The organism is Streptomyces sp. NPDC102441 (genome assembly GCF_044765585.1).
In the GTDB taxonomy this organism is placed as follows: Bacteria; Actinomycetota; Actinomycetes; order Streptomycetales; family Streptomycetaceae; genus Streptomyces.
Window position 1 is genome coordinate 114,370 of sequence record NZ_JBIWKH010000004.1, and the last position, 222,326, is coordinate 336,695.

General features: G+C 71.1%; 216 protein-coding genes, 4 tRNA genes and 4 pseudogenes (2 of these 224 only partly in view). 135 read left to right on the plus strand and 89 right to left on the minus strand.

What is annotated here, in order from left to right:
• On the plus strand, nucleotides 1-440 hold the 3' portion of the coding sequence (locus ACIREO_RS09195; protein ID WP_404106860.1) for a uracil-DNA glycosylase. The gene continues 364 nt to the left of window position 1, outside the view; 440 of the gene's 804 nt are visible here — the last part of the coding sequence; its start codon lies off the left edge, out of view; the stop codon is at nucleotides 438-440.
• A gap of 99 nt (nucleotides 441-539) precedes the next feature.
• Here the strand turns inward: ACIREO_RS09195 and ACIREO_RS09200 are convergent, their stop codons facing one another.
• Entirely contained in the window at nucleotides 540-3,005 is a 2,466-nt protein-coding gene (locus tag ACIREO_RS09200; RefSeq protein ID WP_404106862.1) for a helicase C-terminal domain-containing protein, read from the minus strand.
• 63 nt (nucleotides 3,006-3,068) lie between these two features.
• On the opposite strand from ACIREO_RS09200, the gene ACIREO_RS09205 reads away from it, so the two are divergent.
• The 3 genes from ACIREO_RS09205 to ACIREO_RS09215 all read left to right on the plus strand — a co-directional run bounded on the left by ACIREO_RS09205 (nucleotide 3,069) and on the right by ACIREO_RS09215 (nucleotide 5,425).
• Nucleotides 3,069-4,220 carry a hypothetical protein gene (locus ACIREO_RS09205; protein ID WP_404106864.1) on the plus strand — a complete coding sequence of 384 codons (1,152 nt, stop codon included), beginning with the start codon at nucleotides 3,069-3,071 and terminating at the stop codon, nucleotides 4,218-4,220.
• A gap of 65 nt (nucleotides 4,221-4,285) precedes the next feature.
• Nucleotides 4,286-4,867 (plus strand): sugar O-acetyltransferase, encoded by a 582-nt coding sequence (locus ACIREO_RS09210; RefSeq protein WP_404106865.1) that lies wholly within the window; start codon nucleotides 4,286-4,288, stop codon nucleotides 4,865-4,867.
• Nucleotides 4,868-4,879: 12 nt separating this feature from the next.
• Nucleotides 4,880-5,425 carry a TetR/AcrR family transcriptional regulator gene (locus ACIREO_RS09215; protein ID WP_404106867.1) on the plus strand — a complete coding sequence of 182 codons (546 nt, stop codon included), beginning with the start codon at nucleotides 4,880-4,882 and terminating at the stop codon, nucleotides 5,423-5,425.
• Nucleotides 5,426-5,535: 110 nt separating this feature from the next.
• Here ACIREO_RS09215 and ACIREO_RS09220 read toward each other — a convergent pair whose 3' ends face one another.
• The 4 genes from ACIREO_RS09220 to ACIREO_RS09235 are packed head-to-tail and all read right to left on the minus strand — an operon-like array spanning nucleotide 5,536 to nucleotide 9,485.
• On the minus strand, nucleotides 5,536-6,519 hold the full coding sequence (locus ACIREO_RS09220; RefSeq protein ID WP_404106869.1) for an ABC transporter substrate-binding protein: 984 nt from the start codon (nucleotides 6,517-6,519) through the stop codon (nucleotides 5,536-5,538).
• A 1-nt stretch (nucleotide 6,520) separates the two neighbouring features.
• Nucleotides 6,521-7,396 (minus strand): ABC transporter ATP-binding protein, encoded by an 876-nt coding sequence (locus tag ACIREO_RS09225; protein WP_404106870.1) that lies wholly within the window; start codon nucleotides 7,394-7,396, stop codon nucleotides 6,521-6,523.
• The gene (locus tag ACIREO_RS09230) at nucleotides 7,393-8,478 is read right to left on the minus strand and encodes a FecCD family ABC transporter permease (protein WP_404106871.1); all 1,086 of its coding nucleotides are present in this window, start codon (nucleotides 8,476-8,478) and stop codon (nucleotides 7,393-7,395) included. The genes ACIREO_RS09225 and ACIREO_RS09230 overlap by 4 nt, the downstream gene beginning before the upstream one ends.
• Nucleotides 8,475-9,485, minus strand: coding sequence for a FecCD family ABC transporter permease (locus tag ACIREO_RS09235; RefSeq protein WP_404106873.1), 1,011 nt, complete (start codon nucleotides 9,483-9,485; stop codon nucleotides 8,475-8,477). The genes ACIREO_RS09230 and ACIREO_RS09235 overlap by 4 nt, the downstream gene beginning before the upstream one ends.
• A gap of 231 nt (nucleotides 9,486-9,716) precedes the next feature.
• Here ACIREO_RS09235 and ACIREO_RS09240 point away from each other — a divergent pair, with 231 nt between their 5' ends.
• Nucleotides 9,717-10,334: an HAD family hydrolase gene (locus ACIREO_RS09240; RefSeq protein WP_404106875.1), complete on the plus strand. Its 618-nt coding sequence runs from the start codon at nucleotides 9,717-9,719 to the stop codon at nucleotides 10,332-10,334.
• 23 nt (nucleotides 10,335-10,357) lie between these two features.
• On the opposite strand, the gene ACIREO_RS09245 is transcribed toward ACIREO_RS09240, so the two are convergent.
• Entirely contained in the window at nucleotides 10,358-10,594 is a 237-nt protein-coding gene (locus ACIREO_RS09245) for a hypothetical protein (RefSeq protein ID WP_404106876.1), read from the minus strand.
• 167 nt (nucleotides 10,595-10,761) lie between these two features.
• Between ACIREO_RS09245 and ACIREO_RS09250 the strand changes: the two genes are divergently transcribed.
• Entirely contained in the window at nucleotides 10,762-11,145 is a 384-nt protein-coding gene (locus ACIREO_RS09250; RefSeq protein WP_404106878.1) for a cold-shock protein, read from the plus strand.
• A 40-nt stretch (nucleotides 11,146-11,185) separates the two neighbouring features.
• On the opposite strand, the gene ACIREO_RS09255 is transcribed toward ACIREO_RS09250, so the two are convergent.
• From ACIREO_RS09255 to ACIREO_RS09270, 4 genes are read right to left on the minus strand one after another with little or no spacing between them, the layout of a single operon-like run.
• Nucleotides 11,186-12,091 carry a 1,4-dihydroxy-6-naphthoate synthase gene (locus tag ACIREO_RS09255; protein ID WP_404106879.1) on the minus strand — a complete coding sequence of 302 codons (906 nt, stop codon included), beginning with the start codon at nucleotides 12,089-12,091 and terminating at the stop codon, nucleotides 11,186-11,188.
• Nucleotides 12,063-12,782, minus strand: coding sequence for a futalosine hydrolase (locus ACIREO_RS09260; protein ID WP_404106880.1), 720 nt, complete (start codon nucleotides 12,780-12,782; stop codon nucleotides 12,063-12,065). The genes ACIREO_RS09255 and ACIREO_RS09260 overlap by 29 nt, the downstream gene beginning before the upstream one ends.
• A 37-nt stretch (nucleotides 12,783-12,819) precedes the next feature.
• Nucleotides 12,820-13,302, minus strand: a complete 483-nt coding sequence (locus tag ACIREO_RS09265; protein ID WP_404106881.1) for a DUF2771 domain-containing protein — start codon at nucleotides 13,300-13,302, stop codon at nucleotides 12,820-12,822.
• Nucleotides 13,303-13,329: 27 nt separating this feature from the next.
• The gene (locus ACIREO_RS09270) at nucleotides 13,330-14,763 is read right to left on the minus strand and encodes an MFS transporter (RefSeq protein WP_404106883.1); all 1,434 of its coding nucleotides are present in this window, start codon (nucleotides 14,761-14,763) and stop codon (nucleotides 13,330-13,332) included.
• A gap of 440 nt (nucleotides 14,764-15,203) precedes the next feature.
• On the opposite strand from ACIREO_RS09270, the gene ACIREO_RS09275 reads away from it, so the two are divergent.
• From ACIREO_RS09275 to ACIREO_RS09285, 3 genes are all read left to right on the plus strand, one after another.
• Complete coding sequence (locus ACIREO_RS09275; RefSeq protein ID WP_404106884.1) at nucleotides 15,204-16,136, plus strand: DUF3027 domain-containing protein; 933 nt, start codon at nucleotides 15,204-15,206, stop codon at nucleotides 16,134-16,136.
• 245 nt (nucleotides 16,137-16,381) lie between these two features.
• Complete coding sequence (locus tag ACIREO_RS09280; protein ID WP_404106886.1) at nucleotides 16,382-19,558, plus strand: sacsin N-terminal ATP-binding-like domain-containing protein; 3,177 nt, start codon at nucleotides 16,382-16,384, stop codon at nucleotides 19,556-19,558.
• Nucleotides 19,559-19,709: 151 nt separating this feature from the next.
• A complete protein-coding gene (locus ACIREO_RS09285; protein WP_404106887.1) occupies nucleotides 19,710-20,561 on the plus strand; it encodes a DUF5707 domain-containing protein in 852 nt (283 codons plus the stop codon).
• Here the strand turns inward: ACIREO_RS09285 and ACIREO_RS09290 are convergent, their stop codons facing one another.
• Both ACIREO_RS09290 and ACIREO_RS09295 read right to left on the minus strand, forming a co-directional pair.
• The gene (locus ACIREO_RS09290) at nucleotides 20,562-22,970 is read right to left on the minus strand and encodes an HAD-IC family P-type ATPase (protein ID WP_404106889.1); all 2,409 of its coding nucleotides are present in this window, start codon (nucleotides 22,968-22,970) and stop codon (nucleotides 20,562-20,564) included.
• A gap of 92 nt (nucleotides 22,971-23,062) precedes the next feature.
• Complete coding sequence (locus ACIREO_RS09295; protein ID WP_404106890.1) at nucleotides 23,063-23,362, minus strand: DUF2530 domain-containing protein; 300 nt, start codon at nucleotides 23,360-23,362, stop codon at nucleotides 23,063-23,065.
• Between the two features lie 186 nt (nucleotides 23,363-23,548).
• On the opposite strand from ACIREO_RS09295, the gene ACIREO_RS09300 reads away from it, so the two are divergent.
• A complete protein-coding gene (locus tag ACIREO_RS09300; protein WP_404106891.1) occupies nucleotides 23,549-25,000 on the plus strand; it encodes an NCS2 family permease in 1,452 nt (483 codons plus the stop codon).
• 37 nt (nucleotides 25,001-25,037) lie between these two features.
• Here the strand turns inward: ACIREO_RS09300 and ACIREO_RS09305 are convergent, their stop codons facing one another.
• The gene (locus ACIREO_RS09305) at nucleotides 25,038-25,253 is read right to left on the minus strand and encodes a hypothetical protein (RefSeq protein WP_404106893.1); all 216 of its coding nucleotides are present in this window, start codon (nucleotides 25,251-25,253) and stop codon (nucleotides 25,038-25,040) included.
• A 134-nt stretch (nucleotides 25,254-25,387) separates the two neighbouring features.
• On the opposite strand from ACIREO_RS09305, the gene ACIREO_RS09310 reads away from it, so the two are divergent.
• Both ACIREO_RS09310 and ACIREO_RS09315 read left to right on the plus strand, forming a co-directional pair.
• Complete coding sequence (locus tag ACIREO_RS09310) at nucleotides 25,388-25,828, plus strand: MarR family winged helix-turn-helix transcriptional regulator (RefSeq protein WP_404106895.1); 441 nt, start codon at nucleotides 25,388-25,390, stop codon at nucleotides 25,826-25,828.
• A 95-nt stretch (nucleotides 25,829-25,923) separates the two neighbouring features.
• Entirely contained in the window at nucleotides 25,924-27,258 is a 1,335-nt protein-coding gene (locus tag ACIREO_RS09315) for an MFS transporter (RefSeq protein WP_404106896.1), read from the plus strand.
• Nucleotides 27,259-27,316: 58 nt separating this feature from the next.
• Here ACIREO_RS09315 and ACIREO_RS09320 read toward each other — a convergent pair whose 3' ends face one another.
• Complete coding sequence (locus ACIREO_RS09320; RefSeq protein ID WP_404106898.1) at nucleotides 27,317-27,898, minus strand: Uma2 family endonuclease; 582 nt, start codon at nucleotides 27,896-27,898, stop codon at nucleotides 27,317-27,319.
• Between the two features lie 99 nt (nucleotides 27,899-27,997).
• Between ACIREO_RS09320 and thpR the strand changes: the two genes are divergently transcribed.
• The gene (thpR, locus tag ACIREO_RS09325; protein WP_404106899.1) at nucleotides 27,998-28,570 is read left to right on the plus strand and encodes an RNA 2',3'-cyclic phosphodiesterase; all 573 of its coding nucleotides are present in this window, start codon (nucleotides 27,998-28,000) and stop codon (nucleotides 28,568-28,570) included.
• Between the two features lie 139 nt (nucleotides 28,571-28,709).
• On the opposite strand, the gene ACIREO_RS09330 is transcribed toward thpR, so the two are convergent.
• From ACIREO_RS09330 to ACIREO_RS09345, 4 genes and pseudogenes are all read right to left on the minus strand, one after another.
• Nucleotides 28,710-29,702, minus strand: coding sequence for an aldo/keto reductase (locus ACIREO_RS09330; RefSeq protein WP_404106901.1), 993 nt, complete (start codon nucleotides 29,700-29,702; stop codon nucleotides 28,710-28,712).
• A gap of 48 nt (nucleotides 29,703-29,750) precedes the next feature.
• Nucleotides 29,751-30,092 (minus strand): annotated as a pseudogene (locus ACIREO_RS09335) (prolyl aminopeptidase); the annotation flags it as partial.
• Between the two features lie 223 nt (nucleotides 30,093-30,315).
• A complete protein-coding gene (gene nadE / locus ACIREO_RS09340; RefSeq protein ID WP_404106903.1) occupies nucleotides 30,316-31,146 on the minus strand; it encodes an ammonia-dependent NAD(+) synthetase in 831 nt (276 codons plus the stop codon).
• A 100-nt stretch (nucleotides 31,147-31,246) separates the two neighbouring features.
• A complete protein-coding gene (locus ACIREO_RS09345) occupies nucleotides 31,247-31,828 on the minus strand; it encodes a hypothetical protein (RefSeq protein ID WP_404106905.1) in 582 nt (193 codons plus the stop codon).
• A 284-nt stretch (nucleotides 31,829-32,112) separates the two neighbouring features.
• Here ACIREO_RS09345 and ACIREO_RS09350 point away from each other — a divergent pair, with 284 nt between their 5' ends.
• On the plus strand, nucleotides 32,113-32,607 hold the full coding sequence (locus tag ACIREO_RS09350) for a hypothetical protein (RefSeq protein WP_404106906.1): 495 nt from the start codon (nucleotides 32,113-32,115) through the stop codon (nucleotides 32,605-32,607).
• A 9-nt stretch (nucleotides 32,608-32,616) separates the two neighbouring features.
• Here ACIREO_RS09350 and ACIREO_RS09355 read toward each other — a convergent pair whose 3' ends face one another.
• A complete protein-coding gene (locus ACIREO_RS09355) occupies nucleotides 32,617-32,895 on the minus strand; it encodes a metal-sensitive transcriptional regulator (RefSeq protein WP_404106907.1) in 279 nt (92 codons plus the stop codon).
• Nucleotides 32,896-33,089: 194 nt separating this feature from the next.
• Here ACIREO_RS09355 and ACIREO_RS09360 point away from each other — a divergent pair, with 194 nt between their 5' ends.
• The gene (locus ACIREO_RS09360; RefSeq protein ID WP_404106909.1) at nucleotides 33,090-33,893 is read left to right on the plus strand and encodes an ABC transporter ATP-binding protein; all 804 of its coding nucleotides are present in this window, start codon (nucleotides 33,090-33,092) and stop codon (nucleotides 33,891-33,893) included.
• Between the two features lie 3 nt (nucleotides 33,894-33,896).
• On the plus strand, nucleotides 33,897-35,237 hold the full coding sequence (locus ACIREO_RS09365; protein WP_404106910.1) for an FtsX-like permease family protein: 1,341 nt from the start codon (nucleotides 33,897-33,899) through the stop codon (nucleotides 35,235-35,237).
• 14 nt (nucleotides 35,238-35,251) lie between these two features.
• On the opposite strand, the pseudogene ACIREO_RS09370 reads toward ACIREO_RS09365, so the two are convergent.
• Both ACIREO_RS09370 and ACIREO_RS09375 read right to left on the minus strand, forming a co-directional pair.
• Nucleotides 35,252-35,425 (minus strand): annotated as a pseudogene (locus ACIREO_RS09370) (zinc-binding dehydrogenase); the annotation flags it as partial.
• Between the two features lie 12 nt (nucleotides 35,426-35,437).
• Entirely contained in the window at nucleotides 35,438-36,967 is a 1,530-nt protein-coding gene (locus ACIREO_RS09375; protein WP_404106912.1) for a carboxylesterase/lipase family protein, read from the minus strand.
• Nucleotides 36,968-37,071: 104 nt separating this feature from the next.
• Between ACIREO_RS09375 and ACIREO_RS09380 the strand changes: the two genes are divergently transcribed.
• Nucleotides 37,072-37,665: a TetR/AcrR family transcriptional regulator gene (locus ACIREO_RS09380; protein WP_404106914.1), complete on the plus strand. Its 594-nt coding sequence runs from the start codon at nucleotides 37,072-37,074 to the stop codon at nucleotides 37,663-37,665.
• A 93-nt stretch (nucleotides 37,666-37,758) separates the two neighbouring features.
• Here the strand turns inward: ACIREO_RS09380 and ACIREO_RS09385 are convergent, their stop codons facing one another.
• A complete protein-coding gene (locus tag ACIREO_RS09385) occupies nucleotides 37,759-38,370 on the minus strand; it encodes a TetR/AcrR family transcriptional regulator (protein ID WP_404106916.1) in 612 nt (203 codons plus the stop codon).
• A 113-nt stretch (nucleotides 38,371-38,483) separates the two neighbouring features.
• On the opposite strand from ACIREO_RS09385, the gene ACIREO_RS09390 reads away from it, so the two are divergent.
• Complete coding sequence (locus ACIREO_RS09390) at nucleotides 38,484-39,512, plus strand: aldo/keto reductase (RefSeq protein WP_404106918.1); 1,029 nt, start codon at nucleotides 38,484-38,486, stop codon at nucleotides 39,510-39,512.
• 6 nt (nucleotides 39,513-39,518) lie between these two features.
• Here the strand turns inward: ACIREO_RS09390 and ACIREO_RS09395 are convergent, their stop codons facing one another.
• Nucleotides 39,519-40,583 carry a hypothetical protein gene (locus tag ACIREO_RS09395; RefSeq protein ID WP_404106920.1) on the minus strand — a complete coding sequence of 355 codons (1,065 nt, stop codon included), beginning with the start codon at nucleotides 40,581-40,583 and terminating at the stop codon, nucleotides 39,519-39,521.
• A gap of 138 nt (nucleotides 40,584-40,721) precedes the next feature.
• Here ACIREO_RS09395 and ACIREO_RS09400 point away from each other — a divergent pair, with 138 nt between their 5' ends.
• Complete coding sequence (locus ACIREO_RS09400; RefSeq protein ID WP_404106922.1) at nucleotides 40,722-41,357, plus strand: TetR/AcrR family transcriptional regulator; 636 nt, start codon at nucleotides 40,722-40,724, stop codon at nucleotides 41,355-41,357.
• Nucleotides 41,358-41,361: 4 nt separating this feature from the next.
• Nucleotides 41,362-41,670: pseudogene (locus tag ACIREO_RS09405) on the plus strand (Tat pathway signal sequence domain protein); the annotation flags it as partial.
• Between the two features lie 37 nt (nucleotides 41,671-41,707).
• Here the strand turns inward: ACIREO_RS09405 and ACIREO_RS09410 are convergent.
• Genes ACIREO_RS09410 through sigJ form a run of 3 tightly spaced genes read right to left on the minus strand, consistent with a single transcriptional unit; the run spans nucleotide 41,708 to nucleotide 43,967 of the window.
• Complete coding sequence (locus tag ACIREO_RS09410) at nucleotides 41,708-42,511, minus strand: MerR family transcriptional regulator (protein ID WP_404106924.1); 804 nt, start codon at nucleotides 42,509-42,511, stop codon at nucleotides 41,708-41,710.
• Nucleotides 42,504-43,040: a VOC family protein gene (locus ACIREO_RS09415; protein ID WP_404106926.1), complete on the minus strand. Its 537-nt coding sequence runs from the start codon at nucleotides 43,038-43,040 to the stop codon at nucleotides 42,504-42,506. The genes ACIREO_RS09410 and ACIREO_RS09415 overlap by 8 nt, the downstream gene beginning before the upstream one ends.
• Nucleotides 43,041-43,058: 18 nt before the next feature.
• A complete protein-coding gene (gene sigJ / locus ACIREO_RS09420; protein ID WP_404106927.1) occupies nucleotides 43,059-43,967 on the minus strand; it encodes an RNA polymerase sigma factor SigJ in 909 nt (302 codons plus the stop codon).
• A 102-nt stretch (nucleotides 43,968-44,069) separates the two neighbouring features.
• Here sigJ and ACIREO_RS09425 point away from each other — a divergent pair, with 102 nt between their 5' ends.
• Both ACIREO_RS09425 and ACIREO_RS09430 read left to right on the plus strand, forming a co-directional pair.
• Nucleotides 44,070-44,441, plus strand: a complete 372-nt coding sequence (locus ACIREO_RS09425; protein WP_404106929.1) for a hypothetical protein — start codon at nucleotides 44,070-44,072, stop codon at nucleotides 44,439-44,441.
• A 247-nt stretch (nucleotides 44,442-44,688) separates the two neighbouring features.
• Complete coding sequence (locus ACIREO_RS09430; RefSeq protein ID WP_404106930.1) at nucleotides 44,689-45,330, plus strand: TetR/AcrR family transcriptional regulator; 642 nt, start codon at nucleotides 44,689-44,691, stop codon at nucleotides 45,328-45,330.
• Nucleotides 45,331-45,357: 27 nt separating this feature from the next.
• Here the strand turns inward: ACIREO_RS09430 and ACIREO_RS09435 are convergent, their stop codons facing one another.
• Nucleotides 45,358-46,260, minus strand: a complete 903-nt coding sequence (locus ACIREO_RS09435; RefSeq protein WP_404107522.1) for an endonuclease/exonuclease/phosphatase family protein — start codon at nucleotides 46,258-46,260, stop codon at nucleotides 45,358-45,360.
• 214 nt (nucleotides 46,261-46,474) lie between these two features.
• Between ACIREO_RS09435 and ACIREO_RS09440 the strand changes: the two genes are divergently transcribed.
• Complete coding sequence (locus ACIREO_RS09440; RefSeq protein ID WP_404106931.1) at nucleotides 46,475-47,689, plus strand: SUKH-4 family immunity protein; 1,215 nt, start codon at nucleotides 46,475-46,477, stop codon at nucleotides 47,687-47,689.
• A gap of 29 nt (nucleotides 47,690-47,718) precedes the next feature.
• Here the strand turns inward: ACIREO_RS09440 and ACIREO_RS09445 are convergent, their stop codons facing one another.
• On the minus strand, nucleotides 47,719-48,477 hold the full coding sequence (locus tag ACIREO_RS09445) for a GDSL-type esterase/lipase family protein (protein ID WP_404106932.1): 759 nt from the start codon (nucleotides 48,475-48,477) through the stop codon (nucleotides 47,719-47,721).
• Between ACIREO_RS09445 and ACIREO_RS09450 the strand changes: the two genes are divergently transcribed.
• Nucleotides 48,476-49,456, plus strand: a complete 981-nt coding sequence (locus tag ACIREO_RS09450; protein ID WP_404106933.1) for a WD40 repeat domain-containing protein — start codon at nucleotides 48,476-48,478, stop codon at nucleotides 49,454-49,456. The two genes, ACIREO_RS09445 and ACIREO_RS09450, sit on opposite strands and share 2 nt — an antisense overlap.
• A 120-nt stretch (nucleotides 49,457-49,576) precedes the next feature.
• Nucleotides 49,577-50,245 carry a histidine phosphatase family protein gene (locus ACIREO_RS09455; RefSeq protein ID WP_404106934.1) on the plus strand — a complete coding sequence of 223 codons (669 nt, stop codon included), beginning with the start codon at nucleotides 49,577-49,579 and terminating at the stop codon, nucleotides 50,243-50,245.
• An 84-nt stretch (nucleotides 50,246-50,329) separates the two neighbouring features.
• Here the strand turns inward: ACIREO_RS09455 and ACIREO_RS09460 are convergent, their stop codons facing one another.
• On the minus strand, nucleotides 50,330-51,259 hold the full coding sequence (locus ACIREO_RS09460) for a LysR family transcriptional regulator (RefSeq protein ID WP_404106936.1): 930 nt from the start codon (nucleotides 51,257-51,259) through the stop codon (nucleotides 50,330-50,332).
• Between the two features lie 107 nt (nucleotides 51,260-51,366).
• On the opposite strand from ACIREO_RS09460, the gene ACIREO_RS09465 reads away from it, so the two are divergent.
• Nucleotides 51,367-52,215: an oxidoreductase gene (locus ACIREO_RS09465; RefSeq protein WP_404106937.1), complete on the plus strand. Its 849-nt coding sequence runs from the start codon at nucleotides 51,367-51,369 to the stop codon at nucleotides 52,213-52,215.
• Between the two features lie 75 nt (nucleotides 52,216-52,290).
• On the opposite strand, the gene ACIREO_RS09470 is transcribed toward ACIREO_RS09465, so the two are convergent.
• Both ACIREO_RS09470 and ACIREO_RS09475 read right to left on the minus strand, forming a co-directional pair.
• Nucleotides 52,291-52,692 carry a PPOX class F420-dependent oxidoreductase gene (locus ACIREO_RS09470; RefSeq protein ID WP_404106939.1) on the minus strand — a complete coding sequence of 134 codons (402 nt, stop codon included), beginning with the start codon at nucleotides 52,690-52,692 and terminating at the stop codon, nucleotides 52,291-52,293.
• Nucleotides 52,693-52,735: 43 nt separating this feature from the next.
• Nucleotides 52,736-53,509, minus strand: a complete 774-nt coding sequence (locus tag ACIREO_RS09475) for a TetR/AcrR family transcriptional regulator (RefSeq protein WP_404106941.1) — start codon at nucleotides 53,507-53,509, stop codon at nucleotides 52,736-52,738.
• A gap of 102 nt (nucleotides 53,510-53,611) precedes the next feature.
• Here ACIREO_RS09475 and ACIREO_RS09480 point away from each other — a divergent pair, with 102 nt between their 5' ends.
• From ACIREO_RS09480 to ACIREO_RS09495, 4 genes are all read left to right on the plus strand, one after another.
• A complete protein-coding gene (locus ACIREO_RS09480; protein ID WP_404106943.1) occupies nucleotides 53,612-54,595 on the plus strand; it encodes an ATP-binding cassette domain-containing protein in 984 nt (327 codons plus the stop codon).
• Complete coding sequence (locus ACIREO_RS09485; protein ID WP_404106945.1) at nucleotides 54,592-55,422, plus strand: ABC transporter permease; 831 nt, start codon at nucleotides 54,592-54,594, stop codon at nucleotides 55,420-55,422. The genes ACIREO_RS09480 and ACIREO_RS09485 overlap by 4 nt, the downstream gene beginning before the upstream one ends.
• A gap of 29 nt (nucleotides 55,423-55,451) precedes the next feature.
• On the plus strand, nucleotides 55,452-56,006 hold the full coding sequence (locus ACIREO_RS09490; RefSeq protein ID WP_404106946.1) for a GNAT family N-acetyltransferase: 555 nt from the start codon (nucleotides 55,452-55,454) through the stop codon (nucleotides 56,004-56,006).
• A 90-nt stretch (nucleotides 56,007-56,096) separates the two neighbouring features.
• Nucleotides 56,097-57,833 (plus strand): GAF domain-containing SpoIIE family protein phosphatase, encoded by a 1,737-nt coding sequence (locus tag ACIREO_RS09495; protein ID WP_404106948.1) that lies wholly within the window; start codon nucleotides 56,097-56,099, stop codon nucleotides 57,831-57,833.
• 4 nt (nucleotides 57,834-57,837) lie between these two features.
• On the opposite strand, the gene ACIREO_RS09500 is transcribed toward ACIREO_RS09495, so the two are convergent.
• From ACIREO_RS09500 to ACIREO_RS09535, 8 genes are all read right to left on the minus strand, one after another.
• A complete protein-coding gene (locus ACIREO_RS09500) occupies nucleotides 57,838-58,452 on the minus strand; it encodes a Uma2 family endonuclease (RefSeq protein WP_404106950.1) in 615 nt (204 codons plus the stop codon).
• Nucleotides 58,453-58,601: 149 nt separating this feature from the next.
• Complete coding sequence (gene serC / locus ACIREO_RS09505) at nucleotides 58,602-59,720, minus strand: phosphoserine transaminase (protein ID WP_404106952.1); 1,119 nt, start codon at nucleotides 59,718-59,720, stop codon at nucleotides 58,602-58,604.
• Between the two features lie 84 nt (nucleotides 59,721-59,804).
• Nucleotides 59,805-61,013, minus strand: a complete 1,209-nt coding sequence (locus tag ACIREO_RS09510; RefSeq protein ID WP_404106954.1) for a cytochrome P450 — start codon at nucleotides 61,011-61,013, stop codon at nucleotides 59,805-59,807.
• Nucleotides 61,010-62,242, minus strand: coding sequence for a cytochrome P450 (locus ACIREO_RS09515; protein WP_404106955.1), 1,233 nt, complete (start codon nucleotides 62,240-62,242; stop codon nucleotides 61,010-61,012). Before ACIREO_RS09515 ends, ACIREO_RS09510 begins: the two co-directional genes overlap by 4 nt.
• Complete coding sequence (locus ACIREO_RS09520; protein WP_404106957.1) at nucleotides 62,239-62,895, minus strand: GTP-binding protein; 657 nt, start codon at nucleotides 62,893-62,895, stop codon at nucleotides 62,239-62,241. The genes ACIREO_RS09515 and ACIREO_RS09520 overlap by 4 nt, the downstream gene beginning before the upstream one ends.
• Nucleotides 62,876-63,247 carry a DUF742 domain-containing protein gene (locus ACIREO_RS09525; protein ID WP_404106959.1) on the minus strand — a complete coding sequence of 124 codons (372 nt, stop codon included), beginning with the start codon at nucleotides 63,245-63,247 and terminating at the stop codon, nucleotides 62,876-62,878. The genes ACIREO_RS09520 and ACIREO_RS09525 overlap by 20 nt, the downstream gene beginning before the upstream one ends.
• Nucleotides 63,244-63,693: a roadblock/LC7 domain-containing protein gene (locus ACIREO_RS09530; RefSeq protein WP_404106961.1), complete on the minus strand. Its 450-nt coding sequence runs from the start codon at nucleotides 63,691-63,693 to the stop codon at nucleotides 63,244-63,246. The genes ACIREO_RS09525 and ACIREO_RS09530 overlap by 4 nt, the downstream gene beginning before the upstream one ends.
• A complete protein-coding gene (locus ACIREO_RS09535; RefSeq protein WP_404106962.1) occupies nucleotides 63,690-65,192 on the minus strand; it encodes an ATP-binding protein in 1,503 nt (500 codons plus the stop codon). Before ACIREO_RS09535 ends, ACIREO_RS09530 begins: the two co-directional genes overlap by 4 nt.
• A gap of 448 nt (nucleotides 65,193-65,640) precedes the next feature.
• Here ACIREO_RS09535 and ACIREO_RS09540 point away from each other — a divergent pair, with 448 nt between their 5' ends.
• A complete protein-coding gene (locus ACIREO_RS09540; protein WP_404106964.1) occupies nucleotides 65,641-67,398 on the plus strand; it encodes an LCP family protein in 1,758 nt (585 codons plus the stop codon).
• 45 nt (nucleotides 67,399-67,443) lie between these two features.
• Here ACIREO_RS09540 and ACIREO_RS09545 read toward each other — a convergent pair whose 3' ends face one another.
• A complete protein-coding gene (locus ACIREO_RS09545) occupies nucleotides 67,444-68,385 on the minus strand; it encodes a LysR family transcriptional regulator (RefSeq protein ID WP_404106966.1) in 942 nt (313 codons plus the stop codon).
• A gap of 141 nt (nucleotides 68,386-68,526) precedes the next feature.
• Here ACIREO_RS09545 and ACIREO_RS09550 point away from each other — a divergent pair, with 141 nt between their 5' ends.
• From ACIREO_RS09550 to ACIREO_RS09560, 3 genes are all read left to right on the plus strand, one after another.
• Nucleotides 68,527-69,486: an EamA family transporter gene (locus tag ACIREO_RS09550; RefSeq protein ID WP_404106967.1), complete on the plus strand. Its 960-nt coding sequence runs from the start codon at nucleotides 68,527-68,529 to the stop codon at nucleotides 69,484-69,486.
• Between the two features lie 56 nt (nucleotides 69,487-69,542).
• Complete coding sequence (locus ACIREO_RS09555) at nucleotides 69,543-70,082, plus strand: DUF664 domain-containing protein (protein WP_404106969.1); 540 nt, start codon at nucleotides 69,543-69,545, stop codon at nucleotides 70,080-70,082.
• Nucleotides 70,083-70,169: 87 nt separating this feature from the next.
• Complete coding sequence (locus ACIREO_RS09560; RefSeq protein WP_404106971.1) at nucleotides 70,170-70,337, plus strand: hypothetical protein; 168 nt, start codon at nucleotides 70,170-70,172, stop codon at nucleotides 70,335-70,337.
• Between the two features lie 14 nt (nucleotides 70,338-70,351).
• On the opposite strand, the gene ACIREO_RS09565 is transcribed toward ACIREO_RS09560, so the two are convergent.
• Together ACIREO_RS09565 and ACIREO_RS09570 are read right to left on the minus strand one after the other, a co-directional pair.
• Nucleotides 70,352-70,786, minus strand: coding sequence for a PIN domain-containing protein (locus ACIREO_RS09565; RefSeq protein ID WP_404106973.1), 435 nt, complete (start codon nucleotides 70,784-70,786; stop codon nucleotides 70,352-70,354).
• A complete protein-coding gene (locus ACIREO_RS09570) occupies nucleotides 70,783-71,025 on the minus strand; it encodes a ribbon-helix-helix domain-containing protein (protein ID WP_404106974.1) in 243 nt (80 codons plus the stop codon). The genes ACIREO_RS09565 and ACIREO_RS09570 overlap by 4 nt, the downstream gene beginning before the upstream one ends.
• A gap of 101 nt (nucleotides 71,026-71,126) precedes the next feature.
• On the opposite strand from ACIREO_RS09570, the gene ACIREO_RS09575 reads away from it, so the two are divergent.
• The 9 genes from ACIREO_RS09575 to ACIREO_RS09615 all read left to right on the plus strand — a co-directional run bounded on the left by ACIREO_RS09575 (nucleotide 71,127) and on the right by ACIREO_RS09615 (nucleotide 81,843).
• Nucleotides 71,127-71,492, plus strand: a complete 366-nt coding sequence (locus ACIREO_RS09575; protein ID WP_404106976.1) for a signal peptidase I — start codon at nucleotides 71,127-71,129, stop codon at nucleotides 71,490-71,492.
• Between the two features lie 120 nt (nucleotides 71,493-71,612).
• Nucleotides 71,613-72,419: a TIGR03084 family metal-binding protein gene (locus ACIREO_RS09580; RefSeq protein WP_404106978.1), complete on the plus strand. Its 807-nt coding sequence runs from the start codon at nucleotides 71,613-71,615 to the stop codon at nucleotides 72,417-72,419.
• Nucleotides 72,416-74,119 (plus strand): acyclic terpene utilization AtuA family protein, encoded by a 1,704-nt coding sequence (locus ACIREO_RS09585; RefSeq protein WP_404106980.1) that lies wholly within the window; start codon nucleotides 72,416-72,418, stop codon nucleotides 74,117-74,119. Before ACIREO_RS09580 ends, ACIREO_RS09585 begins: the two co-directional genes overlap by 4 nt.
• Complete coding sequence (locus ACIREO_RS09590) at nucleotides 74,116-75,720, plus strand: acyl-CoA carboxylase subunit beta (RefSeq protein ID WP_404106982.1); 1,605 nt, start codon at nucleotides 74,116-74,118, stop codon at nucleotides 75,718-75,720. The genes ACIREO_RS09585 and ACIREO_RS09590 overlap by 4 nt, the downstream gene beginning before the upstream one ends.
• An 8-nt stretch (nucleotides 75,721-75,728) precedes the next feature.
• Nucleotides 75,729-77,702, plus strand: a complete 1,974-nt coding sequence (locus ACIREO_RS09595) for an acetyl/propionyl/methylcrotonyl-CoA carboxylase subunit alpha (protein WP_404106984.1) — start codon at nucleotides 75,729-75,731, stop codon at nucleotides 77,700-77,702.
• Nucleotides 77,699-78,862 carry an acyl-CoA dehydrogenase family protein gene (locus tag ACIREO_RS09600; protein WP_404106985.1) on the plus strand — a complete coding sequence of 388 codons (1,164 nt, stop codon included), beginning with the start codon at nucleotides 77,699-77,701 and terminating at the stop codon, nucleotides 78,860-78,862. The genes ACIREO_RS09595 and ACIREO_RS09600 overlap by 4 nt, the downstream gene beginning before the upstream one ends.
• Before the next feature lie 82 nt (nucleotides 78,863-78,944).
• On the plus strand, nucleotides 78,945-80,522 hold the full coding sequence (locus ACIREO_RS09605; protein WP_404106987.1) for a 4-coumarate--CoA ligase family protein: 1,578 nt from the start codon (nucleotides 78,945-78,947) through the stop codon (nucleotides 80,520-80,522).
• A complete protein-coding gene (locus ACIREO_RS09610; protein ID WP_404106989.1) occupies nucleotides 80,519-81,253 on the plus strand; it encodes an enoyl-CoA hydratase family protein in 735 nt (244 codons plus the stop codon). The genes ACIREO_RS09605 and ACIREO_RS09610 overlap by 4 nt, the downstream gene beginning before the upstream one ends.
• Nucleotides 81,241-81,843: a TetR/AcrR family transcriptional regulator gene (locus ACIREO_RS09615; protein ID WP_404106990.1), complete on the plus strand. Its 603-nt coding sequence runs from the start codon at nucleotides 81,241-81,243 to the stop codon at nucleotides 81,841-81,843. Before ACIREO_RS09610 ends, ACIREO_RS09615 begins: the two co-directional genes overlap by 13 nt.
• A 101-nt stretch (nucleotides 81,844-81,944) precedes the next feature.
• Here the strand turns inward: ACIREO_RS09615 and ACIREO_RS09620 are convergent, their stop codons facing one another.
• From ACIREO_RS09620 to ACIREO_RS09630, 3 genes are all read right to left on the minus strand, one after another.
• On the minus strand, nucleotides 81,945-82,379 hold the full coding sequence (locus ACIREO_RS09620) for a VOC family protein (protein WP_404106992.1): 435 nt from the start codon (nucleotides 82,377-82,379) through the stop codon (nucleotides 81,945-81,947).
• A 181-nt stretch (nucleotides 82,380-82,560) separates the two neighbouring features.
• Nucleotides 82,561-82,830: an isocitrate lyase/phosphoenolpyruvate mutase family protein gene (locus tag ACIREO_RS09625; RefSeq protein ID WP_404107523.1), complete on the minus strand. Its 270-nt coding sequence runs from the start codon at nucleotides 82,828-82,830 to the stop codon at nucleotides 82,561-82,563.
• Entirely contained in the window at nucleotides 82,781-83,890 is a 1,110-nt protein-coding gene (locus ACIREO_RS09630) for a citrate synthase 2 (protein ID WP_404106994.1), read from the minus strand. The genes ACIREO_RS09625 and ACIREO_RS09630 overlap by 50 nt, the downstream gene beginning before the upstream one ends.
• 258 nt (nucleotides 83,891-84,148) lie before the next feature.
• On the opposite strand from ACIREO_RS09630, the gene pdxH reads away from it, so the two are divergent.
• The gene (gene pdxH, locus ACIREO_RS09635; RefSeq protein WP_404106996.1) at nucleotides 84,149-84,781 is read left to right on the plus strand and encodes a pyridoxamine 5'-phosphate oxidase; all 633 of its coding nucleotides are present in this window, start codon (nucleotides 84,149-84,151) and stop codon (nucleotides 84,779-84,781) included.
• A 398-nt stretch (nucleotides 84,782-85,179) separates the two neighbouring features.
• Complete coding sequence (locus ACIREO_RS09640; RefSeq protein WP_404106997.1) at nucleotides 85,180-86,568, plus strand: PAS domain-containing protein; 1,389 nt, start codon at nucleotides 85,180-85,182, stop codon at nucleotides 86,566-86,568.
• A gap of 34 nt (nucleotides 86,569-86,602) precedes the next feature.
• Here ACIREO_RS09640 and ACIREO_RS09645 read toward each other — a convergent pair whose 3' ends face one another.
• A complete protein-coding gene (locus ACIREO_RS09645) occupies nucleotides 86,603-87,358 on the minus strand; it encodes an SIS domain-containing protein (protein WP_404106999.1) in 756 nt (251 codons plus the stop codon).
• A 209-nt stretch (nucleotides 87,359-87,567) separates the two neighbouring features.
• Here ACIREO_RS09645 and ACIREO_RS09650 point away from each other — a divergent pair, with 209 nt between their 5' ends.
• Nucleotides 87,568-88,260, plus strand: a complete 693-nt coding sequence (locus ACIREO_RS09650) for a metal-dependent transcriptional regulator (protein WP_404107000.1) — start codon at nucleotides 87,568-87,570, stop codon at nucleotides 88,258-88,260.
• Nucleotides 88,261-89,008: 748 nt separating this feature from the next.
• On the plus strand, nucleotides 89,009-89,902 hold the full coding sequence (locus ACIREO_RS09655; protein ID WP_404107002.1) for an alpha/beta fold hydrolase: 894 nt from the start codon (nucleotides 89,009-89,011) through the stop codon (nucleotides 89,900-89,902).
• Between the two features lie 32 nt (nucleotides 89,903-89,934).
• Here the strand turns inward: ACIREO_RS09655 and ACIREO_RS09660 are convergent, their stop codons facing one another.
• Genes ACIREO_RS09660 through ACIREO_RS09670 form a run of 3 tightly spaced genes read right to left on the minus strand, consistent with a single transcriptional unit; the run spans nucleotide 89,935 to nucleotide 93,115 of the window.
• Nucleotides 89,935-91,578, minus strand: coding sequence for a transporter (locus tag ACIREO_RS09660; RefSeq protein WP_404107003.1), 1,644 nt, complete (start codon nucleotides 91,576-91,578; stop codon nucleotides 89,935-89,937).
• A complete protein-coding gene (locus tag ACIREO_RS09665) occupies nucleotides 91,575-92,399 on the minus strand; it encodes an ABC transporter ATP-binding protein (protein WP_404107005.1) in 825 nt (274 codons plus the stop codon). The genes ACIREO_RS09660 and ACIREO_RS09665 overlap by 4 nt, the downstream gene beginning before the upstream one ends.
• Nucleotides 92,400-92,437: 38 nt before the next feature.
• Nucleotides 92,438-93,115, minus strand: a complete 678-nt coding sequence (locus tag ACIREO_RS09670; RefSeq protein WP_404107007.1) for a bifunctional DNA primase/polymerase — start codon at nucleotides 93,113-93,115, stop codon at nucleotides 92,438-92,440.
• A gap of 255 nt (nucleotides 93,116-93,370) precedes the next feature.
• Between ACIREO_RS09670 and ACIREO_RS09675 the strand changes: the two genes are divergently transcribed.
• Together ACIREO_RS09675 and ACIREO_RS09680 are read left to right on the plus strand one after the other, a co-directional pair.
• Nucleotides 93,371-94,753 carry a transcriptional regulator gene (locus ACIREO_RS09675; RefSeq protein ID WP_404107008.1) on the plus strand — a complete coding sequence of 461 codons (1,383 nt, stop codon included), beginning with the start codon at nucleotides 93,371-93,373 and terminating at the stop codon, nucleotides 94,751-94,753.
• A gap of 167 nt (nucleotides 94,754-94,920) precedes the next feature.
• On the plus strand, nucleotides 94,921-96,408 hold the full coding sequence (locus tag ACIREO_RS09680; RefSeq protein ID WP_404107010.1) for a hypothetical protein: 1,488 nt from the start codon (nucleotides 94,921-94,923) through the stop codon (nucleotides 96,406-96,408).
• A 76-nt stretch (nucleotides 96,409-96,484) separates the two neighbouring features.
• On the opposite strand, the gene ACIREO_RS09685 is transcribed toward ACIREO_RS09680, so the two are convergent.
• Nucleotides 96,485-97,753, minus strand: a complete 1,269-nt coding sequence (locus tag ACIREO_RS09685; RefSeq protein ID WP_404107525.1) for an ABC transporter substrate-binding protein — start codon at nucleotides 97,751-97,753, stop codon at nucleotides 96,485-96,487.
• A gap of 174 nt (nucleotides 97,754-97,927) precedes the next feature.
• Here ACIREO_RS09685 and ACIREO_RS09690 point away from each other — a divergent pair, with 174 nt between their 5' ends.
• Together ACIREO_RS09690 and purU are read left to right on the plus strand one after the other, a co-directional pair.
• Entirely contained in the window at nucleotides 97,928-98,374 is a 447-nt protein-coding gene (locus ACIREO_RS09690; protein WP_404107526.1) for a hypothetical protein, read from the plus strand.
• Between the two features lie 28 nt (nucleotides 98,375-98,402).
• Nucleotides 98,403-99,302, plus strand: a complete 900-nt coding sequence (purU, locus tag ACIREO_RS09695) for a formyltetrahydrofolate deformylase (RefSeq protein WP_404107012.1) — start codon at nucleotides 98,403-98,405, stop codon at nucleotides 99,300-99,302.
• Nucleotides 99,303-99,311: 9 nt separating this feature from the next.
• Here purU and ACIREO_RS09700 read toward each other — a convergent pair whose 3' ends face one another.
• Together ACIREO_RS09700 and ACIREO_RS09705 are read right to left on the minus strand one after the other, a co-directional pair.
• A complete protein-coding gene (locus ACIREO_RS09700; protein WP_404107014.1) occupies nucleotides 99,312-100,628 on the minus strand; it encodes a zf-HC2 domain-containing protein in 1,317 nt (438 codons plus the stop codon).
• Complete coding sequence (locus ACIREO_RS09705; protein ID WP_404107015.1) at nucleotides 100,625-101,203, minus strand: RNA polymerase sigma factor; 579 nt, start codon at nucleotides 101,201-101,203, stop codon at nucleotides 100,625-100,627. Before ACIREO_RS09705 ends, ACIREO_RS09700 begins: the two co-directional genes overlap by 4 nt.
• A 289-nt stretch (nucleotides 101,204-101,492) precedes the next feature.
• Between ACIREO_RS09705 and ACIREO_RS09710 the strand changes: the two genes are divergently transcribed.
• From ACIREO_RS09710 to ACIREO_RS09720, 3 genes are all read left to right on the plus strand, one after another.
• The gene (locus tag ACIREO_RS09710) at nucleotides 101,493-101,867 is read left to right on the plus strand and encodes an STAS domain-containing protein (protein ID WP_404107017.1); all 375 of its coding nucleotides are present in this window, start codon (nucleotides 101,493-101,495) and stop codon (nucleotides 101,865-101,867) included.
• An 85-nt stretch (nucleotides 101,868-101,952) separates the two neighbouring features.
• The gene (locus ACIREO_RS09715) at nucleotides 101,953-102,489 is read left to right on the plus strand and encodes an EF-hand domain-containing protein (protein WP_404107019.1); all 537 of its coding nucleotides are present in this window, start codon (nucleotides 101,953-101,955) and stop codon (nucleotides 102,487-102,489) included.
• Nucleotides 102,490-103,048: 559 nt separating this feature from the next.
• Nucleotides 103,049-103,510, plus strand: a complete 462-nt coding sequence (locus ACIREO_RS09720) for an ATP-binding protein (protein WP_404107021.1) — start codon at nucleotides 103,049-103,051, stop codon at nucleotides 103,508-103,510.
• A 13-nt stretch (nucleotides 103,511-103,523) separates the two neighbouring features.
• Here the strand turns inward: ACIREO_RS09720 and ACIREO_RS09725 are convergent, their stop codons facing one another.
• A complete protein-coding gene (locus tag ACIREO_RS09725; RefSeq protein ID WP_404107023.1) occupies nucleotides 103,524-104,513 on the minus strand; it encodes a GlxA family transcriptional regulator in 990 nt (329 codons plus the stop codon).
• 61 nt (nucleotides 104,514-104,574) lie between these two features.
• Between ACIREO_RS09725 and ACIREO_RS09730 the strand changes: the two genes are divergently transcribed.
• Nucleotides 104,575-105,000, plus strand: a complete 426-nt coding sequence (locus ACIREO_RS09730; protein WP_404107025.1) for a DUF2809 domain-containing protein — start codon at nucleotides 104,575-104,577, stop codon at nucleotides 104,998-105,000.
• Nucleotides 105,001-105,114: 114 nt separating this feature from the next.
• Here ACIREO_RS09730 and ACIREO_RS09735 read toward each other — a convergent pair whose 3' ends face one another.
• The 5 genes from ACIREO_RS09735 to ACIREO_RS09755 form a co-directional block, all read right to left on the minus strand.
• A complete protein-coding gene (locus ACIREO_RS09735; protein ID WP_404107027.1) occupies nucleotides 105,115-106,302 on the minus strand; it encodes a flavin-containing monooxygenase in 1,188 nt (395 codons plus the stop codon).
• 104 nt (nucleotides 106,303-106,406) lie between these two features.
• Entirely contained in the window at nucleotides 106,407-106,997 is a 591-nt protein-coding gene (locus ACIREO_RS09740; RefSeq protein ID WP_404107029.1) for a hypothetical protein, read from the minus strand.
• 9 nt (nucleotides 106,998-107,006) lie between these two features.
• Nucleotides 107,007-107,918, minus strand: a complete 912-nt coding sequence (gene htpX / locus ACIREO_RS09745; protein WP_404107031.1) for a zinc metalloprotease HtpX — start codon at nucleotides 107,916-107,918, stop codon at nucleotides 107,007-107,009.
• Nucleotides 107,919-108,008: 90 nt separating this feature from the next.
• Nucleotides 108,009-108,674, minus strand: coding sequence for a pyridoxal 5'-phosphate synthase (locus tag ACIREO_RS09750; RefSeq protein WP_404107033.1), 666 nt, complete (start codon nucleotides 108,672-108,674; stop codon nucleotides 108,009-108,011).
• A 141-nt stretch (nucleotides 108,675-108,815) separates the two neighbouring features.
• A complete protein-coding gene (locus tag ACIREO_RS09755) occupies nucleotides 108,816-109,463 on the minus strand; it encodes a TetR family transcriptional regulator (protein ID WP_404107034.1) in 648 nt (215 codons plus the stop codon).
• 355 nt (nucleotides 109,464-109,818) lie between these two features.
• Here ACIREO_RS09755 and ACIREO_RS09760 point away from each other — a divergent pair, with 355 nt between their 5' ends.
• A complete protein-coding gene (locus ACIREO_RS09760; protein WP_404107036.1) occupies nucleotides 109,819-110,613 on the plus strand; it encodes a VOC family protein in 795 nt (264 codons plus the stop codon).
• A 205-nt stretch (nucleotides 110,614-110,818) separates the two neighbouring features.
• The gene (locus ACIREO_RS09765; RefSeq protein WP_404107038.1) at nucleotides 110,819-113,185 is read left to right on the plus strand and encodes a PQQ-binding-like beta-propeller repeat protein; all 2,367 of its coding nucleotides are present in this window, start codon (nucleotides 110,819-110,821) and stop codon (nucleotides 113,183-113,185) included.
• Nucleotides 113,186-113,191: 6 nt separating this feature from the next.
• On the opposite strand, the gene ACIREO_RS09770 is transcribed toward ACIREO_RS09765, so the two are convergent.
• Entirely contained in the window at nucleotides 113,192-113,878 is a 687-nt protein-coding gene (locus ACIREO_RS09770; protein ID WP_404107040.1) for a hypothetical protein, read from the minus strand.
• A 215-nt stretch (nucleotides 113,879-114,093) separates the two neighbouring features.
• Between ACIREO_RS09770 and ACIREO_RS09775 the strand changes: the two genes are divergently transcribed.
• From ACIREO_RS09775 to ACIREO_RS09785, 3 genes are read left to right on the plus strand one after another with little or no spacing between them, the layout of a single operon-like run.
• A complete protein-coding gene (locus ACIREO_RS09775) occupies nucleotides 114,094-114,633 on the plus strand; it encodes a hypothetical protein (RefSeq protein WP_404107042.1) in 540 nt (179 codons plus the stop codon).
• A gap of 23 nt (nucleotides 114,634-114,656) precedes the next feature.
• On the plus strand, nucleotides 114,657-114,923 hold the full coding sequence (locus ACIREO_RS09780; RefSeq protein WP_404107043.1) for a hypothetical protein: 267 nt from the start codon (nucleotides 114,657-114,659) through the stop codon (nucleotides 114,921-114,923).
• Nucleotides 114,920-115,318 carry a PIN domain-containing protein gene (locus tag ACIREO_RS09785; RefSeq protein ID WP_404107045.1) on the plus strand — a complete coding sequence of 133 codons (399 nt, stop codon included), beginning with the start codon at nucleotides 114,920-114,922 and terminating at the stop codon, nucleotides 115,316-115,318. The genes ACIREO_RS09780 and ACIREO_RS09785 overlap by 4 nt, the downstream gene beginning before the upstream one ends.
• Before the next feature lie 123 nt (nucleotides 115,319-115,441).
• Here ACIREO_RS09785 and ACIREO_RS09790 read toward each other — a convergent pair whose 3' ends face one another.
• The 3 genes from ACIREO_RS09790 to ACIREO_RS09800 form a co-directional block, all read right to left on the minus strand.
• The gene (locus tag ACIREO_RS09790) at nucleotides 115,442-115,579 is read right to left on the minus strand and encodes a hypothetical protein (protein WP_404107047.1); all 138 of its coding nucleotides are present in this window, start codon (nucleotides 115,577-115,579) and stop codon (nucleotides 115,442-115,444) included.
• A gap of 192 nt (nucleotides 115,580-115,771) precedes the next feature.
• Nucleotides 115,772-118,744 carry an AfsR/SARP family transcriptional regulator gene (locus ACIREO_RS09795; protein WP_404107049.1) on the minus strand — a complete coding sequence of 991 codons (2,973 nt, stop codon included), beginning with the start codon at nucleotides 118,742-118,744 and terminating at the stop codon, nucleotides 115,772-115,774.
• Between the two features lie 162 nt (nucleotides 118,745-118,906).
• On the minus strand, nucleotides 118,907-119,806 hold the full coding sequence (locus ACIREO_RS09800) for a MurR/RpiR family transcriptional regulator (RefSeq protein ID WP_404107051.1): 900 nt from the start codon (nucleotides 119,804-119,806) through the stop codon (nucleotides 118,907-118,909).
• A gap of 132 nt (nucleotides 119,807-119,938) precedes the next feature.
• Between ACIREO_RS09800 and ACIREO_RS09805 the strand changes: the two genes are divergently transcribed.
• The 6 genes from ACIREO_RS09805 to ACIREO_RS09830 are packed head-to-tail and all read left to right on the plus strand — an operon-like array spanning nucleotide 119,939 to nucleotide 126,401.
• The gene (locus ACIREO_RS09805; RefSeq protein WP_404107052.1) at nucleotides 119,939-121,123 is read left to right on the plus strand and encodes a C45 family autoproteolytic acyltransferase/hydolase; all 1,185 of its coding nucleotides are present in this window, start codon (nucleotides 119,939-119,941) and stop codon (nucleotides 121,121-121,123) included.
• 13 nt (nucleotides 121,124-121,136) lie between these two features.
• Complete coding sequence (locus ACIREO_RS09810; RefSeq protein ID WP_404107054.1) at nucleotides 121,137-122,789, plus strand: ABC transporter substrate-binding protein; 1,653 nt, start codon at nucleotides 121,137-121,139, stop codon at nucleotides 122,787-122,789.
• Between the two features lie 4 nt (nucleotides 122,790-122,793).
• Complete coding sequence (locus ACIREO_RS09815; RefSeq protein WP_404107056.1) at nucleotides 122,794-123,741, plus strand: ABC transporter permease; 948 nt, start codon at nucleotides 122,794-122,796, stop codon at nucleotides 123,739-123,741.
• Nucleotides 123,738-124,586 carry an ABC transporter permease gene (locus ACIREO_RS09820; protein WP_404107058.1) on the plus strand — a complete coding sequence of 283 codons (849 nt, stop codon included), beginning with the start codon at nucleotides 123,738-123,740 and terminating at the stop codon, nucleotides 124,584-124,586. Before ACIREO_RS09815 ends, ACIREO_RS09820 begins: the two co-directional genes overlap by 4 nt.
• A gap of 4 nt (nucleotides 124,587-124,590) precedes the next feature.
• Nucleotides 124,591-125,574 (plus strand): ABC transporter ATP-binding protein, encoded by a 984-nt coding sequence (locus tag ACIREO_RS09825; protein ID WP_404107060.1) that lies wholly within the window; start codon nucleotides 124,591-124,593, stop codon nucleotides 125,572-125,574.
• Nucleotides 125,571-126,401: an ABC transporter ATP-binding protein gene (locus ACIREO_RS09830; RefSeq protein WP_404107062.1), complete on the plus strand. Its 831-nt coding sequence runs from the start codon at nucleotides 125,571-125,573 to the stop codon at nucleotides 126,399-126,401. The genes ACIREO_RS09825 and ACIREO_RS09830 overlap by 4 nt, the downstream gene beginning before the upstream one ends.
• 101 nt (nucleotides 126,402-126,502) lie before the next feature.
• On the opposite strand, the gene ACIREO_RS09835 is transcribed toward ACIREO_RS09830, so the two are convergent.
• Nucleotides 126,503-126,706: a cold-shock protein gene (locus ACIREO_RS09835; RefSeq protein WP_003967102.1), complete on the minus strand. Its 204-nt coding sequence runs from the start codon at nucleotides 126,704-126,706 to the stop codon at nucleotides 126,503-126,505.
• A 321-nt stretch (nucleotides 126,707-127,027) separates the two neighbouring features.
• On the opposite strand from ACIREO_RS09835, the gene ACIREO_RS09840 reads away from it, so the two are divergent.
• Complete coding sequence (locus ACIREO_RS09840; RefSeq protein ID WP_404107064.1) at nucleotides 127,028-127,906, plus strand: menaquinone biosynthetic enzyme MqnA/MqnD family protein; 879 nt, start codon at nucleotides 127,028-127,030, stop codon at nucleotides 127,904-127,906.
• 314 nt (nucleotides 127,907-128,220) lie between these two features.
• On the opposite strand, the gene ACIREO_RS09845 is transcribed toward ACIREO_RS09840, so the two are convergent.
• Nucleotides 128,221-128,940, minus strand: a complete 720-nt coding sequence (locus tag ACIREO_RS09845) for an IclR family transcriptional regulator (RefSeq protein WP_404107065.1) — start codon at nucleotides 128,938-128,940, stop codon at nucleotides 128,221-128,223.
• Nucleotides 128,941-129,134: 194 nt separating this feature from the next.
• Here ACIREO_RS09845 and ACIREO_RS09850 point away from each other — a divergent pair, with 194 nt between their 5' ends.
• From ACIREO_RS09850 to ACIREO_RS09905, 12 genes are all read left to right on the plus strand, one after another.
• Nucleotides 129,135-130,322 carry an amidohydrolase/deacetylase family metallohydrolase gene (locus ACIREO_RS09850; protein ID WP_404107067.1) on the plus strand — a complete coding sequence of 396 codons (1,188 nt, stop codon included), beginning with the start codon at nucleotides 129,135-129,137 and terminating at the stop codon, nucleotides 130,320-130,322.
• Nucleotides 130,319-130,729, plus strand: coding sequence for a hypothetical protein (locus ACIREO_RS09855; protein WP_404107069.1), 411 nt, complete (start codon nucleotides 130,319-130,321; stop codon nucleotides 130,727-130,729). The genes ACIREO_RS09850 and ACIREO_RS09855 overlap by 4 nt, the downstream gene beginning before the upstream one ends.
• 47 nt (nucleotides 130,730-130,776) lie before the next feature.
• Nucleotides 130,777-131,157 (plus strand): SFCGS family glycine-rich protein, encoded by a 381-nt coding sequence (locus ACIREO_RS09860; RefSeq protein ID WP_404107071.1) that lies wholly within the window; start codon nucleotides 130,777-130,779, stop codon nucleotides 131,155-131,157.
• Nucleotides 131,157-131,492, plus strand: coding sequence for a DUF4312 family protein (locus ACIREO_RS09865; RefSeq protein ID WP_404107073.1), 336 nt, complete (start codon nucleotides 131,157-131,159; stop codon nucleotides 131,490-131,492). Before ACIREO_RS09860 ends, ACIREO_RS09865 begins: the two co-directional genes overlap by 1 nt.
• A 134-nt stretch (nucleotides 131,493-131,626) precedes the next feature.
• Entirely contained in the window at nucleotides 131,627-132,415 is a 789-nt protein-coding gene (locus ACIREO_RS09870) for a DUF4311 domain-containing protein (RefSeq protein WP_404107075.1), read from the plus strand.
• 13 nt (nucleotides 132,416-132,428) lie between these two features.
• The gene (locus ACIREO_RS09875; RefSeq protein WP_404107076.1) at nucleotides 132,429-133,142 is read left to right on the plus strand and encodes a DUF4310 family protein; all 714 of its coding nucleotides are present in this window, start codon (nucleotides 132,429-132,431) and stop codon (nucleotides 133,140-133,142) included.
• A gap of 89 nt (nucleotides 133,143-133,231) precedes the next feature.
• Nucleotides 133,232-134,332 carry a DgaE family pyridoxal phosphate-dependent ammonia lyase gene (locus ACIREO_RS09880; RefSeq protein ID WP_404107078.1) on the plus strand — a complete coding sequence of 367 codons (1,101 nt, stop codon included), beginning with the start codon at nucleotides 133,232-133,234 and terminating at the stop codon, nucleotides 134,330-134,332.
• A 26-nt stretch (nucleotides 134,333-134,358) separates the two neighbouring features.
• Nucleotides 134,359-134,676 (plus strand): HPr family phosphocarrier protein, encoded by a 318-nt coding sequence (locus ACIREO_RS09885; protein WP_404107079.1) that lies wholly within the window; start codon nucleotides 134,359-134,361, stop codon nucleotides 134,674-134,676.
• 11 nt (nucleotides 134,677-134,687) lie between these two features.
• Nucleotides 134,688-135,308, plus strand: a complete 621-nt coding sequence (locus tag ACIREO_RS09890; RefSeq protein WP_404107081.1) for a bifunctional 4-hydroxy-2-oxoglutarate aldolase/2-dehydro-3-deoxy-phosphogluconate aldolase — start codon at nucleotides 134,688-134,690, stop codon at nucleotides 135,306-135,308.
• 85 nt (nucleotides 135,309-135,393) lie between these two features.
• Complete coding sequence (locus tag ACIREO_RS09895) at nucleotides 135,394-137,067, plus strand: serine/threonine-protein kinase (protein WP_404107083.1); 1,674 nt, start codon at nucleotides 135,394-135,396, stop codon at nucleotides 137,065-137,067.
• A 72-nt stretch (nucleotides 137,068-137,139) separates the two neighbouring features.
• Nucleotides 137,140-138,339 carry a cyclic dehypoxanthinyl futalosine synthase gene (mqnC, locus tag ACIREO_RS09900; protein ID WP_404107085.1) on the plus strand — a complete coding sequence of 400 codons (1,200 nt, stop codon included), beginning with the start codon at nucleotides 137,140-137,142 and terminating at the stop codon, nucleotides 138,337-138,339.
• A 2-nt stretch (nucleotides 138,340-138,341) separates the two neighbouring features.
• Nucleotides 138,342-138,989: an imidazolonepropionase-like domain-containing protein gene (locus ACIREO_RS09905; RefSeq protein WP_404107086.1), complete on the plus strand. Its 648-nt coding sequence runs from the start codon at nucleotides 138,342-138,344 to the stop codon at nucleotides 138,987-138,989.
• A 27-nt stretch (nucleotides 138,990-139,016) separates the two neighbouring features.
• On the opposite strand, the gene ACIREO_RS09910 is transcribed toward ACIREO_RS09905, so the two are convergent.
• Nucleotides 139,017-139,946, minus strand: coding sequence for a DUF3152 domain-containing protein (locus ACIREO_RS09910; protein WP_404107088.1), 930 nt, complete (start codon nucleotides 139,944-139,946; stop codon nucleotides 139,017-139,019).
• 334 nt (nucleotides 139,947-140,280) lie between these two features.
• Between ACIREO_RS09910 and ACIREO_RS09915 the strand changes: the two genes are divergently transcribed.
• Nucleotides 140,281-140,973, plus strand: coding sequence for a demethylmenaquinone methyltransferase (locus tag ACIREO_RS09915; protein ID WP_404107090.1), 693 nt, complete (start codon nucleotides 140,281-140,283; stop codon nucleotides 140,971-140,973).
• 12 nt (nucleotides 140,974-140,985) lie between these two features.
• On the opposite strand, the gene ACIREO_RS09920 is transcribed toward ACIREO_RS09915, so the two are convergent.
• Nucleotides 140,986-141,504: a GNAT family N-acetyltransferase gene (locus ACIREO_RS09920; RefSeq protein WP_404107092.1), complete on the minus strand. Its 519-nt coding sequence runs from the start codon at nucleotides 141,502-141,504 to the stop codon at nucleotides 140,986-140,988.
• A gap of 97 nt (nucleotides 141,505-141,601) precedes the next feature.
• Between ACIREO_RS09920 and ACIREO_RS09925 the strand changes: the two genes are divergently transcribed.
• A complete protein-coding gene (locus tag ACIREO_RS09925; RefSeq protein ID WP_404107094.1) occupies nucleotides 141,602-142,885 on the plus strand; it encodes a geranylgeranyl reductase family protein in 1,284 nt (427 codons plus the stop codon).
• A 70-nt stretch (nucleotides 142,886-142,955) separates the two neighbouring features.
• A complete protein-coding gene (mptB, locus tag ACIREO_RS09930) occupies nucleotides 142,956-144,467 on the plus strand; it encodes a polyprenol phosphomannose-dependent alpha 1,6 mannosyltransferase MptB (RefSeq protein WP_404107095.1) in 1,512 nt (503 codons plus the stop codon).
• Nucleotides 144,468-144,533: 66 nt separating this feature from the next.
• Here mptB and ACIREO_RS09935 read toward each other — a convergent pair whose 3' ends face one another.
• Entirely contained in the window at nucleotides 144,534-145,355 is an 822-nt protein-coding gene (locus ACIREO_RS09935) for a C40 family peptidase (protein WP_404107097.1), read from the minus strand.
• 903 nt (nucleotides 145,356-146,258) lie between these two features.
• Here ACIREO_RS09935 and ACIREO_RS09940 point away from each other — a divergent pair.
• The 15 genes from ACIREO_RS09940 to recQ all read left to right on the plus strand — a co-directional run bounded on the left by ACIREO_RS09940 (nucleotide 146,259) and on the right by recQ (nucleotide 164,406).
• Nucleotides 146,259-146,618 (plus strand): NADH-quinone oxidoreductase subunit A, encoded by a 360-nt coding sequence (locus tag ACIREO_RS09940; protein ID WP_003992243.1) that lies wholly within the window; start codon nucleotides 146,259-146,261, stop codon nucleotides 146,616-146,618.
• A gap of 18 nt (nucleotides 146,619-146,636) precedes the next feature.
• Nucleotides 146,637-147,191 carry an NADH-quinone oxidoreductase subunit B family protein gene (locus tag ACIREO_RS09945; protein ID WP_069171248.1) on the plus strand — a complete coding sequence of 185 codons (555 nt, stop codon included), beginning with the start codon at nucleotides 146,637-146,639 and terminating at the stop codon, nucleotides 147,189-147,191.
• Nucleotides 147,188-147,904, plus strand: coding sequence for an NADH-quinone oxidoreductase subunit C (locus ACIREO_RS09950; RefSeq protein WP_404107099.1), 717 nt, complete (start codon nucleotides 147,188-147,190; stop codon nucleotides 147,902-147,904). Before ACIREO_RS09945 ends, ACIREO_RS09950 begins: the two co-directional genes overlap by 4 nt.
• Complete coding sequence (locus tag ACIREO_RS09955; protein WP_404107100.1) at nucleotides 147,904-149,226, plus strand: NADH-quinone oxidoreductase subunit D; 1,323 nt, start codon at nucleotides 147,904-147,906, stop codon at nucleotides 149,224-149,226. Before ACIREO_RS09950 ends, ACIREO_RS09955 begins: the two co-directional genes overlap by 1 nt.
• A 29-nt stretch (nucleotides 149,227-149,255) precedes the next feature.
• On the plus strand, nucleotides 149,256-150,068 hold the full coding sequence (nuoE, locus tag ACIREO_RS09960) for an NADH-quinone oxidoreductase subunit NuoE (RefSeq protein ID WP_404107528.1): 813 nt from the start codon (nucleotides 149,256-149,258) through the stop codon (nucleotides 150,066-150,068).
• On the plus strand, nucleotides 150,068-151,441 hold the full coding sequence (gene nuoF / locus ACIREO_RS09965) for an NADH-quinone oxidoreductase subunit NuoF (protein ID WP_404107102.1): 1,374 nt from the start codon (nucleotides 150,068-150,070) through the stop codon (nucleotides 151,439-151,441). Before nuoE ends, nuoF begins: the two co-directional genes overlap by 1 nt.
• Nucleotides 151,438-153,945 (plus strand): NADH-quinone oxidoreductase subunit G, encoded by a 2,508-nt coding sequence (locus ACIREO_RS09970; RefSeq protein ID WP_404107103.1) that lies wholly within the window; start codon nucleotides 151,438-151,440, stop codon nucleotides 153,943-153,945. The genes nuoF and ACIREO_RS09970 overlap by 4 nt, the downstream gene beginning before the upstream one ends.
• A complete protein-coding gene (gene nuoH / locus ACIREO_RS09975) occupies nucleotides 153,942-155,360 on the plus strand; it encodes an NADH-quinone oxidoreductase subunit NuoH (RefSeq protein WP_404107105.1) in 1,419 nt (472 codons plus the stop codon). The genes ACIREO_RS09970 and nuoH overlap by 4 nt, the downstream gene beginning before the upstream one ends.
• Entirely contained in the window at nucleotides 155,353-155,949 is a 597-nt protein-coding gene (gene nuoI, locus ACIREO_RS09980) for an NADH-quinone oxidoreductase subunit NuoI (protein WP_404107107.1), read from the plus strand. Before nuoH ends, nuoI begins: the two co-directional genes overlap by 8 nt.
• Nucleotides 155,946-156,800: an NADH-quinone oxidoreductase subunit J gene (locus ACIREO_RS09985; RefSeq protein ID WP_404107108.1), complete on the plus strand. Its 855-nt coding sequence runs from the start codon at nucleotides 155,946-155,948 to the stop codon at nucleotides 156,798-156,800. Before nuoI ends, ACIREO_RS09985 begins: the two co-directional genes overlap by 4 nt.
• Nucleotides 156,797-157,096: an NADH-quinone oxidoreductase subunit NuoK gene (nuoK, locus tag ACIREO_RS09990; RefSeq protein WP_099173920.1), complete on the plus strand. Its 300-nt coding sequence runs from the start codon at nucleotides 156,797-156,799 to the stop codon at nucleotides 157,094-157,096. Before ACIREO_RS09985 ends, nuoK (ACIREO_RS09990) begins: the two co-directional genes overlap by 4 nt.
• Nucleotides 157,097-157,108: 12 nt before the next feature.
• Nucleotides 157,109-159,037 carry an NADH-quinone oxidoreductase subunit L gene (gene nuoL, locus ACIREO_RS09995; protein ID WP_404107110.1) on the plus strand — a complete coding sequence of 643 codons (1,929 nt, stop codon included), beginning with the start codon at nucleotides 157,109-157,111 and terminating at the stop codon, nucleotides 159,035-159,037.
• Between the two features lie 4 nt (nucleotides 159,038-159,041).
• A complete protein-coding gene (locus ACIREO_RS10000; RefSeq protein WP_404107112.1) occupies nucleotides 159,042-160,613 on the plus strand; it encodes an NADH-quinone oxidoreductase subunit M in 1,572 nt (523 codons plus the stop codon).
• Nucleotides 160,610-162,274, plus strand: a complete 1,665-nt coding sequence (gene nuoN / locus ACIREO_RS10005) for an NADH-quinone oxidoreductase subunit NuoN (protein ID WP_404107114.1) — start codon at nucleotides 160,610-160,612, stop codon at nucleotides 162,272-162,274. Before ACIREO_RS10000 ends, nuoN begins: the two co-directional genes overlap by 4 nt.
• A 116-nt stretch (nucleotides 162,275-162,390) precedes the next feature.
• Nucleotides 162,391-164,406, plus strand: a complete 2,016-nt coding sequence (gene recQ / locus ACIREO_RS10010; protein WP_404107115.1) for a DNA helicase RecQ — start codon at nucleotides 162,391-162,393, stop codon at nucleotides 164,404-164,406.
• Between the two features lie 19 nt (nucleotides 164,407-164,425).
• Here recQ and ACIREO_RS10015 read toward each other — a convergent pair whose 3' ends face one another.
• The 4 genes from ACIREO_RS10015 to ACIREO_RS10030 all read right to left on the minus strand — a co-directional run bounded on the left by ACIREO_RS10015 (nucleotide 164,426) and on the right by ACIREO_RS10030 (nucleotide 169,990).
• The gene (locus ACIREO_RS10015; RefSeq protein WP_404107117.1) at nucleotides 164,426-165,034 is read right to left on the minus strand and encodes a Uma2 family endonuclease; all 609 of its coding nucleotides are present in this window, start codon (nucleotides 165,032-165,034) and stop codon (nucleotides 164,426-164,428) included.
• Between the two features lie 113 nt (nucleotides 165,035-165,147).
• Nucleotides 165,148-166,377: a fumarylacetoacetase gene (gene fahA, locus ACIREO_RS10020; RefSeq protein ID WP_404107118.1), complete on the minus strand. Its 1,230-nt coding sequence runs from the start codon at nucleotides 166,375-166,377 to the stop codon at nucleotides 165,148-165,150.
• Nucleotides 166,378-166,486: 109 nt separating this feature from the next.
• A complete protein-coding gene (locus ACIREO_RS10025) occupies nucleotides 166,487-168,481 on the minus strand; it encodes a CocE/NonD family hydrolase (protein ID WP_404107120.1) in 1,995 nt (664 codons plus the stop codon).
• 9 nt (nucleotides 168,482-168,490) lie between these two features.
• Nucleotides 168,491-169,990 (minus strand): peptide MFS transporter, encoded by a 1,500-nt coding sequence (locus ACIREO_RS10030; RefSeq protein ID WP_404107122.1) that lies wholly within the window; start codon nucleotides 169,988-169,990, stop codon nucleotides 168,491-168,493.
• Nucleotides 169,991-170,146: 156 nt separating this feature from the next.
• On the opposite strand from ACIREO_RS10030, the gene ACIREO_RS10035 reads away from it, so the two are divergent.
• The 5 genes from ACIREO_RS10035 (at nucleotide 170,147) to ACIREO_RS10055 (ending at nucleotide 175,517) form a co-directional block, all read left to right on the plus strand.
• A complete protein-coding gene (locus tag ACIREO_RS10035) occupies nucleotides 170,147-171,157 on the plus strand; it encodes a polyprenyl synthetase family protein (protein ID WP_404107123.1) in 1,011 nt (336 codons plus the stop codon).
• Nucleotides 171,158-171,398: 241 nt separating this feature from the next.
• Nucleotides 171,399-172,646: an outer membrane lipoprotein carrier protein LolA gene (locus ACIREO_RS10040; RefSeq protein ID WP_404107125.1), complete on the plus strand. Its 1,248-nt coding sequence runs from the start codon at nucleotides 171,399-171,401 to the stop codon at nucleotides 172,644-172,646.
• A gap of 125 nt (nucleotides 172,647-172,771) precedes the next feature.
• Nucleotides 172,772-173,758: an ABC transporter ATP-binding protein gene (locus tag ACIREO_RS10045; RefSeq protein WP_404107127.1), complete on the plus strand. Its 987-nt coding sequence runs from the start codon at nucleotides 172,772-172,774 to the stop codon at nucleotides 173,756-173,758.
• A complete protein-coding gene (locus tag ACIREO_RS10050) occupies nucleotides 173,745-174,629 on the plus strand; it encodes an ABC transporter permease (RefSeq protein ID WP_404107128.1) in 885 nt (294 codons plus the stop codon). Before ACIREO_RS10045 ends, ACIREO_RS10050 begins: the two co-directional genes overlap by 14 nt.
• Nucleotides 174,630-174,827: 198 nt before the next feature.
• The gene (locus tag ACIREO_RS10055) at nucleotides 174,828-175,517 is read left to right on the plus strand and encodes a TetR/AcrR family transcriptional regulator (RefSeq protein ID WP_404107130.1); all 690 of its coding nucleotides are present in this window, start codon (nucleotides 174,828-174,830) and stop codon (nucleotides 175,515-175,517) included.
• Here ACIREO_RS10055 and ACIREO_RS10060 read toward each other — a convergent pair.
• The 5 genes from ACIREO_RS10060 to ACIREO_RS10080 form a co-directional block, all read right to left on the minus strand.
• Nucleotides 175,510-176,055 carry a flavodoxin family protein gene (locus ACIREO_RS10060; protein WP_404107132.1) on the minus strand — a complete coding sequence of 182 codons (546 nt, stop codon included), beginning with the start codon at nucleotides 176,053-176,055 and terminating at the stop codon, nucleotides 175,510-175,512. The genes ACIREO_RS10055 and ACIREO_RS10060 overlap by 8 nt on opposite strands.
• A gap of 66 nt (nucleotides 176,056-176,121) precedes the next feature.
• Entirely contained in the window at nucleotides 176,122-176,991 is an 870-nt protein-coding gene (locus ACIREO_RS10065; RefSeq protein WP_404107133.1) for an HAD family hydrolase, read from the minus strand.
• A gap of 137 nt (nucleotides 176,992-177,128) precedes the next feature.
• Nucleotides 177,129-177,578, minus strand: coding sequence for a hypothetical protein (locus tag ACIREO_RS10070; RefSeq protein ID WP_404107135.1), 450 nt, complete (start codon nucleotides 177,576-177,578; stop codon nucleotides 177,129-177,131).
• A 12-nt stretch (nucleotides 177,579-177,590) separates the two neighbouring features.
• A complete protein-coding gene (rarD, locus tag ACIREO_RS10075) occupies nucleotides 177,591-178,574 on the minus strand; it encodes an EamA family transporter RarD (protein ID WP_404107136.1) in 984 nt (327 codons plus the stop codon).
• Between the two features lie 117 nt (nucleotides 178,575-178,691).
• Nucleotides 178,692-179,552: an SDR family oxidoreductase gene (locus tag ACIREO_RS10080; protein WP_404107138.1), complete on the minus strand. Its 861-nt coding sequence runs from the start codon at nucleotides 179,550-179,552 to the stop codon at nucleotides 178,692-178,694.
• A 107-nt stretch (nucleotides 179,553-179,659) separates the two neighbouring features.
• On the opposite strand from ACIREO_RS10080, the gene ACIREO_RS10085 reads away from it, so the two are divergent.
• Nucleotides 179,660-180,082, plus strand: coding sequence for a winged helix-turn-helix transcriptional regulator (locus ACIREO_RS10085; protein WP_404107139.1), 423 nt, complete (start codon nucleotides 179,660-179,662; stop codon nucleotides 180,080-180,082).
• 7 nt (nucleotides 180,083-180,089) lie between these two features.
• Here ACIREO_RS10085 and ACIREO_RS10090 read toward each other — a convergent pair whose 3' ends face one another.
• The 5 genes from ACIREO_RS10090 to ACIREO_RS10110 form a co-directional block, all read right to left on the minus strand.
• Entirely contained in the window at nucleotides 180,090-181,148 is a 1,059-nt protein-coding gene (locus ACIREO_RS10090) for a 2-oxoacid:ferredoxin oxidoreductase subunit beta (RefSeq protein WP_404107141.1), read from the minus strand.
• Nucleotides 181,141-183,096, minus strand: coding sequence for a 2-oxoacid:acceptor oxidoreductase subunit alpha (locus ACIREO_RS10095; protein ID WP_404107143.1), 1,956 nt, complete (start codon nucleotides 183,094-183,096; stop codon nucleotides 181,141-181,143). Before ACIREO_RS10095 ends, ACIREO_RS10090 begins: the two co-directional genes overlap by 8 nt.
• Nucleotides 183,097-183,365: 269 nt before the next feature.
• On the minus strand, nucleotides 183,366-184,025 hold the full coding sequence (locus ACIREO_RS10100; protein ID WP_404107530.1) for a LuxR C-terminal-related transcriptional regulator: 660 nt from the start codon (nucleotides 184,023-184,025) through the stop codon (nucleotides 183,366-183,368).
• Between the two features lie 218 nt (nucleotides 184,026-184,243).
• Nucleotides 184,244-185,596, minus strand: coding sequence for a sensor histidine kinase (locus ACIREO_RS10105; protein ID WP_404107145.1), 1,353 nt, complete (start codon nucleotides 185,594-185,596; stop codon nucleotides 184,244-184,246).
• A 151-nt stretch (nucleotides 185,597-185,747) separates the two neighbouring features.
• Nucleotides 185,748-186,947 carry a sensor histidine kinase gene (locus ACIREO_RS10110; protein ID WP_404107147.1) on the minus strand — a complete coding sequence of 400 codons (1,200 nt, stop codon included), beginning with the start codon at nucleotides 186,945-186,947 and terminating at the stop codon, nucleotides 185,748-185,750.
• A 192-nt stretch (nucleotides 186,948-187,139) separates the two neighbouring features.
• On the opposite strand from ACIREO_RS10110, the gene ACIREO_RS10115 reads away from it, so the two are divergent.
• From ACIREO_RS10115 to ACIREO_RS10180, 14 genes are all read left to right on the plus strand, one after another.
• Nucleotides 187,140-187,541 (plus strand): NADH-quinone oxidoreductase subunit A, encoded by a 402-nt coding sequence (locus tag ACIREO_RS10115; protein WP_053930253.1) that lies wholly within the window; start codon nucleotides 187,140-187,142, stop codon nucleotides 187,539-187,541.
• Nucleotides 187,532-188,164 (plus strand): NADH-quinone oxidoreductase subunit B, encoded by a 633-nt coding sequence (locus ACIREO_RS10120; RefSeq protein WP_404107149.1) that lies wholly within the window; start codon nucleotides 187,532-187,534, stop codon nucleotides 188,162-188,164. The genes ACIREO_RS10115 and ACIREO_RS10120 overlap by 10 nt, the downstream gene beginning before the upstream one ends.
• Nucleotides 188,161-189,231: an NADH-quinone oxidoreductase subunit C gene (locus ACIREO_RS10125; RefSeq protein WP_404107150.1), complete on the plus strand. Its 1,071-nt coding sequence runs from the start codon at nucleotides 188,161-188,163 to the stop codon at nucleotides 189,229-189,231. The genes ACIREO_RS10120 and ACIREO_RS10125 overlap by 4 nt, the downstream gene beginning before the upstream one ends.
• Entirely contained in the window at nucleotides 189,228-190,196 is a 969-nt protein-coding gene (locus ACIREO_RS10130) for an NADH-quinone oxidoreductase subunit H (RefSeq protein WP_404107152.1), read from the plus strand. Before ACIREO_RS10125 ends, ACIREO_RS10130 begins: the two co-directional genes overlap by 4 nt.
• Nucleotides 190,196-190,798 carry a NuoI/complex I 23 kDa subunit family protein gene (locus ACIREO_RS10135; protein WP_404107154.1) on the plus strand — a complete coding sequence of 201 codons (603 nt, stop codon included), beginning with the start codon at nucleotides 190,196-190,198 and terminating at the stop codon, nucleotides 190,796-190,798. Before ACIREO_RS10130 ends, ACIREO_RS10135 begins: the two co-directional genes overlap by 1 nt.
• A complete protein-coding gene (locus tag ACIREO_RS10140) occupies nucleotides 190,795-191,424 on the plus strand; it encodes an NADH-quinone oxidoreductase subunit J (protein ID WP_404107156.1) in 630 nt (209 codons plus the stop codon). Before ACIREO_RS10135 ends, ACIREO_RS10140 begins: the two co-directional genes overlap by 4 nt.
• Nucleotides 191,424-191,849 (plus strand): NADH-quinone oxidoreductase subunit NuoK, encoded by a 426-nt coding sequence (gene nuoK / locus ACIREO_RS10145; protein ID WP_404107157.1) that lies wholly within the window; start codon nucleotides 191,424-191,426, stop codon nucleotides 191,847-191,849. The genes ACIREO_RS10140 and nuoK (ACIREO_RS10145) overlap by 1 nt, the downstream gene beginning before the upstream one ends.
• The gene (locus tag ACIREO_RS10150) at nucleotides 191,846-193,846 is read left to right on the plus strand and encodes an NADH-quinone oxidoreductase subunit L (protein ID WP_404107159.1); all 2,001 of its coding nucleotides are present in this window, start codon (nucleotides 191,846-191,848) and stop codon (nucleotides 193,844-193,846) included. Before nuoK (ACIREO_RS10145) ends, ACIREO_RS10150 begins: the two co-directional genes overlap by 4 nt.
• 27 nt (nucleotides 193,847-193,873) lie before the next feature.
• Nucleotides 193,874-195,424: a NuoM family protein gene (locus ACIREO_RS10155; protein WP_404107532.1), complete on the plus strand. Its 1,551-nt coding sequence runs from the start codon at nucleotides 193,874-193,876 to the stop codon at nucleotides 195,422-195,424.
• Entirely contained in the window at nucleotides 195,421-196,956 is a 1,536-nt protein-coding gene (locus ACIREO_RS10160; protein WP_404107161.1) for an NADH-quinone oxidoreductase subunit N, read from the plus strand. Before ACIREO_RS10155 ends, ACIREO_RS10160 begins: the two co-directional genes overlap by 4 nt.
• 116 nt (nucleotides 196,957-197,072) lie before the next feature.
• A complete protein-coding gene (mscL, locus tag ACIREO_RS10165) occupies nucleotides 197,073-197,537 on the plus strand; it encodes a large conductance mechanosensitive channel protein MscL (protein ID WP_404107162.1) in 465 nt (154 codons plus the stop codon).
• Between the two features lie 218 nt (nucleotides 197,538-197,755).
• On the plus strand, nucleotides 197,756-198,619 hold the full coding sequence (gene htpX, locus ACIREO_RS10170; protein ID WP_404107163.1) for a zinc metalloprotease HtpX: 864 nt from the start codon (nucleotides 197,756-197,758) through the stop codon (nucleotides 198,617-198,619).
• Complete coding sequence (locus tag ACIREO_RS10175; protein ID WP_404107165.1) at nucleotides 198,616-199,008, plus strand: YccF domain-containing protein; 393 nt, start codon at nucleotides 198,616-198,618, stop codon at nucleotides 199,006-199,008. The genes htpX (ACIREO_RS10170) and ACIREO_RS10175 overlap by 4 nt, the downstream gene beginning before the upstream one ends.
• 81 nt (nucleotides 199,009-199,089) lie before the next feature.
• Nucleotides 199,090-199,362 (plus strand): GlsB/YeaQ/YmgE family stress response membrane protein, encoded by a 273-nt coding sequence (locus ACIREO_RS10180; RefSeq protein ID WP_404107166.1) that lies wholly within the window; start codon nucleotides 199,090-199,092, stop codon nucleotides 199,360-199,362.
• Nucleotides 199,363-199,467: 105 nt separating this feature from the next.
• Here ACIREO_RS10180 and ACIREO_RS10185 read toward each other — a convergent pair whose 3' ends face one another.
• Nucleotides 199,468-199,956, minus strand: a complete 489-nt coding sequence (locus ACIREO_RS10185; RefSeq protein ID WP_404107168.1) for a YajQ family cyclic di-GMP-binding protein — start codon at nucleotides 199,954-199,956, stop codon at nucleotides 199,468-199,470.
• A 162-nt stretch (nucleotides 199,957-200,118) separates the two neighbouring features.
• On the opposite strand from ACIREO_RS10185, the gene ACIREO_RS10190 reads away from it, so the two are divergent.
• Both ACIREO_RS10190 and ACIREO_RS10195 read left to right on the plus strand, forming a co-directional pair.
• Nucleotides 200,119-200,200: transfer RNA gene (locus ACIREO_RS10190), tRNA-Tyr, on the plus strand.
• Nucleotides 200,201-200,502: 302 nt separating this feature from the next.
• Nucleotides 200,503-201,930, plus strand: a complete 1,428-nt coding sequence (locus ACIREO_RS10195) for an alpha/beta hydrolase (protein ID WP_404107170.1) — start codon at nucleotides 200,503-200,505, stop codon at nucleotides 201,928-201,930.
• Here ACIREO_RS10195 and ACIREO_RS10200 read toward each other — a convergent pair.
• From ACIREO_RS10200 to ACIREO_RS10215, 4 genes and pseudogenes are all read right to left on the minus strand, one after another.
• On the minus strand, nucleotides 201,917-203,110 hold the full coding sequence (locus ACIREO_RS10200) for an MFS transporter (protein ID WP_404107172.1): 1,194 nt from the start codon (nucleotides 203,108-203,110) through the stop codon (nucleotides 201,917-201,919). The two genes, ACIREO_RS10195 and ACIREO_RS10200, sit on opposite strands and share 14 nt — an antisense overlap.
• Nucleotides 203,111-203,208: 98 nt before the next feature.
• A pseudogene (locus ACIREO_RS10205) lies at nucleotides 203,209-203,307 on the minus strand (DNA-binding response regulator); the annotation flags it as partial.
• Between the two features lie 154 nt (nucleotides 203,308-203,461).
• A complete protein-coding gene (locus ACIREO_RS10210; RefSeq protein WP_404107174.1) occupies nucleotides 203,462-204,118 on the minus strand; it encodes an SDR family oxidoreductase in 657 nt (218 codons plus the stop codon).
• Between the two features lie 34 nt (nucleotides 204,119-204,152).
• Nucleotides 204,153-205,388 carry an amidohydrolase family protein gene (locus tag ACIREO_RS10215; protein WP_404107176.1) on the minus strand — a complete coding sequence of 412 codons (1,236 nt, stop codon included), beginning with the start codon at nucleotides 205,386-205,388 and terminating at the stop codon, nucleotides 204,153-204,155.
• Between the two features lie 282 nt (nucleotides 205,389-205,670).
• On the opposite strand from ACIREO_RS10215, the gene ACIREO_RS10220 reads away from it, so the two are divergent.
• The 6 genes from ACIREO_RS10220 (at nucleotide 205,671) to ACIREO_RS10245 (ending at nucleotide 208,324) form a co-directional block, all read left to right on the plus strand.
• A tRNA-Thr gene (locus ACIREO_RS10220) sits at nucleotides 205,671-205,743 on the plus strand.
• 45 nt (nucleotides 205,744-205,788) lie between these two features.
• Nucleotides 205,789-205,861 (plus strand) — tRNA-Met (locus ACIREO_RS10225).
• 85 nt (nucleotides 205,862-205,946) lie between these two features.
• A complete protein-coding gene (gene rpmG, locus ACIREO_RS10230; protein WP_003956487.1) occupies nucleotides 205,947-206,111 on the plus strand; it encodes a 50S ribosomal protein L33 in 165 nt (54 codons plus the stop codon).
• A 113-nt stretch (nucleotides 206,112-206,224) separates the two neighbouring features.
• Nucleotides 206,225-206,677, plus strand: coding sequence for a MaoC family dehydratase N-terminal domain-containing protein (locus ACIREO_RS10235; RefSeq protein WP_404107178.1), 453 nt, complete (start codon nucleotides 206,225-206,227; stop codon nucleotides 206,675-206,677).
• A complete protein-coding gene (locus ACIREO_RS10240) occupies nucleotides 206,677-207,105 on the plus strand; it encodes a MaoC family dehydratase (RefSeq protein WP_404107179.1) in 429 nt (142 codons plus the stop codon). Before ACIREO_RS10235 ends, ACIREO_RS10240 begins: the two co-directional genes overlap by 1 nt.
• A 163-nt stretch (nucleotides 207,106-207,268) precedes the next feature.
• Complete coding sequence (locus ACIREO_RS10245; RefSeq protein WP_404107181.1) at nucleotides 207,269-208,324, plus strand: UDP-N-acetylmuramate dehydrogenase; 1,056 nt, start codon at nucleotides 207,269-207,271, stop codon at nucleotides 208,322-208,324.
• Between the two features lie 20 nt (nucleotides 208,325-208,344).
• Here ACIREO_RS10245 and ACIREO_RS10250 read toward each other — a convergent pair whose 3' ends face one another.
• A complete protein-coding gene (locus ACIREO_RS10250; RefSeq protein WP_404107183.1) occupies nucleotides 208,345-208,980 on the minus strand; it encodes an NAD(P)-dependent oxidoreductase in 636 nt (211 codons plus the stop codon).
• An 88-nt stretch (nucleotides 208,981-209,068) separates the two neighbouring features.
• On the opposite strand from ACIREO_RS10250, the gene ACIREO_RS10255 reads away from it, so the two are divergent.
• Nucleotides 209,069-209,650 carry a TetR/AcrR family transcriptional regulator gene (locus ACIREO_RS10255; RefSeq protein WP_404107184.1) on the plus strand — a complete coding sequence of 194 codons (582 nt, stop codon included), beginning with the start codon at nucleotides 209,069-209,071 and terminating at the stop codon, nucleotides 209,648-209,650.
• Here ACIREO_RS10255 and ACIREO_RS10260 read toward each other — a convergent pair.
• Nucleotides 209,643-210,662 (minus strand): adenosine deaminase, encoded by a 1,020-nt coding sequence (locus ACIREO_RS10260; protein ID WP_404107186.1) that lies wholly within the window; start codon nucleotides 210,660-210,662, stop codon nucleotides 209,643-209,645. The genes ACIREO_RS10255 and ACIREO_RS10260 overlap by 8 nt on opposite strands.
• Before the next feature lie 123 nt (nucleotides 210,663-210,785).
• On the minus strand, nucleotides 210,786-212,012 hold the full coding sequence (locus ACIREO_RS10265; protein ID WP_404107188.1) for a pyridoxal phosphate-dependent aminotransferase: 1,227 nt from the start codon (nucleotides 212,010-212,012) through the stop codon (nucleotides 210,786-210,788).
• A 214-nt stretch (nucleotides 212,013-212,226) separates the two neighbouring features.
• Here ACIREO_RS10265 and ACIREO_RS10270 point away from each other — a divergent pair.
• The 9 genes from ACIREO_RS10270 to ACIREO_RS10310 form a co-directional block, all read left to right on the plus strand.
• A tRNA-Trp gene (locus ACIREO_RS10270) sits at nucleotides 212,227-212,299 on the plus strand.
• A gap of 106 nt (nucleotides 212,300-212,405) precedes the next feature.
• Nucleotides 212,406-212,693, plus strand: a complete 288-nt coding sequence (gene secE / locus ACIREO_RS10275; RefSeq protein ID WP_015578365.1) for a preprotein translocase subunit SecE — start codon at nucleotides 212,406-212,408, stop codon at nucleotides 212,691-212,693.
• A 74-nt stretch (nucleotides 212,694-212,767) separates the two neighbouring features.
• Entirely contained in the window at nucleotides 212,768-213,688 is a 921-nt protein-coding gene (gene nusG / locus ACIREO_RS10280) for a transcription termination/antitermination protein NusG (protein ID WP_404107190.1), read from the plus strand.
• 178 nt (nucleotides 213,689-213,866) lie between these two features.
• Nucleotides 213,867-214,301, plus strand: a complete 435-nt coding sequence (gene rplK / locus ACIREO_RS10285; protein WP_404107192.1) for a 50S ribosomal protein L11 — start codon at nucleotides 213,867-213,869, stop codon at nucleotides 214,299-214,301.
• An 81-nt stretch (nucleotides 214,302-214,382) separates the two neighbouring features.
• Nucleotides 214,383-215,105 (plus strand): 50S ribosomal protein L1, encoded by a 723-nt coding sequence (rplA, locus tag ACIREO_RS10290; RefSeq protein WP_404107193.1) that lies wholly within the window; start codon nucleotides 214,383-214,385, stop codon nucleotides 215,103-215,105.
• 393 nt (nucleotides 215,106-215,498) lie between these two features.
• Nucleotides 215,499-216,062, plus strand: a complete 564-nt coding sequence (gene rplJ, locus ACIREO_RS10295; RefSeq protein ID WP_404107195.1) for a 50S ribosomal protein L10 — start codon at nucleotides 215,499-215,501, stop codon at nucleotides 216,060-216,062.
• 86 nt (nucleotides 216,063-216,148) lie between these two features.
• Nucleotides 216,149-216,532, plus strand: a complete 384-nt coding sequence (rplL, locus tag ACIREO_RS10300) for a 50S ribosomal protein L7/L12 (RefSeq protein WP_404107197.1) — start codon at nucleotides 216,149-216,151, stop codon at nucleotides 216,530-216,532.
• Nucleotides 216,533-217,142: 610 nt separating this feature from the next.
• A complete protein-coding gene (gene rpoB, locus ACIREO_RS10305) occupies nucleotides 217,143-220,628 on the plus strand; it encodes a DNA-directed RNA polymerase subunit beta (protein ID WP_404107199.1) in 3,486 nt (1,161 codons plus the stop codon).
• A gap of 129 nt (nucleotides 220,629-220,757) precedes the next feature.
• Nucleotides 220,758-222,326, plus strand: the beginning of a protein-coding gene (locus ACIREO_RS10310) for a DNA-directed RNA polymerase subunit beta' (RefSeq protein WP_404107201.1). 2,331 nt of this gene lie beyond the right edge of the window; 1,569 of the gene's 3,900 nt are visible here — the first part of the coding sequence; its start codon is at nucleotides 220,758-220,760; its stop codon lies off the right edge, out of view.

The window sequence follows — 222,326 nt, forward strand, 5'->3', positions numbered from 1 at the left end:
CCGCCGTCCACGCGGACGACGGGCTCACCCTGCACGGTGTCCGTCTCACCTCTCCCGTGCACTGCGCGCCCCCGGCCAACAAGCCCACCCCGGCGGAGCGCGACACCTGCCGGCCCTGGCTGGCCGCCGAGCTGGACCTGCTGAGCCCGGGGCTCCGGGTGGTCGTGGTCCTCGGCGGGTTCGGCTGGCAGGCGGTGCTGCCGGTGCTCGTCGAGGCGGGCTGGCACGTGCCGCGCCCGCGTCCCGCCTTCGGCCACGGCGCGCATGTCGTGCTGCCCGCCACGGAACGCAGGCAGGAGCTGCACCTGCTGGGCAGTTACCACCCGAGCCAGCGCAACACGTTCACGGGCCGGCTCACGATGCCGATGCTGGTCGACGTGGTCCGCGAGGCCGCCGCCATCGGCGGGCTCCCGGCTCCCCCGGAGGCCGGGCGACCGTAGGGCGGCCCAGGCAGTGGGAAGTTACGGACGGCGGTATCGGGCAAATGGGGCCGATGTGTGTCCGTAACTTCCCAACGCCTCCGTAGCGGACCGGGGCGGTCAGGTCGGCTGGTCGTCGGGGAGTTCCGCGACGCCCGTGATCCGGTGCAGCGGATACGTCCGGACCTCGTCCGCCGTGTGGTCGTACGCGGTCACGAAGCCGCCCTCCACCTTGACCGGGGCGATCACCCGCTGGCTGGCCGCGCCGTCCGCGTTGACGTAGCCGATCCAGACGGCCGAGCCTGTCATCGCGGCCGCCTGCACCGTGGCCAGGGTCTCGGCGCTGGTCGTGCGCGGGAGGGAGCCCGCCGTGGCTGTGTCCGGGCCGTCCCTGTGGACGGCTCTGGCCGCCGTGTCGCCGGCCCGTACTGCCCGGACCGCGGCGTTCAGCAGGGTGCTGTCCGGGACCGGCGGGCCCTCGGGGACGGGGGCGGGCGGCGTGCGCGGCGGGGTGCGGCGGGCGCCGGCGCGGGTGATCAGGACGTCGCCCTCGGCGGATTCGGCGGCCGGGGCGTACCCCATCTCGCGCAGTCCTTCGAGAAGCGAGCCCGGGTCCGCCTGCGCGGCCATGACGGTCGGTGCGAGCCGCCGCAGCCGCAGGGTGGCCGAGCGCTTGTCGGCGAGGATCTCGTTGAGCACGGCCTCGTCGTCGCAGCGTACGTAGGCGGAGGCGGCGCCGATCCGCAGATGGCCGTGGCGGCGCGCCACGTCGTCGATGAGGTAGCTCAGCGGCTGCGGCACCGGCGTACGGCTGTGGGTGGCCAGGAAGGCGTGCAGGTCCGTCGCTGCCCGTCCGGCGTCGAGCGCGCGGCGTACGGAGCCGGGGGTGAAGCGGTAGACCGTCGCGCCGCCCTTGGACTCGATGTCGGCGAGCACCGAGAGCGTGTCGGCGAGCGGGCGTTCCAGCGGGCCGGGGGCGACCGCCGTCAGGTCGGCCTGTAGCAGGACGTGGTCCAGGGGTTCGGGGATCAGCGGGGCGAGGCGGGCGGCGGCGGCGTCGGGGCCCTCGTCGAGCAGGGCGCGGGCCTGGGAGGAGAGGGCGCCGCGGCCGGTGATCCCGAGCGTCTCCGCGTCGTTGACCGTCCACAGGGCGATCCGGGAGCGGAGGTCGGAGGCTTCGCCCGGTGTCGTCGGCCCGCCCGGGGCCGAGGTGCGCAGCGGCCGTTCCCAGCGGAGCCGGGCCAGCAGGGTCTGCGGGTCGGGTGCGGTGCCCGGCGGGAGTGAGGCGAACAGGGCCAGGACCCGGTGGCGTACCTCGGGTGCGGCCGAGCGGTCCAGGTCGGGGCCGAGCGTGGACAGCGCCCGGCCCTTGGAGTCCTGGCCACCGATCAGGCCCGCGGTGCGGGTGGCGGCGAGCCAGGCGGTGGCGAGGTGGGTCCAGCGGTCCTGGGCGGAGAGGTCGAGCCACTCGTCGGAGGCGGGCGTCGGTGCGTACCGTTCGTCGGTCTCGCCGTCGGAGGCCAGCAGGCCCGCCGCGTAGGCGAGTTCGATCCAGAACGCGGCGACGGGCTCCGACACGTCGAGCGCGGCGGCGGCACGCTTCAGTTCGCGCACGCTCAGGCCGCCCGCGCGGAGTATGGCCGGGCCGCCGTTGTTCCAGAGCTTGAGCAGCTCCTCGACGGTGGACAGGGCCATGAAGCCCTGGCCGGCCGCCGCTCTGTCCACAGCCTGGGGATCCCGCTCGGCCGCCGCGACGAGGGCCGGCGGCATGGGCTCGGGGACGCGGTGGGCGCGGCCGGCCCGCAGATGCAGGGCCGCCTCGCGCGGCAGGACGACGGTGCGCGTCGACACGGGCAGCAACAGCCCGCGGTCGCGCAGCCATTGCACGGGCGGGGCGGGGTTCGGGGTGAGCTCCCCGTACGGCGGGCCCCAGACCAGCCGGTCGAGCACGGCCAGCGCCTCGACCGGGGCGGTGTCGAGCAGCTCCGCCATCCTGGTCCGGTCCGTGAAGAGCCCGGCCAGCGCGGCGACCGCGGACACCGGGTCGTGGGTGGCGGGCAGCCCGGCGGCGGTCAGGATCTCTTGCAGCCTGCCGGGCGACATCCCGGCCGTGGCCTCCGAGACGGTCGGGCCGAGGCCCGTGGGGGAGGGGTGCTGCGGGGACGGGGCGAGCAGTTCGCGCGCGGTGCGCACAAGGTGCAGCCGGGTGTCCTCGCCCCAGACCAGGGCCTGTTCACGCAGGGTCGCGAGGGCGCCGGGCAGCGCGGCGGTGATCGCCGCGCCCGCCTCGTCGCGCCCGTCGCCGTCGTCCTGGCCGTCACCGGTGAGGAGGGCGAGCAGCGTGTCGTACGGTGCCGGGTCGGGCGCCACGGCCAGCGCCTCCGCGGTCTGCAGGGCGAAGCGGTCGAGGTGCTCCAGCGCCCGGACGACGGAGGCGCGCGTGCCGGCCCGCGTCGCCAGCTGGGTGATGTCGTTCGGCACGGGGCTGAGCAGGTCGGGGCGGGCACGCAGCAGCCCCGCCAGCGATTCGTCGCTCCGGGCGCGCAGAGCTTCGGCGAGCGTGCGCGGTGGTGTGGTCGTCCCCATCCGTCCCACGGTAGCCCCTGGAACGCTACCGTCGGGGCAGGGCGGTGGAGGGAGGACGATCGCGTGGGGATCGAGAGCGACCAGCTCGTCTACGACTATCTCAGCCGGGTCGGTGACCTGGCGCAGCAGCAACAGCTGTCCTCGGGCGCCCGGATGAGACTCGTCGCGACGCTCCGTGGCGAGATCGACCGGCAGCGCTCCACGGACGGCTCGGACTCTCCGGCCGAGGTCCGGCGGATCATCGGCCGGCTCGGCGCCCCGGGTGAACTCGTGTCCGCGGCAGCCGAGTCGGGCGACGGGGCGGCGGCCGTTCCGTCGCCGAGGACGGACGCGGGCGCGGGAGCGGCCGAACCGCGCGGGGTGCCGCGGGCGCGGCGGAGTGTGCTCAGGAAAGCCGCTTCGCGCAAGGGCGCGTCGCCGGGCCGCGAGGGGAAGGGCACCGCCGGGAGCCCGGATCCCGGCCTCGGGGAGCCGGACACCGAGGGGCGGGCATCCGGAGAGCCCGATCCGAACTGGCCGTCGGCGTCCGCGCCGCACATGGCGGGCCTGGACCAGGCCCCGGCAGGCGCGGAGCCCGAGTGGTGGCGGATCGAGCCGGGGCCCTTCGGTGAAGGCGGCCAGGGCGGGCAGGGCGCGCCGGGGGCCATGGGTCCCGGCACCGCCGTGCCCGGGTTCGTCGGCGGGCTGGAGAGCCCCGAGCTGTTCGGGTTGCCGGGCGCCCCGAAGGCCCCGGGGCCGCGCGCACCGGTCGAGGCGGAGGAGCCCGGGCCGACGGAGGGCGCGGAGGGGGCCGAGCCGCCCGCGCCCCGGCGGCGGAAGCTGCGGCTGCGCCGCCGTCGGCGGGCCGTCGTCGACGGTGAGGTGGCCGTGCGGCCCCGGCTGTCGAACCCGTTGCTGCTGCTGGCCGCTGCGCTGCTGGTCGCCGGTGCCGTGCTCGGGTCGTGGCTGGCGCTCGCGGGTGGCTGGCTGCTGGCGTACAGCTCGCGCAAGTTCTCGCGCGCGGAGGCGAAGTGGGTCGCGCTGGGTCTGCCGGGCGTGGTCGTGGCCGGGGCCGTCGCCTGGCTGTGGGGGCGCATGGACGGCCGCTGGGGCGAACCCCTCGCGGCGGACGCGATGGGCGACGCGATGACGGAGGTCTGGCCCGTGGTGATCCGGGTGGCGGCGGTGGCGTCGGCGTTGTATCTGGTGTGGCGGGCGCGCAGGCTGTCGGGGTGAGGACCGGCGGGCGCGCGGGGCCTCGGAGTGTACGTTCGTACACCTCAGGGGGTACGATCGCCCGCATGCCGACGGACTACTTCGCCAACGATCCGCGTACCAACCTCGAGCGCATGCTCGCCGGTGACCTCTACGTCGCCGACGACCCGGAGATCGCCGAGCGGCAGCAGCGTGCGATGCGCCTCGCGGCCCGCTTCCAGGCCGCCTGCACCGAGGACGCCGACGCCGCCAGGACGATCCTCGCCGAGCTGCTGGACTCCGTGGGCGAAGGCGTCGACCTGCGCCCGCCGTTGTACGTCGACTACGGCAGCAACATCACGATCGGCGCCCGCACCTTCGTCAACTACCACCTCACCGCGCTGGACGTCGCGCGCATCACCATCGGCGAGGACTGCCAGATCGGCCCCAACGTCCAGCTCCTGACCCCCACCCACCCCGTGGAGCCGGAGCCCCGCCGGGACAAGCTGGAAGCCGCGCTCCCCATCACCATCGGTGACAACGTCTGGCTCGGCGGCGGAGTCATCGTCTGCCCCGGGGTGACCATCGGCGACAACTCCGTGATCGGGGCGGGAGCCGTGGTCACGAAGGACGTTCCCGCCGACGTCGTCGCCGTGGGCAACCCCGCCCGCGTCGTCCGCAGCGTCTGACCGGGCTGCCCCATGGCCACCGGACGCACGGACCCGCAGCGGCGCGAGCGCATCCTCGCCGCCACGCTCGACCACATCGCCGAGGAGGGCGTCGCCGGCGTCTCCCACCGCAAGATCGCAGGCCGCGCCGATGTGCCGCTGGGCTCGATGACGTATCACTTCGACGGCATGGACGACCTGCTGCGCGAGGCCTTCACCCGCTTCGCCGACCACATCGTGGCCGTCTTCGAGCTGTACCTGGGCCGGGCCGGCACCCCCGAGCAGGCCCGTGAGGCCGTCACCGACCTGATCCACGTGCTCTCCGAGGGCCCCCGGCGGGATCTCGTCCTCACCCAGGAGCTCTACACCCTGGCCGCCCGGCGCGACGAGTACCGCGAGCTCACCCACGCGTGGATGAACCGCAGCCGCCGTCTGCTGGAGCAGCACTTCGACCCGGACACGGCCCGTCAGCTGGACGCGCTGATCGAGGGGCTGGCCCTGCACCGGTCCCTCGACACCGAGCCGCAGGGCCGCGAGCTGACGCGGCTGGCGGTGCTGCGGATGACGTCCGGCGCCTAGTGCCGGGCGTCGCGACGGGGCGAACGTCGCCTGCTGCGGCACCAGCAGGCCAGGCCCCCCGAACCGCCTGTGGGGCGCGGACCTGACACCGCGCCCCACAGGCTTCAGCCCTACTTCGTCAGGTCCGCCCTGAGCTCGTCCAGGATCTTGTCCGCCGCCGTGTAGCCGATGCCCTGGATCCACAGCTCGTCCTCGACGGGGAACGCCCTGCCGGCCTTCACCGCGCCCATGTTCTTCCACAGCCCGCTGCCCACGGTCTGCTTCTGCTTGGACTTCTCCGCGTCCCCGTACGTCGAGTGGAAGACGACGTCCGCGTCGGCCTGGTCGATCTTCTCCGGGCTGACGTCGTACGAGAAGCCGTCCTTGGCCTTGTCCACGATCGCGGGCCTCCCGAGGCCGACGTCGGCGAGGATCGTCGCGATGTAGCTCTGGCGGCCGTAGATGCGGATGTCGGCGCCCTCCACGAACCGCACCATGTTGACCTCGGTGGCCGCAGCCTTCTCCTTGCCGCCGAGCGCCTCGGTGACCTCGCCGACATGCGCGTCGTAGCCGGCGATGACCTTCTCGGCCGCCGGGACCTTGCCGAGCGCGTTGGCGTGGACCTGGAAGTTCTCCTTCCAGGGATAGCCCGTGTTCTCCGTCATCACGGTCGGCGCGATCTCCGAGAGCTCGTCGTACTTGTCGCCGTGGCGGATCTTGCTGGTGAGGATCAGGTCCGGCTTCAGCCCCGCGATGGCCTCCAGGTTCGGCGTCGTCATCTCGCCGACGTCCTTGATGCCCGCGACCTTCTCCTTCGGCAGGTAGCTCAGGTAGCCCGACTCCGTGCCGGTGTGCGTGGCGCCGACCGGCTTCACCCCGAGGGTGAGCGCGGAGTCCAGCTCGGCGGTGTCCAGGACGACGACCCGCTTCGGGGCGACGGGGACCTTGATGTTGCCCATGGCCGTGGCGACCGTGTGGGTCTTGCCGCCGGAGGACGAGGCAGAGCCGCCGGAACCGGATCCGGAGTCCGACGAGCCGCAGGAGGTGAGGGCCAGCGCGGTGGCGAGGGCCAGCGAACCGGTGGTGAGCAGACGAGCCGCAGGAGGTGTGCGCATGTCAGAGAGCCTTTCCGGAGGAGGACGGGGCGGAGGAGGACGGGGCGGGAGACCAGGGCGCGCCGGGGACGACGAGCGGCGAACCCGTCACCGGGTCCGGGACGACGACGGCTTCCAGGCCGAAGACATCACGTACGAGTTCCGCGGTCACGACATCCCCGGGCCGCCCCTCGGCGACGATGCGTCCCGCCTTCATCGCGACGAGGTGGTCGGCGTACCTGGCGGCCTGGTTGAGGTCGTGCAGGACGGTGACGACGGTCCGTCCCCGGGAGCCGTCCGCCGCCGGAGCGGCGAGCCGGCGCACCAGGTCCAGGACCTCGACCTGGTGCGCGATGTCCAGATACGTCGTCGGCTCGTCGAGCAGCAGCAGATCGGTGTCCTGTGCGAGCGCCATCGCGATCCACACCCGCTGACGCTGGCCCCCGGACAGCTCGTCCACCGGCCGGTCGCCGAGGGCGGTGATGTCCGTACGCTCCATGGCCTCCGTCACCGCCCGCTCGTCCGCGTCCGACCACTGCTGCCACCAGCGCTGGTGGGGCTGGCGGCCACGGGCGACCAGGTCGGAGACGGTGATCGCCTCGGGGGCCACGGGAGTCTGCGGGAGCAGCCCGACCGACCGGGCGATCGTGCGCGTGGGGATGCGTGACAGCTCCGTACCGTCCAGGAGCACCGACCCGCCGGCCGGCTTCAGCAGCCGGCCCAGCGCGCGCAGGGTCGTCGACTTGCCGCAGGCGTTGGGGCCGACGATGACCGTCACGCATCCGTCGGGCACGGCCAGGTCCAGCTCGTGCACGACGGTGCGGTCGTCGTAGGCGAGGGTCAGGGCGCGCGCCGAGAGCCTGGACGTGGCGGTGTCCGTGGACCGGGTCGTCGTCATGCGTTGCCTCCAGTGCGGCCACCGTGGCCACGGATGATCAGCCAGATCAGATACGGGGCGCCGACCGCCGCCGTCAGCACACCCACCGGAAGCTCGGTGGGCGAGAAGAGCCTGCGGGCCAGCAGGTCCGCGAAGACGACGATGACGGCGCCGAGCAGCGCCGAGCACAGCAGCGGGATCTGTGCCGTACGGGTCATCCGGCGGGCGATCTGCGGGGCGAGCAGCGCCACGAAGTCGACCGGCCCCGCCGTCCCCGTCGCCACGGACGCCAGGACCACCCCGAGGGCGATGAGCCCCAGCCGGACGCGCCCCAGGCGCACGCCCAGGGCCGTCGCGGTGTCGTCGTCCATCGAGACGGTGCGCTGCGCGCGCGCCGCCCACGCCACGGCGGGCAGCAGGACCAGGAGCGCCCAGCCGATCGGGGCGGCCTCGTCCCAGCCGCGGCCGTTGAGGGAACCCGTCATCCAGATCTGCGCCTGCTGGGCGACCAGGTAGTCGCCCTTCGTCAGGAACAGGGTCGTCACCGACCGCAGGGCGATCGCGAAGCCGATCCCGATGAGGACGAAGCGGGTCGCGTGGAGCCCGCCGCGCCACGCGAAGACGTACACGAGCACGGCGGCGGCGATGCCGCCGATGACGGAGAGGTAGGGCAGGACGGTGTACGAGGTGAGGCCGAAGGTCATCGCGCCGACGGTGAGCGCGCTCGCGCCCTGGCTGATGCCGATGATGTCGGGGCTGGCGAGCGGATTGCGGGCGACGGTCTGGATCAGCGCCCCGGCGATCCCGAAGGCCGCGCCGACGAGCAGCCCGACCACCATGCGGGGCAGCCGCAGGGTGCCCACGACCAGTTCGTCCGGCGACGGCTGCCCGAGGACGACCTTCACGGCCTCCGCGGGCGCCACGAAGCTCTCGCCGACGCAGAGGTAGGCGACACACACCGCCGCCAGCAGGACGACGAGGGCCACCGCGACGAGCCCGGCCCGCCGGTGGAGCAGGAAGCGGCCACGCTTCCCGACCCGCACGACCCGGTAGCCGGCGGGGCGGACCGGAGGCCGTACGGGCACTGCCGTGTCCGCGCTCATGCGGGCACCGCCTTCCGGCGTACGAGGGTGACCAGGAACGGGACGCCGATCAGCGCCGTCATCACGCCTGCCGGGACCTCGCCGGGCGGGAACAGGACCCGGCCGACGACGTCGGAGACGAGGAGCATCACGGGCCCGACGAGGGCCGCCATCGGCAGCACCCAGCGGTGGTCGCCGCCCACGATCGCGCGGGCGATGTGCGGCACCGCGAGGCCGACGAAGGCGATCGGTCCGGCCGCCGCGACGCCCGCGCCGGTGAGCACGGTGGCCCCGATGCCGCCGACGATGCGGACGGCCGCGACGTTCTGCCCCAGGCCCTTCGCGACGTCCTCGCCCAGCGCCAGCGCGTCGAGCCCGCGCGCCACGGACACCACGAGGGCGGCGCCGATCAGCAGGAACGGCCAGATCTGCTGGGCGACCTGGGCCTCACGGCCGGCGATCGAGCCCACCTGCCAGAAGCGGAACTCGTCGAGCGCCGACGCCTTGGTGGTCAGCACCGCCATGGTCACCGACACCAGCAGCGCGTTGATCGCGGCTCCGCCCAGCGCGAGCTTCACCGGTGTCGCACCGCCACGCCCCCGGGAGGCGATGGCGTACACGGCGACGGACGCCACGGCGGCCCCGGCGAAGGCGAACCACACATAGCCGGTGAGGGTGTGGATCCCGGCGTAGGCGATGGCCAGGACCACGGCCACCGACGCGCCCTGGCTGATCCCGAGGATCCCCGGGTCGGCGATGGGGTTACGGGTGATGCCCTGGAGCACCGTGCCCGCGAGGGCGAGCGCCGCGCCGACCATCAGCCCGATCACGGTGCGCGGCACCCGCATCTGCCGGATCACCTCGGCGGCGTCGGAGTGCCCGCCGTGCAGCAGGGCGTCCAGGACCGCGGACGGCGCGATGGTCCGCGCCCCCACGGCGAGGCTGAGCAGGACGGCGAACACCAGGGCGACGGCGGCGGCAGCGATCGCGAGCGCGCGTCTGGACAGGCGTGGAGCGGCGGCTGCCATCGGAACCAATCGGGGTGAGCGAGGGGCCAGGGAATGCGGGAACCAGGGCATTACGAGGTAAGGCTTGGCTAAGTCTATGGGTGGCCGATGAGCCCGCTCCTGGCGCCCATGGGCTCGGTCGCCCCTCGGCAGGGGGAATGGGCGCGGTGGGTCCGTATGCCCGTGGCCGCTGCCGCACCGCCTGGTGGACGGCCGGGCGGCGGGGCCGGGGCGGTCGGCACAATGGACCACATGCCTTCACCCACCCTGACGGTCGGATTCGACCTCGACATGACCCTCATCGACTCCCGGCCCGGCATCAAGGCCGCCTACGAGACACTGGCCGCCGAGACGGGGGTGTACATCGACACCGACCTGGTCGTCAGCCGGCTCGGCCCGCCGCTCCAGGACGAGATGGAGAACTGGTTCCCGGCCGACGCGATCGCCGGGGCCTGCGACCGCTACCGCGCGATCTACCCGGACACGGCGATCACAGGGACGACCGCGCTCCCCGGCGCCCGGGAGGCCGTCGAGGCGGTCCAGGCACTCGGCGGGCGGGCCATGGTCGTCACCGCCAAGTACGAACCGAACGCCAAGCTCCACCTCGCGCACCTCGGCATAGCGGCGGACGTGCTGATCGGCGGGCTCTGGGCCGAGGGCAAGGCGGAAGCGCTCCTGGAGCACGGCGCGCGGATCTACGTCGGCGACCACACCGGGGACGTACGGGGAGCGCGCGCGGCGAACGCGCTGTCGGTCGGCGTCACCACCGGCCCGTGCGACGAGGAGGAACTGCGGGCGGCCGGAGCCGACGTGATCCTGCCGGACCTCACGGTGTTCCCCGCCTGGCTGCGGACCTTCGCGGCGGCCTGACGCACCACAGGAAGGCCCGGCCGCTACCTCGCGGCGGCGCGCTTCGGGGAGTTCTTCCACACGGACCGCACCACCCCCGCCGCCGCGATCAGGAAGCCGAGGCCCATCAGCATGCACACCACGTAGGCGACGGACGGGAACGGGTCGGTGCCCAGGAACAGCGGGGCCACGGTGACCAGGGTGGCCAGTGCGCCGATGAAGAAGACGATCGCGCCGACCTGTACGAGCCAGTCGCCTGCGCCTGAAGGAGTAGTACTCACCCGGTCAGGGTAGTTCCCAGCTCGGCGGAACCAATCGGCGACGTCTTGTGTCCGGCTCCGGGCCCATTAGCCTGGGGCATGGCGGGTCTCTGACCCGCTGTACTGCTATCCGGAGCCGTTTTTCACGGCTCTTCCGTGCACCGACGAGTACGAGGACGAGGACAGACGTGCCCACGGGTAAGGTCAAATGGTTCAATTCGGAAAAGGGCTTCGGCTTTCTTTCGCGCGACGACGGCGCCGACGTCTTCGTCCACTCCTCCGTCCTCCCGGCCGGCGTCGACGCGCTCAAGCCCGGTCAGCGCGTCGAGTTCGGCGTGGTCGCGGGCCAGCGCGGTGACCAGGCCCTTTCCGTGGTGATCCTCGACCCCACGCCGTCCGTCGCCGCCGCACAGCGGCGCAGGCCGGACGAGCTGGCCTCGATCGTGCAGGACCTGACGACGGTGCTGGAGAACATCACGCCGCTGCTGGAGCGGGGCCGCTACCCCGACAAGGCGGCCGGCGCGAAGATCGCCGGCCTGCTGAGGGCGGTCGCCGACCAGCTCGACGTCTGACGGACACGGGGACGCCCGGGCAGGGCCCGGGCGTCCCTGATCAGCGCCCGGTGACGGAGAACGCGTCCGGCGCCAGCGCCGGCACGAGGCCCTCGGCCGCGGCCCGGGTCAGCAGGCCGCGGATCGCCGCGTAGCCGTCCTCGCCGAGGTCGGCGGTGAACTCGTTCACGTACAGCCCGATGTGCTGGTCGGCCACGGCCGGGTCCATCTCCTGGGCGTGCTCCAGGACGTACGGACGCGACTTCTCCGGGTCGTCCCAGGCCATCCGCACCGACGTACGGATCGAGTCCGACAGCCGGTTCAGCGTCTCCTCGCCCAGCGAGCGCTTCGCGATGATCGCGCCGAGGGGGATCGGCAGGCCGGTGGTCGACTCCCAGTGCTCGCCCATGTCGGCGAGGCTGTGCAGACCGTAGTTCCGGTAGGTGAAACGGGCCTCGTGGATCACGAGCCCGGCGTCCACCCGGCCGTCGCGCACCGCCGGCATGATCTCGTCGAACGGCATGACGACGATCTCGCCCACGCCGCCCGGCACGACCTCGGCCGCCCACAGCCGGAACAGCAGATAGGCGGTGGAGCGCTCGCTCGGCACGGCGACGGTCTTCCCCGTCAGGTCCGTGCCCGGCTCCCTCGTGAGGACGAGCGGCCCGCAGCCACGCCCCAGGGCCCCGCCGCACGGCAGCAGCGCGTACTCGTCGAGTACCCACGGGAGGACGGCGTACGACACCTTCAGGACGTCGAGCTCGCCGCGCTCGGCCATGCCGTTGGTGATGTCGATGTCGGCGAAGGTGACATCGAGGGCGGGCGCGCCGGGGACCCTTCCGTGCGCCCAGGCGTCGAAGACGAAGGTGTCGTTCGGGCACGGCGAGAACGCGATCCGCAGCGCGGGGTGCGAGGCGCCGGCGGAGTTCGTCGCGGTGTCAGTCACTGTGTCGGTCGAGTCGGTCATGCCAGGTCCAACTTTCCACTACGGGTGCGGTCTTCCCGAACGCCTCGGTGAGAGCCGCCAGGGCGTCGCCGATACGCCAGGCCCCGCGGTCGCGCGGCCCCACGGTGTTCGAGACGGCCCGGAGCTCCAGCGCCGGCACGCCGAACCTGTCGGCGGCTTCCGCGACGCCGAAGCCCTCCATGGCCTCGGCGACGGCTCCGGGATGCGCGGCCAGCAGCTCGGCGGTGCGGGCCGCGCTGCCGGTCACGGTGGAGACGGTGAGGACGGGGCCCGGCACGGCGCCGGTGGCCTCCGCCACGTCCCGTACGAGCGCCTCGGGCGGCAGGAAGGAGTCCCTGCCGAAGCCGAGACCGGTGACGGGCACGAAACCGTCCGGGGTCTCGGCGCCCAGGTCCGCGGCGACGATGCCGGTCGCCACGACGAGGGAGCCGACGGGCGCGGCGGGTGCGAAGCCGCCGCCGATGCCGGCCGAGACGACGGCCGCGTACGGCGTCGATGCGGACGCGGCGGCGAGGGCGCAGGCGGTGGCGGCCGCAGCGGCGGCCGGACCCGCGCCGCCCGCGAGGACGTCGAACGGGCCGGCCAGGTGCAGCTCGGCGCCCGGCACCTCACGTATCCGCGGCCCGTCCGCGAAAGCACGCGTGACCGCGTCCCGTTCGGCCGGGACAGCGGTCACGACAAGCACCCGCACAGCGGTGGTCCTCGGGGTCGGAGGGGCGGTCAGGACGTCAGGAGGTCTTCTTGAGCTGGAAGTGCCAGACGCCCGTGAGCTTCTGACCCTTCGTCTCGACGATGCTGACCTGGGTCTTGTCCGCCGTGGTCTCGCCCGTCTGGCTGGCGAAGAAGGCGCTGCCGGGGATCGACCGGTAGGTCTTCTTGTACGGCTCCTGCTCGGCCTGCTGGCCGTTGATGAAGAGGGACCAGCCGTGGTCGGCGATCTCGGGGTCGACGCCGAAGCGGACCTTGTCGTCCATCGCGACCTTGACGGTGTCCTCCGCCTTCTTGTTCAGGCAGCCCTGGATCTCGGACTCCTTGAGGGCCTTGCCGTCGTTGTAGCAGGACGCCTCGGCGCTCACCGAGTTGTCGCCGACCGTCACGGTGGCGAGTGGCGTCGGCTTGTCGCAGGCGGACAGGACAAGGAGTCCCGCGGACACGGCACCAAGAGCGACGCCGATTCGACGGCCCTTACCGGAGAAGAACGCAACGGTCATGCGCCGAAGGTTATCGGTCGGTGCCGCTCATGCCACGCGGGGGTGCGGTGAGCCGCGCCGTGCGGCCCCCAGGAGGCCCCGTACGGAGGCTGCGGCGCCGAGTCCGAGGAGCCCCGCGGCGACGGACATGCCGAGTACTCCGTTGAGGGGGAGCGCGATGCCGATCGCGCCGCCGGCCACCCAGGCCATCTGGAGCAGCGTCTCCGACCTGGCGAAGGCCGACGTACGCACCTCCTCCGGCACGTCGCGCTGGATCATCGCGTCCAGCGACAGCTTCGACAGGGCCTGCGTGAAGCCCGCGACCGCGGCGAGAGCGGCGACCATCACCGTGCTGAAGAACGCGGCGGCGAGCACGGCGACCCCCAGGGCGAGCCCCAGCACCGTCGCGACGATCACCTCGGGGCCGCGTGCCCTCAGCCACGAGCCGACCGCCGTGCCGAAGGCGTTGCCGGCCCCGGCCGCGACCCCGACGATTCCGAGGGAGACGGCCGCGCTCTGCCCCGACAGGGGGTGCTCGCGCAGCAGGAACGCCAGGAAGAAGATGAGGAAGCCGGAGAGCGCGCGGTGCGCGGCGTTCGCCTGGAGACCGTGCAGGACGGACGGCCCGACGGACCGCAGCCCGGGCGGCTTCTCCCGCCCGCGCCTTCCGACGGTTCTCGTGCTGCCGCTCCTGCCCCACTTGGTCCTCCGGCCGGTGACGACCGGGCGGGCCGCCTCCTCGTGCGGGACCACGAGGCGGGCCTTGCGCTCGCCCTTCGCGGAGTCGACCTTGGGCGGCAGAGTGAAGGCGAGGACGGTCCCGCCGAGGAAGATCGCGCAGGCGCCGTAGAGCGGCCAGGGGGAACCGATGCTCTGCAGCCCCGCCCCGATCGGCGCCGCGACACCCGTGGCCAGCAGACCGGCCAGGGTGACCCGTGAATTGGCCTTCACCAGGGAGAAGCGGGGCGGCAGGAGACGGGGCACGACGGCGCTGCGCACGACCCCGTACGCCTTCGAGGAGACCAGGACGCCCAGCGCCGCCGGATACAGCTCCAGGCCGCCCGTGGCCACCGCGCCCGACATCGTGATCGCGAGCACCGCCCTGGCGAACATCGCACCGGCCATCGCTGCGCGGCGGCCGTGCGGCAGACGGTCCAGGAGGGGGCCGATCACCGGGGCGAGCAGGGTGAAGGGGGCCATGGTGACGGCGAGGTACAGGGCGACGCGCCCGCGTGCCTCGTCCGTCGGTACGGAGAAGAACACCGTGGAGGCGAGCGCCACGGTGATCATGACGTCCCCGGCGCCGTTGACCGCGTGCAGCTCGATCAGCTTGCCGAGGCCGGACTCGCCCGCCCCATGGGCGTGGGTCGCCTTGCGGATCCCCCGTGCGGTGCCCGTGAACGGGGCGCGCAGGGCACGCCCCATCGCCCGGCCCGCCCTGCGGAGCGGACCGGATCCGTCGGACGACCTGGCGGCAGTCACGTGGTCATAGTGCCCCACCCCCCGCCGTCACGAACCCATGATCGGGCCGGGGCGTGGCGGCGGACGCTCCGTCGGGCGAGTCGTTCCGGGCCGGAAATGGCTGGGACGCACCATCGGTCCAGGGCGGATCCGCCCTTCGCCCGGCGGTGGATCCGGACCGTTACGTAAGGGTTCCGGTCCTGTTTGGGACGGGCAGGTGGGCGCGGGGCGGCGGAGAGGGTAGCGTGCACTCACGCGCCACCGGCGGTTGTTCTTGGCCGCGCGCCTCTCCGCGATCCCGCAGAATGGGTGGCAGAAGGCGCGCCCGAGGCAGGCACAACGGGTGTGGACGTCGACGCGGCCCCCAGGTCCGCTCCGCCCACAACTGTCATGGCCGAAATCGGACATCGATGGAGCTGCTGGCGCGCTCGTGAGACGGCGTATGGAGAGAAGCGAGACCTGTGAGTGCTGCGACGACGCGAAGCCGTACGGCCCGTACCCCCGCCCCTGACCGTCTGTGCGCCGAGGCGGTAGACCTCGCACGCGCGGCGGCGGAGGAGGCGGCCGCGCCAGGAGTGGTGGGTGAGCATGTGGCCCTGGTCTCCGAAGGTGACCGGGTGGTCACGCACTACTTCGAGTCCAAGGAGCCCGGTTACCGGGGCTGGCGCTGGGCGGTGACGGTAGCCAGGGCCTCCCGCGCCAAGAACATCACCCTTGACGAAACGGTGCTGCTGCCCGGCTCCGACGCGCTCCTGGCCCCCGAGTGGGTGCCCTGGAGCGAGCGGCTGAGGCCCGGCGACATGGGCCCGGGCGACCTGCTGCCCACCGAGGCGGAGGACCCGCGCCTGGAGCCCGGCTGGACGGGCGAGGACGAGCCCCTGCCGAATTCCGCGGTCTCCGAGGTGTCCCAGGAGCTGGCCGCTCTCGCCGACGTCGAGGACGCGGAGCTGACGCCCCTGCCGGGGACGCGCCGCGGCTCGATCGCGGCGGTCGCGGACGAGCTCGGCACGCGGCGTGCGCGGGTGCTGTCCCGCTACGGGCTGCGGCTGGCGGCGGACCGCTGGGACGAGGAGTTCGGCGCGAAGACGCCCATGGCGCAGGCGGCGCCCGCGTCCTGTGTCACCTGTGCGTTCCTGGTGCCGATGGCGGGCTCGCTGAAGCAGGCCTTCGGGGTCTGCGCGAACGAGTTCGCCCCGGCGGACGGCCGGGTGGTCTCCCTGTCGTACGGCTGCGGGGGGCACTCAGAGGCGGCGGTCATGCCGAAGCCGCCGAAGCCGGCGCCGCACGCGCTGGACACGATGCAGGTGGACGACTACTCCCTGCGTCCGGCTGACGCCTCGGGCTCGGTCCCGGACCGGCCGGACGGCGCGACGGAGGACCTGGGCCACTCCTGACGCTCCTGCCCGCTGCGGGGTCCGGGCTTGCGGTGCCCGGACGTCGCGGGGTCCAGGCTGCGCCGGTCAAGGCTTTGTCCCCAGGCCCTGTCCCCAGGCCCTGTCCCCAGGCCCTGATTGCCGGGCGGGCTCGATTTTGCCCCGGTGCGGCCGAACTCCGCTCATGGGGGCGGCTCCGGTCGCGGTACCTTCGGGCGCACACTGGGCGTCACGGGTCACCGGAAGAGCGGAGTACGAGCGTGAGCATGAATGCGACCGAGGGGGCCGATCCGTTCGGGACGGCGCGGCTGCGGCGCGGCGTGCTCGACGCCTGGGGCGCCGGCCCGGCCCGCTTCCGGGAGGACGCCAACGCCGAGGAGGACCTCGCGCTGGGCGGCTACCGCGACCGCCTGGTCGTCGAGCTCGCCCAGAACGCGGCCGACGCCGCCGCCCGCGCCGGTGTCCCCGGCCGGCTCCGCCTCACTCTGCACGAGGCGGGCGGCGGCAGCCCCGCCGTCCTGGCCGCCGCCAACAACGGCGCCCCGCTCGACGCGACCGGCGTCGAGTCGCTGAGCACGCTGCGGGCATCCGCCAAGCGTGAGGGCCACGAGTCGTCCGTCGGCCGCTTCGGCGTCGGCTTCGCCGCCGTGCTCGCCGTCAGCGACGAGCCCGCCGTGATCGGGCGCCACGGAGGCGTCCGCTGGTCCCTCGCGGAGGCCCGCGACCTCGCGCGGCAGGCGGCCGTCGGCAGCCCCGGGCTCGGCGACGAGCTGCGCCGCCGTGACGGACACGTACCGCTGCTCCGGCTCCCGCTGCCCGCCGAGGGCACCGCGCCCGACGGTTACGACACCGTCGTCGTCCTGCCGCTCCGCGACGGCGTCGCCGAGGACCTCGTGAGCAGGCTGCTCGACGGCGTCGACGACGCGCTGCTCCTGACCCTGGCCGGCCTCGACGAGGTCGTCATCGAAACCCCCGACGGTGTACGGACGTTGAGGCGCTCCCAGCACGGCCCGTACACGCATGTCGACGACTCCGCGCGCGGCCTCCACCGCTGGCGCACCGCCGTCGGACACGGCCCCCTGGAGCCCGCGCTGCTGGCCGACCGGCCCGTCGAGGAGCGGCTGCGTCCGCACTGGTCCGTGACGTGGGCCGTGCCCGTCGACGAGGACGGGGCGCCCCAGCACCCCCGTACGGCACCCGTCGTGCACGCGCCGACCCCCACCGACGAACCCCTCGGGATCCCCGCGCTGCTGATCGCCTCGCTGCCGCTGGACACCACCCGCAGGCACCCCGCGCCGGGCCCGCTGACCGACTTCCTGGTGGAGCGCGCGGCCGACGCCTACGCCGAGCTGCTCGCCGGGTGGGAGCCCGTGTCCGTCGCCACGATCTCGCTGGTGCCGGGCGTGCTCGGCAAGGGGCGGCTCGACGGCGCGCTGCGGGCCGCCATCCTGGGGCGGCTGCCCCGGGTCGCGTTCCTGGAGCCCGCCGCACCCCGGGACCCGGCCGAGGCCGCGGCCCAGTGGGACGACTGGGACGCCACCGGGGCCCCGGGTGCGGGGACGACCGCGCTGCGGCCCGTCGAGGCCGAGGTCGTCGAAGGCGTGGGCGAGGCGACCGTACGGGTCCTCGCCGAGGTCCTGCCCTGTCTGCTGCCCGCCGGTCTTGAGCGCCGCGCCGAGCTGCGCACGCTCGGGGTCGCCCGGGTCCCGCTGACCGAGGCCATCGACCGGCTGGCCGGTCTGGAGCGTGCCCCGGACTGGTGGCGGCGGCTGTACGACAGCCTGGCCGGTGTCGACCCCGACCGGCTCTCCGGGCTGCCCGTGCCCCTCGCCGGCTCCGCTGACACGCCCCGCACCACCATCGGCCCCCGCCAGGTCCTCCTGCCGCTGCCGGACGCGCTGACCTCGCCCGTCCTCGGCCGGCTGGCCAGGCTCGGGCTGAAGGTGGCTCACCCGGACGCCGCCCACCCGCTGCTGGAGAAGCTGGGCGCCCTGCCCGCCACCCCCCGCGCCGTCCTGCGGACCCCGCAGGTCAGGGCCGCTGTCGCGGGTTCACTGGACGCGGGCGAGATCTGGGACGAGGACGCCCTGGACGGGGACGAGCTCGCCGACACCGTCCTCACGCTCGTACGTGACGCGGACCTCGCCCCCGGCGACGAGCCCTGGCTGGGCGCGCTCGCCCTGCCCGACGAGGACGGCGAGCCCGCGCCCGCCGGTGAACTCGTGCTGCCGGACAGCCCGTTCGCCCAGGTGATGCGCGAGGGCGAACTCGCCCTGTGTGACGCGGAGCTGGCCGCACGCTGGGGCGAACAGCCCCTGACCGCCTGCGGGGTGCTGGCCACCTTCGCCCTCGTACGCGCCACCGACGTCGTCCTGGACCCGGACGAACTGGAGCCCCGCGACAGCGACTTCGCCGAGCCCGACGACGCCGGTCTGCTCGACGCCGTCGACGTGTGGTGCGAGGACGTCCTGGACCAGCTCCCGGACACCCCCGTGCCGCCGGTCGCCACCGAGATCGTCGCCGTGCGCGACCTGGACCTCGTCGACGACGACGCCTGGCCGCAGGCGCTGGCGATGCTCGCCCGGCCGCCGCTGCGCGACGCGCTGACCCAGCCGGTACGGGTGCTGCTCCCGGACGGTACGACGCAGTCGGTGCGGCCCTACACCGCGTGGTGGCTGCGCGACCACCCGGTGCTCGACGGCCGGCGCCCGGCAGGCCTGCGGGCGGCGGGCGGCGACCCGCGCCTGGCGGGCCTGTACGACTCCGCCGACGCCACGGGCTTCGACGACGCCGAGGTGCTGCGCGCCCTCGGCGTACGGACCTCGGTGGCCGCACTCCTGGACGAGCCGGGCGGGGCGGCCGAGCTGCTGGGCCGGCTCGCCGACGAGGAGCGTCCCGTCGGACCCGTACAACTGCATTCGCTGTACACGGCGCTCGCCGAGCTGGACCCCGAACAGGTCACGCTCCCCGACGAGCTGCGGGCCGTCGTGGACGACGAGGTGCGGGTCGCCGACGCGGCGGACGTGGTGATCGCCGACGCCCCCGACCTGCTGCCGCTGACCGCCGGCCTCCCGCTGCTCCCGGTCGCGCCGGCACGTGCGGCGGAGCTGGCGGACCTGCTCCAGGTGCGGCGGCTGGGCGAGAGCGTCGAGGCCGTGGTGACGACGGAGGGCGAGGAGCACCACGTGCCGGAGTCCGTACGGATCCTGCTCGGCGCCGGGACCCCCGGCACCTATGTCGAGCACAGCGAACTGCGTGCGGGCGGCGTCGAGCTGGACTGGCGCCGCACCCCCGACGGTGTGGTCCACGCGTCGACGGTGGAGGGCGTGGCGGCCGGTCTCGCCTGGGCGGCCGGCCAGTGGCCGCGCCGCTTCGAGGTGGCAGCGCTGCTGGAGGACCCGTCCCGCACGGAGGAGCTGGCACGGGACCGCTGGTTCGACTGAATCATGTGATCTTCACAGAAAATACGCTCCCCCTGCACAACCGTTCACAGGTGAGCGTTGTCTGGTCTGTCGAGTCATCAGGCTCACCGACCAGTTGGGGTCCGCCGGGTGCACAGCGCCTCGGCGGACCCCCTGCTCCACAGGGGACCACATGCGTATTCGTGCCACCGTCGCCGCTGTTTCCGGCGCCCTGGCTCTGTCCGCCCTCGCCGTACCGGCCGCCCAGGCCGACGACGGCCGCACCTGGACGCCTGACTTCGAGCTGTCCGCCCCGGAGCACTCCGACGGGCGGATGGCCGCCCGTGCGGTCACCGCCTACGGCGACCTCAAGATCACCAAGGCTGTCGTGAACGGCGGCAAGCCCATCGTGGTGGGCACCACCGCACCGAAGAAGGTCACCGTCGCTATCACGGCCACGGACGACTCGGGCATCGCCGACGCCTCCACGGTCCTGTGGATCGGCAGCGGCCTGGAGTCCGAGGACAGCTTCGGCTTCTCGCAGAACGAGGAGGCCGCCAAGTGCAAGGCGGCCAACGCCACGACCTCCACCTGCACGCTCACGGTCACCGTCGACCCCGCCTGGCTGATCAACTCCGACTCGACCAGCTGGAAGGTCGGCGCCGCGGTGCTCAGCAAGGACGGCCAGGTCGTCCAGAACGACGTCTTCGCCAGGGCGAGGCTCCAGCGCCTCTCCAGGCTGACCGTCAACGCCGCGCCGGAGCCCGTCAAGAAGGGCAGGACCATCACGGTCACCGGCAAGCTGTCGCGCGCCAACTGGGAAACCGACACCTACAAGGGCTACACCGGGCAGTCCGTCAAGCTGCAGTTCCGCAAGAAGACCAGCAGCACCTACACCACCGTCAAGACCATCAAGACGAACAGCACCGGTGCGCTGAAGACCACGGTCAAGGCCTCGGTGGACGGCTACTGGCGCTACAGCTTCGCCGGCACCTCGACCACCCCGGCCGTCACGACCGCGGGTGACTTCGTCGACGTCAAGTAGTCACGAGCGGAAGCGGCGGCCGACCAGACGCCAGGCCAGTTCCAGGACGGCCGCCGCGACCACCGCGATGCCCACCGCGGTCCACGGCATCGTCACCCCCACCAGCTTCAGCGCGAAGAAGTCCTGGAGCCAGGGCACGGCGAGGACGACGAGGAAGCACAGGCCCATCGTCACCACCAGGGCGATCCGCCACCACGTGTAGGGGCGGGCGATGATCGCCAGGACCCACATGGAGACCAGGAACAGGGTGAGGGTCGCCGCGCTCGTCTCCGCGTCGAGCGCGCCCGGACCGGAGTAGGCGTGCCGGGCGACCAGATACGTGGCGAAGGTGGCCGCCGCCGCGATGATCCCGGACGGGACGGCGTACCGCATGACGCGGCGTACGAAGTGCGGCTGGGCCCGCTCCTTGTTGGGGGCGAGCGCCAGGAAGAACGCCGGGACGCCGATCGTCAGCGTGGACAGCAGCGTGAGATGGCGCGGCAGGAACGGGTACTCCACCTGGAAGCAGACCACCAGGATCGCCAGCAGCACCGAGTAGACGGTCTTCGTGAGGAACAGCGTGGCGACCCGGGTGATGTTGCCGATGACCCGGCGGCCCTCCGCCACGACCGAGGGCAGTGTCGCGAAGCTGTTGTCGAGCAGCACGATCTGCGCCACCGCGCGGGTCGCCTCGGAGCCCGAGCCCATCGAGACCCCGATGTCGGCGTCCTTGAGCGCGAGCACGTCGTTGACGCCGTCCCCGGTCATCGCGACCGTGTGCCCGCGTGACTGGAGGGCCGCGACCATGTCCCGCTTCTGCTGCGGGGTGACCCGGCCGAAGACCGCGTTCCGTTCGATCTCCGACGCCATGTCGTCGCTGTCATCGGGCAGCCGGCGGGCGTCCAGGGGGTGCTCCGCACCCGGCATTCCCAGCTTCTGGGCGACCGCGCCGACCGAGACGGCGTTGTCACCGGAGATGACCTTCGCGGCGACGTTCTGGTCGTCGAAGTAGGCCAGGGTCTCCCCGGCGTCGGGCCGCAGCCGCTGTTCGAGGACGACCAGCGCGGTGGGCGCGGCCCCGGAGGCGGCGTCCGGGGCGTCCAGCTCGCCGGGCACCCTGGCGAGGAGCAGCACCCTCAGCCCCTGTTCGTTGAGGTGGCCGGTCTCTGCGAGGGCCGGGTCGTCGGCGGCCAGCAGCACATCGGGCGCGCCGAGCAGCCACGCGGACTCGGCGCCCTCGCCCTCGGTGAAGGCGGCCCCGCTGTACTTGCGGGCCGAGGAGAAGGGCATGGCCTGCCGGACGTCCCAGCCCCCGCCGTCCGGGTAGGCGTCGATGATGGCCTGGAGGCTGGCGTTGGGCCGTGGGTCGGAGGCGCCGAGAGCGCCGAGGACACGGCGTACGTACTCCTCGTCGGAGCCGTTCAGCGGGCGGACCTCGGTGACGTCCATGCCGCCCTCGGTGAGCGTGCCCGTCTTGTCCAGGCAGACGACGTCGACCCGGGCCAGGCCCTCGATGGCGGGCAGCTCCTGCACGAGGCACTGCTTGCGGCCGAGCCGGATGACCCCGATCGCGAAGGCGACCGAGGTGAGCAGGACCAGGCCCTCGGGGATCATCGGGACGATGCCGCCGACCGTGCGGGCCACCGACTCCTTGAAGTCGTTCTCCTTGACGACCAGCTGGCTGATGATGAGCCCGATCGCCGTCGGCACCATCATCCAGGTCACGTACTTGAGGATCGTGCTGATGCCGCTGCGGAGCTCGGACTGGACGAGGGTGAAGCGGGACGCCTCCTCGGCGAGCTGGGCGGCGTAGGCCTCGCGGCCGACCTTGGTGGCGGTGAACGCCCCTCCGCCTGCGACGACGAAGCTGCCGGACATCACGGGATCGCCGGGCCGCTTGACCACGGGGTCGGCCTCGCCGGTCAGGAGCGACTCGTCGATCTCCAGGCTGTCGGCCTCGGCGACCGTGCCGTCGACGACGGCCTTGTCCCCGGGGCCCAGCTCGATCAGATCGCCGAGCACGATCTCGGACACGGAGACCTCGGCTGCGGTCCCGTCGCGCCGCACGGTCGGTTTCGCCTCGCCGATCACCGCGAGACCGTCCAGGGTCTTCTTGGCGCGCCACTCCTGGACGATGCCGATCCCGGTGTTGGCGACGATCACGAAGCCGAAGAGGCTGTCCTGGATCGGCGCGACCGACAGCATGATGACCCAGAGCACACCGATGAGCAGGTTGAACCGGGTGAGGACGTTCGCGCGGACGATCTCGGTGAGTGAGCGGGACGAACGGACGGGTACGTCGTTGACCTCGCCCCGTGAGACCCGTTCGGCGACCTCGGCGGTGGTCAGCCCGCCCGGTGGTGCGGGCGGAGCGGAGGTCGGTACGGGGTCCGGCTGCTCACCGTGGGGGTCGAGTGCCCGCTGCGTCATGATTCCGACCGTACGGGCGGAAGGGACGGTTCACCCGCCGGGCGCCGGAAGATCGGACCCGGGGAGGACCAGGATGGTACCGGGCTCGTACGTCAGGAGCTCGCGGTGCTGCCGGACGCCGTCGACCCGGCGTCCTCCGCCTCGGACTGCGCGGCGGCCCGCTGGATCGCGGCCTCCCGCCCCCGGACGTACCAGATGCCGATCAGGCCCAGTCCGGCGCCGGCCAGGCAGGCCCAGATCCACCAGGCGTGACCCCGGTCGTCGAACCAGCCGTAGAAGGGGACCTGCACGACGAAGAGGACGAACCAGAGGATCGTGCCGCCGGTGACGGTGGCGACGACGGGGCCCTCCAGGGGCTCGGGTGCCTCGTGCTTCGGTGTCCACTTCTCCATGCGGTCAGTCTAGTGCGGTGCGGGCAGGGACTCTGCGGGCCAGTCGGCCCAAGGGTCTACGCGCGGAGATAGCGATCTTTCGTTTATGTATTCATACTGAATCCGCTTGTGGATGACTCGATTCATTCGTGTGAACATCCAAAATTGACCGGTTTCCTCCCCCCGATGCACGACTGAAGGTCATACATGTCCTCCTCGGCCACCGCTCCGGTCGATCAGCCCCCGATGCCGCAGCAGCCTCACGGTGTCCTCGATCGTTACTTCAGGATCTCCGAGCGGGGGTCGACGGTCGCGCGCGAGGTCCGTGGTGGTTTCGCCACGTTCTTCGCGATGGCGTACATCATCGTGCTCAACCCGATCATCCTCGGCAGCGCGAAGGACATGTACGGGCACCAGCTCGACGGCGGCCAGCTCGTCACGGCCACCGTGCTCGCCGCCGCGTTCTCGACGCTCCTGATGGGTGTCATCGGCAACGTGCCGATCGCGCTCGCCGCCGGTCTCGGCGTCAACACCGTCGTGGCGCTCCAGCTCGCCCCCCGGATGAGCTGGGCCGACGCGATGGGCATGGTCGTCCTCGCGGGCATCGTCGTGATGCTGCTGGTCGCGACCGGGCTGCGTGAGCGCGTGATGAACGCCGTGCCGCGGTCGCTCCGCAAGGGCATCGCGATGGGCATCGGCCTGTTCGTGCTGCTGGTCGGCCTGGTCGACTCGGGCTTCGTCTCCCGCATCCCGGACGCCGCGCACACCACGGTGCCGCTGCAGCTCGGCAGCGACGGCCACCTCAACGGCTGGCCGGTCCTGGTCTTCGTCCTGGGCGTGCTGCTGACGCTGGGGCTGATCGTCCGCAAGGTGCCGGGCGCCATCCTGCTCTCCATCGTCGTCATGACGGTCGTCGCGCTGGTCATCCAGGCGGCTGTCGGCCTCCCGGAGGGCGCCTGGGGGCTGACGGTCCCGGAGTGGCCGGGTAATCCCGTCTCGTCCCCGGACTTCGGCCTGATCGGTGAGGTCAGCCTGTTCGGCGGCTTCGGGAAGGTCGGTCTCCTGACCGGCGTCCTCTTCGTGTTCACCGTGCTGCTGTCCTGCTTCTTCGACGCGATGGGCACCATCCTCGGCGTCGGCGACGAGGCGAAGCTGATGGACAAGGACGGTCATTTCCCGGGCATCAACAGGGTGCTGCTCGTCGACGGTGTCGCCGTCGCCGCGGGCGGTGCGAGCTCCTCCTCCGCGTCGACCTGCTTCGTGGAGTCCACGGCGGGCGTCGGCGAGGGCGCCCGTACGGGGCTGGCGAGCGTGGTGAGCGGACTGCTCTTCTCGGTGGCGCTGCTCCTGACGCCGCTGGCGACGATGGTCCCCTCGCAGGCGGCGACTCCGGCGCTGATCGCGGTCGGGTTCATGATCCTCGCGGGCAATGTGCGGGACGTCGACTGGAGCGACTTCACGCTCGCCATCCCGGCCTTCATGGCCATGCTGATGATGCCGCTCACGTACTCGATCACCAACGGCATCGGCATCGGCTGCATCGCCTTCAGCGCGATGCGCCTGGCGGCGGGCCGCGGCCGGGAGGTCCCGGTGGCGATGTACGTGGTGTCCGCGGTCTTCGTCTTCTACTACGCGATGCCGGCGCTCGGCCTCACGTAGGCGCGTACCGCCCGCACCCCTGTGGGGCGGAGCCCCGTCATGTGACCCGGTCGGCCGGGTCCGCGTGACGGGGCTCCGCCCCGTAGAACTTCTCCGTCTCGTCGACGGCCGCGTGGAAACGCTCGTCGAAATCGTCGCGGACGAGCGTCTGGACCACGTAGTCCTGGACGCTCATTCCACGTCTCGCGGCGTGCCGTCGGAGCCGGTCGAGCAGCTCACCGTCTATGCGCAGGCTGAGCACTGTCGATCCCATGCCAAGCAGGGTCGCGGCACACATGGCCCTTTCGCGCCTCTTTCCGCCTCAGACTCACTCGTTCGGGTGATCAGTTTCTCGCGCGTATACCACCGGCTGGTATTTAGCATAGCTAATGAGTTACGCTAAGGAACATGCCTGACCTGATCCACGACGGTGACAGTGCCGCCGCCGTGAGCTCCCTCCGCTCAGCCGTGATGCTGCTGGGCCGGCGCCTGAAGCACCAGCGCGTCGACGAGTCACTGAGCCCGACCGAGATGTCGGTGCTCGGCACACTCGCCCGTTGCGGTTCCGCCACCCCCGGTGAGCTGGCCCGCAAGGAGCATGTGCAGCCCCCGTCGATGACCCGCATCGTCGCGCTGCTGGAAGCGAAGGGCCTGGTCAGACTGGAACCGCACCCTGATGACCGTCGTCAGAAGATGGTCAGCCGGACCGAGCAGGCGGAAGCCATGCTCGCCGAGAGCCGCGACAAGCGGAACGCCTGGCTGGCCAACCTCGCCGAGGGCCTGGACGAGGAGGAGTGGGAGACGCTGCGGGCCGCCGCGCCCGTGCTGGAGAAGCTCGCCCACCTGTGACCCCGACGGGCGCCGTCGGACCATCCGGTCCGCAGCGCCCGCAGTCACGTCCCCGTCAGTAAGAACGCCGTATACGTCCGAGGAGGCGAACTCTTTTGAGTACGGGATCCGGAGCAGACTCCGCCCCCGCACCGACTTCCACCCACGAGAGCAAGACCGGCGGGACCTTCTCGTCGCTGAAGATCCGTAACTACCGCCTGTTCGCCACGGGCGCCGTGATCTCCAACACCGGTACCTGGATGTCCCGCATCACGCAGGACTGGCTCGTCCTGAGCCTCACCGGGTCCGCCGCCGCCGTCGGCATCACCACGGCCCTCCAGTTCCTCCCGATGCTGCTCTTCGGCCTGTACGGCGGCGTCATCGCCGACCGGCTCCCGAAGCGGCGTCTGCTGCTCATCAGCCAGGCGGCGCTCGGTCTGTGCGGCGTCGCGCTCGCCGTCCTGACCCTCTCCGGCGTCGTCGAGGTCTGGCACGTCTACCTGATCGCGTTCCTGCTCGGCATGGTGACCGTCGTCGACAACCCGGCGCGCCAGACGTTCGTCTCCGAGATGGTCGGCCCCGCGCAGCTGCGCAACGCCGTCAGCCTGAACTCGGCGAACTTCCAGTCCGCCCGGCTCATCGGCCCCGCCGTCGCGGGTGTCCTGATCACGACGGTCGGCAGCGGCTGGGCGTTCATGTTCAACGGGCTGTCCTTCATCGCCCCGCTCGTCGGCCTGATGATGATGCGTACGAGCGAGCTCCACGCGTCCGTCACGGTCAAGCGCGCCAAGGGCCAGCTGCGCGACGGCCTGCGCTATGTCTCCGGCAGGCCCGAGCTGATCTGGCCGATCGTCCTGGTCGGCTTCGTCGGCACGTTCGGGTTCAACTTCCCGATCTTCCTGACGGCCTTCGCGGACGAGATCTTCCACGGTGGCGCCGGGATGTACTCCTTCTTCAACATCCTGATGGCGGCCGGCTCCCTCGCCGGGGCCCTCCTCGCCGCCCGTCGCCGCTCCTCGCGGCTGCGGATGCTGGTGGCAGCGGGCACCCTGTTCGGTCTGCTGGAGGTCGCCGCGGCCCTGTCGCCGTCCGTCTGGCTGTTCTCGCTGCTGCTCCTCCCGATCGGCATGATCGGGCTGACGACCAACATCAGCGCCAACACGAGCGTCCAGATGGCGGCGGACCCCGAGATGCGGGGCCGGGTGATGAGCCTCTACATGATGGTCTTCGCGGGGGGGACGCCGGTCGGCGCCCCGATCGTCGGCTGGATCAGCGACACCTACGGCGCCCGGACCGGTATGGCGGTCGGAGGCGCGATCTCGATGGTGGCCGCGGTCGGTGTCGGCTTCATGCTGACGCGCGTCGGCGGTCTGCGCCTCAAGGTCGACCTGCGGCCGGGCCGCCCGCACGTGCGAATAGTTCCGCGCGAGCAGCTGGCTACGGCTGCCTGAGAGCGACTGAACATGCGGCTGCCCTCCTCCCCGGCCGGGGAGGAGGGCAGCCGCATGTTCAGTCGCGGGGGAAGTCGGAGGTCTCCAGGGTGAGGCCGACGACGGTCGCGGTGAGGTCGACGGGGGTGCCGAAGTCGAGGCGCAGCACGCTGCGGTACTCGTCGTCCTTGGGGATCGTGTGCAGGTGCCACGTGCCGGTGTACGGGTCGGCGATGAGGTAGACGGGCACGCCCGCGGTCGCGTACGTGGCCTTCTTCGAGCCGTAGTCGTTGGCGGCGGTGTCCTTGGAGATCACTTCGACGACGAACTCGATGTCCTGGTAGCGCCAGTGGCCCTTGGCGTCCTTGGCGGCCTCCTCGGTGAGCGCCACCACATCTGAGGCGAAGCCGTTCAGACGGCCCGGAAAGTCGATCCGCACGTCCGTCTTCAGCCGCTTGCGCGGGTAGGCGGCGCGAAGTTGCTCCAAGAGGTCGAAAATGATGTCCCAGTGTGTGTCCCGTTGCGGCGACATGAAGACGTTCCCCTCGACGATCTCGACCTTGAATCCCTCGGGGGTGGGCTCAAGCCACTCGAACATCATGTCCAGGGTGCGCTCGTCGCTGGTGTCGGCCATCTCGATCCTGTCGTCGACGACGGTCATCGTGCCGCTCCTCCCCGCTGCCGCACGGCGCGGGCAGCCGCGTAGTACAACGATAGGGTCGAACCGCAGGACACGCGGGGACGCTGGGACACTCGCCGCATGAGCAGCCAGAGACTCTTCGCCGCCGTCCTGCCGCCGGAGCCCGCCGCCGAGGAGCTGGCCAGGGCCGTAGCCCCGCTGCACGCGACCCCCGGGGCCGTGAACCTCCGCTGGACCGCCCGCGCGGGATGGCACTACACGCTGGCCTTCTTCGGGCACGTCGACGAGGAGCTGCTGCCCGAGCTGGACACCCGGCTGGAGCGGGCCGCGCACCGGACCGAGCCCTTCCCGCTCCGGATCCACGGCGGCGGCCGGTTCGACGGGAGGGCGCTCTGGGCGGGGGCGGCGTGCGGTCTCGACACCCTGCGGCTGCTGGCGCAGCGCGCGCATGCCGCCGCACGCAAGTCCGGGATTCCGATGGAGGAGCACCGCCGCTACACCCCGCACCTCACCCTCGCACGCAGCCGCGACCAGGCCGACCTGACCCCGTACACGGCGGCGCTCGAGGGCTTCGAGAGCATGCGCTGGGAGGTGGGGGAGCTCAGTCTCGTACGCAGCAATCCGCCCGTGGACGGGGTGCCGGGGGAGCAGCCGCGGTACGAGGTGGTGCGGGCCTGGCCGCTGGGGCGGTGAGCGGGGCGGTTACGCTCGTCGGGTGGACCCGAAGACCAGAAACCGCATCATGGCCGCCGTTCTCGTACTGATGTTCATCGCCGTCGCGGCAGCGTCCGCCCTCGGGGGCTGAGCCCGCCGAGGACGTACGCATGCCGGGCTACCAGGCGAAGTTCTCCGGCGACGGGCCCGGACCGGGGAAGATGGCGTCGAGGGCCGACAGCACCTCGTCCGACAGCTCCAGCTCCACCGCGCGCACCGCCGAGTCGAGCTGCTCCCGGGTGCGCGGGCCGGAGATCGGTCCCGTGACGCCGGGCCGGGTGAGCAGCCAGGCCAGGCCGGCCTCGCCGGGCTCCAGACCGTGCTTCTCCAGCAGGTCCTCGTACGCCTGGACCTGCGCCCGCACCTTCGGGTCGGCGAGCGCCTCGCCGGACCGGCCGGAGGTGGACCGGGCGCCGCCGCCGTCGCGCTCCTTGCGGATCGCGCCGCCGAGCAGCCCGCCGTGCAGCGGCGACCAGGGGATGACCCCGAGGCCGTACTCCTGGGCGGCCGGGATGACCTCCATCTCGGCGCCGCGCTCCATCAGGTTGTAGATGCACTGCTCGCTGACCAGCCCGTAGCTGCCCCGCTGCCGGGCCCGCTCGTTGGCCTGGGCGATCTTGTAGCCCGAGAAGTTGGACGAGCCCGCGTAGAGGATCTTGCCCTGCTGGATCAGTACGTCGATGGCCTGCCAGATCTCGTCGATCGGGGTGTCCCGGTCGACGTGGTGGAACTGGTACAGGTCGATGTGGTCCGTCTGCAGCCGCCTGAGGCTGGCGTCGACGGAGCGGCGGATGTTGAGGGCGGACAGCTTGTCGTGGTTGGGCCACGCCTCGCCGTCGGCCATGTTGCCGTAGACCTTGGTGGCGAGGACCACCTTGTCGCGGCGTTCGCCGCCCTGCGCGAACCAGGTGCCGAGGATCTCCTCGGTGCGGCCCTTGTTCTCGCCGAAGCCGTAGACGTTCGCCGTGTCGAAGAAGTTGACGCCCGCCTCCAGTGCGGCGTCCATGAGCGCGTGGCTGTCGCTCTCGTTGGTCTGGGGGCCGAAGTTCATCGTCCCCAGTACGAGGCGGCTGACCTTGAGTCCGGTGCGTCCGAGCTGCGTGTACTTCATGGATGCCAACCCAACTCCTTCGAGTGCGCTCGAAGCAAGGGGAGCCGCTCAGGCGCGCCGTGCGAAGCGGTCCAGCGCGGCCAGCACCGCCCGGGATGTCGCCGGGCCGCCGGTGTGGCCCGCGTCGTCGATCACCGTCAGTTCGGCGTCCGGCCAGGCCCCGGCAAGTTCCCAGGCGGTGATCAGCGGGCTGCCCAGATCGAAGCGGCCGTGCACCAGGACGCCGGGGATGCCCGCGAGGCGGCCGGCGTCGCGGATCAGCTGCCCCTCCTCCAGCCAGGCGGCGTGCGAGAAGTAGTGCGCGCAGATCCGGACGAGCGCCTGCTGGTCACGGCCTGGCCGCCCGCTGTACGGAGGGGGGCCGCTGTGCGCCTCCATGGACAGCACCGCCGGGTTCCCCGGTCATCCGGTGACCGAGAACGGGGTGTCGGGCCGGCTGTCGGTGTCCGATGCGAAGCGTCCGTCGTCACCCACCCTGGGGCACGGCGGACCGGGGCTGGACACGCGACGTCCCCCTGCTGGCTCATGAAGATCGTGGAGCCGATGAGGATACGGACCGGGGCGCGATGCGTGCCGCTCAATTCCCCTTGTCGTAGGCGGGGTTGTCACCCGTCTACGGGGCGATGGGCAGCCGGCGCTTGTGGTCGGTGAGGCGGTAGCGGCCGACGATCGTCTCGAAGGTCTGCTCGTCCACCGGCTTGCCTTCCAGGAAGTCGTCGATGGCGTCGTAGGTAACCCCGAGGGCCTGCTCGTCGGCCTTGCCCGGGGCGAGCGTCTCCAGGTCGGCCGTCGGCACCTTCCCGACCAGCTCGGCCGGTGCGCCCAGCGCCTCCGCCACGGCGCGTACCCGGCGCTTGGTCAGCCCGGTCAGCGGGACCAGGTCGGCGGCACCGTCCCCGAACTTGGTGAAGAAGCCGGAGACCGCCTCGGCCGCGTGGTCCGTGCCGACGACGAGGCCGCTGTGCGCCCCGGCCACCGCGTACTGGGCGATCATGCGCTGCCGGGCCTTGATGTTGCCGAGCACGAAGTCCTGGTGGTGGGGGTCGCGGAACGTCACGTCACCGGTGAGCAGGGACTCCTGCGTGGCATCGCTCGCGGGCTTGATGTCCACGGTCAGCACCTGGTCGGCACTGATGAAGGAGAGCGCGAGCTGGGCGTCGTGTTCGTCGGCCTGGACCCCGTAGGGGAGCCGCATCGCGTAGAACCGCGCCTCGTGACCCGTGGCCCGGGCCCGCTCCACGGCGAGCTGGCACAGCCGGCCCGCTGTGGTGGAGTCGACGCCGCCGCTGATCCCGAGCACCAGGGAGCGCAGCCCCGTGGTGGTGAGCCGCTCGGCGAGGAACGCCACACGGCGTTCGATCTCCTTCTCGGCGTCGAAGGTCTCCGCGACCCCGAGCTCGCGGGCGATCTCCTGCTGCAGGGCGACGGCCGCCGACTCGCTCACGTCTGTTCCTCGTTCCGGTTCACGATGCGCTGTTCCGTCCACCCTACCCAGGCCGCTCGCCCGCCCGCCCCGCGCCGGCGGAGCCCGGTCGCGGGACCCGTCAGCCCCTGACGGCCACGTGGTAGGCCGATGCCCACAGCGTCACCGCGGAGGCCAGGCCCACCGCGGCGCGCACGCTCCCGTCCGACAGGCCGGCCGCGATGAGCGCGAAGCCGAGGACCGCGACGGCACTCAGCAGCACGGCCGTCCCCTTGTACTGCCACTGGTCGTAGAGGCGCGCCAGCGGAAGGAAGTGCAGGCCGACCACCAGCGCGATGGCCGGCGGGATGAACGCGGGGTGGCCCGAGGCGTTGGACGCGGCGATCACCGCGAAGATCGCCGCGAGTTCGACGACGTTGACGATGCCTACCGAACGCGCCCAGTTCGCCGGCAGGTCCACCATGCGGGGCGAGGGGGCGGCGCCCTTGCGGTAGGCGAGGAAGAACGCCACCGCGGTGACCGGTACGGCGATGATCTCGACGGCCAGGGCCGCACCGGAGGCCGCAAGTCCGGATGCTCCGGCGAAGGCCCAGACGAGGGCGAACACCGACAGGACGGCGACGCCCCGGCGGCGCAGGGTCCGGGTGAGCGCGACGCACTCGTCGTCCGCGATCGAGGGGGTCGGGGGCGTCGGCTGGATCATCGGCCGAGAGTACAGCGGTCACGGTGCCCGCCCGGCGGATTCGGACCGGACGGCGAAGGCCTCCACTTGCGGAGCCTCTCCGTCCGGCCGGCGCCCCGGTCCGCCCGTTTCGGGGTGCGAGGACCAGTCGCCCGAGTGACCTCCTGTCCGCCGTGAAAGGCTGGGCGGAGTCCCACTTCGACCAGGGTCTTTCGTTTGGATCAGGCCCCGCGAGCCCGGCCTGGTCCAAACGAGAGGCCCCAGGTCCACGAGGTCCGTGAGCGATACGACGAGGAGGCCGCGGCGTGAACGCCATCCCGCAGGTCATGGCCGTGCTGGACGAACTCCTCGCATCCGCCGCCCCCGGAGAGCGCGGTGCCCTCTGGCACCTGGCCGAACAGGGCCGGGAGCTGGACGCCAACGTCGTGCGTCTGCCGCCGGACGCCGGGGTGGGCGAGCATCAGGAGGACGTCCTGGATGTGCTCCTCGTCGTCCTCGCGGGCGGCGGCAGTCTGCGTACGGGCGACGGCGACACCCTGGAGCTCGCCCCGACCACGGTCACCTGGCTGCCCCGCACCTCCCGCCGCGCCCTGGAGGCGGGGCCCGAGGGGCTGACGTACCTCACGGTGCACCGCCGGCGCCCGGGACTCACGATCAAGCCGGCCGTGCGGACTCCCGCGTACGAGGGCGGCGAGGCGCCCTGCCTGCTCGACCTGGTGTGCCCGGAGTGCGGGCGGCTGTCGGCGGACCGGGCGCCGGCGTTCTGCAGCGCTTGCGGGGAGGCGTTCCCGGAGCGCTGAGGGAGGCGCTCACGCCAGCGACAGGAACAGCTTCTCCAGGCGGGCGCGCATCCGGTCCTTGTCGGCGGGCGTCTGCCCCTCGTCGGCCAGGCACTGTTCGAGCCCCGCCGCGATGACGGAGAACCCCGCCCTGTCCAGGGCCCGGGAGGCGGCGGCCAGTTGTGTCACGACCTCCTCGCAGTCCCTGCCCTCCTCGATCATCCTGATGACCCCGGCGATCTGGCCCTGGGCCCGGCGCAACCGGTTGAGGACGGACTTCAGCTCATCGGCCGCCATGTCGAGCTGCATGGTTCCTCCCGCGTTCGGTGCACAGCCGCACGTGTATACCCAGGGGGGTATCGTATCCGGGGCCCCGCCTCCGCCGTGGGTGTACCCAGCGCCACCCCGGACTCGGGGGCGTACGCCCAATGTGCGCGCCTGCCCCCGTCCGTAGCGTCGTGGATGTGGCGCAGAGTGCGTCCGGGGAGCAGAGGGTGATGGCCATGGCCGATCGCAGACGACAGCCCACGAGCCGGAACGCCGAGGCCCTGCGGCTGGTTTCCGTGAGCAAGGTGTACGGAACAGGGGACAGCGCGGTGACCGCCCTGGACGGGGTGACGCTGAGCCTGTCGCGCGGGAGCTTCACCGCGGTCATGGGCCCCTCGGGTTCCGGGAAGTCCACGCTGCTCCAGTGCGCGGCCGGCCTGGACCGCCCCGACCGGGGGCAGATCCTCGTGGACGGTGAGGAGATGAGCGGCGGCGGCGAGGCGGCGCTCACGAGGTTCCGGCGGGACCGGATCGGCTTCGTCTTCCAGCAGTACAACCTGCTCCCCACCCTGACCGTCGAGGAGAACACCGCGCTGCCGCTCCGGCTCGCCGGCCGGAAGACGGACCGGGAGAGCATCCGCGCGGTCCTCACCCAGGTCGGGCTCGGCGACCGCCTGGGCCACCTCCCCGACGAACTCTCCGGCGGCCAGCGCCAGCGCGTCGCGATCGCCCGCGCCCTGGTCACCCGCCCCGCCGTGATCTTCGCCGACGAGCCGACCGGCGCGCTGGACACGCGCAGCGCACGCGACGTGCTGACCCTGCTGAGGGAGACCGTCCGCCTGCACGGCAGCACCGTCGTGCTCGTCACCCACGACCCGGTCGCCGCCTCCTACGCCGACTCGGTGCTCTTCCTCGCGGACGGGCGGCTGGCGGGGCACCTCTCCGCGCCCACCGCCGAGACCGTCGCCGAACGCATGACCCACCTCGGGGACCGCGAGGCCGGACGGCACGCGGACAACGACCCCCTGATGGAGGTGTGAGCCGTGCTGTTCCTCGCCATGCGTTCGGTCCGCAAACGCCCGGGGCGCTTTCTCGCGACGCTGCTCTCGGCGTTCCTCGGTGCCGTGATCATCATGACGTTCAGTTCCCTCCACGACACGGCGGCGGGCCCCGGAGTCGACAAGGTCAGCTCGGAGTCCATGACCATCTCCGCGAGCGTCGTCGGCGGATACGGTTCCCTCCTCGTCTTCTTCGCCATTGCCTCCACCCTCACCGTCAGCGTCCGCCAGCGCGCCGAGGAGATCCATCTGCTGCGCTGCACCGGGGCAACTCCCGCCCAGATCACGCGCATGGTCGTCGGGGAGTCCGCCGTCGTGGCACTCGTCGGCGCGGCGCTCGCCGTCGGACCCGCCGTGCTCGGCGGCAGGATCCTGCTCGACCTGTTCAAGGACAGCGGCCAGGTCGCCGCGAACGTGGATCCGGCCTTCGGCGCGATGGCCGTCGGCTCGGGCTTCGGTATCGCGTTCCTCGCCTCCGTCGGCGCCGCGTTCCTCGCCGTACGCCGCGCCACCAAGGCCGCCGCCGGAGCCCGCGGCCCGTCCCGCGGCCGGGGCCGCACCCTGGCGGGCTGCGCCGCGCTGGTGGCCGGGACCGGGGGGATCCTGACCACGTACGCCGTCGACAGCACCGAGGAGATGCTGATGGCGTTCCCCGCCTACGGGGCCATCCTGCTCTCCGTCGGCTTCGCCGTCCTCGCCCCGTCCCTGCTCGGCCGGCTTCTGGGACTGCTACGAGGCCCCCTGGCCGCCCTGGGCGGCGCGGGCGGTTACGTGAGCACCCGCAATCTGCGCCGACGAGGCGCGGAACTGGCCGGAGTGCTCATGCCGATGATCATCTTCACCGGCATGGCCACCGCCACCCTCTACATCCAGGGCGTCGAGAGCGACTGGGTCTCCAGGTCGGGCCTGGACAAGACGGTCGACGACAAGAACCTGGAGACCCTCAACCTGGTCGTCGTCGGCATCATCGTCGTCTTCTCCTGCATCATGCTCGTCAACAGCCTGTACGCCGCCACCTCCTACCGCAGCCGCGAGTTCGGCCAGCAGCGCCTCGCGGGAGCGACACCCGGCCAGGTCCTGGGCGTGGTCGGCTGGGAGGCGGTGCTCCTCACCCTGACCGGTCTGGTCCTGGGCACCGTCGCGGGAATCGCGGGGATTATCCCCTTCACGATGGTCCGCACCGACCAGGTCCTCCCGGACCAGGGGCCGGGCACCTGGCTGGCCATCATGGCCATCGCCGCCGTGGTCACCCTCGGCACGAGCCTCGGGACCGCCCGCAGGACGCTCCGCACGCCGGCGATCGACGCGGTCACCGCGGCCGCGTGAGCCGGTACGGGCCGTCACCGCACTGTCAGCACCAGTTTGCCCGCGGTGCGGCCCGTGCCGCCGAGTTCGTGTGCCTTCGCCGCGTCCGCCAGTTCGAACGAGCCGGCGACCTCGGCTCGGAGCCGGCCGTCGGCCGCAAGGCGGGCGATCGCGACCTCGCCGTTGGGAGGGGCATCCCATAAGTGGCGATTTGGCTGTCCTCAACTTCCCAATGGCCCCGCGGAGGTCAGGTCGAAGGGGGTGGGGGGCCGGTCCTTCCAAATGCGGCGGGAGGCCTGCTCCGGGTACGGCGCCGTCCTCGGTTCGGCCGCCAGGATGCGGGTGAGCTGCCCGGCGGCGGTGTAGGCGGGCCATCCGGGGGTTCCCACGGTGGCGAACCGGGCCCAGGCCTGCTGGAGTTCGCGCGACACCGCTACGGCCTCGGGGTCAGGCCGGTCGCCCAGGATCTGCTTGCCGGTGGGGCTGTCCAGCGTGCCGAACGCCAGGGGTACGTCGAGGCTGTGGCAGGCGCCCAGGGCCCCTCCGAGGGCCGGGGACGTCAGCCGCAGTTCGAACAGGAACGAGCTGCCGCCTGCTGCGGCGTTCGCCTCGGCGAGCAGGAGCGACGGCATCCGGAAGGTGCTGTCGGAGTACACCGTTTCGAGCAGGTCCTCCGGGGTGGCCTGCGGGTCGGCGGCCCGGTAGGCGTCCGGCCCGTCCGGTGGCGGGGCGAACAGGTCAAGTGCGGTGCGGGCGTCCTCTTCGGTGAACGTGCCCCGCCGTCCGCCCATGACGCTGAACAGCCGGAACTCGTCGCGGGTATGGCCGACGAGGAGTTCGATCCCGCTCGCGTTGCCGCTGGTCAAAGCGGTCCAGGGCGTTTCGGTGAGGATTTCGCCGTCGATCACGGGGCACACGGCGATCCCGAGCGCGGTGAGCCGCCCCCACTGCCGCTGGTGCTGGGGGAGGTCGGCGCAGAGGGAGGTGACCTCCTCGGCCAGGCGGCGGGGGGTGACCTCGGCGAGGGACTCGGCGGTGGGGGCCTTGCCGAGCCTCTCCGCGAGCACCGCGGAGACCTGTTCCGCCAGTGCGGGGGTGCAGTGGAAGCCGGGCACGGAGTGGGTGACCGCCCGGCGGAACAGGCCGCGTACCGGCGTCATGGTCAGCAGGGCCGCGATCGACCCCGCCCCGGCGGACTGCCCGGCCACGGTGACCAGGCCCGGGTCTCCGCCGAAGGCGGCGATGTTCGGCCGCACCCACTGCAGCGCCGCGATCTGGTCGAGGAGCCCACGGTTGGGCGGGGCGCCGTCGAGGAGGGCGAAGCCCTCCGCTCCCACCCGGTAGTTGATGCTCACGACGACGAGCCCGGCGTCGGCCAGTGCCGACGGGTCGTACGTCGGGTCGCTCGACGCCCCCGCCATGTAGCCGCCGCCGGGGATCCATACGAGCACCGGCAGCCCCGCCGCTCCCGGGTCCGGGGTGCAGACGTTGAGCGTCAGCCAGTCCGTGGCCTCGCCCCCGGCCCCGGCCGAGTCCGTGTGAACCGGCCCGGACTGTGGTGCCGCAGGGCCGAACTCCGCTGCCTGCCGTGTCCCTTCCCAGGGGCGGGGCTCGGCGGGTGCGGCGAACCGGAGCGCGCCCACGGGCGGTTGGGCGTAAGGGATGCCCCGGAAGACCGCGTGGCCCCGCCGGCGGCGGCCCTCGACCATGCCCTCCGTGGTGCGTATCCGTGGCTGATCAGGCATGCTCATGGCTTTCCCCTCGGCAGGCGCGGCAGGCGGACGGCAGGCTTCCAGGGTTATCGGTCAGATGTATTATGTCAACCGTATTGGAACGAGAGGAGGGGGGTGGCGGGGTGCCCAGGCAGGTGGATCACCAGGAACGGCGGGAGGCGATCGCCCGGGCGCTGTGGCGGGTGGTGGAGCAGCGCGGTGTCCTGGACCTGAGCATGCGCGAGGTCGCGCAGGAGGCGGGCATCTCGCTCGGGCAGCTGCAGCACTACTTCGCGTCCCGGCGGGAGATGCTGTCCTTCGCCATGGACTCGGCCTCCGCGCAGACCGCGGCCCGGGTCGGCCGTGGCCTCGATGCGCTCGGCGACCGGCCGCATCCCCGCGATGTGCTCCGGCTGATGCTCACGGAGACGCTCCCCCTGCACGCCGACGCCCGCACGACCAGCCGGATGAGCGCCGCCTATGTCGTGGAGGCGCTGCACGACGAAGGTATCCACGCACGTGCCCGGGACGGGCTGCTCCAAGGGCGTGCGTCCATGGAGCAGTTGATCCGCGACGCGATCGCGGACGGGTACCTCGGGGCCGATCGGGACCCGGTGATCGAGACCAGTCTGCTTCTCGCCCTCACCGGCTTCACCACCCTCATCGAGCTGGACGCCGTCGAACCCCGGGAAGTGCTCACCGCTGTCGATCGGTATCTGGACAGGCTGTTCTCGTGAGTGAGCCGGTCCGTAACCGCCGGAGGGCTTCCAGCCGCCGGGAACGCCGCACACTGCGCAGCAACCCGGCGTAGTGCCGGTTCGCCAGGCCGCTCAGCTCACGCCGTAGCGGAGCCCGTCGACGAGGAGGGCGATCATTCGCCGTGTGTGGTCGTTGTCGTCCTCGGTGGCGGGCAGGGTCAGATTGCGTGTGGCGATCAGCAGGTCCTCGGGGTCGACGTCGGAGCGGATCTCGCCCGCCTCGGCCGCCGCGTCGATGAGCGTGGTGAGTACGGGCATGAAGCGCTGCTCGAAATAGGACGGCAGGCTGTCGTAGGTCGAGTCCCCCGAGTGCAGGGCGGCGCTGAGCCCGCGCTTCGTGGCGAAGAAGAGCGCGAAGCGCTGGAGCCATCTGGTGAGCGCCTCGGCCGGTCCGTACTCCGCCGCCAGGGCGGGAGCCGCGTCGGCGCAGGCGTCGACCTCGTGCCGGAAGACCGCGGCGATGAGGTCGGAGCGCTGCGGGAAGTGGCGGTAGAGGGTGCCCGCCCCCACGCCCGCCTTCGCGGTGATCTGGCGTACGGGCGCGTCCACTCCCGAGGTGAGGAACACCTCCGCCGCTGCCGAGAGCAGGGCGTCGGTGTTGCGCCGCACGTCGGCGCGCACCCGTTTCGGGGGCTGTTCCCCAGCGGCGCCGGCGCCGGCCTCCCGAGTCGTGTCCTCGCGCACGATGCTCCCCTTGCTAAACGGAACACTGTTCCGTATTGTCGGTGCTGAACGTTGTTCCGTTTACGTAGCCTAACGCCCGGGCCGGGCGTCGGCCAAGGGATGAGGAGCTCCTCATGAAGTACCGCACACTGGGCCGGACCGGCATCAAGGTCAGCCCGTACTGCCTGGGCGCGATGATGTTCGGAGTCGCGGGGAACCCCGATCACGACGACTCCGTCCGGATCATCCACAAGGCGCTCGACGGGGGCATCAACTTCGTCGACACCGCCGACGCCTACTCGAACGGTGAGTCCGAGGAGATCGTCGGGAGGGCGCTCAAGGGCCGCAGGGACGAGGTCGTGCTGGCGACCAAGGCTTATCTCCCGATGGGGGAAGACCCCAACCGGCGGGGGAACTCGCGGCGTTGGCTGGTCCGTGCCCTGGAGGACTCCCTGCGCCGCCTGGGCACCGACCACGTCGATCTGTTCCAGGTCCACCGGCCCGATCCGGACACCGACGTGGAGGAGACGCTCTCCGCGCTGACCGACCTCGTGCGCGCCGGGAAGGTCCGGAGCATCGGGTCCTCCACGTTCCCCGCCTCGGACATCGTCGAGGCGCAGTGGGTGTCCGAGCGGCGGGGACTGGAGCGGTTCCGTACGGAGCAGCCGCCGTACTCGATCCTCAACCGGGGGATCGAGCGCGAGGTGCTGCCCGCCTGTGAGCGGTACGGCATGGGCGCCCTGGTCTGGAGCCCTCTCGCGGGCGGCATGCTCACCGGCCGCTACCGCAAGGGGCAGGTGGCCGACACGCACCGGGCGGCCTACGGCTTCAAGCACATGAGCGACGAGCGCCGGCTCGACGTGGTCGAGCAGCTGATCCCCGTCGCCCAGGACGCCGGGATGTCGCTGACGCACCTGGCGACGGCCTTCGCGATCGCCCACCCGGCCGTCACCTCCGCGATCATCGGCCCGCGCACCATGGAGCACCTCGACGACCTCCTCGCGGGTGCGGAGACCACGCTGGACGACGGGGTCCTCGACCGGATCGACGCCATCGTGCCTCCCGGCACCGACATCGGGCGGCTCGACATGGATTACGACCCCCCGGCCATCCAGCAGGCCGGCCTGCGCCGCCGCCTGTCGGACGAGCGCTCCGCCGCCTGACCGGCGTCAGGGGGTGGGCGGGGTGCCCTCCGCCCGGTCGCGGCCGTACTCCGCGAGCGCGTGGAAGGCGGCCTTGGGCTCCCACGGGAGGCCTGGATACGCGCTGCCGGTGCGTCCTTCGGCGAGGACCTTGACCACGCCGAAGGACGCCTTGTCGAAGTCGCGGTCCTCGGCCCCGGGGGCGATCTCCGTGTCGGCGTGCGGCAGGTCGTAGCGGGCGAAGGTGTAGACGAAGGCCGCCTCGATGCCGGAGTCCTCGAAGAGCCCGAGGAGTTCGGTCACGTAGCCGGCCTGCTCCTGCTCGTCGCGGATGACGGGCCGGGTGAAGCGCGCGGGGCGGGCTCGGTCGTCCCATTCGACTACCGCGTCGGCCCGGCTCGCGATGCCGGCGCCGCCACGGATGGGGGCGCAGCCGAACTCGGTGACGGCCGCCGGCTTGCCGTGCGAGGTCAGCGCCCGCAGTCCGTCGGCCAGCTGGCCGGCGTTCCCCGCGTCGCGGTAGCCGGCGTCGGTGGCGACCAGGTCGAACGGCGTCCAGTCGACGCCCTCGAAGGGGAGGGAGGCGTAGCCGATCCGGCCGCCGAACTCCGCCCGCACAGCGGTGATCGCCGTACCGAGGAACGTGTTGACCCGGGCGTGCAGGGCGGGGAGGGCGGCCCGCAGCCGCTGTGGGTCGGAGACGACGGCGACCCTGTCGGCCATGGTGTCGCCAGGGAGGAAGCCGTCGGTGAAGAGGGAGATCTCCGACCCGGTGAGGAAGACCACCTCGGCGCCGTCCCGCCGCAGTTTCTCCGCGCGGCCGGCGCTGTCGGTGAGGAAGCCGAGGAGCTCCTCCTGGGTGAGGCCGTTGGTGAACGGGCAGTACCAGACGGCGAGTCCGGCCTCGGCCGCGAGCCGGGCCGCCGTCTCCAGGCGGTCGCGGTCGCCGCCGGTGACCCGGACGGCGTCGCAGCGCAGCCCGTCGCGGATGATCTCCATCTCGCGACGGACGGTGGCGGGGTCGAAGGGCTCTCGGGTGGTGGTTCCGGCGCTGGTGAAGCCGGTGTCGAAGTTGATGCCGAAGGTGCGCACGGCGGGGCCCTCTCTGCGAGGCGAATTAGGGTACTGAACGTACCCTACTGTGCGTGCGGCTGCGCGCAGCCGTCCGGATTTGGTGTGCGTGCGCTCCGTGCCGTAGATATCGGCGTACGGGACGAGAGGGGACGACCAGTGCCGGATGCCGGTGACGGACGGCGGGAGGCCGGGGCGCCCCGGCGGCGCGGAGCGGTACTGGAGGAGGCGATCCTCCGGGCGGCGGCCGAGGTGCTGCGGGAGTCCGGTGTCGCCGGTCTGACCATGGACGAGGTGGCCCGGCGGGCGGGCACGAACAAGAACGCGATCTACCGCCGCTGGACCGACCGCGTCGCGCTCGGCGTCGCCGCGTACCGCCGGCTGGCCGCGGCGGAGACCACCGTGCCGGACACCGGCTCGCTGCGGGGAGACGCCCTGGAGCTGCTACGGGGCGCGAACAGCACCTGGTCGTCGCCGTACGGGGAGATCCTGCGCGGTCTGATCGCGGCGGCCGGCGGCACGCCGGGGCTGCTCGCCGAGCTGCGCGACCCTGAGGCCGGCGGAGGCGCCTACGAGTCCGCGTGGACGGAGGTGCTCGGCCGGGCGGTGACCCGCGGCGAGGCCACGCCGGGAGCGCTGCACCCACGGGTGGCGTCCGCGCCGGTGGCGCTGCTGCGCAACGAGTACATGACGCGTGGTGTCCCGGCCGTGCAGGACGCCGTCCTCGTCGAGATCGTCGACGAGGTCTTCCTGCCGCTGGTCCACGGCCGGGGCGCGGGCGGCGGCGTCGCCTGACCGCGTCGCCGCCGCCGTGCTCGTACGGGTGCCGGTGCCCGCCGCCGTGCTCGAAGCCGCCCCGGAGCCCGGGGCCGCCCCGGAGCCCGGGGCCGCTCCGGAGCCCGGGGCCGCTCCGGAGCCCGGGGCCGCCCCGGAGCCCGGGGCCGCTCCGGAGCCCGGGGCCGCTCCGGAGCCCGGGGCCGCCCCGCCGGCCGGCGACCACGACGTCCTGCTGCGGCGGCTCCGCGAGCTCGGTGAACTGCGCGAGGCCGGCATCCTCACCGACGAGGAGTTCGCCACGGCCGAACAGGCCGTGCTGAAGCGGCTGTGAACGCTTCGCACCCCCAGGGGGCCGGGCCCGCGCCGCCCTACTCCCAGGTCGCGGCGTCGGGGTCGATGCCATGGGCGCGCGCGGCGGCGTCGACGATTCGGCGGAACCACGTGGCGAGGCCGGCGCGGATGCCGTCGTAGTGGGCGGCGAACGCGGGGTCCGCCTCATACATGCGGGCGAGACAGACCTGCATCTGCCGGGTGAGGGGGAAGTGCGAAGCGAAGACCTCGCGATGCCGCTCGACGAGGTGGTTCGCTTCCGGGCCACCGGGTGCGACGCCGGCGTCCATCGCGTCCGCGAGGGCACGGTCCAGGTCGGCGACCGCGTCGCTGACGGCCTGCCATTCCTCCGGACCACGAGAGGCCGAGCGTTCGGCGTACTGCATCCACTGCGTCGTGTTCCCGTAGCGCCGGCGGGCCTGGGCTGGCCAGTCAGGGTCCCACTCGGGGCCGAAGATCTCGGCCTGCTGCTCGACGGTCAGCAGGAGGCCACGCTCATGGGCGTCGATCATCCGGTCCAGTCCGGCGCCGAGCTGCTGGAGGCGGTCGACGCGTTCCTCGACCTGGGCGCGCTGTGCGCGCAGCGCACCGGGCACGTCAGCGGCCGGGTCGTCCAGGAAGGCCCGGATCCTGTCCAGGCCGAGGCCGGTCTCCCGGTAGACGACGACACGGTGCAGACGCTCCAGATCGCCGGCGGTGTAGAGCCGGTATCCGGCAGCCGTGCGCAGCGACGGACGCGCCAGGCCGATCTCGTCCCAGTGGTGCAGCGCGCGGACGGTCACGCCCAGACGCGTCGAGACCTGGCCGACGGTCAGGCCGTCGGTGTCGGAGGCTTCAGGCATGGTCCTCATTGTCGCCGGGACCGGCGTCCGGCGGGGTGATCCCGATGGCTGCGAGGTTCCGCGCCTCCTGGCCGGCCGGATCGAAGGGCTTCGCCGCGGTGAGGACGATCCGCGCGTTCTCGGGGGTGGTCACCGTCACGTCGCGGGTGTTCCAGGGGGTGTCCCGTGGACCGTCGACCGAGTCCGGGCGCAACGCACGGCAGGTCTCGACAAGGGAGTCGACCTGGCTGAGCACGCACGCGAAACTGAGGCTCATCGCCGGTGGCTGCTCCGGAACGCTCTCCGCCGTGACGAGGAGTACGTCCTGGAACGCCCACCGGCGCAGATGCACAAGCGTGCCGGGGATGCCGAACAGCTCGAAGAACCCGAGGCCACGAGTCCAGAAGTCCACCGAGGCCGCCAGATCGCTGGTGGGGATCGTCGCGAACGCGGGCATTCCGTAGATGCCTTGGAACGGCTCCGGCGGGACCACGTCCGGGCCGGGGGCGGGCACGGGACTCATCTCGAACGCGTTGTAGTAGTCGCTCATGCACACCACCCTCCAGCCTCACGCAACGTGAGGGTCAAGTCCCCACGGCCCCAGCTTCTCCGGGTTGCGCACCACCCAGATCCGGGTGACGCGGCCGTCGGTGACATCGAACGACGCCACGGTCATGACGGCGCCGGCGCGCCGGGCCACCAGGCCGGGCAGGCCGTTGACCGACCGCTCCAGGAGTTCCAGCCCCGGAGCCCTGTCGGCGATGGCGACCATGTACCGGGCGATTTGCGCGCCGCCGTCGATCGGGCGCAGGGCGGCGCCGACCATGCCGCCGCCGTCGGCGGTCATCACGGCGGCCGGGTCGAGGAGGTCGACGAGGGCCGCGATGTCCTTGGTCTCCCAGGCCACCTTGACCTGCCGCACCGTGTCGGCCCGGCCGGCCGTCGTCACAGGGGCCCGCTCGGAGCGCACCCGCCGCCTGGCGGAGGCCGCCAGCTGCTTGCAGGCGGCGGGGGTCCGGCCGAGGATGCCGGCGATCTCGGCGAAGGGGTACCGGAAGACGTCGTGCAGGACGAACGCCACCCGCTCGGCGGGCGTCATCGACTCCAGGACGACGAGGAAGGCCATCGTCACCGATTCGTCCAGGACCATCTGGTCGGCGGGATCGGTGCCATGGCCGGGGCCCCACTCGGCGAGGTCGGGCAGCGGGTCCGGCAGCCATGCGCCGACATAGCGTTCACGCCGGGCCCGCGCCGAACCGAGCACGTCCAGGCAGATGCGGCCGGTCACGGTCGTCAGCCAGGCGCCGGGGGAGATGATCTCGTCCCGCCGGCTCGGTGGCAGCGCGTACCAGCGCGCGTACGCCTCCTGCACGGCGTCCTCCGACTCGGCCAGTGAGCCGAGCAACCGGTAGGCGATGTTCATAAGTTGGCGCCGCTCACCGGCTGTCCCACCGGGGGTCGTCCCAGCCGCCCTCATGCTCCCGGCCCCTCCTCGCCTTACCTTTCGCGGGCCCACTTCGTCGGGCTGGTGAGACCTTATCGATCCACTGCCCCTCCGGGCGGAAAAGGGGACCGTGCCATGGCGACCCAACTGGCGACTGCACAGCGCCGCTTCTCGTTCCTGCAGATCGCGATCATCCTGCAGACCCTGACCATCTTCCTCCAGGCGGTCTCCGCCGGACTGCTGTTGACCGCTCCCTACGGGGAGACGCTGCACAGCGTCGGAGCCCGCGTGATGTACGGGGCGTCGATGCTGTACGTGATCGCGGCGGTGCTGGCCTGGAAGCCGGGCGGCGGCTCGCCCCGGCCCGTCCTGCACGCCTCCGGCTTCCTGGTCCTCGCCTCGGCCCAGGTCGTGCTCGGTATCGCGCACATACCGTCGGTCCATCTCCCCCTGGGTGTCCTGATGTTCGGGCTGAGCTTGCTGGCGCTGGCGCGGCGCACACGGTGAGCGCGGCCCCGGCGTCGCCCGGCCGGGGGAGCGTTCTCGGCGGCGTGCGCCCAGGGCACATCTGTGCGAGCGCTCACCGGTCCTGGCGGACTGTGCGCGCGGCGGCGCGGCGAGGGACGCGTACGGCGGGATGTACCTGGACAATGGCGCACGCGCCATCCAGAGGCGCCTGAGCTCTCTCCGGCCCACGCGACCCGCTCCACGGCGGTTCGTGATCACTGGATGTGCGGCAGACCAAGGAGGACCCGTGGTGGATGTCCCGGTGGACCAACTGACCGGCGCGGCCGACGGTGTGCGTACGCGGGCCCGTGGGCAGCTCCTCGACGCTGCCCTGGAGATGTTCGGGGTGTACGGCTACGCGCAGACGTCGGAGTACGCCCTGTGCGTGACGGCCGGTGTCCCGGAGGAGGTGCTCCGGGAGGAGTTCGGCTCCCGGGAAGGCCTGCTGATGGCCCTGCACAACCAGATCACGACGGCCGGACTGCGGGCGTCCGAAGTGGCCCTGCTCTCCGAGGGGATGGACGACTGCCCGCTGGAGATGCGCTTCCGGCGGCTGTTCGACGCGTACGTCCTGGCGGTGACCCGGGACCTGCGTGAGGCGCGGGTGACGTTCGTCGAGGTGCTGGGTGTGAGTCCGGCGGTGGACGCGCACTGCAAGCGGTGGCGTGACCTGTGGACCGACTTCCTGACCGGTGAGGCCGAGCGTGCGGCGGTGCGCGGTGAGGTGGAGGAGCGGGACCACCGGGTCGTGGTGATGGTGATGGTGGGCACGGTCCACGAGCTCATGGCGCACCACGCCCGCCGCCCGCGCAGGGCCCGGCCCGGCGAGGTGTCGGAGGAGCTGACCAAGCTGGGTCTGGCGATGCTGGGGATCGAGATGGCGGGCTGAGCGTGGGCCCGGGCGCCGGGGCCGCGGTCACAGCCTGAGGTCCGCCGCTATGGGCAGGTGGTCGCTGCCGGTCGCGGGCAAGGACCGTACGCCGGTGACCGTCGCGGACCGGGCGAGGATCTGGTCGATCCGGGCCACCGGGAGCTTCGCGGGCCAGCTGAACGCGAAGCCCTGGCCCGGCCGGTCCATCAGCGAGCTGACCGGCTCCAGACCGCGGTCGTCCAGCGTGCTGTTGAGGTCGCCGAGGAGTATCACCCGGTCCAGGGGCTCGGCGGCGATGGCCTCGCCCAGGAGAGCGGCGCTCTCGTCCCGCCGGCCCGAGGAGAGCCCGGTTGCGCCGATCCGGACCGAGGGCAGGTGGGCGACGTACACGGCGACGTCACCCTGCGGCGTACGGGCCGTCGCCCGCAGGCCCCGGTCCCAGCCCTCGCCGACGTCCTTCGGCCTGATGTCCACCAGCCGTACACCGCTGAGGGGATGCTTCGACCAGAGGCCGACCGTGCCCTTGGTCGCGTGGTGGGGGTAGTCCGCTGCCATCGCCGCCTCGAACGCGGGCAGGGCCTGGGCCGTCAGCTCCTCCAGGGCGACGATGTCGGCGCCCGTCCCGGTCAGTGCCCGTGCGGTGGCGGCAGGGTCGGGGTTCACGTCGCTGACGTTGTGCTGGACCACGGTGAACGCGCCGTCCGGTGTCTCGTCCCCGGCGAGGAGCAGGCCCCCGAAGAGGGCGGACCAGGTGACCACGGGCAGCAGCAGCGCGGCCGACGCCAGGAGCGAGCGCCGCAGGAGCGCCGGGACCAGCAGGACGGGGACGGCGAGGCCGAGCCAGGGGAGGAAAGTCTCCGTCAGGCTGCCCAGGTGGCCGGGGGTGTTGGGTATCAGGCCGGGGAAGACGAGCAGGACGGCCACAAGGAGGCAGAGCAGAGCGGTCACGCGGCCCCGCCGCCGGCTCCAGCCCGGTGCCGGTCCGTCCCGCTTCTTCTGCGCCACGCGCTCGTGCTCCAGTCCGGAGGTCTCCCGGCGAGGCCTCGCACGTGAGGAGGACGCCGGGCTCCTTGATCCGGTTCCGGGGCAGCTGTCAGTGCCCCGCCTTACGGTGGGTGTTATCCGCAAGGTCACTACGGACGAAGCACTTTGGGGTTGGGACATGAAGGGAACGGCCGTCGCGGTACCGGAGGAGTCCATCCACCCGGGCATCACTCACAGGGCGACGCGGCGTGCGCTCGTCGGCGGTGTGCTTTCGGGCGGACAGGACGTCATACGGTTCCGCCACCTGTCCGGGGAGCGCATGGTCACGGCGGTCCACCTGGTCGAGGAGAAGGACGACCCGGCCGACCTCGATCCGCATATAGCGGGCACGGTGGTTGTCGGGCACCTGCTGATCGAGGGGGACGAAGCCCAGGCTGTCGTCGTGGACGGGGAAACAGGCCGGGCCTTCAGCCTGCAGATGACCGCGGCCCGGTACGCCGGGCTCCATCCGCTCGCCCCCTCGCTCGACGCGCTCGCGCGCTTCCTGGAGGCCCTCGGTGAACTCGACTCGCTGAGTGGCCGATTCGGGCACCTGGAGGGCCGCACCGGCGTTCCGGTCGCCGAGGAGGCCTCTTCGATCCTGCTCTCCGTCTTCAAGGCCGAGGACTGGGGCGAGGACGGGTGGGGGGATGTGGAAGGCGACGGCGGGGTGCCCCCGGTCTGGCGGATCGCGGCGCTGTTCCGGCCCATGGCCCTGATCGCAGCGCCGGGCAGGGGGCTGCGCCTCGATCTGCCGCCGGACTTCATCGAGGAGGAGTTCGGTACGGGGGAGGTCGTCCGGATCGCCCCGGCGGAACTGCCCGAGGTGCTGGAACACGAGCCGACCCGGCGGTTCCTGGCCGAGGTCGGGCTGCCCCGGGACGGGTTGATGTTCGGGCTGGACGAGCCCGCGGACATGCTGAGGACGATGACCGCCGCCCGCGCGGAGAACATGGCGAGGCCCGAGCTGCAGCACCTCCGGATCACCGGTGCCCTGCCGGAGGGGTCGGATCACCTGCTGGTCATCGGCGGCCTGATGCACGATTTCGACGCCATCGTCGACGGCCGCACGGGCGTGGTCCATTACGCGCTCATCGACGACGAGACGGTGACGCCGGTCAACGCCGATGTGTCGACCCTGGCGTTCACGGTCTGGATGCACAGCCGGCAGCAGAAGCTGGCGGAGGAGTACGAGCTGACGGGCAGTATGGGGGAGTTCTACCACCAGCTCGCCGACACGATGGTCGCCGTGCTCTCCACGGCCGACCCGATCGCCTGCCTCCCCGCTGCCGGGCCCGACGACTACCGCTACTGGCCGGAGGTGTTCCACGACGAGGCGGGGGGCGTGCTGTGAACGTGCGACCGCCGGTCGGTCAGGCCTGATCAGGCCGCCGCCAGTGCTCCCGCGTAAGGGCCGCCCACGCCCCAGGCCTGGTGCATCGCGTCGGCGAAGGCTCCGGCCAGTTTGTGTTCGCCCGTGGGGCCGGGGTGGGTGCCGTCGTAGGTGTCCGTGTGGATGTCGTAGCCCGTGGGGTGCGAGGCCAGCAGGACCGGGGACGACGGGGAGTCCAGCTCGGCGGCCGCCTTCGCGAGCAGCGTGTTGAAGCGGTCGCACTCGGCGGCGAAGGGGGCGTCGGACTCCGCCCGGATGTTCGGTATGACGGGGAGCAGCACCAGCCTGATCCGGGGGTTGGCGGTGCGGGCCGCGGTGATGAACGCCCGGGCGTTCGCGGCCGTCTGCGTGCTGTCGGTGTAGAAGCCGAGGTCTATCAGGCCGAGCGAGACCAGCAGGACGTCGGCGCGGGCCGCCGTGACCGTGTCCGCTATGGCGGGGGCCATGTGGAGCCAGCCCTCGCCCCAGCCGGCCAGGTGCCGGCGCGCGGGCGCGGGGAAGGCCGCGTCGCCGTACGCGTGGGAGAGCGGGGCGTTCGCCTCGGTGTCGTAGAGCTCGGTGCGCGGGCCGGTGATCGCGTACGCGCCGGCGCCGAGGGTCGCATCGAGGTGCTGCCACATGCGGTAGCGCCAGGTGAAGTCGCCGGAACGCCCGATGGTCATGGAGTCGCCGACGAAGAGAAAACGCATGGCGACATCATGGCTGATCACTGCTCCGGCCTGCGACGTGACAGTGGACACTTGTGCCATGAGATCGCTGCTGACCGTCGCCGCTGCCACCGCCCTCCTGTTCCTGACGGGGACGGTGCCGTCCGTCGCGGACGACGGGGACGGGGCGGACCGGACCTTCACCATCGAGGACTCCCGGATCACCGAGTCGAGCGGTATCGCCGCCAGCCGGCTCCACCCGGGGATCTACTGGACGCACAACGACAGCGACGACGGGCCGTACGTCTACGCCGTCGACTCCCGGACGGGGAAGACCGTCGCGACGATCACCATGAAGGGTGTGGGGGATCCCCGCGATGTGGAGGCGATCTCGGTCGGGCCCGACGGGAACCTGTACGTCGGTGACATCGGCGACAACCTCGACGGTTCCTGGGACCACGTCTGGATCTACCGCTTCCCCGAGCCGAAGCGGCTCGCGGACGCCACGGTGCGGGCCACGCAGTTCGACGTGACGTACGCGGACGGGGCGCGCAACGCCGAGGCGATGATGGTCCACCCCAAGACGGGGCGGGTGTACATCGCCTCGAAGAGGGAGGGTGGCGGCGCGCTCTACGAGGGCCCGGAGAAGCTGGCCGCCGGCGGGGACAACGTCTTCCGGCGCGTGGGCGAGGTGCCGTGGGTGACGGACGGAGCGTTCTCCCCGGACGGCAAGGAGCTGGTGCTCCGCTCGTACTTCAGCGCCCGGCGTTACGCCTTCGAGAACGGGCGGCTCGGCGCCGACCACGCCGTGAGCGTGCCGCTCCAGGGGCAGTCCGAGTCGGTGACGTACACGGCGGACGGTTCGGCGATGATGTTCGGCTCCGAGGGGAAGCAGAGCGAAGTGGTGCGCGTGGAGGTGGAGGGCGGCGGCAGGACGTCCCCGAACGGCGGGGGCGGCGGGACGTCGTCCGGGGACGGCGGGGAGGACGGCGTCTCGAAGAAGGGCACCGCGACGGGCGGCGCCGTGGCCGTCGTCGTCATCGTGCTGGCCCTGATCGTGGCGAAGCGCCGCCGGGGGTAGGGCGAGAGCCGTCCGGGTCACCCCGCGGGGCCGTCGAAGAAGGTCCCGCAGTGGCAGAGTGGAAGACCGGCCCCTCCCAGGAGCCCCCGAAAATCCCGCCTCACGGAGACAGATCTGTTTATGCGGCTGCTGCTCATTCGCCACGGTCAGACCACTTCCAACGTCAAGCGCCTGCTGGACACCGCTGAACCAGGCCCCGCCCTGACCCCGCTGGGCCAGGAGCAGGCGGCGGCGCTCCCGGACGCGCTGGCGGCGGAGAGGATCGACGCCCTCTACGCCTCCACCCTGCTCCGCACCCAGCTCACCGCGGCACCCCTGGCGGCGCGGACGGGGCTGGAGGTCCGGGTGCGGGAGGGGCTCCGGGAGCTGTCCGCCGGGGAGCTCGAGATGCGCGGGGACGACCAGGCCGTCGAGACCTACATGACCACTGCCTTCGCATGGTCGGCGGGGGACACCGGGCTGCGTATGCCGGGCGGGGAGAACGGGGTGGAGGCGCTGCGGCGTTACGACGCCGTCGTCGAGGAGGCCGCGGGCACCGGGGCCGGGACCGTGGCCATGGTCAGCCATGGCGCCGCCATCCGCATGTGGGCGGCGGCCCGGGCCGAGAACGTCGACGTCGACTTCGCGTCCGCCCGGGCGCTGCGGAACACCGGGGCCGTCATCCTCTCCGGTGCGCCCGGCGAAGGCTGGCGGGTGCTGCACTGGGAAGGCCGGGCAGTCGGCGCGCAGGACAGCGGCATCGAGGAGACGGGCCCGGCGGGCGAGCCCGTCGACGGTACGGACGGCTAGGGTTTTTCGGTGTCAGCGGGGCCGGCGCAGCTCCCGCTCCACCGGCGCATCCGGCCGGCCGCCTGATCTGCCGTTGCGCTGTCCTCAGTGCGGCGGCGGGGAGCTTTCCCCGGCCGCCAGCTCCTCCGCCCCGGCCAGATAGGCGCGGACCAGGGGGCGTTCGTCGTCGCGGCGGGCGGCCACCGCGAGTTCCGAGGGGGTGACGCCTCGGACCGGCAGGCAGATGACGTGGTCACGGGCGATCAGCGCGGCGTTCCCGGACGCCAGCAGCGCCACGCCCTGGCCGTTGGCCACCGCCTCATGGGTCTCCTCGGCGCTGGCGATCACGCCCCCGATCACCGGCTCCCGGCCACCACGGGCGTCCAGGGCCAGCCAGTGGTCCCGTGTCGGTCCGGCGTTCGGAGGCAGGGCGAGGAAGGGCTCGTCCAGGAAGTCCGTGAAGTCGGCCATGCCTTCGGGATCCTCGGAAGCCCGTGCCGCGAGCGGGTGGTCGGCCGGCAGCGCGATCAGCCTCGGCTCACGGGCCACGACCACCCAGCGGTACCGCGCGGGGTCCGGCAGCGGCAGCCAGGCGAACGACACATCGCAGGAACCGTCCGCCAACCCGGCGGTACCGTCAGCCCAGTTGACCTGGCGCAATACCGGACGGGCCGAAGGGAAGCGGGCGGTGAGCCGGGCCCGCAGGGCAGGCAGCAGGCCGCGCCCCGGGCTCGTGGACATCCCGATGGTGAGCGTGCCCCGCTCAGCGGCCCTCGCCTCGTCGAGCGCCCGCTCCGCCGCCTCCCAGGCCGCCAGCACCGTACGGGCGTGCGGCAGCAGGGCCTCACCCGCCGCTGTGAGGCGGACCGTACGCCGGTCCCGGTCGAAGAGTTCGGAGCCGGTCTGCTTCTCCAGCATCCGTATCTGCTTGCTCAGCGCGGGCTGGGAGACGAAGAGCCGCTGGGCGGCCCGGGTGAAGCTCAACTCCTCGGCCACAGCGGTGAAGTAGCGGAGATCGCGGCCGTGGACGTCCATAACGCATGGCTATCACAAGAGGTCTTGGACGCGCCCCGCGGTCCGGGCGAAGGATGGGATCCACCGACGGGAAAGGTCCCGGGCGGCGGATGACGAGGGAGACCATCATGAGCGCGAACGACGGCAAGGTGTGGCTGGTCACAGGGGCGAACAGCGGCTTCGGGCGCGCCGTCGCGGAGGCCGCGGTCGCCGCGGGCGACACTGTGATCGCCGCGGTCCGGCGGACCTCCGCCCTGGACGACCTGGTCGCCGCCCACCCCGGCCAGGTCGAGGCGGTCAGCCTGGACATCACGGACGGCGAGCGGATCGACGAGGTCGCCGCCGATGTCCTGGCCCGCTACGGCAGGGTGGACGTCCTGGTCAACAACGCCGGGCGTACCCAGGTCGGGGCGTTCGAGGAGACGACCGAACAGGAGCTACGGGACCTCTTCGACCTGCATGTCTTCGGCCCGGCGCGCCTGACCCGGGCCCTCCTGCCGAGCATGCGGGAGCGGCGCGGCGGGTCGGTCGTCATGATGAGCAGCCTCGGCGGACAGCTCTCCTTCGCCGGGTTCTCCGCCTACAGCGCGACGAAGGCGGCCCTGGAACAGCTCTCCGAGGGGCTGGCCGACGAAATGCGGCCCTTCGGTGTCAAGGTGCTGATCGTGGAGCCCGGGGCGTTCAGGACCAACCTGTTCGGCAGGGGCGCGGCGTACTTCAGCGAGGAGAACCCGGCCTACGCCGGGACGGCCGGCGTGACCCGGCATACGGTGCGGAGCGGGAGCGGCAGCCAGCCTGGCGACCCGGCGAAGGCGGCGGCAGCGATCCGCCACGCCCTGGAGTCCGAGAAGACCCCCCTGCGGCTGGCGCTCGGAGGCGATGCGGTGGACGCCCTCGTCGGGCATCTGGACTCGGTGCGGGCGGAGCTCGCCGAGTGGGAGAAGGTCTCCCGGGGCACGGACCTCGACGGCGCGTGACCCGTCGGGCTCGCGGGTCCGCGAGGCCGGGCCTCGTGGGTTCGCGCCGGCCCGCGAGGCCGTTCGCCGGCCCGCTCAGGTGTCGTCGGTGATGGGCCGCAGTTCGTAGTGGAGCGTGCGGTCACGCTTCAGCCGGTGGGTGAGGGGGACGGCCACGCCGTGCAGCGCCGGGTACTTCCGGGAGAGCGTCCGGGCGGCGTGCGTGTTCTCCTTCGAGTCCTGCGGCAGGAGCCGCGCCCATGCCTTCGTCGGAGGTCCTGTCGGCGCTCCTCGCACGGTGCACGGGGCGATCTCCACCACCGGATGGTTACGCATCCGGTCGACCTTCCAGGCGGAGGAGAACGTACGGATATAGGCGTGGTCCCCCTCGACGGCGATGCTGACGGGGGTGTGGGCAGCTGATCCGTCCGGCCTGCGGCTGCTCAGCAGGACGGTGTACTGCTTCACGAAAGGCTTCAGCTCACGGATCGTCTCCATGTATCCATGGTGCATGAAAAAGGGGTGATCCGGGCCTTTCGGTTCATTGCCCCCCGCGCTGGAGGGCCAGGGTCTCGAGGCCGTCGACGATGCGGCCGAGGCCGAAGGCGAAGTGGTCGAAATCGGACCCGAAGGCGTCCGCCGACAGGGCGGCCATGCGCGGGTAGTCGCCGCTCAGCATCGCCCGCTCCAGATAGGGGCGCTGGCCCTCCCAGAAGGCGGCGTCGCTCAGACCTGTCTCGCGAGCGACTTCCATGGCGTGGTTCTCGGTGCGGGCGAGGCCCTCGACGAAACTGTTGACCGTGATGATCACCCCGATCAGCTCGGGGTCGGTGAGCCCCATGCCCCTCAGGCCGGTGAGGGCCAGTTCGAGGCCGCGCAGGGCGCTCGGGCCGAGGACCGTGCGGGCCTGGTTGATCTTGAGGAGCCAGGGGTGGGCCCGCAGGGTGGCCCGGTAGGTGCGGGCCATCACGTCGACGGCCACCCGCCAGTCGCGGGGCACCTCCGAGGCGTCCACTGTGAGCGGTTCGCCCTGTACGCGGTCGAGCATGAGGTCGAGCAGTTCGGCCTTGCCGGGGATGTACCGGTAGAGCGTCATCGTGCCGGTGCCGAGCTCCGTGGCGAGGCCGCGCATGGAGAGCGCGTCGAGGCCCTCCGCGTCGGCGATCCCGACGGCCGTGGTGACGATCCGGTCGAGCGTGAGCCCCGGTCTGGGGCCACGGCTGGGGCGTTCGCCGGTGCCCCAGAGGAGCTCCAGGCTGCGCCCGATGTCGCCGCTGCCGGTGGTGGTGCCGTCTGCCGGTCCGCTCTTCGCCATGGCCTCAGGGTAAGCCCGCCGACGCAAAACTGGGTACGGTGTACTCGTAATCGGGTACGGTGTACTCGGTTTTGGTGAGGAGCCGGAGAAGGGGAGTGAGCCATGTCCGCGTCCGGATATGCCGTGCTGGCCGAGCGAGTGGTGAAGCGGTACGGGGCGAAGAAGGGGGCAGCGGAGAAACACGCGCTCGACGGGTTCGACCTGGCGGTCCGCCCCGGGACCGTGCACGGGCTGCTCGGGCCGAACGGGGCCGGGAAGACCACCGCCGTGCGGGTCCTCGCGACCCTGCTGCGGTTCGACGGGGGCCGGGTCGAGGTCGCGGGCCTGGACGTGGCGCGTGAACCGCGCCGCGTTCGGAGCCGGATCGGGCTCGCCGGGCAGTACGCCGCCGTGGACGAGGTGCTCACGGGCCGGCAGAACCTGGAGATGTTCGGCCGCCTCTTCCATCTGGGCGGTGAGGCGCGGCGGCGGGCCGGTGAGCTGCTGGAGCAGTTCGACCTCGTCGACGCGGCGGGGAAGGGCGTCAAGGAGTACAGCGGGGGGATGCGGCGGCGGCTCGACCTGGCCGCTTCCATGATCCTCGCCCCCACCGTGCTCTTCCTGGACGAGCCGACGACCGGGCTCGACCCCCGTGGCCGAGGCGAGGTCTGGGACGCCGTACGGGCGCTCGTGGCCGGAGGGACGACGGTGCTGCTGACCACGCAGTACCTCGACGAGGCCGACAAGCTCGCCTCCCGCATCACCGTCATCGACCGGGGCCGTGCCATCGCCGACGACAGCCCGGACGGCCTCAAGGACCGGGTCGGCGGCGACCGGATCGAGGTCGTGGCCGCCGAGCCGGCCGACCTCCCGGCGGTGGCGAAGGCCGTGGACCGGGTGGCGGGCGGCGGTCTTGTGGTGACGGACGCGCCGGACCGCCGTGTGCACGCTCAGGTCGCCGACCGGGTGGCCGCGCTGACCGAGGTCGCGCGGGCCCTCCAGGACGAGGGGATCGAGGTGGAGGACATCGGGCTGCACAGGCCGAGCCTGGACGACGTGTTCCTGTGCCTGACCGGACACAGCACCGGTCTGGAGGTCGCGGCATGACCGCGCTCGGACTGCACGCCACCACCGGCCGCGAGCGGAGCCGCACGTACTGGGCGCTCGCCGACTGCTGGAACGTCACCCGCCGCAGCCTCACCCACTACCAGCGGCAGCCTCTCGCGATCGTCTGGCAGCTCGGCTTCCCGATCATCTCCGTGCTGCTGTACGGCTACATCTTCGGCAGCGCGATGAAGGTCCCCGGGGGCGGCGACTACCGGGAGTTCCTGATGCCCGGCATGTTCGCGACGACCATGACGATGGGCTTCATGAGCACCGCCATGGCTGTGGTCACCGACGCGGGCAAGGGCGTCATCGACCGCTTCCGGTCCATGCCGATGGCCCCGTCCGCCGTAGCGACCGGGCGTGGCGTCGCGGACCTCGTCGTGGCCTGTGCGGAGCTGACGATCCTGGCGGTCACCGCGCTCGCCATCGGCTGGCGGGCGGGCGGCAGCCCGCTGGAGGCGGTGGGCGCCTTCGCACTGCTCCTGCTGCTGCGGTTCAGCCTGATCTGGGTGGGCGTCTGGCTGGGGTTCGTCGTCCCGAACGCGGAGTCGGCGGGTGGCCTGTACGCCATCGCGTTCCCCGTCACGATGATCTCCAGCGCCCTGGTGGCCCCCTCGCTGATGCCCGGCTGGCTGGGCACGCTCGCGGCCTGGAACCCGGTCTCCTCCACGGTCACCGCAGCCCGGCAGCTCTTCGGCAACCCGGTGGCGAGCGGGGGCACCTGGGTCGAGGAGCACGCCCTGTTGATGGCACTGGTGTGGCCCTCGGTGATCACGCTGGTGTTCCTGCCGCTCGCCGTACGCAGATTCCAGCGGCTCAGCCGCTGACCGGGCGGAGCCCCGCGTAGGCTCCGCCCATGCAGGTCAACAGGGATCCCGAGCCTTTCTCCACCTCCCGTCTCGACGCGCTTCCGCTCGACGTCGCGCACGCGGAGGAGATGGCCGCCGTCCTCTTCGACCCCGCCCTGCACACCTACACGGGGGGCGCGCCGGAGGGCCCCGGCATCCTGCGAGCCCGCTACGAGCGCCAGGCCGCGGGCTCGCCGGACCCCGCCGAACGCTGGTGGAACTGGGTGCTCCGGGTGCGTACCGACGGGTGCCTGGCCGGTTACGTCCAGGCCACCGTGTGCGGGACGCGGGCGGAGGTCGCCTGGGTGGTCGGGACGCGGTGGCAGGGCAGGGGATACGCCAAGGAGGCCGCGGCCGGCCTGGTCCGGCACCTGCTGGACCAGGGCTCCGTCACCACCGTCGTCGCGCACATCCACCCGGACCACACGGCGTCCGCCGCCGTGGCCGCCGCAGCCGGGCTGCTGCCCGCGGGCGCGCGGGAGGACGGCGAGGTGCGGTGGCTGCGGGACGTCCCCCGGGGCGCCGCTCCTGGCCGGGTGGCGGACTCCGGACACGGTCCCTGATCACGACATGCCCGGAATTGTCTTATACCGTCGTAGAGCGCGGTGCGTGGAAACCGCCGCGACTGCCGAGCAATCGACGGAGGCCCCGGGATGGGCGAACTGGGCAGGCTGGAGGCCCTGCGGCTCGCGGGACTGACGGCGGCGGCCGATCCGGGCATGGACCGGTTCGCGAGGCTCGTCTCCCGGTTCCTCCGTGTCCCGGTCTCGCTGGTCTCGCTGCTGGAGACCGACCGGCAGGTCTTCCCCGGCATGGTCGGTCTCGCCGAGCCCTGGGCGGGACGGCGCGAGACCCCGCTGAGCCACTCGTTCTGCCAGCACGTCGTCCTCGACGGCCGGCCGCTGGTCCTCGAGGACACACGGGTACATGCGCGGACCTGCGCCAGCCTCGCCATCCCCGACCTCCAGGTGATCGCGTACGCCGGGATGCCGCTCACGGATGCCGACGGGCAGGTCCTGGGATCGCTCTGCGCCATCGACCACAAGCCCCGGAAGTGGGCCGAGGGCGAACTGCAGGACCTCGGCGACCTCACAGCCGCCTGCTCGGTGGAACTGCGCCTGCGGATCGCCACCGAGCGGATCCGGCAGGACCGCGACCACGCCGGCCTGCTGCTGCGCGCCTCCATCGAGCTGGGCCACTCCCACGACCTCACGGACCTCACCCGCCGCCTGCGCCGCATGTTCGACGGGCCTTACGAGCCGTCCTTCGTGGGCCTGCTGCTCGCGGACGGGCAGGGGCTGTGGCGCGTGATCGATCCGGACGACGTGAAGCCGGTGGAGACCGCCATCGACCGTCTGGACCTGGACGCGGGCTTCCCCAGCACGCAGGCCATGCGCGAACAGCGCACCGTCTTCGTCCCCGACCACGACGCACTCGTGGCCGGCTTCAGCCCCGAGGCCGTCGCCGGGTACGACGCGCTGGGGCTCCGCTCCGCGCTGTGCGTACCGCTGCCTCGCGGCCGAGGCGTGCTGACGTGGTGCTGGCCCGGCCGTCATGTCCTGGCGGTGACGGAGGAGGCGGTCCTCACCGCGGTCGCCGGTTACGTCAGCCAGGCGGTGGACCGCACCCTGTTCGTCGAGACCCGGCTCAGCACCGCCGAACAGCTCCAGGCCGCGATGCTGACCGATCTTCCGGACGTGCCGGGCCTGGACATGTCCGCCCTGTACCTGCCGGCCACCGACCAGGACATGGTGGGCGGCGACTGGTACGACGCCTACCTGCTGCCTCGGCTCCCTGACGCCCCGCGGCGGGCTCTGATGCTGTCCATCGGCGACATCATCGGACACGACGTGCAGGCCGCGGTTGTGATGGGCCAGGTCCGCAGCATGCTCCGCCAGGCCACCCTCGGCCATCCCGCGCACTCACCGGCCGCCGCGCTGGACGCGATCGACAGTGCCTTCGACGTGCTGCCGCTGGGCCCCGGCGCCACGGCGGTGCACGCCCGCCTCGACCCGGACGGGGGCCGGTGGCGTCTGACCTGGTCCAACGCCGGGCACCCACCGCCGCTGCTCCGGACGCCCGACGGCCGCGTCTCGGCCCTGGATGAGCACGGCCTGCTCCTCCTCGGCGCCCCCGGCGGCCCCGCCCGCCACGACCACGAGCTCGAACTCCCCCTGGGCAGCGTGCTCCTGCTGTACACCGACGGGCTGGTCGAGCGCCGTGACAACGACATCGACGCGAGCATCGGACGGACGGCGTCCACCTTGTCGGCACACGGGGACGAGCCGCTGCCGCAGCTCCTGGAGGCGCTCTCCCACGGACTGGCGGATGCCCCGCAGCGGGACGACGTGGCCGTACTCGTCGTCCGCGTCACGGAGGGCGGGAGGTGACCGCTCAGGCGCGAGGGCGTCCGGCCTGCACCAACTCCGCCACGTCCAGCGTCACTTCGGCCCCGATGGAGTCCGGGAGCGCGGCTGTCTGACCGGGGGCGTACACCTCGTGGTTGTCGTAGGTGCCGCCGGTGGGTTCGGTGAGGACGTGGATGCGGCTGTGCTTGCGGTCGACGATCACATAGACCGGGATCTTGGCCTCGGCGTATGAGGCGACCTTGTTGCGCAGGTCGCTCTTGTAGTTGCCGGAGGTCACTTCCACGACGAGGCGGAAGACGGCGGGGTCGTAGCAGTTGTTCTCGGCCCGGTGCTCGTCGAAGTCGGCGTCCACGACGGCGAGGTCCGGGATGGCGTAGTCCTCGGGGCCGCCGGGCAGCCACAGGCCGATGGCCTGGAGGACTTTGGTCTCGTCGCCGTGGAGCCCTGCTGCCAGGAACGGGATCATGAGTGTGGTCAGAGCATTGGCGTGCGGGCCGTCCGGGGGTGGGGCCACGGTGATGACGCCTCCGATGATCTCGACGCGGTATCCCGGGGGGAGCTGCTCGGAGAGCCGGTTGGCACTTTCGAGCAGCGGTTCCGGTTCACCGTCACAGAAGTGCTCGACTGCTGCTGCAGACATTGCGGGCCTCCTGGAATGGCTGGTGTCGAGGACATCATCGTAGGACGGCGGGCCTGATTCCGTCCTGGAAGCAGCCCGCCACTCGGTCGAGTGAAGCAGAAACGGCCCTGCACACCGGGGTGTGCGGGGCCGTCCAGGACGTGTGACCGTCAGAGCTTGTCGATCACGTAGTCGATGCAGGCGGTGAGCGCCTGGATGTCCGCCGGGTCGATCGCCGGGAACATCGCCACGCGCAGCTGGTTGCGGCCCAGCTTGCGGTACGGCTCCGTGTCGACGATGCCGTTGGCGCGGAGCACCTTGGCGACGGCCGCCGCGTCGATGCCGTCCTCGAAGTCGATCGTGCCGATGACCTGCGAGCGCTTCGCCGGGTCGGTGACGAACGGGGTGGCGTACTTGGACTCCTCGGCCCAGCCGTACAGGTGCTGCGAGGACGCGGCCGTGCGGCCGGTCGTGAAGTCCAGGCCGCCCTGGGTGTTCATCCACTTCAGCTGCTCGTTCAGCAGGAAGAGGGTGGCCAGCGCCGGGGTGTTGTACGTCTGGTTCTTGAGGGAGTTGTCGATCGCCGTGGGCAGCGAGAAGAACTCCGGGACGTGCCGGCCCGAGGCGTGGACACGCGCGGCGCGGTCCAGGGCGGCGGGGGAGAACACGCCGATCCACAGGCCGCCGTCGGAGGCGAAGGACTTCTGCGGGGCGAAGTAGTAGACGTCCGTCTCGGTGATGTCGACCGGCAGGCCGCCCGCACCGGAGGTGGCGTCCACCAGGACGAGGGAGCCCTCGTCGGCGCCCGCGACCCGCTTGACGGGGGCCGCGACACCGGTGGAGGTCTCGTTGTGGGTGAAGGCGTAGACGTCGACGCCCGCCTCGGCCTTCGGGTCCGGGTGGGTGCCCGGGTCCGAGGCGATGACCGTCGGGTCGGCAAGCCAGGGCGCGAGCTTGGCGGCCTTCGCGAACTTCGACGAGAACTCGCCGAAGTTCAGGTGCTGGGACTTCGACTCGATCAGACCGTGCGTCGCGACGTCCCAGAAGGCGGTGGACCCGCCGTTGCCGAGGACGACCTCGTAACCCTCGGGGAGGGAGAAGAGGCTGCGTACGCCGTCACGTACCTCGCCGACCAGGTTCTTGACCGGGGCCTGGCGGTGGGACGTGCCGAGAAGGGAGGTGCCGGTCGCGGCCAGCGCGTCGACCGCCTCCGTCCGCACCTTGGAGGGCCCGGCGCCGAAACGTCCGTCGGCGGGCTTGAGGTCTGCGGGAATCTGGATGTCAGCCACGACCCGGAGCGTAGTCCCTCCCGGAAGCGGTCGAGGACCGTGTCCGTCCGGTGAGACGCACGCTCCGGAACGTGAGCGGCGGGATCAGCCCAGATCGACCGGGAGCTCGTACAGGTCGTTCTGCGTCACGATCGGTTTGTTGCGCAGGTCGGAGGCCGGTACCGCGAGGTCCAGGTCCGGGAAGCGCTCGTACAGCGCGGGCAGCGCGACCCCCGCCTCCATCCGGGACAGCGCGGCGCCCGGGCAGACGTGCGGGCCGTGGCCGAAGGCGATGTGGCGGTTGGGGGAGCGGGTGACGTCGAACTCGCCGGCGGTCTCCCCGTACTGCTTCTCGTCGCGGCCGAGCGCGCCGAACGAGACGATGAGTGCCTCGCCCTTCGGCAGGACCTTGTCGCCGACCTCGACGTCCTCGGTCGCGAAGCGGATCAGGACGTGCGAGGTCGGGGTGTTCCAGCGCAGCGTCTCCTCGATCACGTTCTCCCAGGGCACCTCGCCGCTCAGTACGCGCTTGCGCTGCTCGGGGTGGGTCTGGAGCGCCTCGACGACGTTGACGACCAGGCTGATCGTGGTCTCGTGACCGGCCGCGATGATCAGCTGCAGCGTGTTGACGATCTCCTCGTTGGTGAGGTGGTCGCCCTCCTCCGAGGCCGCGATCAGGGCGCTGGTCAGGTCGTCGCCCGGGTTCGCCCGCTTGTCGTCGACGATCTTCGTGAAGAGGGTGCCGAGGTCCGCCATCATCTGCGGGACCTCGTCCGGAGGGGTCTGCGTCGAGAAGAACTTCTCGAACAGCTCCTTGAGCCGGGGGTGGTCGACCGCGTCGACGCCCATCAGCTCGCTGATGACGTTCATCGGCAGCGGATAGGCGAACTCCGCCTTCAGGTCGACCGTCTCACCCTTGGGCAGCGCCGCCAGCCGGTCCAGGGAGGCGTTCGTCAGCGCCTCGATGCCGGACCGCAGCCGCTCCACCCGCTTCACCGTCAGCGCCTGCGCGACCAGGCTGCGCAGCCTGCGGTGCTCGCTGCCGTCGGCGGTCAGCATGGAGCGGCCCGGGTTGGCGAGGCCGATCAGCGGCCAGTCCATCGGGATCTCGCCGCGCCGCCACGCGTTCCAGACGTTGATGTCCTTGACCACGCGGCTGTCGGTGAGCAGCTGGCGCGCCTCGGCGTGGTGCGTCACCGCGTAGCAGTGCACCCCGCCGGGGAGCTCCACCTCGGCCAGCGGGCCGGCGGCGCGCAGGGCGGCGCTCTCGGAGTCGAGGTCGGCGACGAGGGGATCGAGGGCGATCCGGGTCATTTCTGGCCTCCAAGCGCTGGGGTGGGCGTGAAGTGCACCGGCAGGTCCGTCAGCCCGCGCAGCCACGGGGAGGGGCGCCGGGTCAGCTTGTCCGAGGGGACGGCGAGGTCCACGTCCGGGAGCCGGTCCAGGAGCACCTCGATCCCCGTACGGGCGATGACCTCCGCGGTCTCCTGGGCGGGGAACGGGCAGCGGTGCTCGCCGTGGCCGAAGGAGAGGAACGCGTTGTTCCCGCCGGTCAGGGCGGAGCCGTCGGTGCGCACCTGCGGGTCTCCGTTGGCGGCGGCGATACCGAGGAGCAGCAGGTCACCGGCGCGGATGTGGCGTCCGCCGAGGTGGGTGTCGCGGGACGCCCAGCGGCCCGCCACGTTCTGGGTGGGAGTGTCCTCCCAGAGCACCTCGTTCATGGCCTCGGCGACGCTGTGCCGGCCGCCGGAGAGCGACGCGGCGAAGCGGTCGTCGGTGAGCATCAGCCGCAGCGAGTTGCCGATCCAGTCGGCGGTCGGCTGGTGGCCCGCCGCCATCATCACCATGAGGTCCTGGGCGACCTCCTCGTCGCTGAAGCCGCCCGGGTCCTGGAGCATCCGGCTCGCGACGTCGTCGCCGGGTTCGGCGTGCGCGTCGACGAGGAGCTGGTGCATGGCCACGCCGAGGTGCTGCTGTCCGGCCAGGGCCCTCTCACGGCCGTCGATCATGTCGTTGAGGGCGCCGACCAGGGGCCCTCCGACCTCGTCGCTGAAGCCGTAGATCCTCGCGAGGACGCGGGCCGGGAGCAGCATCGCGTACTCGGCGATGATGTCGGTGCGGCCGGTGGAGCAGAAGCCGTCGATGAGTTCGTCGGCGAACTCCTCCGCGTACCGCTTGAGCGCGAACGGGTCGACGGCCTCCAGGGCGTTGCTGATCATCGACGCGCGGACGGTGTGCCGCTCACCGACGGTGTAGAGGATCGACGGCTGCTTGTGGCCGATCATCGGCAGCAGCGGCCAGTCGTCCGGGATGTTCTCCCACTGGCTCCACAGGTCGGAGTCCCGGCTGAAGAGCACCGGGTCGTTGGTGACCTGGTGCAGCTCGCGGTAGCCGAGGATCAGCCAGGCGGGTATGTCGCCGTCGAGGGCGACGGGCGCCACGGCACCGTGGTCTCGGCGCATGTCCCGGTACAGCTGCACGGGGTCGGTCTGGAACCGCGGTCCGGACAGGGGTACGGAACCGTGGGGCACGGGGCAGGTCACAGGGTGCGCTCCGGGGTCATCGCCGCGGCGCCCTGACCGTCCGCGAGCGCCGGGTCGGCGCCCTTCGCGCGGGCGAGGGAGAGCGCGTGGAGGTGCTCGACCAGCGTGATCAGGACGTACTTGCTGGAGGAGCGGTCCCGGGCGTCGCACTCGACGAGCGGGACGTCGGGGGAGAGGTCGAGGGCCTCACGGATCTGCTGCTCGGTGTGGAGCGGGCCGCCGAAGTCGTTGCACGCGACGATGAACGGCGTGCCGTGGTGCTCCAGCCGGTCGATGGCGTACCAGGAGTCGGCGAGCCGCCGGGTGTCGACGAGGACGACGGCGCCCAGGGTGCCGGAGAAGAGGCGGTCCCACAGGAACCAGAAGCGTTCCTGGCCGGGCGCGCCGAAGAGGTAGAGGACCGACCGTGCGTCGAGTGTGATGCGGCCGAAGTCGAAGGCGACCGTGGTGGACGTCTTGGAGTGCACGCCGTCGAGGTCGTCGACGGCTTCGCCCGCGCGGGTCATGGTCTCTTCCGTGTTGAGCGGACGGATCTCGCTCACGGATCGGACCATGGTGGTCTTGCCGACCCCGAAGCCGCCGACAACGACGATCTTCAGTCCGTTGTCGGCCGTCGCCTGCAGGGCGGCACGGTCAGAGGTTGCGGAGTCCAACGAGCACCTGTTCCAGGGTGTCGGTGTCGGGGAGCCGGTCCTCGACACGTGCAGTACGGGGGTGGCGGGCGCTGATCCGGCCGGTGTCGAGCAGGTCGCACAGCATGATGCGGACGATGCTGACGGGCAGATTCAGGGTGGCCGAGATCTCGACGACCGCGGTGGGGCTGTGGCACATCCGCAGGATCGCGACGTGCTCCGACTGCATCCCGGGGGTCGGTTCGCACTCGGCGACGATGAGCGTCACCAGGTCGAACGCGGCCGAGTCGGACCGGCTGCGGCCACCCGTCAGGGTGTACAGCCGGTCCGGGTCGTCGTCGCGACCGGGGCGGGGGCGGGGGACGGATGTCATACGTCAGCTTTTTCCGTGGCCGTGGCCGCCGCGCCCCCGGGCGGGACGGGGCCGCGCGGCGGGGCGACGAGGTATTCGCCGAGCTGCTCGACGAGCTCGCTCATGTTGTGGCCGACGAGGCCGACGTCGGAGTCCTCCGCGGCCACGACCGCGAGGTGGGCGCCCGCGCCCGCTTCGACGATGAACAGCACGCCGCCGTAGAACTCGGTCATCGCGGACCGTACGCCGCCGGTGCCGTCACCGAACTCGATGGACGCGCCGTGCGACAGGCTCTGGATGCCCGCGGAGATCGCGGCGAGCTGGTCGGCCTGGTCGACGGAGAGTTCTGGGGTGCGGCACAGCTTCAGGCCGTCCCGTGACAGGACGAGGGCGTGCCGGGCGCCGGGCGTGCGGTCGAGCAGCCCCTCCAGCAGCCAGTTCAGCTTCTCGTCGGTTGTCGCGCTCATCGGGTGTTGCCTTCCGGGTGCGGGGAGTTGGCTCGTACCGCCTGGCTGAAGGTGCTGAAGCGGGCAGCCTGCACCTTCGGGTCGGTGGCACGGGGCCTGGGGGATTCGGCTCCGCCGGGAGCGGCATCGCCGGTACGGGCTTCGGCGGCGGCCAGGGTGCGGCCGCGGCGGCGCTTGGGCAGGCCGCTCTCTCCGAACTGGGGTACGGAACCGGTGGACTCGGACGCCGACTCGGGCTTCCCGGGCGCGGTCGCCGTACGGGAGGCGGGCCCGGGGGAGTCCGCCGTGGCCCGGCCCTGGTTCTCCGTGTCCGGCGTCGCGTGGTCGGGCTCCGGCTCGGGGTGCCGGGCGGACCCGGGTGCCGGGGCGGGCGTGGGCGTACGGGAGATGAGCTCCTGCGGCAGCATCATCAGCGCGCCCGTGCCGCCGCGCGCCGACGGCCGGAAGGAGACGGTGAGGCCGTGCTTCCTGGCCAGCCGGCCGACGACGGCGAGGCCGAGCCGGGTGCCGGAGAGTCCCGTGAGGTCCTGGTTGGCGGCGGACACGGCGCGCTCGGCGCGGCGCAGCTGCACATCGCTCATCACCAGGCCGCTGTCCTCGACGGTGACGACGATGCCCGCCGGGACCTCCTCGACGTACACATGCACCTCGGCGGTGGGCGGCGAGAAGTTGGCAGCGTTGTCGAGCAGTTCGGCCAGGGCGTGCATGACGCCCTCGGCGGCGTGGCCCGCGATGGCCACGTCGCTGGTCGAGTGGAGGCGGATGCGCTGGTAGCCGCCGATGCGGCCCATCGCGCCGCGCAGGATCGACTCCATGACGATCGGCTTGGCCCAGCGGCGCCCGGAACGGGCCCCGGTCAGCACGGCGATGGAGTCGGCGAGCCGGCCCGCCTGGGCCGTGCGGTGGTCCAGGTGCAGCAGGTCGCCGAGCACGTCCTCGGCGGTGTGCCGGTGCTCCATCTCCCGCAGGTCGGCCAACATGCTGGTGGACAGGGCCTGCATCCGGCCGGCGGCGTTGGCGCAGGCGGCGACCGCGGCGGAGCGCTCGGTCTCGCTGCGCCGGGCGCGGGCGGTGAGCCGCGCGGTCTCGCCGGTGAGCCGCTCGTGGTGCTTGGCGGCGTCGGCGGTGACCTGTGCGACCCGGTCGTCCGCCTCAGCGGTGACCCGGGCCGCCTCGGCGGAGGCCGCGGCCTTGATCCGGGCGGTCTCGGCGGTGAAGCGCTGCGCCTCGGAGGCGGAGGTCGAGACGAGGCGGGAGGTCTCGGCGGTGAAGCGTTCGGAGTCGGCGGCCCGCAGCGCGCGCAGATTGCGGTTGGCGGCGAGCGTGTGGACCGTGACGGCCACCGCGACGCACAGCAGCGCTGCGGCGGTGCCCGTCCCCCAGGCGAGCGGGGTCCGTACCGAGGCGGGCGCGGCGGTGACCGCCCACAGGCACAGAGCACCGGTAACGGCTGCCGAGATCAGCAGGGCGAGTGCGGTCGGCCGGAGTGAAGGGCGCAATCGGAGTCCTCGGGGCGGACGGTGCGGCGGGCGGGACAGGTGCGACGGAGGGGCAATCAGGACATATCGGTGTGGTGACGGTGAAAGAACCACAACTGGAGCTGATTGTTCCTGATCAAGTCACGGCAACTATAGGAGAATTGGCGACTTGTTTGGGGATTCCTTGTGGCCACTTCTGTATGAAATCTGGCTTGAACTGACTTCATTTGCGTCCTACGGCGAGTGTTCCCCGTGTTGAGTGCGTGACTGGATGGGTGAGTCGTGGTGAATGTGGAGGTATGTCCCCTGTGTGGGGCTTGATTTGTCACGATCGTCGCTCGTGAGCCGGTGGCCAGCTAGTGTGAGCGCTCCGGTGCGGCCGACCTCCCAGGTCGGCACCGCCGTAAGACACACCGCGCGCCTTGAAGGAGGAGGCGCCGCGTGGCCCCGACGGAGGACGCAGGCAACCGTGGACGCGCAAGGCCGTGGGCGGGACGAGGGCATCGACCCCGCAGACCAGTGGGTACTCAACCCGGACACCGGTGATTACGAACTGCGACTGACCCCCTCCTCAGGGCGATCATCAGCGCCGTCGGGTACATCCGATGCCAGAACACCAGGCCCACGCCGCGGGCCGAAGCCGGAGACGGCGCCGCCCGGCGACCGGGCCACCGTGCCCGGCCAGCGCGGCGGGCGCCGGGGCGCCGGCGGCGGACGCGGGGACGAGGCGCGGAGGCCGGGGAGCCGGGCGGCGGCCCCGACCACCGGGCGCCGCAAGGCGAAGCCCAAGAAGTCCCGCAGGAAGAAGGCCCTGGTGTGGACCGGCGGCGTGCTCGCCTTCCTGCTGGTGGGCACCGGCACCGCGGGTTACCTCGTGTACCAGCACTTCAACGGCAACATCACCGCCATGTCCACCGACGGGGCGGGCACGGGCGGCTTCAGCAAGGACCGGGCGATCAACGTCCTGGTGATCGGGACCGACAAGCGGACCGGCGAGGGCAACGAGGGTTACGGCGACGCGGGCAGTGTCGGCCACGCCGACACCAACATCCTCTTCCATGTCTCCAAGGACCGTACGAACGCGACCGCGCTGAGCATTCCGCGTGACCTGATAACCGACATCCCCGTCTGTCCGACGAAGCTGGAGAGCGGGGAGGAGAAGGACATCCCCGCGACCTCCGGCGGCCGCTTCAACACCAGCCTCGGGCAGTCCGAGCGCACCCCCAGCTGCACCATGCGGACCGTCACCGAGCTCACCGGCCTCAAGGTCGACCACTTCATGGTGGCCGACTTCAACGCGGTCAAGTCCCTGACGTCCGCCGTCGACGGCGTGGACGTCTGCCTGGCCAAGGACATCGACGACAAGGACTCACACCTCAAGCTGTCCCAGGGGGAGCACACCCTCCAGGGCGAGCAGGCCCTGGCCTTCCTGCGCACCCGGCACTCCGTCGGCTTCGGCAGCGACCTCAGCCGCATCGAGATCCAGCAGCAGTTCCTGGGTTCGCTGATGCGCAAGCTGAAGTCCAACGACACCCTGACCAGCCCCACCAAGATGTGGTCGCTCGCGGAGGCAGCCACCAAGGCGCTCACCGTCGACGACAAGATCGACGACATAAACCAGCTCCGCAAGCTGGGCATGGAACTGGCGTCGGTCGACCCCAAGAACATCACGTTCACCACGGTCCCGGTGCTGGACAACCCGGACGACCAGGCGACCGTCATCCTCGACGAGTCCAAGGCGCCGCAGGTCTTCTCGATGATGCGCGAGGACGTCTCCTTCACCGCGGTGGAGAAGCAGGAGAAGGCGGCGGCGAAGGCCAAGGAGAACGCCAAGCTGAAGGGCGCGAAGGCCGACCCGGCGGACGTGCGGGTCGACGTCTACAACGGCGGCGCCCCCGCCGGTTCCGCGCAGGGTGCCCTGGACTGGCTGCAGAACGAAGAGGGCGTGCTGAAGTCCACGAACAAGGCGAACGCGCCGGAGGACGTGAAGAAGACCCAGCTCGTCTACGCCCCCAACCAGGCGGACCAGGCCCGCAGCCTGGCCGCCATGATGGGCCTGTCGGCCTCGGCCCTCAAGCCGACCACGACGGACGCGGGCGAGATGGACCCGATGGTGCTGACCCTGGGCCCGGACTTCAAGCAGGCGGGCAGCCCGCTCTCGGCCCCGTCGAAGGCGCCGGACGACATCCAGCGCGTGGAGGCCGACAAGGCGGTCTGCGCCAAGTGACCCGGACCGGCCCCGCATACCGCTGCGGGGCCGGCTGACACCGGTTCATTCCCGCAGGCCGGTGGAATATCCGGGCGGTGTGCGCCGTTCGCGCGACACGATCTCCCGGGCCAGCGCCGCCAGTCGGGGCAGCGCGGGATGGCCGGGGCCGTCCCGGCGGACCAGCAGCACGGGCAGGGGCGGCGCGTCTTCCAGCGGCACATAGGTGACGCCCGCGTACGGGTGCATCTGGGCGGTGGAGGCGCCCGAGACCCCGATGCCCCGCCCGGCCGCGATGGCGGTGAACCAGTCGTCGGTGTTGGCGACGGTGACGGTGGCGGCCGGCCGGGAGCGCGGGGGCCACAGGCCGGGCGTGGTGGTTCCCGAGACGGTGTTCAGGACGACCGTGTCACCGGTCAGATCCGCCAGTGACAGCGAGGTGCGGGCGGCGAGCGGGCCGTCGGCGGCCACGGCCACCACCCGGACCTCGGTGAACAGCACCTCGGTGACGAGCCCCGGGGTGTCCACGGGGCCGCGGAGCAGCGCCGCGTCCACCTCGCCGCGTGTGAGACCGGCCGTGCGGTCGTCGATGCGCAGCAGTTCGAGCGGGGTCCCGGGGTGGCGCTGCTGCCAGGCCCGCAGCAGCGGCGTGGTGTAGGGGCCGAGCGCGGACCAGGCGTGTCCGAGCCGCAGCGGCCGGTGGCGCGGCCGTCCCGGGTCGACGGCCTCGTCGAAGGCGCCGACCGCGGCGGCGGCCTTGTCGCGGAAGGCGATGCCTTCGGGGGTGAGCGCGAGGTGGTGGGTGGAGCGGTCGACGAGCCGGACACCCAGGTGCTTCTCCAGGGCGGCGAGCGTACGGGAGACGACGGGCTGGGTCACACGGAGCCGCTCGGCGGCGCGGGTGACGCTGCCCTCGTCGGCGATGGCGAGGAAGGCCCGCAGATGCCGGACCTCGATGGAGCGTCCGGCGTTGCCCGTGCCCTGTCCCGTGTCCTGTCCAGTGCTCATGTCTGCGGAGCATAACGGGAGCACAACCGGCATTTCACGGGAGGCGCGCGGGTCCCTACGGTGAGGGCGTGAGCGGCCCACGTCCAGTGCCGTACCGTAGACCTTCTGGTGCACTCCAATGGACTGTAGGAAAGGATTCTGGTGAACGACCCGCGCGCTGCCGCAGAGCCGGCCGCTGCCGTTGCCGTACCCGAGGCGGTGTCCGCACTCGATGAGCCCGGACACGGGCGTCCGGAGCGCCCCGGCGCCCGGGGAGCCGCACTCGGTCCGGTCGCGCTGGTCGTGGCGGGCGGGCTCTCCGTCCAGTTCGGCGCGGCGGTCGCCGTCATGCTGATGCCGAGGGCGGGCGCGCTGGGCGTCGTCACCCTGCGTCTCGCGGTGGCCGCGCTGGTCCTGCTGGCAGTCTGCCGGCCGAAGCTGCGGGGGCACTCCCGCGCCGACTGGGGGACCGTGCTGGCCTTCGGCGTCGCGATGGGCGGCATGAACATGCTGTTCTACCAGGCCGTCGACCGGATCCCGCTGGGAGTCGCCGTCACCCTGGAGGTGCTGGGCCCGCTGGCCTTGTCCGTCATCGCCTCCCGCCGGCTGGTCAGCCTGGTCTGGGCGGCCCTGGCGCTCGGCGGCGTCGTCCTGCTGAGCGGCGGGGGTTTCGGCCGCCTGGACCCGGTCGGGACGGCGTACGCCCTGGGCGCGGGCGTGATGTGGGCGCTGTACATCCTCTTCAGCGCCCGCACCGGCCGCCGCTTCCCGCAGGCGGACGGGCTGGCCCTGGCCATGGTGGTCGCGGCGGCCCTCTCGCTGCCGCTCGGCATCATGGAAGCGGGCTCGAAGCTCGTGGTCCCCACCACGCTGGCCCTCGGCGCGGCCGTGGCACTGCTGAGCTCGGTCCTTCCGTACACCCTCGAACTCATGGCGCTGCGGCGGCTGCCCGCGCCCACCTTCGCGGTCCTGATGAGCCTCGAACCGGCCATCGCGGCCATGGCGGGCTTCCTCCTCCTCGACCAGGCCCTTTCCACCACGGACGCCCTGGCCATCGCCCTGGTCATCGGCGCGAGCATGGGCGCGGTGCGCAGCCAGACGCGGGGCTCCCGGAAGCGGTGAGCGGGGGCCTGTCCGTTCCGCTGCGCGGCCGGGCCCCCGATCCTAGGGTGGTCGCGATGGCCGACCTGGAGGATCACATGCCGGAACGCGACGATCTGCTCGCACTCGTGACCGATCAGCGCACCAACTTTCTCTACACCCTCGCGGAGGTCGACGACGCGGGGGCCCGCGCCCGCACGACGGTCAGCGAGCTGACCCTCGGCGGACTCCTGAAGCACCTCGGGCTCGTGCAGCGCAGCTGGCTCGACATCGTCGAGGGCACGGCCCCCGCCAAGGTCGACTGGGCGGACCTCGACCCGGACGGCAACCGGATGACCGACGCCGAGACGGTGACCGGGCTGCTGGAGGCCTTCCACGCGGCGGCGGCGGCGTTCGACCGTACGGTGCGCGAGGAGGCCGACCTCGACCGTGAGGTCACGCTGCCCACGTACCCCTGGTCGCCCCCGGAGCCGGTCGTCTGGACCGTCCGTCGCGTCCTGTGGCACGTCTTCCGCGAGATCGCCCACCACAGCGGCCACGCCGACATCATCCGTGAGGCGCTGGACGGTGCCAGCACCACGGCGAAGATGGCCGAGGCGGCGTCGAAGGGGCAGTGACGAGCCCACCGCGCCGTGCGCGGTCACTGCGCACGGCGCGGGCGCGAGAGGCACGATGGAAGGGAGCGGACACAAGGAGGCGCGCGCATGGGATCCGCAAAGGGAACCGATGAGTACGACGGGCTGTACTCGCACACACCCTCGCAGGCCGAGGGTGAACGCGACGAGCCGGCCGTGCGCGGCAAGGCCCCCGAGACGCACCCCGACGTCCCCAGGACCGAACCCTCACAGGCCGAGGGCGACCGCACGGAGTGACCTGGGACGGCGGCTCAGCCGTCGACGGGCAGGATGCGGAACGCGGTGAGGCCGGGCGTCAGGGGCGTGATGGCCCTGAAGTCCCGCTGACCGAGAGTGAAGATGCGGTCGGTCCGGTACCGGTCGGCAAGCACGACGCCGACCGCGTCCGCGAGGTCCAGCCTCAGCCCCTCGTAGGTGCGACGTACTTCGTGGGCCGCACCGAGGTCGGTCGGCTTCAGGTCCGCGAGCCTGTACTGGCCGTCCGCCATGCGCGAGTTGAGCGCCTCCATGACGTGCATGGTGGCCGGGAAGCCGAGGTCCCGGTGGATGAGGTGGTCCAGTTCCGTGACGACCAGCGGGGAGATGGCCAGTGTCTCGTTCTCGAGGATCCTCGCGGCGCCGGAGTGCTCCGGTTGCGCGGTGTCAAAGGCTGCGTAGAGGGCGGAGGTGTCGGCGACGATGATCAACGGCGGGCTGCTCGTTCCTTGATGTGCTCGTACACCGCGTCGTCCATCGCCTCCGGGGTGAGCGGGCGTCCGCTGTCGAAGACCGGAAGCTTCTTGCTGCGCTTGGGCCGTTCCGCGTCGTCGAGGATCATGGCGATGCCCCGTCTGATGAGTTCCGCCTTGCTTATGCCGGTGGCCGACGACTCGGCGTCCAGCCGTACTTCCAGATCCTCCGGAAGGTACACAGTTGTCTTTATCATGCCCATAGGATACCACCCTGCCCTACGTAGGGCAGGGTGAAGCAGGCCTAGCCTGTTGCCCGGGCCGGAGCGGACCGGCCCGGGCTGTTACGTTCCTGGTCGTGAGCGACGACGGCGTGTACGAAGGGCATGCGGCGGACGACGCGGCGCTGGATCACGGATGGCTCCTCGGCCACTTCAAGGACCCGGGCGACCCGCGCCACAGCGAGGCCCTGGAGATCAAGTGGGGCGTCCACCCGCAGGGGGACGAGCGGCTGCGCTGGGTTCGGGGCGAGGAGCGCACAGCGCTGCTGGTACTCATCAGCGGACGCTTCCGGATGCGGTTCCCCGAGCGTGACGTGCTGCTGGAGCGCCAGGGCGACTACGTCGTGTGGGGCCATGGTGTCGACCACTCCTGGTACGCGGAGGAGGAGTCCGTGGTCCTGACCGTGCGCTGGCCCTCCGTCCCCGGTTATCGGGCGGGCTGATCCCCCTCGGCGGGAGCGCGGGAGTGCGGGCGCCGATAAAATCATGCAAGCATGCTTGCTTGTTTTATCGGGCGCTGGCATGCTCCGGGGCACACCGCCACGCCCCGAGGGGAGCGCACCGTGCCCGACGCATCGGCCGTGACCGCCGCCGTGCTCGACGACATGCGTGAGGAGAGCGACGAACTCGACCTGCTGGTAGCGGGGTTGAGCGCGCATGAGTGGACCGTGCCGACCCCCGCCGAGGGGTGGACCGTCGCCCATCAGATCGCGCACCTCAACTGGACCGACGAGGTGGCCCTCACCGCTGCCACCGAGCCCGACGCCTTCGCCGCCGAGGTCGAGAGGGCGCTGGCCGCCCCCGAGACCTTCGTCGACGAGGCAGCCGAGGAAGCGGTCACCGCACTGACCCCCGAAGCGCTGCTCGTGGAATGGCGGGAGGGGCGGGCCCGGCTCCAGCAGGCACTCCGCGCGGCACCCGCCGGGACGAAGCTGCCCTGGTACGGCCCGCCGATGAGCGTCGCCTCGATGGCGACCGCCCGGCTCATGGAGACCTGGGCGCACGGCCAGGACATCGCCGACGCGCTCGGCGTGACCAGGAAGCCGACCGCCCGGCTGCGGCACGTCGCGAGGATCGGCGTACGCGCCAGGGACTACGCCTACTTCGTACGCGGCCTGCAACCGCCCGCCGAGCAGTTCCGGGTCGAACTGCGCTCCCTGGAAGGGGAGTTGCTCGCGTACGGCCCTGAGGGCGCCGCCCAGCGGGTCACCGGCCCGCTCCTCGACTTCTGTCTGCTCGTCACCCAGCGCGCCCACCGGGACGACCTCGCCGTCGAGGCGGTGGGCGCCGACGCCGGGCAGTGGCTGGACATCGCGCAGGCCTTCGCCGGACCCGCCGGACCCGGGCGCCCCCGGAAGACGGACCGATGACCCGGCCGCTGCGCATCGGCAACGCGTCAGGCTTCTACGGCGACCGCTTCGACGCCCTGCGCGAGATGCTCACCGGCGGCCCGCTGGACGTCCTCACCGGGGACTACCTTGCCGAACTCACCATGCTGATCCTCGGCCGCGACCGCCTCAAAAACCCGGAGCGCGGCTACGCCTCGACCTTCCTGCGGCAGCTGGAGGAGGGCCTCGGCCTCGCCCACGAGCGGGGCGTGAAGATCGTCGCCAACGCCGGCGGGCTCAATCCGGCCGGACTCGCCGACGCCGTACGGGAGCTGGCGGACCGGACCGGCGTACCCGTGAGCGTCGCGCATGTCGAGGGCGACAGCCGGCCCGTACCCGAGGGTTTCCTCACCGCCAACGCCTACCTCGGCGGCAGAGGCATCGCCGCCTGCCTCCGGGCCGGGGCCGACATCGTCGTCACCGGACGGGTCACCGACGCCGCCCTCGTCACGGGCCCCGCCGCCGCCCACTTCGGCTGGGCGCCGGAGGACCGTGACGCCCTCGCGGGGGCAGTCGTCGCCGGGCACGTCCTGGAGTGCGGGGCCCAGGCCACCGGCGGCAACTACGCCTTCTTCGGTGACCACGACGTCCGCCGCCCCGGCTTCCCGCTCGCCGAGATCCACGAGGACGGCAGCAGCGTCATCACCAAGCACGACGGCACGGGCGGTGTCGTCGACATCGGCACCGTCACCGCGCAGCTGCTGTACGAGACCGGCGGCGCCCGCTACGCCGGACCCGACGTCACCGCCCGGCTCGACAGCGTCACGCTGACGCGGGACGGGCCCGACCGGGTGCGGATCAGCGGCGTACGCGGCGAGGCCCCGCCTCCCACGCTCAAGGTCGGGCTCAACCGGCTCGGCGGGTGGCGCAACGAGGTCGTCTTCGTGCTGACGGGACTCGACATCGAGGCCAAGGCCCGGCTGGTGCGGGAGCAGTTGGCCGACGCCCTCGACCGCGCCGGCTCCGAGCCGGCAGAGGTCCGCTGGGAACTCGCCCGCACCGAACGGGCGGACGCCGCGACCGAGGAGACCGCGAGCGCCCTGCTCCGGCTCGTCGTGCGCGACCCGGACGCCGAAGCGGTCGGCCGGGCCGTGTCCGGGGCGGCCGTCGAGCTGGCGCTCGGCAGCTACCCGGGCTTCCATGTGACCGCCCCGCCCGGGAAGGGCGCGCCGTACGGGGTGTTCGAGGCGGCGTACGTACCGGCCGGCGAGGTCGAGCATGTCGCCGTGGGGCCCGACGGGACCCGGGAGGCCGTCCCGTCGGCAGGGCCGTACCGGGAGCTCGAAGACGTACCGGAACCGGAGCTGCCCGAACCGCTGCCCGCCGGGCCCACCCGCACCGCGCCCCTCGGACACGTGGCAGGCGCCCGCAGCGGCGACAAGGGAGGCGACGCCAACGTCGGGGTGTGGGTCCTCAACGACGAGGCCTGGCGGTGGCTGGCCCACGAGCTGACCGTCGCGCGCTTCACGGAACTGCTGCCGGAGACCGCCGGGCTCACCGTCGTACGCCATGTCCTGCCCCGGCTGCGGGCGCTCAACTTCGTCGTCCACGGCCTGCTCGGCGAGGGCGTCGCCGCGCAGGCACGCTTCGATCCGCAGGCCAAGGCGGTGGGGGAGTGGCTGCGCTCCCGGCACGTCCCCGTCCCCGTACAGCTGCTGGACCGACCGGAGGTGAACGGATGACCGTCCTGCCCACCGCACTCGACACCACGGGCCCCGAATACGCCGCCCACCGCGAGGCGATGCTCGCGAAACTCGCCGAGCTGGACACCGAGCACGCCAAGGCCCTCGCGGGCGGCGGCGAGAAGTACGTGGCCCGCCACCGGGGGCGCGGCAAGCTCCTCGCCCGGGAGCGGATCGAGCTGCTGGTCGACCCGGACACACCGTTCCTGGAGCTGTCCCCGCTCGCCGCCTGGGGCAGCGAGGCCCCCGCGTACACAGTCGGTGCCTCGCTCGTCACCGGGATCGGGATCGTGTCCGGCGTGGAGTGTCTGATCACCGCCAACGACCCGACCGTGCGGGGCGGTGCCTCCAACCCCTGGACCCTGAAGAAGGCCCTGCGCGCCAACGAGATCGCCTTCGCCAACCGGCTGCCCTGCATCTCCCTGGTGGAGTCCGGGGGCGCTGACCTGCCCTCGCAGAAGGAGATCTTCATCCCCGGCGGGGCGCTCTTCCGCGACCTCACCCGGCTGTCGGCAGCCGGGATCCCCACCGTCGCTGTGGTGTTCGGCAACTCCACGGCCGGCGGGGCGTACGTCCCCGGGATGTCCGACCACACCGTGATGATCAAGGAGCGGTCGAAGGTCTTCCTCGGCGGCCCGCCCCTGGTCAAGATGGCCACCGGCGAGGAGAGCGACGACGAGTCGCTCGGCGGCGCCGGGATGCACGCCCGCACCTCCGGACTCGCCGACCACTACGCCGTCGACGAGCACGACGCGCTGCGCCAGGCCCGCCGGATCGTCGCCCGGCTCAACTGGCGTAAGGCACACCCGGATCCGGGCCCCGCCGAACCGCCGAAGTACGACGAGGACGAGCTCGCCGGGATCGTGCCCGGCGACCTCAAGGTCCCCTTCGACCCCCGCGAGGTCATCGCCAGGATCGTCGACGGCTCGGACTTCGACGCCTTCAAGCCGCTCTACGGCACCAGCCTGGTCACCGGCTGGGCCCGGCTGCACGGCTATCCCGTCGGCATCCTCGCCAACGCGCAGGGCGTGCTGTTCAGCGAGGAGTCGCAGAAGGCCGCGCAGTTCATCCAGATCGCCAACCAGCGCGACATCCCCCTGGTCTTCCTGCACAACACCACCGGCTACATGGTCGGCAAGGAGTACGAACAGGGCGGCATCATCAAGCACGGCGCGATGATGATCAACGCGGTGTCGAACTCCGGGGTCCCGCACCTCTCCGTGCTGATGGGCGCCTCCTACGGCGCCGGGCACTACGGCATGTGCGGCAGGGCCTACGACCCCCGCTTCCTCTTCGCCTGGCCCAGCAGCAAGTCCGCCGTCATGGGCCCCCAGCAGCTCGCCGGCGTCCTCTCGATCGTCGCCCGCGCCTCATCCGCCGCGAAGGGCCTGCCCTACGACGACGAGGCCGACGCCGGACTGCGCGCCATGGTGGAGCAGCAGATCGAGTCGGAGTCGCTGCCGATGTTCCTCTCGGGGCGGCTGTACGACGACGGGGTCATCGACCCACGCGACACCAGAACCGTCCTCGGGATGTGCCTGTCCGCGATCCACACGGCACCGGTCGAAGGCGCGCGAGGCTTCGGCGTCTTCCGGATGTGAGGAATGGAATGATCACCGCACTGCTTGTCGCCAACCGGGGCGAGATCGCCTGCCGGATCTTCCGCACCTGCCGTGAGCTGGGCATCTCCACCGTCGCCGTGTACTCCGACGCGGACGCCGGCGCCCTGCACGTACGGGAGGCCGACACCGCCGTACGCCTGCCGGGGGCCGCGCCGGCCGATACGTATCTGCGTGGCGACCTCGTCGTCGCCGCCGCGCTCGCGTCCGGCGCCGACGCCGTGCACCCGGGGTACGGCTTCCTCTCGGAGAACGCCGGGTTCGCCCGTGCCGTGCAGGACGCCGGTCTCGTCTGGGTGGGGCCGCCGGTCAAGGCCATCGAGCTGATGGCGTCCAAGACCCGGGCCAAGGAGCTGATGGCCGCCGCCGATGTGCCCCTGCTGGCCCCGGTCGATCCGGGAAGCGCCACCGCCGCCGATCTGCCGCTGCTGCTGAAGGCGGCGGCGGGCGGCGGCGGGCGTGGGATGCGGATCGTACGCGAACTGGACGAACTGCCCGGGGAGTTGACCGCCGCGTCCGCCGAGGCCGTCTCGGCCTTCGGGGACGGCGAGGTCTTCGCCGAGCCGTACGTCGAACGGGGCCGGCACGTCGAGGTCCAGGTCATGGCGGACGGGCAGGGCACGGTCTGGGCGCTCTCCACCCGGGACTGCTCGCTCCAGCGCCGCCACCAGAAGGTCATCGAGGAGGCCCCAGCGCCGGGCCTGGACGACGGGCTGCGCCGGACGCTGCACGACGCCGCTGTCGCCGCCGCCCAGGCGGTGGGCTACCGGGGCGCGGGAACCGTCGAGTTCCTCGTATCGGCCGAAGGACACCCGTACTTCCTGGAGATGAACACCCGGCTCCAGGTCGAACACCCCGTCACGGAAGCCGTGTTCGGCCTCGATCTCGTCGCCCTGCAACTGCGCGTCGCCGAGGGCTCCCCCCTGCCCGCCGCCACGCCACCGCCACTCACCGGGCACGCCGTCGAGGCCCGGCTGTACGCCGAGGACCCGGCGCGTGACTGGCAGCCACAGACCGGAGCACTGCTCACGCTCGACGTGCCCGACGAACCCGGAATCCGCCTCGACACCGGATACACCGGCGGCGACACCATCGGGGTGCACTACGACCCGATGCTCGCCAAGGTCATCGCCCACGCCCCCACCCGCACCGAAGCCGTCCGCCTCCTCGCCCGCGCCCTCGAACGCGCCCGCGTCCACGGCCCGGTCACCAACCGGGAGCTGCTCGTACGCTCCCTGCGCCACCCGGACTTCGTGGCGGCGGTCCTCGACACCGGCTTCTACGACCGGCACCTGGCCGCTCTGACGGCGACCGGGGCCCCCGGCGAGGACGCCGCCCTCCGTCTCGCCGCCACCGCCGCCGCGCTCGCCTCGGCCACCGAGGCGGACGGCGGTCCTGGCCCCGCCCGCTTCGGCGCCTGGCGCAACCTCACCTCGCAGCCGCAGACCAGGCGCTACCGGGCCGAGCCCGACGGCACCGAGCACGAGATCGCCTACCGCACGGGCCGCAGCGGTGTCCCGGCCCCCGAGAGCGGCGAGCGTGTCCTCGCCGTCGGCCCCGGCACCGTCACCCTCGAAACCGACGGTGTGACACGGCGTTTCACGGTCACCGCCCACGGCGACCGGATCCACGTGGACACGGCCGCCGGCTCGTACACCTTCACCGCCCTGCCCCGCTTCACCGACCCCGCCGAACGCACCGAACCCGGTTCCCTGCTCGCGCCCATGCCCGGCACCGTCGTACGCCTCGCTGCCGGGCTCGCGCCGGGCGCGGCCGTCGAGGCCGGGCAGCCGCTGATCTGGCTGGAGGCGATGAAGATGGAGCACCGCATCCTCGCCCCCGCCTCCGGCACCCTCACCGCGCTCCACGCCGCCCCCGGCCTCCAGGTAGAGGTCGGCGCACTGCTCGCCGTCGTACAGGACGCTACGGAAGCCCCCGCGCACCAGGAGGAGACGACCCCATGAGCACCGTCCTCGAAACCGAAGAGCACAAGGCCCTCCGCGCCGCTGTCGCCGCACTCGGCAAGCGCTTCGGCCGCGACTACAGCACCGGCCTGGCCCGCAAGGGCGAACACCCCCGCGAACTCTGGGAAGAGGCGGGCAGGCTCGGCTACCTCGGGGTCAACCTCCCTGAGGAGTACGGCGGCGGGGGCGGCGGCATGGCCGAACTCTCCATCGTCCTGGAGGAGCTCGGCGCCGCGGGCAGCCCCCTCCTCATGATGGTCGTCTCCCCGGCGATCTGCGGCACCGTCATCGCCCGCTTCGGCACCGAGGAGCAGAAGCGGGCCTGGCTCCCCGGCCTCTCCGACGGCTCCCTGACCATGTCGTTCGGCATCACCGAGCCCGACGCCGGCTCCAACTCGCACCGCATCACCACCACCGCCCGCCGCGACGGCGGGGACTGGATACTCGACGGCCGCAAGGTCTTCATCTCCGGCGTCGACATCTCCGACGCCACCCTGATCGTCGGCCGCACCGAGGACGCGAAGTCCGGCAGCCTCAAGCCCTGCCTCTTCATCGTCCCCCGCGACACCCCGGGCTTCTCCCGCACGCAGATCGACATGGAACTCCAGGCGGCGGAGAAGCAGTTCGAGCTGGTCATCGACGACGTGCGGCTGCCGGCCGACGCACTCGTCGGCGAGGAGGACGCGGGCCTGCTCCAGCTCTTCGCCGGGCTGAACCCCGAGCGCATCATGGGTGCCGCCTTCTCCATCGGCATGGGCCGCTACGCCGTCGAGCGGGCCGTGGACTACGCGAAGACCCGCACCGTCTGGAAGGGTGCGCCCATCGGCTCCCACCAGGCCATCGCCCACCCGCTCGCCCAGGCGCACATCGAGCTGGAACTCTCCCGGCTGATGATGCAGAAGGCCGCGAAGCTCTACGACGACGGCGACGACATCGGCTCGGGCGAGGCCGCCAACATGGCGAAGTACGCCGCCGCGGAAGCCTGCGTCAGGGCCGTCGACCAGGCCGTCCACACCCTCGGCGGCAACGGCCTCACTCGCGAGTACGGGCTCGCCTCCCTGATCACGGCCGCACGGGTCTCCCGTATCGCACCCGTCAGCCGGGAAATGATCCTCAACTACGTCTCCCACCAGACCCTGGGCCTGCCGAAGTCGTACTGACGCTCCCGGTCGCGTCCCAGGTCTCCCCATCCGCCCCGGGAGGGGCGATTCTGGCTCTCCACCCGCGTCGAAGGGGACCGAAATGGTGTTCCACAGCGAGTACGCAGACGTCCCGCCCCTCGAAACACCCATCCACGAAGCCGTCCTCGGCAACGCCGCGGACTTCGGTGACATCCCGGCCCTCATCGACGGCACCAACGGGATGACGGTCACCTACGGACAGCTCGACACCTTCCACCGGCGCATCGCCGCGTTTCTCGCCGCGGCGGGCCTGCGCAAGGGCGATGTCCTCGCCCTGCACAGCCCCAACACGATCGCCTACCCGCCCGTCTTCTACGGGGCGACCAGGGCCGGCGCCACAGTCACCACGATCCACCCCCTCGCCACACCCGAGGAGTTCGCCAAACAGCTCAAGGACTCGGGCACCCGCTGGATCGTCACCGTCTCCCCGCTCCTCGACGTCGCCCGCAGGGCGGCCGAACTCACGGGCGGCATCGAGGAGATCTACGTCTGCGACCAGGCCGAGGGCCACACCTCCGTACTCGACATGCTGGGCTCCGCCGCCCCCGAACCCGACATCGCCTTCGACCCGGCCGAGGACATCGCCGTACTCCCGTACTCCTCGGGCACCACCGGCACCCCCAAGGGCGTCATGCTCACCCACCGCTCCATCGCCACCAACCTGGAGCAGCTGCGGCCCTTCGTGCCGCTCGGCGAGCGCGACCGCATCCTGGCGGTGCTGCCCTTCTTCCACATCTACGGGCTGACCGCGCTCATGAACGGGCCGCTGCGCTACGGCGCCACGGTCGTCGTCCTGCCCCGTTTCGACCTCGCCCAGTTCCTCGAAACGATCCAGACCCACCGCATCACCGGCCTGTACGTCGCCCCACCCATCGTCCTGGCCCTCGCCAAGCACCCGCTCGTGGGCGACTACGACCTCTCGTCGCTGGAGTACATCGTCAGCGCCGCCGCACCCCTGGACGCCGAACTCGCCGCCGCCTGCTCCACCCGGCTCGGCCTCCCCGCCGTACGGCAGGCCTACGGGATGACGGAACTCTCGCCCGGCACCCACGTCGTGCCCCTCGACGCGGAGAACCCGCCGGCCGGCGCCGTCGGCAAGCTGCTGCCCGGCACGGAGATGCGGATCGTCTCGCTCACCGACCCCGGCGTCGACGTCTCCACCGGCACCGACGGCGAGATCCTCATCCGTGGCCCCCAGGTGATGAAGGGCTACCTCGGCCGCCCCGACGCGACCGCCGCCATGATCGACGAGGACGGCTGGCTGCACACCGGGGACGTCGGCCGCGTCGACACGAACGGCTGGCTGTACGTCGTCGACCGGGTCAAGGAACTCATCAAGTACAAGGGCTACCAGGTCGCCCCCGCCGATCTGGAGGCCCTCCTGCTGACCCACCCATCGATCGCCGACGCCGCCGTCATCGGGGTGTACGACGCCGAAGCCAACGAGGTCCCGAAGGCCTATGTGGTCCGTCAGCCCGGCGCCGGGGGCCTCACGGAGGACGACGTCATCGCGTACGTCGCCGACCGCGTCTCCCCGTACAAGAAGGTCAGACAGGCGGAATTCATCGAGGCCGTCCCCCGCGCGGTGTCCGGCAAGATCCTGCGGCGCGAGCTGCGCGACAGGGAGAAGCCGCGATGACCCTTGCACCCCCGTCCCACGACCGCGGGATCACCACCCTCACCCTCGACTCCCCGGCCAACCGGAACGCCCTGAGCGCACGGCTCGTCGGCGAACTCGCGGAGGCCCTCGACGCCTGCGCGGCCGACGACGCCGTACGGGCCGTCGTCCTCACCCACACCGGCAACACCTTCTGCGCGGGCGCCGACCTCACGGCGCCGCCGGACCCGCACGCCCTGGTCGGCCTGATGCGCGCGATCGTCGCCCTGCCCAAGCCCGTCGTCGCCCGGGTCACCGGGCACGTCCGGGCCGGTGGCCTCGGGCTCCTCGGGGCATGCGACATCTCGGCGGCGGGACCGGGCGCCACCTTCGCCCTCACCGAGGCCCGCCTCGGGCTCGCCCCCGCCGTCATCTCCCTGCCCCTGCTGCCCCGCCTCGACCCGCGCGCCGCCACCCGCTACTACCTGACCGGGGAACGCTTCGACGCGGCCGAAGCCGCCCGGATCGGCCTCGTGAGCCTCGCCACCGATGACGTGGACAAGTCGCTCGTACCGGTACTCGACGGACTCCGCAGGGCGTCACCCCAGGGGCTGAGGGCATCGAAGGAGCTGGTCACGGCTACTGTGCTGAGGAGTTTCGACAGTCACGCCGAAGACCTCATCGCCCGCTCGGCGGCGCTCTTCGCCTCCGGCGACGCACGGGAGGGGATGACGGCCTTCCTGGAACGACGGGATCCCCCATGGGTGCTGTGACGCCCCCCAGACCCCCCGCCGCGAAGTCCCCCAAGCAGGACCGCAGCCGCGCCACCCGCCAACGGCTGCTCGAAGCCGCGGTCGCCTGCCTCGCCGAACACGGCTGGGCCGGCTCCACGGTCTCGGTCGTGGCCGAGCGCGCCGGGGTCTCCCGGGGCGCGGCACAGCACCACTTCCCGACCCGCGAGGACCTGTTCACCGGCGCGGTCGAGTACGTCGCCGAGGAACGTTCCGCCGCCCTGCGAGCCCTGCCCGTCCAGGGCCGCGAGGCGGTCCTCGCGGCCCTCGTCGACCTCTACACGGGCCCGCTCTTCCGTGCCGCGCTCCAGCTCTGGGTCGCCGCCTCCAACGAGGAACAGCTCCGTCCCCGCGTCACCGAACTCGAAGCACGGGTGGGCCGCGAGACCCACCGCATCGCCGTCGGCCTCCTCGGCGCCGACGAGACCCGGCCCGGGGTGCGCGAGACGGTGCAGGGCCTCCTCGACATGGCACGCGGCCTGGGCCTCGCCAACGTCCTGACGGACGACACGGCGCGGCGACGCCGTGTGGTCGCGCAGTGGGCGGCCCTGCTCGACGACGTGCTCGGCTGAGGGCCGGGGCCCACGAGTCGCCGGGAAGCTGAGGACAGACAGCGGCCCCATATATCCGAATGGACGTCCGCGACTTCCCAACGACCGGCGGGTCAGGGCCTTCAGTCGAGGTCGAACTCGTTGCCCTCGATGTCCTGCATCACGAGGCAGGACTCGTTGAAGTCATCGGCACGCAGCAGCCGCACACGTACCGCGCCGAGCGCTACCAGCCGAGCGCACTCGGCCTCCAGCGCCGCCACGCGCTCGTCACCCACGAGCCCGGTGCCGACCCTCACGTCGAGATGCACCCGGTTCTTGACGACCTTGCCTTCGGGGACGCGCTGGAAGAACAGCCGCGGCCCCACACCCGAGGGATCCATGCAGACGAACGCCGCGCCCTGACGCTCGGGCGGCAGCGAGCGATCGTAATCTGCCCACGTGGCAAACCCCTCCGGGGCCAGCGGTACGACGTACCCCAGCACCTCGCACCAGAAGCGGGCGAGGCGCTCGGGGTTCGCGCAGTCGAAGGTGACCTGGACCTGCCTGATCGTTGCCATCGAGCCATCGTAGGGGCGGGATATCCGTCCCCTCCAGGGGTTATCCGCCAGACGTCGAGTGAACCGGGCGCTTCGGGTGATCACCCGTCGGCCGGCCCGAAGGCCTGTACGTCGGCGTAGGAGTAGGACGGGTCGCCGAGGTCCGCCGGCGGACGGCCGTCGCGGATTGCGGTCGCGGTGGTCACCGCCGCCAGGGCCCCCTGCGGTAGAGAAGTGAGCCGAGGCTGACCCTGCGGACACCCAGCGCTGTCAGTTCGGCGAGGGTGGGGCCGGCCGGTGTGTACAGGATGTTCAGCGGGACGGTGAGGTCCGCCGTCAGGGCGGCGATGCCGTCCGGATCGGACAGGCCCGGCCGTGGAGGCCTCCGCCCACCGGAACGGGACCCCGCCCCGCCGGCCCCGTCAGTTCCCCAGGTCCGCCAGCTGGTCGAACCCCGGGATCGAGCGCGGATCGCGCGTGCCCGGGCCGACGTACGTCGCCGAGGGGCGCACGAGGCGGCCGGTCCGCTTCTGTTCCAGGATGTGCGCCGACCAGCCCGCCGTACGGGCGCAGCTGAACATCGACGTGAACATGTGCGCCGGGACCTCGGCGAAGTCCAGCACGATCGCCGCCCAGAACTCGACGTTCGTCGCCAGGACACGGTCCGGGCGGCGGGCGTGGAGCTCCTCCAGGGCCGCCTTCTCCAGGGCCTCCGCCACCTCGAAGCGCGGGGCGGCCAGCTCACGGGCCGTGCGGCGCAGGACGCGCGCCCGGGGGTCCTCGGCGCGGTAGACGCGGTGGCCGAAGCCCATCAGGCGCTCACCCTTGTCCAGTGCCTGCTTCACATAGGCCCTGGCGTCGCCCGTACGCTCGATCTCCTCGATCATGCCGAGCACCCGGGACGGGGCGCCGCCGTGCAGGGGGCCCGACATCGCGCCCACAGCCCCGGACAGCGCTGCGGAGACGTCCGCGCCGGTCGACGCGATGACGCGGGCCGTGAACGTCGAGGCGTTCATCCCGTGCTCGGCGGCCGACGTCCAGTAGGCGTCGACGGCCTTGACGTGCTTCGGGTCCGGCTCGCCGCGCCAGCGGATCATGAACCGCTCCACCACGGACTCCGCCTTGTCGATCTCGCTCTGCGGAACCATCGGCAGCCCCTGGCCACGGGCCGACTGGGCCACGTACGACAGGGCCATGACGGCGGCTCGCGCCAGGTCGTCGCGCGCGGTCTCCTCGTCGATGTCGAGCAGCGGCTTCAGGCCCCACACCGGCGCCAGCATGGCGAGCGCGGACTGCACGTCGACGCGGATGTCGCCGGAGTGCACGGGGATGGGGAAAGGTTCGGCGGGCGGCAGCCCGGGGTTGAACGCCCCGTCCACCAGCAGACCCCAGACGTTGCCGAACGACACATGGCCGACGAGGTCCTCGATGTCGACGCCGCGGTAACGGAGCGAGCCGCCTTCCTTGTCGGGCTCGGCGATCTCCGTCTCGAACGCGACGACTCCTTCAAGTCCGGGTACGAAGTCGGACATCGGGCGGCTCCCTCGACTCGGCGGCTGTATGACGGCCACAAAGGCCGGTCCACGAATACTGGCGGGTTACCACGATGCGGGGAAGGGTGACGTCCGGCACAGCCCGCGCGGCTCGCGAACCGGCGATCCCGCCCTCCCCGCAGGGATTCCGGCCCGCTGCGGCAGGATGGCCCCGTGCCCACAGCAGATGCCACTCCGTCTTCCGCTTCCGCCTCCTCTCGCGTCCCGTCATCCGATTGCACCACCGATCCGGCCGCGATGCGCGAGCAGTACCGCTCGGAGGACTTCATCGAGAAGGATCTCGCCGCGGACCCCATGGACCAGTTCGCCCGATGGTTCAGCCAGGTCGCCGGGGGCGGCGCGCTCCACGAGCCGAACGCGATGGTGGTCTCCACGGCCGACCCGCGAGGCCGGCCGTCCTCCCGGACCGTGCTCCTGAAGCAGTACGACGACCGCGGCTTCGTCTTCTTCACCAACTACGGATCCCGCAAGGGCCGCGAGCTGACCGCGAACCCCTACGTCTCGCTGCTCTTCCCCTGGCACCCGCTCGCCCGCCAGGTCATCGTCACCGGAACCGCGGCCCGCGTCGGACGCGAGGAGACGGTCGCGTACTTCCGTACCCGCCCGCACGGCTCCCAGCTGGGCGCCTGGGCCAGCGAGCAGTCGACGGTGGTCGGCTCCCGCCAGGAGCTGACCGCCCGCTACGAGGAGCTCGCCGCCCGCTACCCGGAGGGCGAGAAGGTCCCCGCACCGCCGCAGTGGGGCGGATTCCGTGTCGTACCGGATGCCATCGAATTCTGGCAGGGCCGCGAGAACCGGCTGCACGACAGGCTGCGGTACGTCCGGGACAGCCCGGCCGCCGACTGGCGAGTGGAGCGCCTCTGCCCGTGAGCCGTCCGGCCGGCCGGTACGGCCCCGGACACGCAGAAACCCGCAGGCTCTGGTCCCTCCTTGCGGAGGAGCCGGCCGGACTTACCGGCGAGCCTGCGGGTCGGTGACTGCTTGGGTTTCGGCAGACAGCCTGCCGAGGTGCACTGTGTGCGACGACGGGCTGTCAGCCCGCAGCCACCTCACGAATCCGATAAGACTGCACTTTTCGGATCACCTCCTTTCAGCGTGTATCCACAGCCTAGGAACGTCCCCCGGAGCCGCACAAGCGAATTAACGGATCCATCGGTGGACACCGGATTTCCTTGAAGTGGCTGTGTGGTGGCTCACGTTCGAGTTCAATGGTCTGACGTGCGGCAATGCGGAACCCGCAGCGGAATATGCCCTGCAGGAGGTACGGAGTGAGTGCTTCCAGGAGCACCGGCACCACCGACGCGCTCGGCCCCGACGAGGACCCCGGGCGGGAGCCGTCGGCGGTGGCGGTTCCGGGGTCCCGGCTTCTCGCCGCGCTGCTCGACGGCATGGACGCCGCGCTCTGCGCGTTCGACGCCCACGGGGCCATCACCCACTGGAACCGCGAGGCCGAGCGGATCCTCGGCTGGACCGCCGCCGAGGCCGTCGGGCGGCGCGGGTTCGCGGGGTGGGCCGTGCGGAGCGCCGACGCGGAGGACGTGCAGGGGCGGCTGATGGCCGCCATGGACGCGCCGGGGCGGCAGGTCCACGAGTTCGCGCTGCTGCGCAAGGACGGCGGGCGCGTCCTCGTGCGGACCCAGTCGTCGGGGGTGCGCGGTGAGGACGGGAAGCCCGCCGGGGTGTACTGCGCGTTCAGCGAGGTGCACGCGCAGATCGATCTGGAGCGGTCCATCGCGATCGGCGAGGCCCTGTTCGAGGACGCGTCCTGGGGTGTCGTCGCCGTCGACGTCGATCTGCGTCCGACGGTGGTCAACGCGTACGCCGCCAGGGCGCTGGGCGGCGGGCGCACGACGCTGCTGGGGCGTCCGCTGGGTGAGCTGATCGTTCAGGGTGTCGAGGACCTGGAGGGCGCGCTGCAGCATGTACTCGCCGAGGGTGCGCCGTCCGCCCCGGCCGAGCTGTGGGTGACCCTGCGGACCGCGGAGGGGGAGCGGCGGCGCTGCTGGCGCAGCGGGTTCCTGAGGCTGGCCTCGCCACTGGCGGAGGAGCCCGTCCCGCTGGGGGTCGGATGGCTGTTCCGGGACGTCACGGCGGCGAAGCTCGCGGAGCAGGACGCGGACCGGGTGCGCTTCCGCTCCAACCAGCTGCACCGGGCGGCCCGGCAGGCGGCGGAGTGCGAGGACCCCCTGGAGGCGGCGACCACGTCGCTGGACTACGCCCTGGCGGGGTTCGCCGACCATGTGGTGCTCGACCTGCTGGCGGATCTGGCGGCGGGGGAGAAGCTCGTACGGGCCGCGTCCACACCGTCCGACGCGCCAGGGCCGTGCCTGCCGGTCTCCGGCGGTTCGCTCCCGGTGCGGTACGCGACGGGGCACCCGGCGCTCCTGGCCCTGGAGCGTACGGGCTCCGTCCGTGCCGCCGCGCCCGCGAAGGCGGGTGAGGCGTGGGCGGTGGAGCATCAGTGGCCGGGCGACTCGGTGCACGCCCTGTGCGCGGTGCTGAGAAGCCGCGGGCGGACGCTGGGTGTGGTGACGTTCCTGCGCGCGGCGAACCGCAGTGCGTTCGAACGGCCCGACGTGGTGTACGCGGAGAGTGTGGCGGCCCGGGTGGCCTCGGCGGCCGACCTGGCCCGGCTCACGGCCGGGCCAGGAGCCTGAGGGCCTCAGGCCGTCCCTCGACGGCCGGCCGTTCTCAGTGCCGGTAGAAGATGCGGTCGCCGTACTCCCGCATCACACGCCCGTTCCACTCGTGCCCGCCGTCGACGTTGCCCGAGCGCAGCAGGGGCGGTTCGATGCCGCGGGCGACGAGCTCCTCCGCGGCGGTGGCCATCATGGCCTGCATCAGCGCGCTGGTGACGACCGTCGACGCGGGTGCGAACGGCGCCTCGACGCCTGGTGTGCTCAGCTCCGCGTCGCCGATCGCGATCTTGCTGTCGAGGACGATGTCGCAGTGGTCCCGGAGGAAGCCGCCCGAGGCGTGCCGGGACTTGGTGCCCGTCGTGTACGCGACCGAGGTGACCCCGACGACCGTCAGCCCGAGCGCGCGGGCGTTCTGCGCCATCTCCACGGGCAGCGCGTTGCGCCCGGACAGCGAGATGATCACGAGGAGGTCGCCGGCCCGGGCCGGGCTGGAGTCGAGCACGGCGCTCGCGAGGCCGTCCACCCGCTCCAGCGCGGAGCCGAGCGTGGCCGGCATGACGTCGACGCCGACGGTGCCGGGTACGGCGAGCAGGTTCATCAGGGCCAGTCCGCCCGCGCGGTAGACGACGTCCTGTGCGGCGAGCGAGGAGTGCCCGGCGCCGAAGGCGAAGAGCCGGCCGCCCGCGGCGACGGTGTCGGCGATCGCGGCCCCCGCGGCGGCGACCGCTCCCGACTCCTCGTCGCGCACCCGCTCCAGCAGGCCGATCGCTGCGTCGAAGAACTGACCGGCGAGCTTGCTGTCGCTCATCGAGGAGGCCTTTCCTGCGGGGTGTGGGGGCCGTGCGGTGTCCGTGTCGCGGATCACGTTGCGGTCTGGACCAGTGGGCTGTCAATAGCGCTCGGGGCCGGTCGTCAGCACGGACTCCCTACGGCGGGGCACGGTTGTCGGTGCTATGCGTCAGAATTGGTGGAGGGCCATCGCACGACGACTTCATGTCACAGCATCGAGGGGCACGTATGTCCGGACTGATCGACACAACGGAGATGTATCTCCGCACCATCCTCGAGCTCGAAGAGGAAGGCGTGGTCCCCATGCGCGCCCGGATCGCCGAACGGCTGGACCAGAGTGGTCCGACGGTCAGCCAGACGGTGGCGCGTATGGAGCGGGACGGGCTGGTCCAGGTCGCGGGCGACCGCCATCTGGAGCTGACCGAGGAGGGGCGCCGCCTGGCGACCCGGGTGATGCGCAAGCACCGGCTCGCCGAGTGCCTGCTCGTCGACGTCATCGGCCTGGAGTGGGAGCAGGTCCATGCCGAGGCGTGTCGCTGGGAGCACGTGATGAGCGAGGCCGTGGAGCGCCGGGTGCTGGAGCTGCTGCGGCACCCGACGGAGTCTCCGTACGGGAATCCGATCCCAGGTCTTGAGGAGCTGGGCGAGAAGGCCGAGGCGGATCCGTTCCTGGACGAGGGCATGGTCAGCCTGGCCGACCTCGACCCGGGCGCCGAGGGCAAGACCGTCGTGGTGCGCCGGATCGGTGAGCCGATCCAGACCGACGCCCAGCTGATGTATTCACTGCGGCGTGCGGGCGTGCAGCCCGGTTCGGTCGTCAGCGTCACCGAGTCGGCCGGCGGGGTGCTGGTCGGCTCCAGCGGTGAAGCGGCTGAGCTGAACGCCGAAGTCGCCTCGCACGTCTTCGTCGCGAAGCGCTGACCAGCGCTTATGCATGCACCGGTGCCCTGTTCGCAAGTGCAGGCGCCGGTGCGGATGCACGTGCAGATGTGAGCCGGTAAGCCCGCTTTCTGTTTTCCGCCCGGAATTGCAGCGCCCGGGCGAAACGCGTGCCAGGCTGTGGCCAGGCCTATGACCTGAGGGTGCCGGCAGAGCTTGCCGCGCGGTCGGGGAGGGAGCAGGGAATGCGCCCGTCGCACTGGCACGTGCACCGTGAGGTGACTGCCGGACTTTCCGACGCCCTCATGCGTCGCTTCCCTTTGCCAGGCGCCCTCGCGCGTCTTCGCGTCTCCGTGCCGGGCGCCCTCATGTCTCCAGGTGCCTTCACCGGCGTACGAGGCGTTCGAATCGCCCCGGTAGGCGTTCGAATCGCCCGGCCGGGGCGCCGCGTGGCCGCGGTGGCCGGCCGGTCGCTCCCGGCGGCCCGTGGCGAGCGCGGATCCGTCTGTTCCGGAACAGGGGACGGCCCCGGCGCCCGAGGGTGCCGGGGCCGGTCCTCCCCTGCGCTGACCTGGAGCCCCGAGCTCCCGAGGTCAGTCCCCGCGGACCCCTGTCCCCGAGTGGTCCGCTTCCCGGAGAAGGTCTCCCCCGGGGGGCCGCCGTCAATCCTGAACCGCTGTCACTCAAACGTGGGATGTTGCGAGCCAGAAGCAAGTTTTCGAATAAGAGTTCGATAGTCTGGCATGCACGAACACACGGTGATCGAGGACCAGAAGGGGGTGCCAGAACTATGGTGCGGCGCATCGATGTGACCGGATCGGACGGCGTACGCCTCGCGGCCTGGGAGTTCGCCGATCCGCCCAAGGGGCGCGCGGAGCCTGGGCACGCCCCCGGGGTCTTAATGCTCCACGGGCTGATGGGCCGGGCCACGCACTGGGCCTCCACCGCCCGCTGGCTCTCCGAGCGGCACCGGCCGGTCGGCCTCGACCAGCGCGGCCACGGACAGAGCGAGAAGCCGGCCGACGGCTTCTACACCCGCGACGCCTATGTCGCGGACGCCGAGACCGCGATCGAGCAGCTCGACCTCGGCCCCGTCACCCTGATCGGGCACTCGATGGGCGCGCTCACCGCATGGCAGCTCGCCGCCAAGCGTCCCGATCTCGTCAAGGCGCTGGTCATCTGCGACATGCGGGCCTCCGCACTCGGGGCGGCCTCGCAGCGCGAATGGGCGGACTGGTTCACCACCTGGCCGCTCCCCTTCGCGACCCTCGCCGACGTACGGAAGTGGTTCGGTGAGGACGACCCCTGGGTGGAGCGGCCCAGCCCCTCGCGAGGTGAGTTCTTCGCGGAGGTGATGGCCGAGAGCTCCGACGGCTGGCGGCCCGTCTTCTCCCAGGAGCAGATGCTGACGTCCCGGGCCACCTGGGTCCACGACGCCCACTGGGAGGAGCTGGCGCAGGTGCGCTGCCCCACCCTGGTCCTGCGCGGGATCGAGGGAGAGCTGGGCAGGGCCGAGGCGCAGGAGATGGTCCGCGTCCTGCCACGCGGGCAGTACGCCGAGGTGGAGGACGCCGGCCACCTCGTCCACTACGACCGGCCGGACGGCTGGCGCAGGGCGGTGGAGCCCTTCCTGGAGCGCCTCGCCGACGGCTTCCGGGACGACCGCGAAGCCGTCAGCCCCTGATCCCCGACGCCCCGGCCCCGTGAGCCGGGCCCTCAGCCCTTGCTGACCGCGGCCAGGATCTCCGGGAGCCGGGCCGCCGTGCGCGGTGCCGCCAGCCGCACGCCCAGCCAACCGATGAACGCCCCGTACACCGCACCCACCGGCAGTAGCAGCCACAGCAGGTCCTGATGGCCCGCCACGTGCAGCCAGATCGTCAGCCCGATCACGGGCCCGCTGAGCACCGCGGCCGTGACCATGCCGCCGAAGATGGAGATCCAGGCGAGCCCTGCCTGACCGGGCACGACGTTCTTGAACGCCCCGTCCTGCGGGATCGAGTACGGGAACAGCGCCGACGCGAGGGCGCCCGTCGCCAGCATCGCGCCCAGCAGGGCGAACGAAAGGCCCATGACCCCCGGAAGCGCCGTCCAGTCCCCGAGCACCGCCGCCGTCACCACCGTCACCAGAACCGTGTACGGCAGGGTGATCAGCAGCAGTGCCAGCGCCCGCGCCCTGAGTTCGAGATAGGCGTCCCGGGTCGAGGAGACCGACAGCGCCACCATCCAGAAGGCGGAGGTGTCCTGCCCGAACTGGTTGTACATCTGCATGCCGAGCATCCCGGCCGCGAAGCACGCGAAGTAGACCGACCCGGACCCCTGCACCGCGTTGAGCACCGGCACGATCAGACCGATCGCCAGGGCAGTCACCCAGGACGCCTTGGTCTTCGGGTCGCGTACGACGTACCGCAGACTCCGCTCCATCACCGTGCCCGTGCGCCCCTCGGGGAGCAGCGAGAAGAGCCCGGAGCGGTCCGCGCCCGACCGGCGGGCCGACGGCTCGGCGGCGGCGAGCGTGGAGCCGTCGGGGGACGTCATCAGCTTCTCCAGGCTCCGCTGCCACAGCCACATCAGGCCGCCCAGAGCGAGCACCGAGAGCAGCAGCTGGCCGAGCGCCATCCCGTACGACCCCTCCGACGCGGACCCCACGGCGCCGAGAGCCGAGGCCGGCGGCAGCCAGCGGACCACGTCCGCGACCGGTTCGAGCGAGGACAGCCCGCCCGCCCGGCCGAGACGCTGCGCGGCGAAGTTGACGAACTGGATGCCCACCGCGATCACCAGCCCGCTGAGCACCGCGAGATCGCGTCCCTTGCGCGAGGTGAGCAGCCGGATGTTGGCCGTGGCGACGGACCGCGCCAGCGCCACGCAGACCAGCAGCGTCAGCGGCACGGCGATCACCGCGAACACCACCGCGGCCGCGCCGTGCGCCACCGCGATCACCGAGCCGAAGGCCAGGGCGAGCGTGAAGAGCGGCCCGATGCCGATCAGCGAGGCCACCAGCAGTGCCCCGATCAGGGGACGCGGCCGCAGCGGCAGCATCACCAGCCGGCTCGGGTCCAGGGTCTCGTCGCCGCTCGGGAAGAAGAGCGGCATCACCGCCCAGCCCAGTGCCACCACCGCGGTCAGCAGCACCACCAGGGTGCCCGCCTGCGCGTGGCCGCGGAGCGCGACCAGGCCGATCACCTGACCCACCGCGAACAGCAGGGTGACGACGAGGGACGCGACATAGGCGGCCCGCCGCCCGGACGACTGGCGCAGCCCGTTGCGCAGCAGTGTCAGCTTGAGCCGTACGAAGACGGGGACGATGCCCTGGCCGGGTACGGCAGGGGCGGCGGTACCGGCGGGGGCGTCCAGCACTGTCATCGGGCACCGCCCAGCCAGTCCAGGGAGGCCCCGGTGTCGCGGGCCCCCGCGCCGACCAGTTCCAGGAAGGCGTCCTGGAGGGAGGCCGCCTCGCCGCGCACCTCGGCCAGCGTGCCGTGGGCCCGGATCCGCCCGGCCGCCATGACGGCCACCCAGTCGCAGAGCGACTCGACGAGCTCCATCACATGGCTGGAGAAGACCACGGTCGCGCCGGAGCGGGTGTAGCGCTCCAGCACCCCGCGGATGGTCTGTGCCGACACCGGGTCGACGCCCTCGAAGGGCTCGTCGAGGAACAGCACTTCGGGGTTGTGCAGCAGCGCGGACGCCAGCCCGATCTTCTTGCGCATCCCGGTGGAGTAGTCGACGACCAGCTTGTGCTGTGCTCCCGCGAGATCCAGCACGTCGAGCAGCTGGGTGGCCCGCTTGTCCACCTCGGCGCCCGGAAGCCCACGCAAACGGCCGGTGTAGCCCAGGAGTTCGCGCCCGGAGAGCCGCTCGAAGAGCCGCAGGCCCTCCGGCAGCACCCCGATCCGGGACTTCACCTCGACCGGGTCACGCCATACGTCGTGGCCGCCGACCTCGATCCGGCCCATGTCGGGCCTCAACAGCCCGGTCACCATCGAGAGCGTGGTCGTCTTACCCGCGCCGTTCGGGCCCACCAGGCCGATGAACTTGCCGGCCGGCAGCTCGAGATCGATCCCGCCGACCGCGACCTGTTCCCCGAAGCGCTTCCAGAGCCCCTCGACCCGCACAGCGGGAGGTGGCGTCGGAGCCACCCCCGCCGTGTCCGTTCCGTCCGCGCTGTCCGCCTGGTCCGGCATGGCACTGCCTTTCGATATCCCCGCGTGTGGGGACCACCCTACGAAAGACGTGCCCGGGCGTCGGCGGTCTCACGGGCGCAGGCGTACGCGAGCGGGCTGATCAGCTTGTCCGTGTCGGGCAGCCACAGATCGGCACGGGAGGGGCGGCGGGCCCACTGCACGGCGCCGCGCCCGGCCACCCGGGTCGGCGGCCCGGCCACGTAGTGGCCCTCGCCGCGCCCGATCAGGCCGATCGTCGCGGCGTCCCAGCCCAGTTGCCGTACGAGCCCGGGTGCCTCGGCCGCCGCGCCCGGCAGGGCGAAGAACAGCATCCGGCGGTCCGGGGTGCGGGTCACCGGGCCGAGGGTGATGCCCATGCGCTCCATCCTGGCGAGGGCCAGGAAGCCGGCGGACTCCGGTACGTCCAGGGCGTCGAAGGTCCTGCCGGCCGGCAGGAGGACCGACGCCCCGGGCTGCCTGGACCACATCCGGCGGGCCGCGGCGCCGCTTCCGGTCGCCTGGCCCGCCCAGTCCGGCCGGGTGGGATGGGCACCGGGGGCGGCGCATCCGGCGTCACCGCACGAGCATCGCTCCGTGCCCCCGGCGGTCACGATCCAGGTGCCCGGGAACACCTCCCAGTGCCGCTGCTGGGCGTACCAGGCGGCGGCTTCGAGCAGCTGTTCACCTCGCTGTTGGGGGATCTGGGCGGCTTCCGTCACTCCGATGGGCTCTTCCACGCTCCGCTCAACTCCGGGCGCCACCTGGGGTTACGGGCGCACGTACGCCCTTCGGGAGGGATCGATCCTGCACGTGGGGCGCACGGATGCATGGCCGGGGGCGCGTGGGAGGAAACGCACCGGTGTGCGGGTAATCACGTGCAGGACTGCGCCAACTCACCACGACGCGTACCAGATACAGATGAATATGCGCATTTCTTGTGCCGTTCCGGGCAGTGATCTCTGCACTGAATCACTGCGGTCCCAGGGGGAAATATGGCAGCCAGGCCTCTCGTCGCCCGTCAGCCGAACGAACGGCTCCAGACGCTCATCCAGGAGGCGTCCTGTTCCAACGCCGGCCTCGCCCGCCGGGTCAACATGGTCGGGGCGGAGCGGGGGCTCGACCTCCGCTACGACAAGACCTCCGTGGCCCGCTGGCTGCGTGGACAGCAACCACGCGGCAGGGCGCCGGGAATCATCGCCGAGGCGATCGGACGCAAGCTCGGCCGCACGGTCACGATCGACGAGATCGGCATGGCCAACGGCAAGAGCCTGGCCTCCGGCGTCGGACTGCAGTTCGCGCCCACCGTGCTCGGCGCCGTCGAGCAGGTCTGTGAGCTCTGGCGCAGCGACGTGGGCCGCCGTGACCTGCTGTCCGGATCGGCGGTGGCCGCCTCCGCCCTGGTCGAGCCCAGCCGCGACTGGCTGATCACGGGGGCCGATCCGCAGGTGGCGCGGACCTCCGGGAGCAGGGTCGGCATGCCGGACGTGGCGGCGGTGCGGGCGATGACGGCCGCACTCGTCGACCTGGACCACCGCTTCGGCAGCGGGCATGTGCGGCCCGTCCTGGTGCACTACCTCAACAGCGTGGTGTCCGGGCTCCTTTCGGGTTCGTACCGCGAATCGGTCGGCCGCGAGCTGTTCGGCGCGGTCGCCAGGCTCACGGAGCTCGCCGGGTACATGGCCGTCGACACCGGCCAGCCGGGGCTGGCCCAGCGGTACTACATCCAGGCTCTGCGTCTGGCCCAGGCCGCGGGCGACCGGGCGTACGGGGGCTATGTGCTGGCCGCGTCGATGAGCCACCTCGCGGCTCAGCTGGGCAATCCGCGCGAGATCGCCCAGCTGGCACGGGCCGCGCAGGAAGGCGCGCGGGGCCGTGTGACCCCGCGGGCGGAGGCGATGTTCCACGCCGCGGAGGCCCGGGGCCACGCGCTGATGGGCGACGCCCGCACCTGCCTGGCCGCGGCGGGCCGGGCGCTGGCGGCCCTGGAGCAGGCCGACCCGGAGAAGGGCGATGACCCCGCCTGGATCGCCCACTTCGACTCGGGCTACCTCGCCGACGAACTGGCCCATTGCCACCGGGACCTGGGACAGGCCGAGCCGGCCGCCCGCCGGGCGAAGGAGGCGCTGGCGGCGCTCCCGGAGTCCCGGACCAGGCGCCGGGGCATCGGCCTGGTGCTGCTGGCCACCGCGCAGGTGCAGCAGCGTGAGGTGGAGCAGGCGTGCCACACGGGGCTGCGTGCGATGGAGCTGCTGGGGACGGTGCGCTCCAGCCGGGGTGCCGAATATCTCGACGACCTCCAGCAGCGGTTCGAGCCGTACGCGGACGAGCCGGCGGTCCGGGAGTTCGGTGCCAGGCTGGAACTCCAGGCCGCCTGACCGGCGTGTTCGGCGAGTTGACCATGAACAGCGCCGTGGGTCCCTCAGGTGTTACCCCTCTGTGAAGGGGTGGTGAGCGCTCCTGGGTGCTTGGCGCCGGGCTCCGGGCACCCGGTAGCGTGAGCCGACGTTCCATAGGTTCACACGTTTCACACGTAGGAGTCCCGGTGACGCAGAGCGGACAGGGTGACGAGCCGCAGCTTCCCGCTGTACGGCACGCCCACGAAGGTGTCGTGCTGCCCCCGGAGGGCGGTACCCCCTGGCGCGTGGGGGGACCGGCGGGCGGGCAGCCGGACCAGGCCGTCCCCGCGGGCGGGCAGCCGTGGGGCCAGCCCTGGGGGCCGCAGGCCGCGCACCAGGACGGACCGCCGCCGGGGCAGCTGCCGCCGGAGCAGCAGCAGGGTGCGTACCAGCCGCCGCAGCACGGGCAGTACCAGCCCCCGCAGCAGCCGTACGCACCCCAGCAGGACCAGTACCAGGACCCGTACCGGCAGGACTCGTACCAGCAGCACCAGCAGCACCAGCAGCAGCCGTATGCCCAGCCCCAGCCCCAGCCCCAGCCCCTGCCGCCCGAGGCCGGTGCCCCGGGACACGGCGCGGGGCAGGGCTTCGGGCAGGGCGGGGACGCGGACGCCACGCAGTACATCGCGCCCGTGCCCGGCGGCCCCCTCCCCGGGGGTCTGCCGCCCGCGCAGCCGTCCGACGCCGACGCGACCCAGTACATACCCCCGGTCCCCGGTGGCGCTCCGTACGGGATCCGGCCGGGAGCACCGGGCGACCGGCAGCCGCCCGCGGAGTTCGACAGCCTCTTCCGCAGCGAGGAGCCCGCGGGCGCCACGCAGCAGATGCCCCGCTTCGACGGGCCCCAGCAGCCGCACCAGCCCCATCCGGGTGCCCAGGCTCCCCACCAGCAGCCGCCGCAGGGTGCCCAGCCCCCTCAGCCGGGCCTCCAGGGCTTCCACGGCGGGCACGGGGGGAACGGCGCGGAGGAGCCGGGCCAGGGAGGCGACGCGCCCCGCAGGCGGTCCGCGCACATCCCGCTGATCGCCGCGGTCGTCGTCGGCTGTGCCGTCATCGGGCTGGGCGCAGGCGCGCTCCTGAGCGGGGGCGACGAGAGCCCCTCGGACGACAAGCAGCCGGTGGCCGCGCAGAGCTCACCCGCGGCGGACGCCTCCGAGAAGGCGGCGGACGACCCCGCGGAGCCTCAGGCCGTGGCGCTCGACAAGCTGCTCGCGGACAGCAACAACAGCCGCTCGGCGGTGATCGGCGCCGTGGAGAAGATCAAGGCCTGCAAGGCGCTCGACCAGGCGGTCACCGATCTGAAGGGTGCCGCCGCGCAGCGCCGGGACCTCGTGACCCGGCTGGAGGCGCTGAGCGTCGACCAGCTCCCCGGCCAAGCCGAGCTGAAGGCCTCCCTGACCAAGGCCTGGCAGGCGTCGGCGGAGGCCGACGACCACTACGCCACGTGGGCGAGCCAGGCCAAGAACAACAGGAAGAAGGTCTGCAAGGGCGGCAAGGCCGCCTCGACCGACGCGACCGCCAAGGCCGGCCAGTCGAGCAGCGACGCCACCATCCAGAAGCGCACGGCCTCGGAGTTGTGGAACACCATCGCGCAGAAGTACGGGCTGACCGAGCGCGCCCCCACGCAGCTCTGACGCGTCGGGCCTCCGTCCCGGGTGCACCGGAAGGCGGAGGCCGGTGGCACCGGAAGGCGGAGGCCGGTGGGTGGTGTCAGCCGCTGGTCCGGGCGTTCACGAGGGTCTCCGTGACATCGACGAAGTCCTTCTTCTCCGCGACGAGACGCCCCTTGCGGACCACCTGGAACGTCACCCGCCCATTGACGATGCGCCCGTAGGAGGCCGTCCCGACCATGTCCTCGAAGCGCCAGCGAAGGACCGGGGTCAAGCCACCGGTGTCCACCTCCGTGCCGCGGTTGAGACTGACGGAGACCCCGCCCGCCGTGACGTCCGGCCGGTCCATCGCCTCGACGACCGCCTTGAGCACGGTGTACGCGATCCAGGTCGTCTGCACCCCCGTGTCCTCGGGATCGATCCGGTCGTCCCCGAAGGCGTACTCCGTGATCACCTCACGCATCTCGTTCCAGCGGGTGTCGCCGGACGCCGGGTACCAGCCGGTGACGAGGGCCCCCTCGAAGGGGCTGTCCGGGCCGCCCGAGCGGTTGACGAGGCCTTGGCCGACGCTGCCGAGCACGGACGAGATCCGCACCTCGCCGTCCTCGGGTTCGAGCCGGCGGAAGGAGTCGAAGAACGTCTCCGTTCCCTTGCCGAGCACCGCGGTCACACAGCCGCCGTCCGCCTGGGTGAGGGCCTTGGCCGCCTCGGATTCGTACGACGTGGACTCCTCGGCCGCGCTTATGTCGTAGGACGCGGGCCGGCCGCTCCGGCTGAGGCTCGTGTCGAGAAGCCCGGGCATGGTGTCGCCGACCAGGGTGTCGGGCCGCACGAGCGAGACCCGCTCGCAACTGGCCGCCAGCTGCTCGCCGTTGCCCGCGAGGAGCGTCGGCTGGCCGCCGTTGACCGGGTAGGAGAGATAGCTCGTGAACTCGTCGGCCGAGGCGCCGTACCCGCCGATGTACGGGATCCCGGCCGCCTCCAGCGGAGCCAGGAACGCCCGCCCGTGCCTGCTGTACGAGCCGACGACCGCCGCCACGTCCTCGTCGGCCGCCCGCCGGGCGCACTTCGAGGCCCCGGTCGCGGTGTCCTGCTCGTTGCAGGTGAGCACGCGCAGCTCGTGGCCGTCGATCCCGCCCTTCTCGTTGATCCAGCGGGCGTAGGTCCTCGCCATGGCCGGCATGCCCGCCATGTTCACGGTGTCGGCCCCGGTGGTGTCGGGGGCCCACGTCATCACGGTGACGGGCTCCCTGGAGCCCCCAGAGGCTCCAGGGAGGACACCGCAGCCGGATGTCAGCAGCGCCCCGGCCGCCACCGATGTGAGGAACCCGTAGGGGCGGGGGGAGATGAGGCGTCGCCATCCGGTCATGGGCATGAACCCTCCCGGCTCACGGGTAACGCCACGGCGCCCTCCGGTCAACACACGGTGACGCGGAGGTGAATTACGGGGGGCCGCACACGGGCGCCGGAAGGGAACGTACGATCGGCAACCGTGCAGCAAGGTTCGGAGAACACTTCCCGTCGCGGCCGTCGCTCCTCCACCATGGGCGGCATGCCGCTCAATGACATGCCTTGGTGGCGCTGGCGCAGCAACGTGCGCTCGGCGCTGCACATGCTCTCCGACCCCGTCTTCCACCACGAGTGCTGGCTGGCCGGCCAGGAAGGGTACGGCGACGTGACCGACGCCGTGTACCGCCTGGTCGAGGACACCTGGCTCGACAACTGGTCCGCCGAGAAGTACGTGGGGACGATCTTCCGCGACTCCGCCGAGGCCGCCCTCGTGGACGTCGCCGCCCTGCGGGTGCTGCGCATCATGCACCAGGTAGGCGCCGACGCCCCCGTCTCCGCCTACCTGGAGCACCCGGGCTGGCAGGAAGCGGTCGTCGCCGCCCGCGAGGCCCATGTGATGCTCGCCACAAATGACGGCGAGGACCCCGACACTCCGCCGCGGTCCCTGGACGTGCTCCGCATCATGACCAGATCGGCGTGACCTGCGGAGGGTGTGGCACCCTACGGGAATGACCGCGCCGCAGCCCGCCGAATCCGTATCCGCTGCCTCGGACACCGTCGCCGAGCAGTACGTCCTGACGCTCTCCTGCCCCGACCGGCAGGGCATCGTGCACGCCGTGTCCAGCTATCTCTTCATGACCGGCTGCAACATCGAGGACAGTCAGCAGTTCGGCGACCACGACACCGGTCTCTTCTTCATGCGCGTCCACTTCTCGGCGGACGCCACGGTCACCGTGGACAAGCTGCGCGCCAGCTTCGCCGCGATCGGGGACTCCTTCCGGATGGAGTGGCAGATCCACCGGGCGAGTGACCGGATGCGGATCGTGCTGATGGTCAGCAAGTTCGGGCACTGCCTCAACGACCTGCTGTTCCGCTCGCGCACCGGCGCGCTGCCGGTCGAGATCGTGGCGGTCGTCTCCAACCACACGGACTTCGCCGAACTCGTCGCCTCGTACGGAGTCCCCTTCCGGCACATCCCCGTGAACAGGGAGAACAAGGCGGAGGCCGAGGCGCAGCTGCTGGAGCTCGTCCGTGGGGAGAACGTCGAGCTCGTCGTCCTGGCGCGCTACATGCAGGTGCTCTCGGACGATCTGTGCAAGCAGCTGAGCGGCCGGATCATCAACATCCACCACTCCTTCCTGCCGAGCTTCAAGGGCGCCAAGCCGTACCACCAGGCCCATGCGCGCGGTGTGAAGCTGATCGGCGCGACGGCCCACTACGTGACGGCCGACCTCGACGAGGGGCCGATCATCGAGCAGGAGGTCGAGCGAGTGGGTCACGGCGTCACGCCGGACCGGCTCGTCGCCGTCGGGCGCGACGTGGAGTGCCAGGCGCTGGCCCGCGCGGTGCAGTGGCACGCGGAACGCCGCATCCTGCTCAACGGCCGCCGTACGGTCGTCTTCCCGTGACGGGCGTGCTCACAGCCGGCTGAGGGAGGCCGCGGCGAACAGGACGTCGCGGATCGCCTCGCGGTCGCCCTCCTGGCCGGCAGCGGCTTCGACCGGCGGCACATGACCGGCGACGACCCGGCAGAACTCCACCCCGTCGAGCGCGACCTGCGCGACCGTGTGGGCGGGGGAGCCGAGGGCGGCCGGTGAGTCCAGCGCGATGTACCAGTCGCCGCCACCGCGTCCCTCGACCTCCAGGTGGAGGGAGCGGCCGGGGGAGCCGGCGGTGACCAGGTGGCGGGCGGGCGCGGCCAGCCCCGTGCGGCGGCGCTCGGCCAGGGTGGCGGGCAGCAGCCGGGCCGCCAGGTCGATCATCCCGTGGAGATGGGCGGCGGCGGGCGGCTCGTAGGGGTAGTCCACCGCGTCCGCGATGTCGCCGCCGTGCACCCAGCACTCGAAGGCCCGCTCCAGGAGCGAGTCCTGAAGCGGAAGGGCGAAGCCGCCGTACGGCACGGAGAGCTCCGCGACACCGCGGCCGGCGAACGACACCGTGCGGACGAGGGAGTGGCTCTGGTCACGCCAGGGCTCCCGTACGGTCCGGGTGAGCGGCCGGTGGGCGGCTGTCCAGTACGCCTCGGTGCGCTCGGTCGGTTGCAGAGGGGCGTCGCCCTTGCCCAGCGGGTCGTCAAGGCCGAGGGCCTTGGAGACCAGACCGTCGACCGCCGTCAGATGGCCGATCACCCCGGCGACCGTCGTCTTGCGGTTCACCTGCCGGTCGCCCTCGAACCACTTCAGCCGCACCGGTGCGTGCCACTCCGAGTCACCGATGTCCCGCAGCAGCGCGTCGAGCCGTGCGGTCTCCGCGTCGTACGGCGCGGCCCACGCGGGTACGGGAATGCGCGCGGGGCGCCGGCCCAGACAGCCCTCCAGCACCCGGGACCTGAGCATCGGGTCCAGGTCCAGGGTGCCGTCGGTGTGCAGCAGCCCCACCGCGTCGCGCAGCCGCAGTGCCTCGTCGGCGCAGGGCGCGCACGAGGTCAGGTGGTCCTCGACGGCCGCGGTCTCCTCGGCGGAGCAGGCCGCCAGGGCCCAGGCGCCGAGGAGTGACTTCAGCACCTTGTGGGGAAGCGGCGGGGAGGGCGCTTCCGGTGGCCCCGGTGGCCCGGGCGCTTCGAGCGATGGTTCCGGAGGCCCCGGCGGTTCGGGCGGATCCGGCGGCTCCGAGCCTCCGGAGGGCAGGACCGGGGGGAGTGTCTCCCGGTCGTCCGCGGCCGTCCTGGGCCCTGGTATGCGCCGTTCCACGGGCTGCTCCCCGTCGCGGCCGGTGCCGCCGTGGTCGCCGTTCACGGTGTCGGCCCGTATCCGGGAGGCGTCGCGTCCGCCGACGGCCGGATGTTCGCCGTGGCGAGCAGCTGAAGGCCGAGCCGCAGCCGGCGCCTGGCCTCGTCCCCGGTGACGCCGAGGTCGGCGGCGGCCTGCCGGTAGTCCCGGCGCTGGATGTACGCGAGTTCCAGGGCGGCGCGCAGAGGCGCGGGCATGGAGGCGACGATGTAGTCGGCACGGGCCGCCGCGGTGGCCTTGAGCACCTGGTGCTCCAGCTCCTCGGACCGTGCGCCCGCGTCGGGGCCCCCGGCCTCTCGCGTGCCGCGGAGCCGCTGCACGGACCGGCGATGGGTGAGCCTCGCCACCCAGGAGCGCATGGAGCCGTGTTTGGGGTCGTAGGCGTCGGGGTTCTCCCAGACGTAGCCGAACACCTCGCGTGTCACCTGGTCCGCGGCGTCCTCGTCGTCCAGCATGCGGTGGGCCTGGCTGTGCACGAGGGCGGCGAACCGGTCGTAGAGCTCACCGAGGGCAGCCGCCTCGCCACGCGCCAGCCGCTGCTGCATCCGGCGGTCCCAGCGCGGTGGTGCGTCCTTCGCCATCCAGCCCCCAGCCCTGTGCCTCTCGTCGTGTCGAATGTAGTCGGCGGCATAGTCCGAGCACGTACCTTTGCGGCAAGTACGTCCCTCAAGTGGCGCCGAATGATAGGGAATGCCTCACCCCTTGCCCTTTCCTGATCGCGTAAACGATCCTGAAGCGATCATTTCTGGATGAATCCTGTGCCAGGCTGGCGGGCAGAAGGGTGTTTCACCGGCTGGTACGCGGGAAGCCGCGAGGAGGAACGGAAACTTCCGGATCCTCCGGAGCCCCCGGGACGAGAGGCCGAGTCGCGTGACGCTGAAGGTGTACGAGACCGAGCAGGACGCGTGGACCGTGCTGCGGATCCACGGCGAACTCGATCTCGTGAGTTCACCTGTCGTGCGCCAGTCCGTTCACGGGGCGGTCGCCGCGGGACAGCACGACGTGGTCCTGGACCTCTCCGGAGTTTTCTTCTGCGAATCCAGCGGTGTCGGCGTCCTGATCGCCTCCCGCCGCCTCATGAAGTCCTGCGGCGGCCGGCTGCGGCTCATCCTCCCGGCCCGCGGCGCGGTCGACGGCTCGCACGTCAACAAGGTGCTCGGCGCCCTGGGCGTACGCCGGCTCTTCGACGTCTACCCCGACGCGGACGCGGCCACCGACGACGAGTCCCGGCCGCTCACAGCCTGAGGACCGCGGGTTCCGGCGCGAAACTGTCACATCCCCGCAGACCATCGGTGACACGTGACGCCTCCCGGCGTCGTACGCTCCCCGCATGGACAGCGCAGAGTACGAGCGCAAGATCGCGCACCGCTTCGCCGCCTTCGACCAGGATGGCAACGGATACATCGATCGCGCCGATTTCAACGCAGCCGCGGCCCGGCTGCTCACCGAGTTCGGTACGAAGGCCCGCTGTGACCGGGGCCAGTCCCTCTACACAGGTGCCGAGGCCTTCTGGCAGGGCATGGCGGGCATCGCCGACGTGGACGGGGACCAGCGGGTCAACCGGGAGGAGTTCCTCGGCGGGGCCGTGAAAAGGCTGCGTGACAACCCCGAACGCTTCGCGGAGATCGCGCGCCCCTTCCTGCGCGCGGCGATCGCCGTCGCCGCCGGCACGGACCCCGAGGGCGCCGGGCCCGTCTCGGCCCCGGTCGCCGCGGTGGAGCGCGCCCTGCGGGTGCTGGGCGCCGCGGACGACATCGCGAGCGTCGCGGCCCGGAGCCTGGACACCGATCAGGACGGCCGGATCGCCGAGGAGGAGGCGGTCACCGCCTTCTCCGCGTACTTCACCGTGATCGAGCCCGACGCCTAGGTCACCGTCATCGCGCGTCAACACGCCCAACGGCGTGAGCAGTTCGTGCCCTCTCGCGGCCCGGCCCCGGCCTTCCCGGGGCCGGGCCGCGGCGCGAGGTCCCGGGTGGTCGTGGCTGACCGGGGGCGTACGGGCCGTGTGCAGCGGGTGACGTAACGCGTCCGGAAGGTGAGTGCGCCCCCGGAGCGCCCTGTCACCGGGCGGAGTCGGGCGTCCGCGCTCGGGTACGCTCCGTTGGATGCGAGTGGTACTGGAAGCGGAGGATCCGGGTGCGGCCCCTGTGGCCACCCCTGGCGGCGCCCGGTGCCCTGCTCGCAACGCACGGAGCTGCGACGGGCCTGCCGGGGACTCGGTCCCCGTGGTGCCGGTCCGCTTCTGTTCGACTCTCCGCAGCGCGCGTCGCACAGTATGGACCACGCGTACTCCTTCGCGCTGGAATATGCCCGAAGCGCTTGTTGCGGTGACTGTACGTCAACCATGCTGTCTCGCAGGGGGGTCACGTTCCGTGACCCTGAGGAGGCGCTAGGCGATGTGTCCGCCGGTTCGGATGGTGTGAGCGGTGCAGGTGCTTCAGGTTCAGCTGGAGGTCGGGCCGGATCCCGCGGAGGTGGGACGGGCCCGCAGATGGGCGCGGTCGCGGCTGATCGGGTCCGGGATGGAGGACGACGAGCCGCTCGCGGAGACTCTGATCCTGCTGATCTCGGAGCTCGTCACCAACGCGGTGGTCCACACGGGCTGCCCGGCCGTGCTGCGGATGCTGTTCGGCTCGGCGAATCCGGCCGGCTCGGCGGCGACGGTGCGGGTCGAGGTGGCCGACACCAGCTGCCGTCCGCCCCAGCCGCGTCACGCGGAGGGTGAGGACACCAACGGCCGTGGTCTGGAGCTGGTGGACGGCCTGGCGGACCGCTGGGGTTGGCAGCCGGAGGGCGCGGGCAAGCGGATCTGGTGCGAGGTCGACCGGAGCGGTCCGGTGATGGTCCCGGTGGTCCAGGAGCAGCCCGGTGACCGGGCCAGCGCCTGAGGATGCCTGCGGCTCAGCGCCCCGGGGTCCCGGAGCGGAACGTCCGCCGGTAGGCCGTCGGTGACACCCCCAGCGCGGCCTGTGCATGCTGCCGCAGGGAGGTGGCCGTACCGAAGCCCGCGTCCCGTGCCACCTGGTCGATCGAGAGATCCGTGGACTCCAGCAGCTGCCGCGCCCGCTCCACCCTCTGCTGGGCGAGCCACTGCCCCGGGCTGACGCCGACCTCCTCGCGGAAGCGGCGGGTGAAGGTGCGCACGCTCATCGACTCCTGGCGCGCCATGTCGCGCAGCAGGATCGGCTGGTCCAGCCGGCCGAGCGCCCAGGTCCGCGCGGCGGTCGTCGCGGCGAGCCCCGCCTCGGGCAGCGGGCGCCGGATGAACTGCGCCTGGCCGCCGTCGCGGTACGGGGGCACGACGGTGCGGCGGGCGACGTCGTTGGCGACGGCGGTGCCGTGGTCGCGGCGCACCATGTGCAGGCAGAGATCTATCCCGGCGGCCACACCGGCCGAGGTCAGCACGTCCCCGTCGTCGATGAACAGGACGTCCGGGTCGACGCGGACCTTGGGGAAGAGCCGCTGGAAGTGGTCCGCCGATGACCAGTGGGTGGTGGCGGGGCGCCCGTCGAGAAGTCCGGCCGCGGCGAGGACGTAGCCGCCGGTGCAGATGGAGACCATCCGGGTCCCCGGTCTGATGTAGGCGAACGCGGCTGCCAGTTCGTCGGTGAGCCGGCCCTCCTCGTGGACGGGCCCGAGTTCGTACGAGGCGGGGACGACGACGGTGTCGGCGGTGGCGAGTGCCTCGGGGCCGTGCTCGGCGACGATGCTGAAGTCGGCGTCGGTGCGGACCGGGCCCGGCGGGCGTACGGAGCAGGTCACGACGTCGTACAGCTTCTCGCCCCCGCCGTCGGGGCTGCTGCTCAGCGAGCGCCCGAAGATCCGCTGGGGGATGCCCAGTTCGAAGGGGAGGACCCCGTCGAGCGCGAGAACGACGACACGGTGGCGCATCTGGACCCCTGCTCTCCCACGGATTGGCGGTGGCCGGTCACGGACTGATAAACGTACCGGCATGAAGGGGAAGCAGACCGGCCGCACGCCCGTTTCCGGGGCCGCCGCCGTCCGCCTGACCGCTGTGGTGGCGGCGCTCGTGACCGTGGCGGCGGGCCTCGGCGTCCGTTCGGCGGCGGGCGGGGACGTGGCGAAGTACGCCGGCGACGCGTTCTACACCGTGCTGATCCACACCCTCGTGGTCCTCCTCGTGCCCCGGGTCCGGCCGCTGACGGCCGCGGGCGCCGCGCTGGCCTTCAGCTGGGCGGTGGAACTGGCCCAGCTCACCGGCGTACCGGCCGAGCTGGCGCGGCGGAGCACGGCGGCACGGCTGGTGCTCGGCTCGACGTTCAACGTCCCGGATCTCCTCTGGTACGCGGCGGGGGCGGCCATGGCCTGGGCCGTCCACATCCGCCTGCGGTCCGGGCGTGCCCTCGCACGGGCCTGATCCCGTGGCCTGATCCCTGCGACATGCGTGACCATCCGGCCGATGTGGGCCTCGGAGTGCCGGAGTGCAGCTCGCGCGGTCCAGCGGCTCGAAGCCCGCGATCCGGTGGCTGTGTCAGCCCCTCCTGGCCAGTCGCCCGGCTATCTTCCGCGCGTCCAGGGCCATCTCGCGGAGCATGCCGCTGATCGGGTTGGTGAAGCCGGTGAAGTAGAGGCCCGGCGCACCTTCCGGGGTGCGGGCGCCGTGCACCACGGGGCGGCCCCTCGCGTCCAGTACGCCGAGGTGGCCGACCAGGTCCTCCAGGGCGCGTTCGTATCCGGTGGCCGCGATCACGGCGTCCGGGGTGATCCGGGTCCCGTCGGCCAGCATCACGGCGTCCCCTTCGAAGGACTCGACCGCTGCCACGGGCACCACACGGCCACGCTTCACCGCGTCGATCAGCCCGACGTCCTGGACGGGGATCGCGCCCTCCTTGACCCGGGAGTACAGGCCCGTGTCCGGGCGGGGGAGCCCCTGTTCCGCCAGGTCGGGGACGGCGACACGGCACATCAGACTGCCGGCCCGGTCGACGAGCCGGACCGGCAGTCTGCGGACCAGTACGGCGGTCGCCTGGGCGGGCCAGCCGGCCGTGGAGCGGCGCACGATGTGCGGGGTCGTACGGACCGCGATCCGCACCCGGGACGCGCCGCCCTCGACGAGGTCCACGGCGATCTCCGCGCCGGTGTTGCCGATGCCGACGACGAGGACGTCCTTCCCGGCGTACGGGGCCGGGCCCCGGTACTCCGCGGCGTGCGCCAGCTCGCCGGTGAAGTTGTCGCGGCCGGGCCACAGGGGGATCCGCGGGGTGTGGTTGAAGCCGGTGGCGACCACCACCGCCCGCCCGGTGAGCACCCGGCCGCCGGTCGCGCTCAGCTGCCAGCCCGTACCGTCGCCGGCCCGGTCGATCCGGGACACCTCGACCCCCGTCACCACCTCCAGCTCGTGGTGCTCGGCGTACTTCTCCAGGTAGCGCACCATGTCGTCGCGCGACACCCAGCGCCCGAACCGGCGGGGCATCGCCAGCCCGGGCAGCGCCGACCAGCGCCGGGTCGTGTGGAGGTGCAGCCGGTCGTAGTGGCCGCGCCAGGACGATCCGACGCTGCCGGACTTCTCCAGCACCAGCGCCCGTACGCCCTGTTCCCGCAGGGCCGCCGCGGCGGCGAGGCCGCCCGGGCCGCCGCCGATCACATAGACCGGCCGACCGTCGGTGCGGTCGACCGAGGCGGGCAGGGCGTCACCGGCGGCGGGGGTGGATTCGGGCATGCTTCGGAGCGTAAATAGGACATGGACATGATGGGTTCCGGTCCGGGCGGGAATCGGTTGCGAAATGATCACGGGCTTGTGGAGGCGGGCGGCGCCGGCCCCGTTCAGAGGCCGGGAGCGCCCCACACCGGGAACCAGCGTGAGAGGTCCTCCTCCACCCGGAGGTCGTCGCCGAGCGTGGCCCGCACCTGGAGTTCCAACTGGTTGTCGCGCTTCTCCCCGCCGCCCGGAGCCGGGGCGAAGGGATAGAACGTGCCCCGCTTGTAGAGGTAGACCAGCGCCAGCGAACGTCCCTCCGGATTCCTGAACCCGATCATCGAGCAGAGCAGATGCGGGCCGAAGCCGCCGTCCTGGAGGAGGGTGTTGACCGCGTGCAGGTCGTTGACCAGGGCTGCTGTGCCGTCGTCACCGGGTTCCTGGCGGGCGAGCAGCCAGGTGTAGCCGTAGGTGTCCCGGCTGAGTTCGACCGGGATCCCGCCCCGTGCCGTGTCCGCGTCGAGCAGCTCCCGGACGTCCTGCTGGATACGGGCGAACGTGCCGCCCTCCACCCCCGCGAAGCACACCGAGCCCAGCCCGGTGGGCGTGAAACCGGTGCCGGCCTGGAGGGTGAGCGCTGCGGACGGCACCGCGAAGAGCTGGTCGAGGTCGGGGCGGACCGGTTTGCTGCGCCCCAGGATGCTGTCGAGCAGGCCCACGGAGGCTCCTTACGGGTGGGACAGGCCGGCGGAGATGCGGGCCAGCTGGTCCAGACGCTGTTCGAGGGTCGGGTGGGAGGAGAGCAGCCGGCCCAGGCTCTCCTTGGCGGCGAAGGCGGGCACGAAGTAGAAGGCGTTGTACGGCTCCGCCTTCCGCAGGTCCTCCGTCGGGATCCTGGCCATCTGTCCGCTCACCTTGGTGAGGGCGGAGGCGAGCGCCGACGGCCGGCCGGTGAGCAGGGCGGCCGTACGGTCGGCGGAGAGCTCCCGGTAGCGGGAGAGCAGCCGGGTCAGCAGGAAGCTCAGGGCGTACACCACCGCGCTGATCAGCGGGATGAGCATGATGATGATGCCGGCGGGGTCGTTGCCCCGGCTGTTGCGGGCGAAGCCGCCCCACAGGGCGACCCGGGTGATGATTCCCGCGAGGACCCCGAGGAACGACGCGATGGTCATCACGGCGACATCGCGGTGCGCGACGTGTGACATCTCGTGGGCGAGCACTCCTTCGAGCTCCTCCGGCTCCAGTCTGCGCAGTAGTCCGGTCGTGGCGCAGACCAGGGCGGTCTTCTCGCTGCGGCCGGTCGCGAAGGCGTTCGGCACGTCGCTCTGCGCGATGGCCACCCGGGGCTTGGGCATGTCGGCGAGGGCGCAGATCCGGTCGATCGCACCGTGCAGCTCGGGCGCCTCCTGAGGGGTGACCTCCCGAGCGCCCATGCCGTATGCCGCGATGCGGTCGCTGAACCAGAACTGGGCGATGAACAGGCCACCGGTGATGACCAGGATGATGGGCCAGGAGCCCCGCAGGACAGCCAGCAGTACGCCCACGAGGACCACGTACAGCAGCCCGATGAAGAACATCGTGCTCACCATGCGGGTGGTCAGGCCTCGGTCCGGGGCGTAACGGGAACGCGTTCGTGCCATGGGTGCCTCCAGTAGCTCACCTGACTCCCATAGTGCCCCTTTCCCGGGTAAACGGGATGTGAAGGGTTGTGCCGCTGCTCCCGGTCGGGTTCAGGGCCAGAGGAGCTCGCGGGTCCAGCCCGCGCCGTCCCGGCGGTAGCGCAGCCGCACATGCCGGCGCCGGTCGTCGCCCTGGAAGAACTCCACCTCCCGCGGCTCGGCCACGTACCGCGTCCAGGTCTCCGCCTCGGCGTCCGGCTGCTCCCGCGCGCGCTCCCAGGCCGCCTCGGAGGCCCGTACGAGGTCCTCGTACGCGGGCAGCACCTCGCTCTGCGACCCGGTCAGTGCGGCGGCCAGCGCGCCGGTGGACCTGGCGCGCAGATCGGCCCGGCTCTCCTCGCGGCTCGCGGGGGCGACTGTGCCCCGCACGCGCACCTGACGGCCCTGGGCCGGCCAGTAGAAGCCGAGCGCGGCGTACGGGCGGCCCGCGAGCTGGCGGCCCTTCGCGCTGGTGGCGTGGGTGGCGAAGTGCCAGCCGCGCTCGTCGGCGTCGTGCAGCATCAGCGTGCGCACATCGGGCCGGCCGTCCGCGTCCGCCGTCGCCAGGGTCATGGCGTGCGGCTCGGCCTGTCCGGCGGCCACCGCCTCGGCGAACCAGGTGTGGAAGAGGGGGAGGGGCGCCGCGGGGGTGGCGGACGGGTCGAACGGGGGGAGGGGCACGTCCCAGACGCGCTGTGCGTGGAGCAGGTCGCGGAAGTCCTTCTGTGCATCGCTCATGGGTCCATTCCACAGCGTCCGGCGCCGGTGCGGAAACGCCGACGGCGGACCACAGGGGTGGTCCGCCGTCGGTGAGACAGGACGTGGGGAGCCGCGCGGGAACACGGCGCCCGGCGTGTGCGGGGGAGTCCTGGCCGGGGCCTACCTGACCGGCTTCTTGCCGGTGATGCCCAGATGGACCAACAGGGAGAGGTTGGGCCGGAGTTCGGCCTGCTTCACGCCCCAGGTGCTGAAGCTCTTCTGGTGCGAGGCGACCCCCGCGAGCATGACGACCAGGGATCCGGCCACCGCGCCGGGGCTGACGTCCTTGTCCACCTTGCCCTTGGCCTGGAGCTCCTTGACCGCGTCCGTCAGGGAGTTGGTCACGGTGCTCAGGACCTTCATGCGGATCTTGTAGAACCGCTTGTCGCCCTCGGCCGCGCCGAGATCGACGACGCGGAGGATCGCGTCGTGGCGCCGCCAGAAGTCGAGGAATCCCTCGACGAGTTCCTCGGAGGCCTGCCAGCCGGCTTTGCCGACCCAGGAGCGGCCGCCGACCAGTTCGGTCAGTCCGGCACCTTCCTTGGCCATTCCCTCGGCGAGTTCGAGAACGGCGCCCTCGACGTCGGGGAAATACTGGTAGAAAGTCGCGGGTGAAGTCCCCGCCTTCCGTGCGACGTCGATGACTTTGACGTCCCGGTACGGCGAGGAGCTGAGCATCTCGCTGAGGCAGTCGAGCAGCTTCTGCCGCGTCGCCTGACCTCGCCGACCAGCCACGCGGCCGTCGACGGTGCGTACTTGTCCTGTCATGCCGTCAGCTTACCGAGGGGTGATCCGAGCGCGATCTGACCGACTGCAAATGGGGAACGCCCCAGTGCGGGCAGGGCGGACAGCGCAATTCACGGAGCAGTGGTGATCCTTTCTGCGCGGGCACAGGTGTTTATGGAATTGCCCTTCTTCCCGCACCGGGTGTGCTCCGGTGCGATGTTGTTATCAACAGCCTGTGGATAACTTCGGTGGACAACTTCTGTCCACGCGGGTCGCAGAACCTTCACGATTCGGGCAAAAGTTCTATTCAGCCCCCCGGGGCGCGCCGGAAGGCCCCCGCCGTTACGTTGAGTGTGATGGGCGTCACCTCGACCTCTGCGACGGAAGGACCCGGGCCATGGCCGTATTCGCGCAGTCCGCGCCGTGCTGGGTGGATGTGCAGCTCTCCGACCTGGAGGCCGGCAAGCGCTTCTACGGCGGGCTCTTCGGCTGGACTTTCCGTGCGGGCGACGGCATGCCCTTCGCAGACGCGTACAGCGACGGTGAACTCGTCGCCGCGCTCGCCGCCAAGCAGGACGGCCGCATGCCCACGACCTGGGGCGTCTACTTCTCCACCGACGACATCCTCGCCACCGTCGCGCTGGTCAGGAAGGCGGGCGGCCAGGTGATCACCGACCCGGTGCGGGCCGGCGGCGCCGGGGTCCTCGCCCAGGCGGCCGACCCCGGCGGCGCGGTCTTCGGCCTGTGGCAGGCGGGTGAGCGCGCGGGTTTCGAGAAGCAGAACAGGCCGGCAGCCTTCTGCTGGACCGAGGTCTACACCCGGCAGCCGGAGCGCGTGGACGCCTTCTACGAGGAGGTCCTCGGCTTCCAGGGCACGGACATCGAGCTGCCCGGCGACGCCGGGGCCGGTGAGCCGTTCCGGATCTGGTCACCTGCCGGGACCGAGCCCGGCGAGGACACCGCGGTCGGCGGCCGCGCGGTCATCACGGACGCCTTCCCCGCGATGCTGCCCAGCTACTTCCTCAGCTACTTCGCCGTCGTCGACTGCGACGGCACCGCGGAGGCCGCCGCACGCCTCGGTGGCCGGATCACGGCACCTCCCCTGGACATTCCGTACGGGCGGATGGCGGTCCTCCAGGACGACCAGGGTGCGGCTTTCGCCGTTCTCCAGCCGGCCGAGCTGCTGCCGTAGCCGTTTCCGGGGGTTCCGGCGGGTGTCCTGAAAGGGATGGAGTGCCACACAACACTCCGTTCCGCCCCCGGGTTCGCAACCGGGCCCCGAGCCAGGAAGAATCAAGGGTGCGCACCGCCAAGTGGTGCCCAGTGGTGAGACGCTGCACAGGGCGGGATTTCGCGGGCTTCTGTTCCTGAGGCCCGTACGGGGAGGTGGCAGGCAAGTGGAGCAGCTGACGCAGCATGACCCGAGGCGGATCGGCCCGTTCGAGGTGCTGGCACGGCTCGGGGCCGGCGGCATGGGGCTGGTCTATCTGGCGCGGTCGGCGTCGGGCCGACGCGTGGCGATCAAGACGGTCCGTACGGAACTGGCCGAGGACCAGCTGTTCCGGGTCCGCTTCACGCGTGAGGTGGAGGCCGCTCGCGCGGTCAGCGGTTTCTACACCGCCGCCGTGGTCGACGCGGACCCGAGGGCTGCCGTTCCCTGGCTGGCCACCGCCTACGTCCCCGCCCCCTCCCTCGAGGAGATAGTGAATGAGTGCGGGCCGATGCCGACCCAGGCCGTGCGCTGGCTGGCCGCCGGGATCGCCGAGGCCCTCCAGTCGATCCACGGGGCCGGTCTCGTCCACCGCGACCTGAAGCCGTCCAACGTCCTCGTGGTCGAGGACGGTCCGCGGGTGATCGACTTCGGCATCGCGTCCGGCGTCTCCAACACCCGGCTGACCATGACGAACGTCGCGGTGGGCACGCCCGCGTACATGTCTCCGGAGCAGGCCCGCGACTCGCGCAGCGTGACGGGCGCCAGCGATGTGTTCTCGCTCGGCTCGACCCTCGTCTTCGCTGCGACGGGACACGCGCCCTACCACGGGGCGAATCCGGTCGAGACCGTGTTCATGCTGCTGCGGGAGGGCCCCGACACCGAGGGACTGCCCGACGACCTGCGTCCGCTCCTGGAGTCCTGCATGCAGATGGACGCGGCCCGGCGGCCCAGCCCCGCGGATCTGCAGTCCCTGCTCGCCCCGCATCTTTTCGCCTCTGGCAGCGACGACAGCGGCACGGCGTCCGCCTGGCTGCCGGCCTCCGCGACCGCGATGATCGAGCAGCGCCGCGGAGGTGGCCGAGCCGTCGCGGTCGCGCCCGCCCCCGTGGTCGTGCCTCCGCCCCCGTCCCGGCCGCCGCCGGGCGCCGACTGGGACGGCGCGTGGCGCAGCGGCGGTGACCTGCGCACGGCTCCGGCCCCCGCGCCCGCCCCCGACGGCGGTCCCGTGCACCTGCCCGGCGCCCAGGTCCCGATCGGCCCCGGGCCGCGCCCCGTGGACGTGCGGGGCCCCGCTGCCGCGCACGCCGACCCGGCCACCGGCTGGGTGCGGGCCCCCGGGCAGACCTCGGCCGCGCCGGTCCCCGCGCCGGTGCCGGCCCCCGCCCAGGCGCCGGACGCGGCGCCCGCCGCACCGGACCGCTGGCGGCCGTGGCGTTTCCGTATGTCGAACGACGTGTGGGGCACACCCGTCGTGGTGGGCGATCTGCTGTACGTGACGTCCTTCGAGGTCCACGCCCTGGACGTGGGCAACGGGCGCCGTCAGTTCAAGACCCGTGACGTGGCCTGGTCCATGACCGTCGACGGTGGCCGTATCCACGCCTCGGACGGCCCGTCGCTGTACGCGCTGGACGCCGCGACCGGCAGTGAGCGGTGGCGGCTCCAGACGGACGCCTGGGTGTACTCCCTCAAGGCCGACCGGGGCACGGTTCTGACCGGGACGCGGGGCGGCGGCGTACAGGCGTGGGAGGCGTCCAGCGGCGAGAAGCTCTGGGAGACCTCCGGCGTCCAGACGGACTTCGAGACGCCGGAGGCCGGTCCCGTCATCCACGACGGCACGGTGTTCCTCTGGCAGGACGCCAGGCTGCGGGCCGTCGACGCGCGCACGGGCACTGAGCGGTGGTCGTACCCCATCGGCGACGCCGCCTCCTGCGGCGGGGTCCCGGTCCGGGTCACCCCCGCGCCCGACGGCTTCGTTTACGTCGCGGCGGGCACCCGGGTGCTGGCCGTGGACTCGGTCTCGGGCCGGGTGCGCTGGCACTTCGAGTCACCGGCCGCGTTCCTCTCCCCGCCCGCCTTCGCGCCGGGACCGGCGGTCACGGGCGGCGGGGTGTACCTCGCGGACTACCTCGGCACCGTGTACGCCCTTGACGCCTCCACCGGCAAGGACCGGTGGCGGATCGCGACGGAGGCCCGGCAGTCCATCGAGCCCGTGCTCGTCACGGCGGGCAACGTGCATGTCGGCAGCGGCAGCGCGCTCTACACCCTGGACGCGGTGACCGGAACGCCGAAGTGGCGTTTCGCGGCGGGCGGCGAGGTGGTCGGCGCCCCGGTGGTCGCGGACGGCCGGGTCCACTTCGGTTCGGCGGACCACGTCCTCTACACCCTGGACGCGGCAGGTGGCCAGCTCCGCTGGAAGCTGGCCACGGGCGGCGAGATCACGGGCTCCCCGGTGGCGCAGGCGGGCGTCGTCTACGCGTGCAGCAAGGACCGCTGTGTCTACGCCCTGGACGCGCTCAAGGGCACGGGGACGGGGAACAGGGCCCGGGCCTGACGCCCCTCAGGGGTGGGGCGGGTGATACCCGTCCCGGCCCTGCTGGTCGCCCTCGTCGGGGTGCTGCACGGGGTACTGGGCGGTGTCCTCGTCGCCCGGGGAGGCGCCCGGGGAGGCCCGGTGCCGGCCCGGCCCCGTGTACGGATCCGCCTCGGGTTCCGGCGCGGGGGACGTCTGTGCGGCAGGCCCTGGCTCCTGCGTCGGCGGCCAGGTGTCCGGCCGGTCGTCCGCCGGTACTGGATACGGCTCGGAGGTGTACGCCGGCCGGTCCGCGTTCTTCTTCTTCCGGCCGGACATCAGCAGCGCGCCCAGCAGGAGCAGCACACCGCCCGCCAGCGCCTGCGCCACGCCCCACCGCAGCCCGTTCCCGTCACCGTCGACCGTGAGGCTCCCTGCCTCCTGGCCCTGGCGGACCATCCACAGCACGGTGAAGCCGATCACGATCAGGCCGGCGAGGGTCACGATCCAGCGGGAGCGGAACACGACGCCGACGAGGGTCACCAGGGCGGCGAAGAGGAACGGCAGCAGGATCGAGCCCATCACGGACGACGAGGCGCCGCTGATGCCGTTGAACAGGTCCTGGATGCGGTAGTCCCGCCCGAGGCGGTCGTTGAACCAACTGTGGAAGGTGCTCTGCACGGCCGCCGCGGCTCCCACGAGTGCGACGACGGAGCCGAGGACATTGCGGATCATCGACAGCCTCCCGGGCCAAGGCGCACTGCTGTGCGCACCGCTCCCCGCGCTCGACGCTACGCCTGGCCGATCTTCCCTGCCATCGGAGACGATGACGAGACCGTGACAGGCTCATGACCGGGCCATGGGTAAGTGCCGGGATGCTGTGCGTTACGGTGTCGCGCGGCCGTGCGACGGCCTGGAAGCCGACTACGACAACAAGGGGGGCTGCATCGATGATGCGGCGACAGATGAGGTTCGCGGCGGTGCTCGTCGTGGTGGTGCTCGCGCTCACCGGATTCTCGACGTCCAGCCACGGCGGGAAGAGCGGGAAGAGCCGGAGCGGCAAGAGCAGCAGTTCGGGCGGCGGCTGCTCCAGCTCGAAGAAGAGCAACGGCAGCTACCACGACTACGACGACGATGACTACGACAGCTCGTCGAGCTCGGCCGGCGGCTCCGCGTACGAGTCGGCCACACCGGCCGCGACCGCTTCGGAGTCGCCCAGCCTGCGCGTGATCCGCTGCGCGGCGCCCAAGAAGGGCAAGCGCAGGGCGACGACCGCCTCGTCGGTGGAGATCCGCTCGACCGCGGCGGTCACGCACACGTACGAGGTGGACGTGACGTTCGTCGACGCCAAGGGCCTGACCGTCGACACGGGTGAGACCGACATCGAGGTCGACGCCGGCGAGAAGCAGGTCATCTCTGTCCCCATGGACAGCCCCCGCTCGGTCTCCCGAGTGAAGCGCTGCCTGGTGACGGCGGAGCTGCGGTACTGACCCTGCCCGGTATGGTGCTGGGTATGGCAACCAAGAAGTACACCGTCACTCTGCCGGAGGAGCTCGCGGAGGAGATCCGCAGCGAGGTGGGCCCGGGCGCGTTCAGCGCGTATGTCACGCATGCCATAGAGCGTCAGCGTGAGCAGGACCGGCTGGGCGAGCTGGTGGCATGGATGCAGGAGAAGGACGGGCCGCTCACCGAGGAGGAGCAGGCGGCGGCGTCGGCGGAGATCCGCGAGATCGAGCGGTGGTTCGAGGAGCGGGCGCACGGAGAGGCGACGGCCGCGTGACGCCCGAACTGTGCTTCGTGCTGGACTGTGAGGCTCTGTCGCGGGCAGTGTCCCGTGAGCGGGTCATGACGGGGGTGCTCACCAAGGCGCACCAGGTGGGGATCCGTGTAGTGACCAGTTCCATGACCCTCATCGAGGCTTACCACGGCAAGATCCGGCGCGCGGAGTGGAGCTGGGTCATGTCCCGCATCGCCGTGGAGCCGGTGACCAAGGACGTGGCGGACGAGGCGATCGGCCTGCTGAGCGAGACCGGCCTGCACGGCCACAAGTACGCCATCGACGCGGCGCTCGCGGTCGTCGCGGGGCGGCAGCGGGGGCGGGTCGCGGTCCTCACCTCGGACGAGGACGACATGCGGAAGCTGTGCCGGTCGGAGGTGCAGGTCCGGGCGTTGTGACCGGGGAGCATGCAGCGGGGCCCGAGCCGTCCGGCTCGGGCCCCGCTCCATGTGCGCGGACATGCAGCGGCCGCGACGGCTCCCCCTCCGCGCCGCCGCGGCCGCTCCCCGTGCGGGTTAGGTCTAGTTGGCCGGCTCGCTCGTGGCGTGCGAGTCATCGGTGGTGGCCTCGTCGCCTGTCGCGTGCGAGTCCTGGACGGTGATCTCGTCGCCGGTGGCGTGTGAGTCCGTCGGCTTGAGGATGTCGCTCTTGTCGGCCATGAAGTTCAACTCCTGAAACGATTGTGGCTGCGGGTGTGAGCCCGCCCAGCGGTTCCCCCGTGGATCGCCGGGCGGGCCTTCTGGGGCCGATCACCCTAACGGTGAGGCCACTCGCCGATCCGTCTGCCCCCCGATGCGACGAACCGATGAGTAGAGAGTGCCGTGAGGCGATAAACGATTGATGAACGCCGGTCAGGAGGCCCTGACCGCAGGGACCGGGGCCAGAAGTTCGCGCACGGTAGCGGCCTCGGGCGAGCCGAGGTCGTCGAAGATCGGCAGCGCCTCGTTCCAGCAGACCTGGGCACGGTCTGTCTGGCCGATGCCCGCGAGTCCCCGGCCCAGTGTGGTGAGTACGTTCGCGCGGCGCCAGTCACCACCGATGCCGCGCAGGGTCGCCAGCGCCTGCTCGGCGTGCGACGCCGCATGGGCGGGCTGACGGATGGCGAGGTACAGCTCTGCCAGCCGGAACAGTGTCATTCCGTGCCAGAGCTGCTGCCGGCTGTCGCGGAATATCGACATGGCTTCGGTGAGTACTTCCTGGGCGGAGGCCGTGCTCCCCGTGGCGGTGAGCGCCAGCCCCAGGGCGTATTTCCCGTTGGCGAGGCGCAGGGCCAGCCCCGAGGCGTCCGCCTCGTAGATGCCGACGCCCTGCTGGGCGAGGTCCACGGCGCTCGCCGTTCTCCCCGTGGCCAGGTGGACACGGGAGAGGTTGCAGAGGGCACTGGCCTCTCCGGGGCTGTTGCCATCTGCGCGAAACGCCTCTATGGCCTCTTGGAGGTAGGCCTCCCCTTCCTCAGGGTGATTGCGGTAGATGGAGAGGATGCCTCGTTCGTTGGGGGCGTTGCCGCTGGTCCACGGATCGCCTGCGGCAATGCCGAGCGCCATGGCGTGGTGCGCCTCGGTGTCGGCCTGCTCGAATCGCCCGGCCGTGCTGTACACCTGCGTCAGCGTGGTGCGTGCGCGCCCCTCCGCCTGGGCGTCACCTGCGGCCATGGCAGCGTCGCGTAGAGCGAGAGCCGCAGTCTCGTAACGGCGGGCGTTCGCTCCTGATTCCGCCAGATCCTTCACTGCCATCAGGAGATCGACGGCCCGCCGCAGAGACTGCTTGCCATGTGACTGGAGAACGCAGGCGAGCAGGCAGTCAGCCTCGGCGTAGAGCCAGTCGAGTGCGTGCGAGCGTTCGGCGAAGGTGAGCCCCGGGTATCGGGTGGGCTCCAGGTGATTGACCGTCCGGTCCCCCGGCCGCTCCAGCGCGTACACTCCCGCCGCCGTGGCCAGGTAGAAGTCCAGCAGCCGCGAGAGCGCCAGCTCCCGTCCCACCGGGGGGTGTTCGTCGCGTTCGGCGCATGCACGCGCGTAGAGCCGCACCAGGTCGTGGTAGCGGTAGCGGCCAGGGGCCGCGGACTCCAGGAGGCTGGTGTCGACCAGGGTCTCCAGGAGGGCCTCCGCCGTGTGGAGGTCGAGGTCCAGGAGCGCGGCGGCCGCCGCGAGGGAGATGTCGGGGCCGTCCGCCAGGCCCAGGAGGCGGAAGGCGCGGGCCTGGGCCGGTTCCAGCTGGCCGTAGCCGAGTTCGAAGGTGGCCTTCACCGCGAGGTCGCCCGCCTGGAGTTCGTCGAGGCGGCGGCGTTCGTCGGCGAGCTTCGCCGCCAGCACCGAGACCGTCCAGGTGCGGCGGGCGGCGAGCCGGGAGGCGGCGATGCGGATGGCCAGGGGCAGGAAGCCGCACGCGGCCACCACGTCCAGGGCCGCGTCGCGCTCCGACCGGACGCGTTCGTCGCCGACGATGCGGGTGAAGAGCTGCAAGGCCTCCTCGGGGGACATCACGTCCAGGTCCACGAGGTGCGCGCCCGCCAGGTCGACCATGCGTACGCGGCTGGTGACCAGGGCCGCGCAGCCCTCGGTGCCGGGGAGCAGCGGCCGGATCTGGGCCGCGTCATGGGCGTTGTCGAGCAGGATCAGGATGCGGCGGCCGTCCAGGGTGGAGCGGTAGAGCGCGGCGCGCTCGTCCAGGGTGTCCGGGATCGCGGAGTCGGCGGTGCCCAGGGCGCGCAGGAACGCGCCGAGGACGGTCTCGGGTTCTGCGGCCCTGGCGCCCGCGCCCTGGAGGTCGACGTACAGCTGGCCGTCCGGGAAGTGCGGGCGTGCCTGGTGGGCGACGTGCACGGCGAGGGTCGTCTTGCCGACGCCGCCGATACCGGCGAGCGCGGAGACCGCCATCACGGAACCCTCGGCGGTCGCGAGCCGGGCACCCAGTTCGCGTACGAACGCGGCGCGGCCCGTGAAGTCCGGGACGGTGGCGGGGAGCTGGGCCGGCCGGACCGGAGCGGCGGCAGGGGCCGGCTCGTCGGCGGGGCGGGCCAGCTCCTCGTCGGCCCGGAGGATCCGCTGCTGGAGCTGGGCGAGTTCGGGGCGCGGGTCGACGCCCAGTTCCTCCGCGAGCAGGCGGCGGGTGTCGGCGTACACCGCGAGGGCCTCGGCCTGCCGGCCGCTGCGGTACAGGGCGACCATCAGAAGCTCGCGAAGCCGTTCGCGCAGGGGGTGCGCCGCGGTCAGGGCGGTGAGTTCGGAGACCGCCTCCGCGTGGCAGCCGAGCTCCAGGTCCAGGTCAAGCCGGGTCTCGGTGAGCTGGAGGCGCCACTCCTCCATGCTGGTGCGCTGGTTCTCCGCGTACGGGCCGGGGAGGGAGGCGAGCGCCTCGCCGTCCCAGAGGCCGAGCAGCTTGTTGATCAGGGCACGGGCCTGGCCGCGGTCCCCGCCGCCGCGGGCCTTCTCCGCCTCCGCCGCCAGGTCCTGGGCGAGCGTCAGGTCGAGCGTCTCGCGAGGGATCCGTACGGCGTAGCCCCCGGACTCGCTGACCAGGGTGTCCTGGCCGAGGATCTTGCGGAGCCGGGACGCGTACGTCCGTACCGTGGCCAGCGCCTGGGACGGGGGGGCGTCGCCCCAGAGGGCGTCGATGAGTTCGGCGGCGGTGGCCGTGCGGCCGTGGCGCAGGAGCAGGGCGGCCAGCAGGGCGCGTTGCTGCGGGGACCCGGAGGGCAGGAGCTCGCTGCCGCGCCAGGCGCGTACGGGGCCGAGCACCGTGAAGCGCAGTTCGGTGCCGGCTGACGGTTCCTGCGGAGCGCGTTGCTCCGGAACGCGCACGCCAGGTCCGTTGTCGCGGTCCATGATGCCCCCCTGTCCTGCTTGCCCCGCCGGTCCTGCTGGTCCCGCTCGGCTTCGAGCCGTTGGTATCGCGGTCAACAGTCTGCCTTGTTATGGGCGGGCTCGTCAGTATCGGGTGGTGCTCTGCACAGGCCCTCGACAATGATGGGGGGCGGGGGCTCGTCGTCAGCCGCGGCGCTTCGGGTCGAGCAACTGCTCGCGCAGCGCGGTGAGCTGGTGCGAGGACTCCACGGCCCGGGTCTCGTCCAGGGTGGCCAGGGCCAGGAGCAGCGCGTCGGCGACGAGCAGTCCGGTGAGGGACTCCGCCGTGATGCCGGTCGGGGTGTGCGGTGCGGTGAGGACCGCCTCGACGCGGTCCGCGTACACATCGCCCAGTTCGTCCGTGACCAGCACGACCCTGGCGCCGACCGCGCGGGCGCGTTCCATCATCACGGTGAGCTCCACCAGCCGCCGGCCCGGCTGGAAGATGACCACGGCGTCGCCCTGTCCCAGGGCGAGCAGCTGGTCGGCGAGGGCGAAGCCCGTCTCGGAGACGAATCGGGCCCGGCGGCCGATCCTGCCCAGCGCGAGCGCGAGGTGGCGGGCGCCGGGTTCCGAGGCGGCGATGCCGTAGCAGAACACCTCGTGCGCCTCGGCCAGGACGGCCACCGCGCGTCTCACGGCGTCCGGTTCGGTGAGTCTGCGGGCGTGCTCGACACGCTCCTGGGCCTCGTCGAAGACGTCGCTCCAGATGGAGTCCAGGTCCCGGCCCACGTGCGCGATGCGCCGCCTGAGGCGCACCTCGGGGGCCACCGTCGAGGTGAAGTCGTTGGCCAGCTCGCGCTTCAGGGCGGGCAGGCCCGCGTAGCCGAGGCGCTGGAGGGCGCGTACGACGGTGGCGTTGCTGGTGGAGCTGGCGGCGCCGAGCTCCTGGGCGCTGGCGAAGAGCAGTTGCTCGACGGGGGCGGTGACCAGGTACTGCGCGACGGCACGTTCGGAGGTCGACAGATCATCCCATTGGTCACGAATTGCCGCACGCAGCCGTGTCACTCCGGTTTCGTTCTCTGGAATTTCCATTACAACCATTGACTTCCGTGTGACCCGCGTTACTGTCCTGGGCAGAACGTTCCAAGGGGAACGCATCCTGAAATCGACGTTACAGGATCAGGGTGATCCGCAGGCCGTCGTTGGGTGAAGCGTTCCGTCGCGAGGAGAACAATGGCACCCCGTTCCATCACACCCGCTCCCGCCCGGGTCCTCCCGGTCATCGAGATCTCCGGCAGTCCGCTCGACCGCGGGCGCCAGTACGGCGAAGCCGTGCGGCCCCAACTGCTCGCCGCCCTGGGCTACTACGAGGAGGCGTTCGGCCGGTCCGCCGGGCTGACCTGGGACCGGGTCGCCGCCCGCGCCGGACGCTGGCTGGACCCCGTACGCGACTACGCGCCGGAGCTCGTCGATGAGATGCAGGGCATCGCGGACGGCGCGGGCGTCGGCCTCCTCGACGTCCTCGCCCTGAACGCGCGCGGCGAGGTCATCTACGACAAGTCCTTCGCGGAGATGGAGGCCGCGGGACAGAAGGCCGACGAGGAGCCCGCCGAGGGCTGCACCTCCTTCGCCGCCTACGGCGAGGCCAGCGGCGACGGGCACGTCTACGCCGGACAGAACTGGGACTGGCGCGCGGGCGTCCAGGACACCGTCGTCATGATCCGTATCGTCCAGCCTCCGAAACCGACCCTGATCATGCAGGTCGAGGCCGGCCAGGTCGGCCGCCAGGGCGCCAACTCCGCCGGCATCGCGCTCAACGCCAACGGCCTCGGCGGCCGCTTCGACGACGCGGTCGGGCTGCCCCAGACCGTCGTACGCCGCAGCGTCCTGGACCAGAGCAACATCACCGACGCGCTCGACGTGCTCTGCCGCACCCGTGCCCACATCGCCAGCAACGCGCTCCTCACCTGCCGCGAGGGCTTCGCCATCGACCTGGAGACGACTCCGGCCGGGCACGGCTGGATGTATCCGACGGACGGCCTGCTCGTGCACGGCAACCACTACCAGGCGGGCGTACCCGCCCAGCTGGCCACATCGGGGTACCGGCCCATGTCCTCGGACTCGCTGGTCCGCGTCCCGCGCGCCGAACAGGGCCTCAGGGCGCTGCGCGGCTCCACCGGACCCGAGGAGTCCCGCGCGGTCATCCGCCGGGCCATGTCCGACCACCTCGGTCACCCGGAATCCCTGTGCACCCACCCCGACCCGCGCCGCCCGGCCGTCGAGCACTGGACCACGCTCGTCTCCTCCCTGGCCGACCTGACCTCCGGCGACTACCGCGTGACCGCCGGTACCCCCTGCGACCGCGAGTACCAGCACCTGCCCTGGAATCTCTACGACGGCCCGTACGGCCAGAACTGACAGGACATCAGTGATGAACCGAACCTATCGACGAAGGACGGCCCTGGCCGCGGGTCTCGTCGCGGCGACGATCGTCGCGGCCACAGGCTGTAGCGGCGCCACCCAGAACACGGGTGGCGGCTCCTCGGCCACCGACGCCGCCGAGCTCACCCTCACGCCGACGACCCCGGCGGCCAAGGGTGAACTGGCGAACGCGGACTGGCTCCTGGAGGACGAACCGGACTCGCTCGACCTGGACACCCAGGGCTCCAGCGCCGGCCGCGTCGTCCTCACCAATGTCTGCGAGCGGCTCTACCAGCTCCAGCCGGACATGTCGACGAAGCCCCTCCTCGCGGAGAAGGCCGATACGCCCGACGACAAGACCCTCGTCCTGACGCTGCGTCCCGGCGTCACCTTCCACGACGGCACCCCGATGACCGCCGACGACGTGCTGTGGAGCCTGGAGCGGCACGCCGACCCGGACATGGAACAGGGCGACGAGTTCGGCAACGTCGCCGCGATGAGGAAGACCGGCGACCGGCAGGTCACCATCACCTTCAAGGCGCCGGACGCCATGTTCTTCAAGGCCCTCGCCGGTGACGCGGGCATCGTCTGGAACAAGGAGCAGGTCGAGAAGGCCGGCAAGGACTTCGGCACCCCGGGACAGACCGACGCGTGCACCGGCCCGTACCGGCTGGGCGACTGGAAGTCCGGCGACTCGATCTCCATCGAGCGCTACGACGCCTACTGGGGCGAGAAGCCGCTGACCGAGCGGGTCACCTTCCGCTGGGCCTCCGACAGCGCCATGGTCAACGCCCTGACGACCGGGGCCGCCGACGGCGCGTACGCCGAATCGCCCAACACCGCGGCGGCCCTCGGCGGCAAGAAGGGCATCGAGAGGCACTACGGCCCGTCCACCGGCACCCTCGTCCTGATCCCGACCGGGCGCGGCGGGCTGAAGGACCCGAAGATCCGCCGGGCGCTCTCCCTCGCCCTGGACCGCAAGGGCATCGCCGCATCCGGCTACGGCTCCATGGTCCAGCCGTGGGGCACCCCGGTCGGCTCCGGCGCATGGGGCTACGAGAAGGACACCTTCGAGGCCGCCCAGAAGGACATCGCGTACGCCCCCGACAGCCCGGACGCCGACGATCTCGCCGACGCCAAGAAGCTGGTGAAGGAGGCGGGCGGCGGACCCGGCGAGCCGGTCGTGATCGGTACGGACGCCAGCCAGGGCCGCACCGTCGTCGCCAACGCCGTGCGCGCGGCGCTCCAGCGGATCGGCCTCACCGGGCAGATCAAGACGGTGCCGACCTCGCAGTTCGAGCAGTTCTACAGCGACCCCTCGGCGCGCGGGGAGATCGACGTACTCGTCGGTGACTGGTACATCTCCAAGGCCGACCCCATGGGCTTCTACGACAACGCCCTCTCCGACTCCTCCAACAACTGGGTCGGCTTCAAGGACGCCGCGTACGACGCCAAGGTGAAGAAGGCGCTCTCCACCCTCGATGACGCCGAGCGGGCGAAGCTCGCGGTGGAGGTCCAGAAGACGTTCACCGACGCGGCCGTCTGGATCTCGGTCGCCCAGGTCCCGTCCGTCCTCGTCCTGAACGACAAGCTGACGGGACCCCCCGCCTCCATGGCCTACCTCTACTACCCGTGGGCCGCCGGGCTCGGCAAGAAGGGCTGACCCGATGCTCGCCCGGATCTCCCGGCGCCTGGCCGGACTGCTGGCCACGCTCCTCGCCGCCTCGTTCGTCATCTTCGCCGCCGTCTACGCCGCCCCCGGCGATCCGGCCGTCTTCCTGGCCGGCGGGCGCGACAAACTCACCCCGGAGAAGCTGGAACTGGTCCGTGCCCAGTACCACCTCGACGAGCCGCTCGTCGTGCAGTACGGACGCTGGCTCGGCGACTGCCTCCACTTCGACCTCGGCCGGTCGTTCAAATACAGCGACCAGGTCGCCGATCTGCTGGCCGCCCGCTTCCCGACGACGCTCGCGCTGGTGGCGTACGCGACCGTGCTGTTCGTCGTCCTCGGAGTCGGCGCCGGAGTGCTCGCCGCCGTCCGGCGCGGGACCTGGGTCGACTCGACCGTCGTCGGCGGCACCACCCTGGCCGCCTCCGTCCCCTCGTTCGTCTCGGCCATCGCGCTGGTCGCGCTGTTCGGCGTCCAGCTCGGCTGGTTCCCCGTCACCGGCGGCGGGGAGGGGATCGCGGGCACCCTGCACCATCTGACGCTGCCCGCCCTGTCGTTGGCGCTCGGCGCGCTCGCCCTGATCAGCCGGGTCACCCGGCAGTCCATGGCCGACGCGGGCGCCGCCGACCATGTGGAGGTCGCCCGGGCCTCCGGCGTCCCGGAGCGGGAGATCGTCGTACGGCACGTCCTGCGCAACGCGCTCGGGCCGATCGTCACCATGTGCGGCCTGGTCATGGCGGGCATGCTCGCCGGCACGGTCGTGGTGGAGACGGCGTTCGGGATCAGCGGCATCGGCTCGCTGCTCGTCGGCGCGATCAACACCCACGACTTCCCCGTCGCCCAGGCCGTACTGCTGCTCATGGTCACCGGCTACATCGTCGTGACCACCCTCGTCGACCTGGTGCACCCGCTGCTCGACCCCCGTGTGAAGGAGGCCGCCGCATGAGCGCCCTCACCCTCGCCCCCGTGCGCGTCGGGAAAGAGGCACGCCGCCCGGTGAGCGTCATGATCGCGGGCGCGGTCCTCGTGCTGGTGATCCTCGCCGCCGTCCTCGCCCCGGTCCTCGCCCCGTACGCCCCCGACGCCATCGACCTCTCCGCATCGCTCGTCGGCACCGGTGGCGAGCACCTCCTCGGCACCGACTCCTCCGGGCAGGACCTGCTCTCCCGGGCGCTGTACGGAGCCCGCACCAGCCTCATCGCGCCGATCCTGCTGCTCGCCATCGCGGCGCTGCTCGGCGTCGTGCTCGGCACGCTGGCCGCCTGGCGCGGCGGCTGGGTGGACACCCTGGTCTCCCGGCTGACCGACGTGATGTACGCCTTCCCCGGGCTGCTCTTCACCGTGATGATCATCGCGGTCTTCGGGGCCGGCATGACGACCTCCGTGCTGGCGCTCGGACTCGCGTACACCCCGACCGTCGCCAAGTACACGCGCTCCGTGGCACTCGCCGAACGCCGCAAGCCGTACATCGACGCCTACCGGGTCCAGGGCATGGGCGGTGCCCGCATCTGCGCCCGCCATCTCGTGCCCAACCTCGGCCGGTCCGTCATCGGTTACCTGGTGGTGCTGTTCGGCGAGGCGCTCATGTCGCTGGCCACGCTCTCCTACCTGGGGTTCGGCGCCCAGCCGCCCAGCTCCGACTGGGGACTCATGGTGCAGGAGGGCCAGGCCGCCGTCGTCCAGGGCGCGCTCCTGCCCGCCCTGGTGCCCGGCTTCGCCATCGCGCTGGTCGTGGTGTCCTTCAACGTCGTCGGGGTCTGGGCCGCCGACCGACTCGGCAGCAGGAGGTAACCGCATGCTCCTCGACATCGAGAACCTCACCGTGGAACTCCCCGGCACCGCCCGGCCCGTGCTCACCGACGTGACCCTGCGGGTGGCGGCCGGGGAGGTGGTCGGGCTGGTCGGTGAATCCGGCTCCGGGAAGTCGACGACCGCCCGGGCTGCCCTCCGTACGCTCCCCGAGGGTGCCGCCGTCTCCGGCTCCGTACGCGTCGACGGCACCGACGTCCTCGCGCTGCGCGGCGAGGCGCTGCGTGCCCACCGGGCCCGTACGGTCGCGATGGTCCACCAGGACCCCCGCTCCGCGCTCAACCCGGTCCGCCGCATCGGCGACTTCCTGGTGGAACGGCTCGCCGGCAGCGGCCTCGACCGGAAGGCGGCCCGGGCCCGGGCCGTCGAACTCCTCGGCACGGTCGGCCTCCCCGACCCCGGACGCCGGGTCCGCCAGCGCCCCCACGAGCTCTCCGGCGGCATGCTCCAGCGCGTGGTCATCGCGGGCGCGCTGGCCGCCGACCCCCGGTTGCTGCTCGCCGACGAGGCCACCAGCGCCCTGGACGTCACCACCCAGGCCGAGATCCTCGCGCTGCTCCGCACCCTGCGCGCCGAGCGGAGCCTGGGCCTCCTCTTCATCACCCACGATCTGCACCTGGCCGCCGCCTACTGCGACCGGGTGTACGTCATGTACGCGGGCCGGGTCGTCGAGGAGCAGGCCGCCGGGGCCCTCTTCGACCGGCCCCGCCATCCCTACACGAAGGGCCTGCTGGCCTGTTCGCCGACGCTGGGGGAGCCGGAGCGGGAGATCCGGCCGATCCCCGGCCGTCCGCCGTCGCTCGCGGACACCTTCGGCGGCTGCGAGTTCACGGACCGCTGCCCGGACGCCGAACCGGAGTGCGCCACCTGGCGACCCGAGCCGGTGGTCCTGGACGGCGGAGGCACGGCGGCCTGCCGCCGCCTTCCCGTCCTCACGGGGCCCGGCCAGGACAAGAGGAGCGCCCGATGACCACGACCGCACATGACGACGCGCCCCTGCTGGCCGTGGACGGGCTGCGCAAGACGTACGCGCTGCCCGGCGGCGGACGGCACACCGCCGCCGACGCGGTCACCTTCACCGTCCCGGGCGGCGGCTCACTGGGGATCGTGGGGGAGTCCGGGTCGGGCAAGACGACCGTGGCCCGGATGCTGGTGGGCCTCGTACGCCCCGACGCGGGCACCGTCTCCGTCTCCGGCCGGCCGCGCGCCCCGCGCACCCCGCGCGGACGGACCGCCCGGCTGGCCAGGGCCCGGGAAATCCAGATCGTCTTCCAGGACCCGTACGTCTCCCTGGACCCGCGCCTCACCGCCCGCCGGTGTCTGACCACGGCCCTGCGGCTGCACGGCCGGGACGAGACGCTCGCCGACGGCCTGCTCGACCAGGTCGGACTCGGGCCCCGGGAGGCAGGGGCGCTGCCGCACGGCCTCTCCGGCGGCCAGGGCCAGCGCCTGGCCATCGCGCGGGCCCTGGCGGTGGACCCCAGGGTGCTGGTCCTCGACGAGGCCGTCGCCGCGCTGGACGTCTCCATCCAGGCGCAGATCCTCTCGCTGCTGGCCGAGATCCGGCGGGACACCGGGGTCGCGCTGGTCTTCGTCAGCCATGACCTGGCGGTCGTTCAGCACATCACGGACGAGGTGCTGGTGATGCGCCGCGGCACCGTGGTGGAGCAGGGTCCGACGGCCGGCGTACTGGCAGCCCCGCAGGACCCCTACACCCGGCTGCTGCTGGCCTCGGTGCCCAGGGAGGGCTGGGATCCGTCGGACGCCGTCAAGGCCCGGGCCGCCACCGGCCTCTGAGACCGAGCGGAAAAAGGCAGGAGCCCCGCTCCTCCGCCGAAGCGGAGGAGCGGGGCTCCTTGGGTACTGCGTGAACGACCGCGATCGGCCGACCCGGGCAACTAGGCCGGGGTGACGTTCTCAGCCTGCGGACCCTTGGGTCCCTGAGTGACGTCGAAGTTCACGACCTGGTTCTCCTCGAGAGAGCGGAACCCGGACGCGTTGATCGCGGAGTAGTGGACGAAGACATCCGGGCCGCCGCCGTCCTGGGCGATGAAGCCGAAGCCCTTTTCAGCGTTGAACCACTTGACGGTTCCGGTAGCCATAAGCCCTCCTTGGGCCAAAGGGTTGCCCTGCTCCAGAACCTGCAAACAAGTCTGAAAACTACAAAAGCCTGCGGGTTACATGCTCCGCAGGCTCTGTACTGCAAGGGAAACCAAACTGCAACTTGCGGGCGAGCCTAGCACGCAGTCCTGGCCCGGCGGTAGAGGGAAAGATCACTTCACCCGGAGGTTTGATATCGGTGCCGTCCGGCTGACGAACGAGGGGTCCGGTAAGGGCTCCGGCGAGGGATCCGGTAAGGGCTCCAGGGGCTGTCCGGGTGCCCCGATGATGCCTCCCCGATGGAGCGGGTCTAGCCTCGCGATGTGGACAATTCAACCGTCTCTCCCCTCGAAGGCGACGACCCTCGCATCAGGCCGCGCGTCGGCCATATCCAGTTCCTCAACTGCCTCCCCCTCTACTGGGGCCTGGCACGGACCGGAACTCTCCTCGACCTGGAGCTCTCGAAGGACACCCCGGAGAGGCTCAGCGAGCAGCTGATCAGGGGCGATCTCGACATCGGCCCCGTCACCCTCATCGAATACCTGCGCAACGCCGACGACCTGGTCGCGCTGCCCGACATCGCGGTCGGCTGCGACGGGCCCGTCATGTCGTGCGTGATCGTGTCGCAGCGGCCGCTGGACCAGCTCGACGGCGCCCGGGTGGCGCTCGGCTCGACCTCGCGCACCTCTGTGCGCCTGGCTCAGCTGCTGCTCGCCGAGCGCTACGGAGTCACGCCCGAGTACTACACCTGCCCGCCCGACCTCGGCGTGATGATGCAGGAAGCGGACGCGGCGGTGCTGATCGGCGACGCCGCGCTGCGCGCCAATCTGCATGACGCTCCCCGGCTGGGGCTGCAGGTCCATGACCTGGGGCAGATGTGGAAGGACTGGACGGGGCTGCCGTTCGTCTTCGCCGTCTGGGCGGTCCGCAAGGAGTACCTGGCCACGCACCCCCTCTACGTGGAGGCGGTGCACAAGGCGTTCCTGGCCTCGCGGGACCTCTCCCTGGAGGAGGTCGCCAAGGTCGCGGAGCAGGCGGCACGCTGGGAGTCCTTCGACGCCGAGGTCCTGGAGCGCTACTTCACCACGCTGGACTTCCGCTTCGGGCCGGACCAGCTGGCCGGGGTGCGCGAGTTCGCGCGCCGGACAGGAGCGTCCAGCGGCTTCCCCGTGGACGTGAACGTCGAACTGCTCGGAGACTGACGCGACGGCGGCGGGAACGGCGGCGGAATGAGGGAATCCCCTTCCGTTCCCGGCCGCTCCCGGAAGGGCGTGGGCGCTTTATCGGGCCGTGCGCCCTGAGCGTTGCCCGGCATTGCCGTTCCGGTGAATATGGGGTGAATAGGGTGCCGAATTGGGGCGACGTCCAGGGATTGGCGGCTTTGTGTCCCGGTGCCGCCGCGACGGGCAACGCATTCACGCCTTCCGGTGAGTGGGAATCCGCTCCCGGGGCGCTCTTCTCGTCCCTGTCCGCCCTTTAGGCCCTGTCCGGCCGATCGCGCCTGTCGCCGTACGGATCACAGGCGCCTGGCCACATCGGCGGCGGCCACCCGTACGTCCGCCGCGAAGGTCCGCAGCTCCTCCGGGGCGACGACGAATGTGAGCGCGGAGACCGACACGGCACCCACCGGGTACCCCTCGCTGTCGAGCACCGGCACGGCCAGCGAACAGATCGCCTGCTCGTGCTCCTCGTAGTCGATCGCGTAGCCGTCGGCGCGTGCCGCCGCCAGCTTCTCCTCCAGCGCTCGCCGGCCGGTCACCGTCCTCGCCGTCAGGGCGACCAGCTTCGTGGTGTCCAGCAGGGCCGCGGCCTCCGGCTCCGGCAGGCGGGACAGCAGTGCCAGGCCGGCCGCGGTGGCGTGCAGCGGCAGCCGCATCCCGACTTCGGTCGCGATGCGGTACGCCCGGCCCGGGTCGACCTTGTGGGTGTAGGTCGCGTGGTCACCGTTGAGGACCGCGAGATGGACCGTCTGCCCCAGACGCTGCTGCAGCGTCCGCAGTACCGCCCCGATGCCGACGGTGTCCTCCGACAGCACCCGTGCGGCCATCGCCTGCAGCCGCACACCGATGCCGTAGCGCCCCTCGCCGTCCGGAACGGCGTATCCCTCGGAGATCAGTGTGCCGAGGATGCGGTGAGCGCTCGCCTTGGAGACGCCCGAGCGTTCGGCGATCTCCCCGAGCCGGTGCGGTGCCTCCGGCTGGGCCAGCGCGTCCAGCACGCGCAGCGCCTTCGTCACGGAGTTGCCGGCGGATCCTCCCGGGACTTGAGTCCCGGAAACTGCCTTGTCGCCATCCATTGTCTCTCCGGTTACCTCTCCGCTAACGTCATGCCAGTCCGCTCCTCGGAACGGCAATCTATCCCACGGAACGCGGGTGGGGGGTGTCCGGTCACTCGACGGGCCCTCACATCCCAAGCCCAAGGCGGTTGTTCATGTCCGCGCCCCATCACGAGCCACCCCGATACGACCTGGTGATCGGTGGCGGCCTGCTGGTCGATCCGGACCAGGGCGCGCCCACGAGCGGCGATGTGGCCGTCCGCGACGGACGCGTCGAGGCCATCGTCGCCCCCGGCAGCGCCGACACCCGGTGTGCCGACTACCTCGACGCCCGCGGACTGCTGGTCACTCCAGGGCTCATCGACCTCCACGCGCATGTCTACGACGGCCGGACCGGCCTGGGCACACGGGCCGACACGGTGGGCATCGACACGGGTGTCACCACCCTTGTCGACGCCGGCAGCGCAGGCAGTGACTCCTTCGCCCACTTCGGCGAAACCGTCGCCGCCACCTGCCGCACCCGGGTTCTGAGCTGGCTGAACATCTCCCGGCACGGTCTCACCCAGGGCAGCCGGGAACTCGCCGGGAGCGACAGCGTCCAGCATGCCGCGACGGTCGACACGATTCTCGGAAACCCGGAAACCATCCGCGGCGTCAAGATAAGGATGAGCCGCTCGGTGGTCGGCGACAACGGCCTGGAACCACTGCGCGCGGCCAAGCGCGTCACCGCCGAGATCGCGGCCGCCACCGGCCGGCCCTTTCCGGTGATGGTGCACGTCGGAAACGCTCCCCCCGCGCTCGGTGACGTGCTCGACCTCCTGGAGGAGGGCGATGTCGTCACCCATGCCTTCCACGGAAAGCGCGGCGGGCTGTTCCCGGACGCCGGGCAGGGGCCCATCCCGCAGGCACTCGCGGCACTGCGGCGCGGAGTCCGTTTCGACGTCGGACACGGCAGTGCCAGCTTCTCCTTCGCGACCATGGAGCGCGCGCTCGAAGCCGGCATCGGGCCGCACACCATCAGCACCGACATCCACCAGCAGAACGTCGCGGGACCCGTACACAGCCTCACCACCACCATGACCAAACTGCTCGCCGTCGGCCTCTCCCTCAACGAGACGGTACGGGCCACCACTTCAGCCGCCGCCGGGACCATCGGCCTCGCCGCGGAGCTGGGCACCCTGGCGGTCGGCTCCGTCGCCGACCTCACCGTCCTGGATCTCGCCGAAGGCGCCACCCGCCTCGTCGACGCCGAGGGCGCGACACGTACGGCCGATGCGCTGCTGACGCCGGTGGCCGCGGTGCGGGCCGGCGTCGTTCACGACATCCGAAAGGCCACCGAATGACCGGCACCCCCCACAGCTCCACACCCGTGCGCCGGATACTGGCCCTGCTGGCCGAGGACACGGACATCGCCGAAGCGGAAGCCGCCGACGCCCAGGAGCTGCTCACCGCCGCCGACCTCTACGCGAGCGACCGGGGCATCGCGATGAACGACGTCCGCCGGCTGGCCCTGGCCGCGCACGGCCTGGCCTTCGTCCGGCGGGTACGCGCACACGAATATCCGCCGGAACTCGACCGGGGCCTGTACGACGAGGTCGGCGCGGAGCGGTTCGAGGAGGTCCGGAGCCTGCTCACCGCCTACTGCGCGGATCGCGCACACACCGTCACCGATCCTGAGGTGCTGCTTCTCACCCTTCATTTCGAGGCGGCTCTCCAGGAGGATTCGTCGCCTCCGGGCCACCGCGTCTGAGCTCGCGCGGACCGTGACCAACCGCCAACCCGACAGGAAAGAAAACGATGTCAGACACTGTGAAGATCGTCATCGGCAACAGGCTCGGCAAGGGCCAGGCGGTCGCCGAGGGCGTACGGAAAGCCGGACTCGAACCCGTCCTGATAGCAGGCCCGGGTGCCGACATGAAGGTCGGTGACGTGATGGCGGCGGAAGGCGCCGTCCTCGGTCTCAGTTTCTGCGGCAGCGGCGGCGCCGGTGCGGTGACCGCCAAGGCGAAGTACGGGCACAGCATCGAGTTCGGCATGCGCACCGCCGAGGCGGGGATCACGGCCATTCAGCAGGGCAAGCGGGTCCTCGGCTTCGGCTTCCTCGACACCGAGGAGCTCGGCTTCAAGATCGCCCAGGCGCTGCTGGCGGAGCTGGGCCGCGAGGCGGGAGGCGTCTGATGGACACCTCGGAGCACACGCTTCGGCTGACCGGTGCGGGACCGACGAAGGAGCGGGCCTTCGGGGCCGCCATGCGCCAGGTGCAGTCCGCGGCGACCGGCAAGGGCGACGGCGTCGCCTTCCGGGTCGAACCCGTGGCGCTGGAGGTGCTCTCGGCCGCTGAACACCGCAGGACGGAACGTTTCCTCGGAGTGCTCTTCGCCCGTAGGCGGGTCCACTTCGAGATCACCGTACGGGTCCGGGTGCGTGTCACCTCGCTCGACCTCGACAGCGTGGACTTCGCCGTACGCGAGGAAAAGCTGACTCCGACGCAGCACCTGCTGCACATGAGGTAGAGGCTCCGCCACTCCTGGCGAACACCGGTCCGGCACCAGCCACGCTCTTCGAGCCGAACCGCCGGACGGGGGCACCGCCATGCCCCAAAACCCTCATTCGAGGGCCCTGATGTCCCTCTGAAGTGGAACCGTCCATGAACGAAACACTCACCATTCTGCTGGAGTCGATCGTCATCGGGGCACTCGTCGGCTTCGGCGCCGGCGCCGGTGTGGCCCGTATGTTCCATGCGCCCAAGGCCCAGGGAATGGGCGCATTCCGTACCCTCGGCGAGCTCAACGCCTGCGAGAACGATCCGATCGCACACTTCTCCTTCGGATTCGGCTTCTTCTTCAACGCCTGGGCCAGCACCGTCGGCGCGGGCGCGCTCTCCGGTGACGTCGACCACCGGATCCTGCCGCACTGGGCGGCGTCGGTCTCCATGATCAAGAACCGCAACCTCGCCGAGACCCTGCACAACCCGCGACGGATGGCCTTCACCGGCGCCGGCGTCGGGATCGTCCTGATCTCCGTCCTCAACACCACAGCGGCGGCCATCCCGCACTCACTGCAGAGTGTGGCGGCCCAAGTCCTCGGCCCCGCCTCCGAATGGCTGCTCAATCCGGTCATGCCGATCATCTTCTGGATGGCCGCGATCGACGCCGGCCGGCGTACCGGGGCGTGGGGCACGGTCCTCGGCGGCCTGGCCCACATCGTCATGGGCAACGCGGTCCCCGGCATCGTGCTCGGCATCGTCGTCGGCAAGGGCCTCGACGACATGGGCTGGAACCGCGTCACCAAGAGCCTGACCACGGCGGTCATCGCGCTCTTCCTGGTCAGTGCCTTCCTGCGCGGCGTCGACATGCAACTGCTCCAGGAAATGAAGATCACCGTTCCTGGCTGGCTGAACCAGTTGCACGAGACGACCGGCACCACCGGACAGTGAAAGAGGCAGTGACGTGAGCACCACGGAAATCGGTATCAGTGATGACCCCCGGAGCGGCAAGGACGGCCGGCACCCCAAGCCGTGGGAAGGCGGCTTCTGGCTCTCCGAGTTCGCCTTCCCTCTCTTCGTCGCCGCTCTCGCGTCCGGCATCTTCGCCGGGACCCACCTCTACTACACCTACCAGACCGGCGTGTTCAACGAGGTGGCGGTCGTCGCGCTCCTCAAGGCCGGTATGGAGAACGGCAGTTACGGCGCCGCCGCGGCCTTCGGGGCGGGATTCCTGTTCGCCAGGATCATCGAGGCGCCGATGGTCGGCATCCTCGACATCGGTGGTTCGCTCCAGACCGGTGTCGGCATCGGTATCCCCGCCATGCTGCTGGCGGGCGGGATAACCGCCCCGCTCGAGCACTTCTGGGTCGCCCTGCCGACCGGAGCCGTCATCGGCCTGGCCATCGGCTGGCTCGTCCTGCTGATCCGCAGGGTCACCGTCAACTCGGCGAACGCCGGCTCGACCTTCGGCGCCGACGTGATGATGGGCGCCGGCAACTCGGCCGGGCGTTATCTGGGGCCGCTCGTCATCCTCGCCGCCGCGACCGCCTCGATCCCCGTAGGCCTCGGATCGACCCTCGGAGCCATCCTCTTCTACTGGTGGAAGAAGCCGTTGACCGGCGGCGCCATCCTCGGCGCGATGGCCGCGGGGCTCTTCTTCCCTCTCACCGCCAAGTGACCCGTCCCCCTGTGCCCCTCCCGCACGGCCGGCGCGCACGACCGACCCGCACTGCATCCCGTAGGACAGAACCTGAGGAGCGGCCCGCCATGGGTGTGTACGAAGAACTGGGGCTACGGCCCGCGATCAACGCCAGCGGAAAGATGACCGCCCTGGGCGGCAGCGTCCTCGACGATGCCGTGGTGGCCGCGATGGGCGAGGCCGCCCGCAGCCATGTGGTGATGGACGACCTGCTGCGAGCCGCCGGACGGGTGATCGCCGATGCCACCGGTGCCGAGGACGGCTGCCCCACGACGGGAGCCGCATCGGGCATAGCCATCGCGGTCGCCGCGGTCGTGGCCGGATCGGAGCCCGCCCGGGTCGAGATGCTGCCGGACGCCGGTGGACGCCCGGACGAAGTGGTCCTGATGAAGGGGCACTCCGTCAATTTCGGTGCCCCGGTACGGCAGATGATCGCCATCGGGGGCGGCCGTGCAGTCGAGGCCGGTTCGGTGAACAAGGTGAGCCCCGCCCATGTGGAGGGCGCCATCAGCGAGCGCACGGCGGCCCTGCTGTTCATCCAGTCGCACCACACGGTGCACAAGGGCCAGGTCTCCCTCGCGGAGATGATCACGATCGGCCGGCGGCACGGCATCCCCGTCATCGTCGACGCCGCGGCCGAGGACGACCTGCGCCACTGGCCGGCCACCGGGGCCGACCTCGTGGTCTTCAGCGGAGGCAAGGCCGTCGGCGGGCCCACCTCCGGGTTCATCTGCGGCGCCGGCCCGCTGATCGAGGCGTGCCGGGCGCAGTACACCGGCATCGCACGGCCGATGAAGGTCGGCAAGGAGACCGTGGCCGGACTGCTGCAAGCCCTGCGGCAGTACGGCAACGACCCGGCGGGCGACGGTGGACGGGCGCGGATGGCCCGGCTCGCCGAGCGGCTCGGCGCTCTTCCCGGAATCACCGGGTCCGTGGAACAGGACGAAGCCGGACGCAACATCCACCGGGCCGTCCTGACGGTCGACCCCGCAGAGGCCGGACGGGACGCGCAGGCACTGGCGGAGGAGCTGGCCGCGGGGGATCCGCCGGTCTTCCTCCGTGACCACCAGGCGGGAACCGGACGCCTGTCGGTCGATCCCCGCCCCGTCACGCCCGCCGAGGAGGAGCAGTTGGCGCGCCGGTTCGCCTCGATTCTCGGCGCCGGCTGACCGCCGCCCGACCCACGCCAGTGACCATGCACTACACCGAGGAGCAGGACATCCCTACCGTAGAACGCCGACTCGTCGTGACCGAGAAGGCGGGGCTGCACGCCCGCCCCGCAGCGCTGTTCGCGCAGACCGCGGCACGATACGAGGCCGAGGTGACTGTGGCGCGGACGGGGGAGACCCCTGACCGCCCCGGTTCCGGCCGCGAGGTCTCCGCCCGCAGCGTCCTGTCGGTGATGACCCTCAACATCCGGTGCGGCGACGAGATCGTGATCCGTGCCCGGGGCGCGGACGGCTCCGCAGTCGTCGACGCCCTCGCGGCCATCGCCGCACCGGCCCCCGCCTGAGAGGAACACCTGTGACCACCGCCTTGACCCCTGCCGTACACGATGTCGTCGAGCAGCTGCGCGCGGCGCGCATCGTGCCGACCGTCCGGGCCGCCGACGCCGATTCCGCCGATGCCCTGGCCCGTGAACTCCTGGCCGCCGGTCTCACCACCTTCGAGTTCACCGCCACCACACCGGGCTGGCGGGAACTGGTCGCCGGCTGGACCTCCGACCATCCGCAGGCCGTGGTCGGCCTCGGCACCGTGACGTCGACGCACATCGCCGAACAGGCACTGAACGCCGGAGCCCGGTTCCTGGTCAGCCCCTTCCAGGTGCCCGAGGTACGGCCCGTCGCCGACGAGGCGGACCGGCTGTTCGTCGAAGGCGGCCTGACCCCCACCGAGCTGCGCGCTGCCGCGGACCGGGGCGTGGCCAAGCTCTTCCCCGCACACGTCGGCGGACTCGCCTACCTCACGTCGCTGCTGGCCGTGCTCCCCGGCGCCCGCGTCATGGCCACCGGAGGTGTGACGGTCGACACCGCGGCCGACTGGCTGGCAGCCGGCGCCTTCACGGTCAGCATCGGCAGCGACCTGTACCGGGGTGGCGACGTCAAGGCCAATGTGGCCAGGCTGCGGGCGTCACTCACGGCGTGACGTCCGGAAACGCTCTCTGTGGCCGGGTGACCCACAGCCCGTAGGCTGCCGTCGGAGTTCCGGACGGTACACAGGGGGAGACCGCATGCAGCCGCTGGAAGCCGGCGAACCGCACACCATCGGCGCCTACCGGCTGCTCGGCAGGCTCGGTGCCGGCGGGATGGGCCGGGTCTATCTGGGCCGCAGCGCGGGCGGACGTACCGTCGCGGTCAAGGTCGTGCACCCCCACTTCGCCCTCGACGAGCAGTTCCGCGCGCGGTTCCGCCGCGAGGTGGACGCCGCGCGGCGCCTGGGCGCGCGGTGGACCGCCCCGGTCCTGGACGCCGACCCCGACGCGGCCGTGCCGTGGGTGGCCAGCGGTTACGTGGCCGGGCCGCCGCTCTCCGACGCGGTCATCCGCCACGGCCCGCTGCCCGAGCACGCGGTACGGGCCCTGGGGGCGGGGCTCGGTGAGGCGCTCGACGCCGTACACGCGCACGGCCTGATCCACCGTGACGTGAAGCCGTCCAACGTCCTGCTCGCCCTCGACGGCCCGCGGCTGATCGACTTCGGTATCGCCCGTGCCCTCGGCGCCACCGTCTCCCTCACCTCCACCGGCGTCTCCGTCGGCTCGCCCGGCTACATGGCGCCGGAGCAGATCCGCGGCCTGGACATCTCCGGTGCGGCCGACGTCTTCTCGCTCGGCGCGGTCCTCGCCTACGCGGCGACCGGCACCGCGCCCTTCCCCGGCGACTCCTCCGCCGTGCTCCTCTACAAGGTGGTGCACGAGGAACCCGAACTCGGGGACATGGAGGGCGAACTGCGGGAGCTGGTCGCCGGGTGCCTCGCCAAGGACCCCGCCGCCCGGCCGGCCCCCGCCGAGCTGGCCCGCAGGCTCGCGCCGGGCGGGGCAGCCGCGCTGGTGGCACCGGGCTGGCTGCCCGGCCCGCTGGTGAGTGAGGTCAGCAGGTCTGCCGTGGCACTGCTGGACCTGGAGCCGCAGGACGCGCCGGTGCAGTCCGGGCCGGTGCCCTTCAGCAACCCGTCACTGGGGAGCCCGGCGCTCGGCGCCTTCGGCCCGCCGCTGCCGCCCCCGCCGTCCGAGCCGCCGGCCACCGCGGACACGTCCGGGGAGCGGGGCCCCGGTGCCCGTATCGCCGTCACCATGGACACCGGCCCGCAGCCCGGTACACGCCGGGGGCGGCGGGTCAGCTGCACCGTGGCACTGGCCGTCGCCGGGGCGCTGGCCGTGGTGACCGTCGGTGCCGCGACGCTGGGGGACCTGTTCACGGGCACCGGCGGGAACAACGACCACGGCAACGACGCCGCGCAGCAGCCGCCGTCGACGGGCCAGTCGGAGAAGCCGACGGGCGCCGCGTCGAAGCCCCCGGCGGCCACCGCGCCGGTCGGCGCACTGCCCAAGGCGTTCGCCGGTACGTGGAAGGGGTCCGCCACCGAACGCAGCGGAGCGCCGCACGGCACGGTCACCGCCGTCTTCGTCGAGGGGAAGAAGAGCGAGGAGGTGGTCCGGCTGACGTACCGGTTCGACGCACTCGGCACGACGGTCGTCTGCAAGGGCATCGGCACCCTCGTCTCCGGCACGGCCACCGAGCTGAAGATCCGGGAGCGCGCCGACCCGGACGCCCGCACCGGCACGCTGTGCACGGGCGGCGAGGCCGACCTGGTCTTCACCCTCACCTCCGACGACACCCTGCGCTACGAGTCCCACGAGGAGGCCGCGGGCACGCCCAAGGGCACGCTCAGCCGGTCCGGCGGCTGACCCCGGCGGGGGCTGGCGTACGCTGGCTCGGTCCGTAGATCCGTTGAAAAACCGCCGAAAGGTGATAGCCCGGTGACCGAGAAGGCCGACCTCCAGCCCATCCTCGACCGAGCCGCCGAAGGCGGCCGGATCACCCCGGAAGAGGCCCTCGACCTGTACCGGTCGGCGCCGCTGCACGCGCTCGGCTCAGCAGCCGACGCGCTGCGCCGACGCCGTTACGCCGGTACGGAGCACATCGCGACGTACATCATCGAGCGGAACATCAACTACACCAACGTCTGCGTCACGGCCTGCAAGTTCTGCGCGTTCTACGCGCCGCCCAAGGACACCGCCAAGGGCTGGTCCCGCGACCTCGACGACATCCTGCGCCGCTGCGCGGAGACCGTCGAACTGGGCGGCACGCAGATCATGTTCCAGGGCGGGCACCACCCGGACTACGGCGTCGAGTACTACGAGGAGCACTTCTCCGCGATCAAGAAGGCGTTCCCGCAGCTGGTCATCCACTCGCTGGGCGCCTCCGAGATCGAGCACATGGCCCGCATCTCGGGCGTCTCCGCGAAGGAGGCCATCGAGCGGATCCACGCCGCCGGTCTCGACTCCTTCGCCGGCGCCGGTGCCGAACTGCTGCCCGCCCGGCCGCGTACGGCGATCGCCCCGCTCAAGGAGTCCGGCGAGCGCTGGCTGGAGATCATGGAGATCGCGCACGGCCTCGGCGTCGAGTCCACCTCCACCATGCTGATGGGCACCGGTGAGACCAACGCCGAGCGCATCGAGCACCTGCGGATGATCCGCGACGTCCAGGACCGGACGGGCGGCTTCCGCGCCTTCATCCCGTACACCTACCAGCCGGAGAACAACAAGCTGAAGGGGCAGACGCAGGCCACGCTCTTCGAGTACCTGCGGATGATCGCCATCGCCCGGCTCTTCCTCGACAACGTCGCCCATATCCAGGGCTCCTGGCTGACCACGGGCAAGGAGGTCGGCCAGTTGTCCCTGCACTACGGCGCGGACGACCTCGGCTCGATCATGCTGGAGGAGAACGTCGTCTCGTCGGCCGGTGCCAAGCACCGCTCGAACCGGCTCGAGATCATCGACCTGATCCGCAAGGCGGGCCGCGTCCCCGCCCAGCGCGCCACGACCTACGAGCACCTGGTCGTCCACGACGACCCGGCGAACGACCCGGTCGACGAGCGCGTCGTCTCGCACCTCTCCTCCACGGCCATCGCGGGCGGCACGGCGCACCCGGAGCTGAAGCTCCTCGACGCCAACTGAGCGTGCTGACCGTTCACGCCGCGCCGCTGGTCCTCCCGGTCGGCGCGGCAGGAGTCCACGGCGGCGCGGTCGCGGTGGACGGCGACCGGATCGTGGCCCTCGGGCCGTACGACGCGGTCACGGCGGCGCACCCGGCTGCCCGGGTCCGCCGGTGGCCGGGCGTCCTCACGCCCGGCCTGCGCCAGTGGGACGGCGTCCCGCTGCTGACCCGCTGCTACCACCCCGACCCGCGCGAGGCCGACGAGCTCGGCGAACAGCCGCTGACCGGGGCGGACTTCGAGCGGCTGGCCGGACGGATGGACGAGCCCCGCCGGGCCGGCAGCGTACGCCGGGGGCTGCAGCGCATGCTGCGCCACGGCACCACCCATGTCGCGGGCCCGTTCGACCACCACGCCGTACGCACCGCTGTGGCCCGCTCGGGTCTCACGGCGGTCGCCGGCGCTCCCGGCGGCCTCCCGGGCGAGCCCGGCCTCGACCCCTTCGCCCGCGGCCGCGACCTGCCGGGCTCCGTGCACGCCCCCCTCACCGTCGGCGGCCGGGCCGACCTCGCGGTCTTCGACGTGGCCGACGAGGCGGCGCTGGTCGCGGAGGGCGCCGGGACCTGCGTCGCCACGGTGCTCGGCGGACGGCTGGTCCACCGGCGGCGCTGAGGGCGTCGCACCCGAGGGCCGGCGCGGTCACGGGACCGAGGGGCCGCCCAGGTACTGGCCGTTCTTGTCGTACGGCCAGGCGTTGGACGTGCAGCCCTTGAGTCCCTTGATCTGCTGCATCATCGCGGGGGCCGGCTTGCCGGCGCCGGGGCAGGTCTCGTGACCGTGCCCGAGCCAGTGGCCAACCTCGTGATTGATGATCAGCGCGCGGTACTCGGTCGCCGAACCGTCGAAGGTCGGCGAACCGAGCAGCCAGCGGTCCAGATTGACCATGACGTTCTTCCCACCGCGGCAGTTCACCTCGCCGCCGGTGTCCAGCCCGTACTGCCCGCAGAGCCGGTCGGTGGTCTTCGGTGTCCCTATCTTGATCACCAGCCCGGCCGAGTCGTCGTCGACCTGGGTGAAGGTGCGGGTCCCGCCCTTGCTCCAGCCCCGTGGGTCGGCGAGTATCTCCGCCACGTCCTCGGCGGCGCTGTCCGGGTCCACGCCGATGCCGTCCTCCACCTCCACGCGGTAGCGGCTGCCGCCGCCGGACGAGACGTCCTCGCCGGCCACGGTGAAGGTGCCGGGTCCCGACTTGGGCACGGAGTCCGGATCGACGGACTCCTCCGTGCTCGGCGAGGCCGTGGGGGACTTCGACACCTCGGGGCTCACCAGTGCCTTCGGTGAGGCCTTCACCTCCGGTGCGGCCGGCGTCGGCGACGAGGTGGTCCGGTCGGCCGCGACGGCCGCGCCGTCGTCCTGCCACGGTGGCTCGAGGTAGAGGAACGCCGCGGCGGCCGCCACCGCGACCACGGCCCCCGCGAAGGCGGCGCGCCTTCGACGCGTCCGTTTTCGGCGGGCCGCGGAGCGCTTCCGGGACTGTGCGCGCGAGGGCCGGGATCCCGGAGCGGGTGACCCGGCCGCGCGGCGGGAGCCGCCGGCGTTCCGTATTCGATGTGTGCCGTCACTGTGCATGTTTGAGTGATTATCCGTGCTCTCGGTGTGGTCGTCCAGGGCGGACGGATCATCCGCCCCGCACGCTGACCTGCTCTCGAGCACCGGGTGCCCGCCGTGACCGCGCGCCGTCCAGCACTCCGCTCTCCTTGCGCCGCGCGGGAGTTGCTGGGCGTCCGCCTGTGCGGCAAGCCCTTTCCTCCTTCGGTTGAGACGTCGTTCGGGGCGGTGCTGTTCCCGAAATCGAAGGCAATCGATGTGGAGGTGGTGCCCGGGGGCCGGCGGAGGCGGCCCGAGCCGCCGACGTGGCCACGCCGCCGCCGGTGACCGGGGGCGGGGCTGCTTCAATGGGAGGGTGACCCGAGCATCCCTGGACAAGCAGCCGCACGAAGTCGCCTCGATGTTCGACGACGTGGCGGCGAACTACGACCTCACCAATGATGTGCTGTCGCTCGGGCAGGCGCGGCTCTGGCGCAAGGAGGTCGCCCGGGCCGTCGACGCCCGCCCGGCCCAGAAGATCCTCGACCTGGCGGCCGGCACCGCCACCTCCTCGCAGCCCTTCGCGCAGGCCGGCGCCTATGTGGTGCCCTGCGACTTCTCGATCGGGATGCTCCAGGTCGGCAAGGCGCGCCACCCGTGGATGCCCTTCACCGCGGGCGACGGCACCAGGCTGCCCTTCAAGGACGAGACCTTCGACGCGGTCACGATCTCCTTCGGGCTGCGCAACATCCAGGACACCGGCGCCGCGCTGAGCGAGCTGTACCGGGTCACCAAGCGCGGCGGCCGGGTGGTGATCTGCGAGTTCTCCCAGCCGGTCTGGACGCCCTTCCGGACCGTCTACACCGAGTACCTGATGCGCGCGCTGCCGCCGGTGGCGCGGGCGGTGTCGTCCAACCCGGACGCCTACGTCTACCTCGCCGAGTCGATCCGCGCCTGGCCCGACCAGCCCGGACTCGCGACGCTGCTGCAGAAGGCGGGCTGGTCGAAGGTGGCCTGGCGCAATCTCACCGGTGGAGTGGTGGCACTCCACCGGGGCGTGCGCGTCTGAGGCCTTCCGGATTCAGAGTTCCAGCCGGAAGCAGTGAGCCTCCTGCTTCGACACCGGGGACGTGTACGTCTCGGCCTGCCGCATGCCGAGGCGTACGGCCACCGCCACCGAGCGGGCGTTCCGCGAGTTGATCATCGCGACGACCTCCCGCACCCCGAGCGCCCTTATCCGCTCCAGGGTGGCGCGCGCGGCGGCTGTCGCGTAACCGCGCCCCCACGCCGCCCTGCCCAGCCGCCAGCCGATCTCGATCTCGCCCACCGGACCGAACGACTCGTGCGGCCACGGCTGGGCGCCCGTGAAGCCGAGCACCTCACCGGCGTCGTCCAGGACCGTCCAGAGACAGTGGCCGCGCTCCGCGTCGTGCCGCCGCTGGCGGGCGGTCAGCTCCTCGTACACGGAGTACTCCGCCGAACGGCCCCCGTGGAACTCCATCACCTCCGGATCGTCGAACACCCGGTGCCAGGCCAGGGCGTCCTCGTCGGTGGGGACACGCAGATGTACGGACGGAGTCGAGTCAGGCACGAGCGGCATCGGGGAGCCCTTCGGAAGGTTGATCAGCAGGCACCCATAGACTGCACGCGACATGTGCCGCGCGGCACGCGAATTCGAGTCTTCGGGAGATCCGACCGTGACCGAGCCCCTCTCCGAGCACAGCGCGGACGTGATCGTCGTCGGAGCGGGCCCAGCCGGCTCCACGACCGCGTACCACCTCGCCAAGTCCGGACTCGACGTCCTCCTGCTGGAGAAGACGGCCTTTCCGCGTGAGAAGGTCTGCGGCGACGGTCTCACCCCCCGCGCCACCAAGCAGCTCGTGTCCATGGGCATCGACATCTCCGAAGAGGCCGGCTGGCTGCGCAACAAGGGCCTGCGCATCATCGGCGGCGGCTCCCGCCTCCAGCTGGACTGGCCGGACCTCGCCTCCTACCCGGACTACGGTCTGGTCCGCAAGCGCGACGACTTCGACGAGCAACTGGCCCGCCAGGCCCAGAAGGCCGGCGCCCGGCTGTACGAGCGCTGCAACGTCGGCGAGCCCGTCAAGGACGAGCGCACCGGACACATCACCGGCGTCCACGCCAAGCTCGGCGAGGAGAAGACCCCGGTCACCTTCCACGCCCCGCTCGTCGTCGCGGCCGACGGCAACTCCACCCGGCTCTCCCTCCACATGGGCCTGCACCGCCGCGAGGACCGCCCGATGGGCGTCGCGGTCCGTACGTACTTCACCTCGCCCCGCCACGACGACGACTACCTGGAGTCCTGGCTGGAGCTGTGGGACCGGCGCGGTGCCGAGGACCGTCTGCTGCCCGGTTACGGCTGGATCTTCGGCATGGGCGACGGCACGTCCAACGTCGGCCTCGGCATCCTCAACTCCTCGTCAGCCTTCAAGGAGCTCGACTGGCGCGAGGTGCTCAAGGCCTGGTGCGCGTCCATGCCGGAGGACTGGGGCTACACCCCGGAGAACATGACGACGCCGATCCGCGGCGCCGCGCTCCCCATGGCCTTCAACCGCCAGCCGCACTACACCAAGGGCCTGCTGCTCGTCGGTGACGCGGGCGGCCTCGTCAACCCGTTCAACGGCGAGGGCATCGCGTACGCCATGGAGTCGGGCCAGATCGCCGCGGACGTCATCGTCCAGGCGCACGCCCGCGCCACCCCGGCCCAGCGGGAGCTGGCCCTGCACAACTACCCGAAGATCCTCAAGGACACCTACGGCGGTTACTACACGCTGGGCCGTGCCTTCGTGAAGATGATCGGGAACCCGAAGGTCATGAAGATCGCGACGCAGCGCGGTCTGACCCACCCCGTCCTGATGAAGTTCACGCTGAAGATGCTCGCCAACCTCACCGACCCGACGGGCGGCGACGCCATGGACCGCATCATCAACGGCCTCTCGAAGGTCGCCCCGAAGGCCTGAGCCGACGGACCCCGGGGGCCGGCCCCCGGGCCCCGCCCCCGGCGGCCCGCCCTGCGATAGGTTCGGGCGCATGGGGGCTACAGAGGTACGGACCACCGGGGCACGGACCGCCAGGGCATGGACCGCCCGCGGCTGGCGACGGCTCGGCGCGGCCGGGTCGGCGGCGGTCGCACTGGGCGGCTGGGCGGTCGGCACGCTCCCGGCCCACGACCCATGGGGCCTGTGGGTCTCCCATGGGACCGCTGTGACCGCCGTGGGCTACGCCCTGGCGTACGGCGGGCTGACGGTGCTCGTCGTCGCCTGGTGGCTGTACAGGGGGGCGGGAGCCTCCGTACGCGACACCCTCGTCACCCTCGCGTGGTGGGCCGCCCCGCTCGTGCTGGCGCCGCCGCTCCACAGCGCCGACGTCTACAGCTACATCGCGCAGGGCGCGATGGTCCTCGAAGGGCATGACGTCTACAGCGTGGGCCCGTCCGTCCTCGACCCCGGCGGGCCGGGCGGCGACGCCGCGGCGAGCGTCGGCGGGCACTGGACCGACACCCCGGCCCCGTACGGGCCGTTCTTCCTCCTCCTCGCGCGCGGCGTGGCCTGGGCGACGGGCGGCACGATCGTGCCGGCCGTGCTGGGGATGCGTCTGATCGCCCTGGGCGCGCTGGTGCTCATCGTGTGGGCCCTGCGCGGTCTCGCCCGGGAGCACGGCCGCGACGAGAGCGCCGCCCTGTGGCTCGGGGCACTGAACCCGCTGCTGCTCATCCACGTGGTCGGCGGCGTCCACAACGACGGGCTGATGACCGGCCTCATGCTGGCCGGCGCGCTGCTCGCCCTGCGCGGGAGGTGGATCGCCGGATCGGCGCTCGTAGGGCTCGCCATGATGGTCAAGTCGCCCGCCGCGGTGGCGCTGCTGTTCGTCGGCGTCGTGGTGGGCCGGGCCGCGAGCGGTCCGGCCGTACGCAGGGTGGCGAAGGGGCTGCTGGCCCCGGGGCTGGTCGCCGGGGCGGTCGTCGTCGGCGTGACGTTCCTCGGCGGCACCGGCTTCGGCTGGCTCGGGACCCAGAGCGTCGCGGGGCGCATCCACACCGCGCTGTCCCTCAGCAGCGACCTCGGCCTGGGCCTGGGCGAACTCCTGCGGCTGCTGGCCGGAACCGACCCGGATCCGGTCAAGTCCGCCGTACAGAACCTCGGCCTGCTGGTCGCCCTGCTGCTGATCGCCCGCCTGGCATGGCAGGCGGCGGCCGGGCGTACGGAACCCGTCCGCGCCCTGGGCCTCGCGCTGCTCGCCCTCGTCGCGCTCTCGCCGATGGTGCAGCCCTGGTATCTGCTGTGGGCGACGGCGGTGATCGCCGCCACCGCGAGCGGCGGCCGGGCCGTGGGCGCGGTGACCGTGCTGTCGGCCGCGCTCGTCTACGAGACGCAGCCCAAGGGCTCGACCCCGCCGTACGGCTTCGTGCTGGCCGCCATCGTGTGTGTGGTGGGGCTGGTGCTCCTGCGCAGGGAGAGGGCCGACGAGGAACGCGGCCACGTGCCGGGCCCGCGCCTGCCGGCGGAAGCCGCCGTGGAGGCGGACGCTCCCACGGCACGATGACGGGCCGTCACTCCGAGCGGAGGAGTGACGGCCCGCGGTCGTGCTCAGGCGTGCGGAGCTTGTGAATCAGAGAACGCGGACGGCGCCCGACGGCGGGTCGTAGTCCAGGGACTTCTGCACGACGCCGGTGCTGGAGTTCTGCGCACCGACGAACTGGCCGTCGCCCACGTAGACCCCGACGTGGTACGCGCTGCCGGCACCGCCCCAGTACAGGATGTCGCCGGGCTGGAGGTTGTCGAGGGAGACCTGGGTGCCGGCCGTCGACTGATCCTGCGAGACGCGCGGCAGGTCGATGCCGACCGAGCCGAAGGCGGCCTGGACCAGACCCGAGCAGTCCCATGAGTTCGGGCCGGTGCCGCCGGAGACGTACGCGTCCCCGATCTGGGACTGCGCGAACGCGATGACGGAAGCGGCGGACCCGGTGGCGTTCGAGGACGACACCGAGGAGGAGGACGAGTCCGAGGAGCCGGAGGGCGCGCTGAGTGTGGTGCGCTCGGCGGTGCGGGAGGCGCGCTCGGCGGCCTCCGCCTTTGCCTCGGCGGCTGCTTCGGCCTTCTTCTTGGCCTCTGCCTTGCGGACCGCCTCGGCCTTGGCCTTCTTGGCGGTCTTGGCCGCGGTGATGGCCGCGGCCTCTTCGTGCGCCTGCGTCTCGAGGTCGAGCGCGACTGCCTGGGTTGCCTGCGCGGACGCGGCGACGGAGGTCGAGAGCCCGGCGGTGATCGTGGGCATCTCGATGGTCTGGGTGACCGGTTCGGCCTGGGCCGGACCGGCGGCACCCGCGACCGCGATGGTGCTGAGGACGCCACCGGCAACTCCTGCCCGCAGCGCCGTCTTCGAGGCGCTCTGGCGGGGCTTCCGGTGGCTGGGTATGTGAGCGGTGTGGGACATAGGTACTAGCGCTATCAGGGCTGTAGGGGTCCCATCAAGAAACGTGTGTTGCGACACAGTTACGTTCGGAATCTATGAATCCGCTTATTGGGGGCCTTTATTGACGCCCTAACGGGCATAACGGGCGCGGCCGTGTACCGCTGTGATCACGGCGTTCTTTCAATACGCCCGAATTGCCCGTCGCTTACCATCCGTTCACACGGTTGGCCAAGCCCGCTTTTATTGAAGCGGGCATGGAGTGAGGCAGGTCACAGTGTGGCTCTCCCGTGAGAGGCAACCGCGCGGACGCGTGCTGCGTGCGGAGCGGGGGGTGGCAGCCACCTCCCGGCGGGGTGACCTATTGGCGAGTCATGTCCGTTTCCATGGCCACCCGTCGGCGGCCCGGCGGTCCGTCGACTCCGGCCCCGGCTGATCGCTCCCTCCCACCCCGCGCGTCCGGGGGTGCGCGCCGGCCCCCTCGGTCCGTCGGCTGCCCGGAAGTTAGTGAATGCGTGCGCATTGTCCACATCGGTACCGGAGGCCCCTCTTCCGGGTGTCCGTCTTCTGTGGCGGATCCCTATATCACTGGTCCGATGTCCATTGCCAATTTGCTTGTACAGGCCGCCGATTGATAGAGCCGCACGCCTTTGACCAGCGGTGACGCCACGAGATGTCACGTCTCGTAACCGCACGGACGCTTCGCGTACGAAGATCACCACTCATCCGACTTCATGATCGTTCGTCAGGTGGTGGAGATCACAAAGACGTTGTCGTACCCCGTGTCGCAGATCACAGGATGGCAGGCATAGGATGCGGGGCAGTCGGGCTTGTGAACTGCCTCACATGTGCACGATCTTGATGAGGTGGCGAGCCGGTCGCCCGATGCGGTCCAACGGTCAAGGACGACTGGAAGGAGCGAGGAGCGTGAATGCCTACGCGCCCATCCTCGTGCTCGGCGCCCTCGGGGCAGGGTTTGCGATCTTCTCCGTGGTCATGGCCACGCTTATCGGCCCGAAGCGGTACAACCGAGCAAAGCTCGAAGCGTACGAGTGCGGTATCGAACCCACCCCCACTCCAGCCGGAGGCGGCCGTTTCCCCATCAAGTACTACCTGACGGCGATGCTGTTCATCGTCTTCGACATCGAGATCGTCTTCCTCTATCCCTGGGCGGTCACCTTCGACGCCCTGGGGATTTTCGGGCTCGTGGAGATGCTGCTCTTCGTGCTCACCGTCTTCGTCGCCTACGCGTATGTGTGGCGCCGGGGCGGCCTGGAATGGGACTGAGGGGCTGAGGGGCACACCATGGGACTCGAAGAGAAGCTGCCGAGCGGCTTTGTGCTGACCACTGTCGAGCAGGCCGCCGGCTGGGTACGGAAATCGTCCGTCTTCCCCGCCACCTTCGGCCTCGCCTGCTGCGCCATCGAGATGATGACGACCGGCGCCGGGCGGTACGACCTGGCCCGTTTCGGGATGGAGGTCTTCCGCGGATCGCCGCGGCAGGCGGATCTGATGATCGTCGCCGGGCGGGTCAGCCAGAAGATGGCGCCTGTCCTGCGGCAGGTCTACGACCAGATGCCGAGCCCCAAGTGGGTCATCTCCATGGGGGTTTGCGCATCATCCGGCGGAATGTTCAATAATTACGCCATTGTTCAGGGTGTCGACCATATTGTCCCGGTCGACATCTATCTTCCGGGATGCCCGCCGCGTCCCGAGATGCTGATCGACGCCATCCTCAAGCTCCACCAGAAGATCCAGGGCTCCAAGCTCGGGGTCAACGCGGAGGAGGCCGCCCGCGAGGCGGAGGAGGCGGCGCTCAACGCACTTCCCCTGATCGAGATGAAGGGGCTGCTGCGATGAGCGACGAGCAGAACAGCAACAGCGGCCAGGTGCCCGTCCCGAGGGACGACTCCGGCGAGGTCATCGGCGTACGCAAGGGCATGTTCGGCGCCGACAACGGCGGCGACACCTCCGGCTACGGCGGACTCGTCCGCACGGTGACCCTGCCGGGAGCCGCCTCCCGGCCGTACGGCGGCTGGTTCGACGAGGTGGCCGACGAGCTGGAGGGGGCCCTGGAGGAACAGGACCTGCTCCCGGACGAAGCCATCGAGAAGACGGTCGTCGACCGGGGTGAACTCACCTTCCACATCGCCCGCGAGCACCTGCTCCAGGTCGCCCGCACCCTGCGCGACGACCCCGCCCTGCGCTTCGAGCTCTGTACGGGCGTCAGCGGTGTCCACTACCTGGGGGACAAGGGACGCGAGCTGCACGCGGTCTACCACCTGCGCTCGCTCACCCACGGGCGGCTGATCCGCCTGGAGGTGTCGGCCCCCGACAGCGATCCGCACATCCCGTCCCTCGTCGAGGTCTACCCGGCCAACGACTGGCACGAGCGCGAGGCGTACGACTTCTTCGGGCTGATCTTCGACGGGCACCCCGCCCTGACCCGGATCATGATGCCGGACGACTGGCAGGGCTTCCCGCAGCGCAAGGACTACCCGCTCGGCGGCATCGCCGTCGAGTACAAGGGCGCCCAGATCCCGGCTCCGGACCAGCGGAGGTCGTACAGCTGATGACCACTCCCCACGCAACTCCCCGCGCCACGACCGAGGGGACTGTATATACAGTCACCGGCGGCGACTGGGACGAGGTCGTCGAGTCCGCCGCCAAGTCGGACGACGAACGCATCATCGTCAACATGGGCCCCCAGCACCCGTCCACACACGGCGTGCTGCGGCTCATCCTGGAGATCGACGGCGAGACCGTCACCGAGGCCCGCTGCGGCATCGGCTACCTCCACACCGGCATCGAGAAGAACCTCGAATTCCGGAACTGGACGCAGGGCACCACCTTCGTCACCCGCATGGACTATCTGACCCCGTTCTTCAACGAGGCGGCGTACTGCCTCGGGGTCGAGAAGCTCCTCGGCATCGAGGACCAGATCCCGGACCGGGCCACCGTCCTGCGCGTGCTCCTGATGGAGCTCAACCGGATCTCCTCGCACCTGGTGTGCATCGCCACCGGCGGCATGGAGCTCGGCGCCACGACGATCATGATCTACGGCTTCCGCGATCGTGAACTCGTTCTCGATCTCTTCGAGCTGATCACCGGCCTGCGGATGAACCACGCGTTCATCCGGCCCGGCGGCCTCGCCCAGGACCTGCCCATGGGTGCGATCGACCGGCTCCGCGAGTTCATCAAGACCATGAAGAAGAACCTGCCGGAGTACGACAAGCTCGCGACCGGCAACCCCATCTTCAAGGCCCGTATGCAGGACGTCGGATACCTCGACCTGACCGGCTGCGTGGCGCTCGGCGCCACCGGCCCGATCCTCAGGTCCGCCGGACTCCCGCACGACCTGCGCAAGACCGATCCGTACTGCGGCTACGAGAACTACGAGTTCGACGTGCCCACCGCGGACACCTGCGACGCCTACGGCCGCTTCCTCATCCGCCTGGAGGAGATGCGCCAGTCGCTGAGGATCGTCGAGCAGTGCCTGGAACGGCTGGAGCCGGGCCCGGTCATGGTCGCCGACAAGAAGATCGCCTGGCCCGCGCAGCTCGCGCTGGGACCCGACGGACTCGGCAACTCGCTCGACCACATCAAGAAGATCATGGGCACCTCCATGGAGGCCCTGATCCACCACTTCAAGCTGGTGACCGAGGGCTTCCGGGTCCCGGCCGGGCAGACGTACACCGCCATAGAGTCCCCCAAGGGCGAACTCGGCGTGCACGTCGTCTCGGACGGCGGCACGCGCCCCTTCCGGGTCCACTTCCGCGACCCGTCCTTCACCAACCTGCAGGCCATGGCGGCGATGTGCGAGGGCGGCCAGGTCGCCGACGTCATCGTCGCCGTCGCGTCCATCGACCCCGTGATGGGAGGCGTCGACCGGTGACCGCATCCAACCAAGAAGTCAGCCTGGGGATGCCGCAGCTCCCCGCCCCGGCCTACCCGGCCGAGGTGCTCACCCGGCTCGAAGCGGACGCGAAGGAGGTGATCGCCCGCTACCCCGGCAGCCGTTCCGCCCTGCTGCCGCTGCTGCACCTGGTGCAGTCCGAGGAGGGGTACGTCTCCCGTACGGGCATGGCCTTCTGCGCGGACCAGCTCGGCCTCACCACCGCCGAGGTCACCGCGGTCGCCACCTTCTACACGATGTACCGCCGAAGGCCGAGCGGCGACTACCAGGTCGGGGTCTGCACCAACACCCTGTGCGCGGTCATGGGCGGCGACGCCATCTTCGACCAGCTCAAGGAGCACCTGGGCGTCGGCAACGACGAGACGACCGAGGACGGCAAGGTCACCCTCGAACACATCGAGTGCAACGCGGCCTGCGACTTCGCGCCCGTCGTGATGGTCAACTGGGAGTTCTTCGACAACCAGACACCGGAGAGCGCGACACAGCTCGTCGACGACCTGATCGCCGGCCGCACCGTCGAGCCCACCCGTGGCGCGCCCCTGTGCACGTACAAGGACACGGCCCGGATGCTGGCCGGCTTCCCCGACACGCGCCCCGGCGCCGTCGAGGCGAGCGGCGGAGCGGGGGCCGCGTCCCTGGTCGGGCTGAAGCTCGCCAGGGGCGAGGGCGCGCACGCACGCGTGGTCGGACAGCGGGGCGAGACACCACGGGACGCACCGCAGAAGGGCGCCGAGCATCTCAGCTCTCACGATGCGCCGCAGCAGACCTCGGCCTCCGACCCGGAGTACCCGGCCGGGCCCGCCGCCGAGGAGGGGGAGTGATGACCTTGGCCGCCGAGATCGACAAGAACGGGACCAGCCCGGAGAAGCTCCTGACTCCTGTCCTCTCCTCCTTCTGGGACGAGCCGGAGTCCTGGACGCTGGACACCTACCGCCGCCATGACGGATACGAGGGGCTGCGCAAGGCCCTGGCCATGGAGCCCGACGACCTGATCGCGTACGTCAAGGACTCCGGTCTGCGCGGACGCGGGGGCGCGGGCTTCCCCACCGGGATGAAGTGGCAGTTCATCCCGCAGGGCGACGGCAAGCCGCACTACCTCGTGGTCAACGCCGACGAGTCGGAGCCCGGGACCTGCAAGGACATCCCGCTCCTCTTCGCCAACCCGCACAGCCTCATCGAGGGCATCGTGATCGCCTGTTACGCGATCCGCTCCTCGCACGCCTTCATCTATCTGCGCGGCGAGGTCGTGCCCGTACTGCGGCGGCTGCACGAGGCCGTGCGCGAGGCGTACGAGGCGGGCTACCTCGGGACGGACGTCCTGGGTTCCGGGCTCGACCTGGAACTCACGGTCCACGCGGGCGCCGGTGCCTACATCTGCGGTGAGGAGACCGCGCTGCTCGACTCGCTCGAAGGACGGCGTGGCCAGCCCCGGCTCCGGCCGCCCTTCCCCGCGGTCGCCGGTCTGTACGCCTGCCCCACTGTCGTGAACAACGTCGAGTCCATCGCCTCGGTTCCCGCGATCCTGAACAAGGGCAAGGACTGGTTCAAGTCGATGGGCAGCGAGAAGTCCCCGGGCTTCACGCTGTACTCGCTCAGCGGCCACGTCACCAGCCCCGGCCAGTACGAGGCACCGCTCGGCATCACCCTGCGCCAGCTGCTCGACATGAGCGGCGGCATCCGGGCCGGGCACCGCCTGAAGTTCTGGACGCCCGGCGGCTCCTCCACCCCGATGTTCACCGACGAGCACCTCGACGTCGCCCTGGACTACGAGGGCGTCGGGGCCGCCGGATCCATGCTCGGCACCAAGGCGCTCCAGTGCTTCGACGAGACCACCTGCGTGGTGCGCGCCGTCACCCGCTGGACCGAGTTCTACGCCCATGAGTCCTGCGGAAAGTGCACGCCATGCCGTGAGGGCACCTACTGGCTCGTCCAGCTGCTCCGCGACATCGAGGCAGGCAAGGGCGAGATGGCCGACCTCGACAAGCTCAACGACATCGCCGACAACATAAACGGCAAGTCGTTCTGCGCCCTCGGAGACGGCGCCGCCTCGCCGATCTTCTCCTCGCTGAAGTACTTCCGCGAGGAGTACGAGCAGCACATCACCGACAAGGGCTGCCCCTTCGATCCGGCCAGGTCGACCCTCTGGGCCGACGACGAAGACGACAAGAACGCTCACCGGGGGGTGAACGCATGACAGTCACCACGAGTGCGCCCTCCGGGGGCGGCGAGGCGGCCGTTCCGCCCGAGGACCTCGTCACGCTCACGATCGACGGCATCGAGATCAGCGTCCCCAAGGGCACCCTGGTCATCCGCGCCGCCGAGCTCCTCGGCATCGAGATCCCGCGCTTCTGCGACCACCCGCTCCTCGACCCGGCCGGCGCCTGCCGCCAGTGCATCGTCGAGGTCGAGGGCCAGCGCAAGCCGATGGCCTCCTGCACCATCACCTGCACCGACGGCATGGTCGTGAAGTCGCAGATCACCTCGCCCGTCGCGGAGAAGGCCCAGAAGGGGGTGATGGAGCTCCTGCTCATCAACCACCCGCTGGACTGCCCGGTCTGCGACAAGGGCGGCGAGTGCCCCCTGCAGAACCAGGCGATGTCGCACGGCGGCGCCGACTCCCGTTTCGACGGGAAGAAGCGCACCTTCGAGAAGCCCGTCCCCATCTCCACCCAGGTGCTGCTGGACCGCGAGCGGTGCGTGCTCTGCGCACGCTGCACCCGGTTCTCCAACCAGGTGGCGGGCGACCCGATGATCGAGCTGGTCGAGCGCGGCGCGCTCCAGCAGGTCGGTACCGGCGAGGGCGACCCCTTCGAGTCGTACTTCTCCGGCAACACCATCCAGATCTGCCCGGTCGGGGCGCTCACCTCGGCGGCGTACCGCTTCCGTTCCCGGCCCTTCGACCTGGTGTCGACGCCGTCGGTGTGCGAGCACTGCGCCGGCGGCTGCGCCACCAGGACCGACCACCGGCGCGGCAAGGTCATGCGGCGGCTCGCCGCCAACGACCCCGAGGTCAACGAGGAGTGGCTCTGCGACAAGGGCCGCTTCGGCTTCCGCTACGCCCAGCAGCGCGACCGGCTCACCACTCCGCTCGTACGCAACGCGGAGGGTGTGCTGGAGCCGGCGAGCTGGCCGGAGGCACTGGGAGCCGCGGCTGCCGGACTCTCGGGGGCGCGCGGAAGGACCGGCGTGCTCACCGGAGGCAGGCTGACGGTCGAGGACGCCTACGCGTACAGCAAGTTCGCGCGGGTCGCCCTCGACACCAACGACATCGACTTCCGGGCCCGGGTCCACAGCGGTGAGGAAGCCGACTTCCTCGCCGCGCGGGTGGCCGGACGCGGACGCGACCTGGACGGCAGCGGGGTCACCTACACCGCGCTGGAGAAGGCTCCGGCGGTCCTGCTGGCCGGATTCGAGTCCGAGGAGGAGGCGCCCGGCGTCTTCCTCCGGCTCCGCAAGGCCTTCCGTAAGCGCGGGCAGCGGACGTTCGCGCTCGCCTCGCACGCCAGCCGTGGCCTGGAGAAGGCGGGCGGCACACTGCTCCCCGCCGCACCGGGCACCGAGACCGAGTGGCTGGACGCACTCGCGGGCGGGGTCGGCCTGGAGGCCGAAGGCGCCGCGGCGGCCGAGGCGCTGCGCGGCGAGGGCGCCGTGATCGTGGTGGGCGAGCGGCTCGCCGCGGTGCCGGGCGGCCTGACCGCCGCCCTGCGCACCGCCACGGCGACCGGCGCCGCACTGGTCTGGATCCCGCGCCGTGCGGGCGAACGCGGCGCACTGGAGGCGGGCGCGCTCCCGTCGCTGCTGCCCGGCGGCCGTCCCGCGACGGACCCCAGGGCCAGGGAGGAGGTGGCGTCCGTCTGGGGCGTCGCCGAACTGCCCGCCGGCTTCGGCCGCGACACCGGCCAGATCGTGGAGGCCGCGGCCACCGGCGAGCTGGCCGCACTGCTGGTCGCGGGCGTCGATCCCGAGGACCTGCCCGACCCGGCAGGGGCGCTGCGGGCGCTGGACGCGGTCGGCTTCCTGATCTCGCTGGAGCTGAGGCCCGGCGCGGTCACCGAGCGCGCCGACGTGGTCCTGCCCGTCGCTGCCGTCGCGGAGAAAGCCGGCACCTTCCTCAACTGGGAGGGCAGGGCGCGGATGTTCGAGGCCGCGCTGAAGCCCGAGCAGCTGCCGAGGACGCTCTGCCCGTCCGACGCGAGGGTGCTGCACATGCTGGCCGACGCCCTCGACGTACGCCTCGCGCTGCCCGACCTGCGGGCGGCCCGCCGTGAACTCGACCGCCTCGGCGGCCGGGAGGACGGCTACGCGCAGGACCCGCGGGCGACGTCCCGCCCGGTGCCCAGGCCCGGTGACGGCGAGGCGGTCCTCGCGGGCCACCGGATGCTGCTCGACCGGGGCCGGCTCCAGGAGGGCGACGAGGCACTGGCCGGCACACGGCACGCGGCCGTGGCCCGGCTCTCGCCGGCCACCGCGGCCGAGTCCGGGGTGAAGGACGGCGATCTGCTGGCCGTCACCGGGCCCACTGGCACCACCGAACTCCCGCTGGCGGTCACCGAGATGCCGGACCGGGTGGTGTGGGTGCCGCTCGACTCCGTCGGCCGGGGCGTCCCCGCCGACACCGGCGCCCAGCCGGGCGGACTCGTCCGGATCGGTCCGGCCGCCCCGGGCTCCCACGTCGTGACAACGGAGGTAGGAGAGTGACCGGCCTCGCCCAACTCGCCGCGGCACCTCAGGGTGCCGTCCTCGCCGCCGAGGACCTCTCGATGTTCGGCACGGACCCCTGGTGGCTCGTCGTCGTCAAAGCGGTGTTCTGCTTCGCGTTCCTGATGGTGACCGTGCTGTTCTCCATCGTGTGGGAGCGCAAGGTCGTCGCCTGGATGCAGCTGCGCGTCGGCCCCAACCGGCACGGCCCCTGGGGCATGCTCCAGTCGCTCGCCGACGGCATCAAGCTGATGCTCAAGGAAGACGTCGTCGTCAAGCGGGCCGACAAGGTCGTCTACATCCTGGCCCCGATCATCGCCGCCGCACCGGCGTTCGCGGCGATCGCCGTGATCCCGTTCGGCCCGGCCGGCAACGAGGTCTCGATCTTCGGGCACCGTACGACGATGCAGCTGACCGACCTGCCGATCGCGATGCTGTACATCCTCGCGGTCGCCTCCGTCGGCATCTACGGCATCGTGCTGGCGGGCTGGTCCTCCGGATCGACGTATCCGCTGCTCGGCGGTCTGCGTTCCTGCGCCCAGATGATCAGCTACGAGATCGCGATGGGCGCCGCGTTCGCCTCGGTGTTCCTCTACTCGGGCTCGATGTCGACGTCGGAGATCGTGGCGGCGCAGGAGGACCGCTGGTTCATCCTGCTGCTGCCGGTCTCCTTCATCATCTACATCATCACGATGGTCGGTGAGACCAACCGCGCCCCGTTCGACATGCCGGAGTCCGAGGGCGACCTGGTCGGCGGCTTCAACACCGAGTACTCGTCGATCAAGTTCGCGATGTTCATGCTCGCCGAGTACGTCAACATGGTCACCGTCTCCGCGGTCTCCGTGACCCTCTTCCTCGGCGGGTGGCGGGCTCCGTACCCGGTCAGCACCTTCTGGGAGGGCGCGAACCACGGCTGGTGGCCGATGCTCTGGTTCGTCATCAAGGTGCAGCTGCTCCTCTTCTTCTTCATCTGGCTGCGCGGCACGCTGCCCCGCGTCCGCTACGACCAGCTGATGAAGCTCGGCTGGAAGGTCCTGATCCCGGTCTCCGTGGTCTGGCTGATGCTGGTCGCCACGGTCAGGGCGCTGAACAACGAGGGCTACGACTACTCGAAGATCCTGCTGTACGTCGCCGGAGCCGTGATCGCGGTCCTGCTGATCTCCTTCGTCGCCGACATGTTCCGCGACCGGAAGACCAGGGCCGCCGAGGAGGCGGCCGGACCGGAGCCGGCGTTCGACCCGATGGCGGGCGGATTCCCCGTGCCACCGCTGCCAGGGCAGTCCCTGCCGCCGGTGCCGCGCCGCACGCCGCGCCGGGAGCGGGAGCTCGTTGTCAGTGGCGGGCCGGATACTCAGAGTGACGACCATGCGGGTGTCGGAAGTTCGAGTGACGGAAGGGAGGCTGACGGTGTCTGAGTCATCAGAACCCTCAGGGGAGAAGTTCCAGAATCCTGTGGCCGGCTTCGGCGTGACCTTCAAGGCCATGTTCAAGAAGCGGCTCACCGAGCAGTACCCGGAAACGCAGAAGGTGACAGCGCCGCGCTTCCACGGCCGGCACCAGCTCAACCGTCACCCGGACGGGCTGGAGAAGTGCGTCGGCTGCGAGCTCTGCGCCTGGGCGTGTCCGGCGGACGCGATCTACGTCGAGGGCGCGGACAACACGGACGAGGAGCGCTACTCCCCGGGCGAGCGCTACGGCCGCGTGTACCAGATCAACTACGCGCGCTGCATCCTGTGCGGGCTCTGCATCGAGGCGTGCCCCACCCGGGCACTCACCATGACGAACGAGTTCGAGCTCGCCAACACCACCCGCGAGAGCCTCATCTACACCAAGGACGAGCTGCTCGCGGGGCTCGAGGACGGCATGGTCGACAGCCCGCACGCGATCTTCCCCGGCATGGACGAACAGGACTACTACCGCGGTCTGGTGACCGAGGCCGCTCCCGGCGCGGAGCGCCAGGTCGCCGTCTCAAAGGGAGAAGCGGACAAGGAGGTGGACGTATGACCTCCACCCTGGCCGCAGCGGCCACCGCCACCTCGACCGGCGAGGCCGTCCAGTTCTGGATCCTCGGCACCGTCGCCGTCATCGGCGCGCTCTCCACCGTCCTGATGAAGAAGGCGGTGCACAGCGCGCTGTCGCTCGCCGGCACCATGATCGTGCTGGCGGTCTTCTACCTCGCCAACGGCGCGTACTTCCTGGGCATCGTCCAGGTCGTCGTCTACACCGGCGCGATCATGATGCTGTTCCTCTTCGTGGTCATGCTCGTCGGCGTCACGGCGGCGGACTCGCTGAAGGAGACGCTCAAGGGCCAGCGCTGGCTGGCCGCCGCCTGCGGGCTCGGCTTCGGCATCCTGCTGATCGCCGGCATCGGACAGGCGTCCCTGAGCAGCTTCAACGGTCTGGGTGCGGCGAACGCCCGGCACGGCGGAAACGTCGAGGGCCTCGCCAACCTCATCTTCACCAAGTACGTCTTCGCGTTCGAGATCACCGGCGCCCTGCTGATCACGGCGACCGTCGGCGCGATGCTGCTCACGCACCGCGAGCGCACCGAACGCGCCAAGACACAGCGCGAGCTCTCCCAGGAGCGGGTGCGCGGCAGCCATCTGCCGCCGCTGCCGGCCCCCGGTGTCTACGCCCGGCACAACGCCGTGGACATCGCGGGACTGCTCCCGGACGGCACCCCGTCCGAGCTCACCGTCATGCAGACCCTGCGGCAGCGCGGCCAGATCCGCGATGTGTCCGACGAGGCGCTCGCCGACCTCAAGGCGCTGGAACAGCGCTCCGGGGAGCGGCTCGGCCGTGGCCGCGGACCTGCCCGTGACCACGCGGAAGAAGAGGAGGAGGTCGCCAAGTGAATCCCGTCAACTACCTCTACCTCGCGGCCCTTTTGTTCACGATCGGCGCCTCCGGCGTGCTGATCAGGCGGAACGCGATCGTGGTGTTCATGTGCATCGAGCTGATGCTCAACGCCTGCAACCTCACGCTCGTCGCCTTCTCCCGGATGCACGGAAACCTCGACGGCCAGATCATCGCCTTCTTCACGATGGTCGTCGCCGCCGCCGAGGTCGTCATCGGGCTGGCGATCATCGTGTCGCTGTTCCGCTCCCGCCACTCGGCCTCGGTCGACGACGCCAGCCTGATGAAGCTGTAAGGGGTCGGAATCGTGGAAAACCTGATTGCGCTGCTGGTCGCGGCGCCCCTGCTCGGAGCGGCGGTCCTGCTCTGCGGAGGCCGCCGGCTCGACCGGGCCGGACACTGGATCGGCACGGTGCTCGCCGCCGCGTCGTTCGTCATCGGTGCCGTCCTGTTCACGGACATGCTCGGCAAGGGCGCCGAGGACCGCGCCCTGCACCAGAAGCTGTTCAGCTGGATCCCCGTCGAGGGGTTCCAGGCCGACGTGGCCTTCCAGCTCGACCAGCTGTCGATGACGTTCGTCCTGCTGATCACGGGTGTGGGCACGCTGATCCACATCTACTCCATCGGCTACATGGAGCACGACGAGCGGCGCCGCCGCTTCTTCGGCTATCTGAACCTCTTCCTCGCGGCGATGCTCATCCTGGTCATCGCCGACAACTACCTGCTGCTGTACGTCGGGTGGGAGGGCGTCGGTCTGGCGTCGTACCTGCTCATCGGCTTCTGGCAGCACAAGCCCAGTGCGGCCACCGCGGCCAAGAAGGCCTTCCTGGTCAACAGGGTCGGCGACATGGGCCTCTCCATCGCGATCATGCTGATGTTCACCACCTTCGGCACGTTCGCCTTCGGGCCGGTGCTCGACGCGGTGGAGGCGCCGGGCGGTCCGAGCGAGGGCAAGCTCACCGCGATCGGCCTGATGCTGCTCCTCGCCGCCTGCGGCAAGTCGGCCCAGGTGCCGCTGCAGTCCTGGCTCGGTGACGCGATGGAGGGCCCGACCCCGGTCTCCGCCCTCATCCACGCCGCCACCATGGTGACCGCGGGCGTCTACCTCATCGTGCGCTCCGGCGCGATCTTCAACGCGGCGCCCGACGCACAGACGGTCGTCGTGGTCGTCGGTGCCGTCACGCTCCTCTTCGGTGCGATCGTCGGTTGCGCGAAGGACGACATCAAGAAGGCCCTCGCAGGGTCGACGATGTCGCAGATCGGCTACATGATCCTCGCCGCGGGCCTCGGTCCCATCGGCTACGTCTTCGCGATCATGCACCTGGTGACGCACGGCTTCTTCAAGGCCGGGCTCTTCCTCGGCGCCGGTTCGGTCATGCACGGCATGAACGACGAGGTGGACATGCGGAAGTACGGCGGCCTGCGGAAGTACATGCCGGTCACCTTCGTCACCTTCGGCCTCGGGTACCTCGCGATCATCGGCTTCCCCGGCCTGTCCGGCTTCTTCTCCAAGGACAAGATCATCGAGGCGGCCTTCGCCAAGGGCGGTACCGAGGGCTGGATCCTCGGCTCCGTCGCCCTGCTGGGCGCCGCGATCACCGCGTTCTACATGACGCGCGTGATGCTGCTGACGTTCTTCGGCGAGAAGCGCTGGCAGCCCACTGCGTCCGATGGCGGCTCCGCCGCGGGGCCGGGCCATGAGCCGCACCCGCACGAGTCACCGAAGTCCATGACGATCCCGATGATCGTGCTGGCCTTCGGGTCGGTCTTCGCCGGAGGCTTCTTCTCCATCGGGGACCGGTTCATGCACTGGCTGGAGCCCGTCACCGGACACGACCACGGACACGCCCCGGTCAGCGCGACCACCGTCACCGCCGCCACCATGGTGGTGCTCGTCATCGGTGTCGCCATCGCCTGGGCGATGTACGGGCGCAAGCCCGTGCCCGCCGTCGCCCCGCGCGGTTCCCTGCTCACCAGGGCGGCCCGCCGGGACCTCCTCCAGGACGACTTCAACCACGCGGTCCTGGTCCGTGGCGGCGAACACCTCACCCGCTCCCTGGTCTACGTCGACCACACCCTGGTCGACGGTGTCGTCAACGGCACGGCCGCCTCGATGGGCGGGCTGTCCGGCCGGCTGCGCAAGCTGCAGAACGGCTACGCCCGCTCCTACGCGGTCTCGATGTTCGGCGGTGCGGCGGTCCTCATCGCCGCGACCCTGCTGATGAGGGCGGTCTGATCCCATGTCCTTTCCCCTCCTGACAGTGACGGCGGCGCTCCCGGCGATCGGCGCGATCGCCACCGCCGCCGTCCCGGCCGCCCGGCGCACCGCGGCCAAATGGCTCGCGCTGGTCGTCTCGCTGGCCACGCTCGTGCTGGCCGGCATCGTCTTCGCCCGCTTCGAACCGGGCGGTGAGCGCTATCAGCTCACCGAGTCGCACGCCTGGATCAGGGACTTCGGCGTCCGCTACGAACTGGGCGTCGACGGCATCGGGATGGCGCTCCTCGCGCTCACCGCGTTGCTGATCCCCTTCGTCATCCTGGCGGGCTGGCACGACGCCGATCCCCTGGAGACGCACTCCTCCCGGTGGCGCCCCACTCAGGGCTTCTTCGCCCTGATCCTGATGGTCGAAGCGATGGTGATCCTGTCCTTCGTGGCCACCGACGTCTTCCTCTTCTACATCCTGTTCGAAGCCATGCTCATCCCGATGTACTTCCTCATCGGCGGCTTCGGGGACCGGGCGCACTCGGGCAGCGACGAGAACGCCGCGGCGCAACGCAGCTACGCGGCCGTGAAGTTCCTCCTCTACAACCTGGCCGGCGGGCTCATCATGCTGGCCGCCGTCATCGGGCTCTACGTCGTCGCGGGGAGCTTCTCGCTCTCCGAGATCGCCGAGGCCCGCGCCAACGGCTCGCTGGACATGGCGACCTCCACCGAGCGGTGGCTGTTCCTCGGGTTCTTCTTCGCCTTCGCGGTGAAGGCCCCGCTGTGGCCGCTGCACACCTGGCTGCCCAACGCCATGGGGGAGGCGACCACTCCGGTGGCCGTCCTGATCACCGCGGTCGTCGACAAGGTCGGCACCTTCGCGATGCTCCGCTTCTGCCTCCAGCTGTTCCCCGAGGCCAGCAAGTGGGCGACGCCGGTGATCATCGTCCTGGCGCTGATCTCCATCGTCTACGGCGCCCTGCTCGCCGTCGGACAGCGCGACATCAAGCGGCTCATCGCCTACGCGTCGATCTCGCACTTCGGCTTCATCGTGCTGGGCATCTTCGCGATGACCAGCCAGGGCCAGTCGGGCGCCACGCTCTACATGGTCAACCACGGGATCTCGACGGCCGCGCTGATGCTGGTCGCCGGATTCCTGATCACCCGGCGGGGCTCGCGGCTCATCGCCGACTACGGCGGGGTGCAGAAGGTGGCGCCCGTCCTGGCGGGAACCTTCCTCATCGGCGGTCTGGCGACCCTCTCGCTGCCCGGCCTCGCCCCGTTCGTCAGTGAGTTCCTGGTCCTGGTCGGAGCGTTCAGCGCGTATCCGGTGGCCGGCGTCATCGCCACCGTCGGCATCGTGCTCGCCGCTCTCTACGTCCTCGTCCTCTACCAGCGGACGATGACGGGACCGGTCAGGGAGGGGATCGGGGGCATGCCCGACCTCAAGGTCCGTGAGCTGGCGGTGGCCCTTCCGCTGATCGCCCTGCTGATCCTCCTCGGCGTCTTCCCGAAGCCGCTCACCGAGGTCGTCAACCCGGCGGTCCAGCACACCATGCACGACGTACAGAAGAAGGACCCCCAGCCCGAGGTGGAGGCCGCCAAGTGAGCGCAACAGCTGTCCACAGCCTGTGGACGACGGCGGGCGAGGTGACATCGGCTGCCCCGGGCGACAAGTTCACCGCGCCGACCATCGAGTACGCCCAACTGGCACCCGTCCTGATCGTGGTCGGTGCCGCCGTCATCGGAATCCTGGTGGAGGCGTTCGTCCCGCGACGGGCCCGCTACACCACCCAGGTGTTCCTGACGGTCATCGCGATCGCCGCCGCGTTCGCCGCGGTGGTGGGGCTCGCCGCCGACGGGTACGCCTCGAAGAACGCGCACATCGCCGCGATGGGCGCCGTCGCCGTCGACGGACCCGCCCTGTTCCTCCAGGGCACCATCCTGCTCGTCTCCATGGTCTCCGTCTTCACCTTCGCCGAACGGCGCCTCGACCCGGCGTCGCACGGCAACCGCGTGGACTCCTTCGCCGCCCAGGCCGGGTCGGTACCCGGCAGCGACGCGGAGAAGGCCGCGGTCAAGGCCGGATTCACCACCACCGAGGTCTTCCCGCTGGTCCTCTTCTCCGTGGCGGGCATGCTGGTCTTCCCCGCTGCCAACGACCTGCTGACGCTCTTCGTGGCGCTCGAGGTCTTCTCGCTCCCGCTCTACCTCCTGTGTGCCGTCGCCCGCCGCAAGCGGCTGATGTCACAGGAAGCCGCCGTGAAGTACTTCCTGCTCGGCGCGTTCTCCTCGGCCTTCCTGCTCTTCGGGATCGCCCTGCTCTACGGATACGCGGGCACCGTCTCCTACGCGGGCATCGCGAACGTCGTCGACGGCAGCGTCCAGGAGATCGACCCGGCGCTCGCCTCCACCATGGGCAACGACGCGCTGCTGCTGATCGGCGCGGCGATGATCCTCATGGGCCTGCTCTTCAAGGTGGGCGCGGTCCCGTTCCACATGTGGACCCCGGACGTCTACCAGGGAGCCCCGACCCCGGTCACCGGCTTCATGGCAGCCGCCACGAAGGTCGCCGCGTTCGGAGCGCTGCTGCGCCTGCTGTACGTGGTGCTGCCCGGCCTCACCTGGGACCTGCGCCCCGTCATGTGGGCGGTCGCGATCGTCACGATGCTGGGCGGGGCGATCGTCGCGATCACCCAGACCGACATCAAGCGGCTCCTGGCCTACTCCTCGATCGCGCACGCGGGCTTCATCCTCGCCGGTGTCATCGCGGCCAGCCCGGAGGGCGTCTCCTCGGTCCTCTTCTATCTCGGGGTGTACTCCTTCGTGACCGTCGGCGCCTTCGCCGTCGTCACCCTGGTGCGGGACGCGGGCGGCGAAGCCACCCATCTGTCGAAGTGGGCCGGACTCGGCCGGCGGTCGCCGCTGACCGCGGCGGTCTTCGCCGTGTTCCTGCTGTCCTTCGCCGGAATCCCGCTCACCTCGGGCTTCTCCGGCAAGTTCGCCGTGTTCAAGGCGGCGGCGGACGGCGGTGCGGGCGGCCTCGTCGTGGTCGGTGTGATCTCGTCGGCCATCGCCGCGTTCTTCTACATCCGCGTCATCGTCCTGATGTTCTTCAGCGAGCCGAAGGCGGACGGTCCCACGGTCGCCGTCCCGTCCCCGCTGACCATGACCACGATCGCGGTCGGAGTCGCCGTGACCCTGGTGCTGGGACTGGCCCCGCAGTACTTCCTCGACCTGGCGAGCCAGGCGGGTGTGTTCGTGCGGTAACCGGAAGAACGCGCTGCGACGCCGGACGGGCCTGGATAGTCAAGCCCGTCCGGCGTTGTCGTAGGCGGCGCCTATGGTTGCCGGTGACGGGTGAAGACGGACGGACGGGCGCGACCATGAGTGTGACGACCGAGAGCGCTGCGCAGCAGACGCTGCACCGGGTGTTCGGTTACGAGACGTTCCGCGGCGAGCAGGGCGCGGTGATCGAGCATGTCGTCGAGGGTGGCGACGCGGTCGTGCTCATGCCCACCGGCGGCGGCAAGTCCCTCTGCTACCAGATCCCCGCCCTGGTCAGGCCCGGCACCGGCGTCGTGATCTCCCCGCTGATCGCGCTCATGCAGGACCAGGTGGACGCCCTGCGCGCGCTCGGAGTCCGCGCCGGCTTCATGAACTCCACGCAGGACTTCGACGAGCGCCGCTCGATGGAGGCCCAGTTCGTCGCCGGTGAGCTCGACGTGCTGTATCTGGCCCCCGAGCGGCTGCGGCTCGACTCGACGCTCGCGTTGCTGGCCCGGGGTGAGATCTCCGTCTTCGCCATCGACGAGGCGCACTGCGTCGCCCAGTGGGGCCACGACTTCCGCCCCGACTACCTGGCCCTGTCCGTGCTGGGCGAGCGCTGGCCCGGCGTACCCCGTATCGCGCTGACGGCCACGGCGACCGACGCCACGCACAAGGAGATCACCCAGCGTCTGGGCATGCCCGACGCCAGGCACTTCGTGGCCAGCTTCGACCGGCCCAACATCCAGTACCGCATCGTGGGGAAGGCCGACCCGAAGAAGCAGCTGCTCACCTTCCTGAAGGAGGAGCACGCCGGGGACGCCGGGATCGTCTACTGCCTCTCGCGCAACTCGACGGAGAAGACCGCCGAGTACCTCTGCCGCAACGGCATCGAGGCCGTGCCGTACCACGCGGGCCTGGACGCCGGGACGCGCGCCGCGCACCAGTCGCGCTTCCTGCGCGAGGAGGGCCTGGTCGTCGTGGCGACCATCGCCTTCGGCATGGGCATCGACAAGCCCGATGTGCGCTTCGTCGCCCACCTCGACCTGCCCAAGTCCGTCGAGGGGTACTACCAGGAGACGGGCCGCGCGGGCCGTGACGGGGCCCCGTCCACGGCCTGGATGGCGTACGGCCTCCAGGACGTCGTCCAGCAGCGCAAGCTGATCCAGGGCAGCGAGGGCGACGAGGCCTTCCGGCGCCGTGCCGCCTCGCACCTGGACTCGATGCTGGCGCTCTGCGAGACCGTCCAGTGCCGCCGGGCCCAGCTCCTGACGTACTTCGGCCAGGAGCCCGGCGAGCAGGCCTGCGGGAACTGCGACACCTGCCTCAGCCCGCCGGAGACCTGGGACGGCACGGTGGTCGCCCAGAAGCTGCTGTCCACCGTGGTGCGGCTGAAGCGGGAGCGGAACCAGAAGTTCGGGGCCGGCCAGATCATCGACATCCTGCTGGGCCGCAAGACCGCGAAGATCATCCAGTTCGACCACGACCAGCTCTCGGTCTTCGGCATCGGCGAGGAGCTGGCCGAGGCGGAGTGGCGGGGCGTGGTGCGCCAGCTGCTGGCCCAGGGGCTCCTCGCCGTCGAGGGGGAGTACGGCACGCTGGTGCTGACCGAGGAGAGCGGCTCCGTGCTCGGCCGGGAGCGCGAGGTACAGCTCCGCAAGGAGCCGAAGAGGCCCACGACGCGGTCCGGCGGGTCGGGCGAGCGCAAGGCCAAGTCCGCAGCCGCGGTGGCCGACCTTCCGGCGGAGGCCGTCCCGGTCTTCGAGGCGCTGCGCGCCTGGCGCGGTGCCCAGGCGAAGGAGCTGAGCCTCCCGGCGTATGTGATCTTCCACGACGCGACGCTGCGGGAGATCGCCGCTCTGCGCCCCACGACCCTGGCGGAGCTGGGCGGGGTCAGCGGCCTCGGCGAGAAGAAGCTCGCGACGTACGGCGAGGGCGTACTGGAGGTGCTGGCGGGGCTGGGAGACACGGCCCCCGCCGCGGCCGCTCCGGAGCCGGAGGCTGCCCCTGCACCGGAGCCGGAGGCTGTCCCCGCACCGGTGGCCCGGGCCTCGGTGCCGGCTGCCCGGCCCGCCGCTACTCAGGACGCCGACCCGGAGTTCGGCTGGGACGAGGAGCCACCGGAGTTCGAGTGAGGTGGACGGCGGACGCGCGTTACCGGGGGTCCGCCGCCCGGCGGCGCGGGGTGATGGCCGTGAGGTCGAGATCGACTTCGAAGGGGACGGAGACCTTCATCCGGTCATGAAAGATCCCGGTGGAGGTGTAGGCACCGGTGGCCGGCTCCAGCTCGAACACGTAGACCAGGGCACGGCCGTCGTGGTTCTCCACCCGCCATAAGTTCGGGATCCTCACCCGGGCGTACTTCACCGGCTTCGTCTCCCGGTCACGGGACCGGGACTCCGGCGAGACGACCTCGATGGCCAGTCGGACGGACCCGGCGGGGAGACGAGTCTGATCCAGGTCCTGAATGACCTCGTCGTCCACGACGATCACATCGGGTTCGGGGCGGTTGAATCGGTCGATGTCGATGGTGAACCGGCCCACCACTTCCAGACCGGGCGGCGCCGAGGACCGCAGCCGCCCCGAGAAGAAGCTGACCGCTGCTGAGTGGAACAGCGTCTGCGGACACGCGAAGACCAGGCTCCCGTCGATCAGCTCCGTGTGCGGAGGCAGATTCGGGAGTGTGTCCAGGTCATCGGCGGTCCAGCCGCCCACGGGCGGAACCGCCCACCGTGGCTCGGGGGCCTCGGGCACGCTGCTCATCAATGCTCCCAGGAGTCTCGCGGGTGCATGCAGAGTATCCGGCGGGAACCGATCAGGGCCGCCGCCCCGACCGGCTCCGTCCGCACCGCGCCCACCGCCCTGGGCGCAGGGGTTCACGGCGAGGCCGTGATCCGGCCGGTGACCTCGCCGAGGCCGACCCGCGTGCCGTGCGGTCCGGGCGCCCACGCCGTCAGGGTGACGGTGTCGCCGTCCTCCAGGAACGTCCGCTTGCCGTCGGCCAGGTCCAGCGGATCGCGGCCGTTCCAGGTGAGTTCGAGCAGGGAGCCGCGCTGGCCGGGCTCGGCGCCGCTGACCGTGCCGGAGCCGTACAGATCACCGGTACGCAGCGAGGCGCCGTTCACCGTCATCTGGGCCAGCTGCTGGGCCGCCGTCCAGTACATGGAGGCGAACGGCGGCTCGGAGACGGGCTGGCCGTTGATCTCCACCGAGATCCGGATGTCGAAGCCGCCCGGTTCCTCGTCGTCCGCGTCCTCCAGATAGGGGAGCAGCTCGAAGTCCCGTACGGGCGGTGCCGTGCGGGCCGCGTCCAGGGCCTCCAGCGGAGTCACCCACGCCGAGACGGAGGTGGCGAAGGACTTGCCGAGGAACGGGCCGAGCGGCACGTACTCCCAGGCCTGGATGTCCCGCGCCGACCAGTCGTTCAGCAGGGAGAGCCCGAAGACGTGCTCGCGGAAGTCACCGAGCGCCACGGGGGAGCCCTGGTCCGAGGGGACGCCGACGACGAAGCCGACCTCCGCCTCGATGTCCAGCTTCACCGAGGGGCCGAAGACGGGAGCGGGGTCGGCCGGCGCCTTGCGCTGCCCGGAGGGGCGCACCACGTCCGTGCCGGAGACGACGACCGTGCCGGCCCGCCCGTGGTAACCGATGGGCAGGTGCTTCCAGTTGGGGGTGAGGGCCGCGCCGTCGGGACGGAAGATCCGGCCCACGTTGGTGGCGTGGTGCTCGCTGGCGTAGAAGTCGACGTAGTCCGCCACCTCGTACGGCAGGTGCAGGGTCACCGTGTCGAGCGGATACAGCAGCGGCTCCAGGTCCGGGCGGTGGGACGGGACCGTCACCCACGCCGTCAGCGCCCGCCGCACATCCCGCCACGCGGTACGCCCGGCCGCCAGCAGCGGCATCAGGCTCGGCTGCGCCAGCAGTCTGGCGTACGGCGAACCGAGCGCGTGTGCCGCCGCACCGGCGTCCAGCACATGCTGTCCGATGCGGACTCCGACCCTTCGGTCCTCGGGGTGTCCGGGGGTGGAGAACACTCCGTACGGAAGGTTGTGCGGGCCGAAGGGATCGCCCTCGGCCAGGTCGAGCGGGCTGCTCTGCTCGGGCATCTGTCGCTGCCCCTTTCCGGTTGCTTGAGGGACACGGTACGTCGCTGCCACCGGTCGGCGGCAGTGCTCAAGTAGGCGTAATGCCCGGAAAGTTACGTGATAACCCTGGTCAGCCCGCCGTGCGGGGGATCCGCTTCTCCCAGGTCCGGTGGAAGACGATCTCCTCGCCGTCCGTGCAGACGACCTCGTTGGACGTGATGAAGTCGTCCGCGTCCGCGCTCGTCTCGGAGTGCGTCTCGATCCGTACGTCCCAGGACATCTCGGGCCGGTGCAGCCGGATCGTCCAGTCCGAACGGGCACGCGCCGACAGCGGGTCGTCCTCCTGGATCGTGTACGTCTCCAGCGCGTCCTCGGTGAACTCGAGACCGTCGGGGTAGACACGTGTGCCGCCGTAACGCGGGTCGACCTCCAGGCGCCATTCGCCCTTGGCGACGTCCCGGATCACCAGACGCTCAGGGCGCTGCTCGTCGAGCGTGACCGGGGTGACCACGCCGAGCGGCTCAGACTGCTCCGGCTCGCCGAAGGTGATGCCCGGGTCCTCGGTGTGCCGGCGAACCGGGAGCTCGACGAGGCTGCCCTCCGCCTCGAGCGTGAAGCCCGCCGAACCGGCCTGGGGCCAGATCCACGGCCAGTACGAGGAGGAGAGGGCGACCCTGATCCGGTGGCCGGGCGGGAAGGTGTGCCCGATGCCGTTCAGCTCGAAGTTCACGTACTCGGTCTCCCCGACGGGCCAGTCCTCAGCGCGGTCGCGCCCGTGACGGGTGGCCAGGTTGAGCGCCCCACGGGTCACCAGGGTGGAGGCCCCGTCCGGGGCCACGTCGCAGAGGCGGGCGATCACCTGGCCGCGCGGTACGTCCATCCGGACCAGGAGTGTCACCCGTGGACGGCCGAGGATCTCGATCGGGGCGTCCTCGACGGGGAACTCGAAGCACACCGATTTGGCGTCCTCGTCCCGCTGGTCGGGCGGCAGGTCGGCGTCGTTGCCGAACGGGAAGAAGCGCCCCGCGTCCAGTCCGGTCTGCTGCGGTGAGCGGACGGTCTGCGCTCCGCCCTCCAGGGCGTACGTCACCGGGGCGACGTTCGCGGACGGCCAGCTCGCGTCGCCGACCCAGCGGCCCGGCAGCGTCTCGTAGGCCGTGGCGGGCGGGTGCGAGCCGCTGATCCAGGACCGCAGCAGGGGCTCGTTCATCACCCCGGTGTCCTCGTCCTTGAGGTGCTGGTCCCACCAGCGCAGCGTCTCCTGGAGGAAGCCGATCGCGGGTCCCGGGGGGAGCCCGCGGTCCGGGTACTGGTGCGACCAGGGGCCGATCAGCCCGCGCACCTGCCCGGGTTCCAGATGCTCGACGAGTCTCAGGACGGTGTCGCGGTACGGGTCGTGCCAGCCGCCCACCGCCAGGACCTTCGCCTTGATCGCGCCGTAGTCCTCGCAGACGCTGCCGTGCTTCCAGTAGTCGTCGCGGGTCTGGTGCGCCAGCCACGTGTGGATGAACGGCTCCACCTTCTCGAGCCGCCGCAGCCACATGTCCCGCCAGTCGTCGCCGACGTCCGCCGGGTCCGGGGGCCGGGAGACGAAGGCCAGCATGGTGGAGGCCCAGGCGTGCATGTCCACTCCGAGGACGGAGCCGCCCATGTAGTGGACGTCGTTGTCATAGCGGTCGTCCGCCGAGCAGACGGTGACGATCGCCTTCAGCGGCTCCGGTGCGAGCGCGGCGATCTGGAGCGAGTTGAAGCCGCCCCAGGAGATGCCGAACATGCCGACCTTCCCGGAGCACCACTCCTGCTGGGCCAGCCAGTGCACGACCGCGACCCCGTCGGCGAGCTCCGTCGCGTCGTACTCGTCGCCAGGCATGCCCTCGCTGTTGCCGTGCCCGCGCACATCGACCCGTACGGAGGCGTAGCCGTGGCCCGCGTACCAGGGATGGCGCTGCCAGTCGCGCGGCGCCGTCCAGTCGCTGAGCCGGTAGGGCAGGTACTCCAGCAGCGCGGGCACCGGTTCGTCGGTGACCGGCCGCCAGATCCTGGCGTACAGCTGGGTGCCGTCCGCCAACGGGATGTAGAGGTCCTCGTGGGTCGTCTCGTACGGGAAATCGGTGCGGATGTGCATGGCGGTACCTCAGTGGACGGGGTGCATGGTGCGCTTGAGCCAGGGAGCGGCGGCGATGACGGCCACACCGGCCGCCACCGCGATAGCGCCATTGACACCGAAGTAGGCGGGGTTGGAGACCTCGCCGTAGAGCTTCACGATCTGTGCCTGGATGCCGTTGGCGAGGGCCAGCGACAGGAACCACAGCGCCATCGTCTGGCTGGCGAACGCCTTGGGGGCGAGCTTGGTGGTGGCCGACATGCCGGAGGTCTCCAGCAGGATGTCGCCGAGGCCGAGCAGCAGATAGGAGCCGACGATCCACCAGGCGGCCATCTTGTACGTGTCGTCGGAGTGCCCCGAGGTGGGGATCACCATCAGGAGGAAGGACAGACCGCCGAGGATCACCCCGATCGCGATCTTGTTCGAGGCGTGCGGCTGGCGCGGTCCCATCCGGGCCCAGAGGGCGGCCACGACGGGCGCCAGCGCGACCTCGAAGGCGCCCAGCGCGGAGGCGTACCAGCTCGCCGGGAAGTGGAAGCCGAAGATCTCCGTGCGGGCGTTCGTCGAGGCGAGCAGCATCATCGTCGAGTACGCCTGGAAGAGGATGAAGTTGAAGACGACCGAGGCCAGGAACAGCACGACGTACGGCCGGAGCCTGCCGCGCTCCTCCGGGGTGACCCGGGGGCTCCTGAACATCACGGCGAAGTACGCGACGGGCGCGATCACCGAGACGAGGGTGAGCACGTCGACGAAACGGTCCATCGTGAGCCAGCCGGCCAGCGCCAGGCCCGTCGCCACCAGGGCGGCCGCGACGACGCCGGCCACGATCGTCAGCACGGCCCGGCGCATCGGACCGGGGGCGAGGGCGTACTCCGCGGTGCGCTTTCGCCCGGCCAGGTGACGCCGGCCCGCCACGTACTGGATCAGGCCGAACGTCATGCCGATCGCGGCGGCCGAGAATCCCCAGTGCCAGCCCGCGTGGTCGCCGAGCCAGCCGGTGACCAGCGGCCCGGCGAAGGCGCCGATGTTGATGCCCATGTAGTAGAGCGCGAAGCCGGCGTCGCGGCGCTGGTCCTCCGTGCTGTAGAGCTTGCCGACCATCGAGGCGACATTGGGCTTGAGCAGGCCCGTTCCCGCGCTGATCAGGCCGAGGCCCACCCAGGTCATCGTGGCGGTCGGCACCGCCATGGCGTAGTGGCCGCAGGCGATGAGCACGCCGCCGTACAGGACGGCGCGGTACGAACCGAGGATCCGGTCGGCCAGCCAGCCGCCCGCGACGGACACGAGGTAGACGAGGGTGCCGTAGGCGGCGGACACGGAGGCGGCGGTGCCCGGGTCCATGCCCATGCCGCCGTCGGAGACCGTGTCGGCGAAGAAGAGGACCAGGATCGCCTGCATCCCGAGGAACGAGAAACGCTCCCATACCTCCAGCCCGGACAGGGTCATCAGACCCCGTGGCTGACCGAAGAAGGCGTGGTCGTCTCCGGGGGGTGGCTGGGCCGGTTCGGTACCGGTCGGGGCGTGGGACAAAGGGACAACTCCTGATCGTATGAGCTGATGCCGAACATACCGGCGGTGGCGGGAAGGCGCCCACGGTGATCCAAAGGGGACCGGATACGCTGAGTTGAGTGAGGACAACGACACATCGACACTCCGTGTGATCGTCAGCAGACAGGAGATCCCCTCGTGACCGTCGTCGGGCCGTTCGGACTGAGCGTGCGGGACCAGGCTCTTGAGGCCGATGTCCAGGCCGGTTTGGCCGCTGTCGAGGCGGGGCTGCTGGATGCCACCAAAAGTGAGGTCCCGTTCATCACGGAGGCCGCGCAGCACCTCGTCAGCGCGGGGGGCAAGCGCTTCCGGCCGCTGCTGGTGATGCTCGCCTCCCAGTTCGGTGACCCCGACGCGCCGGGTGTCGTCCCCTCGGCCGTGGTCGTCGAACTGACGCACCTGGCGACGCTGTACCACGACGACGTGATGGACGAGGCGGACGTACGCCGCGGGGTGGACAGCGCCAACACCCGCTGGGGCAACTCCGTCGCCGTCCTGACGGGCGACTTCCTCTTCGCCCGTGCCTCGCACATCCTGGCCGACCTCGGTCCTGAAGCCGTCCGCATCCAGGCGGAGGCGTTCGAACGCCTGGTCACCGGTCAGATCCTGGAGACCGCGGGCCCGCGCGACGGACGCGACCCCGTCGACCACTACATGGACGTCCTGGGCGGCAAGACCGGCTCGCTGGTCGCCGTGTCCGGCCGGTTCGGTGCCCTGATGTCGGGGGCGGACGAGTCGGTCGTCGACATCCTCACGCAGTACGGCGAACGCCTCGGCATCGCCTTCCAGCTCGCCGACGACGTCCTGGACATCGCCTCCGACTCCCACGAGTCGGGCAAGACGCCCGGCACCGACCTGCGCGAGGGCATTCCCACCCTGCCGGTCCTCCATCTGCGCGCGAGGGCGGCGGCCGAGGGCCGCCCGGAGGACAAGGAGCTCGTGGAGCTGCTCGACGGCGACCTCGGTGACGACGCCCGGCTCGCGGAGGCGCTCCGCGCCCTGCGCGCCCACCCGGCGCTCGAGCAGGCGCGGCGCGACACCGTGCGTTACGCCGAGGAGGCCAGGGCGACGCTGGCACCGCTGCCCGAGTGCTACGCCAAGGCCGCGCTCGAAGAGCTGTGCGACGCCGTGGTGCACCGCGCGGGCTGACCCCCCGAGTCTCCCGTCCGGAGCATCCCGGGCGGAGGACCCCTAAGGGTGCCCGCACCCCCGGTGCTCAGGGGTCATCCCGGAGAGGTACGCACAGTTGCTCCCGAGGGCTGACGCTTGTTCCCGCCCGATTTGGTCAGATGGACAACAACCACTCCTGACCACATCGGGTGAGAATGGCGGCGGGGAGTGGACACGCGTAACGGGATGGCTAGCCGCCGACCACGGAGGTAGAGCACACATGGCACCGAACGACAGCGCAGAGACCAACGGCGAGGCCACGGGCACTGTCGTGGGCCGCCGGAAGGCGGCGCGCTACATCGTCCCGTTCGCGGTGGCGGGCGTGGCGGCCGCGACGATCGGACTCGTCCCGGCGCTCGCGGACTCCGGAGACCCGGAGCTCCCGGACATCACCGCGCAGGAACTCATCGAGAAGATCGCCTCGTCGGACGAGGAGCAGCTCTCCGGCACGCTGAAGGTCAGCACCGACCTCGGCATCCCGTCGCTCGGCGGGTTCGCGGACTCCTTCGCCCCGGACGCCGGATCCGGATCGGGCGAGTCGAGCGCGTCCCCCGACACCAAGCTGATGGAGCTCGCCTCCGGGACGCACACGCTCCGGGTCGCGGCCGACGGCCCCGACAAGCAGCGCCTCTCGATCCTCGGCGAGGGCTCCGAGTACAGCGTCGTCCACAACGGCGACGACATCTGGGGATACGACAGCGGGAGCAACGAGGTCTACCACGCGGAGTCCGGCGAGAGCGGGCGTCCGAGCGGCAAGGCCGAGAAGCACAAGGCGCCGGAGGGAGTGCCGGCCACCCCGAAGGAGTTCGCCGAGAAGGCGCTCACCGCCGCGGGCGACACCACGTCCGTCACCGTCGACGGCACCGCCCAGGTGGCGGGGCGCGACGCCTACAAGCTCGTGATCAAGCCGAAGCAGTCCGGTTCGACGATCGGCTCCGTCACCGTCGCGGTCGACGCCTCGACGGGCGTACCGCTGAAGTTCACGCTCGCCCCGAGCAGCGGCGGCAAGGCCGTGGTCGACGCCGGGTTCACGAAGGTCGACTTCGCGAAGCCCGACGCCTCGTCCTTCTCCTTCACCCCGCCCAAGGGCGCGAAGGTGACCGAGGCGGACGAGATGAAGGCCGAGGCGGAGAAGCAGGGCAAGGCGGCCAAGGCGGACAAGGCGCAGAAGGACCTGGGGGCCCTGGAGGGCTTCAAGGGCCTCAACGTCATCGGCGAGGGCTGGAACGCCGTCGCCGAGATCGAGGTGCCGGGCGAGGCGGGACTCCCCACCAAGGGCTCCGGCGACGTACCCGCGCAGGGGCAGCAGCTCCTGGACGCGCTCGGCGACAAGGTCACCGGCGACTTCGGCTCGGGCACGGTCTTCGAGACACGCCTGGTCAACGCGCTGCTGACGGATGACGGCAAGGTCTACGTCGGTGCGGTCACCAAGGACGCGCTGGTCAAGGCGGCCGACACCGCCAAGTAGGACGCACCGTACGCCCCGCCCCGTCGTACGCTCCGTACGGCGGGGCGGTTCGTGCGACGGGGCGGCCCGTGCGGCGGACCCCGTCGCGGGGTGCCGGACACGGCGGGACAGGACCGGGAGTGCGCATGACCGACACAGCGGCCGCGACGGCGGGGCCGGACACGGGGCCGGAGCCCGGCGTGGTGATCGAGACACGCGGGCTCACCAAGCGCTACCGCGGCGGGCAGTTGGCCGTCGACGGGCTGGACCTCACCGTCCCCGCCGGGAGCGTCTTCGGCTTCCTCGGGCCCAACGGCTCCGGCAAGACCACCACGATCCGGATGCTCATGGGGCTCATCGACCCGACCTCCGGCACCGCGCACGTCCTGGGCCGCCCCATGCCGGCCGCCGCCCGGACGGTGCTCCCGCAGGTCGGCGCGCTCATCGAGGGACCCGCGCTGTACGGGTTCCTGACCGGCCGCGACAATCTCGTGCGCTTCGACTCCGCCGACCCGGCCGCCGACCCGAGGACCCGGCGCGCGCGCGTGGAGAACGCCCTGGAGCGGGTCGGGCTCGCCGCCGCCGCGGGCAAGAAGGCCAAGGCGTACTCGCTGGGGATGAAGCAGCGCCTCGGGCTGGCCGCCGCTCTCCTCCAGCCGCGCGGACTGCTCGTGCTGGACGAACCGACCAACGGCCTCGACCCACAGGGCATGCGTGAGATCCGCTCCCTGGTCCGGGAGCTGGCGGGCGAGGGCACCACCGTCTTCCTCTCCTCCCACCTGCTCGACGAGATCGAACAGGTCTGCACCCACGTGGCGGTGATGGCCCGCGGCCGCCTCCTCGTCCAGGGCCCGGTGGCCGCGCTCGCCGCGGGCGCCCGCGGCCGGCTCGCCGTGACGACCCCCGACCCGGGTGACGCGGCACGCGTCCTCGCGGAGCACGGGACGACGGGGATCGTGACCGACGGGGACCGGGTGAGCGCCGACGCGCCGCCGGGCGAGGTGGAACTCGCGGACCTCAACGCGGCCCTGGTGCGCGGTGGTGTCCGCGTACGCGCCTTCGGCGTCGAACGGGCCTCGCTGGAGGACGCCTTCGTAGCACTCACCGGAGAGGGATTCGATGTCGCAGGCTGAACTCACGGCTGTCCCGGCACCCCGCGCGGCGCGCGGGGCGCTGTGGACCCTCGGGATCCTCCGCTCCGAGCTGGCCACCACGCTCCGCCGGTGGCGCACCCTGGCCCTGCTCGGTGTGCTGGCGGCCGTGCCCGTCCTCATCGGGATCGCCGTCAGGATCGAGACGGGAGACGGCTCACGGGGCGGACCCGGCGGTGGCGGCCCGGCCTTCCTCTCCCAGATCACCGACAACGGCCTGTTCCTGGTCTTCGCGGCCCTCTCGGCGACGCTCCCCGTCTTCCTCCCGATGGCGGTCGGCGTCATCGCGGGGGACTCCGTCGCGGGCGAGGCGAGCGGAGGCACCCTGCGCTATCTGCTGGTCGCGCCGGCGGACCGTACCCGGCTGCTGCTCGCGAAGTACGCGTCCGTGCTGGTGTTCTGCCTGGTCGCCACCCTGGTCGTGGCGGCGTCGGCGCTGGCGGCCGGGGCGCTGCTCTTCCCCGTCGGGGAGGTCACGACGATCTCGGGTACCCGGATCGGCTTCGGCGAAGGACTTCTGCGGGCCGGACTGATCGCCGTCGCGGTGGCGGCGTCCCTCATCGGCTTCGCGGCGCTGGGCCTCTTCGTCTCGACGCTCACCAACAGCGGGGTCGCGGCGATGGCGGCCACCGTCGGGGTGCTGATCACCGTGCAGATCCTGGACACGATGCCGCAGCTGGACGGGATCCACCCGTATCTCTTCCCGCACTACTGGCTGTCCTTCACGGACCTGCTGCGCGACCCGGTCTACTGGGACGAGATGGCCAGGAACCTGGGTCTGCAGGCGCTGTACGCGGCGGTGTTCGGCTCTGCGGCCTGGGCGCGGTTCACCACGAAGGACATCACCGCCTGAGGGGACCGGCACGGGGCCGTCCGTACCGTCGGCCGGTCGAGCCGTCCCCCGATCGGCTCGTCGCGGCACGAACGGCACGAACGGTGTACTGCGCGGAACGTCACGACACGGTACGTTCCGTTTCCAGCGTGGTCATTGTTCGACTTTTGGCGACGACCTGTCAATAAGCGGTGGGCGGAATCCCCCTATGCTCACCGAATGATCACATCGCCGAGTTCCCTGCGCCGCAGCGAGAGGTCACGACGGGCGACGCTGGACGCCGCTCTGGAGCTGTGTACGGAGAAGGGGTACGGCCGGGTCACCATCGAGGCCATCGCCGCCCGCGCCGGCGTGAGCAAGAAGACGATCTACCGCTGGTGGCCGTCGAAGGTCGCCGTGATGCTGGAGGCCTTCGCCCAGGTGCTCGTCGGCGCCACACCGTTCGCGGAGACGGGCGACATCGAGGCTGACCTCCGGGCACACATCAACGGTCTGGTGAGGCTGTTGTCGACGCCGCCGTACGGGCCGGCCTACTCCGGGATCCTGTCGGAGATGCATCACGACGACGAGCTCGCGCGGGCGGTCCGTGAGCAGTTGGTCGACCCCCGCTTCGAGGCGGCCGTGGGGCGCCTGCGGCGAGCCCAGGAGCAGGGGCAGATACCGTCCGGCGCCGATCTGCCGCTCGCGGTGGAGCTGCTCTACGGCCCCGTCTACTACCGCCATGTGCTGCGGAAGCCGGCGCAGGACGAGGCTACGGTCGCCACGCTGGTCTCCCATGTCCTGCGGTCCCTGACGGGCGGAGGCGACCCGGCGGGGGCTCCGGGCGGCACCCCCGCTCCGGGCGGCGCCCCTGCTCCGGGCGGCACCCCAGCTCCGGAGGGCGTTCCCGGAGTGGAGCGCCTCAGCTGAAGAAGGTCTTCGCCCGCGATGTGGCCCCGGTGTCGGTCAGCACGTCACCGGGCCTGCTGCCGTTGCCCAGCAGCACCCCGCCCCACCGCATCCCGAGGTAGCGCGCCGAGTTCCGCAGGGTCCCCACGAGGGGCTCGGCGACCTCGGGGTCGCTGTCCGCGAGGGCGGTGACCCCCCACAGCGTCTTGCCGGCCATCCGCCGCTGGAAGTCGGCCCCGGGGGCCTCCAGCCAGCCCGACCAGTGGTCCAGGTAGCGCTTGGTGGCGGTGGAGACCGCGTACCAGTACAGCGGTGAGGCGATGACCACGTCGGTGGCGGCGAGTGTCGCCTCCAGCAGTGCCGCGGAGTTCCCCGCAGGGGCCGGGTGGCCGTCCCCGTGCCGCCGGTCCTCGAAGTCGGGCAGCGGAAGGTCACGGAGGTCAATCCACCGCTGCCCCGTACCGGCCGGGAGCTGTTCGGCCGCGAGCCGGGCCAGAGTCTCGGTGTTGCCGCTGTCACGGCTGCTGCCGAGCAGGAAGAGGAAGTCGCGCGTGGTCATGCTGTGCCCCCAATTGATTGCGTACAGCTTTTACCGGCGTACGCATCATATGCATGTGCATGGAGTTTAGGGGAGATGCTTTTCGGCCGCCAGGTGTGGAGATCTCTCGGGCGGTGGCACGTGGTCTCCGGCGAAGAGCCGTTCGAGCACCACCGCGACGCCGTCCTCCCCGTTCGAGAGCGTGATCTCGTCGGCGGCCGCCCGCAGCTCCGGGTGTGCGTCGGCCATCGCCACCCGGTGGCCGACGCGGCGGAACATGGGCAGGTCGTTGGGCATGTCGCCGAACGCCACCGCGCCGGCGAGGTCGCGGCCCAGCAGCCCGGCGGCAAGCTCGATCCCGGTGCCCTTGTCCACGCCGAAGGGCGCCAGCTCCACCGTCCCCGGGCCCGCCATCGTGACGGACGCCAGATCGCCCACCGCCCCGCGGGCGGCCGCCGCCAGCTCGTCGTCCGTCAGCTCCGGGTGGCGCATCAGGACCTTGATGACGGGCGCCGCCCACAGCTCGGCGCGACGCCCGGCCCGCTGCGCGGGGAGCGAGGGGTGCGGCATGCGGTAGCCCGGCTCGATCAGGGTCCGGCCGTCGGCGCCGTCCTGGTCCACCGCCGCGAACACCTGCCCGACCTCGGCCTCGATCTTGCCGAGCGCGGTGTCGGCCAGCTCCCGGTCGAGCGTCGCCGAACTGAGCATCCGGGCCGCCCCGGCGTCGTACACCTGCGCACCCTGCCCGCAGGCCACGAGCCCGTCGTAGCCGAGGTCCGTGAGCAGTGCGCGTATGCCGGGAACCGGCCTGCCCGTGACGATCAGATGCTGTGCGCCGGCCGACGAGGCACGGGCGAGGGCGGCACGGGAGCGAGCGCTCACGGTGTCGTCGGAACGCAGCAGCGTGCCGTCCAGATCGGTGGCGACGAGGGTGTATGCGGCGAGTGGCGTGAACATGAGGTCAGCCTAGAGAGATCGCTTTGCCGTCGTACGCCGCTGACCTGCGCGGACGGTCGCCCCGTCAGCCGACACGGAATGCGCGGCCCTCCCGCGCCCTCACCGCGCCCTCCCCGTCGTCCCTGGGGGCGGTCCGGTCACCGTGGCGGGCAGGCCCCGCAGGCGTGTCCGTGGCACGCGGCCAGCAGTTCCCCGGCCGCCGTGCTCACCGCCGGATCGCCGTCCGTGGCCAGCCGCTCGGCCGTCGTCCGACCGGCCAGGACCGCACGGTGCGCGTCCCTGGTCCACTCCGCGTGGTGGGCATGGCCATGGGCGAGGATCGTCCCCAGCAGGCCGAGCACTCCGGCGCGGTCCTTCACCGTCTCCATGGAGGCGAGTTCCCAGAGGAACGGCACCGTGGCCACCGTCGCGTCGAACACGGCCATGGCACCGATCGCCCGGCCCAGATCGCTCAGGGCGTCCTCGGCCGACTCGCTGTCGCCCCAGGCGATCCGTGACAGCAGACCGGGGACCTGGGACGCGGAGCCCTGGGCATGGCGCAGCTCATGCCACTGAACGTGCCTCATGTCCCTCAGGATCGTCCCCATCCGGGCACTCAATCAGCCTTTACGGGTGCCGTCCACCGTGCTTGCCACACTCGTTCCTGCGGGCGCCGAGGCCTGGGCCGCCCGTACGGCCAGGCGCAGGGCCTCGGCCCTCGTACGCCGTGCCGTCCGCAGCGCGTCCCAGGTCAGCAGGGCCAGCGCCACCCAGACCAGTGCGAAGCCGGCCCACCGCTCGGGCGGCATCTCCTCGTGGAAGTACAGGATGCCCAGCGCGAACTGGAACACCGGCGCCAGATACTGCAGCAGGCCCAGGACGGACAGCGGCACCCGGATCGCCGCCGCGCCGAAGCAGACCAGCGGGATCGCGGTGACGAGCCCGGTCACGGCGAGAAGGGCACCGTGCCCCGCACCCGCGGACAGGAACGTCGAGTCGCCGCTCGCACCGAGCCACAGCAGGAAGCCGAGGGCGGGCAGGAACAGCACGGCGGTCTCGGCGGCCAGGGACTCCAGGCCGCCCATGCCGACCTTCTTCTTCACCAGGCCGTACGTCGCGAAGGAGAACGCCAGTACCAGTGAGATCCACGGCGGCTGCCCGTAGCCGACCGCCAGCACGAGCACCGCGGCGAAGCCGGTGGCCACCGCGGTCCACTGCGCCGGCCGCAGCCGCTCACCGAGCAGCAGGACGCCCATGGCGATCGTGACCAGCGGATTGATGAAGTAGCCGAGTGACGCCTCGACGACGTGGCCGTTGTTGACGGACCAGATGTAGAGGCCCCAGTTGACCGAGATGACGGTCGCGGCGATCGCGATCAGCCCCAGCCGGCGGGGCTGCCGGATCAGTTCGCCGATCCACGCCCAGCGGCGCAGGAACAGCAGGGCGATACCGACGACCCCCAGCGACCACACCATCCGGTGGGCGAGGATCTCCACCGCCCCCGACGGTTCCAGCAGCGGCCAGAAGAGGGGCACGAGACCCCACATCACGTACGCGCCGGCTCCGTACAGCAGGCCTGCCCGCTGTTCGTTCTTCCCCTTCACGGGCCCTCCCGGCATCCCTGTGCCGGCGGTCGGCCGACTGCACGACGGTAGCGCCGGAAGAGCCTCCTGTCATTGCCGTCTCAGGGAGACGGTCATGACAGGCGCGGGCGCGCCCGTTCAGGCGGAGGCGACCGCCGAGGCGACGGTGTCGGCCAGGGGGGTGGCCGGCCGGCCGATCAGGCGGGCCAGGTCGCCGCTCGTCCCGGCGAGCAGGCCGCGTGCGATGGCCTCGTCGACGTCGACGAGGATCGCGGCGAAGGGCTCGGGCAGCCCGGCCCCGACGAGGATCTCCTGGTGCACGGCGGCCGGGACCCGCTTGTAGGTGATCTCCTTGCCGGTGGCCGCGGCGACCACCGCGGCGTACTCGTCCAGCGACCAGCTCACGTCGCCGCTCAGCTCGTACGCCGCGCCCAGGTGCCCCTCGCCGGTCAGCACGGCGGCGGCGGCGTCCGCGTAGTCGGCCCGCGTGGCGGAGGCGATGCGCCCGTCGCCCGCGTTGCCGACGACGGCGCCGTGCTCCAGGACAGGGCCCAGGTTCGCCGTGTAGTTCTCGGTGTACCAGCCGTTGCGCAGGAAGGTGTGGGGGAGACCGGAGTCCAGGATCAGCTGCTCGGTCACCTTGTGCTCCGCGGCCAGCAGGAAGTCCGCGTCGGGTCCGCCCAGCACTCCCGTGTACGCGAGCTGTGCCACCCGCGCCGCCTTCGCGGCCTCGATCAGGGCGGTGTGCTGCGGTACGCGCCTGCCGACCTCGCTCGCCGAGATCATCAGCACGCGGTCACCGGCCCGGAACGCGCCGGCGAGGGTCTCGGGGCGGTCGTAGTCGGCGATGCGGAGCTCGACGCCCCGGGCGGCGAGCGGCGCGGCCTTCTCCTTGTCGCGGACGACGGCGACGATCCGGCCGGCCGGGACCGTGTCGAGCAGCCGCTCGACGACGAGACGGCCGAGCTCGCCGGTGGCTCCGGTGACAACGATGCTCATGAGGGTTCTCTCCTGGTGGCGCTGAATCATGCTGCGAGTGGAACAGCACTCACCATAGGAGGTGTACTAACTCTGGGAAAGTACCCACTTTGAAGTAAGGTACTGGTATGACGGTAAGCATCCTGGACGAAGTGGGCGGCTGGCGCGCGGACGTCAACCAGCAGAACTGCCCCTCCCGGCTGATCCTCGAACACATCACCAGCCGGTGGGGCGTGCTCGTGCTGGCCGCGCTGCTGGAGCGCTCCTACCGGTTCGGCGAACTGCGCCGCACGGTCGGCGGCGTCAGCGAGAAGATGCTGGCCCAGACCCTCCAGACCCTGGAGCGCGACGGTTTCGTGCACCGGGACGCGAGGCCGGTGATCCCGCCCCGCGTGGACTACTCGCTCACTCCGCTCGGCAGGCAGGCCGCCGACCAGGTCTGGGCGCTGGCGCGCTGGTCCGAGCGGCAGGTGGACCAGGTCGAGTCGGCCCGCGCGGCATACGACGGGGCCCGGAGCCAGTCGGCTCCGGACCCCGGTGGGCAGGCGTGACGGCGGATCAGCCGACCACGGTCCAGGTGTCGTTGCCCGCCAGCAGGTTGCTCAGGTCACCCTTGCCGTGCTGCTCGATCGCGGCATCGAGCTGGTCCGACATGAGGGAGTCGTAGACGGGGCGCTCGACGCTGCGCAGAACGCCGATGGGCGTGTGGTGCAGGGTGTCCGCGTCGGCCAGCCGGGACAGCGCGAACGCGGTCGTGGGGCTGGGGTTGTGGGCGTCGTGGACGAGGACCTGGGACTGGTTCTCCTCGGTGACCGCGACGACGCCCAGGTCCCCCGTGAGGGGATCGCGGACGACACCCTTGTTGCCCTCGGCGCCGAAGCGGATCGGCTTGCCGTGTTCGAGGCGGATGACCGCCTCCTCCGCCCGCTCCTTGTCCTTGAGCACCTCGAAGGCGCCGTCGTTGAAGATGTTGCAGTTCTGGTAGATCTCCACCAGCGCCGTGCCCGGGTGGTCGGCGGCCGCGCGGAGCACGCTCGTGAGGTGCTTGCGGTCGGAGTCGACGGTGCGGGCGACGAAGGAGGCTTCGGCGCCCAGGGCGAGGGAGACCGGGTTGAAGGGGGCGTCCAGCGACCCCATCGGCGTCGACTTGGTGATCTTGCCGACCTCGGAGGTGGGACTGTACTGCCCCTTGGTGAGCCCGTAGATCCGGTTGTTGAACAGCAGGATCTTGAGGTTGACGTTGCGGCGCAGGGCGTGGATGAGGTGGTTCCCGCCGATGGACAGCGCGTCGCCGTCGCCGGTGACGACCCAGACGGACAGATCGCGGCGGGAGGTGGCCAGGCCCGTCGCGATGGAGGGGGCGCGGCCGTGGATGGAGTGCATCCCGTACGTGTTCATGTAGTACGGGAAGCGGGACGAGCAGCCGATGCCGGAGACGAACGTGATGTTCTCCTTGGCCAGCCCCAGTTCGGGCATGAAGCCCTGCACGGCCGCGAGGACCGCGTAGTCGCCGCAGCCCGGGCACCAGCGCACCTCCTGGTCGGACTTGAAGTCCTTCATGGACTGCTTGCCCTCGGCCTTGGGGACCAGTTGGAGGAGTTCGTTGGCGTCAGGCATCAATGGCCTCCTTGAGGGCGGTGGCGAGCTGCTCGGCCTTGAAGGGCATTCCGTTGACCTGGTTGTAACTCCGGGCGTCCACGAGGTACTCGGCCCTCAGCAGCAGGGCGAGCTGCCCGAGGTTCATCTCCGGGACCACGACCTTGTCGTAACGCCTCAGCACCTCGCCGAGATTCCGCGGGAACGGGTTGAGGTGGCGCAGATGTGCCTGCGCGATCGTCTCGCCGGCGGCACGCAGCCGGCGTACGGCCGCGGTGATCGGCCCGTACGTCGAACCCCAGCCCAGGACCAGGGTGGTGGCGCCCGCCGGGTCGTCGACCTCGACGTCGGGGACCCGGATGCCGTCGACCTTCGCCTGCCGGGTGCGGACCATGAAGTCGTGGTTGGCCGGGTCGTAGGAGATGTTCCCCGTGCCGTCCTGCTTCTCGATCCCGCCGATCCGGTGCTCCAGGCCCGGGGTGCCCGGCACGGCCCAGGGGCGGGCCAGTGTCTCCGGGTCCCGCTTGTACGGCCAGAACACCTCTGTGCCGTCGGCCAGTTCGTGGTTCGGGCCGGTCGCGAACTGTGTCCGCAGATCCGGGAGGCTGTCGGTCTCGGGGATCCGCCACGGCTCGGAGCCGTTCGCCAGATACCCGTCCGAGAGCAGGAACACCGGCGTCCGGTAGGTCAGCGCGATCCGGGCGGCGTCGAGCGCCGCGTCGAAGCAGTCCGCCGGGGTCTTCGGCGCCACGATCGGGACCGGCGCCTCACCGTTGCGCCCGTACATGGCCTGAAGCAGGTCAGCCTGCTCCGTCTTGGTCGGCAGACCGGTGGACGGACCGCCCCGCTGGATGTCGATGATCAGCAGCGGCAGCTCCAGCGAGACCGCCAGGCCGATCGTCTCCGACTTCAGTGCCACACCCGGGCCCGACGTGGTCGTCACGCCCAGCGACCCGCCGAACGACGCGCCGAGAGCCGCCCCGATGCCGGCGATCTCGTCCTCCGCCTGGAACGTCCGTACGCCGAAGTTCTTGTGCTTGCTGAGCTCGTGCAGGATGTCGGACGCCGGGGTGATCGGATACGAGCCCAGATACACCGGCAGATCCGCCTGCCGGCCCGCGGCGATCAGCCCGTACGACAGTGCGAGGTTCCCCGAGATATTGCGGTACGTGCCCGTCGGGAAAGCGTGCGAGGCCGGTGCGACCTCGTAGGAGACGGCGAAGTCCTCCGTCGTCTCACCGAAATTCCAGCCCGCGCGGAAGGCGGCCACATTCGCCTCGGCGATGGCCGGCTTCTTGGCGAACTTCGACCGGAGGAATGTCTCCGTCCCCTCGGTCGGACGGTTGTACATCCAGGACAACAGCCCGAGCGCGAACATGTTCTTCGACCGCTCGGCCTCTTTGCGGGAAAGGCCGAACTCCTTCAATGCCTCGATCGTCAAGGTCGTCAACGGCACAGGATGCACGTTGTACGCCTCGAGCGAGCCGTCATCGAGAGGGGACTCGGCGTATCCGACTTTCGCCATCGGACGCTTGGTGAACTCGTCCGTGTTCACAATGATGTCGGCCCCGCGCGGCACATCGTCGATATTCGCCTTCAGGGCGGCGGGATTCATCGCGACCAGCACGTTCGGCGCGTCGCCCGGTGTCAGGATGTCGTGGTCCGCGAAATGCAGCTGGAACGACGACACGCCGGGCAGCGTACCGGCGGGCGCCCGGATCTCGGCCGGGAAGTTCGGCAGCGTCGACAGGTCGTTCCCGAACGACGCGGTCTCCGACGTGAACCGGTCACCCGTCAACTGCATGCCGTCGCCCGAGTCACCCGCGAAACGGATGATCACCCGGTCCAGGCGGCGGATTTCCTTCTCGGCGGCACCCGTACGATCAATGTGCGGGGCGCGCTGCTCCCCGACGACAGCCTCGCTGGCCTCATCGGACTTTCCGGCTGGGCTACTGACCTGGCTGGTCACTGAACTGGACCTCCCTCGGGGCGGCGGCTCGGGACCGGCCGACCCGCCGGCGGTCCAGGCCCCACCCTACTTCTGTAAGGGTCGCCTTCCTCGGACCGGTCATATGGTGGACGCGTTTTCGAGACATGAATGCGTCCTGCTTTGCCATATTTTTCCGGATCCTTCGGTCACTGGACGAACCCCTCGGCACTCATCCTTTCGTCTTAGGCCTGAGGTTTCGCCGCGCTGCGGTGGATCATCCAGATGATCGTGAGTAGATCATCGCTTCGTCAGGAGTTCAGATAAGTGAGAACGGCGAGAACGCGCCGGTGATCCCCGTCACTGGGTGACAGGCCGAGTTTCAGGAAGATGTTGCTGACGTGCTTCTCCACCGCTCCGTCACTGACCACCAGCTGGCGGGCGACGGCCGAATTCGTACGCCCCTCCGCCATCAGGCCCAGCACCTCCCGCTCGCGCGGCGTGAGCCCCGCCAGGACGTCCTGCTTGCGGCTGCGGCCCAGCAGCTGTGCCACGACCTCGGGGTCCAGGGCCGTCCCGCCCTGCGCCACCCGCACCACGGCGTCCACGAACTCCCTGACCTCGGCGACCCGGTCCTTCAGGAGGTAACCCACCCCGCGGCTGCTGCCGGCCAGCAGCTCGGTCGCGTACTGCTCCTCGACGTACTGCGAGAGCACCAGCACCCCGATCTCCGGGTAGTCCTTGCGCAGCCGCACCGCCGCTCGCACGCCCTCGTCGGTGTGGGTCGGCGGCATCCGCACGTCGGCGACCACCACGTCCGGCAGCGCGCCCTGCCCCGCGAGGTCGCCCACCGTCTTGATCAGCGCCTCGGCGTCCCCGACCCCCGCGACGACGTCGTGCCCGAGATCGGTCAGCAGCCGGGTGAGTCCCTCCCGGAGCAGCACCGAGTCCTCGGCGATGACGACCCGCACTCTTTCCTCCACGACGTTGTGTCCCCCACTGTCGGTGTTCCGTGTGTTCGTGTGTTCGTGTGTTCGCCGCTGTTCGCGGCCGCTCGTGTGTCCAGCATTCCAGCATCGGCGCCCGTACGGGCCGTACACCGGTGGTTCCGGTGCCACGGGACGCGCCGCAGTGCCCCGGCCGCCGTCGAGGCGGCCGGGGCACTGCGGCTTCGGTGCGGAGCCGGTGGTCAGCCCCGCCAGGGCAGCTCGGCTGTGACCGTCGTCGGGCCGCCGGCGGGGGAGTCGACGACGAGGATGCCGTCCACCGCGTCCAGCCGCTCCGTCAGCCCGGCCAGCCCGCTGCCCGTCGACACACCGGCTCCGCCGCGCCCGTCGTCGCCGACCTGGAGCATCAGCCGGTCCCCCGCCCGCCATACGTCGACGGAGGCGCGGGTGGCCCGGGCGTGCTTGCTGACGTTCTGGAGGAGCTCGGAGACCGTGAAGTACGCGATGCCCTCTATGGCCTGCGCGGGCCGCGACTCCAGGTCCACCGCGACCTTCACGGGGACGGTGCAGCGTGAGGCGATGGCGGAGAGTGCGGCGTCGAGTCCGCGGTCGGTGAGGACGGCGGGGTGGATGCCGCGGGCGAGGTCGCGGAGTTCCTGGAGGGCGACCTTGACCTCGCCGTGGGCCTCGTCGACCATGCGGGCGGCGGCTTCGGGGTCGTGGTCGAGCTTCTCCTTCGCCAGCCCCAGATCCATCGCGAGGGCGACGAGGCGGGCCTGTGCGCCGTCGTGGAGGTCGCGTTCGATGCGGCGCAGGTCCGCGGCGGCCGTGTCCACGACCACACCACGGTCCGACTCCAGCTCCGAGACCCTGGTGGCCAGCCGGGAGGGGCTGAGCAGACCCAGGACCATCGCCCGGTCCACGCTCGCCAGACCACGGATGATCCACGGCGTGACCAGGACGAGAGCCAGACCGAACGCGCTGGTGACCGCCAGCTCGAAGGGCGAGTCGAGGTAGAACTGGTGCGTCTGGTCGCCGTACAGCTGGATGCCGTCGATACCCGCGTACGCCGGGAAGACCCAGCGCCACAGCGGGTAGGTGAACGCCGCCCAGCCGTACGCCCAGAACGCCACCGCGACGCTGAACGCGAAGACCGCCCACGGCATGTGCAGCAGCGCGTAGAGCAGATGCCGCCAGGACACCCCGCTCTTCAGCACCGCGCCGACCCAGGACATCAGGCCGCCCTTCCCGCGCGCCGGCGCGGGCTCCGCGATGTCCAGCCTCAGCAGCCCGCGCGCCCGGCCCCGCTCCACGACACCGAAACCGCGGCACATGACGAGGCCGGCGGCGAGCACCGGGATGCCGAGGAAGGTGATCAGCAGACCGAGGCCCATGGACACCATGGTGATCGCGAAGCTGAACAGCACCACGCTGATCGGCAGGCTCAGGAACAGATAGGCCAGCTCGCGCCACGTACGCGCCTCGAAGGGCGCGCGGAGCGCCGCGGGGAAGAAGTGCTTCGCCGGCGGGTAGCCCCCCGGCCCGGGTCCGGGGCTGTAGCGGTCCCGCGTGTCCGGTCCGTATGCCGTGGCCATCAGAGGCGTCCGTCCGTTTCTTCTGAGCGGGAACTCCCCGCGGGCCGATACAACGGCTGATATCCCAAGACTGCTGTGCCGGGGGCCTTCACACCATGAGGAGGGTCTCCGTATCCGGCAGGGGGTTTTCCCCACCATGGGGATTCCCGTGTCATGCCGCACCGGCCCGGTCGGCCGCGGTGTCCAGGCGGTCACGCCAGGGCAGCTCCGCGGTGACCGTGGTGGGGCCGCCCTCGGGGGAGTCCAGGACGAACAGCCCGTCGACCGCGCCCAGCCGCTCCGCCAGCCCCGACATGCCCGTACCGCCGTCGAGCCGGGCGCCGCCCGCCCCGTCGTCACGGACCTGGAGCATCAGCCGGTCCCCGGACCGCCACACGTCGACCGCGGCCGCACCGGCGCGGCTGTGCTTGCTGACGTTCTGGAGGAGTTCGGAGACCGTGAAGTAGGCGATGCCCTCGATGGCCTCGGCCGGCCGTCCCGGCAGCTGCACCGACACGGTCACGGGGACGGTGCAGCGTGAGGCGATGGCGGAGAGTGCGGCGTCGAGTCCGCGGTCGGTGAGGACGGCGGGGTGGATGCCGCGGGCGAGGTCGCGGAGTTCCTGGAGGGCGACCTTGACCTCGCCGTGGGCCTCGTCGACCATGCGGGCGGCGGCTTCGGGGTCGTGGTCGAGCTTCTCCTTCGCCAGCCCCAGGCCCATCGCGAGGGCGACGAGGCGGGCCTGTGCGCCGTCGTGGAGGTCGCGTTCGATGCGGCGCAGGTCCGCGGCGGCCGTGTCCACGACCACACCACGGTCCGACTCCAGCTCGGCGATCCTGCGCTCCAGCTCGTCGGAGGGCGGGAGCAGCGTCCGCACCATCGCCCGGTCCGCGTTCGTCAGCCCGCGCGCGATGTACGGAAGTACGGGCCAGAGGACGAACAGGCTCACCAGCGTCACGGCGAACGTCGCCACACCCCACGGCAGCCGGATGAACGAATACAGCAGGGTGCGCCAGCCCACCGGATCCTTCAGCCCCGCCCACAGCCAGGTGAAGAACCCCTGGTCCCGGCGGCCGCGCACCATCGGGCTCGGCTCGTCGATCCGCACCCCGAGCATCCTCCGTGCCCGGCCGCGCTCGGCCCGTCCGAGACCGCGCGCACCCTGTAGTCCCACCGCCAGCAGGGGCAGCCCGATCACGGTGACGGAGAGTCCGGCACCCACGGCGACCAGGAGCACGGTGTAGACGAACCCGGCGACGGCCATCGGCAGATTGGCCAGGAGATACGCGATCTCCTTCCACGTCCACCGGTCGAAGGCGAAGCGCGCGGGCGGCGGCCGGTCGTTGTCCGGCAGGGAGGGGCTCATGGTCATACGACCAGCGTGCCGGGCCGGGCGCGCCCACGCCATGGGGTTCGTGGGTGGGGCCGAGTAGGGATAACCCCACCTCGCCGGTCACCTCCCGCCCCACCTGTTCAGCGACGGGGCTGCTTACCGTCTCTTTAACAGGGCCTAGACTCCCGTGCGTACAGACCGTCGAACAGGTTGAGGGAGCGAGGGGCGGACGTGGCGGACGTGCCGGGACCGACCGTTCTCGCGTCGGACTACTTCCAGAGTTACTCCGTGGTCGGACTGCTCGCCTTGGTGGGCGTGCTGTTCGTCGCCGTCGCCTTCGGTGCCGGCCGGCTGCTCAGGCCCGTGGTCCCGACGCCGGAGAAACTCCTCACGTACGAGTGCGGCGTGGATCCCGTGGGCGAGGGCTGGGCCCACACCCAGGTTCGCTATTACGTGTACGCCTTCCTGTACGTGATCTTCGCCGTCGACTCGATCTTCCTGTTCCCGTGGGCGACGGTCTTCGCGGCCCCGGGATACGGGGCGACGACGCTGGTGGAGATGTTCATCTTCCTCGGTTTCCTGGCCGTGGGACTGCTCTACGCATGGAAGAAGGGCGTCCTCGAATGGGCGTGACGAGCCGGCCGAACCCCGAACCCCCCGTGTCGCTGCCCGACCCGACGCCGCTGCCCGGCAAGAAGCTCGGCGTGCTGTCCCGGCTGGCGCCCGAACCGATGAAGGTGGTCCTCAACTGGGGCCGCCGCTACAGCCTCTGGGTCTTCAACTTCGGACTCGCCTGCTGCGCCATCGAATTCATCGCCGCCTCCATGGCACGGCACGACTTCATCCGGCTCGGCGTCATTCCCTTCGCGCCCGGTCCCCGGCAGGCCGACCTGATGGTCGTGTCCGGCACGGTGACGGACAAGATGGCCCCCGCGGTGAAGCGGCTCTACGAGCAGATGCCCGAGCCGAAGTACGTCATCTCCTTCGGGGCCTGCTCCAACTGCGGCGGCCCGTACTGGGATTCGTACTCCGTGACGAAGGGCGTCGACCAGATCATCCCCGTCGACGTCTACGTACCCGGCTGCCCGCCCCGGCCCGAGGCGCTCCTCCAGGGCATCCTCAAGCTCCAGGAGAAGATCGCCCGCGAATCGCTCGCCGAGCGGTACAGCACGGAAAACACGCCCCGCCCCTCGGCCGCCGCCCTGCGCAGCGGTCTCGTGGCGGCCCCGAAGACACCGGGGGAGGGGGGCAAGTGACCGCTGCGGACCTCTACAGCACGCTGCCCGACGCCGTCACCGACGTCTTCGGCGCGGACGCCACCGCCGCGCACGCGTACGACCTGCTGACGGTCGACGTCCCCGCCGCCTCCTGGATCGCCGCGCTCGAAACGGCCCGCGACGAGCTGGGCTGCACCTACTTCGACTGGCTGAGCGCCGTCGACGAGCCGGGCACCGGCTTCCGCGTCTGCGCCCATGTCGCGGCCCTCGGCGGCGGCATGGTGCGGCGCCTGCTGGTCCGGACGACCGTCCCGCACGACGCGGCCACCCTGCCCACCGCCGTCGACGTCTACGCGGGTGCCGCGTGGCACGAGCGTGAGACGCACGAGATGTTCGGCATCGGCTTCGAGAACCACCCTCATCTGGTCCCGCTGCTGCTGCCCGAGAGCTTCGAGGGCCACCCGCTGCGCAAGGACTTCGTCCTGGCGGCCCGGGTCGCCAAGGCCTGGCCTGGGGCGAAGGAGCCGGGCGAGTCCGAACACGGCGGGCCCAAGCGGCGCACGATGCTGCCGCCCGGCGTGCCCGATCCCAATGAGTGGGGCCCACTCAAGGGGCAACTGCCGCCCGCACCGGCCCGTCCGGCCCGCGGGGCACGCGCGGCGGGGGACCGCCCGGCGCGCCGGGCACGGACCGCGAGCGAGGGTTCGGCGGCCCAGCGGCCTGACGGCTCGGCGAGCCGGAAGGCGCCGGTGACCCCGACGCCGGCCACACCGGCCGAGGCTCCAGGCACAGATCGGGACGCACCGTGGCACGACGCCCGCCCGGCATTCGACGAACCTGGCGAACCCGGTGAGCCCGGTGAATCCCAGCCCCTCCGGCGTTCGAGGAGCGGGGGCCCGGGGGCGGAGCCCCCGGTTCGGGAAGGGGCGGGCAGGGGAGACGCCCCGCGCAGCGGCACCCCCGACGCCCCGGTCTCCGAACCCCCCGCCGAACTGACCCCCGATGCACCGGCGCCCGAACCCCCCGCCGAGCCGACCCCCGATGCACCGGACACCCCCGAGGCCCCCCGACCCCCCGACACCCCCGCCGGAGGCGATACCGCGTGAACGACGTACTCGACGTCGCCCTCCGCCTCGTCATCGTCTTCGCCGTGTTCATGGTGGTCCCGCTCGTGGTGGGACAGGCCGAACACAAGGTGATGGCCCACATGCAGGGCCGCCTCGGCCCCATGTACGCCGGCGGCTTCCACGGCTGGGCCCAGCTCGTCGCGGACGGCGTGAAGTTCGCGCAGAAGGAAGACGTCGTACCGGCCGCCGCGGACCGCCGCATCTTCCAGCTGGCGCCCGCCGTCGCCCTGCTCCCGTATCTCCTCGTGATCGTCGCCATCCCGATCGGCCCCGGCGAGGGGGCGGTCGGCCAGGTCGTCGACGCGGGCATCTTCTTCGTGCTGGCCGTCATGGGCGTCGGCGTGCTCGGTTCGCTGATGGCGGGCTGGGCCTCGGCCAACAAGTTCTCCCTCCTCGGCGGTCTCCGCACCGCCGCGCAGCTCCTCGCGTACGAACTGCCGATGCTCCTCGCCGCGGCCTCCGTGGCCATGGCGGCCGGTACCGTCTCGCTCCCCGGCATCCTCAACGCCTTCGAGTGGTGGTGGCTGCCCTGGCAGATCGTCGGCGCACTCGTCTTCTTCGTGGCGGGGCTCGCCGAACTCCAGCGCCCGCCCTTCGACATGCCGGTCGCCGACTCGGAGATCATCTTCGGGGCGTACACGGAGTACACGGGCCTCCGCTTCGCGTTGTTCCTGCTCGCCGAGTACGCCGGGATCGTCGTCCTGTGCGGCCTGACGACCGTCCTCTTCCTCGGCGGATGGCACGGACCGCTGGGTGCCGACGGGCTCGGCTGGGTCTGGACCCTGCTCAAGACCGGTGTACTCGCGTTCGTCGTCATCTGGCTCCGGGTCACCTACCCCCGGCTGCGCGAGGACCAGCTGCAGAAGCTCGCCTGGACCACGCTCATCCCCCTCGCTCTCGCGCAGATCGCGCTCACCGGCATCGTGAAGGTGGCGATCAACTAGTGCCCCCGATCCCCGGCTCAGGCCTGGCCAAGGGTCTCGCCGTCACCCTGCGGACCATGACGAAGCGCACGGTCACCGCGCAGTACCCGGATGTCCAGCCCGAACTGCCGCCCCGCACCCGGGGCGTCATCGGACTGTTCGAGGAGAACTGCACGGTCTGCATGCTCTGCGCCCGTGAATGCCCCGACTGGTGCATCTACATCGACTCCCACAAGGAGACGGTGCCCCCGGCCGCCCCCGGTGGCCGCGAGCGCAGCCGTAACGTCCTGGACCGATTCGCGATCGACTTCGCCCTGTGCATGTACTGCGGTATCTGCATCGAGGTCTGTCCTTTCGACGCGCTGTTCTGGTCGCCGGAGTTCGAGTACGCGGAGACGGACATCCACGAACTCACCCACGAGCGCGACAAGCTCCGCGAGTGGATGTGGACCGTTCCGGAACCGCCCGCGCTCGACCCGGGAGCCGAGGAGCCCAAGGAGATCGCCGCCGCCCGCAAGACGGCCGACAAGCTCCAGGCCCAGGAGGCCCAGGCGGCCGAGGAAGCCCAAGTGGCCCAGCAGGACCCGTCGGACCAGGCAGCGGAACAGGAGGGGCAGGAGTGACCCTCGCGGCTGCCGGCCACCCCGGCTTCCTCTCACCGAGCGGCGTCGAGATCGCCTTCCTCCTGGTCGGGCTCGCCACCCTCGGCGCGGCCCTCATCACCGTCACGACCAAGCAACTCGTCCACGCGGCCCTCTGGCTCGTCGTGGCACTCGGCGGCATAGCGGTGGAGTACCTCCTCCTCACCGCCGAGTTCATCGCGTGGGTTCAGGTCCTGATCTACGTCGGCTCCATCGTGGTCCTCCTCCTCTTCGGGCTGATGCTCACCAGAGCCCCCATCGGCCGTTCACCGGACGCCGACTCGGGCAACCGGTGGATCGCCCTCGGCGCGTCCGTCGCCGCCGCGGCCGCGCTCGTCTGGGTCGTCGTGGACGCCTTCCGTACGACCTGGATCGATCTCGACGGCCCCGCCCAGGGCTCCACCAAGGCCTCCGGGGAGTTCCTCTTCCGGCACTGGGTGCTCCCCTTCGAAGCGCTCTCCGTCCTGCTGCTCGCCGCCCTCGTGGGCGCGATCGTCCTGTCCCGCAAGGACCGCCAGGACAAGCGGGGCAAGCAGAGCCCGCAGGGCAAGCAGGGCCGCCGGCCCGGCCAGGACCGGCCGGCCGTGAACCGGGAGGACAAGAGCTGATGCACCTCGCCTATCCCGCCGTCCTCGCCGTCCTCCTCTTCTGCACCGGGCTGTACGGCGTACTCGCCCGCCGTAACGCGATCCTCGTCCTGATGTCCGTCGAGCTCATGCTCAACGCCGTCAACCTCAACCTGGTCGCCTTCGACGTCTGGCTCCGCGACGCACTCCACACGGGCCAGGCCCTCACCCTCTTCACCATCGCCATCGCCGCGGCCGAGATCGGCATCGGCCTCGCGATCGTCCTGGCCGTCTACCGCAACCGCGGCAGCTCGGACGTCGACCGCCTCCGTGACACCGCGGAGACCGACGACGCCGAAACACTCCCCGACGACGCGGATGACGCGGACGACGCCGCCCGGGGCACCACCGCAGACCAGGCCACTGCTCCGGCAGGGAAGGCAAAGAAGGCAGAGGCCACCGCGTGACCACCACGACCCTCGCCGTTCTCGTCCCCCTCCTCCCCTTTCTGGGCGCCGCCGCAGGGCTGCTCCTGGGCCGGACCGCGCCCGGCTTCGTACGCCCCCTGGCCGTCCTGCCGACCCTCGCCGCAGCGGTCCTCGCCGTCCTCGTCGCCGCACGCCAGGGCGGCGGCCGGCCCATCGACGCCGCGACCCAGCTGACCCCCACAGGCTCGGTCCCGGTCGACCTGGCCCTGCACCTGGACGGCTTCGCCGTCCTCGTCGCCGTGCTGGTCGGACTCGTCGCCACCTGCGTCCAGATCTACTCGACGGCGTATCTCAAGGACGACGCCCGCTATCCCTCGTACGCGGCTCTCGTCTCCCTCTTCACCTCCGCGATGCTGCTCGTCGTCTACTCCGGCGACCTCATGGTGCTCCTGGTCGGCTGGGAGATCATGGGCATCTGCTCGTACTTCCTCGTCGGCCACTACTGGGAGACCCCCGAGGCCCGCGCGGCCTCCCTCAAGGCCTTCCTCGTCACCAAGCTCGGCGATGTGCCCTTCCTCATCGGCCTGTTCGCGCTCGCCGCCGACACCGGCACCTTCCGCATCACCGGGATCCTGGCCGCCGTCACCAACGGCGGACTCGACCACCCCACCCTCATCGCCCTGCTGCTCCTCGCCGGCGTCGCGGGCAAGTCCGCGCAGTTCCCCCTGCACACCTGGCTGCCCGACGCGATGGCCGGCCCCACCCCCGTCTCCGCGCTCATCCACGCCGCGACGATGGTCGCCGCCGGTATCTACTTCGTGGCCCGTCTCCTCCCCGTCTTCGCCGCCTCCGGCGCCGCCCTCGTCGTCCTCGCCGTGATGGCGGCCGTCACGATGATCGGCTCCGGACTCGCCGCACTCGCACAGGACGACATCAAGCGTGTCCTCGCCTACTCGACGATCGGCCAGCTCGGCTACATGTCCGGCGCCCTGGCCGTGGGCGACCGCGGGGCCGCCGTATTCCACCTCATGTCGCACGGTGCGTTCAAGGCCGTCCTCTTCCTCGCGGCGGGCGTCGTCATCCACGCGGCGGGAACCAACTCACTCGCCGCCATGTCCCGCATGGGCGGGCTGGCCAAGCGCATCCCCGACGCCTACTGGACGATGACCGTCGCCCTCCTGGCACTCGCCGCCATCCCCCCGTTCGCCGGCTTCTTCTCCAAGGAGGCCGTCCTCGTCGCCGCCGAGCACACCGCCTTCGGGGACCGAGACATCGCCCCGGCCGCAGCCGGCTGGACGGTCCTCGTCGCCGGACTCGCCGCCGCGGTCCTCACCGCCGCCTATGCCACCCGGCTCTGGCTCCTCGCCTTCCGGGGGCGCGGCCAGGAGGCCCCCGACCACGGCAGGCAGCCCGCCGCGATGACCTCCGTCCTCTGGGTCCTCGCCGTCCCCACCATCGCCTTCGGCCTCACCACCGGGGTCCTCGTCGACTGGTTCGACGGACACAGCCTCACCCCCTCCCTCACGACCGCCGTCCTCTCCACCGGCGTCGGGCTTGTCGGCGGGCTCGTCACCTACGGGGCGTGGCGCCACACCACGGCGCTCGCCGGCCGCCCCCCGGTCGGCGCGGTCGCCGCCCACCCCGACGCCGAACCCGCCCTCGTGGAGGCCGAGTCGATGGCCTCGCACACCGCGGCCTACGGCACCATCGCGGGCGCCCAGGACCCCTCGGACCCCGGCAGGCTCCTGCTGGGCCCGCTGCACCGCCACGCGGTCACCGGCTTCCACCTCGACGCCCTGTACACGGTGCTGTTCGTCCGCCCCGTGGCAGCCGCCGCACGGCTCGTCCGCTTCCTGGACCGTGAGGTCGTCGACACCTACGTACACGGATCGGGCAGCATCGCCCGCGGACTCGGCACCCTGATCCGCCGCGCCCAGACCGGCAACGTGCAGACCTACCTCGGCGCGCTGCTCGCCGGAACCCTTGTCCTGGCGATCGCCGCCGTCGTCTTTGCCAACGTCTACGCCGGGGCGTGAACCGTGTTCGATATCAGCGCATCCGTGATGCAGTTCCTTCTGGCGTTCATCGTCGTCGTCCCGCTCCTCGGTGCGGCCGGCGCGCTCCTGCCCGCCCCTCCCGGGCTCAAGGGCAGAAACCCCGACCAGGCCGTGCTCCGCCACGGAGTGACCGTCACCGGAGCCGTGCTCCTCGCCGCACTCGTCCTGGCCGCGGGTTTCGACCACGACCACCCGTCGAAGATGCAGGCCACCACGGACATCAGCTGGATCCCGGCACTCGACGTCCGGATCCACCTCGGCACCGACGGCATCTCGCTCCCCCTTCTCGTGCTGACCGCGCTGCTGACCTTCCTCTGCGCGCTCTACAGCTACTTCAAGCTTCCCGCAGGCCCCTCCCCGAAGGCCTTCGTCGCGCTCGTGCTCGTCCTCGAGTCCGGCACCCTCGCGACCTTCGCCGTCCTCGACCTGATGCTGTTCTTCCTGGCCTTCGAGATGGTCCTCATCCCGATGTACTTCCTCATCGCCCGCTGGGGCGGCGACCGGAAGCAGCCCGCCGCCTGGAAATTCATCCTCTACACGCTGCTCGGCTCCGTGATCATGCTGCTGGGGCTGCTCCTCATCGGACTGAAGAGCGGCACCTTCGACATGGTGGCACTCGCCACTGACAACGGCCGGGGCCTCACCACATCCGTGCAGGTCATCGCCGTACTGGCCGTCGGGATCGGCCTGGCGGTGAAGACCCCGATGTGGCCCCTGCACAGCTGGCTCCCCGACGCCCACACCGCGGCCCCGACCGTCGGCTCCGTCCTCCTCGCCGGCGTACTGCTGAAGATGGGCACGTACGGATTCGTCCGCATCCTGCTCCCCGTCGCCCCTGACGGGATGCGGACCTTCGCGCCGTATCTCGCCGCGTTCGCCGTCGTCGGGATCGTCTACGGCTCGCTCGCCTGCCTCGCCCTGGCCCGCCCCGGCGCCAAGGGCGACCTCAAGCGCCTGATCGCCTACTCCTCCGTGGGCCACATGGGCTTCGTGCTCCTCGGCATCGCGACGATGACCCCCACCGGCGTGAACGGCGCGCTCTTCGCGAACATCGCCCACGGCCTCATCACCGGCCTGCTGTTCTTCCTGGTCGGCGCCATCAAGGACCGCTACGGCACCGCGGACCTCGACACCCTGTCCGGGGCCACCGGAGCCGCCCTCTACGGCCGTGCGCCCCGCCTCGGCGGCCTCCTCGCCTTCGCCGCCGTCGCTTCGCTCGGACTCCCCGGCCTCGCCGGGTTCTGGGGCGAGATGCTCACCCTGTTCGGGGCCTTCGACCCCGCCGAAGGGCTCAGCCGCCCCGCCTTCCTCACCTTCATGTCCGTCGGCGCCTTCGGCACCCTGCTCACGGCCGCGTACATGCTGATCGTCGTACGCCGCGTCTGCATGGGCGAGCACCGTGAGCAGCCGCAGCCGGTCGCCGACATCCAGCGCTACGAACTCGCCGCCTGGACCCCACTCGCCGCCCTGACCGTCCTCGCCGGACTCTGGCCCGCCGTCCTCCTCGGGCTCACCGACCCGGCCGTGCAGAAGCTCCTCGCAGGAGGCAAGTCGTGACCGTGGCAGCCGACAGCGCAACCGGGGCCGCGAACCTCGTCCAGTCCGTCGACTGGCTCGCGATCGCGCCCCCCGTCATCACGGCGACCGTGGCCCTGCTCGTCCTCGTCGCCGACCTCTTCGTCGGGGAACGGCACAAGCCGCTCCTCGGCTACGGAGCCGTCGCCGGGCTCGCCGCCGCGCTCGCCATGCTCGTCCCGCTGCGCGCAGGGGGCCGCTCCACCTTCTGCCTCACCGACTCCGCCCAGGCCTGCAGCTACACCGCCGACCACTTCGCCCTCGTCATCCAGGCCCTCGTGCTCGGCGGAGCCCTGCTCACCGCGCTGCTCTCGATCGGTGACACCCGCAAGCTCCCAGCGGGCGAGTTCTGGTTCCTGCTGCTGTCCTCGGCAGCCGGAGCCGCGCTCCTGCCCGCCGCCCGGGACCTCGCCACCCTCGTCGTCGCCCTCGAAGTCGCCTCGCTCCCGGCGTTCGCCCTCGTAGGCATCAAGCGCGGCGACCGCCGCTCCTCCGAAGCGGCCCTGAAGTTCTTCCTGTCCTCCGTCGTGGCCACCGCGGTCATGCTCCTGGGCGTCAGCTTCGTCTACGCGACCACCGGCACCATGCACCTCACTGAGATCGCCGCCCGCCTCGACGACGTGCCAGGACAGTTCTCCACCCTCGCCGAGGCAGGCGTCGTCCTCACCCTCGTCGGCTTCGCCTTCAAGACGGCCGCCGCACCGTTCCACTTCTGGGTCCCCGACACCTACGTGGGAGCTCCGCTCCCCATCGCCGCCTACCTCTCGGTGGTCGGCAAGGCGGTCGGCTTCTCCGGCCTCATCCTCGTCACGGTGATCGGCTTCCCGTCGTACGCCGACGTCTGGGGACCCGCCCTGGCCGTCCTCGCCGCGCTCACCATGACCGTCGGCAATCTCGCCGCACTCCGCCAGGCCGCCACCCGCGCACGGAGCGCCGTGCGCCTCCTCGCCTGGTCCTCCGTCGGCCAGGCCGGCTACCTCCTCGTCCCGATCGCCGCCGCGGCGTACTCCAGCGACGACCAGATCGGCTCGACCGTCGCCTACGCGCTCATGTACGCCGTGGTGAACCTCGGGGCCTTCGCGGTGGCCGCCCTGGTCGCCCGCACCCACCCCGGCAACCGCCTCAGCGACTACCGAGGCCTGTACGCCACCCGCCCCCTGGCCGCACTCGCCATGGGCTTCTTCCTGCTCTGTCTGGCGGGGCTGCCGCCCGGCATCATCGGACTCTTCGCCAAGGTCACGGTCTTCTCGTCGGCCGTCGACGCAGGCCTCGGCTGGCTCGCGGTCGTCATGGCCGTCAACGTGGTGATCGCGTTGTACTACTACCTCCGGTGGACCGCCGCGCTCTTCAGTTCACCGGAGACGGCTCCGGGCTCCGAGGAGGCGTCCACGGCCCCCCGCCAACGGATCCCCGCGCCGGTCACAGCGGCGATCGTCCTCACCGCCGTAGCCGGAATCACACTGTCCGGTGCTCCCCAGCTCATCCTCCGTTTCGCCGCGGTCAGCCTCTTCTGACCGGCTCGGACCAGCTTGCCCAGTGGTCTACGCACAGGGCATGGTCATGCGTGCACGCCTCACGTAACGGAGCGCGCAGAACGAGCACACAAGAAGAGCACAGAGGAGCCAGAGCGGTGCTGAACGGGTTCAAGGACTTCATCCTTCGCGGGAACGTCATCTCCATGGCCATCGGCCTGGCCGTCGGAGCCGCCTTCACCGCCGTGGTCACAGGCTTCAGCAACGCGTTCATCGTGCCGCTGATCGGCCTCTTCACCCGCGGGACCGGCGACTTCAGCAAGGCCACCTTCACCGTCGACGGCGCGATCTTCCCCTACGGCCTCTTCATCAGCGCCGCCATCGCCTTCCTCATCACCGCCGCGGTCCTCTACTTCCTGGTCGTCCTCCCCATGGCCAAGGTCCAGAACCGTTTCACGACCAAGGCGGAGGAGGACAAGGCCGACATCAAGGCCGCCCTCCGCGACTGCCCCCGGTGCTACAGCGAGATCCCCTCCGTCGCCTCCCGCTGCGCCCACTGCACCAGCGACGTCGAGCCGGACTCCGAAGCCCGCGCGCTCGCAGGGCTCCCCGCCCAGCGCTGACCCCCTGCTGGGGCCCGCACGAGCCCCCGTAGGCACTCCCACCCGTACGGCCCAGGGGCGGATCCACCCGGATCCGCCCCTGCTGTCTGTGCCTCCGGCCACCTCGCACAAGGGAACTAGCTTCCGTCGCCTCGCGTTGACCTGTACGGGAGGCTCCACTGGGGAGTGGAGCACCACCGAGCAAGGGTTCCCCTGCTGCACCACTTGGAGGGCGTACCGTGCACCGCCGGCACAACGGGCTGAAAACCGCTGTACTCCTCGGGGGCCTCTCGGCCCTCATCATCGCCATCGGCAGCTTCTTCGGACGGACCGGCCTGATCGTCGCGCTCCTCGTCGCTCTCGCCACCAACGCCTACGCGTACTGGAACAGCGACAAGCTCGCCCTGCGCGCCATGCGGGCACGCCCGGTCAGCGAATTCGAAGCGCCGCAGCTCTACCGCACCGTCCGCGAGCTCTCGACGGCGGCCCGCCAGCCCATGCCCCGGCTCTACATCTCCCCGACGCAGGCACCCAATGCCTTCGCCACCGGCCGCAACCCGCGCAACGCCGCCGTGTGCTGCACCGAGGGGATCCTCCAGATCCTCGACGAGCGCGAACTGCGCGGTGTCCTCGGCCACGAGCTCAGCCACGTCTACAACCGCGACATCCTCATCTCCTCCGTCGCGGGCGCCCTCGCCTCGGTCGTCATGTTCCTGGTCAACTTCGCGTGGCTCATTCCCGTGGGCAGATCCGACGACGACGACGGCCCAGGGCTTCTCGGGATGCTCCTGGTCATGATCCTCGGCCCGCTCGCCGCCTCCGTGATCCAGCTCGCCGTGAGCCGCTCCCGCGAGTACCAGGCCGACGCCTCCGGAGCTCAGCTCACCGGCGACCCACTGGCCCTGGCATCCGCGCTGCGCAAGCTCGACGCGGGGACCAAACAGCTTCCGCTCCCACCTGAACCACGGATCGAGACCGCGAGCCACATGATGATCGCGAACCCGTTCCGACCCGGCCAGGGCGCGTCCAAGATGTTCTCCACCCACCCGCCCATGGCTGAACGCATCGCCCGACTCGAGCAGATGGCAGGGTATCGACCGTGAAGACAATCCTGAACATCATCTGGCTGATCCTGTGCGGGCTCTGGATGTTCCTCGGCTACATGGCCGCGGGGCTCCTGCTCTGCATCACGATCATCGGCATCCCCTTCGGCCTGGCCGCGTTCCGTATCGGCGTATACGCCCTATGGCCCTTCGGCTACACCGTGGTCGACCGCCGTGACGCCGGAGGCGCCTCACTCATCGGCAACGTCCTCTGGGTGATCCTCGCCGGCTGGTGGCTCGCGCTCGGCCACATCTTCACGGGCATCGCCCTGTGCGTCACGATCATCGGCATTCCGCTGGGCATCGCGAACTTCAAGCTCATCCCGGTCTCGCTGATGCCCTTCGGCAAGGAGATCGTCCGCACGGACCAGCCGTTCGCGACCCGCTAGACAGGCAGCCCCGCGGGCAACCGCATCTGTCCCCGCAAGCGTCTTGGCTTGCAGGAACAAGTGACGGGTAGGTTCGCGAACATGAGCATCATCAGTTGGATCATCCTCGGGCTGCTGGCCGGAGCAATAGCCAAGTTTCTTCTGCCGGGCCGCGACCCCGGCGGCATCATCGGCACGACCCTCATAGGCGTCGTGGGCGCGTTCCTCGGAGGCTGGCTGTCGTCCCGCTTCCTCGACCGCCCCATCAGCACGGACTTCTACGACACGGCCACCTGGGTCGCGGCCATCGCCGGATCCCTCGTCCTGCTGATCGCCTACCGCCTGCTCTTCGGCAACTCCCGCAGCCGCCGCTGACCCACGTCAGCACAGCCCTTCGGATACGGCTACGGGGCGGACCATGCCGACCGGCATGCCCCGCCCCGCCCCGCCCACGACCCGCTGCACGCGGCAGCGAACCGCCTACCGGTAGTTGGCGAACTGCACCGCGAAGTCGAGGTCCTTGTCCTTGACCAGCGCCTGCACGGTCTGCAGGTCGTCGCGGCTCTTCGAGCTGACCCGCAGTTCGTCGCCCTGGACCAGCGCCTTGACGCCCTTCGGGCCCTCATCGCGAATGATCTTCGCCACCTTCTTGGCGTTCTCCTGGGAGATGCCCTCCTCGATCGTGGCGAAGATCTTGTACTCCTTGCCGGAAAGCTGCGGCTCGCCCGCGTCCAGGGACTTCAGCGAGATCCCGCGCTTGATCAGCTTGGACTGGAAGATGTCGAGGATCGCCTTGACCCGCTCCTCGCCGTTCGCCTCCATCAGGATCTTCTCGCCGGACCAGGAGATCGACGCACCTGTGCCCTTGAAGTCGTAACGCTGGGAGATCTCCTTGGCGGCCTGGTTGAGGGCGTTGTCGACCTCCTGCCGCTCGACCTTCGAGACGATGTCGAAACTGGAGTCGGCCATGACGTGTGGCTCCTTGCGTCGTATGCGTTGGGTACGCACAAAGCCTAGCCACCACCGCGGGCGCCCGGCACTGATCAATCAGGTGGCGTAGCACCCCTGGGCATCAGGTATCGTTTACGACGTCGCCAAGGACCCCCAACCGGGATCCGACGCGTCGTTCGAGGCGGTGTGCCCGAGTGGCCAAAGGGAGCAGACTGTAAATCTGCCGGCTCAGCCTACCCAGGTTCGAACCCTGGCGCCGCCACACGGACGAGAGGGCCCGTGAACAGCAGAAATGCTGCTCACGGGCCCTTTTGCATGCCCCTAAGGGGCCGTCCAGGGTCTTGCCGGATACCGGGCGGGGCTCGCGCGGACGATGCTCAAGGCTTCGGTCGAAGTGAATCGAAGTGAGGGGCAATCGTCGTGGTGAACAGTCATGCATCGGGTGAACGGCGCAGCCGACGCCGGAGAGGGCGGTCGCGCTTCGCGTGGAGTGCGGCGTTAGCCGTAGCGGTCGGTCTCGCGGGCATGGAGGTCGCGAGTGGGGCGCCAGGCCCGGTGGAGCGCGTGGCGACGGGTGAGGGGCCCGTGCCGGGGCCCGACGGGGCGCGTTCGTACATCGGGTGGAAGCCGTGCGAGGAGGACGCCTCGGCGGAGTGCGGCGCGCTTTCCGTGCCGGTGGACTGGGGCAAGCCGGACGGGGAGCGGTTCGACCTCCAGCTCGCCCGGCGCAGGGCCACGGACCCCGGCGCACGGGTCGGTTCCATGGTGTTCGGGCCCGGCGGGCCCGGGGATTCGGGCGTGGACCGGATCGTGGGGGAGGGCAACATCGGCCGCTTCAGCGACAGGCTCCGCAGCCGGTTCGACATCGTCAGTTTCGATCCGCGCGGTGTGGGGCTCAGCAATCCGGTCCGTTGTTCGCAAGAGCTCCTGGACAGGCGTCCGCCGACGGTCATGAAGAGCCCGGCCGAGTTCGACGCCACGCTGAAGTACAACCGTGAGCTGCGGGAGGACTGCAGGAAGAACACCGAGCACGGGCTCTTCGACCACGTCGACACCCTCAGCATGGTGAAGGACCTCGATGCCGTCAGGGCCGCTCTCGGGGAGAAGTCCCTCACCTTCCACGGCAGTTCGTACGGCACGCTGCTCGGCGAGCAGTATGCGGAGCAGTATCCGAAGCGAGTCCGTGCCCTGGTCCTGGAGGCCGTGGTGGACCACAGCCTCGGCACGAGGGAGTTCCTCTCCACGCAGGCCGCCACGCTCCAGGACTCCTTCGACGAGTTCGTGGCGTGGTGCGGACGGACCGAGAGCTGTGCCCTGCACGGCTCGGACGTGCGGGCGGTCTGGGCGGATCTGCTGGAACGCGCGGGGCGGGGCGAGCTGTCGTACGACGGCGAGGCGCTGCCCGCGTTCGACCTCAACGTCATGGTGATGAAGCGGCTTTACGATCCGGAGTGGGCAAGGCTGAGCAAGGAGCTGCGCGAGCTGAAGGAGAGCACGCCGGAGCCGACGCAGGCGGCCGGACCGGCCGAGGGCGGGCAGGGAACCGCGCTCGGGGAGAACGCCTTCGAGATCTTCTGCCAGGACTGGAGCCTGCCGGTCCGCGGCTACCAAGGGTACGAACGGGAGTTGCGCCGCGTCGCCAGGATCGCCCCGGACATGAAGTACCCCCGGGCCCTGATGTCCGTCTCGGCCTGTCTCGGCGCACCCGAGCCGGGCAATCCGCAGCACCGGCTGAAGGTGAGGAACAGTGAGCCCATCCTGCTCACCAACTCGCTCCACGACCCGGCGGCCGGCTACAACTGGGCCACCCGTGTGGCCGAGCAGCTCGGCAGCAGCGCGGTCCTGCACACCTACGAGGGCTGGGGCCATGGCACGTACAGCAGCAGCCCCTGCGTGCAGGAGGTGGTCGACGCCTACCTGATCTCGCTGAAGGTCCCGCCCCGCGGTTCCAGGTGTCCTGCCGTCGAGCCGGCCGGGGTCACGGCCGGGTAGTGGCCGGGCGCCGCAGGAGGTAGATACCGGCGCACACGACCAGGACGGCCATGCACGCGATGAAGACCAGCCCCGCGTCCTGGAGGCCGATGTGGCCCGAGAGGATGCCCACACCGATCACCGGCAGCGAGATGCCGGCGTACGCCACCACGAACAGGGTCGAGATCACCGCAGCCCGCCCGTCCGCGGGCGACGCCGCGGCCACCTGGGACAGGGCCGCCCTGAAGGTCAGCCCCTGGCCCGCGCCGCCGAGGAGCGCGCTCAGCACGATCAGCGGCAGCAGCTGCCACCAGAGGGCGGCCGCGAGCAGCGCCAGCCCGCCGAGGAGGCCGGCGCAGCCCAGTGGCAGTGACCGCCGCTCACCGATCCTGCCGACCGCCGACTGGCCGGCGACCGAGGCGAAGAAGGCCAGCGCGACGATCAGCCCGCTCACGGCGTGGTTCTCCACGTCCAGGAACTGGGAGAGGAAGGCGGGGCTGACCGAGGTGAACACCCCGAACAGGGCGAACCCCACGAAGGAGGCGAGGGCCGCGGGCCTGAACACCGCCCGGACCCCGGGCGGCAGCCCGGGACGCTGGGGCCGGACGGTGCTCAGGGGCCGTCGCTCGCCCACGGTCTCCTTCAGGCCGAGCAGGAGAGCCGCCGAAGCGGCCACCAGCGCCAGGTGCACGACGAACGGCAGGTGCAGCGGCCAGGGGGCGTACTGCGCGAGGATCCCGGCGAGCAGCGGCCCGCAGCCCAGGCCGCCCATGTTGGCGGCCGTCGCCACGAACGAGGCCCTGGAGGACTTGAGGGGCGCCAGTTCCATGACGTACGCGGTGGCCGCCCCGGTGAACAGCCCGGCCGACAGGCCCGACAGCAGCCGTCCCGCGAAGAGCCAGCCCAGGGCGGTGGCGCACAGGAAGCAGACGGCGCTCGCCGCGGCGCAGCCCAGGCCCCACAGCAGCACGGGGCGTCTGCCCACCGCGTCGGAGGCGTTTCCCGTGAGCAGCAGCACCCCGATGACACCGAAGGCGTACACGGCGTAGACGACCGTCACCGTCAGCTCGGAGAACCCCAGCTTGTCCTGGTAGAGGCTGTAGAGCGGTGTCGGCAGGGTGGTCCCCGCCATGCACACGGCGAACCCCGCTCCGCTGAGGTAACAGGGGAGCCAACCTCGGCGTTCAGGGCCACCGTTCATGTGCCCGACGCTAACCCGCGGACGTTCCGACGAGCCGCAACGCCTCGCCCTGGTCCCGTCCGGCCTACGGGACAGCTTCTCGAAGATCGCGTCGAGGTTCTTCCGATGTGCTGGGAGAGCACCAGCACGCCCGTCTCCGGCCACCGCTCCCGGATCTCCAGCGCCGCGCGCAGCCCCTCGGTGGTGTGCGTCGGAGGCGGAGGACTTTCGGGCCGGACGCCTCGGAGTGCTCAGGGAAGCGGTCGCCGAAGAAGAACGAGTCTCCAAGCCGGCGGGTCGTCACCCCGGGGCAGCCGCCCCGGTCGCCCTCCACGCCGGACACCGGGCCGACGGGACTCGGTCCGCTCGGTCTCAGTTCCCCGCGATGTCCTTCACCGCGACCGACACCGGCTTGCTCCCGCTGATGAGCTCCAGCGTCAGGCCGGCCGTCGCCGAGGTGTCCAGCAGCTCCAGCAGCACCGCCGCCACGTCGTCGCGGGGGATCGGGCCGCGGCCCGTCGACGCGGCGAGCAGGACCCGGCCCTTCCCGGCGTCGTTCGTGAGCATTCCGGGGCGCAGTACCGTCCAGTCCAGGCCGCTCCTGGAACGTACGTACGCGTCCGCCTCGCCCTTGGCCCGCTGGTAGATGTCGAAGACCTCGTCGCCGGGGTGATCGGGGTCGGCGCCCATGGAGGACACCACGACATAGCGCCGCACGCCCGCCTGTTCCGCCGCGTCCGCGAAGAGCACGGCCGCTCCGCGGTCCACCGTGTCCTTGCGCGCCGAACCGCTGTCCGGGCCGGCGCCGGCCGCGAAGACCGCGGCGTCCGCGCCCCGCAGGACCTCCGCGGCCTCCTCGACGGACGCCGATTCGAGGTCGAGGACGACGGGTTCGGCGCCTGCCTCCCTCAGGTCGTCACTCTGCTGCGGGTTACGGATGACGCCCACCGCTTCGTCACCGCGCGCGGCGAGCAGCCGCTCGAGCCGCAGCGCGATCTGACCATGTCCACCTGCAATGACAATGCGCATGCTTCCGACGGTACGCCGCGGGGAGCGCTCGTGCTCAAGGCCCGCCGCCGGGACCGGAATCGGTGCGTCCCTGACGGGGGAGGCCGAGGGCTGCCGCGGCGGCCCCGGAGTCGCTGTACTCGCGTACGGCGCTGGTCCGCGCCACCACGCGTCCGCGGTGCACCACGATCCTGCTGTACGCGAGGGAGAGCGCCCCGGCCAGTCCGTCGCCGCGCACGGCGAGCAGCTCGGCGGGGAAGCCGGCCTCGACGCGTACCCCGGGCAGTCCCAGGACCGCTCTGGCGGTGCCGGCGACGGCGTCGTAGGCGTGTTCGGGGCCGAGGCCCTCCTGGGAGGCCAGGAGGTACGCCGCCTCCAGGGGGTCGCCGCGGCCGACGGGGTTGAAGGTGTCACGCAGAGCCCCGCTGCCCGCGGCCACCCGTACGCCGGCGTCGCGCAGCAGCCGTACGGGAGGCATGCCGCGGAGCCGCGCATCGCGACAGCCGCCCTGGGGGAGGCAGACCACGCTCACGGCGGCGGCGGCGAGCCGGTCGGCGGCGCCGGCCGCCTCGCCGCCGGGAAGCCGCGAGAGGCCCGCGCAGGGGCCCAGACAGACGCCCGGACGGAATCCGGCGGCCATGTCGGTCAGCCGGGCGAGGCGGGCGGGGTCGTCACCGTCCGTGTGCAGATCGACGGGGAGCCCGTGGGCCGCGGCGAGTTCCAGGACCGCTTCGGTGTGGCCGGCCGGGTCGGGGTCGAGGTCGGGCCGGCCGCCGAGTACATCCGCCCCCATGCCGACGGCGTCCCGGAGCGTGGCGAGACCGTCGGCTCCCGCGACCCCGGTGAGGAGCCCGGGTACGGCGACGGTGGTCAGACCGGTGAGGCCGCGCAGGGAACGGCGGGCCGCCAGGACGCCTTCCAGGGGGCCGAGGCCCTGTTCGCCGCCGACGGGCACGTGGGCGCGGAGCGCGGTGGCCCCGTGGCCGAGCTGGAGCAGCGCGGCCTCGGTGGTGCGGCGCCGGACGTCCTCGGGGCTGCCGGAGGGCGGGCCGAGCGCGGTGCCGGTGAGCGCCGTGCCCGGGTGCGCGTGGGGCTCTGCCGGGGCGGGCAGCAGGAGATGGCCGCGCAGGTCCAGGCGGGTCCCCCGGGAGGTGAGCGGGGTGGTGAGGCTGCCCACCGCCCCGACGGCCTCGATGCGCGCACCGCGGATCCGCACGTCGACGGTGCGCCCGTCCGTGAGCCGTGCCCCGCTGAGCAGAAGCACGGGCGCCTCACCGGGACTTTCGGGCATCGCACCGCTCCTGGAAGGAATGCGTGATCACGCAGAGTCCGCCGAGCCTAAGGGCTGTCCCGTCCGCTCCGAGGAGGGCGGATTAGTCGTACGAATGTGGCCCTGTGGGACAGGCGGGGAGGGGGTGCCGTGTGGGCCCGCGAGCTGGTCCGTTCGTGCGGCGTACACGCTGATCAAGGGCCTGATCAGGGGGTCGGTCGCAGGGGCGGGAGAGGGGCCGGTGCGGGCGGAGGAAACGGATTTGGGCGATCGGCGACAGAGCGTGTAATGTCTTCCTCGCTCGCCCCAATAGCTCAGTCGGTAGAGCGTCTCCATGGTAAGGAGAAGGTCTGCGGTTCGATTCCGCATTGGGGCTCTGGTGATCGGGTAACCCCGCTTCGGCGGGGGAGCTCGTCATCAAAGCGGTGTAGCTCAGTCGGTAGAGCAAGCGGCTCATAATCGCTGTGTCACCGGTTCAAGTCCGGTCACCGCTACTAACGGTAGCCGATTGTGGGGTCGGTCCTTCGATCGGCTACTCTTTTATGCGTTCATCCGTCCATCCGTCCAAGGAGCACTCACGTGGCTGCCACCGACGTCCGCCCGAAGATCACGCTGGCCTGCGTGGAGTGCAAGGAGCGGAACTACATCACCAAGAAGAACCGGCGTAACAACCCGGACCGTCTTGAGATGAAGAAGCACTGCCCGCGCTGCAACTCGCACACCGCGCACCGCGAAACGCGCTGAAAACAGGCTCGTACACGAGGCCGTCCCCATTGGGGGCGGCCTCGTGTCGTTTTGTCTGATGGCTCGGGCGGTTCTCCGCCCTATTCGACTTTTCATCAGGAGGTACCGGGCTCATGGCGCTCGACCAGTCCTTCGTGGGGCGGACCTATCCGCCCACCCCGGCGTACGAGGTCGGCCGGGAGAAGATCCGGGAGTTCGCGGAGGCCGTGGGTGACACCGGCGCCGCGTACGTGGACCCGGAGGCCGCCAAGGCTCTGGGGTACCCGGATGTGATCGCTCCGCCGACGTTCGTCTTCTCGATCACCTTCAGGGCCGCCGGCCAGGTGATCGAGGACCCGCAACTGGGCCTGGACTACAGCCGTGTGGTGCACGGCGACCAGAAGTTCTCCTACACGCGCCCCGTGCGGGCGGGGGACCGGCTGGCGGTCACCTCGACCATCGAGGGCATCAAGTCCATGGCGGGCAGCGACATCGTGGACATCCGGGGCGAGGTGCACGACGAGTCCGGTGAGCACGTCGTGACCGCGTGGACGAAGCTGGTGGCGCGTGCCGCCGAGGAGGCGTGATGACGGCGACCATTGCTTACGACGCGGTCGAGGTCGGTACGGAACTCCCGGCGCAGACGTTCCCGGTGACCCGGGCGACGCTGGTGCGGTACGCGGGCGCCTCCGGCGACTTCAACCCGATCCACTGGAACGAGAAGTTCGCGCGCGAGGTCGGCCTGCCGGACGTGATCGCGCACGGCATGTTCACCATGGCCGAAGCGATCCGGGTCGTCACCGACTGGGCCGGTGATCCCGGTGCGGTCGTCGAGTACGGCGTGCGGTTCACCAGGCCGGTCGTCGTCCCGAACGACGACACGGGGGTGCTGATCGAGGTGAGCGGCAAGGTCGCCGCGAAGCTGGACGACAACACGGTCAGGGTCGACCTCATCGCGATGAGCGACGGCAAGAAGGTGCTGGGCATGTCCCGCGCCGTCGTCCGCCTCGCCTGAGCGGCGATGTCGTGTACGTGGTCCGGTTGCCGGGCCTGATCGCCGGCGGCGTCCTGCGTGAGGCCGGCGGGGTTCTCGGGGCCGCCTGACCTCCCGTCCTCCGCTCGTGCCGTCCGTACGGTCCATGGCCCGCTCCCGGGGCGTGGACCGTACTCTTGTCCCCGTGCAGGAACTCCACGACGCCCCCCTCGCCCCCCTGACCACCTTCCGGCTCGGCGGCCCGGCCGGCCGCCTTCTGACGGCCACCACCGACGCGGAGGTGGTCGCCGCCGTGCGCGAGGCCGACGACAGCGGCACCCCGCTCCTGGTCATCGGAGGAGGCTCCAACCTGGTCATCGGCGACAAGGGCTTCGACGGAACGGCCCTGCGCGTCGCGACCAAGGGCTTCGCCCTCTCCGGTACGGCGCTCGAACTGGCGGCCGGTGAGGTCTGGACCGAAGCCGTGGCCCGTACGGTCGAGGCGGGCCTGGCCGGGATCGAGTGCCTCGCCGGAATCCCCGGCTCGGCCGGTGCGACACCGATCCAGAACGTCGGCGCCTACGGGCAGGAGGTGTCCTCGGTCATCACCGAGGTCGTCGCCTACGACCGGCACGCCCGGGAGACGGTCACCCTCCCGAACGAGGCCTGCGCGTTCTCGTACCGCCACAGCCGCTTCAAGGCCGAGCCCGACCGCTACGTCGTGCTCCGGGTCCGGTTCGGTCTGGAGGACGCGGGCGGAAGGTCCGCGCCCATCCGCTACCCGGAGACGGCCAGGGCCATGGGCGTCGAACAGGGTGAACGCGTTCCCGCCTCCTCCGCCAGCGAAACCGTCCTCCGGCTGAGGGCGGGCAAGGGAATGGTGCTCGACCCGGAGGACCACGACACCTGGTCGGCCGGGTCCTTCTTCACCAACCCGGTTCTCGACGAGGCGGAGTACGCGCTCTTCCTCGCCCGCGCCGGTGAGCGCCTGGGGGCGGACGTCAGGCCCCCGGCCTTCCCCGCGGGTGACGGCCGGGTGAAGACGTCGGCCGCCTGGCTCATCGACAAGGCCGGCTTCACCAAGGGGTACGGCACGGGCCCCGCCCGCATCTCCACCAAGCACACGCTCGCCCTCACCAACCGGGGCGGCGCGACCACCGAGGACCTCCTGTCCCTGGCCCGCGAGGTCGTCGCCGGGGTCCATGAGGCCTTCGGGGTCACACTCGTCAACGAACCGGTGACGGTGGGCGTCAGCCTGTAGCCCGGCGCGGGGCCGCAGGCTCAGTAGGCGACCCCCACGCCCTGCTTCACCGCGGCCGGCTCGTCGACCAGCGCCAGCATCGCGTGGGCCACATCGGCCCTTGCGATGGACCGGCCGCTCCGAGGGGTGCCGCCCACGACCGTCCGGTACGTCCCCGTCAGCGGCCCGTTCGTCAGCTTCGGCGGCCGCACCGACGTCCAGTCCGTCGAGCTCGCGGCCAACGCGGCCTCCATGCGGGCCAGATCCGCGTACACCTCCTTGAGGACCGTGCCGATCACCCGGCGGACCACGCGGTCCAGCAGTGGGTCGTCCGCGGGCTCCGGACCGACCGGGGCCGCGCTCACGACCACCAGCCGCCGGACCCCCTCCGCCTCCATCGCCTCCAGCACCTGCCCGGTGAGCCGCTCCGCGACGTCACCGGCCTTCCGGCCCCGGGCGCCGAGCCCCGAGAGCACGGCGTCCCGTCCTGCGACCGCCGCGCGCACCGCCACCCCGTCGCCCAGCGGTACGACCGCGTGCAGAGCGGCGCCGTGGAGCCCGTCCGGGAGCCGGGCGGGATCGCGGACCACCGCTGTCACCTCGTGCCCCGCCGCCAGCGCCTGCCGCACGACCTCCTGGCCGACCGCCCCCGTCGCCCCGAACACTGTGAGCCTCATCGCGCACGCCCTTCTAGGTGGGTGAGTATTCACTCACCCTTAGGATGAGTGGGCACTCACCCTCTCGTCAAGCCTTGCTGGAGCATCCATGGAGCAGAAGCCGGCCCGCGTCCGCATCATCGATGCGGCCCACGAGCTCATGCTCGGCATCGGCCTCGCGCGGACGACGACGAAGGAGATCGCCAAGGCCGCCGGCTGTTCCGAGGCCGCGCTGTACAAGTACTTCACGAGCAAGGAAGAGCTCTTCGTGACCGTGCTCGGCGAGCGCATGCCGAGGCTGGGCCCACTCCTGGGCGACCTGGAGGCGGGCCGGGGGGACCTGGGGCAGAACCTCACCGAGGTCGCCCGCCAGGCCGCGCTGTTCTACGAGCAGACCTTCCCGGTGCTCGCCTCGCTGTACGCCGAGCCCCGGCTCAAGCACCGCCACGAAGCGGCCATGCGCGAGATGGGCACCGGACCGCACAAGCCGATCCAGGGCCTCGACGCCTATCTCCGAGCCGAACAGCAGGCGGGCCGGGTGGGGCCGGGGGCCGACACCTACGCGGCCGCCTCGCTGCTGCTGGGCGCCTGCGCCCAGCGCGCCTTCGCCTACGAGGTGGGCGCTGCCCCGCAGTCACTGGACGACTTCGCCGCATCCCTCGCCCGCACCCTGCTGGCCGGCATCAGCTAGCCGGCGCCAGCCACGCGTCGATCCCGCTCAGCAGCTTCTCCCGCACCTCGACGGGCGCCACCGATCCCCGCACGGACTGCCGTGCCAGCTCGGCCAGTTCCTCGTCGGTGAACGCGTGATGGCGGCGTACGAGGTCGTACTGCGCGGCCAGCCGGGAACCGAAGAGCAGCGGGTCGTCCGCTCCGAGCGCCATCGGTACCCCGGCGTCGAACAGAGTGCGCAGGGGTACGTCGGCGGGCTTCTCGTAGACACCGAGCGCCACGTTGGACGCGGGGCAGACCTCGCAGGTCACGCCCCGCTCCGCGAGCTTGCGCAGCAGCCCCGGATCCTCGGCCGCCCGTACGCCGTGCCCGATCCGGGAAGCGTCGAGGTCGTCCAGGCAGTCCCGGACACTGGAGGGGCCCGAGAGCTCGCCGCCGTGCGGGGCCGCGAGCAGCCCGCCCTCGCGGGCGATGGCGAAGGCGCGGTCGAAGTCGCGGGCCATCCCGCGGCGTTCGTCGTTGGAGAGCCCGAAGCCGATGACGCCCCGGTCCGCGTACCGCACGGCGAGCCGGGCCAGCGTCCGGGCGTCCAGCGGATGCTTCATCCGGTTCGCCGCGATCACCACCCGGATCCCGAGCCCGGTCTCGCGTGCCGCGCGGTCCACGGCGTCCAGGATGACCTCGATCGCGGGGATGAGCCCGCCGAGCAGCGGGGCGTACGAGGTCGGGTCGACCTGGATCTCCAGCCACCCGGAGCCGTCCGCGACGTCCTCCATGGCCGTCTCGCGCACCAGTCGCTGGATGTCCTCCGGGGAGCGGAGGCAGGACCGGGCGATGTCGTAGAGGCGCTGGAAACGGAACCAGCCGCGCTCGTCGGTGGCCCGCAGCTCGGGCGGCTCGCCGCCGGTCAGGGCCTCGGGCAGGCGCACCCCGTACTTGTCGGCGAGTTCGAGCAGGGTCGTGGGCCGCATCGACCCGGTGAAGTGCAGGTGCAGGTGGGCCTTGGGCAACAGCCGTACGTCACGCTCCATTGGCCGATCTTGCCGCACACGAGGGGCGCGGCGGTAGCCGGATCCCCTTGTGAGTTACCCGTCGAACAAAAATGTGGCCCCCGGCCGGAGCCGGGGGCCAACCTGCTCACGTGAGCAGGATGATCAGTCGCGGGCCTCGCCCAGCAGCTTCTGGAGCCGGGAGACACCCTCGACGAGGTCGTCGTCGCCCAGCGCGTAGGACAGCCGCAGATAACCCGGCGTGCCGAACGCCTCGCCCGGCACCACGGCGACCTCGGCCTCGTCCAGGATGAGAGCAGCGAGCTCGACGGAGTCCGCCGGGCGCTTGCCGCGGATCTCCTTGCCGAGCAGTCCCTTCACCGAGGGGTACGCGTAGAACGCGCCCTCGGGCTCGGGGCAGAGAACGCCGTCGATCTCGTTGAGCATGCGCACGATCGTCCGGCGCCTGCGGTCGAAGGCGGTCCGCATCTCGGCGACCGCGTCCAGGCTCCCCGTGAGGGCGGCCAGCGCGGCGGCCTGCGCGATGTTGTTGACGTTGGAGGTGGCGTGCGACTGCAGGTTGGTCGCGGCCTTCACGATGTCCTTCGGGCCGATGATCCAGCCCACCCGCCAGCCGGTCATGGCGTAGGTCTTGGCGACACCGTTGACCACGATGCACTTGTCACGCAGCTCGGGCACGACCGCGGGGAGCGAGGCGGCGGCCGCGCCACCGTAGACCAGGTGCTCGTAGATCTCGTCCGTCATCACCCACAGCCCGTGCTCCACGGCCCAGCGGCCGATCGCCTCGGTCTCGGCCTCGCTGTAGACGGCACCCGTCGGGTTGGACGGGGAGACGAACAGGACGACCTTGGTGCGCTCTGTACGCGCCGCCTCGAGCTGCTCGACCGAGACCCGGTAGCCGGTGGTCTCGTCGGCCACGACGTCGACCGGGACACCGCCGGCGAGACGGATCGACTCGGGGTAGGTCGTCCAGTACGGGGCGGGGACGATGACCTCGTCACCCGGGTCGAGGACGGCGGCGAAGGCCTCGTAGATGGCCTGCTTGCCGCCGTTGGTCACCAGGACCTGGGAGGCGTCGACCTCGTAGCCGGAGTCGCGCAGCGTCTTCGCCACGATGGCGGCCTTGAGCTCGGGGAGCCCGCCCGCCGGGGTGTAGCGGTGGTACTTCGGGTTTCGGCACGCCTCGATCGCGGCGTCCACGATGTAACCGGGGGTCGGGAAGTCGGGCTCGCCGGCGCCGAAGCCGATCACCGGACGCCCGGCGGCCTTGAGAGCCTTTGCCTTGGCGTCGACGGCGAGGGTGGCGGACTCGGAGATCGCACCGATGCGGGCCGAAACCCGGCGCTCGGACGGAGAAGTTGCAGCGCTCATGCCCCCCATGCTCGCAGACCGGAAATCCCCTCGGCACAGGGGTTTCAGGGACCGGACAGGACTCGGACAGCATGCGGACAGGACCGGTCGGTAGTTGTCTGTTCGACGCGGCGGCCCTGAACACGTACACTCACCTGTCGTTGGCCTTCATCAGCCACACCGTTTTCCCCACCGGCCCACCGGCGAGGATGCGGTAGGTTGGTGGAAACCACAAAGGGTCGTAGCTCAATTGGTAGAGCACTGGTCTCCAAAACCAGCGGTTGGGGGTTCAAGTCCCTCCGGCCCTGCTACACACTCCTTCGCCAGGATGTGTGCGCATGTACGTACTTCAATGCACCGCCGTGCGGCTCCACCGGGCGCGGCACGGCCACGACCCGGAATCAGGTGAGTAGCGTGACGGACGCCGTGGGCTCCATCGACATGCCTGATGCCGAGGACGAAGCCCCCGAGTCGAAGAAGAAGGCCCGGAAGGGCGGCAAGCGCGGCAAGAAGGGCCCTCTGGGCCGTCTCGCGCTGTTCTACCGCCAGATCGTCGCCGAGCTCCGCAAGGTCGTATGGCCTACGCGCAGCCAGCTGTCGACGTACACGGCCGTGGTGATCGTGTTCGTGGTCGTCATGATCGGTCTCGTCACCGTGATTGACTTCGGATTCGCGCGGGTCATCAAGTACGTCTTCGGCTGATCCCCGCGGAGGGCGCCTCATCGGCGCCCCTTTCGCATGTTCCACCCATTTGTATCCAGGAAGAAGCAGCCATCGTGTCTGACCCGAACCTGAACGACGACGCCGAGCCCACGGCGAGCGCCGTCGAGTCCGCCGAGGACGAGCTCGACATCGTCGAGGCGGCGGATGCCGTGGCCCCGGACCAGGTCGACGCTGCTGACGCCGCCGCGGGCGAGCCCGCCGAGCAGGACGCCGTGCGTGCCGAGTCCGACGAGGACGTCGAGGCCGCCGAAGCCGACGAGGACGCGGAAGCCGCCCAGGACGACGTGGCCGCCGCTGACGAAGAGACCGCGGACGAGCCCGACGCCGACGAAGAGGACGCCGAGCCGGCCGCCCCCGTCGACGCCGTCGCCGCCCTGCGCGAAGAGCTGCGAGCACTTCCCGGTGAGTGGTACGTCATCCACACGTACGCCGGTTACGAGAAGCGCGTGAAGGCCAACCTGGAGCAGCGCGCCGTCTCGCTCAACGTCGAGGAGTTCGTCTACCAGGCGGAGGTCCCCGAGGAAGAGATCGTCCAGATCAAGAACGGTGAGCGGAAGAACGTCCGTCAGAACAAGCTCCCGGGATACGTCCTGGTGCGCATGGACCTGACGAACGAGTCCTGGGGTGTCGTCCGCAACACGCCGGGCGTCACCGGCTTCGTGGGCAACGCCTACGACCCGTACCCGCTGACCCTGGACGAGATCCTCAAGATGCTCGCCCCCGAGGCCGAGGAGAAGGCGGCCCGCGAGGCCGCCGAGGCCGAGGGCAAGCCGGCTCCGTCCCGCAAGGTCGAGGTCCAGGTCCTGGACTTCGAGGTCGGCGACTCGGTCACCGTCACCGACGGGCCGTTCGCGACCCTGCAGGCGACGATCAACGAGATCAACGCCGACTCGAAGAAGGTCAAGGGCCTCGTCGAGATCTTCGGTCGCGAGACCCCGGTCGAGCTCAGCTTCGACCAGATCCAGAAGAACTGACGGTCTTTCCGCCCGTTCCTGGACACATGCCTACCGAGCAGGTCAGACAGGCTTCGCAGCCGGTCTGACCTGCTCGGTTTTTGGTCGCGCAGCTATACCCGTTATCGTTGTGCGGTATGCCTCCATCCGGATGACCGGAATGGCGGCGAAACACTCTCACTAGGACCCGGAGAGAGCAATGCCTCCCAAGAAGAAGAAGGTCACGGGGCTTATCAAGCTCCAGATCAACGCCGGTGCGGCCAACCCGGCGCCGCCGGTCGGTCCCGCACTGGGCCAGCACGGCGTCAACATCATGGAGTTCTGCAAGGCCTACAACGCCGCGACCGAGTCGCAGCGTGGCATGGTCGTGCCGGTGGAGATCACGGTCTACGACGACCGCTCCTTCACCTTCATCACGAAGACTCCGCCGGCCGCCAAGCTGATCCTCAAGGCCGCTGGTGTGGACAAGGGCTCCGGCGAGCCGCACAAGACCAAGGTCGCCAAGCTCACGGCCGACCAGGTCCGCGAGATCGCCACGGCCAAGCTTCCCGACCTGAACGCCAACGACCTCGACGCCGCGTCGAAGATCATCGCTGGCACCGCCCGTTCCATGGGCATCACGGTCGAAGGCTGAGTCAGCCCCGTAACCCCTCAGTGGTAGGACCAAGCGCTGGTCCGCACCACGACTCCACACTCTGAACCCACAGGAGTAGCAGTGAAGCGCAGCAAGAACCTCCGCGCTGCGGACGCGAAGATCGACCGGGAGCGTACGTACGCCCCGCTCGAGGCCGTCCGTATCGCCAAGGACACCGCCGCCACCAAGTTCGACAGCACCGTCGAGGTCGCCTTTGCCCTGGGTGTCGACCCTCGCAAGGCCGACCAGATGGTCCGTGGCACCGTGAACCTCCCGCACGGCACCGGCAAGACCGCCCGGGTCCTGGTCTTCGCGACCGGTGACCGTGCTGCGGCCGCGGAAGCCGCGGGCGCCGACATCGTCGGCGCCGACGAGCTCATCGACGAGGTGGCGAAGGGCCGTCTGGACTTCGACGCCGTCGTCGCCACGCCGGACCTCATGGGCAAGGTCGGCCGCCTGGGCCGCGTGCTCGGTCCGCGTGGTCTGATGCCGAACCCGAAGACCGGCACCGTCACCCCCGATGTCGTCAAGGCTGTCAACGACATCAAGGGCGGAAAGATCGAGTTCCGCGTCGACAAGCACTCGAACCTGCACTTCATCATCGGAAAGACCTCTTTCGATGACACGAAGCTGGTCGAGAACTACGGCGCGGCGCTGGAGGAGATCCTCCGTCTGAAGCCGTCCGCCGCGAAGGGTCGCTTCATCAAGAAGGCGACCATGAGCACGACGATGGGCCCCGGCATCCCGCTGGACTCCAACCGCGTGCGCAACCTCCTCGTCGAGGAGGACCCGGCCGCCGTCTGAGCCCCCGCGCTCACCCGGTAGCCGCGTCACGGCATGGGACGGGCCCCGCAGCCTCTTCGGAGGGTGCGGGGCCCGTCCTCGTACGCGGGGCCGCTCCTGGCCGCCCGGGAAGCCCTTAAACCTCTCGCACCGGTCGAACCGGGACGGATTTGCTCCGGACGACTCCGGTCGCGTACTCTCACGAAGAAGCCAAAGACCGCTGGTCGTCACCGGCTCCTCGTAAGGGGAAGCGGTGACCGAAGGATCCGTCAAGAACGGACGACCTGCGCAGGTGACCGTGGAAAGCTCCCGGATTCGTCCGGTCGAGCTACGCCCTGGCGCCTGCGCCGGGGCGTTTCGTCTTTCCCGGCCCCTTCTGAGCGGTCCTCATCACCCGGAAGGAGGCCGACGCTCATGGCAAGGCCCGACAAGGCTGCCGCGGTAGCCGAGCTGACGGACCAGTTCCGCAGCTCGAACGCCGCTGTGCTGACCGAGTACCGGGGTCTCACCGTGGCACAGCTCAAGGAGCTGCGCCGTTCGCTCGGTGAGAACGCCCAGTACGCCGTGGTGAAGAACACGCTGACCAAGATTGCGGCCAACGAGGCCGGGATCGACACGCTGGACGACCTGTTCTCGGGTCCGACGGCGGTTGCCTTCGTCACCGGTGACCCGGTGGTGTCGGCGAAGGGTCTTCGTGACTTCGCCAAGGACAACCCCAACCTCGTCATCAAGGGCGGTGTCCTTGATGGCAAGGCGCTGTCCGCCGATGAGTTCAAGAAGCTCGCGGACCTCGAGTCCCGCGAGGTTCTGCTCGCCAAGCTGGCCGGCGCCATGAAGGGCAAGCAGACTCAGGCTGCGCAGCTCTTCCAGGCTCTGCCGTCGAAGTTCGTCCGCACCGCGGAAGCGCTTCGCGCCAAGAAGGCCGAGCAGGGCGGTGCCGGTACGCCGGCTCCCGCCGATGCCGAGGTGGCGGAGTAACACTCCGCTCCAACGGCTCGCAGCGGGCCCGTACGCCCGCCGACATATACATCCGGCACCTGCCGAATTAGTGGAAGGACGCCATCATGGCGAAGCTCAGCCAGGAAGACCTGCTCGCCCAGTTCGAGGGGCTCACCCTCATCGAGCTCTCCGAGTTCGTTAAGGCGTTCGAGGAGAAGTTCGACGTCACCGCCGCCGCCGCGGTCGCCGTCGCCGGTCCCGCCGCGGGTGGCCCCGCCGCCGAGGCCGAGGCCGAGCAGGACGAGTTCGACGTCATCCTCACGGGTGCCGGCGAGAAGAAGATCCAGGTCATCAAGGTCGTGCGTGAGCTGACCTCGCTGGGTCTCAAGGAGGCCAAGGACCTCGTCGACGGCACCCCGAAGCCGGTCCTCGAGAAGGTCGCCAAGGAGGCCGCCGAGAAGGCTGCCGAGTCCCTCAAGGCCGCCGGCGCTTCCGTCGAGGTCAAGTGACCCTGCGAGTCCTCTGACTCCTCAGGAACGTCCCTGCCGCGAGGCGGGGATGTCACATCGCAAAGGGCGATCACCCATCCGGGTGGTCGCCCTTTGGCGTGCCCCTGGAGGCTGCCTTGAACTTCCCCGCACGACGAGTAGGGTGATCTTCGCCGTGCGTTTCTCCGGGGGCGCCGTGAGGCGTCAACCGGCGTCCTCCCGGCGCAGGTGAAGATCGCCGGGTGTCCGCCGAGACCCTGGGGGCCTTGACGAACCGCACGCGGCGCGCAATTCTCAGGACGCGTCGTCATCTCGATCCGCATCCGAGGCATGGATCGAGTGCGAAGAGGGCAGTAAAGAAGAGCGCACACCGCGCGAGGGCTATTCATAGGTGTTGAGAACAGCTGTTGAGAGCAACGTGGGTCTCTGAGAACCCCGACTGGACATCAGTGTGCCGCTTGGCTACACTGACCCTTTGCGCTGCCTGTTAGCTGCCTCCTGCCCGTCACCAGGGGCATGCCCACGCCTAGCACCGATGACCGGACTTCCCTGACCTTGGGATTCCTGTCTCTGTGTGCGGCTTGGGGCCGGTACGCGCGTAGTGAGTCCGAGCCCTCGGAAGGACCCCCTCTTGGCCGCCTCGCGCAACGCCTCGACCTCGAATACGAACAACGATGCCAGCACAGCCCCGCTGCGCATCTCTTTTGCAAAGATCAAGGAGCCCCTCGAGGTTCCGAACCTCCTCGCGCTGCAGACCGAGAGCTTTGACTGGCTCCTCGGTAACGCCGCGTGGAAGGCTCGCGTCGAGGCTGCTCTGGACAGCGGACAAGACGTCCCCACCAAGTCCGGCCTGGAGGAAATCTTCGAGGAGATCTCCCCGATCGAGGACTTCTCCGGGTCGATGTCGCTCACCTTCCGCGACCACCGTTTCGAGCCCCCGAAGAACTCGATCGACGAGTGCAAGGAGCGCGACTTCACGTTCGCCGCACCGCTCTTCGTCACGGCCGAGTTCACCAACAACGAGACCGGCGAGATCAAGTCCCAGACGGTCTTCATGGGCGACTTCCCGCTCATGACCAACAAGGGCACCTTCGTCATCAACGGCACCGAGCGTGTCGTCGTGTCGCAGCTCGTCCGCTCGCCGGGTGTCTACTTCGACTCCTCCATCGACAAGACGTCCGACAAGGACATCTTCTCCTCCAAGATCATCCCGTCCCGGGGTGCCTGGCTGGAGATGGAGATCGACAAGCGCGACATGGTCGGTGTCCGCATCGACCGCAAGCGCAAGCAGTCGGTCACCGTCCTCCTGAAGGCTCTTGGCTGGACCACCGAGCAGATCCTGGAGGAGTTCGGCGAGTACGAGTCGATGCGCGCCACCCTGGAGAAGGACCACACCCAGGGCCAGGACGACGCGCTGCTCGACATCTACCGCAAGCTGCGTCCGGGCGAGCCGCCGACGCGCGAGGCCGCTCAGACGCTGCTCGAGAACCTCTACTTCAACCCGAAGCGCTACGACCTCGCGAAGGTCGGACGCTACAAGGTGAACAAGAAGCTCGGCGCCGAAGAGCCGCTCGACGCCGGTGTCCTCACCAGCGACGACATCATCGCCACCATCAAGTACCTGGTGAAGCTGCACGCCGGTGAGACCGAGACGCTCGGTGAGTCCGGTCGCTCGATCATGGTCGAGACCGACGACATCGACCACTTCGGCAACCGCCGTATCCGTAACGTCGGTGAGCTGATCCAGAACCAGGTCCGTACGGGTCTCGCCCGTATGGAGCGTGTCGTGCGTGAGCGCATGACCACTCAGGACGTCGAGGCGATCACGCCGCAGACCCTGATCAACATCCGGCCGGTCGTCGCCTCCATCAAGGAGTTCTTCGGCACCAGCCAGCTGTCCCAGTTCATGGACCAGAACAACCCGCTGTCGGGTCTGACGCACAAGCGTCGTCTCAACGCGCTCGGCCCGGGTGGTCTCTCCCGTGAGCGGGCCGGCTTCGAGGTCCGTGACGTTCACCCGTCGCACTACGGCCGCATGTGCCCGATCGAGACGCCCGAAGGCCCGAACATCGGCCTGATCGGCTCGCTCGCTTCCTACGGGCGCATCAACCCGTTCGGTTTCATCGAGACGCCGTACCGCAAGGTCGTCGAGGGCGTCGTCACCGACGACGTCGACTACCTGACGGCCGACGAAGAGGACCGCTTCGTGATCGCCCAGGCGAACGCGACGCTCTCCGAGGACATGCGCTTCACCGAGGCCCGTGTCCTGGTCCGCCGTCGTGGCGGCGAGATCGACTACATCCCCGGTGACGACGTCGACTACATGGACGTCTCGCCGCGCCAGATGGTGTCGGTCGCCACCGCGATGATCCCGTTCCTCGAGCACGACGACGCCAACCGTGCCCTCATGGGCGCGAACATGATGCGTCAGGCCGTCCCGCTCATCAAGAGCGAGGCGCCGCTGGTCGGCACCGGCATGGAGTACCGCTGTGCCACCGACGCCGGTGACGTGCTCAAGGCCGAGAAGTCGGGTGTGGTCCAGGAGGTCTCCGCGGACTACATCACCGTGACGAACGACGACGGCACGTACACCACGTACCGCATCGCCAAGTTCTCGCGCTCGAACCAGGGCACCTCGGTGAACCAGAAGGTCGTCGTCTCCGAGGGCGACCGGGTCATCGAGAGCCAGGTCCTCGCCGACGGGCCGGCCACCGAGAACGGTGAGATGGCGCTCGGCAAGAACCTGCTCGTGGCGTTCATGCCCTGGGAGGGTCACAACTACGAGGACGCGATCATCCTGTCGCAGCGCCTCGTGCAGGACGACGTCCTCTCCTCGATCCACATCGAGGAGCACGAGGTCGACGCCCGTGACACCAAGCTCGGCCCGGAGGAGATCACCCGGGACATCCCGAACGTCTCCGAAGAGGTCCTCGCCGACCTCGACGAGCGCGGCATCATCCGTATCGGTGCCGAGGTCACGGCCGGAGACATCCTCGTCGGCAAGGTCACGCCCAAGGGCGAGACCGAGCTGACGCCGGAGGAGCGCCTGCTCCGCGCGATCTTCGGTGAGAAGGCGCGCGAGGTGCGCGACACCTCGCTGAAGGTCCCGCACGGCGAGATCGGCAAGATCATCGGCGTCCGCGTCTTCGACCGCGAAGAGGGCGACGAACTGCCGCCGGGCGTGAACCAGCTGGTCCGCGTCTACGTCGCGCAGAAGCGCAAGATCACCGATGGTGACAAGCTCGCCGGCCGTCACGGCAACAAGGGCGTCATCTCCAAGATCCTCCCGATCGAGGACATGCCGTTCCTTGAGGACGGCACCCCGGTCGACATCATCCTCAACCCGCTGGGTGTTCCGTCCCGAATGAACCCGGGACAGGTCCTGGAGATCCACCTCGGCTGGCTCGCCAGCCGCGGCTGGGACGTCTCCGGTTTCGGTGACGAGTGGGCCCAGCGCCTGCAGGCCATCGGCGCCGACCAGGTCGCCCCCGGCACCAACGTCGCCACGCCCGTCTTCGACGGCGCCCGTGAGGACGAGATCACCGGCCTCTTCCAGGCCACGATCCCGAACCGCGACGGCGACCGGCTGGTCCAGCCCTCGGGCAAGGCCAACCTGTACGACGGCCGCTCCGGTGAGCCGTTCCCCGAGCCGGTATCGGTCGGGTTCATGTACATCCTCAAGCTGCACCACCTGGTCGACGACAAGCTCCACGCGCGTTCGACCGGCCCGTACTCCATGATCACGCAGCAGCCGCTGGGTGGTAAGGCGCAGTTCGGTGGGCAGCGATTCGGCGAGATGGAGGTGTGGGCCCTTGAGGCTTACGGCGCCGCATACGCCCTCCAGGAACTCCTGACGATCAAGTCCGACGACGTGACCGGCCGCGTGAAGGTGTACGAGGCCATCGTCAAGGGCGAGAACATCCCCGAGCCCGGCATCCCCGAGTCCTTCAAGGTGCTCATCAAGGAGATGCAGTCGCTCTGCCTCAACGTGGAGGTGCTGTCCTCGGACGGTATGTCCATCGAGATGCGTGACACGGACGAGGACGTCTTCCGCGCGGCGGAGGAGCTCGGTATCGACCTGTCCCGGCGCGAGCCGAGCAGCGTCGAAGAGGTCTGACGGGTTGGCCGGCCGGATCCTCGTGATCCGGCCGGCTCTCCCCGGACCCGTTCAGACCATTGCTGAAGTGCCCCGATTTCTCGCGTGAAGCGAGGGGGCTCGAACCCCCGAAAGAGGGATTGACGACAAGTGCTCGACGTCAACTTCTTCGACGAGCTGCGGATCGGCCTTGCCACCGCGGACGACATCCGGACCTGGTCCCACGGCGAAGTGAAGAAGCCTGAGACCATCAACTACCGCACGCTCAAGCCCGAGAAGGACGGACTCTTCTGCGAGAAGATCTTCGGTCCGACCCGGGACTGGGAGTGCTACTGCGGCAAGTACAAGCGTGTCCGCTTCAAGGGCATCATCTGTGAGCGCTGTGGCGTAGAGGTCACGCGCGCCAAGGTGCGTCGTGAGCGTATGGGCCACATCGAGCTTGCCGCTCCCGTCACCCACATCTGGTACTTCAAGGGTGTCCCGTCGCGTCTGGGCTACCTGCTGGACCTCGCGCCGAAGGACCTCGAGAAGGTCATCTACTTCGCCGCGTACATGATCACGTTCGTCGACGAGGAGCGCCGCACGCGTGACCTCCCGTCGCTGGAGGCGCATGTCTCCGTCGAGCGTCAGCAGGTCGAGAACCGCCGTGACTCGGACCTCGAGAACCGTGCCAAGAAGCTCGAGACCGACCTGGCCGAGCTCGAGGCAGAGGGCGCCAAGGCCGACGTACGCCGCAAGGTGCGCGAAGGTGCCGAGCGTGAGATGAAGCAGCTGCGTGACCGTGCGCAGCGCGAGATCGACCGCCTCGACGAGGTGTGGAGCCGCTTCAAGAACCTCAAGGTCCAGGACCTCGAGGGCGACGAGCTGCTCTACCGCGAGCTGCGTGACCGTTTCGGCACGTACTTCGACGGCTGCATGGGTGCTGCTGCCCTGCAGAAGCGCCTGGAGTCCTTCGACCTCAACGAGGAGGCCGAGCGCCTCCGCGAGATCATCCGTACCGGCAAGGGCCAGAAGAAGACCCGTGCGCTCAAGCGCCTCAAGGTCGTCTCCGCGTTCCTGCAGACCAGCAACAAGCCCAAGGGCATGGTGCTCGACTGCGTGCCGGTCATCCCGCCGGACCTGCGTCCGATGGTGCAGCTGGACGGTGGCCGCTTCGCGACCTCCGACCTGAACGACCTGTACCGCCGTGTGATCAACCGCAACAACCGCCTCAAGCGTCTCCTTGACCTCGGTGCCCCCGAGATCATCGTGAACAACGAGAAGCGGATGCTGCAGGAGGCCGTCGACGCGCTGTTCGACAACGGCCGCCGTGGTCGCCCGGTCACCGGTCCCGGTAACCGTCCCCTGAAGTCCCTCAGCGACATGCTGAAGGGCAAGCAGGGCCGTTTCCGTCAGAACCTCCTCGGCAAGCGTGTGGACTACTCCGCGCGTTCCGTGATCGTCGTCGGTCCGCAGCTCAAGCTGCACCAGTGCGGTCTGCCGAAGGCGATGGCGCTGGAGCTCTTCAAGCCGTTCGTGATGAAGCGCCTGGTGGACCTGAACCACGCGCAGAACATCAAGTCGGCCAAGCGCATGGTCGAGCGTGGCCGCACCGTCGTGTACGACGTCCTCGAAGAGGTCATCGCCGAGCACCCGGTGCTGCTGAACCGTGCGCCCACCCTGCACCGCCTCGGCATCCAGGCCTTCGAGCCGCAGCTGGTCGAGGGCAAGGCCATCCAG

What these genes read in the sequence shown, in the direction of transcription:
- ACIREO_RS09200 (WP_404106862.1), bottom strand. Translation starts at nt 3,005, where the DNA reads ATGGGGACGACCACACCACCGCGCACGCTCGCCGAAGCTCTGCGCGCC.
- ACIREO_RS09210 (WP_404106865.1), top strand. Translation starts at nt 4,286, where the DNA reads ATGCCGACGGACTACTTCGCCAACGATCCGCGTACCAACCTCGAGCGC.
- ACIREO_RS09215 (WP_404106867.1), top strand. Translation starts at nt 4,880, where the DNA reads ATGGCCACCGGACGCACGGACCCGCAGCGGCGCGAGCGCATCCTCGCC.
- ACIREO_RS09220 (WP_404106869.1), bottom strand. Translation starts at nt 6,519, where the DNA reads ATGCGCACACCTCCTGCGGCTCGTCTGCTCACCACCGGTTCGCTGGCC.
- ACIREO_RS09225 (WP_404106870.1), bottom strand. Translation starts at nt 7,396, where the DNA reads ATGACGACGACCCGGTCCACGGACACCGCCACGTCCAGGCTCTCGGCG.
- ACIREO_RS09230 (WP_404106871.1), bottom strand. Translation starts at nt 8,478, where the DNA reads ATGAGCGCGGACACGGCAGTGCCCGTACGGCCTCCGGTCCGCCCCGCC.
- ACIREO_RS09235 (WP_404106873.1), bottom strand. Translation starts at nt 9,485, where the DNA reads ATGGCAGCCGCCGCTCCACGCCTGTCCAGACGCGCGCTCGCGATCGCT.
- ACIREO_RS09240 (WP_404106875.1), top strand. Translation starts at nt 9,717, where the DNA reads ATGCCTTCACCCACCCTGACGGTCGGATTCGACCTCGACATGACCCTC.
- ACIREO_RS09255 (WP_404106879.1), bottom strand. Translation starts at nt 12,091, where the DNA reads ATGACCGACTCGACCGACACAGTGACTGACACCGCGACGAACTCCGCC.
- ACIREO_RS09265 (WP_404106881.1), bottom strand. Translation starts at nt 13,302, where the DNA reads ATGACCGTTGCGTTCTTCTCCGGTAAGGGCCGTCGAATCGGCGTCGCT.
- ACIREO_RS09280 (WP_404106886.1), top strand. Translation starts at nt 16,382, where the DNA reads ATGAATGCGACCGAGGGGGCCGATCCGTTCGGGACGGCGCGGCTGCGG.
- ACIREO_RS09285 (WP_404106887.1), top strand. Translation starts at nt 19,710, where the DNA reads ATGCGTATTCGTGCCACCGTCGCCGCTGTTTCCGGCGCCCTGGCTCTG.
- ACIREO_RS09290 (WP_404106889.1), bottom strand. Translation starts at nt 22,970, where the DNA reads ATGACGCAGCGGGCACTCGACCCCCACGGTGAGCAGCCGGACCCCGTA.
- ACIREO_RS09295 (WP_404106890.1), bottom strand. Translation starts at nt 23,362, where the DNA reads ATGGAGAAGTGGACACCGAAGCACGAGGCACCCGAGCCCCTGGAGGGC.
- ACIREO_RS09300 (WP_404106891.1), top strand. Translation starts at nt 23,549, where the DNA reads ATGTCCTCCTCGGCCACCGCTCCGGTCGATCAGCCCCCGATGCCGCAG.
- ACIREO_RS09305 (WP_404106893.1), bottom strand. Translation starts at nt 25,253, where the DNA reads ATGGGATCGACAGTGCTCAGCCTGCGCATAGACGGTGAGCTGCTCGAC.
- ACIREO_RS09310 (WP_404106895.1), top strand. Translation starts at nt 25,388, where the DNA reads ATGCCTGACCTGATCCACGACGGTGACAGTGCCGCCGCCGTGAGCTCC.
- ACIREO_RS09320 (WP_404106898.1), bottom strand. Translation starts at nt 27,898, where the DNA reads ATGACCGTCGTCGACGACAGGATCGAGATGGCCGACACCAGCGACGAG.
- thpR (WP_404106899.1), top strand. Translation starts at nt 27,998, where the DNA reads ATGAGCAGCCAGAGACTCTTCGCCGCCGTCCTGCCGCCGGAGCCCGCC.
- ACIREO_RS09330 (WP_404106901.1), bottom strand. Translation starts at nt 29,702, where the DNA reads ATGAAGTACACGCAGCTCGGACGCACCGGACTCAAGGTCAGCCGCCTC.
- ACIREO_RS09345 (WP_404106905.1), bottom strand. Translation starts at nt 31,828, where the DNA reads ATGATCCAGCCGACGCCCCCGACCCCCTCGATCGCGGACGACGAGTGC.
- ACIREO_RS09355 (WP_404106907.1), bottom strand. Translation starts at nt 32,895, where the DNA reads ATGCAGCTCGACATGGCGGCCGATGAGCTGAAGTCCGTCCTCAACCGG.
- ACIREO_RS09360 (WP_404106909.1), top strand. Translation starts at nt 33,090, where the DNA reads ATGGCCGATCGCAGACGACAGCCCACGAGCCGGAACGCCGAGGCCCTG.
- ACIREO_RS09375 (WP_404106912.1), bottom strand. Translation starts at nt 36,967, where the DNA reads ATGAGCATGCCTGATCAGCCACGGATACGCACCACGGAGGGCATGGTC.
- ACIREO_RS09390 (WP_404106918.1), top strand. Translation starts at nt 38,484, where the DNA reads ATGAAGTACCGCACACTGGGCCGGACCGGCATCAAGGTCAGCCCGTAC.
- ACIREO_RS09410 (WP_404106924.1), bottom strand. Translation starts at nt 42,511, where the DNA reads ATGCCTGAAGCCTCCGACACCGACGGCCTGACCGTCGGCCAGGTCTCG.
- ACIREO_RS09415 (WP_404106926.1), bottom strand. Translation starts at nt 43,040, where the DNA reads ATGAGCGACTACTACAACGCGTTCGAGATGAGTCCCGTGCCCGCCCCC.
- sigJ (WP_404106927.1), bottom strand. Translation starts at nt 43,967, where the DNA reads ATGAGGGCGGCTGGGACGACCCCCGGTGGGACAGCCGGTGAGCGGCGC.
- ACIREO_RS09425 (WP_404106929.1), top strand. Translation starts at nt 44,070, where the DNA reads ATGGCGACCCAACTGGCGACTGCACAGCGCCGCTTCTCGTTCCTGCAG.
- ACIREO_RS09440 (WP_404106931.1), top strand. Translation starts at nt 46,475, where the DNA reads ATGAAGGGAACGGCCGTCGCGGTACCGGAGGAGTCCATCCACCCGGGC.
- ACIREO_RS09450 (WP_404106933.1), top strand. Translation starts at nt 48,476, where the DNA reads ATGAGATCGCTGCTGACCGTCGCCGCTGCCACCGCCCTCCTGTTCCTG.
- ACIREO_RS09445 (WP_404106932.1), bottom strand. Translation starts at nt 48,477, where the DNA reads ATGGCACAAGTGTCCACTGTCACGTCGCAGGCCGGAGCAGTGATCAGC.
- ACIREO_RS09455 (WP_404106934.1), top strand. Translation starts at nt 49,577, where the DNA reads ATGCGGCTGCTGCTCATTCGCCACGGTCAGACCACTTCCAACGTCAAG.
- ACIREO_RS09460 (WP_404106936.1), bottom strand. Translation starts at nt 51,259, where the DNA reads ATGGACGTCCACGGCCGCGATCTCCGCTACTTCACCGCTGTGGCCGAG.
- ACIREO_RS09465 (WP_404106937.1), top strand. Translation starts at nt 51,367, where the DNA reads ATGAGCGCGAACGACGGCAAGGTGTGGCTGGTCACAGGGGCGAACAGC.
- ACIREO_RS09470 (WP_404106939.1), bottom strand. Translation starts at nt 52,692, where the DNA reads ATGGAGACGATCCGTGAGCTGAAGCCTTTCGTGAAGCAGTACACCGTC.
- ACIREO_RS09475 (WP_404106941.1), bottom strand. Translation starts at nt 53,509, where the DNA reads ATGGCGAAGAGCGGACCGGCAGACGGCACCACCACCGGCAGCGGCGAC.
- ACIREO_RS09480 (WP_404106943.1), top strand. Translation starts at nt 53,612, where the DNA reads ATGTCCGCGTCCGGATATGCCGTGCTGGCCGAGCGAGTGGTGAAGCGG.
- ACIREO_RS09485 (WP_404106945.1), top strand. Translation starts at nt 54,592, where the DNA reads ATGACCGCGCTCGGACTGCACGCCACCACCGGCCGCGAGCGGAGCCGC.
- ACIREO_RS09490 (WP_404106946.1), top strand. Translation starts at nt 55,452, where the DNA reads ATGCAGGTCAACAGGGATCCCGAGCCTTTCTCCACCTCCCGTCTCGAC.
- ACIREO_RS09495 (WP_404106948.1), top strand. Translation starts at nt 56,097, where the DNA reads ATGGGCGAACTGGGCAGGCTGGAGGCCCTGCGGCTCGCGGGACTGACG.
- ACIREO_RS09500 (WP_404106950.1), bottom strand. Translation starts at nt 58,452, where the DNA reads ATGTCTGCAGCAGCAGTCGAGCACTTCTGTGACGGTGAACCGGAACCG.
- ACIREO_RS09510 (WP_404106954.1), bottom strand. Translation starts at nt 61,013, where the DNA reads ATGACCCGGATCGCCCTCGATCCCCTCGTCGCCGACCTCGACTCCGAG.
- ACIREO_RS09525 (WP_404106959.1), bottom strand. Translation starts at nt 63,247, where the DNA reads ATGACATCCGTCCCCCGCCCCCGCCCCGGTCGCGACGACGACCCGGAC.
- ACIREO_RS09530 (WP_404106961.1), bottom strand. Translation starts at nt 63,693, where the DNA reads ATGAGCGCGACAACCGACGAGAAGCTGAACTGGCTGCTGGAGGGGCTG.
- ACIREO_RS09545 (WP_404106966.1), bottom strand. Translation starts at nt 68,385, where the DNA reads ATGAGCACTGGACAGGACACGGGACAGGGCACGGGCAACGCCGGACGC.
- ACIREO_RS09555 (WP_404106969.1), top strand. Translation starts at nt 69,543, where the DNA reads ATGGCCGACCTGGAGGATCACATGCCGGAACGCGACGATCTGCTCGCA.
- ACIREO_RS09560 (WP_404106971.1), top strand. Translation starts at nt 70,170, where the DNA reads ATGGGATCCGCAAAGGGAACCGATGAGTACGACGGGCTGTACTCGCAC.
- ACIREO_RS09570 (WP_404106974.1), bottom strand. Translation starts at nt 71,025, where the DNA reads ATGATAAAGACAACTGTGTACCTTCCGGAGGATCTGGAAGTACGGCTG.
- ACIREO_RS09585 (WP_404106980.1), top strand. Translation starts at nt 72,416, where the DNA reads ATGACCCGGCCGCTGCGCATCGGCAACGCGTCAGGCTTCTACGGCGAC.
- ACIREO_RS09590 (WP_404106982.1), top strand. Translation starts at nt 74,116, where the DNA reads ATGACCGTCCTGCCCACCGCACTCGACACCACGGGCCCCGAATACGCC.
- ACIREO_RS09595 (WP_404106984.1), top strand. Translation starts at nt 75,729, where the DNA reads ATGATCACCGCACTGCTTGTCGCCAACCGGGGCGAGATCGCCTGCCGG.
- ACIREO_RS09600 (WP_404106985.1), top strand. Translation starts at nt 77,699, where the DNA reads ATGAGCACCGTCCTCGAAACCGAAGAGCACAAGGCCCTCCGCGCCGCT.
- ACIREO_RS09605 (WP_404106987.1), top strand. Translation starts at nt 78,945, where the DNA reads ATGGTGTTCCACAGCGAGTACGCAGACGTCCCGCCCCTCGAAACACCC.
- ACIREO_RS09610 (WP_404106989.1), top strand. Translation starts at nt 80,519, where the DNA reads ATGACCCTTGCACCCCCGTCCCACGACCGCGGGATCACCACCCTCACC.
- ACIREO_RS09615 (WP_404106990.1), top strand. Translation starts at nt 81,241, where the DNA reads ATGGGTGCTGTGACGCCCCCCAGACCCCCCGCCGCGAAGTCCCCCAAG.
- ACIREO_RS09620 (WP_404106992.1), bottom strand. Translation starts at nt 82,379, where the DNA reads ATGGCAACGATCAGGCAGGTCCAGGTCACCTTCGACTGCGCGAACCCC.
- ACIREO_RS09630 (WP_404106994.1), bottom strand. Translation starts at nt 83,890, where the DNA reads ATGTCCGACTTCGTACCCGGACTTGAAGGAGTCGTCGCGTTCGAGACG.
- pdxH (WP_404106996.1), top strand. Translation starts at nt 84,149, where the DNA reads ATGCGCGAGCAGTACCGCTCGGAGGACTTCATCGAGAAGGATCTCGCC.
- ACIREO_RS09645 (WP_404106999.1), bottom strand. Translation starts at nt 87,358, where the DNA reads ATGAGCGACAGCAAGCTCGCCGGTCAGTTCTTCGACGCAGCGATCGGC.
- ACIREO_RS09650 (WP_404107000.1), top strand. Translation starts at nt 87,568, where the DNA reads ATGTCCGGACTGATCGACACAACGGAGATGTATCTCCGCACCATCCTC.
- ACIREO_RS09655 (WP_404107002.1), top strand. Translation starts at nt 89,009, where the DNA reads ATGGTGCGGCGCATCGATGTGACCGGATCGGACGGCGTACGCCTCGCG.
- ACIREO_RS09660 (WP_404107003.1), bottom strand. Translation starts at nt 91,578, where the DNA reads ATGACAGTGCTGGACGCCCCCGCCGGTACCGCCGCCCCTGCCGTACCC.
- ACIREO_RS09665 (WP_404107005.1), bottom strand. Translation starts at nt 92,399, where the DNA reads ATGCCGGACCAGGCGGACAGCGCGGACGGAACGGACACGGCGGGGGTG.
- ACIREO_RS09675 (WP_404107008.1), top strand. Translation starts at nt 93,371, where the DNA reads ATGGCAGCCAGGCCTCTCGTCGCCCGTCAGCCGAACGAACGGCTCCAG.
- ACIREO_RS09685 (WP_404107525.1), bottom strand. Translation starts at nt 97,753, where the DNA reads ATGACCGGATGGCGACGCCTCATCTCCCCCCGCCCCTACGGGTTCCTC.
- ACIREO_RS09690 (WP_404107526.1), top strand. Translation starts at nt 97,928, where the DNA reads ATGGGCGGCATGCCGCTCAATGACATGCCTTGGTGGCGCTGGCGCAGC.
- purU (WP_404107012.1), top strand. Translation starts at nt 98,403, where the DNA reads ATGACCGCGCCGCAGCCCGCCGAATCCGTATCCGCTGCCTCGGACACC.
- ACIREO_RS09705 (WP_404107015.1), bottom strand. Translation starts at nt 101,203, where the DNA reads ATGGCGAAGGACGCACCACCGCGCTGGGACCGCCGGATGCAGCAGCGG.
- ACIREO_RS09715 (WP_404107019.1), top strand. Translation starts at nt 101,953, where the DNA reads ATGGACAGCGCAGAGTACGAGCGCAAGATCGCGCACCGCTTCGCCGCC.
- ACIREO_RS09725 (WP_404107023.1), bottom strand. Translation starts at nt 104,513, where the DNA reads ATGCGCCACCGTGTCGTCGTTCTCGCGCTCGACGGGGTCCTCCCCTTC.
- ACIREO_RS09730 (WP_404107025.1), top strand. Translation starts at nt 104,575, where the DNA reads ATGAAGGGGAAGCAGACCGGCCGCACGCCCGTTTCCGGGGCCGCCGCC.
- ACIREO_RS09735 (WP_404107027.1), bottom strand. Translation starts at nt 106,302, where the DNA reads ATGCCCGAATCCACCCCCGCCGCCGGTGACGCCCTGCCCGCCTCGGTC.
- htpX (WP_404107031.1), bottom strand. Translation starts at nt 107,918, where the DNA reads ATGGCACGAACGCGTTCCCGTTACGCCCCGGACCGAGGCCTGACCACC.
- ACIREO_RS09750 (WP_404107033.1), bottom strand. Translation starts at nt 108,674, where the DNA reads ATGAGCGATGCACAGAAGGACTTCCGCGACCTGCTCCACGCACAGCGC.
- ACIREO_RS09755 (WP_404107034.1), bottom strand. Translation starts at nt 109,463, where the DNA reads ATGACAGGACAAGTACGCACCGTCGACGGCCGCGTGGCTGGTCGGCGA.
- ACIREO_RS09760 (WP_404107036.1), top strand. Translation starts at nt 109,819, where the DNA reads ATGGCCGTATTCGCGCAGTCCGCGCCGTGCTGGGTGGATGTGCAGCTC.
- ACIREO_RS09770 (WP_404107040.1), bottom strand. Translation starts at nt 113,878, where the DNA reads ATGATCCGCAATGTCCTCGGCTCCGTCGTCGCACTCGTGGGAGCCGCG.
- ACIREO_RS09775 (WP_404107042.1), top strand. Translation starts at nt 114,094, where the DNA reads ATGATGCGGCGACAGATGAGGTTCGCGGCGGTGCTCGTCGTGGTGGTG.
- ACIREO_RS09780 (WP_404107043.1), top strand. Translation starts at nt 114,657, where the DNA reads ATGGCAACCAAGAAGTACACCGTCACTCTGCCGGAGGAGCTCGCGGAG.
- ACIREO_RS09790 (WP_404107047.1), bottom strand. Translation starts at nt 115,579, where the DNA reads ATGGCCGACAAGAGCGACATCCTCAAGCCGACGGACTCACACGCCACC.
- ACIREO_RS09795 (WP_404107049.1), bottom strand. Translation starts at nt 118,744, where the DNA reads ATGGACCGCGACAACGGACCTGGCGTGCGCGTTCCGGAGCAACGCGCT.
- ACIREO_RS09800 (WP_404107051.1), bottom strand. Translation starts at nt 119,806, where the DNA reads ATGGTTGTAATGGAAATTCCAGAGAACGAAACCGGAGTGACACGGCTG.
- ACIREO_RS09805 (WP_404107052.1), top strand. Translation starts at nt 119,939, where the DNA reads ATGGCACCCCGTTCCATCACACCCGCTCCCGCCCGGGTCCTCCCGGTC.
- ACIREO_RS09810 (WP_404107054.1), top strand. Translation starts at nt 121,137, where the DNA reads ATGAACCGAACCTATCGACGAAGGACGGCCCTGGCCGCGGGTCTCGTC.
- ACIREO_RS09815 (WP_404107056.1), top strand. Translation starts at nt 122,794, where the DNA reads ATGCTCGCCCGGATCTCCCGGCGCCTGGCCGGACTGCTGGCCACGCTC.
- ACIREO_RS09820 (WP_404107058.1), top strand. Translation starts at nt 123,738, where the DNA reads ATGAGCGCCCTCACCCTCGCCCCCGTGCGCGTCGGGAAAGAGGCACGC.
- ACIREO_RS09825 (WP_404107060.1), top strand. Translation starts at nt 124,591, where the DNA reads ATGCTCCTCGACATCGAGAACCTCACCGTGGAACTCCCCGGCACCGCC.
- ACIREO_RS09830 (WP_404107062.1), top strand. Translation starts at nt 125,571, where the DNA reads ATGACCACGACCGCACATGACGACGCGCCCCTGCTGGCCGTGGACGGG.
- ACIREO_RS09835 (WP_003967102.1), bottom strand. Translation starts at nt 126,706, where the DNA reads ATGGCTACCGGAACCGTCAAGTGGTTCAACGCTGAAAAGGGCTTCGGC.
- ACIREO_RS09850 (WP_404107067.1), top strand. Translation starts at nt 129,135, where the DNA reads ATGTCCGCGCCCCATCACGAGCCACCCCGATACGACCTGGTGATCGGT.
- ACIREO_RS09855 (WP_404107069.1), top strand. Translation starts at nt 130,319, where the DNA reads ATGACCGGCACCCCCCACAGCTCCACACCCGTGCGCCGGATACTGGCC.
- ACIREO_RS09860 (WP_404107071.1), top strand. Translation starts at nt 130,777, where the DNA reads ATGTCAGACACTGTGAAGATCGTCATCGGCAACAGGCTCGGCAAGGGC.
- ACIREO_RS09865 (WP_404107073.1), top strand. Translation starts at nt 131,157, where the DNA reads ATGGACACCTCGGAGCACACGCTTCGGCTGACCGGTGCGGGACCGACG.
- ACIREO_RS09870 (WP_404107075.1), top strand. Translation starts at nt 131,627, where the DNA reads ATGAACGAAACACTCACCATTCTGCTGGAGTCGATCGTCATCGGGGCA.
- ACIREO_RS09880 (WP_404107078.1), top strand. Translation starts at nt 133,232, where the DNA reads ATGGGTGTGTACGAAGAACTGGGGCTACGGCCCGCGATCAACGCCAGC.
- ACIREO_RS09885 (WP_404107079.1), top strand. Translation starts at nt 134,359, where the DNA reads ATGCACTACACCGAGGAGCAGGACATCCCTACCGTAGAACGCCGACTC.
- ACIREO_RS09895 (WP_404107083.1), top strand. Translation starts at nt 135,394, where the DNA reads ATGCAGCCGCTGGAAGCCGGCGAACCGCACACCATCGGCGCCTACCGG.
- ACIREO_RS09910 (WP_404107088.1), bottom strand. Translation starts at nt 139,946, where the DNA reads ATGCACAGTGACGGCACACATCGAATACGGAACGCCGGCGGCTCCCGC.
- ACIREO_RS09920 (WP_404107092.1), bottom strand. Translation starts at nt 141,504, where the DNA reads ATGCCGCTCGTGCCTGACTCGACTCCGTCCGTACATCTGCGTGTCCCC.
- mptB (WP_404107095.1), top strand. Translation starts at nt 142,956, where the DNA reads ATGGGGGCTACAGAGGTACGGACCACCGGGGCACGGACCGCCAGGGCA.
- ACIREO_RS09935 (WP_404107097.1), bottom strand. Translation starts at nt 145,355, where the DNA reads ATGTCCCACACCGCTCACATACCCAGCCACCGGAAGCCCCGCCAGAGC.
- ACIREO_RS09945 (WP_069171248.1), top strand. Translation starts at nt 146,637, where the DNA reads ATGGGACTCGAAGAGAAGCTGCCGAGCGGCTTTGTGCTGACCACTGTC.
- ACIREO_RS09950 (WP_404107099.1), top strand. Translation starts at nt 147,188, where the DNA reads ATGAGCGACGAGCAGAACAGCAACAGCGGCCAGGTGCCCGTCCCGAGG.
- ACIREO_RS09955 (WP_404107100.1), top strand. Translation starts at nt 147,904, where the DNA reads ATGACCACTCCCCACGCAACTCCCCGCGCCACGACCGAGGGGACTGTA.
- nuoE (WP_404107528.1), top strand. Translation starts at nt 149,256, where the DNA reads ATGCCGCAGCTCCCCGCCCCGGCCTACCCGGCCGAGGTGCTCACCCGG.
- nuoF (WP_404107102.1), top strand. Translation starts at nt 150,068, where the DNA reads ATGACCTTGGCCGCCGAGATCGACAAGAACGGGACCAGCCCGGAGAAG.
- ACIREO_RS09970 (WP_404107103.1), top strand. Translation starts at nt 151,438, where the DNA reads ATGACAGTCACCACGAGTGCGCCCTCCGGGGGCGGCGAGGCGGCCGTT.
- ACIREO_RS09985 (WP_404107108.1), top strand. Translation starts at nt 155,946, where the DNA reads ATGACCTCCACCCTGGCCGCAGCGGCCACCGCCACCTCGACCGGCGAG.
- ACIREO_RS10000 (WP_404107112.1), top strand. Translation starts at nt 159,042, where the DNA reads ATGTCCTTTCCCCTCCTGACAGTGACGGCGGCGCTCCCGGCGATCGGC.
- recQ (WP_404107115.1), top strand. Translation starts at nt 162,391, where the DNA reads ATGAGTGTGACGACCGAGAGCGCTGCGCAGCAGACGCTGCACCGGGTG.
- ACIREO_RS10015 (WP_404107117.1), bottom strand. Translation starts at nt 165,034, where the DNA reads ATGAGCAGCGTGCCCGAGGCCCCCGAGCCACGGTGGGCGGTTCCGCCC.
- fahA (WP_404107118.1), bottom strand. Translation starts at nt 166,377, where the DNA reads ATGCCCGAGCAGAGCAGCCCGCTCGACCTGGCCGAGGGCGATCCCTTC.
- ACIREO_RS10025 (WP_404107120.1), bottom strand. Translation starts at nt 168,481, where the DNA reads ATGCACATCCGCACCGATTTCCCGTACGAGACGACCCACGAGGACCTC.
- ACIREO_RS10040 (WP_404107125.1), top strand. Translation starts at nt 171,399, where the DNA reads ATGGCACCGAACGACAGCGCAGAGACCAACGGCGAGGCCACGGGCACT.
- ACIREO_RS10045 (WP_404107127.1), top strand. Translation starts at nt 172,772, where the DNA reads ATGACCGACACAGCGGCCGCGACGGCGGGGCCGGACACGGGGCCGGAG.
- ACIREO_RS10050 (WP_404107128.1), top strand. Translation starts at nt 173,745, where the DNA reads ATGTCGCAGGCTGAACTCACGGCTGTCCCGGCACCCCGCGCGGCGCGC.
- ACIREO_RS10055 (WP_404107130.1), top strand. Translation starts at nt 174,828, where the DNA reads ATGATCACATCGCCGAGTTCCCTGCGCCGCAGCGAGAGGTCACGACGG.
- ACIREO_RS10060 (WP_404107132.1), bottom strand. Translation starts at nt 176,055, where the DNA reads ATGACCACGCGCGACTTCCTCTTCCTGCTCGGCAGCAGCCGTGACAGC.
- ACIREO_RS10065 (WP_404107133.1), bottom strand. Translation starts at nt 176,991, where the DNA reads ATGTTCACGCCACTCGCCGCATACACCCTCGTCGCCACCGATCTGGAC.
- ACIREO_RS10070 (WP_404107135.1), bottom strand. Translation starts at nt 177,578, where the DNA reads ATGGGGACGATCCTGAGGGACATGAGGCACGTTCAGTGGCATGAGCTG.
- ACIREO_RS10080 (WP_404107138.1), bottom strand. Translation starts at nt 179,552, where the DNA reads ATGAGCATCGTTGTCACCGGAGCCACCGGCGAGCTCGGCCGTCTCGTC.
- ACIREO_RS10085 (WP_404107139.1), top strand. Translation starts at nt 179,660, where the DNA reads ATGACGGTAAGCATCCTGGACGAAGTGGGCGGCTGGCGCGCGGACGTC.
- ACIREO_RS10090 (WP_404107141.1), bottom strand. Translation starts at nt 181,148, where the DNA reads ATGCCTGACGCCAACGAACTCCTCCAACTGGTCCCCAAGGCCGAGGGC.
- ACIREO_RS10105 (WP_404107145.1), bottom strand. Translation starts at nt 185,596, where the DNA reads ATGGCCACGGCATACGGACCGGACACGCGGGACCGCTACAGCCCCGGA.
- ACIREO_RS10110 (WP_404107147.1), bottom strand. Translation starts at nt 186,947, where the DNA reads ATGACCATGAGCCCCTCCCTGCCGGACAACGACCGGCCGCCGCCCGCG.
- ACIREO_RS10120 (WP_404107149.1), top strand. Translation starts at nt 187,532, where the DNA reads ATGGGCGTGACGAGCCGGCCGAACCCCGAACCCCCCGTGTCGCTGCCC.
- nuoK (WP_404107157.1), top strand. Translation starts at nt 191,424, where the DNA reads ATGCACCTCGCCTATCCCGCCGTCCTCGCCGTCCTCCTCTTCTGCACC.
- ACIREO_RS10155 (WP_404107532.1), top strand. Translation starts at nt 193,874, where the DNA reads ATGCAGTTCCTTCTGGCGTTCATCGTCGTCGTCCCGCTCCTCGGTGCG.
- ACIREO_RS10180 (WP_404107166.1), top strand. Translation starts at nt 199,090, where the DNA reads ATGAGCATCATCAGTTGGATCATCCTCGGGCTGCTGGCCGGAGCAATA.
- ACIREO_RS10185 (WP_404107168.1), bottom strand. Translation starts at nt 199,956, where the DNA reads ATGGCCGACTCCAGTTTCGACATCGTCTCGAAGGTCGAGCGGCAGGAG.
- ACIREO_RS10200 (WP_404107172.1), bottom strand. Translation starts at nt 203,110, where the DNA reads ATGAACGGTGGCCCTGAACGCCGAGGTTGGCTCCCCTGTTACCTCAGC.
- ACIREO_RS10210 (WP_404107174.1), bottom strand. Translation starts at nt 204,118, where the DNA reads ATGCGCATTGTCATTGCAGGTGGACATGGTCAGATCGCGCTGCGGCTC.
- ACIREO_RS10215 (WP_404107176.1), bottom strand. Translation starts at nt 205,388, where the DNA reads ATGCCCGAAAGTCCCGGTGAGGCGCCCGTGCTTCTGCTCAGCGGGGCA.
- ACIREO_RS10235 (WP_404107178.1), top strand. Translation starts at nt 206,225, where the DNA reads ATGGCGCTCGACCAGTCCTTCGTGGGGCGGACCTATCCGCCCACCCCG.
- ACIREO_RS10240 (WP_404107179.1), top strand. Translation starts at nt 206,677, where the DNA reads ATGACGGCGACCATTGCTTACGACGCGGTCGAGGTCGGTACGGAACTC.
- ACIREO_RS10250 (WP_404107183.1), bottom strand. Translation starts at nt 208,980, where the DNA reads ATGAGGCTCACAGTGTTCGGGGCGACGGGGGCGGTCGGCCAGGAGGTC.
- ACIREO_RS10255 (WP_404107184.1), top strand. Translation starts at nt 209,069, where the DNA reads ATGGAGCAGAAGCCGGCCCGCGTCCGCATCATCGATGCGGCCCACGAG.
- ACIREO_RS10260 (WP_404107186.1), bottom strand. Translation starts at nt 210,662, where the DNA reads ATGGAGCGTGACGTACGGCTGTTGCCCAAGGCCCACCTGCACCTGCAC.
- ACIREO_RS10265 (WP_404107188.1), bottom strand. Translation starts at nt 212,012, where the DNA reads ATGAGCGCTGCAACTTCTCCGTCCGAGCGCCGGGTTTCGGCCCGCATC.
- rplK (WP_404107192.1), top strand. Translation starts at nt 213,867, where the DNA reads ATGCCTCCCAAGAAGAAGAAGGTCACGGGGCTTATCAAGCTCCAGATC.
- rplJ (WP_404107195.1), top strand. Translation starts at nt 215,499, where the DNA reads ATGGCAAGGCCCGACAAGGCTGCCGCGGTAGCCGAGCTGACGGACCAG.
- rplL (WP_404107197.1), top strand. Translation starts at nt 216,149, where the DNA reads ATGGCGAAGCTCAGCCAGGAAGACCTGCTCGCCCAGTTCGAGGGGCTC.